General features: G+C 73.0%; 187 protein-coding genes, 7 tRNA genes and 2 riboswitches (2 of these 196 running past the window's edge). Of the genes, 69 read left to right on the top strand and 125 right to left on the bottom strand.

Annotated elements, in window-relative coordinates; genetic code table 11:
- Positions 1 to 1,355, top strand: the end of a protein-coding gene (locus ACQPW6_RS03710; RefSeq protein WP_433888072.1) for a glycoside hydrolase family 3 C-terminal domain-containing protein. 1,912 nt of this gene lie to the left of the window's left edge; only the last 1,355 of its 3,267 coding nucleotides appear in the window; the start codon falls outside the window, past its left edge; it ends in the stop codon at positions 1,353 to 1,355.
- Between the two features lie 160 nt (positions 1,356 to 1,515).
- On the opposite strand, the gene ACQPW6_RS03715 is transcribed toward ACQPW6_RS03710, so the two are convergent.
- Positions 1,516 to 2,916 carry an NADP-dependent succinic semialdehyde dehydrogenase gene (locus ACQPW6_RS03715; protein WP_433888073.1) on the bottom strand — a complete coding sequence of 467 codons (1,401 nt, stop codon included), beginning with the start codon at positions 2,914 to 2,916 and terminating at the stop codon, positions 1,516 to 1,518.
- Between the two features lie 183 nt (positions 2,917 to 3,099).
- Positions 3,100 to 5,160 (bottom strand): DUF7507 domain-containing protein, encoded by a 2,061-nt coding sequence (locus ACQPW6_RS03720; protein ID WP_433888074.1) that lies wholly within the window; start codon positions 5,158 to 5,160, stop codon positions 3,100 to 3,102.
- A gap of 229 nt (positions 5,161 to 5,389) precedes the next feature.
- On the opposite strand from ACQPW6_RS03720, the gene ACQPW6_RS03725 reads away from it, so the two are divergent.
- Complete coding sequence (locus ACQPW6_RS03725; RefSeq protein ID WP_433888075.1) at positions 5,390 to 6,979, top strand: hydrolase; 1,590 nt, start codon at positions 5,390 to 5,392, stop codon at positions 6,977 to 6,979.
- Here the strand turns inward: ACQPW6_RS03725 and ACQPW6_RS03730 are convergent.
- The gene (locus ACQPW6_RS03730; protein ID WP_433888076.1) at positions 6,966 to 9,110 is read right to left on the bottom strand and encodes a SpoIIE family protein phosphatase; all 2,145 of its coding nucleotides are present in this window, start codon (positions 9,108 to 9,110) and stop codon (positions 6,966 to 6,968) included. The two genes, ACQPW6_RS03725 and ACQPW6_RS03730, sit on opposite strands and share 14 nt — an antisense overlap.
- Before the next feature lie 189 nt (positions 9,111 to 9,299).
- Positions 9,300 to 9,503 carry a hypothetical protein gene (locus ACQPW6_RS03735; RefSeq protein WP_433888077.1) on the bottom strand — a complete coding sequence of 68 codons (204 nt, stop codon included), beginning with the start codon at positions 9,501 to 9,503 and terminating at the stop codon, positions 9,300 to 9,302.
- A gap of 877 nt (positions 9,504 to 10,380) precedes the next feature.
- On the opposite strand from ACQPW6_RS03735, the gene ACQPW6_RS03740 reads away from it, so the two are divergent.
- From ACQPW6_RS03740 to ACQPW6_RS03780, 9 genes are all read left to right on the top strand, one after another.
- A complete protein-coding gene (locus ACQPW6_RS03740; RefSeq protein WP_433888078.1) occupies positions 10,381 to 11,229 on the top strand; it encodes a peptidoglycan-binding protein in 849 nt (282 codons plus the stop codon).
- Between the two features lie 392 nt (positions 11,230 to 11,621).
- Complete coding sequence (locus ACQPW6_RS03745; protein WP_433888079.1) at positions 11,622 to 13,823, top strand: hypothetical protein; 2,202 nt, start codon at positions 11,622 to 11,624, stop codon at positions 13,821 to 13,823.
- A 130-nt stretch (positions 13,824 to 13,953) separates the two neighbouring features.
- Complete coding sequence (pelF, locus tag ACQPW6_RS03750; RefSeq protein WP_433888080.1) at positions 13,954 to 15,522, top strand: GT4 family glycosyltransferase PelF; 1,569 nt, start codon at positions 13,954 to 13,956, stop codon at positions 15,520 to 15,522.
- Entirely contained in the window at positions 15,519 to 17,048 is a 1,530-nt protein-coding gene (locus tag ACQPW6_RS03755; RefSeq protein WP_433888081.1) for a hypothetical protein, read from the top strand. The genes pelF and ACQPW6_RS03755 overlap by 4 nt, the downstream gene beginning before the upstream one ends.
- An 84-nt stretch (positions 17,049 to 17,132) precedes the next feature.
- The gene (locus tag ACQPW6_RS03760; RefSeq protein WP_433888082.1) at positions 17,133 to 18,134 is read left to right on the top strand and encodes an SDR family NAD(P)-dependent oxidoreductase; all 1,002 of its coding nucleotides are present in this window, start codon (positions 17,133 to 17,135) and stop codon (positions 18,132 to 18,134) included.
- Between the two features lie 54 nt (positions 18,135 to 18,188).
- A complete protein-coding gene (locus tag ACQPW6_RS03765; protein WP_433888083.1) occupies positions 18,189 to 18,902 on the top strand; it encodes a sugar phosphate nucleotidyltransferase in 714 nt (237 codons plus the stop codon).
- Positions 18,903 to 18,915: 13 nt separating this feature from the next.
- On the top strand, positions 18,916 to 19,827 hold the full coding sequence (locus ACQPW6_RS03770; protein WP_433894411.1) for an NAD-dependent epimerase/dehydratase family protein: 912 nt from the start codon (positions 18,916 to 18,918) through the stop codon (positions 19,825 to 19,827).
- On the top strand, positions 19,824 to 20,498 hold the full coding sequence (locus ACQPW6_RS03775) for a spherulation-specific family 4 protein (RefSeq protein ID WP_433888084.1): 675 nt from the start codon (positions 19,824 to 19,826) through the stop codon (positions 20,496 to 20,498). Before ACQPW6_RS03770 ends, ACQPW6_RS03775 begins: the two co-directional genes overlap by 4 nt.
- A 20-nt stretch (positions 20,499 to 20,518) precedes the next feature.
- Complete coding sequence (locus tag ACQPW6_RS03780; RefSeq protein ID WP_433888085.1) at positions 20,519 to 21,415, top strand: endo alpha-1,4 polygalactosaminidase; 897 nt, start codon at positions 20,519 to 20,521, stop codon at positions 21,413 to 21,415.
- Between the two features lie 85 nt (positions 21,416 to 21,500).
- On the opposite strand, the gene ACQPW6_RS03785 is transcribed toward ACQPW6_RS03780, so the two are convergent.
- Entirely contained in the window at positions 21,501 to 24,149 is a 2,649-nt protein-coding gene (locus ACQPW6_RS03785) for a glutaminase domain-containing protein (protein ID WP_433888086.1), read from the bottom strand.
- Between the two features lie 44 nt (positions 24,150 to 24,193).
- Positions 24,194 to 26,677 carry an RICIN domain-containing protein gene (locus ACQPW6_RS03790; RefSeq protein WP_433888087.1) on the bottom strand — a complete coding sequence of 828 codons (2,484 nt, stop codon included), beginning with the start codon at positions 26,675 to 26,677 and terminating at the stop codon, positions 24,194 to 24,196.
- Between the two features lie 401 nt (positions 26,678 to 27,078).
- Between ACQPW6_RS03790 and ACQPW6_RS03795 the strand changes: the two genes are divergently transcribed.
- The 8 genes from ACQPW6_RS03795 (at position 27,079) to ACQPW6_RS03830 (ending at position 36,769) form a co-directional block, all read left to right on the top strand.
- On the top strand, positions 27,079 to 28,176 hold the full coding sequence (locus tag ACQPW6_RS03795) for an ABC transporter substrate-binding protein (RefSeq protein WP_433888088.1): 1,098 nt from the start codon (positions 27,079 to 27,081) through the stop codon (positions 28,174 to 28,176).
- Positions 28,177 to 28,206: 30 nt separating this feature from the next.
- Positions 28,207 to 29,889 (top strand): sugar ABC transporter ATP-binding protein, encoded by a 1,683-nt coding sequence (locus ACQPW6_RS03800; protein WP_433888089.1) that lies wholly within the window; start codon positions 28,207 to 28,209, stop codon positions 29,887 to 29,889.
- Positions 29,886 to 30,848, top strand: a complete 963-nt coding sequence (locus ACQPW6_RS03805; RefSeq protein ID WP_433888090.1) for an ABC transporter permease — start codon at positions 29,886 to 29,888, stop codon at positions 30,846 to 30,848. Before ACQPW6_RS03800 ends, ACQPW6_RS03805 begins: the two co-directional genes overlap by 4 nt.
- A complete protein-coding gene (locus ACQPW6_RS03810) occupies positions 30,845 to 31,876 on the top strand; it encodes an ABC transporter permease (RefSeq protein ID WP_433888091.1) in 1,032 nt (343 codons plus the stop codon). The genes ACQPW6_RS03805 and ACQPW6_RS03810 overlap by 4 nt, the downstream gene beginning before the upstream one ends.
- A gap of 204 nt (positions 31,877 to 32,080) precedes the next feature.
- The gene (locus ACQPW6_RS03815) at positions 32,081 to 33,097 is read left to right on the top strand and encodes a LacI family DNA-binding transcriptional regulator (protein ID WP_433888092.1); all 1,017 of its coding nucleotides are present in this window, start codon (positions 32,081 to 32,083) and stop codon (positions 33,095 to 33,097) included.
- A gap of 173 nt (positions 33,098 to 33,270) precedes the next feature.
- Complete coding sequence (locus ACQPW6_RS03820; protein WP_433888093.1) at positions 33,271 to 34,371, top strand: aldose epimerase family protein; 1,101 nt, start codon at positions 33,271 to 33,273, stop codon at positions 34,369 to 34,371.
- Positions 34,368 to 34,778: an NTP pyrophosphohydrolase gene (locus ACQPW6_RS03825; protein ID WP_433888094.1), complete on the top strand. Its 411-nt coding sequence runs from the start codon at positions 34,368 to 34,370 to the stop codon at positions 34,776 to 34,778. Before ACQPW6_RS03820 ends, ACQPW6_RS03825 begins: the two co-directional genes overlap by 4 nt.
- A 524-nt stretch (positions 34,779 to 35,302) precedes the next feature.
- The gene (locus ACQPW6_RS03830) at positions 35,303 to 36,769 is read left to right on the top strand and encodes a bifunctional transcriptional activator/DNA repair enzyme AdaA (RefSeq protein WP_433888095.1); all 1,467 of its coding nucleotides are present in this window, start codon (positions 35,303 to 35,305) and stop codon (positions 36,767 to 36,769) included.
- Between the two features lie 255 nt (positions 36,770 to 37,024).
- Here ACQPW6_RS03830 and ACQPW6_RS03835 read toward each other — a convergent pair whose 3' ends face one another.
- Positions 37,025 to 38,125, bottom strand: a complete 1,101-nt coding sequence (locus tag ACQPW6_RS03835) for a DUF5954 family protein (RefSeq protein WP_433888096.1) — start codon at positions 38,123 to 38,125, stop codon at positions 37,025 to 37,027.
- Between the two features lie 126 nt (positions 38,126 to 38,251).
- Positions 38,252 to 39,469, bottom strand: a complete 1,218-nt coding sequence (locus ACQPW6_RS03840; RefSeq protein WP_433888097.1) for an ROK family protein — start codon at positions 39,467 to 39,469, stop codon at positions 38,252 to 38,254.
- 175 nt (positions 39,470 to 39,644) lie between these two features.
- On the opposite strand from ACQPW6_RS03840, the gene ACQPW6_RS03845 reads away from it, so the two are divergent.
- The 4 genes from ACQPW6_RS03845 (at position 39,645) to ACQPW6_RS03860 (ending at position 43,633) form a co-directional block, all read left to right on the top strand.
- On the top strand, positions 39,645 to 40,733 hold the full coding sequence (locus ACQPW6_RS03845) for a Gfo/Idh/MocA family protein (protein ID WP_433888098.1): 1,089 nt from the start codon (positions 39,645 to 39,647) through the stop codon (positions 40,731 to 40,733).
- A 1-nt stretch (position 40,734) separates the two neighbouring features.
- A complete protein-coding gene (locus ACQPW6_RS03850; RefSeq protein WP_433888099.1) occupies positions 40,735 to 41,655 on the top strand; it encodes a sugar phosphate isomerase/epimerase family protein in 921 nt (306 codons plus the stop codon).
- 134 nt (positions 41,656 to 41,789) lie between these two features.
- The gene (locus tag ACQPW6_RS03855) at positions 41,790 to 42,533 is read left to right on the top strand and encodes a sugar phosphate isomerase/epimerase family protein (RefSeq protein ID WP_433888100.1); all 744 of its coding nucleotides are present in this window, start codon (positions 41,790 to 41,792) and stop codon (positions 42,531 to 42,533) included.
- Positions 42,530 to 43,633 carry a Gfo/Idh/MocA family protein gene (locus tag ACQPW6_RS03860; protein WP_433888101.1) on the top strand — a complete coding sequence of 368 codons (1,104 nt, stop codon included), beginning with the start codon at positions 42,530 to 42,532 and terminating at the stop codon, positions 43,631 to 43,633. The genes ACQPW6_RS03855 and ACQPW6_RS03860 overlap by 4 nt, the downstream gene beginning before the upstream one ends.
- A gap of 137 nt (positions 43,634 to 43,770) precedes the next feature.
- Here ACQPW6_RS03860 and ACQPW6_RS03865 read toward each other — a convergent pair whose 3' ends face one another.
- The 7 genes from ACQPW6_RS03865 to ACQPW6_RS03895 all read right to left on the bottom strand — a co-directional run bounded on the left by ACQPW6_RS03865 (position 43,771) and on the right by ACQPW6_RS03895 (position 55,194).
- Positions 43,771 to 46,038, bottom strand: a complete 2,268-nt coding sequence (locus ACQPW6_RS03865) for an RICIN domain-containing protein (protein ID WP_433888102.1) — start codon at positions 46,036 to 46,038, stop codon at positions 43,771 to 43,773.
- 183 nt (positions 46,039 to 46,221) lie between these two features.
- On the bottom strand, positions 46,222 to 47,058 hold the full coding sequence (locus ACQPW6_RS03870) for an undecaprenyl-diphosphate phosphatase (RefSeq protein WP_433888103.1): 837 nt from the start codon (positions 47,056 to 47,058) through the stop codon (positions 46,222 to 46,224).
- 185 nt (positions 47,059 to 47,243) lie between these two features.
- Positions 47,244 to 48,824: a carbohydrate-binding protein gene (locus tag ACQPW6_RS03875; protein WP_433888104.1), complete on the bottom strand. Its 1,581-nt coding sequence runs from the start codon at positions 48,822 to 48,824 to the stop codon at positions 47,244 to 47,246.
- A 109-nt stretch (positions 48,825 to 48,933) separates the two neighbouring features.
- Positions 48,934 to 50,319, bottom strand: a complete 1,386-nt coding sequence (locus ACQPW6_RS03880) for a S53 family peptidase (protein WP_433888105.1) — start codon at positions 50,317 to 50,319, stop codon at positions 48,934 to 48,936.
- Positions 50,320 to 50,517: 198 nt separating this feature from the next.
- A complete protein-coding gene (locus tag ACQPW6_RS03885) occupies positions 50,518 to 51,417 on the bottom strand; it encodes an ABC transporter permease (RefSeq protein ID WP_433888106.1) in 900 nt (299 codons plus the stop codon).
- The gene (locus ACQPW6_RS03890) at positions 51,414 to 54,161 is read right to left on the bottom strand and encodes an alpha/beta fold hydrolase (protein WP_433888107.1); all 2,748 of its coding nucleotides are present in this window, start codon (positions 54,159 to 54,161) and stop codon (positions 51,414 to 51,416) included. The genes ACQPW6_RS03885 and ACQPW6_RS03890 overlap by 4 nt, the downstream gene beginning before the upstream one ends.
- A gap of 421 nt (positions 54,162 to 54,582) precedes the next feature.
- Entirely contained in the window at positions 54,583 to 55,194 is a 612-nt protein-coding gene (locus ACQPW6_RS03895) for an LAETG motif-containing sortase-dependent surface protein (protein WP_433888108.1), read from the bottom strand.
- Between the two features lie 320 nt (positions 55,195 to 55,514).
- Between ACQPW6_RS03895 and ACQPW6_RS03900 the strand changes: the two genes are divergently transcribed.
- From ACQPW6_RS03900 to ACQPW6_RS03915, 4 genes are all read left to right on the top strand, one after another.
- Positions 55,515 to 56,186 (top strand): hypothetical protein, encoded by a 672-nt coding sequence (locus tag ACQPW6_RS03900; RefSeq protein WP_433888109.1) that lies wholly within the window; start codon positions 55,515 to 55,517, stop codon positions 56,184 to 56,186.
- Between the two features lie 126 nt (positions 56,187 to 56,312).
- Positions 56,313 to 59,261 (top strand): discoidin domain-containing protein, encoded by a 2,949-nt coding sequence (locus ACQPW6_RS03905; protein ID WP_433888110.1) that lies wholly within the window; start codon positions 56,313 to 56,315, stop codon positions 59,259 to 59,261.
- Between the two features lie 55 nt (positions 59,262 to 59,316).
- Positions 59,317 to 60,321, top strand: coding sequence for an aldo/keto reductase family protein (locus ACQPW6_RS03910; RefSeq protein ID WP_433888111.1), 1,005 nt, complete (start codon positions 59,317 to 59,319; stop codon positions 60,319 to 60,321).
- 159 nt (positions 60,322 to 60,480) lie between these two features.
- Positions 60,481 to 61,182: a phosphatase PAP2 family protein gene (locus tag ACQPW6_RS03915; RefSeq protein WP_433888112.1), complete on the top strand. Its 702-nt coding sequence runs from the start codon at positions 60,481 to 60,483 to the stop codon at positions 61,180 to 61,182.
- 51 nt (positions 61,183 to 61,233) lie between these two features.
- On the opposite strand, the gene ACQPW6_RS03920 is transcribed toward ACQPW6_RS03915, so the two are convergent.
- Positions 61,234 to 62,526, bottom strand: a complete 1,293-nt coding sequence (locus tag ACQPW6_RS03920; protein ID WP_433888113.1) for a transglycosylase family protein — start codon at positions 62,524 to 62,526, stop codon at positions 61,234 to 61,236.
- Positions 62,527 to 62,724: 198 nt separating this feature from the next.
- Here ACQPW6_RS03920 and ACQPW6_RS03925 point away from each other — a divergent pair, with 198 nt between their 5' ends.
- From ACQPW6_RS03925 to rho, 7 genes are all read left to right on the top strand, one after another.
- A complete protein-coding gene (locus ACQPW6_RS03925) occupies positions 62,725 to 63,723 on the top strand; it encodes an LLM class flavin-dependent oxidoreductase (RefSeq protein ID WP_433888114.1) in 999 nt (332 codons plus the stop codon).
- A 67-nt stretch (positions 63,724 to 63,790) separates the two neighbouring features.
- Positions 63,791 to 64,642: an MBL fold metallo-hydrolase gene (locus ACQPW6_RS03930; protein ID WP_433888115.1), complete on the top strand. Its 852-nt coding sequence runs from the start codon at positions 63,791 to 63,793 to the stop codon at positions 64,640 to 64,642.
- A gap of 88 nt (positions 64,643 to 64,730) precedes the next feature.
- On the top strand, positions 64,731 to 65,795 hold the full coding sequence (locus ACQPW6_RS03935) for an inositol-3-phosphate synthase (RefSeq protein ID WP_433888116.1): 1,065 nt from the start codon (positions 64,731 to 64,733) through the stop codon (positions 65,793 to 65,795).
- 193 nt (positions 65,796 to 65,988) lie between these two features.
- Positions 65,989 to 67,305, top strand: coding sequence for a D-alanyl-D-alanine carboxypeptidase family protein (locus ACQPW6_RS03940; RefSeq protein ID WP_433888117.1), 1,317 nt, complete (start codon positions 65,989 to 65,991; stop codon positions 67,303 to 67,305).
- 101 nt (positions 67,306 to 67,406) lie between these two features.
- The gene (locus ACQPW6_RS03945) at positions 67,407 to 68,972 is read left to right on the top strand and encodes an SDR family oxidoreductase (protein WP_433888118.1); all 1,566 of its coding nucleotides are present in this window, start codon (positions 67,407 to 67,409) and stop codon (positions 68,970 to 68,972) included.
- 101 nt (positions 68,973 to 69,073) lie between these two features.
- A complete protein-coding gene (locus ACQPW6_RS03950; RefSeq protein ID WP_433888119.1) occupies positions 69,074 to 71,170 on the top strand; it encodes a restriction endonuclease in 2,097 nt (698 codons plus the stop codon).
- Between the two features lie 320 nt (positions 71,171 to 71,490).
- Positions 71,491 to 72,672, top strand: a complete 1,182-nt coding sequence (rho, locus tag ACQPW6_RS03955) for a transcription termination factor Rho (protein ID WP_433888120.1) — start codon at positions 71,491 to 71,493, stop codon at positions 72,670 to 72,672.
- Between the two features lie 12 nt (positions 72,673 to 72,684).
- Here rho and ACQPW6_RS03960 read toward each other — a convergent pair whose 3' ends face one another.
- The gene (locus ACQPW6_RS03960) at positions 72,685 to 73,311 is read right to left on the bottom strand and encodes a CGNR zinc finger domain-containing protein (protein ID WP_433888121.1); all 627 of its coding nucleotides are present in this window, start codon (positions 73,309 to 73,311) and stop codon (positions 72,685 to 72,687) included.
- A gap of 138 nt (positions 73,312 to 73,449) precedes the next feature.
- On the opposite strand from ACQPW6_RS03960, the gene ACQPW6_RS03965 reads away from it, so the two are divergent.
- From ACQPW6_RS03965 to ACQPW6_RS03975, 3 genes are all read left to right on the top strand, one after another.
- Positions 73,450 to 74,304, top strand: a complete 855-nt coding sequence (locus tag ACQPW6_RS03965) for an alpha/beta fold hydrolase (RefSeq protein ID WP_433888122.1) — start codon at positions 73,450 to 73,452, stop codon at positions 74,302 to 74,304.
- Positions 74,305 to 74,341: 37 nt separating this feature from the next.
- Positions 74,342 to 75,112 carry an SDR family oxidoreductase gene (locus tag ACQPW6_RS03970; RefSeq protein WP_433888123.1) on the top strand — a complete coding sequence of 257 codons (771 nt, stop codon included), beginning with the start codon at positions 74,342 to 74,344 and terminating at the stop codon, positions 75,110 to 75,112.
- A 79-nt stretch (positions 75,113 to 75,191) separates the two neighbouring features.
- Positions 75,192 to 77,966: an AAA family ATPase gene (locus ACQPW6_RS03975; protein ID WP_433888124.1), complete on the top strand. Its 2,775-nt coding sequence runs from the start codon at positions 75,192 to 75,194 to the stop codon at positions 77,964 to 77,966.
- 112 nt (positions 77,967 to 78,078) lie between these two features.
- On the opposite strand, the gene ACQPW6_RS03980 is transcribed toward ACQPW6_RS03975, so the two are convergent.
- The 3 genes from ACQPW6_RS03980 to ACQPW6_RS03990 form a co-directional block, all read right to left on the bottom strand.
- The gene (locus ACQPW6_RS03980) at positions 78,079 to 78,963 is read right to left on the bottom strand and encodes a M23 family metallopeptidase (RefSeq protein ID WP_433888125.1); all 885 of its coding nucleotides are present in this window, start codon (positions 78,961 to 78,963) and stop codon (positions 78,079 to 78,081) included.
- Positions 78,964 to 78,968: 5 nt separating this feature from the next.
- Positions 78,969 to 79,181: riboswitch (cyclic di-AMP (ydaO/yuaA leader) on the bottom strand.
- Positions 79,182 to 79,552: 371 nt separating this feature from the next.
- On the bottom strand, positions 79,553 to 80,569 hold the full coding sequence (locus ACQPW6_RS03985; RefSeq protein ID WP_433888126.1) for an N-acetyltransferase family protein: 1,017 nt from the start codon (positions 80,567 to 80,569) through the stop codon (positions 79,553 to 79,555).
- A gap of 96 nt (positions 80,570 to 80,665) precedes the next feature.
- The gene (locus ACQPW6_RS03990) at positions 80,666 to 81,301 is read right to left on the bottom strand and encodes a uridine kinase (RefSeq protein WP_433894412.1); all 636 of its coding nucleotides are present in this window, start codon (positions 81,299 to 81,301) and stop codon (positions 80,666 to 80,668) included.
- A 264-nt stretch (positions 81,302 to 81,565) separates the two neighbouring features.
- Here ACQPW6_RS03990 and ACQPW6_RS03995 point away from each other — a divergent pair, with 264 nt between their 5' ends.
- Positions 81,566 to 81,760, top strand: a complete 195-nt coding sequence (locus ACQPW6_RS03995) for a hypothetical protein (RefSeq protein ID WP_433888127.1) — start codon at positions 81,566 to 81,568, stop codon at positions 81,758 to 81,760.
- Positions 81,761 to 81,994: 234 nt separating this feature from the next.
- Positions 81,995 to 83,614: a hypothetical protein gene (locus ACQPW6_RS04000; protein ID WP_433888128.1), complete on the top strand. Its 1,620-nt coding sequence runs from the start codon at positions 81,995 to 81,997 to the stop codon at positions 83,612 to 83,614.
- 355 nt (positions 83,615 to 83,969) lie between these two features.
- On the opposite strand, the gene ACQPW6_RS04005 is transcribed toward ACQPW6_RS04000, so the two are convergent.
- The gene (locus ACQPW6_RS04005; RefSeq protein ID WP_433888129.1) at positions 83,970 to 85,457 is read right to left on the bottom strand and encodes a PLP-dependent aminotransferase family protein; all 1,488 of its coding nucleotides are present in this window, start codon (positions 85,455 to 85,457) and stop codon (positions 83,970 to 83,972) included.
- Positions 85,458 to 85,749: 292 nt separating this feature from the next.
- Between ACQPW6_RS04005 and ACQPW6_RS04010 the strand changes: the two genes are divergently transcribed.
- Positions 85,750 to 86,364: a YczE/YyaS/YitT family protein gene (locus ACQPW6_RS04010; RefSeq protein WP_433894413.1), complete on the top strand. Its 615-nt coding sequence runs from the start codon at positions 85,750 to 85,752 to the stop codon at positions 86,362 to 86,364.
- Between the two features lie 256 nt (positions 86,365 to 86,620).
- Positions 86,621 to 86,995, top strand: a complete 375-nt coding sequence (locus ACQPW6_RS04015) for an RNA polymerase-binding protein RbpA (RefSeq protein WP_031517570.1) — start codon at positions 86,621 to 86,623, stop codon at positions 86,993 to 86,995.
- A gap of 210 nt (positions 86,996 to 87,205) precedes the next feature.
- On the opposite strand, the gene fxsA is transcribed toward ACQPW6_RS04015, so the two are convergent.
- Positions 87,206 to 87,811, bottom strand: a complete 606-nt coding sequence (fxsA, locus tag ACQPW6_RS04020; RefSeq protein ID WP_433888130.1) for an FxsA family membrane protein — start codon at positions 87,809 to 87,811, stop codon at positions 87,206 to 87,208.
- Between the two features lie 93 nt (positions 87,812 to 87,904).
- Here fxsA and ACQPW6_RS04025 point away from each other — a divergent pair, with 93 nt between their 5' ends.
- The gene (locus ACQPW6_RS04025; protein WP_433888131.1) at positions 87,905 to 88,807 is read left to right on the top strand and encodes a hypothetical protein; all 903 of its coding nucleotides are present in this window, start codon (positions 87,905 to 87,907) and stop codon (positions 88,805 to 88,807) included.
- A 78-nt stretch (positions 88,808 to 88,885) separates the two neighbouring features.
- Here the strand turns inward: ACQPW6_RS04025 and ACQPW6_RS04030 are convergent, their stop codons facing one another.
- From ACQPW6_RS04030 to ACQPW6_RS04050, 5 genes are all read right to left on the bottom strand, one after another.
- The gene (locus ACQPW6_RS04030) at positions 88,886 to 89,653 is read right to left on the bottom strand and encodes a polyprenol monophosphomannose synthase (protein ID WP_433888132.1); all 768 of its coding nucleotides are present in this window, start codon (positions 89,651 to 89,653) and stop codon (positions 88,886 to 88,888) included.
- The gene (lnt, locus tag ACQPW6_RS04035; RefSeq protein WP_433888133.1) at positions 89,650 to 91,353 is read right to left on the bottom strand and encodes an apolipoprotein N-acyltransferase; all 1,704 of its coding nucleotides are present in this window, start codon (positions 91,351 to 91,353) and stop codon (positions 89,650 to 89,652) included. The genes ACQPW6_RS04030 and lnt overlap by 4 nt, the downstream gene beginning before the upstream one ends.
- Before the next feature lie 907 nt (positions 91,354 to 92,260).
- Entirely contained in the window at positions 92,261 to 93,922 is a 1,662-nt protein-coding gene (locus tag ACQPW6_RS04040) for an amidohydrolase (protein ID WP_433888134.1), read from the bottom strand.
- A gap of 79 nt (positions 93,923 to 94,001) precedes the next feature.
- Positions 94,002 to 94,442 carry an Lrp/AsnC family transcriptional regulator gene (locus ACQPW6_RS04045; protein ID WP_433888135.1) on the bottom strand — a complete coding sequence of 147 codons (441 nt, stop codon included), beginning with the start codon at positions 94,440 to 94,442 and terminating at the stop codon, positions 94,002 to 94,004.
- A gap of 50 nt (positions 94,443 to 94,492) precedes the next feature.
- Positions 94,493 to 95,734, bottom strand: coding sequence for an FAD-binding protein (locus tag ACQPW6_RS04050; protein WP_433888136.1), 1,242 nt, complete (start codon positions 95,732 to 95,734; stop codon positions 94,493 to 94,495).
- A gap of 290 nt (positions 95,735 to 96,024) precedes the next feature.
- Between ACQPW6_RS04050 and ACQPW6_RS04055 the strand changes: the two genes are divergently transcribed.
- Positions 96,025 to 96,540, top strand: a complete 516-nt coding sequence (locus ACQPW6_RS04055) for a hypothetical protein (protein WP_433888137.1) — start codon at positions 96,025 to 96,027, stop codon at positions 96,538 to 96,540.
- A 96-nt stretch (positions 96,541 to 96,636) separates the two neighbouring features.
- Here ACQPW6_RS04055 and ACQPW6_RS04060 read toward each other — a convergent pair whose 3' ends face one another.
- Entirely contained in the window at positions 96,637 to 97,812 is a 1,176-nt protein-coding gene (locus ACQPW6_RS04060) for an acyl-CoA dehydrogenase family protein (protein WP_433888138.1), read from the bottom strand.
- A gap of 265 nt (positions 97,813 to 98,077) precedes the next feature.
- Between ACQPW6_RS04060 and ACQPW6_RS04065 the strand changes: the two genes are divergently transcribed.
- The gene (locus tag ACQPW6_RS04065; RefSeq protein ID WP_433888139.1) at positions 98,078 to 99,919 is read left to right on the top strand and encodes a protein kinase domain-containing protein; all 1,842 of its coding nucleotides are present in this window, start codon (positions 98,078 to 98,080) and stop codon (positions 99,917 to 99,919) included.
- A 49-nt stretch (positions 99,920 to 99,968) separates the two neighbouring features.
- Here the strand turns inward: ACQPW6_RS04065 and ACQPW6_RS04070 are convergent, their stop codons facing one another.
- The 6 genes from ACQPW6_RS04070 to ACQPW6_RS04095 form a co-directional block, all read right to left on the bottom strand.
- Positions 99,969 to 101,222 carry an SLC13 family permease gene (locus tag ACQPW6_RS04070; RefSeq protein WP_433894414.1) on the bottom strand — a complete coding sequence of 418 codons (1,254 nt, stop codon included), beginning with the start codon at positions 101,220 to 101,222 and terminating at the stop codon, positions 99,969 to 99,971.
- Between the two features lie 107 nt (positions 101,223 to 101,329).
- Positions 101,330 to 103,510: a putative bifunctional diguanylate cyclase/phosphodiesterase gene (locus tag ACQPW6_RS04075; RefSeq protein WP_433888140.1), complete on the bottom strand. Its 2,181-nt coding sequence runs from the start codon at positions 103,508 to 103,510 to the stop codon at positions 101,330 to 101,332.
- A complete protein-coding gene (locus ACQPW6_RS04080) occupies positions 103,507 to 104,328 on the bottom strand; it encodes an SAM-dependent methyltransferase (RefSeq protein ID WP_433888141.1) in 822 nt (273 codons plus the stop codon). Before ACQPW6_RS04080 ends, ACQPW6_RS04075 begins: the two co-directional genes overlap by 4 nt.
- 274 nt (positions 104,329 to 104,602) lie before the next feature.
- Positions 104,603 to 105,841, bottom strand: a complete 1,239-nt coding sequence (locus ACQPW6_RS04085) for a carbohydrate-binding protein (protein ID WP_433888142.1) — start codon at positions 105,839 to 105,841, stop codon at positions 104,603 to 104,605.
- Positions 105,842 to 106,067: 226 nt separating this feature from the next.
- Complete coding sequence (locus tag ACQPW6_RS04090; protein ID WP_433888143.1) at positions 106,068 to 107,489, bottom strand: peptidase C39 family protein; 1,422 nt, start codon at positions 107,487 to 107,489, stop codon at positions 106,068 to 106,070.
- A gap of 147 nt (positions 107,490 to 107,636) precedes the next feature.
- Entirely contained in the window at positions 107,637 to 108,743 is a 1,107-nt protein-coding gene (locus ACQPW6_RS04095) for a M24 family metallopeptidase (protein ID WP_433888144.1), read from the bottom strand.
- A gap of 237 nt (positions 108,744 to 108,980) precedes the next feature.
- On the opposite strand from ACQPW6_RS04095, the gene ACQPW6_RS04100 reads away from it, so the two are divergent.
- The gene (locus ACQPW6_RS04100; RefSeq protein ID WP_433888145.1) at positions 108,981 to 109,550 is read left to right on the top strand and encodes a uridine kinase family protein; all 570 of its coding nucleotides are present in this window, start codon (positions 108,981 to 108,983) and stop codon (positions 109,548 to 109,550) included.
- 430 nt (positions 109,551 to 109,980) lie between these two features.
- Positions 109,981 to 111,870, top strand: coding sequence for an AAA family ATPase (locus ACQPW6_RS04105; RefSeq protein WP_433888146.1), 1,890 nt, complete (start codon positions 109,981 to 109,983; stop codon positions 111,868 to 111,870).
- Between the two features lie 54 nt (positions 111,871 to 111,924).
- Here the strand turns inward: ACQPW6_RS04105 and ACQPW6_RS04110 are convergent, their stop codons facing one another.
- The 11 genes from ACQPW6_RS04110 to ACQPW6_RS04160 form a co-directional block, all read right to left on the bottom strand.
- The gene (locus ACQPW6_RS04110) at positions 111,925 to 113,037 is read right to left on the bottom strand and encodes a hemolysin family protein (protein WP_433888147.1); all 1,113 of its coding nucleotides are present in this window, start codon (positions 113,035 to 113,037) and stop codon (positions 111,925 to 111,927) included.
- Positions 113,034 to 114,365, bottom strand: coding sequence for a hemolysin family protein (locus tag ACQPW6_RS04115; RefSeq protein WP_433888148.1), 1,332 nt, complete (start codon positions 114,363 to 114,365; stop codon positions 113,034 to 113,036). Before ACQPW6_RS04115 ends, ACQPW6_RS04110 begins: the two co-directional genes overlap by 4 nt.
- Positions 114,366 to 114,625: 260 nt before the next feature.
- Complete coding sequence (locus ACQPW6_RS04120) at positions 114,626 to 115,126, bottom strand: PH domain-containing protein (protein WP_433888149.1); 501 nt, start codon at positions 115,124 to 115,126, stop codon at positions 114,626 to 114,628.
- Positions 115,126 to 116,001, bottom strand: a complete 876-nt coding sequence (hisG, locus tag ACQPW6_RS04125; RefSeq protein WP_433888150.1) for an ATP phosphoribosyltransferase — start codon at positions 115,999 to 116,001, stop codon at positions 115,126 to 115,128. The genes ACQPW6_RS04120 and hisG overlap by 1 nt, the downstream gene beginning before the upstream one ends.
- 98 nt (positions 116,002 to 116,099) lie before the next feature.
- Positions 116,100 to 116,372, bottom strand: a complete 273-nt coding sequence (locus ACQPW6_RS04130) for a phosphoribosyl-ATP diphosphatase (RefSeq protein WP_433888151.1) — start codon at positions 116,370 to 116,372, stop codon at positions 116,100 to 116,102.
- Between the two features lie 33 nt (positions 116,373 to 116,405).
- Positions 116,406 to 116,891, bottom strand: coding sequence for a 6,7-dimethyl-8-ribityllumazine synthase (gene ribH, locus ACQPW6_RS04135; RefSeq protein WP_433888152.1), 486 nt, complete (start codon positions 116,889 to 116,891; stop codon positions 116,406 to 116,408).
- Between the two features lie 64 nt (positions 116,892 to 116,955).
- Positions 116,956 to 118,239, bottom strand: coding sequence for a bifunctional 3,4-dihydroxy-2-butanone-4-phosphate synthase/GTP cyclohydrolase II (locus tag ACQPW6_RS04140; protein WP_433888153.1), 1,284 nt, complete (start codon positions 118,237 to 118,239; stop codon positions 116,956 to 116,958).
- Complete coding sequence (locus ACQPW6_RS04145) at positions 118,236 to 118,940, bottom strand: nicotinamide mononucleotide transporter family protein (RefSeq protein WP_433888154.1); 705 nt, start codon at positions 118,938 to 118,940, stop codon at positions 118,236 to 118,238. The genes ACQPW6_RS04140 and ACQPW6_RS04145 overlap by 4 nt, the downstream gene beginning before the upstream one ends.
- Positions 118,937 to 119,563 carry a riboflavin synthase gene (locus ACQPW6_RS04150; protein WP_433888155.1) on the bottom strand — a complete coding sequence of 209 codons (627 nt, stop codon included), beginning with the start codon at positions 119,561 to 119,563 and terminating at the stop codon, positions 118,937 to 118,939. The genes ACQPW6_RS04145 and ACQPW6_RS04150 overlap by 4 nt, the downstream gene beginning before the upstream one ends.
- Before the next feature lies 1 nt (position 119,564).
- Positions 119,565 to 120,659 carry a bifunctional diaminohydroxyphosphoribosylaminopyrimidine deaminase/5-amino-6-(5-phosphoribosylamino)uracil reductase RibD gene (ribD, locus tag ACQPW6_RS04155; protein WP_433888156.1) on the bottom strand — a complete coding sequence of 365 codons (1,095 nt, stop codon included), beginning with the start codon at positions 120,657 to 120,659 and terminating at the stop codon, positions 119,565 to 119,567.
- 144 nt (positions 120,660 to 120,803) lie between these two features.
- A riboswitch (FMN riboswitch) is annotated at positions 120,804 to 120,934 on the bottom strand.
- A gap of 134 nt (positions 120,935 to 121,068) precedes the next feature.
- Complete coding sequence (locus ACQPW6_RS04160) at positions 121,069 to 122,289, bottom strand: ROK family transcriptional regulator (protein ID WP_433888157.1); 1,221 nt, start codon at positions 122,287 to 122,289, stop codon at positions 121,069 to 121,071.
- Between the two features lie 147 nt (positions 122,290 to 122,436).
- Here ACQPW6_RS04160 and ACQPW6_RS04165 point away from each other — a divergent pair, with 147 nt between their 5' ends.
- Positions 122,437 to 123,690 carry an MFS transporter gene (locus ACQPW6_RS04165; RefSeq protein WP_433888158.1) on the top strand — a complete coding sequence of 418 codons (1,254 nt, stop codon included), beginning with the start codon at positions 122,437 to 122,439 and terminating at the stop codon, positions 123,688 to 123,690.
- On the opposite strand, the gene ACQPW6_RS04170 is transcribed toward ACQPW6_RS04165, so the two are convergent.
- Together ACQPW6_RS04170 and ACQPW6_RS04175 are read right to left on the bottom strand one after the other, a co-directional pair.
- Positions 123,611 to 124,960: a uracil-xanthine permease family protein gene (locus ACQPW6_RS04170; RefSeq protein ID WP_433888159.1), complete on the bottom strand. Its 1,350-nt coding sequence runs from the start codon at positions 124,958 to 124,960 to the stop codon at positions 123,611 to 123,613. The two genes, ACQPW6_RS04165 and ACQPW6_RS04170, sit on opposite strands and share 80 nt — an antisense overlap.
- 322 nt (positions 124,961 to 125,282) lie before the next feature.
- Positions 125,283 to 126,125 carry a helix-turn-helix transcriptional regulator gene (locus tag ACQPW6_RS04175; RefSeq protein WP_433888160.1) on the bottom strand — a complete coding sequence of 281 codons (843 nt, stop codon included), beginning with the start codon at positions 126,123 to 126,125 and terminating at the stop codon, positions 125,283 to 125,285.
- A gap of 139 nt (positions 126,126 to 126,264) precedes the next feature.
- Between ACQPW6_RS04175 and ACQPW6_RS04180 the strand changes: the two genes are divergently transcribed.
- A complete protein-coding gene (locus tag ACQPW6_RS04180; protein WP_433888161.1) occupies positions 126,265 to 126,954 on the top strand; it encodes a DUF5995 family protein in 690 nt (229 codons plus the stop codon).
- Between the two features lie 22 nt (positions 126,955 to 126,976).
- Here the strand turns inward: ACQPW6_RS04180 and ACQPW6_RS04185 are convergent, their stop codons facing one another.
- The 8 genes from ACQPW6_RS04185 to rpe all read right to left on the bottom strand — a co-directional run bounded on the left by ACQPW6_RS04185 (position 126,977) and on the right by rpe (position 135,410).
- The gene (locus ACQPW6_RS04185) at positions 126,977 to 128,692 is read right to left on the bottom strand and encodes a flavin monoamine oxidase family protein (protein WP_433888162.1); all 1,716 of its coding nucleotides are present in this window, start codon (positions 128,690 to 128,692) and stop codon (positions 126,977 to 126,979) included.
- Between the two features lie 42 nt (positions 128,693 to 128,734).
- Entirely contained in the window at positions 128,735 to 129,538 is an 804-nt protein-coding gene (locus ACQPW6_RS04190) for a carbon-nitrogen hydrolase family protein (protein ID WP_433888163.1), read from the bottom strand.
- Positions 129,539 to 129,907: 369 nt separating this feature from the next.
- Positions 129,908 to 130,894 carry a PRC and DUF2382 domain-containing protein gene (locus tag ACQPW6_RS04195; protein WP_433888164.1) on the bottom strand — a complete coding sequence of 329 codons (987 nt, stop codon included), beginning with the start codon at positions 130,892 to 130,894 and terminating at the stop codon, positions 129,908 to 129,910.
- Between the two features lie 140 nt (positions 130,895 to 131,034).
- A complete protein-coding gene (locus tag ACQPW6_RS04200; protein ID WP_433888165.1) occupies positions 131,035 to 131,493 on the bottom strand; it encodes an Lrp/AsnC family transcriptional regulator in 459 nt (152 codons plus the stop codon).
- Positions 131,494 to 131,572: 79 nt separating this feature from the next.
- Positions 131,573 to 133,021 carry a GuaB1 family IMP dehydrogenase-related protein gene (locus tag ACQPW6_RS04205; protein ID WP_433888166.1) on the bottom strand — a complete coding sequence of 483 codons (1,449 nt, stop codon included), beginning with the start codon at positions 133,019 to 133,021 and terminating at the stop codon, positions 131,573 to 131,575.
- Between the two features lie 45 nt (positions 133,022 to 133,066).
- On the bottom strand, positions 133,067 to 133,432 hold the full coding sequence (locus tag ACQPW6_RS04210) for a barstar family protein (protein ID WP_433888167.1): 366 nt from the start codon (positions 133,430 to 133,432) through the stop codon (positions 133,067 to 133,069).
- 145 nt (positions 133,433 to 133,577) lie between these two features.
- Complete coding sequence (locus tag ACQPW6_RS04215) at positions 133,578 to 134,591, bottom strand: sugar-binding transcriptional regulator (protein WP_433888168.1); 1,014 nt, start codon at positions 134,589 to 134,591, stop codon at positions 133,578 to 133,580.
- 150 nt (positions 134,592 to 134,741) lie between these two features.
- Positions 134,742 to 135,410 (bottom strand): ribulose-phosphate 3-epimerase, encoded by a 669-nt coding sequence (gene rpe, locus ACQPW6_RS04220; RefSeq protein WP_433888169.1) that lies wholly within the window; start codon positions 135,408 to 135,410, stop codon positions 134,742 to 134,744.
- A 146-nt stretch (positions 135,411 to 135,556) separates the two neighbouring features.
- Between rpe and ACQPW6_RS04225 the strand changes: the two genes are divergently transcribed.
- Positions 135,557 to 137,710, top strand: coding sequence for an MMPL family transporter (locus ACQPW6_RS04225; protein WP_433888170.1), 2,154 nt, complete (start codon positions 135,557 to 135,559; stop codon positions 137,708 to 137,710).
- A 69-nt stretch (positions 137,711 to 137,779) separates the two neighbouring features.
- Here ACQPW6_RS04225 and ACQPW6_RS04230 read toward each other — a convergent pair whose 3' ends face one another.
- From ACQPW6_RS04230 to def, 3 genes are all read right to left on the bottom strand, one after another.
- Positions 137,780 to 139,225: an RsmB/NOP family class I SAM-dependent RNA methyltransferase gene (locus ACQPW6_RS04230; RefSeq protein ID WP_433888171.1), complete on the bottom strand. Its 1,446-nt coding sequence runs from the start codon at positions 139,223 to 139,225 to the stop codon at positions 137,780 to 137,782.
- Positions 139,226 to 139,586: 361 nt separating this feature from the next.
- Complete coding sequence (fmt, locus tag ACQPW6_RS04235) at positions 139,587 to 140,516, bottom strand: methionyl-tRNA formyltransferase (protein WP_433888172.1); 930 nt, start codon at positions 140,514 to 140,516, stop codon at positions 139,587 to 139,589.
- 70 nt (positions 140,517 to 140,586) lie between these two features.
- On the bottom strand, positions 140,587 to 141,132 hold the full coding sequence (gene def, locus ACQPW6_RS04240; RefSeq protein ID WP_433888173.1) for a peptide deformylase: 546 nt from the start codon (positions 141,130 to 141,132) through the stop codon (positions 140,587 to 140,589).
- A gap of 249 nt (positions 141,133 to 141,381) precedes the next feature.
- Here def and ACQPW6_RS04245 point away from each other — a divergent pair, with 249 nt between their 5' ends.
- A complete protein-coding gene (locus ACQPW6_RS04245; RefSeq protein WP_433888174.1) occupies positions 141,382 to 141,948 on the top strand; it encodes a hypothetical protein in 567 nt (188 codons plus the stop codon).
- A 443-nt stretch (positions 141,949 to 142,391) separates the two neighbouring features.
- Here ACQPW6_RS04245 and ACQPW6_RS04250 read toward each other — a convergent pair whose 3' ends face one another.
- The 16 genes from ACQPW6_RS04250 to pyrR all read right to left on the bottom strand — a co-directional run bounded on the left by ACQPW6_RS04250 (position 142,392) and on the right by pyrR (position 162,415).
- Entirely contained in the window at positions 142,392 to 143,021 is a 630-nt protein-coding gene (locus ACQPW6_RS04250; RefSeq protein WP_433888175.1) for an MSMEG_1061 family FMN-dependent PPOX-type flavoprotein, read from the bottom strand.
- 91 nt (positions 143,022 to 143,112) lie between these two features.
- On the bottom strand, positions 143,113 to 143,898 hold the full coding sequence (locus ACQPW6_RS04255) for a phosphotransferase (protein WP_433894415.1): 786 nt from the start codon (positions 143,896 to 143,898) through the stop codon (positions 143,113 to 143,115).
- Between the two features lie 674 nt (positions 143,899 to 144,572).
- Entirely contained in the window at positions 144,573 to 147,317 is a 2,745-nt protein-coding gene (locus tag ACQPW6_RS04260) for a primosomal protein N' (RefSeq protein WP_433888176.1), read from the bottom strand.
- Between the two features lie 110 nt (positions 147,318 to 147,427).
- Positions 147,428 to 148,648 (bottom strand): methionine adenosyltransferase, encoded by a 1,221-nt coding sequence (gene metK, locus ACQPW6_RS04265; protein ID WP_433888177.1) that lies wholly within the window; start codon positions 148,646 to 148,648, stop codon positions 147,428 to 147,430.
- A gap of 161 nt (positions 148,649 to 148,809) precedes the next feature.
- Positions 148,810 to 150,012: a bifunctional phosphopantothenoylcysteine decarboxylase/phosphopantothenate--cysteine ligase CoaBC gene (coaBC, locus tag ACQPW6_RS04270; protein ID WP_433888178.1), complete on the bottom strand. Its 1,203-nt coding sequence runs from the start codon at positions 150,010 to 150,012 to the stop codon at positions 148,810 to 148,812.
- A 142-nt stretch (positions 150,013 to 150,154) separates the two neighbouring features.
- Positions 150,155 to 150,427 (bottom strand): DNA-directed RNA polymerase subunit omega, encoded by a 273-nt coding sequence (rpoZ, locus tag ACQPW6_RS04275; protein WP_433888179.1) that lies wholly within the window; start codon positions 150,425 to 150,427, stop codon positions 150,155 to 150,157.
- A gap of 39 nt (positions 150,428 to 150,466) precedes the next feature.
- Entirely contained in the window at positions 150,467 to 151,000 is a 534-nt protein-coding gene (gene gmk / locus ACQPW6_RS04280; RefSeq protein ID WP_433888180.1) for a guanylate kinase, read from the bottom strand.
- A gap of 93 nt (positions 151,001 to 151,093) precedes the next feature.
- Positions 151,094 to 151,417 (bottom strand): integration host factor, encoded by a 324-nt coding sequence (locus ACQPW6_RS04285; protein WP_093712873.1) that lies wholly within the window; start codon positions 151,415 to 151,417, stop codon positions 151,094 to 151,096.
- 345 nt (positions 151,418 to 151,762) lie between these two features.
- Positions 151,763 to 152,599 carry an orotidine-5'-phosphate decarboxylase gene (gene pyrF, locus ACQPW6_RS04290; protein WP_433894416.1) on the bottom strand — a complete coding sequence of 279 codons (837 nt, stop codon included), beginning with the start codon at positions 152,597 to 152,599 and terminating at the stop codon, positions 151,763 to 151,765.
- A gap of 17 nt (positions 152,600 to 152,616) precedes the next feature.
- Positions 152,617 to 153,726, bottom strand: coding sequence for a quinone-dependent dihydroorotate dehydrogenase (locus tag ACQPW6_RS04295; protein WP_433888181.1), 1,110 nt, complete (start codon positions 153,724 to 153,726; stop codon positions 152,617 to 152,619).
- A gap of 528 nt (positions 153,727 to 154,254) precedes the next feature.
- Positions 154,255 to 157,572, bottom strand: coding sequence for a carbamoyl-phosphate synthase large subunit (gene carB, locus ACQPW6_RS04300; protein WP_433888183.1), 3,318 nt, complete (start codon positions 157,570 to 157,572; stop codon positions 154,255 to 154,257).
- A complete protein-coding gene (gene carA / locus ACQPW6_RS04305) occupies positions 157,565 to 158,722 on the bottom strand; it encodes a glutamine-hydrolyzing carbamoyl-phosphate synthase small subunit (RefSeq protein WP_433888184.1) in 1,158 nt (385 codons plus the stop codon). Before carA ends, carB begins: the two co-directional genes overlap by 8 nt.
- Positions 158,719 to 159,345, bottom strand: coding sequence for a hypothetical protein (locus tag ACQPW6_RS04310; RefSeq protein ID WP_433894417.1), 627 nt, complete (start codon positions 159,343 to 159,345; stop codon positions 158,719 to 158,721). Before ACQPW6_RS04310 ends, carA begins: the two co-directional genes overlap by 4 nt.
- A 5-nt stretch (positions 159,346 to 159,350) precedes the next feature.
- Positions 159,351 to 160,652 carry a dihydroorotase gene (locus ACQPW6_RS04315; protein WP_433888185.1) on the bottom strand — a complete coding sequence of 434 codons (1,302 nt, stop codon included), beginning with the start codon at positions 160,650 to 160,652 and terminating at the stop codon, positions 159,351 to 159,353.
- 2 nt (positions 160,653 to 160,654) lie between these two features.
- Positions 160,655 to 161,674, bottom strand: a complete 1,020-nt coding sequence (locus ACQPW6_RS04320) for an aspartate carbamoyltransferase catalytic subunit (protein ID WP_433888186.1) — start codon at positions 161,672 to 161,674, stop codon at positions 160,655 to 160,657.
- A 102-nt stretch (positions 161,675 to 161,776) separates the two neighbouring features.
- Entirely contained in the window at positions 161,777 to 162,415 is a 639-nt protein-coding gene (pyrR, locus tag ACQPW6_RS04325) for a bifunctional pyr operon transcriptional regulator/uracil phosphoribosyltransferase PyrR (protein ID WP_433888187.1), read from the bottom strand.
- Between the two features lie 186 nt (positions 162,416 to 162,601).
- Between pyrR and bldD the strand changes: the two genes are divergently transcribed.
- Complete coding sequence (gene bldD / locus ACQPW6_RS04330) at positions 162,602 to 163,105, top strand: transcriptional regulator BldD (protein ID WP_433888188.1); 504 nt, start codon at positions 162,602 to 162,604, stop codon at positions 163,103 to 163,105.
- Between the two features lie 195 nt (positions 163,106 to 163,300).
- Here the strand turns inward: bldD and fusA are convergent, their stop codons facing one another.
- The 16 genes from fusA to ACQPW6_RS04410 all read right to left on the bottom strand — a co-directional run bounded on the left by fusA (position 163,301) and on the right by ACQPW6_RS04410 (position 181,002).
- Positions 163,301 to 165,373 carry an elongation factor G gene (gene fusA, locus ACQPW6_RS04335; protein WP_433888189.1) on the bottom strand — a complete coding sequence of 691 codons (2,073 nt, stop codon included), beginning with the start codon at positions 165,371 to 165,373 and terminating at the stop codon, positions 163,301 to 163,303.
- Between the two features lie 436 nt (positions 165,374 to 165,809).
- Positions 165,810 to 167,261, bottom strand: a complete 1,452-nt coding sequence (locus ACQPW6_RS04340; protein WP_433888190.1) for a pyridoxal phosphate-dependent decarboxylase family protein — start codon at positions 167,259 to 167,261, stop codon at positions 165,810 to 165,812.
- Between the two features lie 153 nt (positions 167,262 to 167,414).
- Positions 167,415 to 167,840, bottom strand: a complete 426-nt coding sequence (nusB, locus tag ACQPW6_RS04345; protein WP_433888191.1) for a transcription antitermination factor NusB — start codon at positions 167,838 to 167,840, stop codon at positions 167,415 to 167,417.
- A gap of 2 nt (positions 167,841 to 167,842) precedes the next feature.
- Positions 167,843 to 168,409 carry an elongation factor P gene (gene efp / locus ACQPW6_RS04350; protein WP_433888192.1) on the bottom strand — a complete coding sequence of 189 codons (567 nt, stop codon included), beginning with the start codon at positions 168,407 to 168,409 and terminating at the stop codon, positions 167,843 to 167,845.
- Between the two features lie 54 nt (positions 168,410 to 168,463).
- Positions 168,464 to 169,573 carry an aminopeptidase P family protein gene (locus tag ACQPW6_RS04355; RefSeq protein WP_433888193.1) on the bottom strand — a complete coding sequence of 370 codons (1,110 nt, stop codon included), beginning with the start codon at positions 169,571 to 169,573 and terminating at the stop codon, positions 168,464 to 168,466.
- A gap of 90 nt (positions 169,574 to 169,663) precedes the next feature.
- On the bottom strand, positions 169,664 to 170,365 hold the full coding sequence (locus ACQPW6_RS04360; RefSeq protein ID WP_433888194.1) for an AAA family ATPase: 702 nt from the start codon (positions 170,363 to 170,365) through the stop codon (positions 169,664 to 169,666).
- 184 nt (positions 170,366 to 170,549) lie between these two features.
- Positions 170,550 to 170,987 carry a type II 3-dehydroquinate dehydratase gene (gene aroQ / locus ACQPW6_RS04365; protein ID WP_433888195.1) on the bottom strand — a complete coding sequence of 146 codons (438 nt, stop codon included), beginning with the start codon at positions 170,985 to 170,987 and terminating at the stop codon, positions 170,550 to 170,552.
- Complete coding sequence (gene aroB, locus ACQPW6_RS04370) at positions 170,984 to 172,093, bottom strand: 3-dehydroquinate synthase (RefSeq protein ID WP_433888196.1); 1,110 nt, start codon at positions 172,091 to 172,093, stop codon at positions 170,984 to 170,986. The genes aroQ and aroB overlap by 4 nt, the downstream gene beginning before the upstream one ends.
- Before the next feature lie 77 nt (positions 172,094 to 172,170).
- The gene (locus ACQPW6_RS04375; protein WP_433888197.1) at positions 172,171 to 172,704 is read right to left on the bottom strand and encodes a shikimate kinase; all 534 of its coding nucleotides are present in this window, start codon (positions 172,702 to 172,704) and stop codon (positions 172,171 to 172,173) included.
- A complete protein-coding gene (gene aroC / locus ACQPW6_RS04380) occupies positions 172,701 to 173,885 on the bottom strand; it encodes a chorismate synthase (protein ID WP_433888198.1) in 1,185 nt (394 codons plus the stop codon). Before aroC ends, ACQPW6_RS04375 begins: the two co-directional genes overlap by 4 nt.
- A 112-nt stretch (positions 173,886 to 173,997) precedes the next feature.
- On the bottom strand, positions 173,998 to 174,828 hold the full coding sequence (locus tag ACQPW6_RS04385; RefSeq protein ID WP_433888199.1) for a shikimate dehydrogenase: 831 nt from the start codon (positions 174,826 to 174,828) through the stop codon (positions 173,998 to 174,000).
- A complete protein-coding gene (mltG, locus tag ACQPW6_RS04390; protein WP_433888200.1) occupies positions 174,828 to 176,690 on the bottom strand; it encodes an endolytic transglycosylase MltG in 1,863 nt (620 codons plus the stop codon). The genes ACQPW6_RS04385 and mltG overlap by 1 nt, the downstream gene beginning before the upstream one ends.
- 101 nt (positions 176,691 to 176,791) lie before the next feature.
- The gene (ruvX, locus tag ACQPW6_RS04395) at positions 176,792 to 177,256 is read right to left on the bottom strand and encodes a Holliday junction resolvase RuvX (RefSeq protein WP_433888201.1); all 465 of its coding nucleotides are present in this window, start codon (positions 177,254 to 177,256) and stop codon (positions 176,792 to 176,794) included.
- 265 nt (positions 177,257 to 177,521) lie between these two features.
- On the bottom strand, positions 177,522 to 180,191 hold the full coding sequence (alaS, locus tag ACQPW6_RS04400) for an alanine--tRNA ligase (protein ID WP_433888202.1): 2,670 nt from the start codon (positions 180,189 to 180,191) through the stop codon (positions 177,522 to 177,524).
- Positions 180,191 to 180,556, bottom strand: coding sequence for a DUF6167 family protein (locus ACQPW6_RS04405; protein WP_433888203.1), 366 nt, complete (start codon positions 180,554 to 180,556; stop codon positions 180,191 to 180,193). The genes alaS and ACQPW6_RS04405 overlap by 1 nt, the downstream gene beginning before the upstream one ends.
- A 5-nt stretch (positions 180,557 to 180,561) precedes the next feature.
- Positions 180,562 to 181,002, bottom strand: coding sequence for a DUF948 domain-containing protein (locus ACQPW6_RS04410; RefSeq protein ID WP_433894418.1), 441 nt, complete (start codon positions 181,000 to 181,002; stop codon positions 180,562 to 180,564).
- 230 nt (positions 181,003 to 181,232) lie between these two features.
- On the opposite strand from ACQPW6_RS04410, the gene ACQPW6_RS04415 reads away from it, so the two are divergent.
- Positions 181,233 to 183,383 (top strand): ATP-binding protein, encoded by a 2,151-nt coding sequence (locus ACQPW6_RS04415; RefSeq protein ID WP_433888204.1) that lies wholly within the window; start codon positions 181,233 to 181,235, stop codon positions 183,381 to 183,383.
- Positions 183,384 to 183,661: 278 nt separating this feature from the next.
- Here ACQPW6_RS04415 and rpsD read toward each other — a convergent pair whose 3' ends face one another.
- Positions 183,662 to 184,276 (bottom strand): 30S ribosomal protein S4, encoded by a 615-nt coding sequence (rpsD, locus tag ACQPW6_RS04420; RefSeq protein ID WP_433888205.1) that lies wholly within the window; start codon positions 184,274 to 184,276, stop codon positions 183,662 to 183,664.
- Positions 184,277 to 184,331: 55 nt separating this feature from the next.
- Here rpsD and ACQPW6_RS04425 point away from each other — a divergent pair, with 55 nt between their 5' ends.
- Complete coding sequence (locus tag ACQPW6_RS04425; RefSeq protein WP_433888206.1) at positions 184,332 to 185,150, top strand: DUF2470 domain-containing protein; 819 nt, start codon at positions 184,332 to 184,334, stop codon at positions 185,148 to 185,150.
- Between the two features lie 21 nt (positions 185,151 to 185,171).
- Here ACQPW6_RS04425 and ACQPW6_RS04430 read toward each other — a convergent pair whose 3' ends face one another.
- The gene (locus tag ACQPW6_RS04430; protein WP_433888207.1) at positions 185,172 to 186,542 is read right to left on the bottom strand and encodes a replication-associated recombination protein A; all 1,371 of its coding nucleotides are present in this window, start codon (positions 186,540 to 186,542) and stop codon (positions 185,172 to 185,174) included.
- 152 nt (positions 186,543 to 186,694) lie between these two features.
- Between ACQPW6_RS04430 and ACQPW6_RS04435 the strand changes: the two genes are divergently transcribed.
- The 3 genes from ACQPW6_RS04435 to ACQPW6_RS04445 are packed head-to-tail and all read left to right on the top strand — an operon-like array spanning position 186,695 to position 190,289.
- Positions 186,695 to 188,062: a glutamine synthetase family protein gene (locus tag ACQPW6_RS04435; protein WP_433888208.1), complete on the top strand. Its 1,368-nt coding sequence runs from the start codon at positions 186,695 to 186,697 to the stop codon at positions 188,060 to 188,062.
- Between the two features lie 13 nt (positions 188,063 to 188,075).
- The gene (locus ACQPW6_RS04440) at positions 188,076 to 189,467 is read left to right on the top strand and encodes an aldehyde dehydrogenase family protein (RefSeq protein ID WP_433888209.1); all 1,392 of its coding nucleotides are present in this window, start codon (positions 188,076 to 188,078) and stop codon (positions 189,465 to 189,467) included.
- A 6-nt stretch (positions 189,468 to 189,473) separates the two neighbouring features.
- Positions 189,474 to 190,289 carry a 3-oxoacyl-ACP reductase gene (locus tag ACQPW6_RS04445; protein WP_433888210.1) on the top strand — a complete coding sequence of 272 codons (816 nt, stop codon included), beginning with the start codon at positions 189,474 to 189,476 and terminating at the stop codon, positions 190,287 to 190,289.
- A 3-nt stretch (positions 190,290 to 190,292) separates the two neighbouring features.
- Here ACQPW6_RS04445 and ACQPW6_RS04450 read toward each other — a convergent pair whose 3' ends face one another.
- The 3 genes from ACQPW6_RS04450 to ACQPW6_RS04460 all read right to left on the bottom strand — a co-directional run bounded on the left by ACQPW6_RS04450 (position 190,293) and on the right by ACQPW6_RS04460 (position 193,089).
- On the bottom strand, positions 190,293 to 190,949 hold the full coding sequence (locus tag ACQPW6_RS04450; protein ID WP_433888211.1) for a vitamin K epoxide reductase family protein: 657 nt from the start codon (positions 190,947 to 190,949) through the stop codon (positions 190,293 to 190,295).
- Between the two features lie 143 nt (positions 190,950 to 191,092).
- On the bottom strand, positions 191,093 to 192,355 hold the full coding sequence (hisS, locus tag ACQPW6_RS04455; RefSeq protein WP_433894419.1) for a histidine--tRNA ligase: 1,263 nt from the start codon (positions 192,353 to 192,355) through the stop codon (positions 191,093 to 191,095).
- 23 nt (positions 192,356 to 192,378) lie between these two features.
- Complete coding sequence (locus tag ACQPW6_RS04460; protein ID WP_433888212.1) at positions 192,379 to 193,089, bottom strand: MBL fold metallo-hydrolase; 711 nt, start codon at positions 193,087 to 193,089, stop codon at positions 192,379 to 192,381.
- A gap of 238 nt (positions 193,090 to 193,327) precedes the next feature.
- Here ACQPW6_RS04460 and ACQPW6_RS04465 point away from each other — a divergent pair, with 238 nt between their 5' ends.
- Both ACQPW6_RS04465 and ACQPW6_RS04470 read left to right on the top strand, forming a co-directional pair.
- Entirely contained in the window at positions 193,328 to 194,176 is an 849-nt protein-coding gene (locus ACQPW6_RS04465) for a peptidylprolyl isomerase (protein WP_433888213.1), read from the top strand.
- Positions 194,177 to 194,324: 148 nt separating this feature from the next.
- Positions 194,325 to 195,554, top strand: a complete 1,230-nt coding sequence (locus tag ACQPW6_RS04470; protein WP_433888214.1) for a DUF349 domain-containing protein — start codon at positions 194,325 to 194,327, stop codon at positions 195,552 to 195,554.
- A 64-nt stretch (positions 195,555 to 195,618) separates the two neighbouring features.
- On the opposite strand, the gene ACQPW6_RS04475 is transcribed toward ACQPW6_RS04470, so the two are convergent.
- The 15 genes from ACQPW6_RS04475 to pgsA all read right to left on the bottom strand — a co-directional run bounded on the left by ACQPW6_RS04475 (position 195,619) and on the right by pgsA (position 211,145).
- Positions 195,619 to 198,054: a RelA/SpoT family protein gene (locus ACQPW6_RS04475; protein ID WP_433888215.1), complete on the bottom strand. Its 2,436-nt coding sequence runs from the start codon at positions 198,052 to 198,054 to the stop codon at positions 195,619 to 195,621.
- Positions 198,055 to 198,159: 105 nt separating this feature from the next.
- Positions 198,160 to 198,723, bottom strand: coding sequence for an adenine phosphoribosyltransferase (locus ACQPW6_RS04480; protein WP_433888216.1), 564 nt, complete (start codon positions 198,721 to 198,723; stop codon positions 198,160 to 198,162).
- A gap of 102 nt (positions 198,724 to 198,825) precedes the next feature.
- On the bottom strand, positions 198,826 to 200,016 hold the full coding sequence (gene secF, locus ACQPW6_RS04485) for a protein translocase subunit SecF (protein ID WP_433888217.1): 1,191 nt from the start codon (positions 200,014 to 200,016) through the stop codon (positions 198,826 to 198,828).
- Positions 200,016 to 201,812 carry a protein translocase subunit SecD gene (gene secD / locus ACQPW6_RS04490; RefSeq protein WP_433888218.1) on the bottom strand — a complete coding sequence of 599 codons (1,797 nt, stop codon included), beginning with the start codon at positions 201,810 to 201,812 and terminating at the stop codon, positions 200,016 to 200,018. The genes secF and secD overlap by 1 nt, the downstream gene beginning before the upstream one ends.
- A 79-nt stretch (positions 201,813 to 201,891) precedes the next feature.
- Positions 201,892 to 202,344, bottom strand: coding sequence for a preprotein translocase subunit YajC (yajC, locus tag ACQPW6_RS04495; protein WP_433888219.1), 453 nt, complete (start codon positions 202,342 to 202,344; stop codon positions 201,892 to 201,894).
- Between the two features lie 162 nt (positions 202,345 to 202,506).
- Positions 202,507 to 203,610, bottom strand: a complete 1,104-nt coding sequence (ruvB, locus tag ACQPW6_RS04500) for a Holliday junction branch migration DNA helicase RuvB (protein WP_433888220.1) — start codon at positions 203,608 to 203,610, stop codon at positions 202,507 to 202,509.
- A 79-nt stretch (positions 203,611 to 203,689) separates the two neighbouring features.
- Positions 203,690 to 204,301 carry a Holliday junction branch migration protein RuvA gene (gene ruvA / locus ACQPW6_RS04505; protein ID WP_433888221.1) on the bottom strand — a complete coding sequence of 204 codons (612 nt, stop codon included), beginning with the start codon at positions 204,299 to 204,301 and terminating at the stop codon, positions 203,690 to 203,692.
- A complete protein-coding gene (gene ruvC, locus ACQPW6_RS04510) occupies positions 204,298 to 204,927 on the bottom strand; it encodes a crossover junction endodeoxyribonuclease RuvC (protein ID WP_433888222.1) in 630 nt (209 codons plus the stop codon). Before ruvC ends, ruvA begins: the two co-directional genes overlap by 4 nt.
- A gap of 149 nt (positions 204,928 to 205,076) precedes the next feature.
- Complete coding sequence (locus tag ACQPW6_RS04515) at positions 205,077 to 205,829, bottom strand: YebC/PmpR family DNA-binding transcriptional regulator (protein ID WP_433888223.1); 753 nt, start codon at positions 205,827 to 205,829, stop codon at positions 205,077 to 205,079.
- A gap of 57 nt (positions 205,830 to 205,886) precedes the next feature.
- Positions 205,887 to 206,510, bottom strand: coding sequence for a pyridoxal 5'-phosphate synthase glutaminase subunit PdxT (gene pdxT, locus ACQPW6_RS04520; RefSeq protein ID WP_433888224.1), 624 nt, complete (start codon positions 206,508 to 206,510; stop codon positions 205,887 to 205,889).
- 6 nt (positions 206,511 to 206,516) lie between these two features.
- Positions 206,517 to 207,428: a pyridoxal 5'-phosphate synthase lyase subunit PdxS gene (gene pdxS / locus ACQPW6_RS04525; protein WP_433888225.1), complete on the bottom strand. Its 912-nt coding sequence runs from the start codon at positions 207,426 to 207,428 to the stop codon at positions 206,517 to 206,519.
- Between the two features lie 146 nt (positions 207,429 to 207,574).
- Positions 207,575 to 208,123 (bottom strand): hypothetical protein, encoded by a 549-nt coding sequence (locus ACQPW6_RS04530; RefSeq protein ID WP_433888226.1) that lies wholly within the window; start codon positions 208,121 to 208,123, stop codon positions 207,575 to 207,577.
- A gap of 87 nt (positions 208,124 to 208,210) precedes the next feature.
- Positions 208,211 to 209,383: a glycosyltransferase family 4 protein gene (locus ACQPW6_RS04535; protein WP_433888227.1), complete on the bottom strand. Its 1,173-nt coding sequence runs from the start codon at positions 209,381 to 209,383 to the stop codon at positions 208,211 to 208,213.
- Positions 209,380 to 210,477, bottom strand: a complete 1,098-nt coding sequence (locus tag ACQPW6_RS04540) for a phosphatidylinositol mannoside acyltransferase (protein WP_433888228.1) — start codon at positions 210,475 to 210,477, stop codon at positions 209,380 to 209,382. The genes ACQPW6_RS04535 and ACQPW6_RS04540 overlap by 4 nt, the downstream gene beginning before the upstream one ends.
- The gene (gene pgsA, locus ACQPW6_RS04545) at positions 210,474 to 211,145 is read right to left on the bottom strand and encodes a phosphatidylinositol phosphate synthase (RefSeq protein ID WP_433888229.1); all 672 of its coding nucleotides are present in this window, start codon (positions 211,143 to 211,145) and stop codon (positions 210,474 to 210,476) included. Before pgsA ends, ACQPW6_RS04540 begins: the two co-directional genes overlap by 4 nt.
- A gap of 289 nt (positions 211,146 to 211,434) precedes the next feature.
- On the opposite strand from pgsA, the gene ACQPW6_RS04550 reads away from it, so the two are divergent.
- Together ACQPW6_RS04550 and ACQPW6_RS04555 are read left to right on the top strand one after the other, a co-directional pair.
- Positions 211,435 to 213,654, top strand: coding sequence for an elongation factor G-like protein EF-G2 (locus ACQPW6_RS04550; protein WP_433888230.1), 2,220 nt, complete (start codon positions 211,435 to 211,437; stop codon positions 213,652 to 213,654).
- Between the two features lie 221 nt (positions 213,655 to 213,875).
- Positions 213,876 to 215,525: a hypothetical protein gene (locus ACQPW6_RS04555; protein WP_433888231.1), complete on the top strand. Its 1,650-nt coding sequence runs from the start codon at positions 213,876 to 213,878 to the stop codon at positions 215,523 to 215,525.
- A gap of 48 nt (positions 215,526 to 215,573) precedes the next feature.
- On the opposite strand, the gene ACQPW6_RS04560 is transcribed toward ACQPW6_RS04555, so the two are convergent.
- Positions 215,574 to 216,131 carry an HIT family protein gene (locus ACQPW6_RS04560; RefSeq protein WP_433888232.1) on the bottom strand — a complete coding sequence of 186 codons (558 nt, stop codon included), beginning with the start codon at positions 216,129 to 216,131 and terminating at the stop codon, positions 215,574 to 215,576.
- Positions 216,132 to 216,197: 66 nt separating this feature from the next.
- On the opposite strand from ACQPW6_RS04560, the gene ACQPW6_RS04565 reads away from it, so the two are divergent.
- A complete protein-coding gene (locus ACQPW6_RS04565) occupies positions 216,198 to 216,923 on the top strand; it encodes a potassium channel family protein (protein ID WP_433888233.1) in 726 nt (241 codons plus the stop codon).
- An 81-nt stretch (positions 216,924 to 217,004) separates the two neighbouring features.
- Here ACQPW6_RS04565 and thrS read toward each other — a convergent pair whose 3' ends face one another.
- The 4 genes from thrS to ACQPW6_RS04585 all read right to left on the bottom strand — a co-directional run bounded on the left by thrS (position 217,005) and on the right by ACQPW6_RS04585 (position 219,889).
- Positions 217,005 to 218,987 carry a threonine--tRNA ligase gene (gene thrS / locus ACQPW6_RS04570; protein WP_433888234.1) on the bottom strand — a complete coding sequence of 661 codons (1,983 nt, stop codon included), beginning with the start codon at positions 218,985 to 218,987 and terminating at the stop codon, positions 217,005 to 217,007.
- A gap of 162 nt (positions 218,988 to 219,149) precedes the next feature.
- Positions 219,150 to 219,224, bottom strand: a tRNA-Val gene (locus tag ACQPW6_RS04575).
- Between the two features lie 38 nt (positions 219,225 to 219,262).
- On the bottom strand, positions 219,263 to 219,724 hold the full coding sequence (locus ACQPW6_RS04580) for an SRPBCC family protein (protein ID WP_433888235.1): 462 nt from the start codon (positions 219,722 to 219,724) through the stop codon (positions 219,263 to 219,265).
- Positions 219,725 to 219,817: 93 nt separating this feature from the next.
- A tRNA-Val gene (locus ACQPW6_RS04585) sits at positions 219,818 to 219,889 on the bottom strand.
- 280 nt (positions 219,890 to 220,169) lie between these two features.
- Between ACQPW6_RS04585 and ACQPW6_RS04590 the strand changes: the two genes are divergently transcribed.
- Both ACQPW6_RS04590 and ACQPW6_RS04595 read left to right on the top strand, forming a co-directional pair.
- The gene (locus ACQPW6_RS04590; protein ID WP_003959770.1) at positions 220,170 to 220,583 is read left to right on the top strand and encodes an SsgA family sporulation/cell division regulator; all 414 of its coding nucleotides are present in this window, start codon (positions 220,170 to 220,172) and stop codon (positions 220,581 to 220,583) included.
- A 201-nt stretch (positions 220,584 to 220,784) separates the two neighbouring features.
- Positions 220,785 to 221,351, top strand: a complete 567-nt coding sequence (locus ACQPW6_RS04595) for a CGNR zinc finger domain-containing protein (RefSeq protein ID WP_433888236.1) — start codon at positions 220,785 to 220,787, stop codon at positions 221,349 to 221,351.
- A 107-nt stretch (positions 221,352 to 221,458) separates the two neighbouring features.
- Here the strand turns inward: ACQPW6_RS04595 and ACQPW6_RS04600 are convergent, their stop codons facing one another.
- Together ACQPW6_RS04600 and ACQPW6_RS04605 are read right to left on the bottom strand one after the other, a co-directional pair.
- Positions 221,459 to 221,833: a hypothetical protein gene (locus ACQPW6_RS04600; RefSeq protein ID WP_433888237.1), complete on the bottom strand. Its 375-nt coding sequence runs from the start codon at positions 221,831 to 221,833 to the stop codon at positions 221,459 to 221,461.
- An 80-nt stretch (positions 221,834 to 221,913) separates the two neighbouring features.
- Positions 221,914 to 222,378: a hypothetical protein gene (locus tag ACQPW6_RS04605; protein WP_433888238.1), complete on the bottom strand. Its 465-nt coding sequence runs from the start codon at positions 222,376 to 222,378 to the stop codon at positions 221,914 to 221,916.
- A 219-nt stretch (positions 222,379 to 222,597) separates the two neighbouring features.
- Between ACQPW6_RS04605 and ACQPW6_RS04610 the strand changes: the two genes are divergently transcribed.
- Positions 222,598 to 223,128, top strand: coding sequence for a DsbA family protein (locus ACQPW6_RS04610; RefSeq protein ID WP_433888239.1), 531 nt, complete (start codon positions 222,598 to 222,600; stop codon positions 223,126 to 223,128).
- A 6-nt stretch (positions 223,129 to 223,134) separates the two neighbouring features.
- Here the strand turns inward: ACQPW6_RS04610 and ACQPW6_RS04615 are convergent, their stop codons facing one another.
- The 3 genes from ACQPW6_RS04615 to ACQPW6_RS04625 all read right to left on the bottom strand — a co-directional run bounded on the left by ACQPW6_RS04615 (position 223,135) and on the right by ACQPW6_RS04625 (position 226,132).
- Positions 223,135 to 223,977 carry a GNAT family N-acetyltransferase gene (locus ACQPW6_RS04615; protein ID WP_433888240.1) on the bottom strand — a complete coding sequence of 281 codons (843 nt, stop codon included), beginning with the start codon at positions 223,975 to 223,977 and terminating at the stop codon, positions 223,135 to 223,137.
- A gap of 177 nt (positions 223,978 to 224,154) precedes the next feature.
- Positions 224,155 to 224,976, bottom strand: a complete 822-nt coding sequence (locus ACQPW6_RS04620) for an aminotransferase class IV (RefSeq protein ID WP_433888241.1) — start codon at positions 224,974 to 224,976, stop codon at positions 224,155 to 224,157.
- Positions 224,977 to 225,067: 91 nt separating this feature from the next.
- A complete protein-coding gene (locus ACQPW6_RS04625; RefSeq protein WP_433888242.1) occupies positions 225,068 to 226,132 on the bottom strand; it encodes a chorismate-binding protein in 1,065 nt (354 codons plus the stop codon).
- 202 nt (positions 226,133 to 226,334) lie between these two features.
- Here ACQPW6_RS04625 and ACQPW6_RS04630 point away from each other — a divergent pair.
- From ACQPW6_RS04630 to ACQPW6_RS04650, 5 genes are all read left to right on the top strand, one after another.
- Positions 226,335 to 226,407: transfer RNA gene (locus ACQPW6_RS04630), tRNA-Gly, on the top strand.
- Positions 226,408 to 226,441: 34 nt separating this feature from the next.
- Positions 226,442 to 226,515: transfer RNA gene (locus ACQPW6_RS04635), tRNA-Cys, on the top strand.
- A gap of 1 nt (position 226,516) precedes the next feature.
- Positions 226,517 to 226,588, top strand: a tRNA-Val gene (locus ACQPW6_RS04640).
- Positions 226,589 to 226,620: 32 nt separating this feature from the next.
- Positions 226,621 to 226,692: transfer RNA gene (locus tag ACQPW6_RS04645), tRNA-Val, on the top strand.
- 45 nt (positions 226,693 to 226,737) lie between these two features.
- Positions 226,738 to 226,809, top strand: a tRNA-Val gene (locus tag ACQPW6_RS04650).
- Between the two features lie 52 nt (positions 226,810 to 226,861).
- Here ACQPW6_RS04650 and ACQPW6_RS04655 read toward each other — a convergent pair.
- The 5 genes from ACQPW6_RS04655 to ACQPW6_RS04675 form a co-directional block, all read right to left on the bottom strand.
- Positions 226,862 to 227,209 carry a zf-TFIIB domain-containing protein gene (locus tag ACQPW6_RS04655; protein ID WP_433888243.1) on the bottom strand — a complete coding sequence of 116 codons (348 nt, stop codon included), beginning with the start codon at positions 227,207 to 227,209 and terminating at the stop codon, positions 226,862 to 226,864.
- Positions 227,210 to 227,242: 33 nt separating this feature from the next.
- Positions 227,243 to 228,208, bottom strand: coding sequence for a phosphotransferase family protein (locus tag ACQPW6_RS04660; protein ID WP_433888244.1), 966 nt, complete (start codon positions 228,206 to 228,208; stop codon positions 227,243 to 227,245).
- A gap of 457 nt (positions 228,209 to 228,665) precedes the next feature.
- The gene (locus ACQPW6_RS04665) at positions 228,666 to 228,845 is read right to left on the bottom strand and encodes a hypothetical protein (protein WP_433888245.1); all 180 of its coding nucleotides are present in this window, start codon (positions 228,843 to 228,845) and stop codon (positions 228,666 to 228,668) included.
- Between the two features lie 255 nt (positions 228,846 to 229,100).
- On the bottom strand, positions 229,101 to 230,174 hold the full coding sequence (locus ACQPW6_RS04670; protein ID WP_433888246.1) for a thaumatin family protein: 1,074 nt from the start codon (positions 230,172 to 230,174) through the stop codon (positions 229,101 to 229,103).
- Between the two features lie 90 nt (positions 230,175 to 230,264).
- Positions 230,265 to 230,686: the final stretch of a thaumatin family protein gene (locus ACQPW6_RS04675; RefSeq protein ID WP_433888247.1), read on the bottom strand. It continues 655 nt past the right edge of the window; the window shows 422 of its 1,077 coding nt (coding positions 656–1,077); its start codon lies off the right edge, out of view; the stop codon is at positions 230,265 to 230,267.

The following is a 230,686-nucleotide window of genomic DNA, read 5'->3' on the forward strand; positions in this document are numbered from 1 at the left end:
CGCGGCAGGTCGCCGAGCAGGGCTCGGTGCTGCTGAAGAACAGCGGCAACGTGCTGCCGCTGTCCGGTGCCGACGCGAGCTCGATCGCGGTGATCGGGCCTGACGGCGGCGCGGGCGTGCGCAGCGTCGGCGGCGGCAGCGCCACCTCGACCAGCTCGGGCACGATCGCGCCGATCGACGCGATCAAGAAGCGGGCCGGCACCGGGGCGTCGGTGACGTACAACGACGGCACGGACGTGAACGCGGCGGTCAACGCGGCGCGTTCGGCGAGCGTGGCGGTCGTCTGCGTCGGCTACGGCGAGAACGAGGGCACCGACCAGGCCAACATCGACCTGCCGGGCAGCCAGAACACGCTGGTGCAGCAGGTGGCCGCGGCCAACCCGAACACCATCGTGGTGCTCAACACCGGCTCCGCGGTGACCATGCCGTGGCTCGGCCAGGTCAAGGGCGTCGTCGAGGAGTGGTACGCGGGCCAGGAGGTCGGCAACTCGCTGGCGGCGCTGCTGTTCGGCGACGTCAACCCGTCGGGCAAGCTGCCGGTGACCTTCCCCGCCTCGCTCAACGACGTGCCCGCGCACACCACGGCCCAGTGGCCGGGGCAGGGCAACGTGCAGTACAGCGAGGGGCTGAAGGTCGGCTACCGGTGGTACGACGCGCAGAACATCGCGCCGCTGTTCCCGTTCGGGTTCGGCCTGTCGTACACCTCGTTCTCCTTCTCCGGGCTCCAGGTGAGCGGTCTCGACGGCAGCGGCAACGCCTCGGTCAGCGCGACCGTCACCAACACCGGCAGCCGGGCCGGCGCCGAGATCGCCCAGCTGTACGTGGGCGACCCGGCCTCGACCGGGGAACCCGCCAAGCAGCTCAAGGGGTTCCAGCGGGTGGACCTGCAGCCGGGCGCGAGTGCGAAGGTGACCTTCCCGGTGACCGCGCACGACCTGGCGTACTGGAACACCACCGGCAGCAACTGGACGACGGCCGCGGGCGGTTACCAGATCATGGTGGGCGACTCGTCACGCAACCTGCCGCTGACCGGAACGCTCAACGTGGCCACCGCGATGAGCGCGAAGACGGTGGGAGCCGCGGCCACCCAGGCCGCGAGCGTCACCGTGGCCAACCCGCAGGGCATGAGCAGCCCGGCGCGCACCGCGGTCACCCTGCCGGTGACCGCGCGCAGTTCGGCGGCCGGGGACGACCTGGTGTTCACCGCGACCGGCCTGCCCAAGGGCCTGTCCATCAGCCGGTCCGGGGTGATCTCCGGATCGCCGACGGCGTCCGGGAGCAGCACGGTGAGCGTCACGGCGTCCGACGGCCGCGGCGCGTCGGACACCGCCAACTTCGTCTGGACGGTCACCTGACGGGCCCGGCGCCGAGCGGCGCCCGCTAGCCGGCGCGCGGGCCGGGTGGTTCAGCACACCCCGTCCCGCGTGCCCTTCAGGAGTCTGCCTCCCCGCCGCTGATGACGGCTCAGCGCGGGGAGGCAGGCGCATTCCGGGGCCGGTCCGTGCCTGCCGGGGCTCAGGAGCCGCCGAACCACACGGTGGTCACGTTGCAGAACTCGCGGATGCCGTGCTCGGACAGCTCGCGCCCGTAGCCGGACCGCTTGACCCCGCCGAAGGGCAGCGCCGGGTGCGAGGCGGTCATCCCGTTGAAGAACACCCCGCCCGCCTCCAGGTCGCGCACGAAGCGCGCCTGCTCCTGCTCGTCGCGGGTCCACACGTTGGAACTCAGCCCGAACGGCGAGTCGTTGGCGACCGCCACGGCCGAGTCCAGGTCGGGCACCCGGTAGAGGGTGGCGACCGGACCGAACGCCTCCTCGCGGTGGATCCGCATCTCCGGTGTGACTCCGGCCAGTACGGTCGGCTGGTAGAACCAGCCGGCCGGCAGCGCCTCGGGGCGGCGGCCGCCGCACAGCGCCTCGGCGCCCTGGGACACCGCGTCCTGGACCAGTTCCTCCAGGTCGGCGCGGCCCTGCTCGGTGGCGATCGGGCCGACGTCGGTGCTCTCGTCCAGCGGGTCGCCGACCCGCAGCGCGCCCATCGCGCGGCTGAAGCGCCCGGCGAAGTCCTCGTAGACGTCCTCGTGCACGATGAAGCGCTTGGCGGCGATGCAGGACTGGCCGTTGTTCTGCACCCGGGCGGTCACCGCGGTCGACACCGCCCGGTCGAGTTCGGCCGCGGCCGACGGCATCACGATGTACGGGTCGCTGCCGCCGAGTTCGAGCACCGTCTTCTTGACCTCGTCGCCGGCCACCGCGGCCACCGAACGCCCGGCGCCCTCGCTGCCGGTCAGGGTGGCGGCGGCGATCCGCGGGTCGCGCAGCAGGTCCTCGACGGCGCCGGAGCCGACCAGCAGGGTCTGGAAGCAGCCCTCGGGGAAGCCCGCGCGGTGGAAGAGGTCACCGAGGTAGAGCGCGGTCTGCGGCACGTTGGAGGCGTGCTTGAGCAGCCCGGTGTTGCCGGCCATCAGGGCCGGCGCGGCGAACCTGACGACCTGCCAGAGCGGGAAGTTCCACGGCATCACGGCCAGCACCACGCCCAGCGGGCGGTAGCGCACGTAGGCGGCCTCGGCGCCGCTGTCCTTCACGTCGGCCGGGTCGGGGTGCTCGTCGGCGAGCAGTCCCTCGGCACGGCCGGCGTACCAGCGCATCGCCTTGGCGCACTTGGCGGCCTCGGCGCGGGCCGCGGTGAGGGTCTTGCCCATCTCGGTGGTCATCACCCGGGCGATCTCGTCCCGCTCCTTGTCGAGCAGGTCGGCGGCGGCGCCGAGCAGCGCGGCCCGGGAGGCGAAGTCGGTGCCGCGGTAGGCGCGGAAGGCGCTCTCCGCGCGGGCGACGCGCTCCTCGATCTCCGCCGGGCCGAGCGGGTCGAACGTCCGCAGGGTCTCGCCGGTCGCGGGGTTCACGGTGGCGATGGGCATGGGGGTCTCCTTCCGGTGCCGGTCCCGCCTCCATCCCGGGGCGGGTACCCGGACCGCGGCCGGCCATGCGGTCCCGCGGTCCATCGTGCCCCGGCCGGCCCGGCTCCGCGACAGGGCGGAGCCGGGCCGGCCGGGGGTGCCGCCGCGGCTCGGCGCGGCGGCGGGTTCAGCGTCTCCGCGCGGTCAGTGCCGTCCGCGCCGGGCGGCGGTCCACAACAGGACGCCGCCTGCCACGCACAGGCAGGCCAGTCCGGTGGCGGCGAAGACCCACGGGCTGGTGCCGGTGTCGGCGAGACCGCCCTGGTGGCCGTGCCCGGGGGTGGTCGTCACCGGCGGTGTGGTGCCGGTGCCGCCGCTGGGCGGGGTGACGGTCGGGGTCGTCGTGGAGGTGGGGGTGGGGGTCGGGGTGCCGGTCTCCGTGGGGGTGGGGGTCGGCGTGGGGGTCGGCATGTTCACGGTCACCACGGTGGTGCACGGCAGCGAGCCGTCCTTACTGGTGGTGCACTTGGTGCCGGGGATGGAGCTGGTGGCGGTGTTCATCAGGGTGCCGTCGGCGTAGTCCGGGTCGGTCACGGTGACGGAGTAGGTGATCGTGACCGTCTGGCCGGGATCGAGGTCGCCCTGCCACTCCAGGGTGCTGCCGCTCACCGTCGCGGTGCCGGTGGTCGCGTGCACATCGCCGTTGTAGCCGGCGTCGTCCACCACCCCGGCCAGGTCGTCGGTCAGGTCTGCCGGGGCGATCGGGTCGGTGCCGGTGTTCTTCGCGGTCAGCGTGTACGAGACCTTGTCACCCGGCTGGACGGTGGACGGCGTGGCCGTCTTGCCGATCTTCAGATGCGGCGGGTTCGCCTCCACCGGGACGGACGCGGTGGACTCGTTGGAGTCGATCGCTCCCGTCGTGCCGGTCCCGTGCGCGGTGGCGGTGTTGGTGAACGTGCCGGTGTAGGTGTCGGCCACGGTCAGCACGTGGGTGCCGGTGCACTCCATGGAGGCGGTCGGGGTGCCCATCGGGCCCAGTGTCGTCCGCGGGCACTGGATGTCCTGGATCTCCGGGTCGGTGACGGTGACGCCGGTGAGCTCGGTGTTGCCGGTGTTCGTCACCAGGAACCGGTAGGGCACGGTGTCGCCGGGGTGCAGGGTGCCCGGTGCCACCCCGCCCGGGTAGTCCAGCGTCTTGACCAGGTTGAGCTGGTTGAGCGAGTTCACCGAGGCGGCGTGCAGGCCGCGGATCAGGTGGGTGTCGATCAGGCCGCCGGTGGAGCCGGAGAAGCCGAACTTGTACGTCGGCGGCGCAGGCTCGGTCATCTGGTGGGACAGCACGGTCTGGTAGCCCTTGCCGTCCGCGAAGTCGATCTCCACGGTGACCAGCGGTTTCGCGTCCGGGCTCACCGTCACCCTGACGGTGCGCTCGGCGTTGTCCGGGGTGGTGCCGGAGTCGCGCAGGCTGCCGGGCAGCGTGCTGGTGAAGCCCACGTCGGAGCTGTCGGGCGTGATGGTGGAGTCGAGGAAGCAGTAGCCGGTGAGGTCGTTGCCGGGGCCGCGCAGGGTGACGGTGTCGGTGACCGGCAGTCCGCTGGTGACGGGCGACCGCTGCCCTGCGGCGCAGCCGTTGCCGCGCTGCTCCTCGTCGTTGGCGAAGTTGCCGTAGGCGTCCAGGCCGACGCCCAGGTAGCCGCCGGCCACCCCGGGGACCAGGTTGCGCTGCGCGTAGCCGAGCGAGCCGCCGTCGGCGCCCGTCCCGGTGAGGTCGTAGGAGCCGTCCACCAGGAAGAAGCCGATGCCGTCGGCGCCGTTGCCGCCGTACTGGTACTGCTTGAACTCCACCTGGAGGCCGCCGTTGCCGGGCAGTTGCCGGTTGTAGACGATGCCGCCGACCCGGTAGTTGGCGCCGTCGGTGAGCTGCAGCCATCCGGGTGTCTCACCGGGTGTCGGCACATGCGGAGTGGTCTGGTCCGGGCCGGTGCACGGCCCGGTGGTGGAGGCGCCGGCCGGCGGCGGCCCGTCCGCGCCGGTCAGGCACACCGAGTCGAGCGGCATGAAGCCCGGGTCGGCGATCGAGGTGCCGGTGAACGTCTCGTCGAGCAGCACCGAGCCGTTGGGAGCGGGCGCGGCCTGGGCGGCGGAGCCGGCGCCCGGGAGGAGCAGCGCCGCGCCGGCCACCAGCAGGGCGGCGCCCATCAGCGCCGCTCCGGCCACCGGGCGCGGTCGCGCCCGCCGGATGGAATTCTGATGATTTGTCAGCATTATCCGAACGTACGAGGCTACCGCCCCGATGTCGTGCAGGCCCGTCGGAACCGCCGCCAGCACCCTCCGAACAGACCAGGGCGCGGCCGCCGGGGGCACGGACCGTCCCGCAGCGTTCACGCGTCGGTAACTCCGGGCACTTCAGTCACAGGCTCTACGCGCGCAGAATGGCTTCCGCACCCCCTCTGACCGCCCCCCACTTGGAGGTTGACGGATGCCTGGTCCCCGTATGGCCCAATCCCGCCAGGACGCCGCCCGCAGGCCGGCCCGCCGGCGCCGCACCCTGCTCGGCGCGGCCGGCGCGCTGGGCGCGCTCGCGCTCGGCGCCGCCGCGCTCACCTCGGGCAGCGCGCACGCGGCGCCGCCCAGCGGCAGCCCGGACGCCGCTCCGGCGGCCGCTCCGGCCGCGACCACCCACCGCGTGCTGTTCGACAACACCAAGGCCGAGACGGCCGGCAACGCCGACTGGATCATCAGCACCAGCCAGCCCGACCCGCTCGGCCAGGACTCCTCACCGAACGCGGAGACCGACTGGACCGGCGCCCTGTCGTCCTGGGGCGTGGCGCTGCAGAAGGCCGGCGGCTACCAGCTGGCCACCCTGCCCTCCGGCCGGACCATCACCTACGGCGACTCCTCCAACGCCCAGGACCTGGGCAACTTCGACACCTTCGTGCTGGACGAGCCCAATGTGCGGCTGAGCAGCGCGGAGAAGACCGCGGTGATGAAGTTCGTGCAGAACGGCGGCGGGCTGTTCCTGATCTCCGACCACGACAACAGCGACCGCAACAACGACGGCTACGACTCGCCGGCCGTCATCAACGACCTGCTGACCAGCAACGGGGTGGACAACACCGACCCGTTCGGCTTCTCGGTCGACCTGCTCGACATCAGCACCGACAACCCGCGGGCGATCAGCAGCAGCTCCGACCCGGTGCTGCACGGCCCGTTCGGCACCGTGACCGGCAGCATCCTGCGGGACGGCACCACCTTCACCCTCAAGCCGAACGACAACCCGGCGGTCAAGGGCCTGCTCTACAAGGCCGGCGCGTCGGGCAACAGCGGGGCGTTCTTCGTCACCAGCACCTTCGGCAGCGGCCGGGTGGCGATCTGGGGCGACAGCTCGCCGGTGGACGACGGCACCGGGCAGTCCGGCAACACCCTCTACGACGGCTGGAACGACCCGGCCGGCACCGACGCCGCACTGGCCCTGAACGCCACCGCGTGGCTGGCCGGCTCCGGCGGCGGTGGCGGCACCACGAACGGCGGCACCAGCACCGGGACGAGCACCGGCACCAGCACGGGCACGACCAGCGGTACCACCAGCGGCAGCACCGGTGGCGGTGGCGGCTCCTGCACCTCCGGCCAGCTGCTCGCCAACCCCGGCTTCGAGTCCGGCAGTTCGTCCTGGTCGGCGTCCAGCGGGGTGATCAGCAACGCCACCAAGGAGGCGGCGCACAGCGGCTCGTACAAGGCGTGGCTCGACGGCTACGGCAAGGCGACCACCAACACGCTGTCCCAGTCGGTCGCCATTCCGTCCGGCTGCGCGGCCAAGCTGAGCTTCTGGCTGCACGTGGACACCGCGGAGACCGGTTCCACGGCGTACGACACGCTCAAGGCGCAGGTGGTGAACGCGTCCGGCACGGTGCTGAGCACCCTGGCCACGTACAGCAACGTGAACGCGGCCTCCGGCTACACCCAGCGCACCTTCGACCTCGGCGCCTACGCCGGGCAGACGGTCACGGTGAAGTTCACCGGCACCGAGGGCTCCAAGCTGCAGACGTCGTTCGTCATCGACGACACGGCGCTCAATGTGAGCTGAGGACGGGAGCCGCGCCGCGGCGGTCCGGCGGGCCGAACTCGCACCACACCGCCTTGCCGTCGCCGCGCGGCTCCACTCCCCAGCGGGCCGCCAGCGCGTCGATCATCAGCAGCCCGCGGCCGGAGGTGGCCGCCTCGCCCGGGGTCCTGCGGTGCGGCCAGACGCTGGAGCGGTCCTGCACCGAGAGCCGGACCCGGCGGACCGGCTCGGGCAGCACCTCCAGGGTGAGCACCGCGCCGCCCTCGGTGTGCAGCAGTACGTTGACCAGCAGCTCGCCGGCGGCCATCTCCACGTCGTCGGCGAGCTCGGGCAGCTGCCAGTCGCTCAGCGCCTGGCGCAGCGCGGACCGGGCCTCGGCCAGCCCCTCGGGGTCGGCCTGGTGCACGTAGGAGTGCATCCGCGGGGCCCGTACGGTGCCGGGGTCGGGGTTGCGGCGCAGGATCAGCAGCGCCACGTCGTCCTGCGAGCCCCAGCGCTGCCAGAGGTTGTCGGCGAGGTGGTCGGCCAGCTCCTCGACATACTGCGGGCCGTCGTGCACGGCCTCGGCGAGCGAGTCCATGCCGATGGTGATGTCCAGGCCGCGCTCCTCGACCAGGCCGTCGGTGCAGAACACCAGCGTCTCGCCGGGCACCAGGTCGAGCCGGGTCTCGGGGAACTCGTGCCGGTCCAGGCTGGTGGCGATGCCCAGCGGCAGGCCGCCGCGCACGTTGGGCCAGCCGGTGCGGCCGTCGGTGTGCCGCACCAGCGGTCCCAGGTGGCCGGCCCTGGCCGCCAGCACCGCGCCGGTGGCCAGGTCGAGCTGGGCGTACGAGCAGGTCGCGAAGCGCTCGGTGTCGAGCTCGGCCAGGAACCGGGAGGCGCGGGCCAGCACGGTGGACGGCGGATGGCCCTCGGCCGCGTACGCCCGCAGGGCTATCCGCAGCTGGCCCATCACGGCGGCGGCGTGCGTGTCGTGCCCCTGGACGTCGCCGACGACCAGGCCGACCCGGTTCTGCGGCAGCCCGACCACGTCGTACCAGTCGCCGCCGACCTCCCGGCCGCTCCAGGCGGCGTGGTAGCGGACGGCGATCTCGGCGCCGTCGAAGCGCGGGATGTGCCGGGGCAGCATCGAGGACTGCAGGCCGGTGGCGAACTCGCGCTCCTGGTCGAAGAGGATCGCGCGCTGCAGCGACTGGGCCACGATGGCGGCCAGCGCCGCGTCCAGCTCGCGCTCCTCGGGGCCGAAGTTCCTGGTGCCCCGGTAGAACAGCGCGAGGCCGCCGATGGAGCGGGCCTGGGCGACCAGCGGCAGGAAGGCGGCGGCGTCGAGCGGCAGCGGCTCGATGAAGCGGCGCAGCACCGGGAAGGTGTCGGCCAGCTCGGCGAAGGAGTCCACGAACCGCGGCTGCTGGGTGACCACCGCCTCGGCCAGCGGCAGCGACTCGTCCAGCCGCCGCACCCGCAGCTCGGCGAAGCCCACCATGGGCTCGCCGCTGACCGCGGCGATCCGCAGGTTGCCGCCCTCGACCAGGCCGAGGGTCAGCCCGTCGGCGCCGAACCGCTCCAGGCCGCCGGCGCCGGTGAGCACGGCGGTGACGTCCGCGACGGTCACCGCGCGGGACAGCGCCTCGGTGGTGCGGCGGACGATCGGCGCCAGCGTGAGCTGGGCGCCGGTTCTGAGGTCGTTGCGCACGCCGGGGGTCTGGGCCAGCTCGTCGGTGGCGTCCCTGACGATGCCGACGATCCGGTACGCCTTGCCCAGCTCGTCGCGGACGATCGTGCCCTGGGTGTGGGTCCACTGCCGGGTTCCGTCACGCCGGGTGACCTGGAAGTACCCGCCGTAGCTGCGGCGGCCGCTCTGCAGCGCCCGCCGGAGGGCGTAGTCCACCCGCTCGCCCTCCTCGGGCGACACCCGCAGGATCAGCGAGCCGGGGCGGCCGTCGAACTCGCCGGGGCGCAGGTCGAAGACCTTCAGGCCGGGCGGGTCGAGGTGCATGATGCCCTGGTCCAGGTCCCAGTCGAAGCTGCCCATGCCGTTCATCGCCAGCCGGTCGCCCAGCGCGATCTCGGCCTCGGGATCCCGGCGCGAGGCGAGCGGCGGGCCGACGCGGGGGTCGTAGCGGCTGGAGTTCGACCGGTTGCGTGTGGTCATGCGCCTACTCCGGGGGGTGGGACCGGCGGTCATCGGGACACTTCCGCGGGGTGGGCCACCTGGATGGCTTCAGCATGAATTATCGGCATTACCGCCATTATGCTCCGATTATCCGAACAGTCCGACCCGCAGCGGCCGGGGATCGAAAAGCCCAGGTCGGAGGCCGGGTCCGCCCTCGCCCGCTCGGCGTCAGCGGCCGTCGGCGCCCAGGGTGGGCGTACGGACCGCGAAGACCACCAGGCCGGGAGGCGCGGGGTGCGGCTGCGGCGGATCGACGGCCGGGAAGCGCTCCACCAGGGCGTCGAAGACCCGGTACGCGCTCGTCTCGTCCCGCGCGGTGATCAGTACGTGCACCAGGCCCGGTTCCTGCGGGCACTCCCAGTCTGCTGGCACCGCCGGCTCCTTTCGCCGCGCCGATCGGGGCGCGGAGGTCGAGGTGGGGGTGCACGAGCGGGCCGTGCCGTCGTGCACGTGCGGTGGGTCGGTTGACCGCTGGGACTCGTGCGGGGTGGGCGCAGTTGCGGATGCCGGCGGGGTTCACTCCCACGGGAGCGCGCGCGGGGGCGTGTGGAGGTGGCGCGGAGTCGTTCCCGCGCGCTGCTCCGCGCTCCCCCGGGCGGCGGCCGGGCCCCATGGCGGGCATGGGTGGGGCGGGAGCGGGTACGTGTTGGGGTCCAGCGGCGGGGAGCAGGTCGGTCTCCGCCCTAACGGCATCGGAGACCCGCGATGACCAACCCGTTCCCCGTTCCTCCTCCCACGCCCGGCGAGCCGGCGCCGGGGCCCGACCCCGTACCGGCGCCCGACCCGCAGCCGATTCCTGAGCCGCAGCCCATCCCGGTGCCCGGGCCGATGCCCGACCCGCAGCCGACGCCTCCGGGGCCCGACCCGATCCCGCCGACGCCGGGACCTGAGCCGACTCCGCCCTCCCCCACGCCCGACCCGGTACCGCCGGCCCCCCCGCTGTACTGAAACCGGGGCCGGAGCGGAACCGGGCCGGACGGATACCGGGGCCGGAGCGGAACCGGGGCCGGGCGCACAGCAGAAACGATATTCTCCCGGTTCCGGCCGCTCCGCGGGCGGCATCCGCGGATCGCGCCCGCGGCCGCCGCGGCCGCTGGTACCACGGAGCCGAGGTCCGACACACCGTCAGGCGGCCGGCGTCCGCAAGGCCCTCTTGGCGGGGGCCACCTTGGTACCGCACTCTTGTGTGCGCCGGGATTCGGCGGGTGCGGGCGGTACGGCAGGGTCGTGAGTGAAACCGGTGGTGGAGATGGGTGACGGCGCAGCGGCGGGCCGGACGGCCGACGACGGCCGGGAGGAGGCGCCCTCGCCGGGCGGCACGGCCACGGTGGCGGCGCGGCAGGCGCCCGGCGGTGAGCCGCCGGATGTCATCGAGGTGGTCTTCCCCGCGGCTGGCCCGCCCGGCTCGCGCCCCGCTGTCGCCGACGCCCGGGTGCTGAGCGGCCGGGCGGACAGCGGACGCCGGCGGATGGGCGAACAGCCCTTGCTGCTCGGCGCGTTGGCCATCGCCACGGTGGGCCTCGCGACCGCGCTCGCCTGGCAGCTCTGGCCGCAGTCGCCGAGCGCCGAGCCGGTCGGGCGGCCCGGCCCCGTGGTGGTGGTGACGTCCGGCGGCGGCCCGACCGGTTCCGGCGCTCCGCCCTCCGCCAAGGCGGCCCCGGCCGCGTCGAACGGCCCGACGGCGCCGCCGCGGTCGCACCCGGAGCGCGGCACCGTGCCGAGCGCGCCGGCCGGCCAGGGCGGCACGACGACGGCGCCAGGCCGCGGCCCGCTGGTCCCGGTCGGCGGCAGCCCGTCGGCCTCCGCCACGGCCGACGTCTCGCCCACCGCGACCCGCACCACCGGCTCCCCCGTCGAGACGACCACGCCGGCCGTCCCGCCCGCGCCGCGCACGCTGTCCGCTGGCGACACCGGACCGGATGTGACGCAGCTCCAAGTGCTGCTGTTCTCACAGGGGTTCACCTACGTGTCGCAGACCGGGGTGTACGACGAGCCGACCGTCCGCGGGGTGACCCAGGCCCAGCAGGACCGCGGGCTGACCTGTGACCCGCCGGGGGTTTACGGCCCGTGCACGCGTGCCGCGCTGTCCCCCTCCTGACGATGTCCCAGGCCCGCGGCGGTGCGTGAATCCAGCACCTTTCCCGGGCCGTTCGAATGGCCGATGCATTCTGTCGTTCCGCGATCGGATCCCGCCGGATCAGCGCCATTTCCCGGGCCCGTCGCAAGAATCGTAAATATGCTCGGTGGTTCATTATTCCGGTTAGTGCGCGCCCATCCGCCGCGCACATGACAGTGGACAAAACCGCAGGTGGCAGCGCCATCCCGGCCTGCCGGAAAAGTCCTCCGCACCACACGTCCCAAGCACCTCCGCAGAACCGCCACAGGACCTCCCGGAGTACCCCACCATGGTCCACGGAAATACGGCCCGGGGACGGGCCGTCGTCTTGGGGGGCGCCGTTCGCACACGGCTGCTCCGGGGGAGGAAACTCAATGCGCAGGGCTTTGCGCTCAGCCGCCGTCGGCACCGCCGCGGCACTGGTGGCACTGGCGGTGTCGCCCACGGTGGCACGCGCCGCCACGGCACCGCGGGTCGATCTGCGGGTGCTGGTGGTGGACGACGGCGGACCGGCCACCGAGGCGATCACCTCGGAACTCGACGGCGCCGGCACCCCGTACACCACGGTCGACCTGTCGCAGCCGGGACGGCCGACGATCAACGCCGCCTTTCTCAGCGACACCGTCTCCGGCCGGCCCCGGGCGAAGTACCAGGCCGTGGTGCTGCCCAACGACAACCCGTTCGGCACCGGCTCCGCCGAGATGACCGCACTGGCCGGCTACGAGCAGACCTTCGGCATCCGGCAGGTGGACGCGTACACCTACGCCCGGCCCGACATCGGCCTCAACTACGCCCAGGATCCCGGGTACATCGGCAGCCTGGACGGCATCGACGGCCAGACCACCGCGCAGGGCGCGGCCGGCCCCTTCGGCTACCTGAGGGGCGCGGTGCCCTTCGAGGACAACTCCCCCACGGTGTCGGAGAGTTACGGCTACCTGGCCACCCCGCTGAGCACCCAGCCGGCCGGCGCGGTCTTCACCCCGCTGGTGGACGCGCCGATCCCCGGCACCGCCGACCGCGGTGTGCTGGTGGGGAGTTACGCGCACGACGGCCGCAGCGAGCTGGTGCTGACCTTCGTCTACAACCAGTACCAGGAGCAGTTCCGGCTGCTGGCCAGGGGCATCGTGGAGTGGATGACCCAGGGCATCCACCTCGGCGCCGACCGGAACTACTTCGAGGTGCAGGTCGACGACGTCTTCCTGGCCGACGACCGGTGGAACAGCACGCTCAACTGCACGCCCGGCGACGTGGACTGCCCGGTGGGCACCGGTGACGACCCGGACCCGATCAGGATGACGGCCGCCGACGCCGCCTACGCCAAGCAGTGGTCGCAGGCGCACGGCTTCACCTTCGACTTCGTCTTCAACGGCGGCGGCAGCGAGGACTGGAAGGCCGACCAGGGCACCACCGACGACCCGCTGGCCGACCGGCTGACCGCCGACAAGGCGAGCTACCGCTGGGTGAACCACACCTATCTGCACCCCTTCCTCGGCTGCGTCCAGGACGTCAGCGTGGTGCCGTGGCGCTGCGAGACCAACGCCGACGGCAGCACCAAGTGGGTGAGCAAGGCAGACATCGTGGCGGCCGTGAAGGACAACCGCACCTGGGCCGCGCAGCACGGACTGCCGCTGAACAACGCCGAGTTGGTGACCGGCGAGCACTCGGGGCTGAAGGTGCTGCCGCAGCAGCCGGTGGACAACCCCAACCTGGCGCCGGCGCTGTCCCAGCTGGGGGTGTCCTACCTGGCGAGCGACAACTCCCGTGACCCGCAGCAGCGCAAGGTCGGTCCCGCGGTCACGGTGCCGCGCTTCCCGATGAACGTCTTCTACAACGCCGGCACCGGGGCCGAGGAGACCGACGAGTACAACTTCATCTACACCAGCGCCGCCCAGGGCGGCAGCGGCCTGTGCGAGGGCTCGGCCACGTCCACCTGCCTGCCCGCGCCGCTGGACCCGGCCACCGGCTACACCTCGTACATCGCGCCGCTGGAGGCGCGGATCGACCTCGGCCACGTCCTGGCGAACAACCCGCGGCCGCACTTCATGCACCAGTCGAACCTGGCCGAGGGCCGGATCGCCTACCCGGTGATCGAGCAGGTGCTGAGCGGCTACTCGGCGCTGTTCGCCGCCGACACCCCCATGGTGAACCTGCGGACCTCCGACATCGCCACCGAGCTCCAGCGGCGGGCCGCCTGGGACACCGCGGTGAAGTCCGGCAAGGTGACCGGCTACCGGATCGGGTCGGCCGTCACGGTCACCGCGCCGAGCGGCACGCAGGTCAGCGCCACCATGCCGGCCGGCACCCGGCAGGCCCAACTCCTGGGCAGTACCGCCTTCGGCAGCTCCTACGCGGGCGCCCTGTCCGGCTGGACGGTGCCGGGCGTGCTGCAGAGCGCGGTGTCGCTGACGCTCCCGTCCAGGTCGACTCCCGCGCTGCTGCGGGTCAGCGTGTCGCTCGGCCCGATCCGGCTGAACGCGCACATCGGCGCCCTGCCGGTGCCCGGCGGCGTCACGCACGCGGTGCCCGCTGGGCCCGGCGCGACCAAGCACGCGGGGCCCGGCGCGGCCACGCACTGAACCACCCCGCGGGCGGGGCGAACCGGCCCCGCCCGCCGCACGACCGGGACGTCAGCGGCGTCCCGGTCGTGCGACACGTCCAGGTGCGGTCGAGCACCGGTGCGCACACGTCCAGGGGGGACACCACTTCATGCACGCAGTCTTCGGCGGTCCGCCGCCCCGCGCCGCGCGGGTGACGCTGCTGACCGAGGGAACGTATCCGCACAGCGCCGGCGGGGTGAGCGTCTGGTGCGACCAGCTGGTGCGCGGCATGCCCGACGTGGACTTCGGGATCCTCGCGGTGACCGGCACCGGCCGCGAGCCGGTGGTCTGGGACCTGCCGGGCAACGTCCGCAGCCTCGACGTCCTGCCGATGTGGGGCGCGGCACCGGCAGGCAAGGGGCCGCGCGGGGCCGGCCGGCGGGCGTTCCTGGCGGTGTGGGAGAGCTTCCTGACGGCGCTGCTCACCGAGGAGGACGACCAACACCCGGACGCCGACGAGCTGTTCAGCACCGGGCTGTACGCGCTCGCCGACCGGGCCGCAGCGGGCACCCTGTCGGCCGGCCTGCGCTCGGAGGCGGCGCTGCGGGTGCTGATCAGGCTGTGGCGGCGGCCGGGAACGACGGTGGCAGCCGCCCGGCCCACCCAGCATGACGCGCTGACGGCCGTCGACCTGCTGGAGCACGCGCTGCGCCCGCTGGCCGCACTGCCGCCCTGCGGGGTCGCGCACGCGGTCAGCGGCGGGCTGGCCACGCTGCCGGGGCTGGTCGCGCAGGCCAGATACGGCACCCCGCTGCTGCTCACCGAGCACGGCGTCTACCAGCGCGAACGCTATCTCGGCTACCGCACGGGCCCCTACCGCTGGCCGGTCAAGGCGCTGCTACTGCGGTTCTTCCGGCTGCTGTCCCGCGAGACGTACCGGTCCGCCGCGCTGATCACCCCGGGCAACCGGTACAACCGGCGCTGGGAGGAGCACGGCGGCGCGGCACCGGACCGGATCCGCACCGTCTACAACGGGGTCGACCCGTGGGCCTTCCCGATGGCCGGCCCTGAACCTGAGGTGCCGACGCTGGCCTGGGCGGGCCGGATCGACCCGATCAAGGACCTGGAGACGCTGATCCGCGCCTTCGCGCTGGTCCGCGCCGAGCTGCCGGCCGCCCGGCTGCGGATCTTCGGCGGCACACCGCGCGGCGGCGAGGCGTACCGGGACCGCTGCAAGGCGCTGGCCGAGGAGCTGGGCGCGGGCGAGGCGGTCACCTTCGAGGGCCGGGTAGACGACATCCGCACGGCGTACGCGGCCGGGCAGGTGGTGATGCTGTCCAGCATCAGCGAGGGGTTCCCCTTCACCCTGATCGAGGCCATGTCCTGCGGGCGCTGCACGGTCTCCACCGACGTGGGCGGGGTGCGGGAGGCGGTCGGCGACACCGGGCTGGTGGTGCCGCCGCGCGATCCGGCGGCGATGGCCGGGGCGGCGCTGAGCCTGCTGCGCGACCCGGAGCGGCGGGCGTCGCTGGGCTGGGACGCGCGGCTGCGGGTGATCGACCAGTTCACGCTGCGCCGGACGATCGACGCCTTCCGCGACATCTACACCGGCCTCACCCCGCCCGAGACCGGCCGGTCCCTGGCCGGAGTCACCTGGACGTCCCGGCTCTGGCGCGACCCCGGCGATCCCGCGGCCCATTCGCCGTCCGAGCCGATCGCGGCGGGAGAGGGCCGGTGAGCGGGCCGCTGTCCCTGGTGGGGACGACGCCGGGCCGGCCCGGCCCGGGCGGCACGATCGCCGCGCCCGGCAGGCGGCGCCGGGTGCCGTCCTGGGCGCGGCCGGATCCGATGGCCGAACTGGCCGAGCGGCTCGGCGAGTCCTGCGCGTCAGCGGTCCATCCGGACGAGGTGGCCGCGCTGCTGGAGTCCGAGGGGCTGACCGACGAGCAGATCACCGGCGAGTACCGGCACCGCGACCTGTTCTCGCTGGCTGCGGAGCTGTTCGCCTACGTGCCGCGGGCCTTCCCGGAGCCCGAACCGGTGCCCGACCCGTGGGCGGCCGACGTGTGGCGCTGCGTGCTGCGCGGCCTCACCTTCGCGCTGCCCGGGGTGGCCTACCTGCTCGGCGGCCGGTGGGCGGCGGGCCCTGACGGGCCGTTCGGGGTGTCCCGGGCGGTCGCCGCGTGGGGCGCGGCGGCGCTGTGCGGCTGGGGCTGGAACCAGGCGCTCGCGCACCGCGCGCATCTGCTCCTGCTGGTCGGGCGGCCGCGGGCCGCGGCCCGGTTCCTGCTGACCGGGGCGGTGTCCGGCGCGCTGCTCTCCACCCTCGCGGCGGCCTGCGTCCTGGGCGCGGCGCGGCCCGCCGCGCTGGCCTTCGCGGCCGGCCAGTCGCTGTACATCGCCGCGGCCACGGCGCTGCTGGTACTCGGCCGGGAACGGGCGCTGCTGCACGTCCTGGTCCCGCTCACCGTGGCGGCCTGCTGCGGCGCCACGAAGCTGCCCTCAGCGGTGGTGGCGGCGGTGCTGGCCGCGACCGTCCTCGCCACCGCCGGGACGGCGCTCTCCGCCCTGCTGGCCGCCGGCTCGCCGCCTGCCGCGGACAAGGGCAAGGGCAAGGACGGGGCCGCCAACCGGCGTGCGGCGCGGGCGCGTTCGGTGCCGGCGGGACTGCGGGAGCTGTGGCGGCCCGAGGAGGAGGTCGCCGCCGACGCCGCCGTTCCGGCCCATGTCTCGCTGCCGCACGGGCTCGCCGGCCTGGCCGGCGGAGCGCTGGTGATCGCGGCGGCGCTGAGCGGGGAGTTCGTCGCCGCGCTGACGGTGAGCATGGGCATCGCCGAGTGGCTGCTGTTCAGGATCCGCAGCCGGTGCCTGGTGGCGCTGCGCGCGACCGGGGTCGGCGAGCGGCTGGTCGTGCGGTCCTGGCGGGTGCTCGCCGGGTGCCTCGGCTGGTACGCGGCCACCCTGGTCGCGCTGGCGGCCGTCGAGGCGGTGGCGCTGCCCGGCGCGGCCGACTGGAGCGCGGGTCATGTGGCCGTACTGCTGGCGCTCGGCGGCACGCTGTGGCTGCAACTGCTGCTCCAGTCCTGCGGTCGGCCCTGGACCGGCGCCGGCGTGCTCGGCGCCGCCGCGGCCACCGCCGTCGTACTCCTCGCGGTGCACGCCGCCGCGCCAGGCAGGGTGCTCGGCCTGGTCTGCGCGGGCGCCTGCGTCCTGCTGCTGGCCGCCGCCCGAGCGATCACCGGCCGGGTGACCACCCACCGCTGAGGCCGCCGCTCCCCGCCACTCCCCCGCCGCCGGTCCGGCACCGGCGAACCGGTCAACCCACCTACCTCACAGGGAGATCCACCCATGTCCACCGACACCCCCGTCGCCGTCACCGGCGCCGAAGGCTTCATCGGCTCGCATCTGGTGGAGGCGCTGGTCGCCTCCGGGCGCCGGGTGCGCGCGATGGTCCAGTACAACTCGTTCTCGTCGCACGGCTGGCTCGACACCCTGGCGCCCGACGTGCTCGACCAGGTCGAGCTGATCCTCGGCGACGTCCGCGACCCCGGCTCGGTCAGGGAGGTGACGGCCGGCGCCGACACCGTCTACCACCTGGCCGCGCTGATCGCGATCCCGTACTCCTACCGCGCGCCGCGCAGTTACGTGGACACCAACGTGACGGGCACCCTCAACGTCCTTGAGGCGGTACGGGAGTCGGGCGCCACGCGACTGGTGCACACCTCGACCAGCGAGACCTACGGCACCGCGCAGACCGTGCCGATCAGCGAGGACCACCCGATCGTCACGCAGTCGCCGTACGCGGCCTCCAAAGCCGGCGGCGACCGGCTCGCGGACAGCTACCACGCCAGTTTCGGCACGCCCGTGGTGACGCTGCGGCCGTTCAACACCTACGGGCCCCGGCAGTCGATGCGCGCGGTGATCCCGGCGGTGATCGGCCAGGTCGCGGCGGGGCGGCGGGAGGTGACGCTCGGCGATCTGCGGCCCACCCGCGACTTCACCTTCGTCAAGGACACCGCCGCGGCCTTCCTCGCGGTCGGCACCGCGCCCGCCGAGCAGGTGGTCGGCCGCACCTTCAACGCCGGTACCGGCGGCGAGATCTCGGTCGGCGACCTGGTGCTGCTGATCGGCAAGCTGATGGACGCCGACCTGACCGTCCGCGAGGACGAGCGCAGGCTGCGGCCGGCCGGCTCCGAGGTGATGCGGCTGGTGTGCGACGCCGCCCGGCTGCGGGCCGCCACCGGCTGGTCGCCGGGACACCGCCTGGAGGACGGCCTGAGCCGCACCATCGACTTCTTCCGCGACCCGGCCAACCTGGCCCGCTACAACACCGCCGCCTACCACGTCTGACGGCGCCGACGCCGTCCCACGTGTCCGTACATCCATCCGCAGGGGGGAACCACCGTGCACGCAGTCATCCTCGCCGGGGGCAAAGGCATCAGGCTCCGGCCGTACACCACCGCACTGCCCAAACCGCTGGTGCCGATCGGCGACAGCCACGCGATCCTGGAGATCGTGCTGCGGCAGCTCGCCGGCTGCGGCTACCGCAGATGCACCATCGCCATCGGCCATCTGGGCAACATCATCCGCGCCTACGTCGGCGACGGCTCCCAGTGGGGAATCGACGTGGACTACGTCACCGAGGACAGCCCGCTGGGCACCATGGGGCCGCTGCTGGCGATGACCGGCCAACTGCCCCAGGACTTCCTGGTGATGAACGGCGACATCCTCACCGACCTGGACTTCGCCGAGGTGCTGCGCGGGCACCGCGGCTCCGGCGCGCCGCTGACCATCGCCACCTACCAGCGCACCGTGAGCATCGACTTCGGGGTGCTCACCACCGACGGCGGACAGGTGGTCGGCTTCACCGAGAAGCCGACCATGGACTACCGGGTGTCGATGGGCGTCTACGGCCTCTCGCTGGCCACCCTGGCCGGCTACACGCCCGGACTGCCGCTGGGCTTCGACGAGTTGGTGCTCGACCTGCTGGCCGCCGGACGGCCGCCGCGCGCCCACGACTTCGACGGGTACTGGCTGGACATCGGCCGGCCCGACGACTACGACCGGGCCAACGCCGAGTTCGGCAGCCGGCGCGACCTGCTGCTCAAGGGGGCGTGAGCCGGTGACCCGGATGCTGGTACTCGGCTGCGGGGGCTTCCTCGGCGCGCCGGTCGCCGCGCGGCTCGGCGAACTGCCCGGAGTGCAGGTGCTGCGCGGCGCCCGCTCGGGCGGCGGCGGCCGGGCGGCGGGTCCGCGGCCGGACCTGGTCGCGGACCTCGCCGACGTGCAGGTGGACTTCCTGGCCGTGCAGTTGACGGCGCTGCGTCCCGACGTGGTCGTCAACTGCGCGGGCCTGACCTCGGGTTCGGCGAGCCGGCTGTGCGCGGTGAACGCGCAAGGGGCCGCCGCGCTCGGCGAGGCGATGGCACTCGCGGTGCCCTCGGCCCGCCTCGTGCACCTGGGCTCGGCGGCGGAGTACGGCCCCGGCGAGCCCGGCACGTCGCTGGGCGAGTCCGCCCCGGCGCGCCCGGCCGGGCTGTACGGCGCGGCGAAGCTGGCGGGCACCCTCGCGGTGGCCGCGGCGCGGCTCGACGCGGTGGTGCTCCGGGTGTTCAACCCGGTCGGCGCGGGCGCCCCGGTCTCCGGGCTGCCCGGCCGGCTGGCCGCCGCGCTCCGCGCCGCGCCGCGGGACGGCACCGTCCGCACCGGTGACCTGGGCGCGTACCGTGACTTCGTGGACGTGACGGACGTGGCCGAGGCCGTGGCGCTGGCCGCGACCGCCCCCGGGCGGCTGCCGCCGGTGCTGAACGTGGGATCGGGCCGCGCGACCGAGGTCCGCGACCTGGTGCACGAGCTCGCCGCCATCAGCGGCTTCACCGGCCGGATCGAGGAGTCGGGAGCCGGCTCCGAGCGGTCGGCGGCCACCTCCTGGGTGCGGGCCGACATCACGCTGGCCGGCGCCGCCCTCGGCTGGCGCCCGGCGCGCACCCTGCGCGACTCGCTCACCGACCTGTGGTCGGCGAGGGCCGGGGCCCCGGCATGACCCCACCCGAAGAACCGGCCGGCGGAGCCCTGCTGGTGCCGATGTACGTCCACCCGGTGCTGGACCCGGCCGGGTGGCGGGCCCTTGAGAGCGCGGCGGGCCGGCTGTACGGGGTGGTGCTCAACGCCGCGGACGGGCCCGGCGACGCGCCCGACCCGGTGTTCGCCGAGGCCGCGGCGCGGCTGCGGCGGGCCGGGGTGCGGGTGCTCGGCTATGTGGACACCGGCTACGGGGCCCGCCCGCTGCGCGCGGCGGGCCTCGACCTGCGCAGGCACCGGGCCTGGTACGGCGTGACGGGCGCGTTCTTCGACCGGGTCGCGGGCGACGAGCGGCGGCTGCCGTACTACCGGCGGCTGGCCCGCGCGGCCAGGCTCGGCGGCGCGCCGACCGTCGTACTCAACCCGGGGGTGCACCCCGATCCGCGGTATGCCCGGGTCGCCGACCTGCTCGTCACCTACGAGGGCAGCTGGGCGGACTACGCGGCAGCGGAGGTGCCGGCCTGGACGGCGGCGCACTCGCCCGACCGCTTCTGCCATCTGGTGTACGGCGTGCCGCGCGGCCTGGGCGCCCGGGTGGCGCGGACGGCCGCCGGGCGCGGGGCCGCCGTGCACTGCGCGGTGCCGGGTCTGCCGCCCAACCCGTGGTGCCAGGCGCCGGCGGGTGCGGCGTGAGGCGGTGGGCGCGGGGCTCGGTGGCGGCCGTTCTGCTGCTGGTGGCGGGCTGCTCGGGGGCGGCGGAGCATTCCACGCCGGGCGGCGGGACACGGGGGGCCGCCTCATCCCAGGCCGCGCCCGTCCCCTCGCGTTCGGCGGCCGGCCGCTCCGGAGCCGCGGCCACGACGACCCGGGCGCCGTCCACCCGTCCGGGCCCGTCCGAGGGTCCGGCCACCGCCCGCTGGCAGCCGCGCCCGGGGGTCGGCTGGCAGTGGCAGCTCAGCGGCACCGTGGACACCTCGGTCGACGTGCCGGTCTACGACATCGACGGCTTCGAGAACAGCGCCGGCGTGGTGGCCGGGCTGCACCGGGCCGGCCGCAAGGTGATCTGCTACGTCAACGCCGGTGCATACGAGTCGTTCCGCCCGGACGCCGCCCGCTACCCCAAGGCGCTGCTCGGCCGCGGCGACGGCTGGGACGGCGAGCGCTGGCTCGACATCCGCCGGCTCGGCCAGCTGCGCCCGCTGCTGGCCGCCCGCTTCGACATGTGCCGTACTAAGGGCTTCGACGCGGTGGAGCCCGACCTGCTCGACGGGTACGCCAACGACACCGGCTTCCCGCTGACGGCCGGTCAGCAGCTGGCGTTCAACCGGATGGTCGCCGCTCTCGCGCATCAACGCGGCCTGGCCGTGGGTCTGAAGAACGACCTCGACCAAGTACCCGCTCTGGTAGGTGACTTCGACTTCTCGGTGGACGAGCAGTGCGCGCAGTACGAGGAGTGCGACGCGCTGACCCCGTTCATCGCGGCGGGCAAGGCGGTCTTCCACGCCGAGTACGAGCTGACGACGAGTCAGTTCTGCCCGCAGAGCCGCCGGTTGCGACTCAGCTCGATCCGCAAGCACCTGTCGCTGGACGCGTGGCGCGAAGCCTGCTGAAGCGGCGCCGACATGCCGCGGACCCCGCAGGAGGCACCAGCGGGGTCCGCTCGCGCGCCCACCGGGCACGCTGCTCTGGGACAGGTCAGACGAGCCGCCACAGGTGGTCGGCCGTGCCGTTGTCGGTCCATTGGGTGACCTGCGCCTTGTCGGCCAGGGACATGCCGTCCACCGCGAGCACCTTGCCCGAGCGGACGTTGACGATCTTCGACCAGCCGTCGCCGTTGTCCACGATCCGCCACAGGTGGTCGGGCGTGCCGTTGTCCTGGTACTGCTGGGCGTGGGCGCCGTCGGCGGTGCTCTGGTCGTGCACGGCGAGCACCTTGCCGCTGTTGCGGTTGACGATCCGCACGCTGCCGTCGCCGTTGTCGAGCAGCGTCCACAGGTGGTCGGGGGTGCCGTTGTCGGCGTACTGGGTGACCTCGCCGGTGTCGGCGAGCGACATGTCGGATACCGCGAGCACCTTGCCGGAGTTGCGGTTCTGGATCCGGTGCCACACGGTGGTCGAGCCGGCCGGGCCGAGCAGCAGGGCGAGCATCCCGCCGACCACCGGGCGGTCCTGGAAGCCGCGCTGCGCGGCGGTGGCCACGGTGTACCAGTCGCTGAACGGCACCCGCTGCACTGTGGAGTCGGCGAAGTTGTAGACCCCGTTGACCAGGACGTCACGGGTGGCGCCGTGGTCGGCGAGCCAGGCCGCGGTCCACAACTCCCAGTCACCTTTGGTGTAGTCGTTGCGCGGGTCGAGCTCGATGCCGTTGGCGCCGGCGTGCGAGGCGTACCAGCCGGCCTCCCGCGCGGCGGTGCCGACCGGGACCAGGTCAAGGCCCAGCAGCCGGTCGGGGAAGCCGTTGTACTTCAGGCTCCAGGTGCCGTCCTGGTCGTAGGCCAGTTTGAGGTGGCCGCCGGAGGAGTCCTCCGCCAGGCTCGTCCACCGGCTGATGTAGCTGCGGGCCAGGGTGCGGTAGTGGGTGGCGTCGGCGGCGTTGCCGTTCGCGGTGGCCACCACGCTCATCGCGCCGATGCCGACGATGCCCTTGAGCGCGAGGTTGGCGCTGTGCGCGATGAAGCCGGTGAAGTCGTCGGTCTGGTTCTGGAAGCCGGGGTCGAGCGCGTTGGCCGCCAGGTACTCGGCCCACTGCCGCAGGATCGGGTAGTGCGCTCGGGCGAACGATCCGGCGTCGGCGGCCGGCAGCCGCTGGATGAGGGCCGCGGCCATGATGAGCATGTTCGCGGACTCCTCGACCGGCATGTCCTCCTCGTTGCCGTCGTTGTGCCCGGTGGCGTTGGGGTAGCCGGAGCCGAGGTCGTGCTCGGCGAACTCCTTGGGCCAGCCGCCGTGTTCGGGGTAGTCCAGCAGGGGTTCGAGCAGCAGCCGCAGGTAGCCGGGCGAGAGGTAGAGGTAGGCGGGGAAGGCCGGGTAGGTGACGTCGATGGTGGACATGTTGCCGTCGGAGGAGATCTCCTTCAGGAACGCCCAGGGGCTGCCGCCCCGGTCCACCAGCTCGGTGCCCGCCACGGCCTGCCGCAGCGCGAGCGCGCACACCGCCGCGTAGTGGTCGCCGGTGCTGCCGCCGCCGGCCGCGGCCACCGCGTCGTCGTGGATGCGCTGGTCGAGCGCCGTCGCGGCGGCCAGGGCGGCGCCGTAGTCGGCGTCGAACCAGCCGGCCATGTCCTCGAGGGAGTTCCAGTAGTGCTTCCACCACGGCTGGAGCTGGGTGCCGAGGTAGGTCACCGCTGGCGTGCGGACATGGCCGAGGGTGACGGTGAACAGGGCTGACGGCGTACCGGGGTTGACGGTGCCGAAGTCCCGGTTCAGGCCGAGTACCGGCCAGCGGTCGCTGATGGCACGGGGTTTGGCGCTGTCCACCGAACCGTCCAGCCGGCCGTTCGCCGCCGAGGCGGCCCGGACCACGGTGTCCTGGCCGATCTGCGAGGTGACCCCGGTGCCGCTCGGCGTGGCCAGCACCAGGCTGCCCCAGGAGGCCTGGTCGCCGTGCTCCTGCAGCACCCCGGGGCTGGCGGGCGCTGCGGTGAGTACGGTCATCCGGCCGGCCTGCCGGCTGTCCCAGGTGATCGGGGTGGCGGTGTCGCCGTGCACCCACTCGCCGGACGCGTCCAGGTGGACGTCCACGGCGTGCGCGCGGCCGTCGTTGCTCGCGGCCTGCACGGTGACGTAGCTGAGCGGCACCGACTGGCGCTGGAGGTTGCCGAGGTCGACCGGTGAGAAGAAGGTGACGGTGAGGGTGACGCCGCCGCCGCTGAGCGTGTAGACGGAGCGGGTCGCGGTGAGTCGCAGCGAGAGCTGCTGCATCGTGGCGAGGGCCGGCCCCGCGGGCAGCGCGGGGTTGCCGGCGAAGACGTACCCGGCGCCGTCGATCCTGGCCAGGCCGCACAGCGCGGTGATGTGGCCGTTCCAGAAGGTGGGCCAGGTGCCGGCCAGGTTGTCCGCGGGCAGCCAGGTCGACAGGTACATCGACCGGACGGCCAGCGGGACGGCGGGCGGGCGCAGCGGGGCGAAGGTGCCGGCGGCGGTCGCGGCCGGTGTCGCGGCGGGGGCTGCGGTGGGGGTCGCCGCGGCCGGGGCGGGCGCGGCCTGTGCGAGGCCGGCCGGGAGGAGGCCGCCGGCCGCGGCAGCGGTGAGCGCGCCGGTCCACAGGAGCAGCTCGCGGCGGCCCGGGCGCGGTCGGGGGCCGGGGGTGCCGGGGTCAGGGGTGCGGGTGTCGTCGGAGGTCACGTGAGTGTTCCGTCCTCGGTGCGGGGGTGGGGGGTCGGAGCGGCTCAGACGAACTGCCAGAGGTGGTCGGCGGTCCCGTTGTCGTCGTACTGCACGACGTGTGCGCTGTTGGCGGTGGACATCAGGTCGACGCCGAGGACCTTGCCCGAGTTGAGGTTCCGGATCCGCTGCCAGCCGTCACCGTTGTCCACCAACTGCCAGAGATGGTCCGCCGTCCCGTTGTCGTCGAACTGCACGACCTGCGCGCTGTTGGCGGTGGACATCAGATCGACGCCGAGGACCTTGCCCGAGTTGAGGTTCCGGATCCGGTACCAGCCGTCACCGTTGTCCACCAACTGCCAGAGATGGTCCGCCGTCCCGTTGTCGTCGAACTGCACGACCTGCGCGCTGTTGGCGGTGGACATCAGATCGACGCCCATCAGCTTGCCGGAGTTGCGGTTGCGGATCTTGCGGTAGGGGGCGGGCGCCGACCACTGGTTGCCGTCGGTGGTCGCGGTCGGGAAGGCGGAGATCCGCAGCCGGGCGGCGCCCATCGGGATCAGGGTGACGGTCTCCACGGCGCTGGTGCTGCGGGCCGGCGACGCCTGGAGCGGGGTGACGACATGCTGCGCGTCGGCCTGCCACGCGTCGATCCTGCGGGCGGGGGCGGTGATCCTGACCGGCGAGCCGGCCTGGGTGAAGGGGTCGGCCGGCAGCGATCCGCCCGCGCGGCTGAACGCGAGGCTGCCCGAGTCCAGGGCGAGGCCGTAGTTCCACGGGGTGGTGGCGTGCACGTCGTACTCGGGGAACTGGGCGCTGCCCGCGTACTGCACGTAGTTCTCGCCGATGCTCAGTGCGTACGTCAGCGGGCCGTGGTTGACGCTGACCGAGTTGTGGTTGGCGGACCAGGTCTTCACGGTGGTGGCCTGCGGGAACTGCACGGCGACCTTGTCACCGTTGTTCCAGGTGCGGTTGATCTTCGTGAAGGCGGGACCGGCCGGCGCGCTCACCGCGGCTCCGTTGACGGTGATCTTCGGCGCGGAGCACCAGCCGGGGATCCGCAGGTAGAGCGGGAAGGCCAGCGGGCCAGGGGTGGCGACGGTGAGGCTGACGGTGTCGGCGAACGGGTAGTCGGTGGTCTCGGTGACGGTGACCTGGGTGCCGCCGGCCACCTTCGCGGTGACCGAGCTGGGCGCGTACATCGCGGCGGCGAGGCCGTTGTCGGGGGTGGCGAGCCACAGCTCCTCGGTGAAGTACGGCCAGCCCATGCCGTAGTTGTGCGGGCAGCAGCGGTACTGGTCCACGCCCGGCATGTACGCCTGCATGGCGAAGCCGTTCTGGAACTGGCCCTGGGACTTGGCGACGTCGTCGAGGTCGACGCTGTTGGCGCTGGTGATGTAGTGCACGGCCTTGCCGGTCGGATCGAGCGCGGCCGGCAGCGAGTTGAAGGCCAGCTCCTCGCAGCGGTCGGCCCACACCGGGTCGCCGGTGATCCGGGTCAGCAGCTGGTGGCTGGCCATGAACTCCACGATGCCGCAGGTCTCGAAGCCCTGCCGGGGGTCGCCGAAGCCGGGCCTGGCGTTCTCGTCGCCGGCGAAGCCGCCGCCCGGGAACTGGCCGTAACCGCCCATCACCGAGGCGTAGTTCTGGTAGGCGGCCTGGGTCAGCGCGGCCGACGGCGAGCGCAGCGCGTACTGCGCGGGCTCGCGGAAGCCCTGGGCGATGTTGACGTTGTGCAGCGAGGGCAGGTTGTTCACCCAGTTGGCGCCGCCGGCGTGGATCTTGTCGGCCAGGTCGAGCAGGAACGCGTCGCCGGTCCTGTTGTAGAGCCAGAAGACGCTGTCCAGGCCGTCGCCCCAGCGCACCGACACCCAGCTCTGGTTGAAGGCGCCGGGGCCCTGGGCGTTCATGTAGCGGAAGAAGGCCGACAGCAGCGGGATGATCCGGGTGTCGCCGCTGTACTCCTGCCAGTTGCGCAGCGCCCAGGTCAGCGGCAGGTACGGCCAGAAGTCGGGGCCGCCGCCGAGCGAGGTGCGCAGCGCGGTCGGGCCGAAGAAGCCGTCGGACTGCCGGGTGGCCACGATGGCGTCCACCCAGGTGCGTACCGCGGCCAGCGCCCCGGCGTCGCCGGTGAGCACCGCCAGGTCGGTGTAGCCGCGCAGCCAGTACGGGACCTCCTCCCAGCCGACCTTGCCGGGGTGCACCCAGCCGGTGTCGTCCTTCACCAGGAAGTGCGAGAGGGAGGCGTACTGGCCGCACAGGCCGGCCAGTTGCTGCCGCAGCCGGCCGTCGAGCCAGCCGCGGGCGGTGACGGCGCCGGGCGGCAGCCGGAGGAAGGCGGTGGGGGCCAGGGGTGCGGCGTTGGGGCTGTAGAGCCCGCCGCGGGCCGGGGCGACGGCCGAGGCGGATCGGGCGGTGGCGTTGGCGGTGGCCTTGACGGGGGCGGAACGGGCGGGGGCGGCGTGCGCGGCGCCGGCCGCGGCGAGCGGGAGGCCCGCTCCGGTGGCGGCGATGGCGGTACCGACGAACTGCCGGCGGTTGAGCGGCATGGGGCGGCTCCTGCGTGCTTCCGGGGGCGTGGGGCCCGTGAAGCCGGCCGGTGGGGTGGCCGGAGCGGGGCGGTGCGACGGCGCCGCCCGGTGTACGACGTTTCCCTTTCAACGTTGGAAAGAGCGATGCCACCCGGAATGACAGCACGCCCTGACTGGCATGTCCAGAGCACGCGCAGAACTCACCAGGGTTGACGTCAGCCCCTGTTGGGAGTTGGCCGATCGGCTGCTGACTCATTTTTGAAACATGCTGAACGACCGCTTGTCAGGCCGCGAGCTCATCTATATAACGTTGTAAAGCCGAGCCCGGGGACCATGGTCCCGACGCCGGCGTGCAGCCCCGAACCCCTCATGCAAGACCGACGGACGCACCCCCGTCGAGACCAAGGAGTGTCGTGAGCATGACTACCCACAGAACCCGCACCCTGGCCGCCGCCTGCCTGCTGCTCGCCACGGCGGGACTGGCCGCCTCCGGCTGCTCCAAGTCCGAGGACGACAAGTCCTCGGCCGCGCCCAGCGATTCGTCGCAGGCCGCGGCGCAGCAGCAGGTCACCGAGTCGGCCTCGGCGCCGGCCGGCGGCGGATGCACGCTGACCGCCTACGGCGCCCCCAAGCTCGACCTGAAGAACGCGGTCGTCGGCTTCTCGCAGTCCGAGAAGGAGGACAACCCGTTCCGGATCGCCGAGACCCAGTCCATCAAGGACGAGGCCAAGAAGCTCGGCGTGAAGAAGCTGCTCACCACCGACGCGCAGTCCCAACTGCCCAAGCAGATCAGCGACATCCAGGACATGCTGACCCAGGGCGCCCAGCTGCTGATCGTCGCGCCGCTCAACTCCGACGGCCTGGACCCGGCCTTGAAGGCCGCCGCCGCCAAGCACGTGCCGGTCATCACCATCGACCGCAAGATCAACGCCACCTCGTGCAAGGACTATGTGACTTTCCTCGGCTCGGACTTCGTCAAGCAGGGGCAGCGCGCGGCCGACGCCATGATCAAGGCCACCGGCGGCAAGGGCCAGGTGGCGATCCTGCTCGGCTCCTCGGGCAACAACGTCACCACCGACCGCACCAAGGGCTTCATGGACGAGATCACCGCCAAGGCGCCCGGCCTGAAGGTGGTCGCCCAGCAGACCGGCGAGTTCACCCGGGACAAGGGCCAGCAGGTCATGGAGCAGCTGATCCAGTCCAAGCCCGGCATCACCGCGGTCTACGCGGAGAACGACGAGATGGGCCTCGGCGCGCTCACCGCGCTCAAGAGCGCGGGCAAGAACCCCGGCAAGGACGTCAAGCTGGTCTCGGTGGACGGCACCCGCAACGCGGTGCAGCAGATCGTCGACGGCAACTACAACGCGGTGATCGAGTCCAACCCGCGGTTCGGCCCGCTGGCCTTCGCCACCGCGCAGAAGTTCTACGGCGGCGAGTCGATCCCCGAGGACGTGATCATCTCCGACCGCGCCTACGACGAGTCCAACGCCAAGACCTCGGTCTCCGGCGCCTTCTGATCCGTCGCGACCCCCCGGAAGGGCACGATCATGGCACCACCAGAAGCCGCCGCGGCGCAGTCCGCGCCGCCAGGACCGCCGACGCCGCCGGGACCGGCGGCACCGCCCGCCGCCGTCCTGGAGGCGGTCGGCGTCAGCAAGCGCTTCCCCGGCGTGGTGGCGCTCGACGACGTGTCGTTCACGCTGCGCGCCGGTGAGATCCACGCGCTGGTCGGCGAGAACGGCGCGGGCAAGTCCACGCTGATCAAGATCCTCACCGGAGTGCACCGGCCCGACGACGGCGAGCTGCGGCTCGGCGGCGAGCCGGTCGCCTTCCACCATCCGCACGAGGCGCAGCAGGCCGGGATCTCCACCATCTACCAGGAGGTGAACCTCGTCCCGCTGATGAGCGTGGCCCGCAACATCTTCCTGGGCCGCGAGCCGAAGAACCGGCTCGGTCTGATCGACTTCCGCCGGATGCACGGCGAGACGGCCGAGCTGCTGCGCGGCTTCGGCCTCACCGTCGACCCGCGCCGCCCGCTGCACACCCTGGGCATCGGCACCCAGCAGATGGTGGCCCTGGCCCGGGCGGTGTCGGTAAAGGCCAGGGTGGTGGTGATGGACGAGCCCACCTCCTCGCTCGAACCGCGCGAGGTGGAGACGCTGTTCCGGGTGATCGGCGAGCTGCACGAGCGCGGCATCTCGCTGGTCTACGTCAGCCACCGGATGGACGAGCTGTACCGGATCTGCGACCGGGTGACGGTGCTGCGCGACGGCCGTCTGGTGCACGCCGGAGACCTCAAGGACACCGAACGGGTCAGGCTGGTCTCGATGATGCTCGGCCGGGAGCTGGCGCAGGTCCGCCGGGAGGGCACCACGAGCTTCGGCGACGGGCACGCCGCCGGCGGCGAACCGGTGCTCAGCGCCGAGGGGTTGCGCAGCAGACACCTGTTGCACGGCATCGGCTTCGAGCTGCACCCGGGCGAAGTGCTGGGCCTGGGCGGGCTGTTGGGCTCCGGGCGCACCGAGACCGCCAAGGCACTGGCCGGCGCGCTGCCGCTGGACGGCGGCGAGGTCAGGGTCGGCGGCCGGCTGCTGCGCCGGCTCAGCCCGGCCGCCGCGATCCGCTCCGGCATCAGCCTGCTGCCCGAGGACCGCAAGGCCGAGGGCATCGTGCCCGGCCTCTCGGTGCGGGAGAACATCCTGCTGGCCGCGATGCCGCGGCTGTCCCGGTTCGGTTTCGTGTCCCGCCGCCGGCAGGACCGGGTGGTGGACATCTTCATGAAGCGGCTGCGGATCAAGGCGGCGAGCGCCGAGCAGAAGGTCGGCGAGCTGTCCGGCGGCAACCAGCAGAAGGTGATGCTGGCCCGCTGGCTGTGCCTGGAGCCGCGGGTGCTGCTGCTGGACGAGCCGACCCGCGGTATCGACGTCGGCGCCAAGGCCGAGGTCCAGACGCTGATCGACGAGCTGGCCGGCGAGGGGCTCGCGGTGCTGCTGATCTCCTCCGACCTGGAGGAGCTGGTGGAGGGCGCGGACCGGATCGTGGTGCTGCGGGCCGGCGCGGTGGCCGGCGAACTCACCGGCGACGACGTGCGGGAGGACGCGCTGATGGCGGTGCTGGCGGAGGCGGTGCCCGAAGCGCCGCCGGAGGCGGTACCCGAGGCTCCGCCGGAGGCGGCGGCGAAGCCGGCCGAGCCCGGCGCCGAACCCGACTCCGAGGAGGACCCGCGATGACCTCGTTCGCCCTCCCCCGCGGCCTGGACCGGCCGCGGATCGCCGACTGGCTGCAGCGCTACGGCGTCTACGCCGCCGTCGTCGCGCTGCTGGTCTTCAACGGCATCTTCACCGACCACTTCCTCACCACCGACAACCTGCGCACCCAGCTGGTCCAGGTCGCCCCGGTCGTCATCGTCGCGCTCGGCATGGCGCTGGTGATCGGCACCGAGGGCGTGGACCTGTCGGTCGGCGCCACCATGGCGCTGGCCGGCGCGCTGCTGCCGCTCTACCTCGGCTACGGCATCGTGCCCGCGCTGCTGGTGGCGCTGCTCGCGGGGGTGGTCGTCGGGCTGGTCAACGGCTCGCTGGTGGCGCTGGTCGGGCTGCAACCCATCGTCGCCACCCTGGCCTTGTTCGTCGGCGGCCGGGGCCTGGCGCTGGTGTTCGCCGACGGCCAGCTCAAGCAGATCGACAACAAGGACCTGCTGAGCCTTGGCACCGACAGCGTGCTCGGCGTCCCGGTCGTCGTGCTGATCGCCGGCGTGCTCGCGCTGATCGTCGCCGGCCTCGTCCAACGCACCACCTTCGGCCGCCAGTTGGTGGCCATCGGCGGCAACAGGAAAGCGGCCGCGCTGGCCGGGCTGCCGGTCCGCCGGGTGCTCATCGGGGTGTACGTGATCTGCGGCGTCCTGGCCTCGCTCGCCGGGGTACTGGCCACCGCCCGGCTGACCGCCAGCGACCCGTCCTCGCTCGGCAACCTGATGGAACTGTCGGCGATCACCGCCGTGGTGGTCGGCGGCACCCCGCTGACCGGCGGTTCCGTCCGGGTGCTCGGCACGGTCTTCGGCGCGCTGCTGATGCAGCTGCTGCACGCCACCCTGGTCACCCACAACCTGCACGACTCCACCGCCCAGATGGTCCAGGCGGGCATCATCCTCGTCGCCGTCTATGTCGCCCGGGAGCGTCGATCCCGATGAAGTCCCTTGTGAAGACCGCCCTTCCGCTGCCCGCCGGGCCGCCGCTCACCGCTGTCGCCGAGGCCCGGCCGACCGGCCGGCAGCGGGCCGCCGAACTCCTGCAACGCCAGGGCGTGCTGGCCGTCCTGGTCCTGCTCTGCGTGATCTCGTCCTTCCTCTTCTCCTCCTTCGCCACCCTGGACAACACCCGGGGTATCGCCATCCAGGGCTCGTTCCTGGCGATCGTCGCGCTCGGCATGACGATGGTGATCGTCACCGGCGGCATCGACCTGTCCGTCGGCTCGGTCTTCGCGCTCGGCGGCGTGGTGTCGGCCTGGGCCTCGCAGTACGGCTTCCTGCCCGCACTGCTGGTGCCGCTGGTGGTGTGCGGGGCGATCGGCGCGATCAACGGGCTGCTGGTCGCCAAGGCCGGTATGGCGCCGTTCATCGTGACGCTGGCCTCGCTGCTCGGCGCCCGCGGGCTGCTGCTCGCGCTGACCCACGAGGGCGCCAAGACGTATCTGGTGCCGCACGGTTCGGCGTTCCAGAAGCTCGGCGGCGGGGCGGTGTGGGGCTTCGGGTATCCGGTGCTGATCGCGCTGGCGCTGTTCGGCCTCGGCGCGCTGGTGCTGCAGCGGACCTCGTTCGGGCAGGCGCTGTTCGCGGTCGGCGGCAGCGGGGACGCGGCGCTGCTGATGGGACTGCCGGTGGCCCGTACCAAGGTGCTGGTCTACACCCTCAGCGGGCTGCTGGCGGGGCTGGCAGGCGCCCTTAACGCGGCCCGGCTGTCGTCGGGCGTGACGATCATCGGGGTCGGCATGGAGCTGGACGCGATCTCGGCGGTGGTGATCGGCGGCACGCTGCTGGTCGGCGGCGCGGGCTCGGTGTCCGGCACGCTGTGGGGGGTGCTGCTGCTCGGCGTGATCCAGAACCTGATCAACCAGATCGGCTCGCTCAACTCCTCCTACCAGTCGGTGGTCAGCGGCGGGTTCCTGATCGTGGTGGTGGTCGCCCAGCGCTATCTGTCCGCCGCACGGCGCGGCACCTGACCGCGCTCGGTGCCGTGCCGCTTGTGGCGGCCTGCGCCACCCGTCCGCCGTGCCGTCTGTGGCGCCTGTGCCACCTGCGCCGGGCGGGAGGGCGCAGCCCGATACGCCGCATACCCCCGTCGGCGGCCCGGCACAAGACCGCGCACACTGAGGCCGGAACGACCGTGCCTCCGCAGGACGGCCGAGGCCGAGGAAAGGAACTCCGTGGGCGCCAGCCTCAAGGACGTCGCGCTGCTGGCGGGCGTGTCCGTCAAGACGGTGTCGAACGTGGTGAACAACTACCCCCATGTCACCCCGGGAATGCGGGAGCGCGTGCAGCGGGCGATCGACGAGCTGGGCTACCGGCCCAACCTGACGGCCCGCCACCTCCGCAAGGGCCGGACCGGCATCATCGCGCTGGCCGTACCGGAGTTGGGGAACCCGTACTTCGCCGAGCTGGCCGGCGCCGTCATCGACGCCGCCGCCCGGCACGACTACACGGTGCTGCTCGACCACACCGCGGGCCAGCGGAACAAGGAGATGCTGGTCTCGCAGGGCTTCCGCGCGCACGTCATCGACGGCCTGATCCTCAGCCCGATCGAGCTGGAGGCCGCCGACCTGCTCGGCCGCACCGACGACGCGCCGCTGGTGCTGCTCGGCGAGCGCGAGTACGACGCCCCCTACGACCACATCGCGATCGACAACGTGGCCGCCGCCCGTACCGCGGTCCGGCACCTGGCCGGGCTCGGGCACCGCAGGATCGCCTTCCTCGGCGCCCGCAGGGAGATCGCCAGGCAGCCCGCACATCTTCGACTGCGCGGCTGGCGCGAGGAGTTGGCCGCGGCCGGGCTGCCCTGCGACGAGTCGCTGGTGGCCGCCACCGACGGCTACGGCCGCTGGGACGGCGCCGCCGCGATGAACGCGCTGCTCGACAACGGGGTGCGGCCGGACGCGGTGTTCGCCTACAACGACCTGATGGCGCTCGGCGCGATGCGGGCGCTGGTGGAGCGCGGGCTGCGGGTGCCGCGGGACGTGTCGGTGATCGGCTTCGACGACGTGGAGGAGGGGCGGTTCTCCACGATCGCGCTCACCACGATCTCGCCGGACAAGCAGGCCATCGCCCGGCTGGCCGTGGAGCGGGTGGTGGCCCGGCTGACCGGCACGCCGGAGATGACCCCGGAGCGGATCAGACCCGGCTACACGCTGGTGGCCAGGGAGTCCACCGCGGCCCGGCCGGACTGACCCCGGGGCCGCCACCGCCGTCCGGCCGGCCGGCTCGGGCCGCCCGGGCTCGACCGCCGCCGGGGCACCACCGCCGCCGAGCCGGGCCGGGCCACCGCTCCCCCGTCACGCACCGACCTCCGGTACGACCGTCATCCGGTACGACCTTCCGCACCGACTGCTGAGGACCGCCGATGCCCCCTTCCCTCCCGCTCAGCGAGCCCTTCGGCAGCACGCCGGACGGGCGTCCCGTCGAGCGCTGGCGGCTGGACTCGGCGGCCGGGGTGAGCGCCGAGATCCTCACCTACGGCGGCATCCTGCACGCCCTGCGGGTCCCCGACCTGGCCGGCCGGACCGGCTCCGTGGTGCTCTCGCTGCCCGACGTGGCCTCCTACGCGGGCGACAGCCCGTACTTCGGGGCGCTGATCGGCCGGTACGCGAACCGGATCGCCGGCGCCCGGTTCGCACTCGACGGCCGCACCCACGAACTGCCGCACAACGACCGCGGCAACACCCTGCACGGCGGCCCCGACGGCTTCCACCACCGGCTGTGGCAGGCCGAACCGCTGCCCGGCGCGCTGCGGTTGCGGCTGCACAGCCCGGACGGCGACATGGGCTTCCCCGGCGCGCTCGACGTCACCGCGACGTACGCGCTCGGCGCCGACGGGACGCTCGCGCTGGAATTCGAGGCGCGCACCGACCGGCCGACGGTCGTCAACCTGACCAACCACGCGTATTTCAACCTGGCCGCGCCGGTGTCGGACCCCGGCGGCGCCGCCGGCGGCGGCATACTGCGGCACATGCTCCGTGTCGACGCCGACCACTACCTGCCGGTCACCGCCGAGTCCATCCCGTGGGGTCCGCGGCAGCCGGTCGAGGGCACGCCGTTCGACTTCACCGCGGCGCGGCCGATCGGCGAGGGACTCGACCGCGCGGACCCGCAGGTGAAGGCGGCCGAGGGGTACGACCACTGCTGGGTGCTGCGGCCGGCCGCCGATCCGGCGGTGCCGCGCACGGCGGCAGTGCTGCACGACCCCGGCAGCGGGCGGACGATGCGGGTCCGCACCACCGAGCCCGGCATCCAGGTCTACACCGCCAACCGCCTCGACGGCTCGCTCACCGCGCCCGACGGCCGCAGGCACCGGGCGCACGACGCGGTGTGCCTGGAGACCCAGCACCTGCCCGACTCGCCGAACCGCCCCGGCTACCCCAGCACGGTGCTGCGCCCCGGCGAAGTGCTGCTCAGCCGCACCGAGTTCGGCTTTCCGCACCTGCCGGTGGGGGCTCCGGCGTGACGGCGCCGCTGCTGATCGTCGACGCGGCGAACGTCGTCGGGTCCGTCCCCGACGGCTGGTGGCGCGACCGCCGGGCCGCGGCGGAGCGTCTCCGCGACGCGCTGGTCCCACTCGCGGAGACGGGCCTCGCCGCGTCGGGCGCGGTGCCGGAGTGGGCGGTGGGGACGCGGCTCGATGTCGTCCTGGTGGTGGAGGGGGCGGCGCGGGGGGTCCCCGCGGTCCCCGGTGTCCGGGTGGAGTCCGCGCCCGGGAGCGGCGACGATCTGATCGCCGCGCTGGCGGAGGAGTGCGCGGCGGTCACGCCGGGGCGGCGCTGCCTGGTGATCACGGCGGATCGCGAGCTCCGCTCCCGGGTAACCGCCTCAGGTTCCGAATGCGCGGGCCCGCGCACAGTCCGCCCGAGGTAGCCGCCCCGGGGCGATCGCCTTTCCCCCGGCCGCCGCCCGGGCGGGTGATCGCCTGTACCCCGGCCGCCGGTCCGTCGTGGCGGGCCGCGCAGTTCCCCGCGCCCCTACGGGGCCCGAACCCCGGCTCTTCGACCACCAGTCCATCGTGGCGGGCCGCGCAGTTCCCCGCGCCCCTACGGGGCCCGCACCCCGGCTCTTCGACCACCGGTCCGTCGTGGCGGGCCGCGCAGTTCCCCGCGCCCCTTCGGGGCTCGGGCCCTCGCTGTCGGTCGCGTTCGCGCGGCGCCAGCCGCAGGCAGGCACGGCGCCGGGATGCTCCCCCGGCCGAACGCGCCCCGTCAGGGGCGCGGGGCTGTTGCTGATTTGCGGCTGGCGCCGCGTGGGCGCGATCTGCGGCGGGTCGGGCCCCGTCAGGGGCGCGGGGAACTGCGCGACAAGCCACCGCGGACCGGGAGTCGAAGAGCCGGGGAGCGGGGTCCGAAAACCGCTAGCCGGGGCGGGTTCGGGCTGGTCATACTGGGGGCATGAGCACCGAGGACAGTCGCTACGACGCCGTGCGCAGCAGAGACTCCCGGTTCGACGGGGTCTTCTTCTTCGCCGTCGCGAGCACCCGCATCTACTGCCGCCCCAGCTGCCCCGCCACCACCCCGAAGCGCGGCAACGTCTCGTTCTATCCGACCGCCGCCGCCGCGCAAAGCGCCGGGTTCAGGGCCTGCCGCCGGTGCCGGCCGGACGCCGTGCCGGGGTCGGCCGACTGGAACGCGCGGGCCGACGTCGTCGGGCGGGCGGTGCGGCTCATCGGGGACGGGATCGTGGACCGGGAAGGGGTGTCCGGGCTGGCCACCCGGCTGGGGTACAGCGCCCGCCAGGTGCAGCGGCAGCTCAACGCCGAGCTGGGCGCCGGCCCGATCGCCCTGGCCAGGGCCCAGCGCGGGCACACCGCCAGGGTCCTGCTCCAGACCACCTCGATGCAGGCCGCCGAGATCGCCTTCGCGTCCGGCTTCGCGAGCGTGCGGCAGTTCAACGAGACGATCAAGGAGATCTACGCGGCCACCCCTACGGAGCTGCGCGCCGCGCGCCCCGGCCGCAGCTCACGGTTCGGCCCGGTCGCGACGGCGGGCCCGGTGGCCGCCGGGAGCGACGGCGCCCCGGCCGGGGTGCCGCTGCGGCTCGCCTACCGGGGCGGGTACGACTCCGCGCAGGTCTTCGACTTCCTGGCGGCCCGCGCGGTGCCGGGCGTGGAGGAGGTCCGCGGCCGGCCCGGCGACCGGACCTACCGGCGCACGCTGCGGCTCCCGCACGGCTCCGGTGTCGCCGAGGTCGGCGAACGGCCCGGCGCCGGCGGCTGGTTGGAGTGCCGACTGCACCTGGGCGACCTGCGCGACCTGACGACGGCGACCCAGCGGGTGCGCAGGCTCTTCGATCTGGACGCCGATCCGTACGCGGTCGCCGAGCGGCTCGGCGCCGATCCGGTGCTGGGTCCGCTGGTCGCCCTGCGGCCGGGCCTGCGCGCTCCGGGTGCGGCGAACCCTGAGGAGTCGGCGCTGCGCGTCGTGCTCGGCGAGGGGCTGCCGCTCGAACGCGCCCGGCGGCTCGGCGCGGAACTGGTCGCGGCGCACGGGGAGTTGCTCCCGTCGCCGAGCGGTGCCCTGACGCATCTGTTCCCGCGTGCGGCGGACCTGGTGGACGTGTTCCCGGCCGGCGGGGGCCTGCGCGCGTTGAGCACGGCACTGGCCGACGGAACGGTCCGGCTGGACCCGGGGGCAGATCGCGACGAGGCGGAACGCTTGCTGCTGGAGCTCCCGGGGATCACGCTGTGGGCGGCGGCGGTCATCCGCATGCGCACGTTGAGCGATCCCGACGTCCTCCCCCCGTCCGACCCGTCCCTCCCCGCCCCGCCACCCCCGACCTGGCGCCCTTGGCGCACCTACGCCGCCCACCACCTGTGGGCCGCCCCAGCTACCGACGTCCCCCCGCGCCGCGGCGCTTGAGCCCGTCGTTCACCTGCCGGTCCGTCATGGCTTGTCGCGCAGTTCCCCGCGCCCCTTCGGGGCCCGAACCCCGCCGCTGATCGCGCCCACGCGGCGCCAGCCGCACATCAGAAGCAGCCCCGCCCCTACCGGGGCGCACTGGTGATGTCTGGCGCGAGCAGAGCGTATGTAAAGGGGCGCGGGGAACTGCGCCACAAGCCACAGCGGACCCGCGGCCGAGGACGGGGTTCGGCCCCGAAGGGCCCCGGCCCCGGGTCAGGACTGTTCGCGCCGGAGGCGTTCCGCCTCGAAGAGGGCAAGGAACTGGCGGGTCCGCTCGTCCGGCTCGGCGTCGAGCTCCTCGGCCGGAACGGCCGTCTGCTCCTCGTCCTCCCTCTGGAAGAGGACCATCACCGGGGGGACCGGGTCCGGGTCGGAGGGGCGGGGGCCCTCGGGGCCGTCGGGGCCGATGCGGACCAGGCGCTCCACCCGGACGATCCGGAAGTGCCGGCCCGCCACGTCGAGTTCGTCGGAGCGCTCCGCGTCGAGCCGGTCCGCCGCCCGGCTGTAGACCGCGCGCTCCGCGGGCGAGAGCTCGCGCTGCCACGGCACCATCACCCGCAGCTGCACGGCGAGTTCGTCCCGCGCGGCCTGCGGCGTGACGGCCGTGCCGCTGGAGTCGGGGCGCCAGCGGCCCCCGTCGCCCTCCGCCTCGGCGGTCATGAAGGTGGCGGGCAGCAGCACCCCGCCGGGGTGGCTGCGGGCGGCGGCCCGCGCCTCCTCCCGTACGGTCTGCGGGACTCCGCCGTTCTTCCGCAGCGCCGCGAGCAGTTCCGCTTCGAGGATGCCCTCGGACAGCGTGGCCGCGTCACCGGGTTCGACCACCAGCACCGCCGCCGGATCGACGTCGCGGGAGCCGGCCCGCTCGGCGTCGAGGTCGGTGCGGCGCGGCGGCTCGGGGCCGTCCGGGCCCATCCGGATGATGCGTTCGGCCCGCACCACCCGGTAGCGCGCGCCGCGGACGGTCAGCTCGTCGAGCGGTTCCCAGTCGAGCCGCTCGGCCGCGGCGAGGTACTCCGCCTGCGCCTGCGAGTCGCCGGCGGCCCCGGACTCCTTGGACCGGCCGCGGAAGTACCCGCCGAGGCCGTCCCGCGCGTCCTGCGGGGCGAGCGAGCCGAAGTACCGCTGCAACTCCCAGCGCCCGCCGGGCCGTTCGCGGGCCACGCCGAAGACCGGGCCGCCCGCGAACAGCACGGACGGGTAGGTCTTGCGGGCCTTCCACGCCTCGACGTCGGCGAGTTCGGCGGCGACCGGCGACTCCGGCTCGGCCGGCGGGATCCTCCGGTACTCCGACTCGTCGTCGCCGCGCTCGTCCATGCCACCAGAATGCCCGTTCCGCGGCCTGATTCGCGATAATTCCGGGAAAACGGTTTCCGGCAAAAAACACCATGAGGTCCGGGTGCAACGCGCGTCCACCCGGGCGGACTTGACCGTCGGCCCCGGTCAACTCCCGGTGGCCGCGCCGCTTCCGGCGCCCCGGACCATACCGGTTCCGGCCAGCATCTGGCCGATCCCCTCGGGAGAGAGCAGGTGCTGGACCGCCAGCCGGCGGGCGCCCTCGATGCCGGCCCGGCGGCCGAGCACCGTGGTCTCGATGGCCACCGTCCTGGTGGCGAGCGGCAGCGCCCGGCGGTAGACGGCGGCCCGGATGTCGGCGAGCAGGTCGTCGTGCAGGCTGGCGATGCTGCCGCCGAGCACGATGGTGTCGGGGTTGTAGAAGCTGACCAGCGAGGCCAGCACGTCGCCGAGCCGCTGCGCGGCCAGCCGCACCTGGCGGCGGGCCAGCGGGTCGCCGGCCGCCACCAGCCGTACGACGTCGGCGACGTGCCGTACCGGCAGCCCGGCCTGGCGCAGCGTGGCGGCGATCGCGGCCCCGGAGGCGACGGCCTCCACGCAGCCGGTGTTGCCGCAGTGGCAGAGCACGTCGTCGTGGCCCGGCACCCGGATGTGCCCGATGTCGCCGGCCGCGCCGGTGGCCCCGCGGTGTACGACGCCGCCGGAGACGATGCCGCAGCCGATGCCGGTACCCACCTTGACGTACAGCAGGTGCGCCGTGGCGGGGCGCCGGCCGTACTCCCCCAGCGCCATCATGTTCACGTCGTTGTCCACCAGGACCGGTGCCTCGCGGCGGCCGGCGAAGAAGCCGGGCACCCGGTAGCCGTCCCAGCCGCGCATGATCGGCGGGCGGATCACGGTGCCGGTGCGCGCCTCGACCGGTCCCGGTACGCCCATGCTGATCGCGCGGACGTGCCCGGCCGGGTGGCCGGCCTCGGCGAGCAGCCGGCCGATCTGCTCGTCCACGCCGCCGAGCACGGCCTCGGGTCCCTCGTTGATGTCCAGGTTCTCGGTGCCCTCGGCGAGCACGGTGCCGCCGAGTTCGGCGACGGCGACGGTGCTGTGGGTGGCGCCGAGGTCCACCGCGCAGACCACCGCGGTGTCGGAGGCGAGCTTGAGGGTGAGCGGCGGCCGGCCCCGTTCGGTGGCCGCGGTGCCGGTCTCCACCAGCAGGCCCTTGCTGATCAGCAGGTCGACCCGCTGGGCGACCGCGGCGCGGGACAGCCCGGTGGCGGTCGCGAGCTGGCTGCGCCGGCTGGCCCCGCCCGCCACCAGGCCGGCGAGTTCGCTGAGCGCCGTGAGCTGCCGGTCGGCTGCCACCGTCACCTGGGTCCACCTCTCGTCGGGTCCGGTCCGCACCGGGTCCGGCCGCCACCACGTACGTCCTGTGCCGTTCAGATCGCCGTCCGGCTATTTATGGCAGAAGTTAGCGTAAATATTGCCATTGTCAACCGAAAGAGCGATGGCTAGCGTTTGAAGCAAGCGGAAATGGAGGGCAGTTGTGGCCCAGTCCCAGGCTTCACCCCTGCGTACGGCGATCGTCGGCGCGGGCATGATCGGACGAGTCCATCTGGACGCCGTGCGCCGCTCCGGCGCCCCGGTGGCCGGAATCAGCGCTTCCACCCCGGCACGCGCCAAGGAGGCCGCCGCCGCGCTCGGCGTCGAGCGGGCCTTCGACTCCTCGGAGGAGCTGGTCACCAGCGACGACGTGGACGTCGTGCACATCTGCACGCCCAACGACCTGCACGCGCCGCTGGCCGAGCTGGCGCTGCGGGCCGGCAAGCACGTGGTCTGCGAGAAGCCGCTGACCACCGCGCCGGCCACCGCGGACGCGCTGGCCGCACTGGCCGCCGCGAGCGGCTCGGTGGCCGCGGTCCCGTTCGTCTACCGCTACCACCCGATGGCCGCGGAGGCGCGGTCCCGGGTGCTGGACGGCCGGGCCGGCGACGTACGGCTGCTGCACGGCCACTACCTGCAGGACTGGCTGTCCGAGCCGGGCGACACCAACTGGCGGGTGGACCAGGGCGCCGGCGGCCCGTCCAGGGCCTTCGCCGACATCGGCTCGCACTGGTGCGACCTGGTCGAGTGGGTGACCGGGCACCGGATCAGCGAGCTGACCGCGGTCAGCTCGACCGTGGACCGGGACGGCGGGCGGCCCGCCACCGAGGACGCCGTCCAGCTGCTGCTGCGTACCGACCGCGGCGCCATCGGCTCGGTGACCGTCTCCCAGATCTCGCCCGGCCGCAAGAACCGGCTGTGGTTCGAGGTGGACGGCAGCCGCACCTCGCTGGCCTTCGACCAGGAGAACCCGGAGTCGCTGTTCGTCGGCAGCCGCGGCGAGAACGCCGCGGTGCTGCGCGATCCGGCCACCCTCTCGCCGGCCGCCGCCCGGCTTTCGGTACTGCCCGGCGGCCATCCGATGGGCTACCTCGACTGCTTCGCCGCGTTCGTCCGCGATGTGCACGCCGCGATCCGCGGCGAGGGCCCCGCGGACGCGTTCCCCTCCTTCGCCGACGCCGCCCGGATGGTGCGGCTCACCGACGCGGTGCTGCGCTCGGCCGCCGACCGGACCTGGAAAGAGGTCGCCTGACATGAAGCTGGGCTTTCTGACCGCCTGCCTTCCGCAGCTCCCGCTGGCGGAGATCGCCGCCTGGGCCGCCGGGCACGACTACCAGGCCCTGGAGGTCGCCACCTGGCCGTCCACCGGGTCGCGGGAGTTCGAGGCGAGCCACATCGACGTCACCGGCTTCGGCAAGCGGGAGGCCGACGAGGTGCGGGCGCTGTTCGACGGGCACGGGCTGACGCTCTCCGCGCTGGCGTACTACGAGAACAACCTGCACCCGGAACCGGCCCGCAGGGCGGAGATCGCCGCCCACGTCAAGGCCAACATCGACGCCGCCCAACTGCTGGGCGTGGAGTACGTGGGCACCTTCGTCGGCCGCCACCCGGGGCTGAGCGTCAAGGAGAACCTGGCGCTCGCCGAGCGCGAACTGCCGCCGCTGGTGGAGTACGCCGGCGAGCGCGGGGTGCGGATCATCATCGAGAACTGCGTGATGGAGGGCTGGCACCCCGACGGCTACCCCGGCAACCTCGCCTACTCCCCCGAGCTGTGGGAGTGGATGTTCGACCTCGGCCTCTACCTCAACTACGACCCCTCGCACCTGCTCTGGCTCGGCATCGACCCGGTGACCGCGCTGAAGCCGTACATCGACAGGATCCCGCACGCGCAGGCCAAGGACGCCCAGCTCGACCCGCGGGCCAGGGACCGCTACGGCTTCTTCGGCCGCTCGGTCGCCCGCACCGACGGCTGGGACAGCGGCTGGTGGCGCTACCGGGTGCCGGGCCTGGGCGATGTCGACTGGCGCCGGATCGTGGACACGCTCTACGAGGGCGGCTTCACCGGGGTGCTGTCCGTGGAGCACGAGGATCCCGTGTGGAGCGGGGACGTGCGGCGGATCACCCAGGGCCTGGAGATCGCCCACCGCACGCTGCGCCCGCTGATCGTCGGCTGAGCCGGAGCCGGCCCCGCACACTCCCCCACGCAACGCAACGCAACACACCATTCCGCACCGCACCGCACGCAACCGGAACGCACCGCACGCCGCACCCGCCGTACCACCCGTCATTTCCAGGAGGCATCGTTTCGATGGCCACACCCCTGAGCATCCAGCTCTACACCCTCCGGGACCAGATCGCCGCCGACCGCGACGGCACCCTGACCCGGCTCGCCGAGATCGGCTACCGCTCCGTCGAGGCGTACGACCCCACCGCCGACCCGATCGGCTTCCGCAAGATCGCCGACGACCTCGGCATCGGCGTGTCGAGCACCCACGCGTACGCGCTGTTCGACCGGGACGCCGGCGAGGTCTTCGACGCGGTCGCCACCATCGGCACCGACCTGGCGATCATCCCCGGCGGCATCGACCACGACGAGTTCACCACCCTGGACGGGCTGCGGCGGACCGCCGACCTGCTCAACGGCTTCGCGGCGAAGGCCGCCGAGCGCGGTATCCGGATCGGCTACCACAACCACTGGTGGGAGATCGAGCCGCGCTTCGAGGGCCGGACCGGCCTGGAGGTGCTGGCCGGGCTGCTGGCGCCCGAGGTGTTCCTGGAGGTCGACACCTACTGGGCCGCGGTCGGCGGCGCCGACGTACCCGAGCTGCTGCGCACGCTCGGCGACCAGGTGCTGGCGCTGCACGTCAAGGACGGCCCCGGGGTGAAGGACGAGCCGCACACCGCGGTCGGCAAGGGCGCCATCGACGTGCCGTCGATCCTGGCCGCCGCGCCGGACGCGCTGCGGATCGTGGAGCTGGACAGCTGCGCGACCGACATCTTCGAGGCCGTCGCGGAGAGCCGCGCCTACCTGGCCGGGCTGGAGCGTTCATGACCGGCGGACCGGTCGGCGTCGCGCTGGTCGGCGCCGGAGTGATCAGCTCGCAGTATCTGACGGCGCTGTCCCGGTTCCCCGACGTGCGGGTGCTCGCGGTGGCCGACCTCGACGTGGAGCGGGCCAGGGCGGCGGCGCAGGAGTTCGGCGTGCCGGCGGCCGGCGACGTCGGCTCGGTGCTGGCGATCCCCGAGGTGGAGATCGTGGTCAACCTGACGATCCCGGCCGCGCACGCCGAGGTGGCCGGCACCGCTCTGGCGGCCGGCAAGCACGTCTACGGCGAGAAGCCGCTCGCGCTGGCGCCGTCGGACGGGGCGAAGATCCTCGCCGACGCCCGGGCCCGCGGACTGCGGGTGGGCAGCGCGCCCGACACCTTCCTCGGCGCCGGGCTCCAGTCGGCGGCGCGGGCGGTGGCGGCCGGGGCGATCGGCGAGCCGGTCAGCGTCACCGCGGTCACCCAGGGGCCGGGGCCGGAGAGCTGGCACCCGAGCCCGGAGTTCCTGTTCCAGTACGGCGCCGGGCCGCTGTTCGACATCGGGCCGTACTACCTGACGGCGCTGGTGGCGCTGTTCGGGCCGGTGACGCGGGTGGCGGCCACCGCCCGGCAGGCCCGCGCGCAGCGGGTGATCGGGTCGGGGCCGAAGGCGGGCACGAGCTTCGCGGTGGAGGTGCCCACGCATGTGCACGCGCTGCTGGACTTCGCGTCCGGGCCGAGCGCGTCGGCGACCTTCAGCTTCGACTCCGCGGTACCGCGCCGGATGATCGAGATCACCGGCACGGAGGGCACCCTGTCGCTGCCCGACCCGAACACCTTCGGCGGGCCGCTGCGGGTGCAGTCGCTCGGCGAGCAGGAGTGGCGGGAGCTGCCGGTGACCGGGTCGACGGCCGGCCGCGGGATGGGCGTGCTCGACATGGCGCGCGCGATCCGCACCGGCGCGGATCACCGGGCGTCGGGCGATCTGGCCCAGCACGTACTGGAGTTGATGGCCACGGTGACCGACGCGGCCGATCAGCACGCCTTCCTCGGCCTGGAGTCCCGCCCGCCGGCGGTGGCGGTGCTCCCGGACGACTGGGACCCGGAGACGGCCACGCTCACCTGACCGGCGGCGCTGTCTCCGAGACAACCGGGCGGCACACCGCCCGGTTCCCTGGCCGGCCCGCCCGTGGGGGGATGGGCCGGCCAGGCTTGCTCACGGCGTCACGGCTGTGGCCGTCTCCGCTCTGCCCGCGTACCGCCTTACGGGTAGCTGGTCAGGGTGTCGTGCGAGTGACTGGCCGTCACCGCGGGCCCCGACTGGTTGATGATGTGGTTGATGTTGCCCGCCCCGCCGAGCACGGTGGTGACCATGTCGTGGAACTTCACGCCGGCGGTGCTGGGCGACTCGATGGCGTGCCCGAGCACCAGGTTGGGGTGGTCGCGCAGGTAGGCGTAGATGCCCACGCCCCATGCCTCGTGCGAGGTCACGGTGTTGGCGACCTTGTACGAGGCGTAGCCGAGGTCCCCGCCGCTGGTGGTCCAGCTGCCCTGGTCGGGCACGTCGTACGGTGTCTCGCTCTGGTAGAAGTACGTGCGGCCGCCGTTGCCGTTCCAGGTGGTCTGGTACTTCTCGTAGTGCTCGACGAAGAGGCCGTACATCGTCACGTTGGCGCCGTTGACGATCAGGCCCTGCGCGGCCGGGTTGGTGTTCCAGCCGACGCCGTTGGAGTGGTCGCCGCGCCACAGCCACAGGTGGTCGCCGATGACGTTGGCGCTGTTGACCACCAGGCTGGTCGTGGCCTTGCCGGCGATGTCGCCGCCGACCCGGAAGAACACGTCCTGGAGGGTGGTCGGGTCCGCGGCGTGGCTCGCCGTGGAGCCGGTCGGGCCGACCTGCATCAAGGTGGCCGAGTTGGTGGTGTTGGCGCTGATCAGCAGGCCGGCGATGTCGATGCCGTCCACGTCGGCGGTGGTGATCGCGGTGACGCCGTTGTCCGGCACCAGCGTGGCCATGCCGAGGCCGAGGACGACCGTGTCGGGCCGGGTGACGTTCAGCGGCGCGGACAGGTGGTAGACGCCCGGGGTGACGATCAGGTTCTTGCCCGCGTTCAGCGCGGCGTTGATCGTGGTCGAGGTGTCACCGGGCTTGACGATGTAGAACTGGTCGATCGGGATCGACGTGCCGGGCGAGTTGCCGTTGACCCAGTCCGGGCCCTGGACGTTGCTGCGCAGCGCCGGGTCGAAGACCTGCCAGTTGCCCGAGCCGTCCACGTAGATGAACGGCTTCTCCTTGGAGACCGGGCTCTGCGCGACCGTGGTGTAGGGCGGGTTGGGGAAGCTGTTGCCCGGGGCGCCCTGGTCGCCGACGAAGACCATGTTCCAGTTGGAGCCGTTCCAGCTGCCCATCGAGCTGTTCTGGGTGAGGAACTGCTGCTGGGTGCCCGAGGTGATCTGGCCGGTCACCCGGGAGTTGCCGATGTAGCCGCCGCTCGACCAGTTACCCGACGAGCCGTGCGTGTTGTCGTACAGCAGCATGCCGCCGTGCACGTCCATCCGGCGGAACGGGTCGGCCTGCGAGATGGCCCACATGGTGCTGCCGGAGCTCGGGCTGAGCGACATGTTCTCCACGTCGCGCCAGAAGTTCTGGGTGGCGTTGCCGTCGTTGGTGTGCCCGGCGACATGGATGCCGCCGCCGGTGATCGACACCTGGTCGGGCGAGAGGCCGAGGCCGGAGACCTGGGTGTAGTAGCCGACGGGTATGTCGACGTTGTACGTGCCCGGGGTGAACAGCAGCGCCTGACGCTGGGTGCCGAACTCGTTGTTGACCTGCTGGTTGTAGACCGAGGTGACCTTCGACTGGATGCTGGAGGCCGACATCGACGGGTCGAACACCGACACGTTCGGACCGAAGTCCGGGGTGTTGCCGGGCGGCGGCGGTGTGGTGGTGCCGCCGCCGCTGCCGCTCACGTTGAACGACTGCGCCGTGGTGCCGTTGCAGGTGTACTGCTGCAACTGCACGCTGTCGGCGGCCGAAGCGCCGGGCACGTCGAGGCACTTGCCGCTGTTGCGGTTGACGAAGTGGAAGGCGCCGCCCGACTCCTGGACGGGCTGCCACTGCTGGTTGCTGCCGCCGCCGTACAGCCAGAGCTGGGCGAGGGCGCTGTCGGCGGTGGAGACGCCGGTGACGTCCCAGACCTGGGAGGGGGCGGTGCTGACGCCGATCCGGTAGTAGCCGCTGTCGGTGGCGGTGAACTGCCACTGCTGGGCGCTGCTGCCGTTGCAGGCGTACTGCTGGACGGCGGTGCCGTTGGCGGTGGCGGCGGCCCTGGCGTCCACGCACTTGCCGCTGTTGACGCTGGTGACGGTGGCGGGCGCGCTCGGGATGGTCGCGGCGCCGGCTCCGCCGGCGGATACCAGTGCGATGCCGGCTGCCACCGGCAGCAGGAAGGCCGCCGCCAGAGCGGTCGTTCGCCTGCGGTGGCGGGGGTGACGGGGGGGCGTGCCGGGCACGCCGGGTACCTGGGTCACACGAGTCTCCTCGGTCGCGTTGTGGGGTCGCGATGCGGTCTGGACGCTAGGTCCAGACCACTGGGGAGTCAATACACATCAAAAAATAAGTCGTGAACTATGCCGGGGCGCCTGGCTGGTGCCGCACGCGAACAGGGGCCCGGCCGCATCGGCCGGGCCCCCGCGGGGAGTTGGGAGTGCTGGTCAGGAGTCCAGGACGCCGGTGGTCAGCAGGCCGATCATCAGGAAGCCGACCACGATCCGGTAGATCACGAAGGCGTTGAACGAGTGGTGCGCGATGTACTTCAGCAGCCAGGCGATGGACGCGTAGGCCACCACGAACGACACCAGGGTGCCCACCACGAGCGCCGGGGCGCCCACGCCCCCGCTGGTGGCGTCCTTGAGCTCGTACAGGCCGGCGCCGGTCAGCGCGGGCAGGCCGAGGAAGAACGACAGCCGGGTGGCGGCCACCCGGTCCAGGTCCCGGATCAGCGCGGTGGAGATGGTGGCACCGGACCGGGAGAAGCCGGGGAAGAGCAGCGCGAGGATCTGCGAGCAGCCGACGATCATCGCGTCCTTCAGCGTGACCTGGTCCTCGCCGCGCTTGAACCGCGCCATCTGCTCCGCGCACCAGATGACGATGCTGCCGCCGATCAGCGAGAAGGCGACCACCCACAGCGATCCGAGCGGCCCGTCGATCAGCGGTTTGGCGGCCAGCCCGACGATGACGATCGGGATGGTCGCGTAGATCACCCACCAGGTGAACTTGTAGTCGTGGTTGTCGCGCTCCTCCCGGTTCGTCAGGCCGCGCAGCCAGGCGCCGACGAACTGCTTGATGTCCTTGAAGAAGTAGACGAAGACCGCGGCGATGGCGCCGGTCTGGATCACCGCGGTGAAGCCGACGACGGCGTCGTCGTCCACCGGGATGTTCATGATCCCCTCGGCCAGCTTCAGATGGCCGGTGGAGGAGACCGGCAGGAACTCGGTCACGCCCTCCACCAAGCCGAGAACGACCGCCTGGCCGACGCCGATGACACTCATGGGTGTTCCCGTCCCCTGGTCTTTCCGGTGATGTGCACGCCTCGACTACATTCGCGTAGACGTCCGGTCAGACTCTAGAGGACCGGCGGCACCGGTACACATCCGGGGCGGCGCCCCCGGGGCACGGCGCCGTGCCGTCCGGCGGGCGCGGGCCCGCCGGACGGCACAGGGGGACGGCAGCGGGCTCAGCAGGCGCCCAGGTCCTGCCAGACACCCCACTCACCGGTGGTTCCCGGCGTCTCGCCGGTGGTCCACCACTTGGCCTTCCAGTTGTGGCCGCCGTAGGAGACGGTGTCGCCGCCCACGTAGATCGCCGAGGACTTCCAGGCGGTCCCGGTGCAGCCGCTGCTGGAACCGGTGACCGTCAGCGTGTACGCGGCCGTGTGGGTGGCCGCCGCCGAGGTGCCCTTGACGGTGAGGGTGTACGTGCCGGGCGCCGCGGCGCTCGTGCTGGACACCGACAGGGTGGCGCTGCCGCCCGCGGTGACCGAGCCGGGGCTGACCGACGCGGTGACACCGGCGGGCGCGCCGCTCACCGAGAGGCTGACCGACTGCGCGGTGCCGGCGGTGACGGCGGTCTTGACGCTCGCCGACGCGGAGCCGCCGGGGGCGACCGAGGCCGAGGCCGGGGTCAGTGCCACCGAGAAGTCGTTGCTGGCCGGCGGGGTGCTGCCGCCGTTGAAGGGTTCGAAGGTGTGGCTGAACTGCCAGGTGCTCTGGGTGGTTCCCGAGCAGGAGTCGGAGCCGCCGGTGCCCGGGCAGCCGCCGTTGTCCCGCTGGAGCGCCCAGAAGGACAGCGTGTTGATGCCCTTGCTGACGGCCCAGTTGTAGACGGTGGTGGCGTTGCCGGTGGTGAAGGTCTCGGCCGCGCCGAAGTCGTCGATGCCGGGCATCTCGGTGACCCCGACCATGCCCCACAGCTGGGCGTCGGACTTGCCCGGGTAGAGCACCCCGAGCTGGTCGTGCAGGCCCTGCGCGGCGGTCTGGGTGTCGGTGGCCATGTTGTGGGTGGCGTTGTCGTAGTAGTCGAACGTCATGATGTTGACGACATTGAGGTTGACGCCGTTGCTGACCGCGTTCTGGAGCACGGCGAGCCCGCTGCCGGAGCCGACCGAGCCGCCCTCCAGGCCGTGGGTGGTGGTCGGCAGGGTGTAGGAGAACTGCACGGTGCGGCCGTTGGCCGCCGCCCAGTCCTGTACCTGCTTGACCGCCTTGTTGCGGCGGTCGATGCCGGCCGAGTTGGTCAGCGAGTTGTCCTCGATGTCCAGGTCGATCCGGCTGATGTCGTAGGTGGTGATGACCTTCTCGTAAGCCTGGGCTATGGAGCTGACGTTGGTGCAGCTGTCGGCGATCTCGGTACCGCTGTTGTCGGCCGCGTAGCCGCCGAACGACGGGATGACGTCGCCGCCGCCGGCCTGGATGGTGTCGATGTCGCTGCCGAAGTTCGCCTGGCTGATCGGCATCCCGCTGTCGCCGTTCCAGTACGGCGTACAGGAGCCGACCGACGGGGTCTGGATGAACGCCATCGTCAGGTACTTGTTGCCGGAGGCCGAGGCGAGACCGGACAGGCTGTCGCCGTTGTACGCCTCGAAGTACGGCGCCGATATGTGGGCCGGCAGCGGGGTGGCGGCGTGCGCGGTGCCGGCGCCGGTCAGGGCGAGGCCGGCCGAGGCGGCGGCGGTGACGAGTCCGGTGAGCAGCGCCTGGGGGCGCCCCCAGGCACGGAGTGCTCTGGGGGACGAGGTGGTGCGAACGCGTCGGGTCATGAACCGCGATCCCTTCACAGGTGGGGGGGCAAGGGTGGTCTGGACCAATACTCTTGGTCCAGACCACCCAACTGTCAAGGGTCCTAACAGATAATCGGAACGACCGCGGTCAGCGGCGGGCCGCGGCGACCGCCAGCGCGGGGACGAACCGCGCCGCGTCCACGGTGCCGACGCCGGTCGCCATGTCGTAGCCCTTCACGGCGGTGTAACCGGTCACGCCGTCATAGGAGTTGTTCGTACCGTCCTTGACGTCCACGACCCCGCCGAAGCCGCCGCCCTGCTTGTAGAGCGCGTAGAGCGCCTGGTGGATGTCGCCCAGCCGGCGGCCGGCGAACTGGTCGGCGAGCGCCACGATGCCGGAGAACAGCGGGGTGGCCTCGCTGGTGCCGCCGTAGACGTCCCAGCCGACCGCCGTCGGGTCGTAGCTGGAGTACACCCAGGCGCCGCCGTCCACCGCCGCCGCCATCGAGACGTCCGGGGTGCCGCGCCGGTCGCCGACGACCTGGCCGACGCCGTCCTGGTACGAGGGCCGGGTGAAGACGTGCGACTGGCCGCCGCCGCCCGCCCCGTAGTCGTTGTAGACGCTGTCGGGCGCGGTACGGCGGCCCGCGTCGTCCAGGTGCAGCTGGGTGCCGCCGACCGAGGTGACCAGCGGGTCGGCGGACGGCCAGGAGTTGACCCGGTACGGGTAGTCGCTGACGCCGTCGGCCATCGCGTCGGTCGCGCCGCCGTCGCCGGAGGCGCCGAGCACCGTCACATCACGCCGGCTCGCGGCCTTGAACGCGTACCGCAGCTTCTGCAGGCTGGCGACATCGCCCTTGCCGAAGCCGGGGAAGGTGTTCTCGGTGGCGCCGAAGCTCTGCGAGATCACATCGCCCACGCCCTGGTCGATCAGCGACTTCTCGGCGGCCATCATCTCCGGCAGGCCGGTGACGCCCTCGGTCTCGGCCACCCCGGTCTCCACCAGCACCAGATGCGCGCCGGGCGCCACCGCGTGCGCCATCTCCACGTCGAGGGTGCTCTCGCCGGCCCAGCCGGTGTGGTCGGCGTTGCCGGGGTCGAACGGCGGCACCTTGCCCCACTTCACCACCTGGACGCGGGTGCTGGGAATGCCGAACTTGGCGCTGTAGACGTCCAGATCGTGCTGGATGGTCGGCGAGCCGAACGCGTCCACGATCACGATGGTGCGGCCCTTGCCGGTGATCCCGGCCCGGTAGAGCGGATTCAGGTCGTACGCCGCGCGGTACTGCGCCGGCGTGTAGCAGTTGATGCCCCAGGTGGCCTGGCACTGGGCGTTGCTCAGCGGGCTGCCGACCGCGTGCGCCAACTGGTGGCCCTCGACGGCGGGCACCGGCTTGACGGCGGGCGCGGGCCTGGCGGCGGGCGCGGCGGCTGCCCGCGCCGCGTGCGGAGCGGCGGTCAGAGCGGCGGCGGTCAGGGCGGCGGCCCCGGCCGCGGCGACCACGGCACCGGGCCGCGGACGGACATTGCGCATGGATTCCCCTTGGCTGGAGCGAGGCTGGAGTTTCCTCCCGGTGTGGGCTCGCGGCCGCACGGGACGGCCGCCGCGAGCCCACAGGGAGAGAACGTGCCCAGGACAGGGGGCGCGCCCCGCACACCGGCGTCCGCACCACCCGGATGGCGCAGTGCCCGGGCCGCCGACCGGGGCTTTTGCCGCCGGCGGCCCGCAGGCTCAGGACACGATGTCCTTGGTGCGGAAGCCGCGGAAGGCCAGCGCGGTGAACACCAGGGCGTACGACACCGATACCGAGGTGCCCTGCAGCATCCCGCTCCACTCCATGGTCGGCTGCACCGAGTCCAGCCAGGAGAACTGCCAGTGCGCGGGCAGCACGTCCCGGTACGACTTCAGCGCGGTGACGGCGTCCAGCACGTTGCCGACGATGGTCAGCCCGACGGCGCCGCCGACCGCGCCCAGCGGCGCGTCGGTGATCGTGGAGAGCCAGAACGCCAGCGCCGCGGTGACCAGTTGGCTGACCATGATGTACACCACCGCGATCACCATCCGGGGCACCGCGTGCCCGGAGGCCAGTTCACCGCCGGCCGGCAGTTGCAGCCCGCCCCAGCCGTACGCGACCGTGCCGGCCAGCAGCGCGACCGCGGGCAGTACCAGGATCGCCACCGCGCTGAAGGCCAGCGCCACGGTGAACTTCACGCTCAGCAGCCGGGTCCGCGGCACCGGGGCCGCCAGCAGGTAGCGCAGGCTGGACCAGCCGGCCTCGGAGGCGACGGTGTCGCCGCAGAACAGCGCCACCGGCACCACCAGGACGAAGCCGGCCGAGACGAACAGGCAGGTGGCGGCGAAGTTGGCGCCCGAGGCGGTGGCGGTGTCGATCAGTGTGGGCCCGTTGGAGCCCTCGCTCGGCGTGCCGCCGATCGCGAACGCCGCCATCAGGATGAACGGCAGCGCGACCAGCAGCCCGAACACGATGATCGTCCGCCGCCTGCGCAGCTGCCGTCTGGCCTCGACCCGCAGCCGCAGCGTGCGTCCTGGCCGGTAGCCGGCGGTACCGCCGGCCGGGAACGGGGCGCCGGCGCCCGCGGGGGATGCGGGCGCGGCCGGTGCGGTGCTCATGCCGAGCCTCCGATCAGGGTCAGGAAGGCGTCCTCCAGGCGGCGGTGCGGCCCGACCTGGGTCACCGGCACGCCCAGCCGGACGAGTTCGGCCACGAACCCGGCGACGCCGGGCCCGTCGAGCACGGCCAGCAGGCCGTCCTCCTCGCGTACGGCGGTCAGCACGCCGGGCAGCGCGGCGATCGTGTCCACCAGCGACTGCGGCACGTCGCCGTCGACTCCCACCAGTACGGTGTCGGCGGTGCCGACGATGTCGGCGACCGGTCCCGAGGTGACCAGCCGGCCGCGGTCCATCACCACCAGGTGCGTACAGGTCTGCTCGACCTCGGCCAGCAGGTGGCTGGAGACGATCACGGTACGGCCGCCGGCCGCGTAGCCGATCAGCACCTCGCGCATCTCGCGGATCTGCGGCGGGTCGAGGCCGTTGGTCGGCTCGTCGAGGATCAGCAGGTCGGGTAGGCCGAGCATGGCCTGGGCGATGGCCAGCCGCTGCCGCATGCCCTGCGAGTAGGTGCGCACCGCGCGTTCCAGCGCGTCGCCGAGGCCGGCGATCTTCAACGCCTCGTCCAGGTGCGCGTCCTGCGCGGGGCGGCCGGTGGCCTGCCAGTACAGGTCGAGGTTGGCCCGGCCCGACAGGTGCGGCAGGAAGCCGGCGCCCTCCACGAAGGCGCCGAGCCGGGACAGCACGGGCGCGCCGGACCGCACCGCCTCGCCGAAGACCCGGATCTCGCCCTCGTCGGGGTGGATCAGGCCCATCAGCATCCGCAGCGTGGTGGTCTTGCCGGCCCCGTTCGGCCCCAGCAGGCCGAGCACCTGGCCCGGTTCGACCCGGAAGGACAGGTCCTTGACGGCGTACCGGTCGGCGGACTTCGCGTACCGCTTGCTCAGCCCGGTGATCTGCAACGGGACCCCGGCCAGCGCCGGATCGGCCGGCCGCGGCCTGACCCGGCGGCGGCCGGTGACCAGCAGGGCCGCGGCCACCAGCAGCGCCAGGAGCGGCATCGCCCAGACCCACCAGGACAGCACGGTGGAGTCCGCCGAGATGCCCGGATCGACCGGCAGGGTGACCGCGGGGGTCGCCAGCGAGACGGTGAGGGAGGCGGGCGCGGCCGGTGATGCGTAGCCGAGGTCGGTGGTGGCCAGCACCAGGCGCAGCCGGTGCCCGGCCGCGAACTCGTGGTCCACGGCGGGCAGCCGGAGCTGGACGGTGCCTCCCTGCGGCGAGCCCTTCACCCTGATCGGGGTGACCAGCGAGGAGGGCAGCGTCTGGGTGCCGCTCGGCGCGACGTCGTAGAGCTTGCCGAAGAGCACCGCGTCCTTCGCGTCGGTGGCGACCTTCACCTGGACGGTCGGGGAGCCGGTGAGCTGCATGCCGGTACGCAGCGGCGCGGAGTCGAAGCGCGCGTACTGCCCGGGGAAGTCCACCGACACGCCGGCGCCGAAGGCGGAGAGCCGGCCGAGCGCGCTCACCCCGGGCACCGAGGAGATGGACGGCGGCGAGCCGCCCGCCGGGTTGCTGATCCGCTGCGGACCGCCGGTCAGCTCGATCCGGCCCTCGGAGGTGCCGTCGAGCCCCGGGTAGCGGTCGGCCTGCGCGCCGCGGATCACCACCGTGCCGTCGGTGCTGCTCAGGCCGCCGGTGCGGGTGACGCGGAAGGCCGGTCCTGTGCTCTGCGAGGTGTGGCCCTTGAGGTAGTGGTCGAACCAGCCGGTGACCCTGGCGTCGATCCTGGAGTCCTCGGTGTTGCCGCCGTCGTGCCCGCCGGCGATCCAGTCGACCTTGACCGGGGCGCCGTTGGCCTTGATTGCCCGCGCCATCGCGTCGGACTGGTCGAGCGTGAACAGCGAGTCGGTCTGGCCCTGGACGATCAGGGTGGGGACCTTGATCCGCCCGGCGACGGTGGCGGGGCTGAGCGCGGCGAGCTCGGCGCGGGCGGCGGCGTCGGGCTTGCCGGCCTGGGCCACCCGCTCGTACATCGCGCAGATCGACGGCTCGAAGCGGCCGCAGAGCGGATCGCCGGGGGTGCCGGGGGCGCTCGTGCCGGGGTTGTCCGTGCTGGGGTTGTCCGTGCTGGGGTTGTCCGTGCCCGGGGCGCTCGTGCTGGGGGCGGCGGCGTCCGCGAGGGGCGCGGAGCCGCTGGAGAAGAAGATGCCGGACCACAGCTTCTTGTAGACGTCGTTCGGGAACAGCGCGTCGCTGAGGTTCCAGTACGTCTCGCGGGGCGCGATCGCGTCGACCCGCCGGTCGTAGCCGGCCGCGAGCAGCGAGACCGCGCCGCCGTACGAGACACCGGAGATGCCCACCCGCGGGTCGCCGGGCGCGTCCAGGCGCACCTCGGGGCGGCCGGCCAGCCAGTCGATCAGCTTGCTGACGTCGGCGATCTCGCCGTCGGGCGCGTTCAGCCCGATCCGGCCGCCGGAGTGGCCGAAGCCGCGCGCGGACCAGGTCAGGACGGCGTACCCGTGCCGGGCCAGCGCCTCCGCCTGCCCCTTGACCTCGTCCTTGCTGCCGCCGAAGCCGTGCCCGAGCAGCACGGCGGGCCGGCGGGCCGAGCCGCCGTCGGTGAAGTACGAGGTGTCGAGCCGCACTCCGCCGGCCCCGGTGAGCATCGCGTCACTGCGGTGTACCGTGCCACCGCCGCCGGCCGCGGCCCCGGTGCCGGCCACGACGCCTCCGGCCACCAGCACCGCGAGCGCCCCCACCCCGGCCAACCACCGCTTGCGCCACGGCCATCGAAGATCCATCCTCCGATCCTAGGTGCGCCTTGCGCACGGCCCGGCACCGACGGTGGTTTTCCGGCTGCCGTGGACGCTGTGGCGGGCGTGGTGGATCTTGGCCCGCGGGGGTCGCGGGATTGGCGGGGATATCGACGTCCGGGGGTCCGGAATGCGCTCAACAGGTGTGCCGCGGAAGCCCGTTGCGTGATGGTGCCATGCGATTGCCGGATTACCTCGCGGCGGCGATCAAGGAATTCCCTGTGTCGCCTTGTCGCTATTCCCGGTGAATACCGGTACGCCGGACGGACGCGGGCCCCGGACACGCGCCAGGACCCGGACGGACGCAGGGCCCTGACGGACGCAGGGCCCGGACGCACCGGGGCCCGGCCTCCGTCCGGCGTACCGGGCGGGGCCGGGCCCCTGGGCGCTGCTACGGCGCTGCGTCGCGTCAGCGGTGCGAGGCGGAACGGCGCCTGCGGCCGACGAAGACCAGGCCGCCGCCGACCACCACGACGGCCGCGGCGATGCCCGCGATCATCGGGGTCGCGCTGGAACTGCCGGTCTCGGCCAGGTCGCTGCCGCCGGACGCGGTGGCCGCGACCGCCGGGGCGCTGCTGGTGGCGCTCGTCGAGACCACCGGGGCGGCCGGAGCCGAGGTGGTCGGCGGGGCCGTGGTGGGCGCGGCCGGCGTGGTCGCCCCGGTGCTGGGCGGCGGGCTCGCGGGCGTGGTCGGCGGGGTGGTGGGCGGGGTCGTCTCGCAGGGCGCCGCCGTCTTGGTTTCGTCGCGGTTGTACTGCGAGCTGTCGCCGGCCTTCACCACGAGGTGGACCGTGATCGGGCCGGTGTGGTCGGGCAGCGCGCCCGAGTAGTCGTAACTCGCCCCGAAAGCCGCCTCCGAGGCGAGCACGGCGCCGCCGTCCACCGAGACGGACACGGAGTTGGTGACGCCCCCGTTGTAGTTGGTGAGGTGGACCGAGACCGAGTTGCAGGTCACGTTCCAGCCGACGTCGTGGGCCGAGGCCGGGACGGCGAACACACCAGCGCCGACGAGTGCGGCCAAGCCGGCCCCCGCTATGACGGCCGATCTTCTACGGCTCTCACGCGTCATTTTCATGAATCCTCCCTGAATTTCCCGAACTGCGCTGTGTGGCGCTACCGTTCGCCGAACATCGAGGCGAGAACCGGGACCGTACACCCTGCGGAAATCGGCGTACGCACCGCCCCTCCCCGTTACGAATCCCGTAGGAATTCAGCGGCTATTGCGCCGCCGTATTCGATCACCCGCGCCCGGCGTGCGGTGCCCGCCGGTGTCGGCGGCGGGCGGTAGCGTGCGAGGGGGACGGCACGGGGTGGCCGTGGCGCGCGGGAGAAGGGGCGGGCATGGCCAAGGGGCTCTCGGCCGCCCAGCGGCGGGCGGTCACCGGCTCCGACCCGGCGACCGGCCGGCTGTCGGCCCGCGCCGACGTCTGCGCCGGGCTGGCCGCCCGCGGCCTCGCGGTGCCGCACGGACGCGCCGGCCATCACAGCTTCTATCTGTCGCCCGAGGGGCTGCGGCTGCGGGCCGAACTGGCGGCCGCGCCGACGCCGGACGGGGACGAGCCCGCGAAGGCGGCCGAAGTGCCTCCCGGCGGCGGCTTCGTCGCCGACCTCGGTACCGCCGACGCGCCGCGCCCCGGCGACGGCGTGCGGCGGCGGGCCGAAGTGGCCGTCGCCTGGGAGGGGTTGCTGCAGATCCGGGCGCTGCTGCTCGACGGCGCCACCGACGTCCCCGCGCCCTGGGAGCGCGAACGCCGGGCGCACGCGGTGGCGTTGGCCCTTGAGGCGGCCGGCTGCCCGCCCGGAGGCCCGGATCGCGCGGGCTACACCGTTGCGGAGGCCGCGGCCCAGGCCGGGGTGATCGAGGTCGGCTGGCGCGGCCCGGCCGCTCCCGCGGACCAGGCGCGCGCCCTCGCCGAGTGCGCCCGGCTGCTGGAATCCCACGGCTGGCAGTCGACCCGGCACACCGACCGATCCGGCCGCGCCTTCCTCCTTGCGTCCCCTCGGCACGCCTGACGTCCTCTTGCGAAGAACCATCGCTATTTTGCACAGACTCATGGACTTACTGCGGTGCGGCTCGTAGTCTCTCCACGCCTGGCCGGGTGCTCGACCCCTCCCCTCACCCCCGAGCCGCAAGGACGTATGCCTGTGTCGCCATCACCGCACAGCCGCGAGAGAAGTCCCCGACAAAGCCGCCGGATAAGACGACGCGGTGCCGCCGCGGTGCTGTCCTTCGCGGTCGCGGCAGCCGCCGCGCTGACCGCGGTCACCCTGGCGAGCGCCCCCGCCGCGCACGCCGCGGGCGTTCCCGCGCCCTCCCCGATCGGCATCTCCGGCCGCGGCGCGAACGTGCCGTTCAAGGAGCTGGAGGCCGAGTACGCCAACACCAACGGCACCCTGATCGGCCCCGACCGGCTCTACGGCCACCTGCCGTCAGAGGCGTCGGGCCGGCAGGCCGTCACCCTCAACTCCACCGGTCAGTACGTGGAGTTCACCCTCACCGCACCGGCCAACGCGATGTCGCTGCGCTACAGCATCCCGGACACCGCCGACGGCAAGGGCCGGGACGCCTCGCTGGACGTGCAGGTCAACGGCAGCTCGGTCAAGTCGCTGCCGGTGACGTCCAAGTACAGCTGGTACTACGGGGGTTACCCGTTCAACAACAACCCCGGTGACTCCAACCCGCACCACTTCTACGACGAGTCCCGGATGATGTTCGGGTCCACCCTGCCGCAGGGCACCAAGGTCCGGGTGCAGGTGACCTCGACGGCCCAGTCGCCGTCCTTCACCATCGACCTGGCCGACTTCGAGCAGGTCGCCGCGCCGATCGCGCAGCCGGCCGGCTCGATCAACGCCGTCACCGACTACGGCGTGGACCCGACCGGTGCCACCGACTCGACCGCCAAGATGCAGGCCGCGGTCAACGCGGGCCAGGCGCAGGGCAAGGTCGTCTACGTCCCGCAGGGCAACTACACCCTCTACGACCACGTGGTCGTGGACGGCGTGACCGTCGCGGGCGCCGGCCCCTGGTACACCGTCTTCGGCGGCCGCGACCCGGTGAACCGCAACCGCGCGGCCGGCTTCTACGGCAAGTACGTGGCAGGCGGCGGCTACGGCGGCGAGATCCGCCCGCAGGAGGCCGGCGGTCCGAGCAAGAACGTCACGCTCAAGGACTTCGCGATCATCGGCGACATCCAGGAGCGGGTGGACGACGACCAGGTCAACGGCCTCGGCGGCGCGATGTCCAACTCCACCGTGGACGACCTGTGGATCCAGCACGTCAAGGTCGGCGCCTGGATGGACGGTCCGATGGACCACTTCACCATCAAGAACAGCCGCATCCTGGACACCACGGCCGACGGCGTGAACTTCCACTCCGGCGTGACCAACTCCACCGTCACCAACACCTTCGTCCGCAACGTCGGCGACGACGGTCTCGCCTCGTGGCCGGAGAAGGCGCCGAACGTCAGCGACAGCTTCGACCACGACACGGTGGTGCTGCCGATCCTGGCGAACAACATCGTCACGTACGGCGGCAAGGACTTCAATCTGTCCGACAACGTGATGGCCGACACGATCACCAACGGCGGCGGCCTGCACATCGCCAACCGCTACCCGGGCGTCAACGGCGGCGGCCCCAACGGGGTGTCCGGCACGATCACCGCGGCCCGCAACACCCTGATCAGAACCGGGAACAGCGACTACAACTGGCAGTTCGGGGTCGGCGCGATCTGGTTCGACGGGCTCCAGGGCAAGGTGGACGCGAACATCCAGATCAGTGACACCGACATCCTGGACAGCTCCTACGAGGCGATCCAGTCCATCGAGACCGGTGTCACCGGCGTCACCATGAAGAACGTCAACATCGACGGGGCCGGTACCTATGCCATCCAGGCGCAGGCCGCCGCGAACATGACGTTCATCAACGTCAAGGCCAAGAACATCGGCCAGGCCGCCACCCCGATCCACAACTGCGTCGGCGACAGCCTGCAGATCACCGACGGCGGCGGCAACTCCGGCTGGAACACCGGCCAGACCTGCACCGGCACCTGGCCGACGCCGATCTGGACCAACGGCGGCGTACCCACCGGCGGTGGCGGCGGCGACACCACACCGCCCACCACGCCGCCGACCACCCCGCCCACCACTCCCCCGACGACCCCGCCGACCACCCCGCCCGCGAACGGCAACCTGGCGCAGGGCCACCCGGCGACCGCCAGTTCCTCGGTGCAGTCCTACGGGGCGGGCAACGCGGTGGACGGCAACGCGAGCACCTACTGGGAGAGCAACAGCAACGCCTTCCCGCAGAGCCTGACCGTGGACCTCGGCGCGGCCAAGTCGGTCGGCAAGGTCACGCTCAAGCTGCCGCCGTCCAACGACTGGGCGACCCGCACCGAGACGCTCGCGGTGCAGGGTTCGACGGACAACAGCAACTGGAGCACGCTCAAGGCGTCCGGCGGCGTCACCTTCAACCCCGCCTCCGGCAACACCGCGACGCTGACCTTCCCCTCGGCCGGCGCCCGCTACGTCCGGCTGAACATCACCGCCAACACCGGGTGGAGCGCCGGCCAGATCTCCGAGCTGGAGGTCTACCCCGGTGACGGCACGCCGACCACCCCGCCGACCACGCCTCCGACGACACCGCCCACCACCCCGCCGACCACTCCCCCGGCGGGCAACCCCAACCTGGCCCAGGGCCACAGCGCCGGCGACACCGGCCACTCGGACGTCTACGTGGCGGGCAACGCCGTGGACGGCAACGCGAACACCTACTGGGAGAGCGTCAACAACGCCTTCCCGCAGTCGCTGACCGTCGACCTCGGCTCCGCCAAGACCGTCGGCCGACTGGTGCTGAAGCTGCCGCCCGGCTGGGGCACCCGCACCGAGACCGTCCAGGTGCTCGGCTCCACCGACAACAGCAACTGGAGCTCGCTGAAGGCGTCCTCCGGTTACACCTTCAACCCGTCCTCCGGTGACAGCGCCACCATCGCCATCACCCCGACCAGCACCCGCTACCTGCGGCTGACCTTCTCGGGCAACACCGGCTGGCCGGCCGGCCAGCTCTCCGAGCTGGAGGCCTACGCCTCCTGATCGGCGCAGAAGGAGGGTCGCGACGCGCCGGGGTGACGTTCTAGAGTCGATCACCATGGACTACCGTCACCTCGGCCGCAGCGGCCTGATCATCAGCGAGATCGCCTACGGAAACTGGCTCACCCACGGCTCCCAGGTGGAGGAGGACGCGGCCACCGCGTGCGTGCGCGCCGCGCTGGACGCGGGAATCACCACCTTCGACACCGCGGACGTCTATGCACAGACGCGAGCGGAGTCGGTACTCGGCCGGGCGCTGAAGGGTGAGCGCCGTGAGGGTCTGGAGATCCTCACCAAGGTCTTCTGGCCGACAGGCCCCGGTCACAACGACCGGGGCCTGTCGCGCAAGCACATCATGGAGTCCGTCGAGGGCTCGCTGCGCCGCCTCCAGACCGATCACATCGACGTCTACCAGGCGCACCGCTTCGACCGGTTCACCCCGCTCGAAGAGACGATGGAGGCCTTCGCCGACGTCGTGCACTCCGGGAAGGCGCACTACATCGGCGTCTCGGAGTGGACCGCCGACCAGATCCGCCGCGGCCACGCGCTGGCCCGCGAGCTGCGGATCCAGCTGGTCTCCAACCAGCCGCAGTATTCAGCGCTGTGGCGGGTCATCGAGGCCGACGTCGTCCCGGCCTGCGAGGAGCTGGGCATCGGCCAGGTGGTGTTCTCGCCGATCGCGCAGGGCGTGCTGACCGGCAAGTACCAGCCGGGGCAGCAGCCGCCGGCCGGTTCGCGGGCCACCGACGACAAGGGCGGCTCGAACATGATCGGCCGCTGGATGCGGGACGAGGTGCTCACGCAGGTGCAGCAGCTCACCCCGCTGGCGGCGGAGGCGGGGCTTTCGCTGGCCCAGCTCGCGGTCGCCTGGGTGCTGCAGAACCCGAACGTGTCGGCGGCGATCGTCGGCGCCTCCCGCCCCGAGCAGGTCACGGAGAACGTCAAGGCCGCGGGCGTGAAGCTGGACGGCGACCTGCTGGCCAGGATCGACGCGGTGCTCGAACCGGTGGCGGAGACCGACCCGCTGAAGACCAACGCGATCACCCCCGACCGCCGGCCGTGAACCCGCCCGCGCCCGGTCCGCGGGCCCGTCCGCGGCGGGTACGGACCGGGCGCGCGGGGTAGGCGGTGGGCCCGGAGTGCTCTGCCGTAGACTGACTACAGTCATGTAGACAGTCAGGCGGCAGCACCGCGTGGCCCGGGGAAAGGCGCAGCCGATCCGATGACCGTCCGCCCGCTGAGCGTCCGGCTCCAGCCGCCGCCCCTGAAGCGGCTGCTGCCGCCGGCCGCCTTCGCCGTGCTGTTCGCGCTGCTGGCCTGGGTGGTGCTCGCCCGGCACGGCACGCCGTACGCGGTGGACACCGGGCCGCACCACTGGTCGGTCGCGCACCGGCCGCAGGGCTTGCTCAACACGGCCAAGGCGCTCACCCATCTGGGCACCGGCGCCTTCCCGCCGGTCGCCGCCGCGTTCGGCGGCTGGCTGGCCGGCGGCGGCACCGCCCGGGTGCGGCGCGGGATCCCCACGGCACTGCTCGCCCTGGTCGTCCTGCTCGTCGGGGAGGGACTGCGCACCAGCCTGATGACGCTGCTGCACCGGGCCAGGCCGCCGATGGCCGACTGGGCGGTCCAGGCCTCGGGCCACTCGTTCCCCTCGGGGCACACCGCGAGCAGCGCGATGGCCGCCACCCTGCTGGCCTGGGGGCTGCTGCGGGCCTGGCCGGGACCGTCCAGCCGGGTGGGCGCCGGGATCTGCGCGCTGGCCGCGGCGGCCGTCGGCCTCACCCGGGTCTACCTGGGCGTGCACTGGCCCACCGACGTGGTCGGCGGCTGGCTGTTCGCGGCCTGCTGGCTGACCGCGACGCTGCCCGCCCTTGACCGCTATGCCGCCCGGGAGGACGGCGACGGCGGGCCGGGACGCCGGTGACGGCGCCGCCGCCCGCCGTGAAGCCCGGGTGGTCCTGAGAGGGCCGGCGGCTCAGACCGACACGCCGTGCGCCCGCAGGTAGCGCAGCGGGTCGATGTCGGAGCCGTACTCGGGACCGGTCCTGATCTCGAAGTGCAGATGCGGCCCCGTCGCGTTGCCGGTGGAGCCGGAGCGGCCGATCCGCTGGCCCTCGTTGACCTGCTGGCCGACCTTGACCGAGATCTGCGAGAGGTGCCCGTACTGGCTGTAGTGGCCGTCGGCGTGCCGGATGACGATCTGGTAGCCGTACGAGCCGCCCCAGCCGGCGGTGACCACCTTGCCGGCCGCCACCGAGTGCACGGCGGTGCCGGTGGAGACCAGGAAGTCGGTACCGGTGTGGTAGCCGCTGGCCCAGCTGCTGCCGGAGGCGTGGTAGGCCGTGCCGATCGCCGCGTGCACCGGCAGCGTGTACCCGGTGTGCACGGGCTTGGCGGCAGGTTTGGCGGCGGGCTTGGTCTGCCGCTCCAGGGTGCGGGTGCCGGTCGGCGCCGCGGACGTCTTGGGCGCGGGCTTGGCGGCCGGTTTCGCCGCCGGCCGGGCCGCCGGCCCGGGGGCCGGCCGGGACTTCGCCGGGGCGGTCAGCGAGAGCCGCTGGCCGGGCAGGATCAGGTCCGGGTCGTCCCCGATGACGGTCCTGTTGTCGGTGTAGAGCCGCGGCCAGCCGCCGGGCAGCTGGTGCTCGAAGGCGATCTCGGAGAGCGAGTCGCCCGGCGCCACGGTGTAGGGGTCGTGCCCCTTGGCCGGCGCGGCCTTCGCCGCCTGCTTGGCGGGCCGCGCGGCGGGCGCCTTCGCGGTGTGCGCGGGCTTGGCCGGGTGCGCGGGCTTCGCGGTGGTGTGCTGTACGGGCTTGGCGATGTGCGTGGTCCGCGCGCTCTCCGGCTTGAGCTTGGTCTGCGGCACCGGCACGGTGTGCGAGGCCGACGCGGCGGTCCTGGTCAGCCCGGCCCGTACCGAGCAGACCGGCCAGGCCCCGGGGCCCTGGGCCCGTAAGACCTTCTCGGCGACCGCGATCTGCTCGTTCCTGGTGGCGAGGTCGGCGCGCGGCGCGTAGGCCGTACCGCCGAAGGACTTCCATGTGCTCGACGCGAACTGGAGGCCGCCGTAGTACCCGTTGCCGGTGTTGATGCTCCAGTTGCCCGAGGACTCGCAGTGGGCGACCTTGTCCCACACTCCGGCACTGGCGGCGTGGGCGCTGCTCAGCCCGATCAGCGGCAGCGCGAGTCCCGCGCCGCCCGCGGTGACGGTCAGCGAGGCCTGGGAGACCCGGCTCGGGCGGTAACGGCGGTGGCGTCCGCGTAAGGGCATGGCACGAGTCCTCTCCGGACCGGCCCGTGGGGGCCTGGGCTGCCGGGTGCCCGAGTGAATGGGCGGGGCAAAGATAGGCCAACCGCCGACCCGGCCACAAGAGGCACGCAAACGGTACAGGTGGGGGCGTCGTGCCGGGCGCCGTGAGTGGCGGGAACCGGCCGGGAATCAGCACGGACGGTGAGCGTTGGAACGTAGGTGAGCTCCGTACTGCGCGACACGCCCTTCTCCGTCCTCGACCGGTCCCGCACCCGCGAGGGCCAGGACCCGGCGCGGGCGCTGCGCGACACCGTGGCCTTCGCCCGGCGGGCCGAGGCGCTGGGCTACCACCGCTTCTGGGTCTCCGAGCACCACAGCGTGCCCGGCGTGGCGGGCTCCGCGCCGACCGTGCTTGCCGCCGCGGTCGCCGCGGCGACCGGCGGCATCAGGGTCGGCACCGGCGGGGTGATGCTGCCCAACCACCGGCCGCTGGTGGTCGCCGAGCAGTTCGGCGTCCTGGAGTCGCTGTTCCCCGGCCGGATCGACATGGGCCTGGGCCGTTCGGTCGGCTTCACCGGCGGTGTCAGGAAGGCGCTCGGACACGGCAAGGAGGCCGCCGACGACTTCGGCGCGCAGCTCACCGAGCTGCTCGGCTGGTTCACCGGCACCCAGCGGGAGCATCCGCAGGTGCACGCCTGGCCGGCGGAGGGGCTGCGCCCGGCGCCGTTCGTGCTGGCCGTCGGCAGCGGCGCCGAGCTGGCCGCCGCGCACGGGCTGCCGCTGGTGATCGGCGGCCGCGGCGAGGACGCGATGCTGCGGTCGGTCGACCGCTACCGGGCGGCCTTCCGCCCGTCGGACTGGGCGGACAGCCCCTACGTGGTGCTGTCCGGCACGGTGGCGGTCGCGCCGACCGGCGAACGGGCCCGCGGGCTGCTGGAGTCCGAGGCGTGGGCGACGGCCTACTCGCGCACCCACGGCGTGTTCCCGCCGCTCGCCTCCCGCGAGTCGATCGGCGCGCTGAGTATGACCCCGGCGGAGCGCGAGCGGTTCGAGACGGCGATGGGCGGCCAGCTGCACGGCACACCGGAGGACGTGGCCAAGGCGCTGGAAGCGCTGCTCACCCGCAGCGCTGCCGACGAGTTCCTGGTCACCACCAGCAGCTACGACCGGGCCGAACTGCTCGACTCCTACCGGCTGCTGGCGGAGCTGCGGGCCTGATGCCGGCCCGCCCGGACCGATCCCGACCTGCTCAGGGGCCCCGCGGAGCGCCGGATAGGGTCGGATGATGATCCGACCGACCGATGTATCCGGTGATCTGAACGTGCGCTGGCACGCGGGCTGGCCGTCCCCCAAGCACGACCCGGCGCCGGAGATCCAGCAGCACTCCTACGACGAGAGCACGCTGATCCTGCGGCAGAACATGTCGGTGCACTTCGAGGCGCCATTCGTGTTCCTGCTGCTCGGCGCCGAGCGGGCGCTGCTGCTCGACACCGGCGCGACCGCCGAGCCGCGGTACTTCCCGCTGCGCGCGACCGTGGACGCGGCGATCGACCAGTGGCTGGCGCCGCACCCCTGCCCGGGCTACGAGCTGGTGGTCGCGCACACCCACGGGCACGGCGACCACATCGCAGGCGACGGGCAGTTCACCGACCGCCCGGACACCGTGGTCGTCGGCCCCGGCCTCGAAGCGGTGACGGCGTTCTTCGGGCTGCCCGACTGGCCGCTCGGCGGCGCCGCGCTCGACCTGGGCGGCCGGACGGTGGACGTGCTGCCGGGGCCCGGCCACGAGCCGGCCGCCGCCGTCTTCCACGACCGGCGCACCGGCCTGCTGTTCACCGGCGACACGCTCTACCCGGGCCACCTGTACGTCAGGGACCTGGCCGCGTACACCGCGACCGTGGACCGGCTGCTGGCCTTCTGCGAGCGGCATCCGGTCACCCGGCTGCTGGGCTGCCACATCGAGATGACCACCACGCCGGGCGAGGACTACTCCCGGGGCACCACCCACCAGCCCGACGAGCCGCCGCTGCAGATGGACACCGGTGAACTGCGGGCGCTGCGGGAGGCGCTGGCCCGGATCGACGGCCGGCCGGGCAGCCACAGCTTCGACCGCTTCGTGGTGCACGTCTCCGGCTGAACCCGGCAGCCCGCTCCGCCCCCGCCGGACCGTCCGGCCTCGCCCGCCTTCCGCCCGTCCAGAACCACCACGTACGGAGTACGCACCCATGAGCACAGTCAACGTCGGCATCGTCGGGATCGGGAACTGCGCCTCCTCCCTCGTCCAGGGCGTCCGGTACTACGCGGGCGCCGAGGCCGGGGAGGAGGCCGTCGGGCTGCAGAACCCGGTCTGCGCGGGGTACGCGGTCTCCGACGTCCGCTTCACCTCGGCCTTCGACGTGCACACCGGCAAGACCGGCCGCGACCTGTCGGAGGCGATCTGGGCGGCGCCGAACAACGCCCGCGCCTTCGCCGAGGTGCCGCACCTGGGCGTGCCGGTCACCGAGGGCCCGCTCAGCGACGGCGTCGGCCGCAGCAGCGCCGGGCAGCTGGACGCGCGCGGCGAGGCGACGGTGGAGGACGTCGTACGGCGGCTGCGGGAGTCCGGGACCCAGGTGCTGGTGAACTTCCTGCCGGTCGGCAGCCAGGCCGCGTCCGAGCTGTACGCGCAGGCGGCGCTGGAGGCGGGCTGCGCGTTCCTCAACTGCATCCCCTCGGTGATCGCCAGGTCGCCGCTGTGGGCGGGTCGGTTCGCCGAGGCGGGGCTGCCGCTGGCCGGCGACGACCTGAAGAGCCAGTTCGGCGCCACGCTGATCCACCGCGCGCTGGTGGACGTGCTGCGACGCAACGGCGTACGGCTGCGCAGCACGTACCAGCTGCTCGGCGGCGGCAACATGGACTTCCTGAACATGCAGGACGCAGAGCGGATGGCGGACAAGAAGGCCACCAAGGCGCAGGGCATGTTCGCGGGCGGCGGCGCCCCGGCGGCCGAGCCGCAGGTGCACGTCGGCGCGGACTTCATCCCGTTCCTCGGCGACCGCAAGGTGGCCTTCATCCGGGTGGAGGCCGAGGCCTTCGGCGGCACCCCGCTGGACCTCGACCTGCGGATGGAGGTGGACGACTCGCCGAGCGCGGCGGGCAACGTGCTGGACGCCGTCCGCTACCTCAAGGCGGCGATGGACCGCGGGGCCGGCGGGGTGATCGACCCGGTCTCGGCGGCGGTGATGAAGGCGACGCCGACGCCGCTGGACGAGGCGGCGATCGCGGCGGGGCTCAGCGCGCTGGGCGAATAGGTTCCGTACGGGCAGCCGTCCCGGCGCCGGTCGGGCCGGCCGGCGCGGGCGGGTTGTCCGGCGGCGCGTCAGCGGCGCGGCGGCCCGGCCGATGTGACACCCCGTCCGGTGTTTCACCCATCGGCGTGCACACCTCATCCGGATGGATGCCGCCGCCGTGCCGGTGAGGCGCCCGCGTTCCTACGGTGACAGCATGACTGCCTTCCGTGACCCGCGATCCCGCCAGGCCCGTCCCGCTCCCGGAGTCCAGGCCCGCCCCGGCCGGCTGCTCGGCGCCGCCGCCCGCCCGCTGGCGGTCGGCTGCGCGCTGGCGGCCGCCGCCGCGGTGGCCACCGGACCCGCCGCCGCCCTGACCGCCGACGGCGGCCACGGCCCGCACGGTTCGGGCGGCGCGCCCGCCGGGGTGGCCGGCGGCCCGCTGCTCGCGAAGCCGGGGGTGCAGGTACGGCCGGAGGCGGGCACGCCCGCGCTGCCGGAGGGCCTGTCGGGCCTGTCCTGGACGGTCTCCGACGCCCGTACCGGCCAGGTGCTGGCGGCGAAGGACGCGCACCGCAAGCTGCCGCCCGCCAGCACGCTGAAGACGCTGTTCGCCGACACCGTCCTGCCCCGCTTCACCGCCACCACCACCCACAAAGTCACCGACCAAGACCTCGCGGGCACCGGCGAGGGCAGCAGCCTCGTCGGCGTCCAGGCCGGCCAGACCTACACCGTCGCCGACCTCTGGCGAGGCGTCTTCCTCGCCTCCGGCAACGACGCCGTCCACGTCCTCGCCCACATGAACGGCTCCGTCCAGCAGACCGTCACCCAGATGCAGGCCAAAGCCGACATGCTCGGCGCCCACGACACCCACGTCGTCTCCCCCGACGGCTACGACTACCCCGGCCAGCTCTCCTCCGCCTACGACCTCGCCCTCTTCGCCCGCGCCGGCCTCACCAACCACGACTTCGCCCAGTACGCAGGGACGGCGAGCGCGCAGTTCCCCGGCGGCTACGACGCGCACGGCAAGTTCGTGAAGTCCTTCGGGATCCAGAACACCAACCGGCTGCTGACGGGCGCGGACGGGGTCCGGCGCTACCCCGGCATCATCGGGGTCAAGAACGGCTACACCACCAACGCCGGCAACACCCTGATCGCGGCGGCCAAGCACGGCGACCGCACCCTCATCGTCACCGTGATGAACCCGCAGTCCGGTATGCCGCAGGCGGTCTACCACGAGGCCGCGTCCCTGCTGGACTGGGGCTTCGCCGCGGCCGGGCACACCTCGTCGGTCGGCACCCTGAACGAGCCCGCCCCCGTCGCCTACGAGGCGCCCGCCGCCCCGGCTCCGGTCAGGCCGCAGCCGGTGGCCGACGACTCCCGTCCGGCAGGACCGGCCGAGCAGGCCGCCGCCGTGCACGGCTCGGCCTCGTGGAGCGTCGGCTGGTACGTGGGCGGCGGCCTGGCACTGGCCGCGGCGGTGGGCGCGGTGCCGGTGGTCCGCAGGCGGCGGCGCGCGGCCAGGTGGCGCTGACCCGCCGTCACACCCGCAGGTGGCGCTGACCTGACCCCACCGGGCGGCCGCGCACTGGTCACAAACGGTGGGAGCCCGACGAACGGGGAAGGAAACCCGCCATGGAGAGCACGAACGGTGCCGCGGCCCGACTCGACTGCCTGGTCACCGGCGCGACCGGTTACATCGGCGGCCGGCTGGTACCGGAGCTGCTGGCCGCGGGGCACCGGGTGCGGTGCGCCGCCAGGACCCCGGCGAACCTGCGCGACCACCCGTGGGCGGCGGACGCCGAGGTGGTGCGCTGCGACGTGCTCGACCCGGAGCAGGTCGGCGCGGCGATGCGCGGCATCGACGTGGCCTACTACCTGGTGCACGCGCTCGGCACCGGCCGGGACTTCGAGGAGACCGACCGGCGGGCCGCCCGGATCTTCGCCGAGCAGGCCGCGGCGGCCGGGGTGCGGCGGATCGTCTACCTCGGCGGGCTGACCCCCGCGGGGGTGCCCGAGGCGGAGCTGTCCCCGCATCTGCGCTCGCGCGCCGAGGTGGGCCGGATCCTGCTGGACGCGCCGGTACCGGCGGCGGTGCTGCGCGCCGCGGTCATCATCGGCTCGGGCTCGGCGTCGTTCGAGATGCTGCGCTACCTGACCGAGCGGCTGCCGGTGATGGTCACCCCGAGCTGGGTGCGCACCCGGATCCAGCCGATCGCCGTCCGGGACGTGCTGCGCTACCTCGTCGGCGCGGCGACCCTGCCCGACGACGTGAACCGCACCTTCGACATCGGCGGCCCCGATGTCGTCACCTACCTGGACATGATGCGCCGGTACGCGGCCACCGCCCGGCTGCCGCGGCGGCTGATCGTGCCGGTGCCGGTGCTGACCCCTCGGCTGTCCAGCCACTGGGTGGGGCTGGTCACCCCGGTCCCGCGGTCGATCGCCAAGCCGCTGACGGAGTCGCTGCGGCACGAGGTGATCTGCGCCGAGCACGACATCGCCGGCTACGTGCCCGACCCGCCGGGCCGGCCGATCAGCGTCGACCGGGCCCTCGCGCTGGCCCTGCAACGGGTCAAGGAGGCGAAGGTGACCACCCGCTGGTCGTCCGCCTCGGTGCCCGGCGCGCCCAGCGACCCGCTGCCGACCGACCCCGACTGGGCCGGCGGCAGCCTGTACACCGACCACCGGTCGAGGGACGTCTCGGCGTCGCCCGAGGCGCTGTGGCGGGTGATCGAGGGGGTCGGCGGCGACAACGGCTGGTACTCGTTCCCGCTGGCCTGGGCGGTACGCGGCTGGCTGGACCGGCTGGCCGGCGGGGTCGGCCTGCGCCGCGGCCGGCGGGACGCGCAGCGGCTGCGCACCGGCGACCCGCTGGACTTCTGGCGGGTGGAGGCGATCGAGCCGGGACGGCTGCTGCGGCTGCGGGCCGAGATGCGGCTGCCGGGGCTGGCGTGGCTGGAGATGTACGCCGATCCGGCGGACGGAGACAGCGGGGACGGCGGTTCGTCCCGCTACCGGCAGCGCGCGCTGTTCCATCCGCACGGGCTGCTCGGCCACGCCTACTGGTGGAGCGTGTCGCCGTTCCACGCGATCGTCTTCGGCGGGATGGCCCGCAACATCGCCAAGGCGGCGGAGCGCGGCCACGGCGGCCCGGCGGCGTCGGACACCAGTACGGAGCCGGTGCGCACGAAGCGCTGACGGCGTCGTAATCTCGGGGCTACGCTCAACTGCCCGTAACCGCTTCGACGGTCGCGGTCGGCGGGCGGTGTTTCCGCACGCCGAAAGGAAGCCGTACCCGCATGAGCCGCCGTTCCTCCGGGCTGGTGTCCACCTGGGCCGAAGTCCAGCGTCAGCAGCAACGGCAACGGGAGGCGCAGCACCGGGCGTCGGTCCAGCAGCAGCGCGAGGCAGAGCGCCGCCAGCGGGCCTCGGAACGGGCGCTCGCGCGCAGCCGCCAGGAGCAGAAGGCCGCCTACCGGCAGCGCCGCGAGGAGGACGCCCGCCGGCGCACCGACGAACTCGACCGCAGGCTGGTGGAGTTGACGGGGCTGCTGGCGAACGGCCTGCGCAGCGCGGTCTTCTCGCCCGAGTCGCTGATGGCCCCCGAGGTGCTCGAACCCTTCGCGCCCGGCAGGCTCGGCGAGCCGATCGCGATGCCGCGCCCGGAGCACTACACCCCGCAGCAGCAGTCGGGTTGGGGCTTCGGCGGCCGGCAGGCGCAGCACGAGGCACGCGCCCGCTACGAGAGCGACCTCTACGCGGCGCAGGCCGCCGAGGCGCAGCGGCAGCGTGAACTGGCCGCCTACCAGGAACGCTACCGGCAGTGGGCGGACCAGCGGCTGGGCGAGATACGCCGGCACAACGCGGGCGTCCAGGAGTCGCTCGCCGGGCTGCGCAGGGCCGAACCCGAGGCGGTGATCGAGTACCTGACGGCCGCTCTGTACGCCTCCCAGGGCTGGCCCGAGGGACTCCCCCGGCAGCTCGCGGCCTCCTACAGCGGGCCGGAACGCCGGCTGGTGCTCAACTGGGAGCTGCCGCCGTTCTCGGTCGTGCCCGAGACCTCCGTGGTCCGCTACATGCCGGGCGCCGACCGGGACAAGGAGGTGGCGCGGCCGATCGGCGAGCGCCGCACCGTCTACCGCGACCTGCTGGCGCAGTGCCTGCTGCTGGTGCTGCGCGAGGTGTTCGGCGCCGACCGGTCCGAGGTGCTCGACTCGGTGGTGCTCAACGGCTTCGTGGACGACACCGATCCGGCGACCGGCCACCGCACGCAGACCTTCGTGGCCACCGCGATGGTCGACCGCGCCGACTTCACCGCGGTCAACCTCGCCCAGGTGGACCCGGTCGACTGCCTGGTGGACGGCCTGCACGGCGAGCTGTCCGCCCGCCCGGACCGGCGGACCCCGGTCGCCCCGGTCAGGCTGCCCGGCGAGGCCGGTCGCGGAGTGGTCTCGCACGGCGGCGGCGAGGAGCCCGACCTGTTCGCGATGGACCCGCTGGAGTTCGAGGAGCTGGTGGCCGAGCTGTTCCGCGCGATGGGGATGCAGGCGGTCACCACCGTGCGGTCCGGCGACGGCGGGGTGGACGTGGACGCGCTCGACCCCGATCCGATCCGCGGCGGGAAGATCGTCGTCCAGGTCAAGCGCTACCGCAAGACGGTGCCGCCCACCGCGGTCCGCGACCTGTACGGCACCGTGCAGAGCGTCGGCGCCAACAAGGGCGTGCTGGTGACGACTTCGGGCTTCGGCCGGACCTCGTACGTCTTCGTCAGCGGCAAGCCGATGACCCTGGTGTCGGGCACGGACCTGGTGGAGCTGCTGCACCAGAACGGCCTGGGCGGCCGGTTGGGCCCGGCGCAGGCGCCGGCGGCGCGGGAGACCGCCGAGGAGGAGGACCGGGCGGCGGACGAGGCGAGCGTGCTCGGCATGTGGTGGGCGGGCTCGGTCGGGCTCGACGTGTGCGCGCTGGTCTGCACCGGCGGGCGGGTGCTCAGCGACGACCACTTCGTGTTCTTCAACAACTCCCGTACGCCGGACGGCAGCGTCCGGATGATGCCCGGGTTCGGCGAGGACAAGGCGGCGATCTGGGTGAACTTCGACGGGCTGCCGCCCCGCGCGGACCGGGTGGTGCTGGTGGCGGCCGTCGACCCGGAGGCCAACCCGGGCGCCGACCTGGCCGGCTTCACCGACGCGCGGATCCGCCTCACCGACCCGTCGGGCGCCGAGGCCGACCGCCTGGAGGTCTCCGACGGCCGCCCCGGCGAAACGGCCCTGATCCTCGGCTCGTTCCGCAAGCGCGGGGGCGGCGACTGGACGTTCGTCCCCGGCGGCAAGGGCTACCAGGGCCCGGAGGGCTTGATGACGCTGGTCCAGGACCACGGCATAGAGGTCGAATAGCCCCGGCGGACGGCCGCCCCCGGAGCACGGGGGCGGCCGTCCGCACGGAGAGGTCGTGGTACTCTCTTCGTAGGACGTGGTACGCCCTCTGAGTGGCGCCGTCCCAGCAGTTCCCCGGCGAACCCGCCGAACCTTCTCCAGCCTGTGACCGGAACCCCTTCCGTCCAGGTCATCCCCGCGACCGCCGAGCGTGATTCCTCCGCTCGCACCGCGACTCCCGATGCGCGCTGCCCGCACGGCAGCACCGCTGTACCCGCACCACCACCCGGCCCGGTACGCCGTGCCGCACTCTCTTCCGTCCTCGAAAGGACGACACATCCATGACTGACATTCTCGAACGACCGCACGTGCGCCAGGAGTTGCCGCAGCGCGTGACGGGCGTCCTCGACATCGGCGGCGGTTCCCCCGCCGCGAGCAGCGGCAGGGGCGGCGGCGCCCCGGGCCGGCTGCGCGGGCCCGGCTGGGCCGCCACCCCCGGCGACGTCCAGGTCCCGCAAGCGCTGATCAGAAAGCACGGCCTGCGCAAGGGCGACCTCGTGGAGGGCCTGGCCGGACGGCCCGGCGCTCTCGGCGAGGTGCTGCTCGTCAACGGGCTGCCGCCCGGCGGCCCCCGGCCGCACTTCGGGGACCTCACCCCGATCCACCCGCGGCAGCGCCTCCGCCTCGAAAGCCCCGCGCTGAAGGGCACCGGCGCCCTGTCCGGCCGCCTGATGGACCTGGTCGCACCGGTCGGCCTCGGCCAGCGCGGCCTGCTGGTGGCACCGCCGAAGGCCGGCAAGACCATGCTGCTGCAGAGCATCGCCGCGGCCATCGAGGCGAACCACCCGGACTGCCACCTGATGGTGGTGCTGCTCGACGAGCGCCCCGAGGAGGTCACCGACATGCGCAGGACCGTGCGCGGCGAGGTGGTCTCGTCCACCTTCGACCAGCCGGCCAAGCAGCACATCGCGGTGGCCGAGCTGGCCGTCGAGCGGGCCAAGCGGCTGGTGGAGCAGGGGCAGGACGTGGTGATCCTGCTGGACTCGCTGACCCGGCTGTGCCGGGCGCACAACACCGCGGCCCACTCCAGCGGCCGCACCCTGTCCGGCGGCGTGGACGCCGCCGCGCTGATCGGCCCGAAGCGGCTGTTCGGGGCGGCGCGGCTGGCCGAGGAGGGCGGCTCGCTGACGATCCTGGCGACGGCCCTGGTCGACACCGGGTCCCGGGCCGACGACTTCTACTACGAGGAGCTCAAGAGCACCGGGAACATGGAGCTGCACCTCGACCGATCGCTGGCCGAGCGGCGGATCTTCCCCGCGGTCGACGTGACCGCCTCCGGCACCCGACGCGAGGAGCTGCTGCTTCCCGCCGGCGAGCTGACCGTCGTCCGCGGCCTGCGCCGCGTCCTCCAGGGCCGGGACGCGCAGTCCGGCCTGGACGTGCTGCTGGAGCGGATGCGCCACACCCCCGACAACACGTCCCTGCTGCGCCAGATCCAGTCCACCCTCCCCGCCACCGCCTAGCCCCGCCTCCGGCTAGCCCCGGCTCTTCCTGACGCGGTCACGGTGTGCGGCCTGCTTCGCGCGGTTGCCGCAGATCGCCATGCTGCACCATCGGCGGACGCGTCCCCGGGTGTGGTCGACGAACATGAGCGTGCATGCCGGGCCTTCGCAGGCTTTGACGTCCGCCAGGTCCTCCTCGCTGACGACTCGCGCCAGCGCCTCACCGATGGGCAGCAGCAGGGATTCCGGTGAGCGCCAGCGGCGCGCCGTCCCGAGCGTGAGCCCCGGTGCCTTCTCCTGCTCCCCGAAGCCGAGTTGGAGGAATCGCTCGTCGCGTGCGAGCAGCCGGTTCAGGGGCGCCAGTTCCGCCAGGGCGGCCGGTTCCAGCGGCCTGCCCTGGTGCGCGCGGACGAATGCCCGGAACTCCTCGCGCAGGCTGCGCGCCTGAGCCGCGACCTGGTCCAGTTCGCCGGGCAGGGCCTGCTCCCGCAGTGCCGCAAGGGTGCTCGGCGGCACCAGTTCGGCCTGCGCCAGCCAGTTTGCCAGGCCGTCGCCGTCCGCGATCCAGTCGACCGGTGTGTCGACGGGTGTGGCGATCGAGTTGAGGAAGTCCAGGCCGAGCGAGTCGGCCAGGAACAGCGCCGGAGGGTGCTCCACCATGTCCCCGCCCCTTTCCCTGTGTGCTGCGAAGATCCGCCATCGACGGTAACCGCCCTGCGTCGCATTGACAAGTTACCCCGCCCTCGGGATAACCTGGCTACGTAGCTCGGGACAGTTACTCACAGGAGGGTGAACGCCATGCCCGACATCGCATACCGCACGGCAGACGTGGACGGTCTGGAGGTCTTCTACCGGGAGGCCGGAGCACCGGACGCGCCCACGCTGCTCCTGCTGCACGGTTTCCCGTCGTCGAGCCACATGTTCCGCGACCTGATCCCGCTGCTCGCGGACCGGTTCCACATCGTCGCCCCCGACCTGCCCGGATTCGGGAGGTCGGCGATGCCCGCCCGGGAGGACTTCGCGTACACCTTCGAGCACCTCACCGATGTGATCGACCGCCTGACGGAGGTCCTGGGCCTGGACCGCTTCGCGATGTACGTCTTCGACTACGGGGCTCCGGTCGGTTTCCGGATCGCCACCCGGCACCCCGAGCGGATCAGCGCGATCGTCACGCAGAACGGCAACGCGTACGAGGACGGGCTCAGCGACGCCTGGAGCCCGGTGCAGGCGTACTGGAAGGAGCCGTCGGCAGCCAACCGCGAGGCGATCAGGACCATGGTGCGGCCGGAGACGACGGTCTGGCAGTACGAGCACGGCGTCCCGGACGGCACGAGGGTCAGCCCGGACGGCTACGGCCTGGACAACCACTACCTCGCGCGGGACGGCGCGGAGGAGATCCAGCTCGACCTGATGCTCGACTACGCGACCAACGTCGCCCTGTACCCCGCGTTCCAGGACTACTTCCGGAGCAGCAGGCCGCGGCTGCTCGCGGTGTGGGGCCGCAACGACCCGTTCTTCCTGCCCGCCGGGGCCGAGGCCTTCAGGCGCGACCTCCCGGACGCCGACATCCGCTTCGTCGACACCGGCCACTTCGCCCTGGAGACCCATGCCGAGGAGATCGCGACGGCGATCCGGGACTTCCTCACCAGCTGACCGATTCCAGTAAGGATCTCCAGTGAGGAGAAGTGAGATGCCGAACTCCGTAGCAGTGGTCACCGGGGCCAGCCAGGGCATGGGTCGCTCCACGGCGATCCGGCTGGCACGGGACTTTTCCTCGGTCGTGCTCGTCGCACGCGACCGCACCCACCTGGAGGACACCGCCGGCAAGGTGCGCGAGGCCGGGGCGGAAGCCCTTGTCATCGACCTGGACCTGTCAGACCCGGCGGCGGCCGGCACGGTGGTCGAACGGACCCTGGGGGCGTTCGACCGCATCGACGCCCTGGTCAACATCGCCGGCGCGGTGCCGCAGATCGATCTGTTCGAGATGACGGACGAGCAGTGGGACGCCGGCCTGGCCCTCAAGCTGCACGGGGCCCGGCGGCTGACGATCGCGGCATGGCCGGCGCTGGCCGAGGCCAAGGGCTCGGTGGTGCTGATGTCGGGCAACTCCGCGATTTTTCCCAAGGCGCCCTACGCGGCCGTCGGCACGATCAACGCGGCGGTCGCCGCCCTCGCGAAGGCGTTCTCCGATCGCGGCATCACCGACGGCGTCCAGGTCAACAGCGTGCTGCCCGGCGCGGTCATGACCGGCCGCCGCCGCTCGTACCTGGAGCAGTGGGCACCCCGCCACGGCATGACCGTCGAGGAGGCGATCGACAAGTTCCCCCAGAACGCGGAGATCGAACGCTTCGGCCGTCCGGAGGAGCTCGCCGAACTGATGGCGTTCCTGGTCTCCCCGGCGGCGCGCTGGATGACGGGGTCGACGCTGCGCATGGACGGCGGCGAGGTGAAGTCCGTCTGAGGCATCGGCGCCCCCACTTCCCCCTCGGGGGAGAGTCCGCGGCGAACGGACGCCCGCGGGGATCGGTTAGCGTGCCCGTATGGGGATGACGCTTTACGGGCGGGACGCGGAGAGCGCCGTGGTCGGGGCGCTGGTCGAGGGGGCGCGGGGCGGGCGGAGCGGGGTGCTCGTCTTGCGGGGGGAAGCCGGGATCGGGAAGAGCGCACTGGTTGACGAGGTGGTCGCCGCGGCCGGGGGGATGACCGTGGTCCGGGGTACCGGAGTGGAGTTCGAGGCCGAACTCCCCTTCGCCGGGCTTCAGTTGCTGCTGCGTACCGCGATGGGCTCGCTGGGCGCGCTGCCCGCGCCCCAACAGCGGGCGCTGCGTGCCGCGTTCGGGCTCGCCGCCGAGGGCGGGGTGAGCGAGCCGATGTTCGTCGGGCTCGCCGTACTGTCGCTGCTGTCAGAACACGCGGGCGACGGACCCCTGTTGTGCGTCGTGGACGACGCGCAGTGGCTGGACCGGGCCTCCACCGACGCGTTGATCTTCGCCGCCCGGCGGCTGGACGCGGAAGGTATCGCGATGGTCTTCGCCGCCCGGGACGGCGAGGGCACGTTCGACACCCCGGGCCTCCCGGAGCTGCGGCTCGCGCCGCTGGCCGAACCGGACGCCGCCGCCCTGCTCGCGGCCCGCGGCGGCACGACCGCAGAACCGGTACGCGCCCAGGTGCTGGCCGAGGCCCGCGGCAATCCGCTGGCGCTGCTCGAACTCCCGCTGGCACCGGACTCCGCGCCGGGCCCGCCCGGGGCCCCCGGAGCGCTGCCGCTGACCAGCCGGCTGCAACTGGCCTTCCACGGCCGGGTCAGCCATCTGCCGCGCGGCACCCAGACGTTGCTGCTGGTGGCCGCCGCCGACCACACCGGCGAGCTCGCCACGATCCTGCGAGCCGCGGCCGGCCTCGGCGCCGGCGTGCACGACCTGCCACCCGCGCAGGACAGCGGCCTCGTCCTCCTCGACGGCGACACCCTGCGGTTCCGGCACCCGCTGGTGCGGGCCGCGATCCACCAGCGGGCGCCGCTGCCGGAGCGGCTGGCCGCGCACCGGGCGCTGGCCGAGGCGGCCGATCCGGTCCGCGACCCGGACCACCGCGCCTGGCACCTGGCCGCCGCCACGACCGGCCCGGACGAGTCGGTGGCCACCGCCCTGGAGCGCACCGCGGGCCGGGCCCGCGAGCGCAGCGGCTACACGGCGGCAGCAGCGGCGTACGAGCGCGCCGCGCACCTCAGCACCGATCCGGACGCCAGGACCCGCCGCCTCCTGCTGGCCGCGGAATCCGCCTCCGAGGCCGGCGAGATCGCCCGGGCCCGCGCCTTCGCCACCTCCACGACCCGCTCGACGCCGTCAGACTCGACGCCGTCTCAGCAGACGGCCGACGGCGCCGTACTGCGGGCCAGGGCCCTGCACGTCCAGGGCCTCGCGGACTTCTGGGAGGGCGCGTTCCCCGGCGCGCACCGGCTGCTCACCGCGGGGGCGGCGCTGGCCGCCGGCCCCGACCCGGAGCGGGCAGCGCGGATGCTGGTGCAGGCCGCGCACACCGCCTGGTACCTGGGGCCCGGCGAGGTCGCGGACACCATCGCCGATCTCGCCGCCCTCGATCTGCCCGCGGACGCGCCGATCCGCCCGGTCGCCGTCTTCCTCACCCGGGCGCTGGGCGCGGACGCCGCCGGGAGCGAGCCGCCCGCCGTCGACCTGGCCGCCGAGCAGGCCAGGGCCGCGCGCGCCGGCCGGCTCGACCCGCGAGACCTGGTGATGCTCTGCGGGGTCGCGCTGACGCTCGGCCAGGACACCGAGGCCCACGAGCTGACCACCGCGCTGACCTCGGAGAGCCGGGAGAGCGGCGGCATCGGCCGGCTGTCCACGATCATGTTCTTCCGCGCCGAGGCGGAGATCTTCGAGAGCCGGTACGACGACGCCGGCCACACCGCCGCCGAGGGGCTGCGGATCTCCCGCGACACCGGCCAGGGTCAGTGGGTCAGCCAGCTGAGCAGCGCGCTGGCGCACGTCGCGGCGCTGCGCGGTGACGAGGACGGCTGCCGCCGCCTGCTGGACGACGCCCTGGCCGGCGGTACCGGCGGCGCCATGGCGCCGGGCGCGCCGTGGGCGTACTGGTCGCACGGGCTGCTCGAACTCGGCCTGGGCCGCGCCCGGTTCGCCCTCGACCGGCTCTCGCTGCTGACCGAGGAGTCGGTACGGCACCACATCTGCGCCACCCGCAGCGTGCCGGACCTGGTGGAGGCCGCGGTCCGGATCGGCGCGCCCGAGCGGTCCGACGATGCCTTCGCCCGGTTCGAGCGGTGGGCGGCCCGCTCGGGTCAGGGCTGGGCGGCCGCGCTGGTGGCCCGCTGCCGGGCGCTGCGCGCGCCCGACGAGGCGGCGGAGGCGTACTACACCGAGGCGCTGCGCGGCCACGACCCGCACCGGCGGCCGATGGAGTCGGCCCGTACCGCGCTGCTCTACGGCGAGTGGCTGCGCCGCGCCCGGCGCCGCAGCGAGGCGCGCGACCACCTGCAGGCCGCGCTCGACACGTTCGAGCGGCTGGGCGTGCGGCCGTGGGCCGACCGCGCCAGGTCGGAGCTCGGCGCGGCCGGCGCCGCGGTGGCGGCGGCGGCCAAGGAGACCAGGTCGGTGGCCGACGAGGCGGGGCTGACCCCGCAGGAGGCGCAGATCGTGCGGCTGGCCGCGCAGGGCATGTCCAACAAGGACATCGCCGCGCAGCTCTTCCTCAGCCCGCGCACGGTCGGCCACCACCTCTACAAGGCGTATCCGAAGCTGGGCGTGGTCTCCCGCGGTGAGCTCGGCGCGCTCTTCGAGTGAGCCCCGATGCCATGCGCGGGCCCGGACATGGCGGTGCCCGCCCGGTGGTGAAGACCGGGCGGGCACGTACGCCCGCGGCGAGCGGGCGCGTCTGGATGCCCCAGACGGTGGATCAGACGGTGATGCCGTGGCTCGCCAGGTAGGCGACCGGGTCGATGTCCGAGCCGTAGTCGGGGGTGGTGCGCACCTCGAAGTGCAGGTGCGGCCCGGTGACGTTGCCGGTCGCGCCGGAGAGGGCGATCTGCTGGCCCTCGCTGACGCTCTGGCCGGCCGAGACCAGGGTCTGGCTGAGGTGGCCGTACAGGGTGTACTTGCCGTCGGCGTGCTTGATGATCACGTCGTTGCCGTACGCGCCGTCCCAGCCGGCCGAGACCACGGTGCCCGCGGCCACCGAGTGGACGCTGGTGCCGCTGCCGACCAGGAAGTCCACACCGGTGTGGCTGCCGCTGGACCAGAGGGAGCCGGACGCCTTGTAGCCGGTGCCGATGGCGGCGTCGCCGACCGGCTTGGTGTAGCCGGACGCGGAGGACTGCGCGGCGGAGGCGGTCGGCGCGGCCTTCTTCGCGGGCGCGGCCTGCTTCGCCGGGGCGGCCTTCTTGGCCGGGGCCGGGGCGGTGTGGGTCGCGGCCTTGGCCACGCCGTTCAGCGTGAGGTGCTGGCCGGGGACGATGAGGTCGGGGTCGGAGCCGATGACCGACTTGTTGTCGTTGTACAGCTGGTGCCAGCCGCCCTTGACGTGCTTCGCGCCGGCGATGCCGGACAGCGAGTCGCCGTGCTTGACGGTGTAGGCGGTGGGCTTGGCGGCGGTGTGCGCGGCAGCCGGGGCCGCCTTGGCAGCGGCGGCGGCCGGAGCGGCCTTGGCCGGCTCGGCGGCCGACGCGTGCGCGGCGCCGACCAGCGGCAGCGCGAGAGCGGCGCCACCGGTACCGGCGGCGACGCAGATCCGGGTGAGGCGGCTCATGCGGCGGGGCTTGCGGTGCTGTCCCTTTGCGGGCATGCGGGAGTTCCTCTCCTACGCCTGCGAGGTGAGCTGTCGGATTCGGGCTGGAGATGCCCGGCCGCGTTGACGCGCCTGGCTGAGGGCCGGTGGCCCTCGCGCGTGGCGCCGCGACTTCACCCCTAGCCGTCCGGTCTCCCGGCACGGCGGCTTACCTGGGTCCCCCGCTCCTGCCTCTGTCTGTCGGTCTGATCCTGGGAATCGGGCGGCGGCAGGATTCGGCGGTCCGCCCGACGGATGAAGCGGGCATCCGGCCCGCAGGAGAGCGAAGTTAGGCGACTCCCCGACGGACGGGCAACCAAACCGGGTGTGCCCGACGTCTCCGTAGCAGCGCCCGACCGCTCACGGTGACTGCGGGTGATGATCGTCCGCGTCTGCGTGCCCGGCGCCCTCACCCTGGGTGGACATATCGGCGCCGCCGGGTGACAAACCGGCCGTAACGGAAACAGCGGGTGCATCACGCGAGCCGGACCGTGTTCCCGATGTGAGGCCGCTCACGCCCGAGTCCTGACGTGAGCCACGACACCCCGAAATGCCCGTATTCGTACGGTATTTCGGCATCTAAAGGCCGAAGGGCGGTCACCGGCCCTCAGAACGTGCCGGGCGCGCCGCCCATCCGGCCGTCCAGCGTCCGGCTGAGCCGGTAGGCCACCGGCCGGAAGCCGACCGCCGGCCAGTGCCCCGCGGCCAGCGGCGAGGCCGAGTGCCAGCGGGCCGAGACGTAGCGGTGGCCGTTGTCGTACGCCCAGGCCAGCGCGGTGGCCAGCAGCACCCGGCTGATGCCCTCGCCGCGCGCGGAGGGCTCCACGTACGCCTCGGCCAGCTCGACGCAGGACTCGGGGATCACCGGGTCGGGCGCGGCGGGCACCACGAGCACCATGCCGATCTCCTCGCCGCGGCGGGCCGCGATCCAGGCGGCGCAGCGGGGGTCGGCGAGCGCGTCGGCGTAGTGCAGCCGCAGCGCGGCGAGCGGGCCCTCGGGCTGCGGCTGGAACATCGCGGACTCGCGCTGCCTGCGGGAGGACTCCGCCGCCATCCTGCCCACCTGCGGCAGGTCGCCGAGTCCTGCCCGGCGGATGCCGAGCCCCTCGACCCCGCGCGGCTGCCGGCCCCTGGCCTTGACCGCCATCAGTCCCTGCACCAGCTCCCGGCCGAAGCCGAGGTCGGACCAGGGCGCCACCGCGTTGTCGCCCGCGGGCACCTGGACGTAGTGCACCAGCCGCCGGTCGGCGACCAGCCGGGCCGCGACCCGGGCGTACAGGGCCCGCAGCACCTCGCTCTCCCGGCCGGCCGGCAGCGCGTGGCCGCCGTGCGGCACCAGGGCGGAGCGGGGGTGGCTGCGCAGCGCTGCCGGGTCGTCAGGGCCGAGGTCGACCGGGACCGCGGCCAGGTACCCGGTCAGGTTGCCGTCGCCGTCCAGCGCCCGGCACGCCTCGAGGCCCGGCGCGGCGATCAGCTTGCCGAGCAGTTCCTCGCCGCGCACCGGGCCGTCGGCCAGCCAGGAGCGCTGCGACGGCGGGCGGCGGGCCCGCGCGAACCAGCGGTCGTACCGCTGGGCTGCCACGGGTATGTGTTCGTCGGTCAGCGGCGCGAGGGCGACAGTCATGGTGGTCGTGGACGCTAGCGGGGCGCGCGGCCCCACGGCAAGGCGGCGCGGGGCGGCCGTACACCGTCCGCCGCGGCCGGTGCCGGCGGCGCGGGCTCAGCCGGTCCAGGCAGGGTGCCGCGGGTCGTCGGCACGTACCAGGACATCGGCGGCCTCTTCCGGCAGCGCCTCCCGGGCATAACGGTCATAGGCGGGCAGCGTCCAGCGCTCGGTGTCGTCGGTGCGGCGTTCCAGCGCGGCCGGGGACAGCCGCAGATGGACCGTCAGATCCAGCGGCAGTCCCTGCCCGAGCAGCAGCGGACCGTCGAGCAACAGCACGCCGCCGGGCGGCAGTTGGACGTAGCCGGCCCGGGTGGAGCGGTCGGTGACCGGGTCGCGCAGCGAGGGCAGCGCGCGGCCGGTGCCGCCGGGGCCGAGCGGGTCGAGCACCTCGCGGCGCAGCGACCCGGTGTCCAGCCACAACTGGTAGTACGCGTCGACGTCCCTATGGCCGTACTCGAGGCGCTGCGAGGCGGGCCGCAGGAAGCCGTCCGCGCTCACCCGCAGCACCGGGCGGCCGAGCGCGGGCAGCGCGGCGGCGACGGCGTCCGCGAGGTCGCCGGGCCGGGCGGCCGGGGCGCCGTCCACGGCGACCCGCCACCAGGGGCCGGGCGGCGTTCCGGACGCCACGCGCTCGGCCAGCGCTTCGGCCAGCCGGGGCCAGGAGATCGGGGTGAACCGCACGACGTTCATCCTGCCCGAGGGGCCGCCGGCGGGCGGGCCGAGGGGGGCCGTCACCCGTTCGGATGCCTTCGCTGCGCCATCGGCGGGACGTGTGGCTGGTGCGTACATCGACCGGTGCCTGCGGGCGAGAATCCCGCCGACACGGGATCGCCGGACCACCCGCATGGGGGAAATCGTCTACAAATCACCCGTTTGCCACTGAGCGCGATCTATTACTTTTTGTGAGCCTGGAAGAACTCACGGTGACCGTCCCCATCACCCAGGAGAAAGCCAATGATCCTGTCCATCTCAGGCGTCGTACTTCTCGGCGTCATTTGCTTCCTGTTCTTCCGCAAGGACGGGCTGAAGGTGTCACACGGCCTGGTCTGCGCTCTCTTCGGTTTCTACCTCGCGGGCACGGCCATCGCCCCGAGCATCCAGGCGGGCGGCGCCAGCCTGGCCAGCCTGCTCGGCGGGATCAAGATCTAGGCCGCCGTCCGGCGACAGCAGGCTCCACGGGCCCGGTAGCGGTCCCCCCGCTCCGGGCCCGTACTGCTTCTCCCGTCTCCCGCCGCTCCCCCCACACCCCTCACCCCCACGCCCCTCACTTCCTTCACCAGTCCCAGCGCGTCCCCACCGCGCACCCGTCGCAGCACGCCGCCGCGCCACCGCGGCCGGCCGGCGTCCGCGTCCCCCACATCCGATCCACCCATGGAGCACCCCGTGGCCAGGCGTCCCCTTCCCAGCATCCTGAGCAGCCGACCGGCGCTCGTCCGCGGCCGTGACATCGCGCGTACGGCGGCCGACAGCGCGACCGACGTGCTCCATCCGGTCATCACCATCGCCAAGGGCATGCGAAAGCAGGTGCTCTGGGCGGGCAGCTGGTGGGGGCGCACCCCCAAGGACCGGCGCGGACCCGCGCTGCTGCTGGCGGCGGCCGGCGTGGTGGTCGTGGTGATGATGCCGTACGGGCCGCTGCTGGCCATCGCGGCGGTGATGGCGTCCGCGGCCTGGATGGGCCGGGACCGCACGCCGCCGGCGCCGGACGGGCCGAGCGAGGCCGAATCGGTGCGGTTGCAGTCGCTGTACGAGGCGCTGGTGCCGTACCTGTCCGACGCCGGGGACCCGTCGCCGCTCTACGCGCACGACGGGGGCTGGGACAACGCGTTCAGCGAGCACGAGTTCGAGGACGGCCGGCTGGTGCGGCTGCACCTGCGCTACCCGGCGTACTTCACCGACGGCGAGGCGGAGTCGCGGGCCCGGGTGGAGCAGTTGCTGCACGCGAAGGCCGGGCGGGGCCGGGAGTACCGCTTCGACTGGAACGAGGAGGAGAACCACCTCACTCTCACCGCGCTGCCGCCGCTGCCGACCGACGTGGTCGCGCAGCGGTTCGTCACGTCGCCCGGCGAGACGCTGCTCGGCTTCACCGACGCCGGCGCCGTACAGCGCACGGTGCCGGTGGCCGGCGGCGAGGAGGGCGGCGAGACCAGGGACGCGCCGCCGGTCGTGTGGCGCACCGGGGCGCGCTCCACCGAGCCGCACCTGCTCGCGCTCGGCCAGCCGGGGACGGGCAAGACCAGCCTGCTGCGGTCGATCGCGCTCCAGGCCCTGGTGGACGGCGACATCGTGGTGATCGACGGCAGCGGCAGCGGGGAGTACGCGTCGCTGACCGGGCGGCCCGGGGTGCTCGCGGTGGAGGACGGGCTGCTCGGCGCGTCGGCCACGCTGGAGTGGGTGGCGCACGAGACGGAACGGCGGCTGATCGCGGTCAACCGCGCGCGGCAGGCGGGCCATCAGGTGGCCGAGGACGTGCGCCGTCCGCTGTGGATCCTGGTGGACCGGCCGACCGCGCTCACCCAGATCGCGCTGGCGGAGGGGCGGCCGGACCCGCAGTCCCTGCTCGATGTGCCGTTGCGGCACGGGCGGGCGGCGAGTGTGGCGGTCGCGATCGCCGATCAGCTGGACGCGACGGAGTCGCTGGCGCCGGTGGTCATCGCGCAGACCCGGGCGCGGGTGGTGCTCGGGCAGTTGGCGCCGGAGCATGTCGCCGCGGTGCTCGGGGCGCCGCAGCGGACCACGCCCGCGGCGGACGTGCCCCCCGGGCGGGGTTACGCGCGGCTCGGCACCGGCCCGGTGCTCCGCCTCCAGGTCCCGGCGACCCCGGACCCCTACGACGAGGAGGCCCCCGAATCCGCCCGCGAGGCCGTCCTCGCCCTCCTCCCCACGACAACGCCCCCGGCTGCGGACCCCACCCCCGAGCCGGCCCCGGAGCCCACCCCTGAGCCCGTCCCTCTCCGCAAGGACCCGGTGGTCCGCCCGGTCGCGGACCTCGAACTGGGTTAACCACCCGGGTCACCCTCCGGGCCCGGAATTACCCCGGCTTCAACAGGGGCGCGGGGCTGTTGTTGATTTGCGGCTCCGCCGCGTGGGCGCTCCCGGTTACCCCAGGGGCGCGGGGAACTGCGCCACCAGCCCCCACCGGCCGTTGGTCGGGAAACTACAGCAACTGCCCCTCTGGGGCCGGTGGTAAGGCGCGCCACCGTCGTGGCTTGTCGCGCAGTTCCCCGCGCCCCTGAAAAACCTCCGCTCGCGCCCACGCGGCGGAGCCGCAAATCAACAACAGCCCCGCGCCCCTGTTGATGCCGGGGCACATCGCGCCCACGCGGCGGCAGCCGCACAACGACACGGGAGCTCCGGGCTACGCGACGAAGAGGCCGGTCACGTCACCTTCCGCGCCCGCGCCGGAGGCGACGAGGTGGGCGGCCTGGGCGAGGCGGGCGGCGGCCTCCGTGGCCGCGGGGCCGCTGACCGTGAACGGGAGCCGGATGTACGACTCGAAAGCGCCGTCCACGCTGAAGCGCGGACCCGAAGGCACCCGCACGCCGAGGCGTTCTCCCGCCACCGCCAGGCGCGAGCCGGACACCTCACCCGTGCGGACCCACATCGTCATGCCGCCGCGCGGCACCGTGAACTCCCAGTCGGGCACGTGCTCCCGGAGCGCCGCCGCGAGATCGTCCCTGCACTCCTTCGCCCGCAGCCGCCGCGCGGCCAGCGCCTCGTCCCAGTGGCCGCCGCGCATCAGCCAGGCCACAACCAGCTGGTCGATCACCGGCGACCCGAGGTCGAGGTAGGCGCGGGCCGACACCAGCCTGCGGACGACGTCGGGCGTGGTCCGCACCCAGCCGATCCGCAGCCCCGCCCACACCGCCTTACTGGCGGAGCCGACCGTCATCACGGTGCCGCCGCGGTCGAAAGCGGCCATCGGCCGGGCCGTCAACCGATCGTCGTCCAGCGTGAGTTCCGCCATGGTCTCGTCGGCCACGACCACCGTGCCGGCTGCCCGCGCGGCCTCCACCAGCTCGCGCCGCTGGTCGTCGCCGACGAGCGTGCCGGTCGGGTTGTGGAAGTCCGGCATCACGTACGCCATCCGCGGCGCCGCGTCCCGCAGCACCCGGCGCCACGCGTCCATGTCCCAGCCGCCGAGCCCCTCGCGCAGCGCGACCGGCACCAGCCGCGAACCGGTCTCGCGGAAGAGCTCGAGCACGTTGGCGTAGCTCGGCGACTCCACCGCGACCCGCTCGCCGAGCCCGACCAGCCGCCGGGCCGCCGCCGCGATCGCCCCCATCGCGCCGGTGGTGACCATGATCTGCTCGGGCATCGTCGGCACCCCCCGCTCGGTGTAGCGGGCCGCGATGGCCTCGCGCAGCACCGGCAGCCCGGCCGGGAAGTCACCGTGCGTGGCGGCGTAGGCGGGCAGTTCGGCGAGCGCGCCCTGCATCGCCGCCGTCAGCCACGGTTCCGGCGCGGGCAGCGAGGCGCAGCCGAGGTCGATGACCGAGCCGCCGGCGTCCGGCGGCAGCGGTTCGAGCGTGCGGGAGGGCAGTACGTGGCCGTCGGGGATCGCCGTCCAGCTGCCGGCGCCGCGCCGGGACCTGGCGAAGCCCTCGGCCCGCAGCGCCTCGTACGCCGCGGCGACCGTGGTCCTGCTGACGCCGAGCGCCAGCGCCAGTTCGCGTTCCGCGGGCAGCCGGGCGGCGACCTGGAGGCGGCCTTCGAGCACCAGCAGCCGCACGCCGTCGGCCAGGCCGCGGTAGGCGGGCAGCTTGCGCCGCTCGCCGCCGGCCGGGCGGGGTTCGAGCAGCCGGGCCAGATGCGCCGCACTCACCGATGCGGTCCACTGCGCCATCGAAGTCAGTCCACCTCTCGCGAATTGGCCGTAGAAACCGTCCCCCTGCAAGCCACAGAGTGGCATGTGCGCTCGCCCGACCGCCAGGGGGTCCCCGTTGTCAACGTCACGCTCACCGTCATCACCGCCGTCACCGCCGTCACCTTCGTCCACGGGGCCTTCGCCCGCCGAACCGTCAGCCCCGGAGCCGGGTCCGAAGCGGTCGCCGCGCCCGCCGTCACTCCCGCCGTTCCTGTTCCGCCGCCTCGGCCGGCTCTACGTCGGCCTGGCGCTGTACGGCGCGAGCTCGGCGATGATGGTCCGCGGCGACATCGGCCTCGACCCGTGGGACGTCTTCCATCAGGGCCTGTCCCGGCTGATCGGGCTGAGCATCGGCAACGTCTCCATTGTCGTCGGTGCCGCCGTCCTCGTGCTGTGGTGGCCGCTGCGGCTACGGCCGGGCCTCGGCACGGTCTCCAACGTCTTCCTCGTCGGCCTGTCGCTGGACGCCACCTGCGCGCTGATCCCGCACCTGAGCGCGCTCCCCGGCCGGTGCGCGCTGACGGCCGGCGGGGTGCTGCTCAACGGGGTCGCCACCGGCCTCTACATCAGCGCCCGCTTCGGCCCGGGGCCGCGCGACGGGCTGATGACCGGCCTGCACGCCAGGACCGGCCGGTCTGTGCGGCTGGTGCGTACCGGGATCGAACTGTCGGTGCTCGCGGTGGGCTTCGCGCTCGGCGGCGGGGCGGGCGCGGGCACGGTGCTCTACGCGCTGGCGATCGGACCGCTGGCCCAGTTCTTTCTGCGGGTCTTCGCACTACCCGGCGGCGAGTTGGGTAGAACCAGTCCACGGCCTGACGGGCCGGTGGCCGGTTCTGTGCCGGTTCGCCGGGAAGCGCCGGAACGCGCTACGGCGGACCCGATTTAGCCGAAGCCGGTGCGGACCGGTAGTGTACGCGGTTGGCCCAGCAGCTTGACCGTTACTGCAAGCAAAAGTTAACAGAGCACCGGGTGACATCTCCGTCCAGATGTGACAAACCGGGCACCGGTGGGTACAAACAGGGGCGACACGACGGGCGACGCATATCCCTAAACGGGAATCTTCACCGCCGACCGGACGTTGACCGGATGACGACGACAGCGACACCTGTCCTGTGGGCGACCAAGCCCGGGAGGCACGATTCATGAGTGAGCGAGCTCTCCGCGGCACGCGACTCGGGGCCACCAGCTACGAGACCGACCGCGGTATCGATCTGGCCCCTCGCCAGACCGTTGAGTACGCATGCCGGAACGGACATCGATTCGAGATGCCGTTCTCGGTAGAGGCCGAGATTCCGCCGGAGTGGGAATGCCGCGCCTGCGGCCAGACCGCTCTTCTGGTGGACGGAGAAGGCCCGGAGGAGAAGACCACCAAGCCCGCGCGCACGCACTGGGACATGCTGATGGAGCGGCGCACGCTAGAGGAGCTGGAGGAGGTGCTGGCCGAACGGCTGGCCGTCCTGCGCTCCGGAGCGATGAACATCGCGGTGCATCCGCGGGACAACCGAAAGACCGCCTGACCACACAGGCCCTGACCCCGCGCCGCGGGACCCCCGGATTCGTCCGGGGGAAGGGCCCGACACTTCCCGCCCGGGGGCGGAGCGCCACACGGCGCCCCGCCCCCGGGCGTTGTCCTGCCCCGGCGGCGGGGCTCACGTTCGCGTGCGCGCGTTCAGGGACGCGCCAGCTTCAAGCGCGCGTCGCGTTCAAGCCCGCGCCCATGACCCCGATCAGTGCTGGTCGCGGTCGTGATCCACGACCTCGCCCTGGATCACCTTGCCGTCCGGGCGGTGAATCCTGATCTGCTCGTCCGCCGTGCGGGCCTGCTGGAACAGGTCGCCGATCGAGCCCGGCTCCCCCGCCGCCGACGACCGGCTCAGCGCCCGCTCGGCCGCGCGCTCCGCCAGCCGGCCGACCAGCTTCCGGGTCGGCGGGAACAGGAGCAGCAGCCCTGCCGCGTCCGACAGCAGGCCGGGAATCATCAGCAGCAGGCCGCCGAGCATGGCGAGCCCGGTGCCGCCGCCACGGGCCGGCGGCACCGCGGCCTCCTGCCCGGCACCCGGCTGCTGCTGCGCCTGCTGCATGGAGGCGGTCAGATTGCGCCACGCGCTGCGCCCGGCCCGCTTCACCGCCGCCGCGCCCAGCACCAGGCCGCCGATGATGAGCAGCAGCACCACCAGTCCGCTGGTCGCCCCGGCCACCAGGATGAACAGCCAGATCTCCAGCACCGCCCAGGCCGCGACCACCAGCGGCAGCACGGTACGGGCGCGGGAGCGCCGCGGCCGCGGCCGGGGGGCCTGCCGGGGGCGGACGGGGGGCGGTGAACTCGTCGTCATACGTTCAAGTGTGCCAAAGACCAGGTAAAGGCCGGATCGGTACGGGTGCCCCGCGGTGGACGCCGGCCGGGTCGCGACGACACGATGTCACGCGTGACCGACAGCCCCGCCTCCCCGCCCCCCGACGGCAGCGACGAGGGCCACAGCGGCCCTGTCGGCCCCGACCGTGCCGCGACCGACCCGGGAGGTCGGCGGCACCCCACCGGGCCCGCAGGCGGCCCGGCAGGCACTCCCCCGGCGGCGGCCGTCCGCGAGCTGCCCGCCGCCGAGCGGCTCGCCAGGATCGAGGCGCTGCTCGCCCCGGCCAGGGGCGAGCTGGCGGCGGCCGAGCGGCGGTTCGTACCGGCCTGGCAGCGGGCGACCCGCGGGGAGCCGCGCTGGGCGTCCACCGGCGCCGTGCTGGCCGCCGTGATCGTCCAGCTGACGCTGCCGGCCCGGCTGACCGTGCGTCCGCAGTGGCTGCTGCCCGCGCTGGCGCTGGCGCTGCTGGTGGCGCTGATCGCGGCCAACCCGCACCGGATCGAGCACCGTTCGCGCGGCTACCGGGTGGGCGCCCTGCTGCTCACCGCGCTGCTGTCGGCGGCCAACGCCTGGTCGGCGTTCGACCTGGTCCGCGGTCTGATCCGGGGTACGGAGACCGCGGGCGCCGGGATCCTGCTGAGCACCGGCGGGGCCATCTGGCTGACCAACGTGATCGTCTTCTCGCTCTGGTACTGGGAGGGGGACCGCGGCGGCCCGATCGCCCGCGCCCAGGGCGACCGGCAGACCGCCGACTTCCTGTTCGTGCAGATGCAGTCGCCGGAGCTGGCGCCGCCGCACTGGGAGCCGGCGTTCTTCGACTACCTCTACCTGTCCTTCACCAACGCCACCGCGTTCAGCCCCACCGACGTGATGCCGCTGGTGCGGTGGGCGAAGGGGCTGATGATGGCGCAGTCGGTGGTGTCGCTGCTCACCGTGGTCCTGGTGGTGGCGCGGGCCGTGAACATCCTCAAGTAATCCGGTGGGCCCCGGATCGTGTGACGTCCACGGCCCGGGGCGTGCGGGCCACGCGCTCAGGAGCCGGGGCGGCGGCGGTCAGGACGCGGGGCGGCGGCGGACCTTCTGCACCCGGGAGCTGACGCCCCATCCGGTGACCCGGAACAGCGCCTCGACCAGGATGCTGCGGCTCATCTTGCTGTCGCCGCGCTCGCGCTCGACGAAGGTGATCGGCACCTCGATGACGTGGAAGCCGGCCTTGATCGCCCGCCAGGCCAGATCGACCTGGAAGCAGTAGCCGGCCGAGGCCACCTCGTCCATGCCCAGGCCCTCGAGGGTCTCCTTGCGGAAGGCCCGGTAGCCGCCGGTGACATCGCGCATCGGCACGTTCAGCATCAGCCGGGAGTAGGTGCTGCCGCCGCGGGAGATGAACTCCCGGGACTTGGGCCAGTTGACCACCCGGCCGCCGGGGATCCAGCGCGAGCCCATCACCAGGTCGGCGCCCTTGAGCGCGGTGAGCAGCCTGGGCAGCTCCTCGGGCTGGTGCGAGCCGTCGGCGTCCATCTCGACCAGGACGCCGTAGCCGGCGTCGATGCCCCAGCGGAAGCCGGCCAGGTAGGCGGCGCCCAGCCCTTCCTTGCCCTTGCGGTGCAGGACGTGCACCTGCTCGTCCGCGCCGGCCAGTTCGTCGGCGAGCTTGCCGGTGCCGTCCGGACTGTTGTCGTCGGCCACCAGGATGTGCGCCTCAGGCACCGACGCCCGTACCCGCTTCACGATCGGCTTGATGTTCTCCGCCTCGTTGAAGGTCGGGATGATGACCAGGACCCTGCCGAGCGGCCCGTAGCTCCGCTGCTCGCCGTCGTTCACTGCTGACTCTGCCCTTTCGCCATACGGGTGCGGTCGCGCCTGCCCAGTGCGAGGGCGACCGCGCAGGACAGGAGGCCCGCCATGGCGAGCACCCACTCCGGAGCGGCGCCGACGCGGTCGGCGACCGTGATCTGGTCACGCAGTGGAATGTCCGCACTCAGCACCTGCTGGGTGAATTCCTTGCTGCGCTGCTCGATCTTGCCATCCGGAGCGACGATCGCACTGATCCCGCTGGTCGCGGCGGTGACCACGGCACGGCCGTGTTCGATGGCGCGCAGCTTGGACATGGCGAGTTGCTGCTCCGGCTGGCCGGTACGGCCGTAGGTGGCGTTGTTGGTCTGTACGACGATGGCGCGGGCTCCCGCGTTCACTGTGTCGCGAACAATTCCGTCGTAGGCCACCTCGAAGCAGATCACGTCGCCCAGTCTCGCCGGGCCGATCTGCAGCACGCCGTTGCCTTTGCCCTGGTAGAAGTCCCGCGGGATCTCGTCGAGGCGGTGGATCACCTTCGTGAGTTCCTTGCGGTAGGGCACGTACTCGCCGAACGGGACGGGGTGCTGCTTGGTGTAGTGCGCGCCGGGGCCGGTCGTCGGGGACCAGACGATGCCCTCGTTCTGGACGTGGTCCTTGTCCGGGCCGTCGACCAGGGCGCCGACCAGGATCGGCACGCCGACGGCCCGCACCGCCTCGGTGATCTTGTCGTACGCGGCGGGGGTGGTGAACGGGTCCACGTCGGAGGAGTTCTCCGGCCACAGCACCAGGTCGGGCTTGGGCGCCCGGCCCGCCTTGATGTCGGCGGCGAGCTTGAGGGTGGCGTTGACGTGGTTGTCCAGGATCATCATCTCGCGGCCGAGGAAGTGCAGGCCGGGCTGCTGGACGTTGCCCTGGACGACGGCGATCTTTACGTGGTCCTTGGCGCCGGTGGGCACCGGCACGAGGAGGCCGGCGCAGAGGATGGCCGCCGACAGCACGAGGGCGCCTGCGGCGGGCAGCAGGGCGGCGGCGGTGCGGGGGGCGGCCCTGAGCGCCTTGAGGGCGCCGAGGAGGCCGCCGGGGCCGTCCGGCTTGAGGGCGGACGTGACGGCGGCGGCCAGCAGGGTGCCGCTGAGCGCCACGGCGAAGGTGACCAGAGGGGCGCCGCCGAGCGCGGCCAGCGGGGTGTACGGGGAGCCGGTGTTGGCGAAGGCGAGCCGGCCCCAGGGGAAGCCGCCGAACGGCAGCCGGTCCCGGACGAGTTCCTCGGTGACCCACAGGCAGGCCGCCCAGAGCGGCCAGCCGGGCAGCCGGCGGCTGACCACCAGCAGCCCGCACATGACGGCGAGGTAGGCCGCCTCGATGGCGGAGAGGCCGATCACGGCGTCCCAGCCGACCACGTCCAGCCAGGACAGCAGCCAGATGAAGAACGGCAGTCCGAAGGCGAAGCCGAGCCAGGCGCCCTGCCGGACGGTGCGGCCGCGCATGAGCAGCGACAGCGTGGCGACCGCGAGGATCGACAGCGGCCAGACCCCGTACGGCGGAAACGCCAGATTCAGCCCGGCCCCGGCGACGACGGCCACCCCGGTACTCGGCGCGGCCCGCCGCGCACAGGCCACCAACCGCTTACGCCGCGGCAGCCGCTTCTGCGCCTCGGGCAGCGGGGAGGAGTCCGCCTCAGGGGCCGGTGGTGACGCTACGGAGACGGTGTCGGGTCGCGGGCGCAAGGTCGCGGCCTTCCTGCAGGTGAAGAGGTAGTGAAGGCGACGGTACCTCGTGATGCCCCATGGATGACCCCCGGGGAGGCAATCAGGCCGTCAGCCCCGCCTGGTCAAGCGACAGGAACGCACCCCGGGCGTCGTACCCCGAAGGGGCGGGGGGAACTGCGCGCCGGGACGAATGGCGCGGGAACGGAACGGGCCCGGGCCCCTGGCCTGATCGGCGGCAGTCGTGCCCCGAAGGGGCGCGGGGAACTGCGCGCCGGGGCGAAGGGTGCGGGAACGGAACAGGCCCGGACCCCGACCTGAGCGGCGGCAGTCGTGCCCCGAAGGGGCGCGGGGAACTGCGCGACAAGCCACGACGACGCCGCACCCGAAGAACCCACCACGCCGCCCGGGGCGAAAGGTGCGGGGACGGAACGGGCCCGGGCCACGCCACAGCCGACCCGGGGCCCTCCCCCAAACTCCGTCCGGGGGGACCCCCAGGCTGCGGGTCAGTACCAAGGGCGGGGGAACGGAACGGGCCCGGACGGACCTTCGGGCCGACCTGGGGCCCGCTGGCTGCGGGTCAGTACCAAGGCCGTTGTCTACTGGGCGTCCGGGCCCTTCCCGGGTCACACCTGTCGGGCGGGCTGCAGCCACGCGTTCCGCGTCGTCGGCGCTGGACCTGGCTGCCAGTGGCGGCGTGCACGTGCGGCGCGACGCCCCATGGCCCAGCGCGGCGGACGCAACCGCGGAGGGCCCCCGGTCCGACGTCCTGTGGTGGACTTGGCCGAACCTACTCGCCTCCGACCCGCGTATGTCAACACCCCTTTGACCTGCGGGGTTTCGCCAAATCAGCAGGTCAGTGCGGGGCACCGCGACACGCCGCGACAGGCCGAGGGCACACCGTTCGGCCGCATGCGGCAATCGCGCCTCACCCGTTCGGCGGCGCGAAGACCGTCCGGCCGCCGACGACCGTGCGCAGCGCGACCGGGAGATCACGGCCCGGAGTGAGATCGGGCAGGCCAGGGGTGCCGGAGCGGGGGTCGGTCGACCAGTTGGCGACCCGCTCGTCGGGGGCCTGGACGACGAGGTCGGCGACGTTCCAGACGGCGTAGTCGGCGGGGGCGCCGGGCACGAGCACGCCCGCGTCGTCACGGCCGATCGCCCGCCAACCGCCACGGGTGTGCGCGTTGAAAGCGGCACGGGCGGAGATCCGGTGCTCGGGGGTGTGGTGGAAGGCGGCGGCCCGCACCGCGCCCCACGGGTCCAGCGGGGTGACCGGGCTGTCGGAGCCCAGTACCAGCGGTACGCCCGCCCGGGTCATCGCCGCGAACGGGTTGAGGCCGCGGGCCCGGTCGGCGCCGAGCCGCTGCGCGTACATGCCGCCGTCGCCGCCCCAGGCCGCGTCGAAAGCGGGCTGCACGGAGGCGACCAGGCCGAATTCCGCGAACGCGGCGATCGTCTCGGCGGTCATCATCTCGGCGTGTTCCACCCGGTGCCGCAGCGCCCTCACCCGTTCGAGGCCGACCGCCCGCACCGCGGCCCGCACTCCGTCAACAACGGAGCCGATCGCCGCGTCCCCGATCGCGTGAAATCCGGCCTGGACGCCCGCCTCGGTGCACAGCGTGAGGTGCCGGGCAATGGTTTCGGCGTCCACATGGGTGACGCCGGTGCCGTCGGCGTCGGCATAGGGCGCGTGCAGCCAGGCGGTGTGCGAGCCGAGCGAGCCGTCGACGAAGAGGTCGCCGCCGGCGCCGACCGCGCCGAGGTCGCGGATCCGGTCCAGGTCGGCCGGGCTCTGCGCGGGCTGCGCCCAGTAGCCGAAGACCTGCGGCCCGGGCTCGGCGGTGGCGAGCGCCAGCAGCCCGGTGAGGTCGTCCTCGGAGGAGATGTCGGGGCCCGCGCACTCGTGCAGCGCGCCGATGCCGCGGGAGGCGGCGTGCCGCAGGGCCGCCCGCTGGGCGTCGGCGCGCTGCGCCGGGGTGACGGCGGCGTAGGCGGCCCGCCGCACCACATGGTGCGCGTCGCCGGTCAGCGGCGCCTCGGGGTGGTAGCCGGGCTCGGCCGCCACGCCCGGCACCAGGTCGAGCAGCGCGCTGCTGACCACCGCCGAGTGCACGTCGGTACGTGACAGGTACAGCGGACGCCCGCCGGTGGCCGCGTCCAGCTCCGCCCGGAGCGGCGCGCGCCGCTCGGGCCAGCGGGTCTCGTCCCAGCCGTGGCCGAGCAGCACCTGGCCGGCGGGCCGCCCGGCGGCGTGTCCGGCGATCCGGTCGAGCGCCGCGGCCAGCGAGTCCGTACCGGTCAGATCCAGGCCGGTGAGCGCCAGCCCGGTCGCGGTGGCGTGCACATGGGCGTCGGTGAACGCCGGGGTGACCAGTGCCCCGTCCAGCTGGACGACGTGTCCGACGCCGTCGGCGAAGGAGTCCGCCGCGCCTTCCGAGCCGACCCAGGCGACGGTCCCGCCCGCCACCACCATCGCGGTGGCGAACGGATCGGCGGGGCTGTAGACGGCGCCGCCGCGCAGCAGAGTGGTGCCCAGCGGTGCCTGATCGGTGGAGGCGGGGGGACGGGCCCCTGAGGTGTGGTGCATGGGCACCAGTCTCTCTCCCGCCGCGGCCCGCCCGGCCGCCGGGTCGGCCCCCGGCAGCGGTCCAGAAACACGGCACCGCTCAGACGTGCGGCGGCCTGGCCTCGTACGGCGTGGAGAGCACCACCGTGGTGCGGGTGGAGACGCCGGCCAGGCTGCGGATCCTGGCCAGCAGGTGTTCGAGCTCGCTGGGGGTGGCGACCCGCACCTTGAGGATGTAGTTCTCGTCGCCCGCCACGCTGTGGCACGCCTCGATCTCCCGCACCTCGGCGAGCCGGTCGGCGATGTCGTCCGGCGAGCTGGGATCGAACGGCTTGACGGAGATGAACGCGGTGAGCGAGAGCCCCACCGCCTCCGCGTCCACGATGGCCGCGTAGCCGCGGATCACCCCGCGCTGCTCGAGTCGGCGGACCCGCTGGTGGACGGCGGACGTGGACAGGCCGGTGGCCCTGCCCAGGTCGGTGTAGCTCATCCGCCCGTCGGCGACGAGCAGCTCCACGATCTGCCGGTCAAGCTCCTCCACAGCCGATGACCTTACCGGCAGCTCACCGGGTTCCGCCGGGTGTGCGCCGGTCACGCGTACAGTTCCCGCCGCAGGAACGCGTTGCGGAACTTGCCCGACGGGTCGGTGTCCGCGGCCAGCTTCAGGAAGTCGTCCATCCGGGGGTACAGCGCGCGGACCCGGTCGGGCGCGGTGCTGAAGAGCTTGCCCCAGTGCGGGCGCGCCTCGTACGGCGCGAGCTGGGACTCGATCAGCCGGAGCACCGGCGCCACCGCCGCCGGGTCCTTGATCCAGGTGAAGTGCAGTGCGACGGTGTCACGGCCGTATGCCGGGCTGAGCCAGAGCCGGTCGGCGGCCACGGTCCGGACCTCGCAGATCTGCAGTACCGGGGCGATGGTGTCGCGTACCTCGTCGAGCGCGTGCAGCGCGGCGACCGCGTTGGTCCGCGGCAGCAGGTACTCGCTCTGCAGCTCCTCGCCGCTGCTCGGCGTGAAACCGGGCTTGAAGTGCGGCAGCCGCTCGTGCCAGGGGCCGGGCAGGCCGCCCTGCTCGGTGCAGTGCAACGGGTCGACGCCCGGCACCGGGTGCAGCTTGCGGTCGGCGGGCGCGGCCCACGGGAGGTCGACGGCCGCGGCCTCGGCGCGCTGCTTCAGCCAGACCTGGTTGAACCGCGGGCCGCGCCAGTCGGTGAACAGGCTGACGCTGTAGGCCGCGCCGGTGATCTCGTCGAAGTGCGCGGCGGCCGCGCCGAGTTCGAGGCCGGTGAAGACGTCCTGCCGGACCTCGAAGTCCGGGACGAGGTCCAGGGTGAGGTGGGTGACGACGCCGAGCGCGCCGAGCGAGACCACGGCCCCGTCGAACCGGTCCGCGTCCGTCTCCCGGTTCAGTGTGAGGAGGTCGCCGTCGGCGGTGACCAGGTCGAGGGCGCGGACGGACGTGCCGAGGCCGCCGTTGCCGTTGCCCGAGCCGTGGGTGCCGGTGGCCACCGAGCCGCCGACCGAGATGTGCGGCAGCGAGGCGAGGTTGGGCAGCGCCAGGCCGTGGTCGTGCAGCCGCGCGGCGAGTTCGGCGTACCGCACGCCGGCCGCGACCCGCACGGTGCCCGCCGCGGTGTCGATGTCGATGTCCGGCGGCAGCGCGTCCACCTCGACGAGCACGCCGTCGGTGTCGGCGATGTCGCTGAACGAGTGCCCGCTGCCGACGGCCTTGACCCGGCGCGCGGCCCCGACCGCCGTGCGCAGCTCCTCGACGGTGGCCGGGCGGTGCACCCGTTCCGCCCCGAAGGTGAGGTTCCCGGCCCAGTTGGTTCGCAAGTCCGCACGCTCCCGCCAGTCGGCGCGACCCGCCTGGCCTCGCCCGTTGCACTTTATCCGGGACCCCGGCAAGGCGCCGGGCCGGGGCACGAGGGGGTGCGCGGACGCACGGCGGGGGCGCATGAGCCCGTTGGGACGGGGAGTGTGACGAAGGCCACATCGCGGCGGGCGCTACGGGTTGGGTGGCGGGATTACACGCGTAGCGCGGCGGGAAGTGCTCGCTATGGCCGCGTGCGTTCACCGCCGGGCCGGCCCGATGGAGGGCATTCCACCCAAGGGGGAGACGCTGTATGCGTAACCATGTGCGCCACAGCCGTAGTGAGCGGTCGCAGACCGACTTCCAGGAGGGGCACGAACGGGACGTCCCGCTGACGCTGCTGGCCGACGAGCGGGATCCGCTGCCTGGGGCTGACGACCTCCTGGACCCGGACGCCCGGGAGGCGTTCGAGGACGACCTCGGCGACCTCGGGGACGTCGTACGGCTGTTCTGCCCCGACTGCGCGCGGCCGATCGCGGTGCTCGCCGACGAGGAGTCGCTGCCGGAGCACGCGCTCTGCCCGACGCCGTGGAATCCGTTCGGCCTGACGGTATGCGTCGGGTCGGGGCGGCCGGTGGACTCGGCGAAGCCGGTTGACGGCGTCGCTGTGGTGGAGGGTGGGGCCGAGCAGGAGCTCGCGGCTCTGCTGACGTTGCCGGCGGGGTTGGACTGGCGCACCCAGCCCTTCTCTCACGTCGGCGGGCCCGGATCACGGCCGATCCGGGTACCTGCCCCCGCGCCCGTGCCCGACCGGCGGCTCGCGGCCTGACCACTCGCCGTGGGGGGCCGGGGTCGCCCCCGGCCTGCGGGCACGTCGTGCCCTTTCACGCCCCTGACGGGGCGCCCCCTCACGCCGCCGGCCCCCTCAACCCCGGGACTCCGGGCCCAGGAGGTGGCGGGAGACCACCATGCGTTGGATCTGGTTGGTGCCCTCCACGATCTGGAGGACCTTTGCCTCGCGCATGAAGCGTTCCACCGGGAAATCGGCCGTGTAGCCGTAGCCGCCCAGGAGTTGGACCGCGTCGGTGGTGACCTTCATCGCCGTGTCCGTGCAGAAGAGCTTGGCCATCGCCGCCTGCGGGGAGAACGGGAGGCCGGCGTCGCGGAGGCGGGCCGCGGTCAGGTAGAGGGCGCGGCCGGCCTCGATGCGGGTGGCCATGTCGGCGGTCATGAAGCGCAGGCCCTGGAAGTCGGCGAGCGGCCGGCCGAACTGGCGGCGTTCTCCCAGGTATCCGACCGCCGCGTCGAGCGCCGCCTGGGCCACGCCGATCGCGCAGGCCGCGATCCCGAGCCGGCCCGAGTCGAGCGCGGCCAGGGCGATCGCGAAGCCCTGGCCCTCCTCACCGATCCGCCGGCTGTCGGGCACCCGTACCCCGTCGAAGTGCAGTTGCGCGGTGGGCGAGCCGTTCATGCCCATCTTCCGCTCGGGCGCGGCGGCCGAGAGGCCCGGCGCGTCACCGGGCACCAGGTACGCGGAGATGCCGCGCGCGCCCTCCCCGCCGCTGCGGGCGAGCACCGTGTAGAAGTCGGCGACGCCGCCGTGCGTGATCCACGCCTTCGTGCCGTCGATGGTCCAGGTGTCGCCGTCGCGGACCGCGCGGGTGGTCAGGTGCGCCGCGTCGGAGCCGGACGCGGGCTCGGACAGGCAGTAGGCACCGAGCATGTCCCCGCCGAGCATCCCGGGTAGGTGCTCCTTGCGCTGCGACACGCTGCCGTAGTGCGCGAGCGGGTAGCTGGCCAGGGTGTGCACGCTGATGCCGAGGGCCACCGTCAGCCGGGCCGCGGCCAGTTCCTCCAGCACCTGGAGGTAGACCTCGTAGGGCTGTCCGCCGCCCCCGTACTCCTCGGGGTAGGGCAGGCCGAGCAGGCCGGCCTCGCCGATCAGGGCGAAGGCCGCACGCGGGAAGTGCCCCGCCTCCTCCTGCGCCGCCGCGTCGGGAGCGATCTCCCGCCGGGCCAGCTCCCGGGTCAGTTCGAGCAGATCGTGCGCCTCGGGTGTGGGCAGTCGGCGGGCAACGGGTCGCGGGCCTTGCTGTGGCATGGCGGCGCACTCCTCCCTGTCGGGAACGACGGCGGCGGACCGCCATGGGTGGGGCGGGACCGTCCGGTGGGCAGTACCCCAGAACCGATGGTCCCGCGCCGGGTCGCGGCGCGCGGCGATCAGCGGTTCTGGCGCGTTGGAGTATGCCCGATCGGACGCCTGCCGTCACGGGTGCGTCTCGCCGGTGGAACGGCTCGGGCACGGCCGCGGCACCGGCCGGGCGAAACGCCCCCGTCCCCGGCCGGGTCCCCATAACCTGCTGACCATGAAGAGCTTGGACGACGCCGATCCGCGGTCGGTCGGCGGATATCCGCTGTTCGCGCGGCTCGGCGCGGGGGGCATGGGGCAGGTCTACCTGGCGCGTACACCGGCCGGGCGGGCGCTGGCGCTGAAGACGGTGCGGTCCGAGTTCGGGCTCGACCCGGGGTTCGGCGAGCGGTTCGCCCGGGAGATCCGGCACGCGGACCGGGTGCGGTCGCCGTGGACGGTCACGGTGGTGGACTACAGCCGGCCCGGCGACCGTCCGCCGTGGCTGGCCACCGAGTACGTGGCGGCGCCGTCGCTCTCCGACTGGGTCGCCGCGCACGGGGCGCTGCCCGCCGCCGCGGTCGGCGCCCTGGCCGCCGAGCTGTCGGAGGCGCTGCGGACGGTGCATCAGGCGGGCCTGACGCACCGGGACGTGAAGCCGTCGAACGTACTGCTCGGACGGGACCGCCCGCTGCTGATCGACTTCGGCATCGCACGGGCCGCGGACGACTCCCGGCACACCAGGACCGGCGGGGTGATCGGCTCGCCCGGCTACATGGCGCCCGAGCAGGCCACCGCGGGCGTCTCGGGCGAGCCGGGCGACCTGTTCGCGCTGGGGGCGGTGCTGGTCTACGCGGCCACCGGGCACGGGCCGTTCAACCGGCCGGGCGAGGAGCCGTCCACCCCGGCGCTGCTGTACCGGGTGGTGCACGAGGAGCCCGACCTCGACGGCATCCCCGACTCGCTTGCCCCGCTGATCCGGGCGCTGCTGGCCAAGGAGCCGCAGGACCGGCCGGATCCGCGGCGGACGGCGGACCTGCTGCGGGAGGCCGGCCGGGTGGCGGGTGCCTGGTCCGGTGAGCTGCCGGGTCTTGAGGACGAGCTGCTGGTGCGCGAGGCGGAGATGCGGGACATCCTGGAGGCGCCCGCCACCCCTCCCCCGGCCGCCGAGCCCGCCCCCTCCCCCGCCGCCGCGCAAGGCGGGAACGATTCGGCGTCCGCGGCGCCCGAGCTGGGCCCCTCGCCGTACGCCCCGGCGACCGGGCAGCCGTACGCCGGGCCGTACACCCCGACCCAGCCGCCCGGGAGCGGGCAGCACGGACCGTACGCCGCCCCGGCACAGACCCCGCCGCCGGGCGGCAGCGGCCAGCACGGCCCCTACGCCGTACCGGGCCAGAGGCCGACCGGGCCCTACGCGCCGACCCAGTACGCGGGTTCCGCCCCGCAGCTGCCGCCGACCAGGACCGCGTCCCCGGGATGGAACCCGCCGGGCGCCCCGCGCGGACCCTGGTGGCGCGGGCCGCGCGGTGTCGCCGCCGCGGTGGGCGCGGTGGTGCTCGCCGGGGTGATCGTCGCGGTGACGTACCCGCGGGGCGGCTCCGGCGACGATGACGCCGGCGGTGACTCCCCCACGACCACGTCGAGCGCGACGACGACGGAGAGCGGCACCTCGCAGGGGTCGCCCTCGCTGCCCGCCGCGATGGTCGGCACCTGGATCGGCGACGGCCCGGGCGACCCGTACGCGTCGAAGGGCACGTTCGCCACCAAGGGCGTCAAGGTGACCCTGACTCTGCACGCCGGCAGCGTCGGCAAGCCGATCGGCCAGGACGTCGCCAACATCACCGAGATCAGCAGCGGCTCGGAGGTCGGCTGCACGGAGCAGCTGCTGCTGACCGAGGTGTCCGGCCGGTCCATCCACGCCACGGTGTCCACCTCGCGGCCCACCGACCCCGACTCCGTGCTGTCCTGCGTGCCGGGCAACCAGTACACGGTGACGCTGCTCGACGACCAGCACCTCAAGCTCGGTCCGGTGGCGGGCCATGTGGCGGCCGGGGCGCCGGACTCGCTGACCAAGCAGTGAGCCGCCGGGCGGGGGCCGTACGTCTCACGCGTCGGGCCGGCCCGCGGGCCTACGGGAAGATCTGCAGGCCCGCCCACAGCGCCACCGTCGCCGCGACCAGCGTCGGCGGCACGGTCAGCAGCCCGAGCCGGGTGAACGTCCGCAGCGAGGCGTCCGTGCCGTGGTCGTGCAGCACCCGGCGCCACAGCAGGGTGGCCAGCGACCCGGCGTAGCCGAGGTTGGGGCCGAGGTTGACGCCGATCAGCACGGCGAGCACCGGTCCCGCGCCGCCGGACTCGACCAGCGGCAGCAGCGCGAGCACCGCGGGCAGGTTGTTGATGACGTTGGCCAGCACGGCGGCGAAGACCGCGATGCCGAGCAGCGCGGCCAGCCCCGATCCGTCCGGCAGCACCCGGCCGGCGCCGTCGGCGAGCCCGTTGTCCACCACCGCCTCGACCACCACGCCGAGCGCCAGCACGAACAGGCAGAACAGCGGCCCCGCGGCCTTCACCAGGCCCGGTACGGTGGCCCGGCGGCGGCGCAGCGCCCGTACGCCGAGCACCAGGGCGCCGGCCAGCGCCGCCCAGGCGGGGTTGAGGCCGCCCAGCGAGGTGACCGCGAAGCCGGCCAGCGTCAGGGCGAGCACCACCAGCGTGAACACCGGCATCGGGGTCGGCTCGGCGGTCTCCGGCGGGTGCTCGCGCACCGCGAGGTCGGCGGCGAAGTAGCGCCGGAAGATCAGGTACTCGATGCCCACCGCCAGCAGCCAGGGCAGTGCCATCAGCGCGGCGAACCGGGTGAAGGACACGCCCGCGGCGGTGAACGCCAGCAGGTTGGTCAGGTTGGACACCGGCAGCAGCAGCGATCCTGAGTTGGCCAAGTGCGCGGTGGCGTACAGGTGCGGGCGCGGCCTGGCGCCGGCCCGGGCGGCGGTCGCGATGATCACGGGGGTGAGCAGCACCACCGTGGCGTCCAGGCTGAGTACCGCCGTGACCAGTGCGGCGACCGCGAAGACCCCGGCCAGCAGCCGTTCGGGCTCACCCCGGCAAGCGCGTGCCACCGCGTCGCCGGCGGCGGCGAACAGCCCGTCGTCCGCGCACAGTTCGGCCAGGACCAGCACGGCGGCGAGGAAGCCGACCACCGGCGCCAGTTCCTTGATCTGCGCCCAGGCGTCGGACACCGAGACCGCGCCGACGGCGGTGAGCAGGACCGCGGCCGGCACCGCGGCGGCGGCTTCCGGCCACCCGTGCGGGCGCAGCACCGCGAAGGCCAGCACCACCAGCAGTGCGACGACGGACAGCACCTCGGCGGCGGCGGTGTTCAGCGGATCTCCTGGCAGCGTGCGGTGCGGCGGGCCGCGATGCGGACGGTGTCGTACCGGCCGATTGCATCACGCCCGGTGGCCGCCGGCCGCCAGGGGGTGGGTGCGGGTCAGCCCGCGTCGGCCAGTGTGAGCACGTGCAGCTTCTCCGGCGGGCCCGGCCTGGCGTAGTACCAGCCCTGCGCGGTGTCGCAGCCGAGGTCCCGCAGGTGGTCGGCCTGGTTGCGGGTCTCCACGCCCTCCACGGTGACGGTCAGGTCGAGCGAGTGGGCCAGCGAGACGATGCCCTCGACGATCTTCAGGTCGACCGGATCGGCCGGGTGCTGCCGCATGCCGCGGGTGAAGGAGCGGTCCAGTTTCAGCACGCTGACCGGCAGCCAGCGCAGTGACGACAGGTTGGAGTAGCCGGTGCCGAAGTCGTCGAGCGCTATGGCGACCCCGAGGTCGGCGATCCGCCGCAGCGGTTTGAGGGTCTCCTCGTCGGCGCCGATCAGCGCGCTCTCGGTGACCTCAAGGCACAGCGCGCTCGACGGCAGGCCGGTGTCCTCCAGGACGCTGACCACCTCGGCGACCAGGTCGGGGTGGCCGAGCTGGACCGGTGAGAGGTTGACGTTGATCCGCGGCGCGGGCCCGTCGGTGCCCGGGCCCTGCCAGGTGTTGGCCTGCAATGCGGCCTGCTGGAGCACCCAGCGGCCGAGCGGCACTATCTGGCCGGTGCTCTCGGCGAGCGGTATGAACTGGTCGGGGCCGAGCACGCCGTGCACCGGGTGGCACCAGCGCACCAGCGCCTCGGCGCCGTGCACCAGCCCGTCGCACAGGCCGATCAGCGGCTGGTACTCGATGAAGAACTCGCCGTGTTCGAGGGCGCTGGGCAGCCGGTTGGTCAGGCTGTGCCGGGTGATCGCGCGGGCGTCGGCGGCCGGGTCGGCGACCTCGAAGCGGTTGCCGCCGGCCTCCTTGGCCCGGTACATGGTGATGTCGGCGCTGCGCAGCACGTCGGCGGGCCCGCGGGCGTCCACCGGGCCGTGCACGATGCCGATGCTGCCGTGCACCGGCAGCTCGCGGCCGTCGAGCAGCACCGGCGTGGAGAGCGCCGCCAGGATCCGGTCGGCGAGGCCGGTGACCTCGCGCAGGCTCGGCGGGTCGGAGTAGAGGGCGACGAACTCGTCGCCGCCGATCCTGGCGACCAGCTGGTCGGGCGAGGTCAAGCAACCGCGCAGCCGCTCGGCCACCGCGACCAGCAGCTGGTCGCCGACGGCGTGGCCGAGGCTGTCGTTGACGGCCTTGAAGCCGTCCAGGTCCAGGTAGCACAGGCCGATCCGGCGCTTGCCCTTGCCGCCGCTCTCGGCCAGCGCCTGGTCGAGGCGCTCGAAGAACAGCGCCCGGTTGGGCAGCCCGGTCAGCTCGTCGTGAGTGGCCTGGTGCCGCAGCCGCTCCACCAGCCGGCGCCGCTCGGTGATGTCCTCGATCAGCGCGAGCTGGTACTGCGGCCGGCCCGCGGAGTCGCGCAGCAGGGCGGCCCGCAGGTTGGCCCACAGCAGCGAGCCGTCGGCCCGCCGGTAGGCCTTCTCCACGTGGTACGACTCGCGTTCGCCGCGGACCAGTTCGCCGTTCAGGCCGAGGCTGCCGGTGCCGTTGTCCAGTTCGGTCCACTCGCGGACGTTGCGCCGCATCGCGTGCGCCTTGCCGCCGAACATCCGGCTGAGCGCGTCGTTGATCTCCAGCACCTTGCCGTCGAGGTCGGCGATGCCGATGCCGACGGCGGCGCCCTCGAAGACGGCGCGGAACCGGGCCTCGCTCTCGGCCAGTGCCTGCTCGGCCTCGGCCTTGGCGTCGAAGGCGGCGCGGGAGATCGACTCCTGCTCGTGCCGGGTGCGCTCGCGCAGCGCCTGCGAGAAGCCGACCGCCACCGCGTGCTGGAGCCGGGAGCAGCGCACCCGGCTCTCGTCGCCCGGCAGTCCCGCGCCGGGCGGGCAGTACAGCAGCAGGTAGGCGTCGATGACGCCGAGGATGCTGGGCAGCGCCTCGGGGTCGGTGCAGTGCGCGGCCACCAGCGCGGCGCCGACGGGCACGGCGGCGCGCGGGTCGAACGGCTGGGCGCGCAGCGCGTCGCTGAGCGCCCGGGTGAGCGGCACGAGGTGCTTCTCGAACTCCGCGCGGGTCATCGAGGTGGCGGTCACCGGGTAGATCGCCCGGCCCCAGATGGCGGAGAACCGCCGCAGGCTGTCGTCGGGGACCGCTGCGGGCCCGGTGCGGTCGTCGTCCCCGGCTGAGGCCGGCTCCCCGCTCACGCCTTGAGTCCCACGCCCGCGAGCCCGTGCAGTACGGCCGGGTCGTCCTCGCCGCTCGGCGTGAGGTCCGGACCCGGCCGCCAGTACGGCAGCGGGACCACCCCGGGGTCGACGAGCTCGAAGCCGTCGAAGAACCGTTCCACCTCGGCGGTGGTGCGCATCAGCAGCGGTGTCGCGGTGCGCTGGTAGACCTCGGCGGCGCTGCGCTGCACGGACGCGTCGGGGATGTCGTCCAGGGTGGCGTGGGTGACGACCAGCACGCTGCCGGGCGCCAGCGCGTCCCGCAGGGTGGCGACGATCGCGTGCGGGTCGTCGGCGTCGGGCAGGAAGTGCAGGACGGCGACCAGCATCAGCGCCACCGGCTTGCCGAGGTCGAGCAGCCGCCGCGTCTCGGGGTGGCTGAGTATCGACTGCGGGTCGCGCAGGTCGCCGGCGGCGATGCCCGCGTACTCGTTCTCGCCCAGCACCGCGCGGCTGTGCGAGACGGCGACCGGGTCGTTGTCCACGTAGACCACCCGGGCGGCCGGATCGATGCCCTGGGCAACCTCGTGCACGTTTCCGAAGGTGGGGATGCCGGAGCCGATGTCGAGGAACTGGGTGATGCCGCGGTCCATCGCGAACTGCACGGCCCGTCGCATCATCGCCCGGTTGGCCTGTCCGAGCTTGGGGGCGCCGGGCATGGCCTCGATCACCTTGCGGGCCGCCTCCCTGTCGACCTCGAAGTTGTGCGAGCCGCCGAGGAGGTAGTCGTAGATCCGGGACACGCTGGGCACGTTCAGGTCGATGCCCTTGGGGGCCCAAGAGGGACGGTCGGTCACGGTTGCTGTCTCCCGGTCTGGGGCTGAGACGCGTCTGGGCGATACGGCGGAGGGCCGGCAACTTACCCTGCGAGGCTACTGATCACTTGTTCGGAGCGAAACACGCAACCGGAGATGGCAGGTCCGTTTTGGTCAACAACCACCGGCATGTGCAAATGCGAATTCGCGCCACTGCGGAGTCGCGCACACACGACGGTGGGCTCGCAGCCGTTTTCGGCCACGAGCCCACCATAGAATTCCGGACGCGTTCAGGGAGCGATAACCGCGATTCCGGTCAGCAGGCGCCCTCGTCCACCCACACGCCCCACTGCCCCGTCGTGCCGGGCTCCTCGTTGGTCGTCCACCACTGGGCCTTCCACTTGTGGCCGTTGTGCGCCACCTCGTTGCCGCCGGTATAGACCGCGGTGGCGCTCCACTGGGTCAGGGTGCCGCAACTGCCCCCGCCCGGCGGGGTGGTGGGCGGTGTGGTCGGCGGGTTGGTGGGCGGCGTGGCACCGGCGAACTTCACCGAGAACTTGGCGAAGTCCCAGGCCGCCTGCGGCACGCTGCTGCACGTCCCCGACGTGGTGCCGTTGTCCGGCGGGTTGCACTGCCGGTCGCGGTTGAGTGACCAGAAGGTGAACCGGCCCATTCCGTGGCTGGTGGCATAGTCCAGCACTGTCTGGAAATCGGCCTGATAGAAGTACTCTCCGCTGTCGCTGCGGCCGTTCATGCCGGAGAAGCCCTCATGCGCGTACGCGGTGGCGGTGTCCCAGCCGAAAGTGGTCTTGAGCAGGCCGTTGAACGCGGTGAGTGCGCTGGTCTGCGAGGCGGCCCCGTTGAACCCGCCGTCGAACGGCATGATCGAGAAGTTGTTCGGGGTGAAGCCCTGCGCCTTGGCCTCGTTGAGCATCTGCTGGCCGAACCAGCCGGTGCCGGCCGCGGTGCCCGCGGTGGTCACCGAGACGTACAGGCCGGGGTTGTTCTGCTGCAGGATCTTGGCGGCGCCGATCTCGTGCGAGACGGCCGCGGTGTTCTCGTACTCCGGCTCCTCCAGGTCGAAGTCGATCGCCTTGAGCTGGTACTTGGTGATGACCTGCTGGTACGCGGCCGCGGTGGAGGCGGAGTCGCCGCAGGCCTGGCCGAGCTTGGTGCCGCCGTAGCCGCCGATGGAGACCGACACGTCGCCGCCCTTGGCGCGGATCGCGGAGATCACGCCGCCGACCGCGGTGTCGCTGGACACCGCGCTGGTGCCGCCCCAGGTCGGGCTGCATCCACCGCCGTTGGGGGCCAGGATGAAGGCCAGCTGGAAGGCCTTCAGGCCGGTGGCGTCCATGATCGCGGCGGCGCTAGGCGGGTCGTTGTCCAGCGGCATCAGGTACGGGGCGGCGGCGTACCAGTTGTTGCCGAGCGCACTGGCGGTGACGGTGGCGCCGTCGGCCTGCCCGGTGCCGAGCACGGCGGCGGTGCCGAGCCCGGCGACGGCCAGGACCGCGGCGGCGACGCCGGAGCCCAGGGCTTTGAGTCGATTCACGTCGGACCTCCTGTGGGGGAACGTGGCAGCAGAGTCCCGCCGTGACGCGGCCCCGTCAATGGGTTGGTCCAGACCTTTGGATCAATCCACGAATTGGTCTCTACCACTTGCCCGTTGGGTCCGGAAATGGACCGGGCTCCGGCCGCGCGACTGGCGCGGCCGGAGCCCGGTACCCGGTGTTCGGTGGTGGCCCTGCCTGGTCGGACCGGCCGGACCGTGGGACCGGTCAGACCACGCCGACCGAGGCCAGCGCCCGGCGCTGCCCCGGGCTCGGCTGCGCGGGGAAGTAGAGGTAGCAGACACCGCCGGTGCCGCTGCTCACCCCGCCGGTGGCGTTGATCCGCTTGGTGCGCAGCCAGATCGTCTCGAACTGGGACCGCTTGTAGATGTTGCGCACCGCGTCGTCGCTGTCGCTGGCCGGGTCGTTGGAGACGACATCACCCTCGGGGGTGAAGCCGGCCAGGCACATCAGGTGCCCGGAGGTGCCGTAGCCGGCCCCGTCCAGCTCGCTGGCCAGGAACGACTGCGAGGTGATCACCGGGATGCCGGCCTTGACCAGCCGCTCCACGTCGTTCAGCGAGTGCAGCCGGGTGATCACGCCCTGCATGTCCCGGTAGGTGGCCGCGTAGGCGGCGTTGAACGGCCAGTTGCCGCAGCCCTCGTACTGGTAGTCGTAGGTGTACCTGGCCCCCTGGTCCACCTGCGGGTCGGCGTAGGACGGATCGACCCACGCCATGTCGGCCGCGGTCGGACCGCGGCCCCAGTACTCGATGTTCATGGTGGACGAGGTGGGGCTGCACCACGCCTCGCCGCCGTTGTCGTACTGCGGGTACTGGCCCGCGTGGATGTTCTGCGAGTACCGCGGCACCGGCAGCTCGACGCCGGCGCCCGCGCCGGGCACCGAGGCGGGCACGGTGTAGCGGTCCGGGATGTTGGAGGCCATCGCGCCGAGCCGCCAGACGGTCGGGGTGAGGTGGCTGCCGGGCTTGCGCAGCAGCGTCAGCCGCAGCCGGTAGGAGGCGAGCAGCGGGCCGGCCGTGGCGTCGTCGATGGAGAAGGTGTCGGTCCAGATGCTGCTCTTGCCGTCGGTCTGGTCGTCCACCGACGTGCGCCGGATGTCCTCGGGGCCGTCGCCGGCCGTCCACCGGCCCATGATGTACGCGGGGGTGGCGGTGCCGTCGGTGTAGGTGCCGAGCAGCTCGATCTGGATCCAGGTGCCGCCCGGGGTGTGCGCGTTCCAGGAGGAGATCAGCTCCGTCGAGGGGTGCGGGATGTGCCGGACCGGCGACGTCCAGGTGGCCGTCTCCCAGGTGGCGGTGGTGCCGGTGTGCGGGTCGGCGTAGTCGAACGTGCCGGTGGCCCGGCCGAACACCACACCGGGACGGCGGCCCGGCAGCGGCAGCGTGCCGTGGTGGGTGCCGAACAGCCAGTCGGGCAGCGACGTCCAGCCGTGGTAGTCGACCGGGGCGTCGTCGGGGGCGGCGCTTCCCGCTTGCGCGGGCTTGGCGGCGGCGCCCGGGGCGGCCGGGCGGGCGCCGGAGGCCGGGGCGGCGGAGGCGGACTGCGCGGTGGCGGTGGCGGTCGCGGTGGCCGCCGCCGCCGCGAGCGCGGCGGTCAGGACGGCACGCCGGGGCGCGTTACTGGTCATGACGGGATTCCCCTCGACGTGAACGGGAAGTGCCTGGTCGCACCCGCGAGGGCGGGCAGGTGCGGACCACTATCGCCGTTCGCGCGCCCTTTCCACCAGGGTTTCCGTCCGTGTGCCGTGACCAATATTGGTCTCGACCACTGGCGGTCAGCCTGGTAGGACCACGAGGTCACGCCCCGTCAGGTTCAGCCGCTCGCCGCCGGTTTCGGTACACACCGCGATGTCCTCGATCCGGGCGCCGAACCTGCCGGGCAGGTAGATGCCCGGTTCGACGGAGAACGCCATGCCCGGCTCCAGCGGGCGGGCGCTGCCGGCCACGATGTACGGCTCCTCGTGGGTCTCCATGCCGATGCCGTGGCCGGTGCGGTGGATGAAGTGCTCGCCGTAGCCGGCGCCGGTGATGATGTCCCGGCCCACCGCGTCCAGTTCCTCGGCGGTCAGGCCCGGGCGGACGGCCTCGGTCTGCGCGGTCTGGGCGCGCAGCAGCACCTCGTACAGCTCGCGGAAGGCGGCCGGCGGCTCGCCCACGGCGTAGGTGCGGGTGGAGTCGGAGCAGTAGCCGTCGGGGGTGGTGCCGCCGATGTCGACCACCACCGGGTCGCCGGAGCGGATCACCCGGTCGGAGACCTCGTGGTGCGGGCTCGCGCCGTTCGGCCCCGAGCCGACGATGACGAAGTCCACGGTGGTGTGGCCGGCCGCGAGGATGCCGTCGGCGATGTCCTTGGCGACCTCGGCCTCGGTGCGGCCTGGGATCAGCCACTCGCCGATCCTGCGGTGCACCCGGTCGATGGCGGCGGCGGCCCGGCGCAGCGCCTCCACCTCCTGCGGGCTCTTGCGCATCCGCAGTTCGAGCAGCACGTCGCCGGCCAGGCCCGCCTGCGCGTCGGGCAGCGCGGCCTGGAACGCGAGCAGCTTCTCGGCCCACATGTGGTTGTCCACGGCGAACCGCCGGGTGCGGGGCGGCAGCCGCCGGGCGATCAGCTCGTAGGCGTCGTCGGTCTCGCCGAACCCGGTGATCTCGATGTCCAGGGCACCGGCCGGGGACGCCTGGGCGGCGGCCTGCTCCAGCAGGGGCACGACGAGGAAGGGGTCGCCTTCGGCTGGGAGGACGAGGCAGGTGAGGCGCTCCAGGGGGAGCGCCTGGTAGCCCGTCAGGTAGCGGAGGTCGGCGCCGGGCGCCACGAGCAGCGCTTCCAGACCGGCGTCGCCGGTCGCCTTCTGCGCGGCTGCGAGCCGCCGCTTGATCTCGTCCACGGGATCCAGGCTATCGGCCCGCTGTGCCGTTGCCCGGGGTCCCGCCCCGGCGGGGTGGCGCGGGTCGCACCGAGACCCTGGGGGCGGTGGGGGCTGGTCGCGCAGTTCCCCGCGCCCCTACGGGGCTCGTGCACCGGGAGCGACCCACCCCCTCGGGGTGGCGCAAACCGGGAGGCGGGGTGCGGACGTAGGGTCGGGGGGGTGAGGGAAAGCGGGCGGGGAGCCGGGTTGCGGGGGGTGGCCGGGGGGATTCTCGGGGTGGCGCCGCGGGTCGGGGACGTGCGGCTCGTGGGGGTGGACGGGCACGCGGGGTCCGGGAAGACCACGCTTGCCGCCGCGCTCGCCGCGGAGCTGGGGGGCGCGCCGATCGTGCATACGGACGACCTCGCCACCCACGAGGAGCCGTTCGAGTGGACCGAGCGCCTCACGGCCCAAGTGCTGCGCCCGCTCGCGCGGTCCCGTCCCGCCGTGTACGCCGCCTACGACTGGAACACCCGCCGGTTCGAGGGCGCACGCGAGATCCCGGCCGAACCCGTCGTCCTGGTCGAAGGCGTCGGCACCGGCCGCCGCGCCCTGCGCCCGTACCTCTCCCTGCTGCTCTGGCTGGACGTCGACGCCCGCACCGCCCGGCACCGCGGCCTGCTCCGGGACGGCCCGGAGCTCGCGCACTTCTGGACCGGCTGGTCCCGCGCGGAGGACGCGCACTTCGCCGCGGACCCCAGCCGCCCGTACGCCGACCTTCTGGTGCGGCAGACTTCCGCCGGATATCTGGCCGCTCCAGGACCGGCCGACCGTGACTCCCGGTAACCTTCCGGCGGCACGCCGCGCGCGCCCCAGCGGGTCGCCGCACTTTGCTTGACCAGCCGGGCATCCAGCATTTACGTTTTCAACAAGCGGCCTGCCAGGCCGCTCTGCGAGCACGAAGCCCCTGGTTGTTCCCCCGTGACCGGGGGCTTCGTCCTGCCCGGAGTCCGTCGCCCGCGCGCCGTCGACCCGTTTCGGTCACGTACTGTCACCGTCCGCCCCCGGTACGTCCCACTCCCCCGCACGCCGTTCCCGCACCGCCGCACCCCCGCGCCGGTCACCGCGCCCTACGGTGATCAGGGCATCACGGGTACGATGCGCAAGGGGCGGAACTGCGGCTGGGGGCGCTGCTGCCTGCCTCAACTCCCGCCCGTCGCTGTTGGGTTGGGACGGCGGGCAACCGCGCGGGGCGGGAACGATGGGTGGGGACTTGATGGACTTCGGCACCGACCGTCCGGGCGCCCCGGCCGACCTGGCCTGGCTGCGCGGTGTGGAGGCGTACACCATGGGCGCCTACGTCCAGGCCGAGGAGGAGTTCAGGACCGCCGTCCGGATGGACCCCGGCATGGCGGACGCCTGGCTCGGCCTGCACGCGCTGCGTGCCGACACCGCCACCGCGCTGCTCCAGATGTACCGGCACCGGGACCGCTTCGGCGAGCAGCGCGCCGCGCACCGCCGCACCCTCAACTCCTGGTACTGGCTGGGCTGGTGGGTGCAGCCGGTGCTGGAGACCAGCCGCGATCTGCTGCTCGCGCACGCCTCGCACTGGCTGGACGGCCGCCATGTCGCCGAGCTGGACCGGGCGTTGGCCGACTGCCCGCCGGTGGACACCGACCCGCAGGTGCGCTTCCTGCACGCCTGCCGGGCCTACCTGGTCAAGGACTGGGAGCACCTGGTCCGGCACACCGAACCGCTGCTCGGCGATCCCGTCCTGGGCATCGAGGCCGGGCTGTTCGGCGGGATGGCCCGGGTCAGGCTGGAGATGTGCGGCCAGGCGGAGCCGCTGCTCGCCGCCGCGCTGATGCGCTGCCGCAGCGAGCAGCCGCAGCGCAAGGAGCTGCGCTACTGGCTGGCCCGCGCCTACGAGGGCACCGGCAGGACGGCCGCCGCGGTGCCGCTGTACCGCGCGGTGCACCGGGTCGACCCGGCGTTCATGGACACCGCGGCGCGGCTGACCGCCATACACGAGGGCGACGACGGGCTCGACGAGGGCGCCGGACTTGCCGCGGTGTCGATGGCCGGCGGCGGCCAGGCGATGCCCGAGGGAGGCACCGACCTGGACTCCGCGCTGCTGTCGGAGTCCGGCGACGGACGGGCCCCGGGCGCCGCCGAGTTGGACGACGCGCTGCTGTCCGCCGGGCCGCTCGACGACGACGTACGGGACCGGGCCGCGGCGCCGCTCAGCGGGGTGGTGCCGGCCCAACTGCCGATGGGCGGCTCCGATCCGGTGCTGCTCACCCAGGCGCTGGCCGAACTCGACCGGATGGTCGGCCTCGAACCGGTCAAACGGCAGGTGCGGGCGCTGTCGGCGCAGTTGCGGATGGCCAGGCTGCGGGCCGGCCAGGGGCTGCCGGTGCAGCCGCCGAAGCGGCACTTCGTCTTCTCCGGGCCGTCAGGCACCGGCAAGACCACGGTGGCCCGGATACTCGGCCGGGTGTTCTACGCGCTCGGGCTGCTCGGCGGCGATCACCTGGTGGAGGCCCAACGCTCCGACCTGGTCGGGGAGTTCCTCGGCCAGACCGCGGTGAAGGCGAACGAGCTGATCGACTCCGCGCTCGGCGGGGTGCTGTTCGTGGACGAGGCGTATGCGCTGTCCAACTCCGGTTACAGCAAGGGGGACGCGTACGGCGACGAGGCGCTCCAGGTGCTGTTGAAGCGGGCCGAGGACAACCGGGACCGGCTGGTGGTGATCCTGGCGGGCTATCCCGAGGGGATGGACCGGCTGCTGGCCGCGAACCCCGGGCTCAGCTCCCGGTTCACCACGCGGGTGGACTTCCCCAGCTACCGGCCGCTGGAACTCACCCGGATCGGAGAGGTGCTGGCGGCCGAGAACGGGGATCAGTGGGACACCGAGGCGATCGAGGAACTGCGGGCGATCAGCGGGCACGTGGTGGACCAGGGGTGGGTGGACGAGCTCGGCAACGGGCGGTTGCTGCGGACGCTCTACGAGAAGAGCTGCGCGTACCGGGATCTCCGGCTCTCCGAATACCCGGCCACGCCCAGCCGCGACGAACTCGCCACACTCCGCCTCCCCGACCTGATGCAGGCCTACGGCGAAGTCCTCTCCGGCCGCGGCCCCGGCATCCCTCCCCCGGAGGAGTAGCCATCCCGGGTCACCGGGGTCCCGGTGAGCGCCCCGAAGGGGCGCGACTCGGCGTCAGCCGACCAGCTCGCCGGGGGCAGTCGGGCCCGGCACCTGGCCGGGGGAAGGCGCCCCGGCCGCCGGGGTGGCGGGAGGAGCGTGATGCGCGGGGTCCCTGACCTCGCCGACGAGCATTTCGAGGACGTCCTCCAAGGCCACCAGCCCCAGCACCCGTCCGGCCGGATCCACCACCGCGGCCAGGTGTGACGCGGCGCGCCGCATGGCGGTCAGAGCGTCGTCGAGCGGGAGATCCGCCCGCAGCGTCGTGATCGGCCGCCACAGCCGCCGCGGCACCGGCTGGTCGACGTCCTCCACGTCGAGGACGTCCTTGACGTGCAGGTAGCCCAGGTATCCGGGGCCCTCCGCGGCCGCGGCCACCGGGAAGCGGGAGTAGCCGGTCCGTACCGTCAGCTCCTCCACCTCCCGCGGTGTCGCCGACGGTTCGAGCGTGATCAGCTCGTCCGGGGTGAGCAGCACCTCGGTGACCGGCCGGGTGCCCAACTCCAGCGCGTCCTCCAGGCGTTCCTGCTCGTCGGGGTCGAGCAGCCCGGCCCGCCGGGCGTCCTCGACCAGGACGGTCAGCTCCGCGCTGGTGAACACCGCGTCCACCTCGTCCTTGGGCTCGACCTTGAACGCCCGCAGGATCAGCCGCGCGCAGGCGCCGAGCACCACGATCACCGGCCGGAACACCCGGGCGAAGCCGACAAGGCCCGGGCTGAGCCACAGCGCGGTCTTCTCCGGCGCGGACATCGCCAGGTTCTTCGGCACCATCTCGCCGATCACCAGGTGCAGCGAGACCACCAGCGCGAGCGCCAGGACGTAGCCGATCGGGTGCACCAGTCCCTCGGGCACCCGCATCGCGCTGAAGGCCGGCTCGACCAGGTGCGCCACGGTGGGCTCGGCGACCGCGCCGAGGGTCAGCGAGCAGACGGTGATGCCGAACTGCGCGGCGGCCATCATCTGCGGCAGGTGCTCCAGGCCGTAGAGCACGGTGCGGGCCCTGCGCTGCTCGGCGGCCAGCGGTTCGATCTGGCTGCGGCGTACCGACACGAGCGAGAACTCGGCGCCGACGAAGAAGCCGTTGCCGAGCACCAGCAGGACGGCGAAGAAGAGCTGGAGTGCGCTCATCGCCCGCTCTCCTCCCCCGCGGCCGGTCCGGTGCGGACGATCTTGACCCGTTCCGCCCTGTGGTGCTCCACGCCCTCGACGCGCAGCAGCCAGCCGGGCAGTTCGGCGGTGTCACCGGGCTCGGGGATCCGGGCCAGCAGGTCGGCGACCAGCCCGGCCACCGTCTCGTAGGGGCCCTCGGGCGCGGTCAGGCCGATCCTGGCCAGCGTGTCGATCCGGCAGCCGCCGTCGGCGTCCCAGGCGGGGTGCCCGGACTCGGGGCCGGCCTGGGCGAGTTCCGGCAGGTCGGCGGCGTCGTGCTCGTCGCGCACCTCGCCGACCAGCTCCTCGACGATGTCCTCAAGGGTGACCACGCCCGCGGTGCCGCCGTACTCGTCGACCACCACGGCGATCGGCTGCTGGCTGCGCAGCATCCCCAGCAGCAGCTGGCCGGGCAGCGTCTCGGGGACCAGCAGCGGGGCGACCGCGATCCGGCCCGCCGGGGTGCGGTCGCGCAGCGGCGCCGGCACCGCGAGGGCGTCCTTGAGGTGCACCATCCCGACGATGTCGTCCAGCCGCTCCCGGTAGACCGGGAAGCGGGACAGCCCGGTGGCCCGGGTGAGGTTCAGCACGTCGGCGGCGGTGGCGGTGTCCTCGAGGGCGCTGACCCGCACCCGGGGTGTCATCACGTTCTCCGCGGTGAGGTCGCCGAGCGACAGGGTGCGGACGAAGAGGTCGGCGGTGTCCTGTTCGAGGGTGCCGGCCAGTGCGGAGTGCCGGGCCAGCGAGACCAGCTCGGTGGGCGTACGGGCGGAGGCCAGCTCGTCGGTGGGCTCGACGCCGAGCATCCGCACCAGCCGGTTGGCGGTCGTGTTGAGCAGCTCGATGACCGGGCGGAAGGTGCGGGAGAAGGCCCGCTGCGGGCCCGCCACCATCCGGGCCACGGCCAGCGGCCTCGACACCGCCCAGTTCTTGGGGACCAGTTCGCCGATCACCATCTGGACGGCGGAGGCGGCCATCATGCCGAGCACGACGGCGACCCCTGGGGCCGCGCCGTCCGGTATGCCGGCCGCGCCGATCGGGCCGGTGAGCAGGTCGGCGAGGGCGGGTTCGGCGAGCATGCCGACCACCAGCGAGGTGATCGTGATGCCCAGCTGGGTGCCGGAGAGCTGGAAGGACAGCTTGCGCAGCGCGGCGACCACGCTGCGGGCCCGGCGGTCGCCGCCGGCCGCGGCCTTCTCCGCCGCCGGCCGCTCCACGGTCACCAGGCCGAATTCGGCGGCGACGAAGAAGCCGTTGGCGAGGATCAGGACAAGGGCTGCCGCGAGCAGCAGCAGTGAAGAGGTCATGATGCCGCCGCTCCGGAATTCCGGGAGGGAGGGGCGGCGCAGGTACTACCGGACGGTGCGTCCATCGGGGTGTGAGTGTCACTCCTCGGTCGTTCGGGCTGAGCGTGCACCGGGGTGCCGGGCCGGCGCGCCGGGCGCCGCCCAGACACCAGAGTAGTCATTGGGCCGCCGACCGCGAAGGACGCGGACGGGCGGATGAGGCCGACGCGCGAATGAGGCGCACGGGCCGGTGCGGCGGACGGGCCGGGCCGCGGCGGGGCTCAGCGCGGCCCGGTGGCCGTACCGCCGGGGGCCTCGCCGAGCTCCTCGGCCAGCGAGCGCAGCAGCCGGGCGTCCCTGATCGCCCGCTCCCTGGCGATGCCGGGCTGGATGCCCATCACCGCCAGAGTGGTGCCGTCGGCGAGGTCCAGGTGCACCCAGGCGTCGCCGGGCCGCAGGTTCACCGCCAGCACCTCGGCCCAGTCCAGCTTGCGCTTGACCGTGAGATTGACCACGGTGAGGCCGTCCCGCGCCGCGACCGCCTTGGGACGGCTGAGCAGCACGACCAGCGCGGCGATCAGCACGCCGGTGACCGCCACCGTGACCCGGTCGCCGGTGCTCCAGGGCGAGGGCCCGCTGTGCGGCATCATCGCGGCGACCGTGCTGAAGGTCACCACCACCCCGACCGCCATGGTGAGCAGCACCACCCGGGTCAGCAGCGGCCGGAAGGTGACGGGCAGGGCGGTGGCCGCGGCCTTAGGTCGGTCGTCCTCCGCGGTCATCACAGCCGGGCTGCGTGGATGCCGGTGGTGAGGATGGCGCGGGCGCCGAGCTCGTACAGCTCGTCCATGATCCGCTGGGCGTCGCTGGTGGGGACCATGGCGCGGACGGCGACCCAGCCCTCGTGGTGCAGCGGCGAGACGGTCGGCGACTCAAGACCCGGGGTGAGGGCGACGGCCTTCTCGACCTGCTCGGCGCGGATGTCGTAGTCCATCATCACGTAGCGGCGGGCCACCAGGACGCCCTGGAGCCGGCGCAGGAACTGCTGCACCTTGGCCTCCTGGGTGCCGCGGACGTCCCCGCCGGCTTCCGCCGCGGCGCCGCTGCGGCGGATCACGATGGCCTCGGACTGCATGATCGGCTCGCCGAAGACCTCCAGGCCGGCGTTGCGCAGCGAGGTGCCGGTCTCCACCACGTCGGCGATGACCTGCGCCACGCCGAGTTCGATGGCGGTCTCCACGGCGCCGTCGAGGTGCACGACGGCGGCGTCCACCCCGTTGTCGGCGAGGTGCTTCTCGACCACGCCCTCGTACGAGGTGGCCACCGTCATCCCGCTGAGGTCACCGACGGCGGTGGCGGTGCCGGGCTTGGCGGCGTAGTGGAAGGTGGAGCGGGCGAAGCCCAGTTGCAGGATCTCCTCGGCGCTGGCGCCGGAGTCGAGCAGCAGGTCGCGGCCGGTGATGCCGATGTCGAGCCGGCCGGAGCTGACGTAGATCGCGATGTCCCGGGGGCGCAGGTAGAAGAACTCGACGTCGTTCTCCCGGTCCACCAGGACGAGTTCCTTGGACTCCTTGCGCTGCCGGTAGCCGGCCTCATGGAGCATGGCCGCCGCGGGTCCTGACAGCGAGCCCTTGTTGGGGACGGCGATGCGCAGCATGAGGCCGGGTTCCTTCTCTTCAGTGCTCTGGGCAGAGCGGGACGGCAGGGCAGGGCGGGATGCGGATGACACGGAGAGCGCGGGAACGGGGCCGCCGCTCAGAGATGGGCGTAGACGTCTTCCAGCGAGATCCCCCGGGCGACCATCATCACCTGAACGTGGTACAGCAGTTGGGAGATCTCCTCGGCGGTGGCGGCGGCGCCCTCGTACTCGGCCGCCATCCACACCTCCGCCGCCTCCTCGACCACCTTCTTGCCGATCGCGTGCACGCCCTTGCCGACCAGCTCGGCGGTGCGGGACGTGCCGGGGTCGCCGGTGGCGGCCTTGCGCTGGAGCTCGGCGAAGAGCTCCTCGAATGTCTTGTCAGCCATGGTGGTCCCAGCCTACGGGGAACCGGCCGCCGGTCATCGCCACGGTTCGGATACTGAGCGGAGGATGGCGGCGGTCGCCACCGCGGCGGTGACCGCTTCGTGCCCCTTGTCCTCGTTCGACGCGGGCAGTCCGGCCCGGTCGAGGGCCTGCTCCTCGTTGTCGCACGTGAGGATGCCGAAGCCGATCGGCACCCCGGTCTCCACCGCGACCTGGGTCAGGCCGGAGGTGACGCCCTGCGAGACGTACTCGAAGTGCGGGGTGCCGCCGCGGATGATCACCCCGAGGGCGACGATCGCGTCGTAGCCGCGGCCGGCCAGCACCTTGGCGACGACCGGCAGTTCGAAGCTTCCCGGCACCCGCAGCAGGGTCGGCTCGTCGATGCCGAGTTCGTGCAGCGCGCGCACGGCCCCGTCCACCAGGCCGTCCATCACCTGGGTGTGCCACTGGGCCGCGATCACCGCGACGCGCAGGTCGCCGCAGTTCTTCACGGTCAGCTCGGGGGCGCCCTTACCGCTCACTTGCCTGTCTCCCTTGTTCTGTGTGCTTCGTTCTCTGTGCTTCTGGTGTACGGGTGTCCGGCGTTCACTGGTTGGCGCAGGCGCCGCCGTCCAGCCAGGGCAGGTCGTGGCCCATCCGGTCCCGCTTGGTCCGCAGGTACCGCAGATTGTGCTCCCCCGCGGCCACCGGCATCGGCTCCTGGCTGAGCACGTCGAGGCCGTGTCTGACCAGCGCGCCGGTCTTGGCCGGGTTGTTGGTCATCAGCCGCAGCGAGCGCACCCCGAGATCGGTGAGGATCTGCGCGGCGGCGCCGTAGTCGCGGGCGTCGGCGGGCAGTCCCAGCTCCAGGTTGGCGTCCAGGGTGTCCCGGCCGCGCTCCTGGAGTTCGTACGCCCGCAGCTTGGACATCAGGCCGATGCCGCGGCCCTCGTGGCCGCGCAGGTACAGCACGACACCGCGGCCCCGCTCGGCCACCTTGCGCAGCGCGGCCTGCAGTTGCGGGCCGCAGTCGCAGCGCTGCGAGCCGAACACGTCGCCGGTCAGGCACTCGGAGTGCACCCGCACCAGGACGTCGGCGCCGTCGCCGATCTCGCCGGCCACCAGCGCGATGTGCTCGACGCCGTCGGCGGTGCTGCGGTAGCCGTAGGCCCGGAAGTCGCCGAACGCAGTGGGCAGCGTGGTGACGGCCTCGCGGTGCACGGTGGGCTCCGACGAGCGCCGGTAGGCGATCAGGTCCTCGATGGAGATGATCGCCAGGCCGTGCTTGCGGGCGAACGGGACGAGCTCGGGCAGCCGGGCCATGGTGCCGTCCTCGCGGGCGATCTCCACGATGGCCGCGGCGGGGCGCAGCCCGGCCAGCCGGGCCAGGTCGACCCCGGCCTCGGTGTGCCCGGCGCGCACCAGCACGCCGCCGGGCCTGGCCCGCAGCGGGAACACGTGCCCGGGGCGGACGAAGTCGGCCGCGACCGCGGAGGGTTCGGTGAGCAGCCTGATGGTGGTGGCCCGGTCGGCGGCGGAGATGCCGGTGCTCACCCCGTGCGCGGCGCTCGCGTCCACCGAGACGGTGAACGCGGTGCGCATCGACTCGGTGTTGGCGTCCACCATCTGCGGCAGGTCGAGCCGGTCGAGCTCGGTCGGCTCCATCGGCACGCAGATCAGCCCGCGGCACTCGGTCATCATGAAGGCGACGGTCTCGGCGGTGATCTTCTCGGCGGCGACGATCAGGTCGCCCTCGTTCTCCCGGTTCTCGTCGTCCACGACCACGACCGGGCGGCCGGCGGCGATGTCGGCGATCGCCCGCTCGACGGGGTCGAGGACGAGGCCGGCGTCGTCGAACCAGTCGTCCTTCAGTGCGGTAACGGCGCTCATGCCGTCACTCCTTCCGCGACGGTGGAGCTCGGCTGGGACTGGGTCTTGGCTGGGGTCTCGGCTGGGGTCTCGGTGCGGTTGCCGGGCGGGGTGCGGGTCTGCTGCCACCAGGCGTACATCCCGGCGATCACCAGGACGAAGTAGATGATGTAGACGAGGCCGGAGAACGGCAGCCCGCTGTGGAAGTTCAGCGGCACGCCGACCAGGTCGACGGCCAGCCAGGCGAACCAGAACTCGACCCAGCCGCGGGCCTGGGCGACCATCGCCGCCAGCGTGCCGACGAAGATGTACGCGTCCGGCCACGGGTTCCAGGACAGCGACGGGTAGGCCAGGAACAGCGAGGCGACCGCCACCGTGCCGAGCCCGGTGCCGGCCACCAGCAGGGCGCGCTCGCGCCAGTTGGCGAACCGGATCGGCAGCTGCCCGGTGCCGGCCCGGCCGCGCCGCCACTGGTACCAGCCCCAGACGGCGACGGTGATCACCACGAACTGCTTGCCGACGCCGCCGCCGAGGTCGGCGGACCAGAACGCGGCCACCAGCACCACCCCGGAAAGCAGTTGGACCGGCCAGGTGAGCATCGCGCGCCGCCAGCCGAGCGCGAGGGCGCCCAGGCCCAGCAGGTTGCCGATCATGTCGGACCACATCACGTGCTGGTCGAAGGCGGTGAACGCCTCGCTGTTCAGCCAGTGCAGTGCGGTCATTCGGCCGCCCCCCGGTCCGCGCCCGCCGGCAGCCGTCCCTCGCCGAGCATCCGCTCGACGTACTTGGCGATGACGTCCACCTCCAGGTTGACCGGGTCACCGGGCTGCTTGATGCCCAGGGTGGTCAGCGCGAGGGTGGTGGGGATCAGGCTGACGGTGAAGTAGTCGGCGGCGGCCTCGACCACGGTCAGGCTGATGCCGTCCACGGTGATCGAGCCCTTCTCGACCACGTAGCGGCTCAGTTCCGCGGGCAGCGAGATCTTCACGATCTCCCAGTGCTCGGCGGGCGTGCGGCCGAGTACGGTGCCGGTGCCGTCAACATGGCCCTGGACGAGGTGGCCGCCGAGCCGGCCGCCGAGCGCCATCGGGCGCTCCAGGTTGACCCGGGAGCCGGCGGCGAGCCCGCCGAGGCTGGAGCGCAGCAGCGTCTCGGCCATCACGTCGGCGGTGAACTCGCCGTCGCCGAACTCGACCACGGTCAGGCAGACGCCGTTGACGGCGATGGAGTCGCCGTGCGCGGCACCTTCGGTCACGACCGGTCCGCGGACGCGGAAACGGCTGGCGTCGCCGAGGTTCTCGACGGCGACGATCTCACCCAGTTCTTCGACGATTCCGGTGAACACTTCAGCTCTCCTGTGGGGCAGTGGGGACGGCGGTGATCCGCAGGTCGGGCCCGATCCTGACGACTTCGGTCACGTCGAGCCGCAACACCTGCGCGATGGTGCTGATTCCGGCGTCGGCCAGAGCGGCCGGTCCGGCGCCGAGCAGTGCGGGAGCGAGGTAGCCGGTCACGGCGTCGACCAGGCCGGCGGCGACGAACCCGGCGGCGATCGTCGGGCCGCCCTCGACCAGCGCCGAGCGGACCCCGCGGGTGTGCAGGTCGGTGAGCAGTGCGGCCAGGTCCAGGCCGGTGCCGGCCTTGTCGTAGGGCAGCCGGACAGTGGCGACGTCGGGCAGGTGGGAGGTGTCGGCGTCCTCGGCGACGGCGATCAGGGTGGGGGCGGCGTCGTCGAGCACCCGGGCGTCCAGGCCGATCCTGGCCCGGGAGTCGATCACCACCCGCAGCGGCTGGGTGACGCCCTCGATGCCGCGCACCGCCAGGTGCGGGTCGTCGGCGCGCAGCGTGCCGGAGCCGACGATCACGGCGTCGGACTCGGCGCGCAGCCGGTGCACGTCGGCGCGCGCCTCGGGGGAGGTGATCCAGCGGCTGGTGCCGTCGGCGGCGGCGATCCGGCCGTCGAGGGTGGCGGCGTACTTCCAGCGGACGTGCGGGCGGCCGAGGCGTACGGAGGTGAGCCAGGCGACGTTGACGGCCGCGGCCTCCGCGGCGAACAGTCCGCCCTCCACCTGCACGCCGGCCGCGCGCAGGGTGGCGGCGCCGCCGGCGGCGGAGGGGCTGGGGTCGGCGACGGCGTAGACCACCCGGTCGATGCCGGCCTCGATCAGCGCCTGGGCGCAGGGGCCGGTCCTGCCGGTGTGGTTGCAGGGTTCGAGGGTGACGATCGCGGTCCCGCCGCGGGCCCGTTCGCCGGCCGCGAGCAGCGCGTTGACCTCGGCGTGCGGGCCGCCGGCCCGGTGGTGCCAGCCCTCGCCCGCGACAGCGCCGTGGGCGTCGAGGATCACGCAGCCGACGACGGGGTTGGGGGCGGTGTCGCCCAGCGCGCGGGCGGACAGCGCGACGGCGCGACGCATCGCGTCGGTTTCCGCGGTGGTGGCCACCGGGTCCTCCTGCCTCTCAGGGCACGGACTCCGGGGCACTGGAAGAACAGCGGGACAACCGCACAGCCCGGTTCGCCGGAACGACGACGGCACCCCGCGCGGAACGCGGGACCGCTGACGGCGGCACACCCGAGTGAACGCCCGCCGCGCACTGCCTCCCATCCGGACTTTCACCGTCGGTCCAGGAATTTCACCTGGTCAACCGCCCGCTGGCTGCGGACGGGTCGCGGACTGTAACCGCCGGTTCGGAATTACACCGACCCCGGAGTGCGCAAACGTCACTGGTACGTGATCAGTGTGCCACGCGAGCCCCCGAAGGTTCCAGGGCGATCCTGTGCCGTGGCTCACATCGTGAGCGCGGGTCTCAGTGCCTGGACACCCGGCGCGGGTCGCGAGCCGGAGGGCCCCGTCATCCCACGGGCGTGAACAGGTCCTCCTGCGCCGCCTCCATCGCCGTGATGACCGCGCCCCGCAGCACCGCGCCGCCCTCCACCACCGTGGCCCGCACCTCCGTGGGCAGCGGCGACATCCGCGCGCAGCGCGCGGAGACCAGTGCGGCGAACGCCTCTCCGCCGGCCTGGCCGACCTCCCCCGCGAGCACCACCCGGCCGGGGTCGAGCACCGCGGTCACCGCGGCCACCCCGAGCGCGACCCGGTCGGCCAGCTCGTCGAGGAACGCCGCCCCGGCCGCGCCCGCCGCGAAGGCGCCGCGCACGGCCGCCGCCGCGGCCTCGGCGCTCTCCTCCGCGGCCGGGCCGCCGGCCTCGATCCCGTGCCGCGCCGCCAGCGCGCACACCGCCCTGCTGCCCACCAGGCCGTGGTAGCCGTTGTCGCAGGCCGTCGCGCTCGGCAGCCGCCCGGAGTCGGAGATCGGCAGGAAGCCGACCTCGCCGGCGCCGCCGGACACCCCCCGCCGCAGCCGCCCTTCGAGCACCACCGCGGCGCCGGCCCCGCCGCCGAGCCACAGCAGGACGAAGGTGTCCTCGCCGCCGCCGCCGGCCGCCGCCCCGGCCCGCTGCTCGGCGACGGCGGCGAGGTTGACCTCGTTCTCCAGCAGCACCGGGACGCCCAGCCGCTTGCCGACCTCGTCCACCAACTCGCTGTGCCAGAACGGCAGTCCGCCCAGCGGGCTGAGCCGCCCGGTGACCGGGTCGACCAGGCCGGGCGCGCCGAACGCCACCGTGTGCAGCCGCCCCGCGCCGGCCGACAGCGCCGTCTCGCGCAGCAAGGTGATGCCGTCCTCGACGATCCTGGCGGGCTCCGCGCCCGCGGTCACCGGCAGTTCGGCCCTGGCCAGGCCCCGGCCGAGCAGGTCGGCGATCTCCACGGCGATGCTCTCGACCCGCACGTCGAGCCCGGCCACATAGGCCCGGTCGGCGACGATGCCGTAGACCCGGGCGTTCGGTCCGCGCCTCGCCGCGCCGGACCGGCCGACGACCTCGACCAGGCCGGCGGCCTGGAGCCGTTCCACCAGATCGGCCACGCTCGGCCGGGACATGCCGGTGAGGTCCTTCAACTGCCCGGCGGTGAGCGGCCCTTCCTCCTGGAGGAGCCGCAGCGCGAGCCGGTCGTTGATGGCCCGCGCGGTGCGCGACGACGCGTTCCGGCCGGGGTGCGCGGTGACGGTCATACGGGAATCCTTCCAGACCGGCCTCGGCGGGTCCGACGCCTGCCGCGCTGCCACCGGAACGGCGCCGGCCCTCGCGGGAACCGGCGGCCGATCCCGGGCCGGTAATTGACTTATCTTTCAGGCAGCCTTCCTGATAATTTACCGCACATGACGTCCCCAGCCGCCGACCGGCCGGCAGCCCCCTCGATCCGCCGGGCCCATGTGTCCATCGCGATCGCCTTCGCCCTGCACGGCGCCGCCAGCGGCACCTTCGCCAGCCGGATCCCGTGGATCAAGGACCACATCGGGCTGAGCGCCGCCGCGCTCGGCCTGGCGCTGGTGTGCCCGGCGCTCGGCTCCTCGCTCACGATGCCGCTGGCCGGCCGGCTGATGCACCGGTTCGGCTCGCGGACCGCGCTGCGCATCCTGCTGGGCCTGTGGTGCGCGGTGCTGTCGCTGCCGGCCCTGGCGCCCGGGCTGCCGTGGCTGTGCCTGGCGCTGCTGCTGTTCGGTGCCAGCGCCGGCATGGCCGACGTGGTGATGAACGCGATGGGCGTGGAGGTCGAGGGGCGCAAGGGCAAGTCGATCATGTCCGGGCTGCACGGCATGTGGAGCGTCGGGACGCTGATCGGGGCCGCGATCGGCGTGCCGGCCGCGCATGTGGGGCTCGACGGGCGGGTGCATCTGGGCGTGATGGCCGCGGTCCTGGTCATCAGCAGCTACTTCGTGTGCGCGGGCGTGCCCGACGTGCACCCGGAGGCCGACGAGGAGGCGCCGCCGCGGTTCACGCTGCCGCCGCGCGCCGCGCTGGTGATCGGCGCGGTCGGCTTCTGCGGGGTCTTCGCCGAGGGCGGCTCGTCCGACTGGTGCGCGGTCTACCTGCGGGACGTGGCCAACGCCTCGCCGGGCGTGGCGGCGCTCGCGTACACCGCCTTCGCCTGCACGATGGCCACGGCCCGGCTGTTCGGCGACATCGCGGTGCGGCGGCTCGGCGCGGTGCGCACGGTACGCAGCGGCGGGGTGGTCGCCGCGGTCGGCGGCACGCTGGTGGTGGCCTCGCACTCCCAGGTGCCCGCCATCATCGGCTTCGCCCTGGTGGGCATCGGCATATCCGTGGTGGTGCCGCTGTGCTTCGCGGCGGCCGGCCGCCGCGGTCCGGTGCCGAGCCAGGCCATCGCGGGCGTCGCCACCGTCACGTACACCTCGGGGCTCGTGGCGCCGGCCGCGATCGGCGGCATCGCCGGGGCCTCCTCGCTGACCGTCTCGTTCATCCTCGTGACGGTGCTGACGCTGGGCCTGGTGGCGGGCGCGGGCGTGCTGCGGCCGCCGGCCGAGCTGCCGGTCAGCTCTCTGGGTTCTCCGCGTCCCGCAGATGCGGCTGCGCCACCAGCCGCAGCCCGTGATAGCCGGCCAGCACGATGATCGTGCCGAGCGCGATCCCGCTGAGCGAGAAGGAGTGGGTGATCTTCAGCGTCACCCCGCCGATGCCGATGACCACACCGGCGGCGATCGGCACCAGGTTCAGCGGGTTGCCGAGGTCGACCCCGTTCTGCACCCAGATCTTCGCGCCGAGCAGGCCGATCATGCCGTAGAGGATCACCGTGATCCCGCCGAGCACCCCGCCGGGGACGGCGGCCACCACCGCGCCGAACTTCGGGCACAGGCCGAACAGGATCGCGAAGCCGGCCGCCGCCCAGTACGCGGCGGTCGAGTACACCCGGGTCGCCGCCATCACGCCGATGTTCTCGGCGTAGGTGGTGGTCGGCGGGCCGCCGAACGCGGTGGCGAAGACGGTCGCGGCGCCGTCGGCGGCGATGGCGGTGCCCATCCGGTCGTCCAGCGGCTCACCGGTCATCTCGCCGACCGCCTTGACGTGCCCGGCGTTCTCCGCGATCAGGGCGATCACCACCGGCAGCGCGACCAGCACCGCGGAGCCGCTGAACGAGGGCGCGTGCACGCTCGGCAGCCCCACCCAGTCGGCCCGGCCGACCCCGCTGAGGTCCAGCCGCCAGTGGTCGGTGACCTTGCCGGTGGCCGCGTCGACCGAGTGGATCCGGCCGGACAGCCGGTCCAGCAGCCAGGACAGCGCGTAGCCGAAAATCAGCCCGAGGAAGATCGCGATCCGGCCCCAGAAGCCGCGCAGCCCCACCAGCGCGAAGCCGGTGAACAGCACGGTCAGCAGCGCCGTCCACTGGTCCTGCGGCCAGTAGGTGCCGGCCGCCACCGGCGCCAGGTTGAAGCCGATCAGCATCACCACCGCGCCGGTGACCGCGGGCGGCAGCACCGCGTGGATCACTCGCGCGCCCAGCGCCCGTACCGCCAGGCCGCAGCCGAGCAGCACCGCGCCGACCACCAGCAGCGCCCCGGTCAGGGTGGCGCTGTCGCCGCCGTCGGCGCGGATCACCGCGGCCACCCCGACGAAGGACAGGCTGCTGCCCAGATAGCTGGGGATCCGGCCGCCGGTGACCAGCAGGAAGAAGACGGTCGCGACGCCGGACATCAGCACCGCGAGGTTCGGGTCCAGGCCCATCAGCACCGGCGCGACGAAGGTGGCGCCGAACATCGCCACCACGTGCTGCGCGCCGAGGCCCAGGGTGCGCCCCCAGCTGAGCCGCTCGTCCGGTCTGACCACCGCGCCCGGCGCCGGACCCGTGCCGTCGCCGTGCAGCTTCCACACCGGACCCGGACCCATGGACGTGCTCCTCGACCTCGCCGTGTGTGACGGCAGCACGGTAGTGGGGCGGCGGGCGAAAACCGGGGATGACGGCGCAGGGGGGAGGAGGTCCGGCGGACGCGCACGGGGGAATCGCGCCCACCGGACCGTGCCACCACGTTAGCGGCCACTCACGCAGTGTCGGGAGATCACACGGTCAATTCATGGCGCGGGAATACGCCATGGCATGCCCGCGCCGTCATCTTCCGTACAGACGACGTCAGTTACCGGACAACTTCTGTCCTGGCGCGGCCGGGCCGCCCATCAGGCGCGATACCGCGGCGCCCGGCCGGCCGCACGATCAGCCGGCTCCGAGGTTCTGCAGGCCCACCACGCGCAGGAGTTGAAGCCGCTCGTAGGACTCGGAGCCGGGGCGGGCGGTGTGCATGACCAGCCGCTGGTCATGCCCGGCACCGAGCATCACCTCGCAGTCCAGCACCAGTTCACCCACCACGGGGTGCTGGAAGCGCCGGACCTCCGGGCGCCGCGCCGCTGCCGGCCGCTCCTCCCAGAGCCGGGCGAACAGCGGGCTGGCGGCGGCCAGTTCCCGCACCAGCGCGGCGGGGCGCGGATCGCCGGGGCGGGCGGCGAGCACCGCGCGGAGGTCGGCCACATGGGTGCGGGCCAGCGCCTCCCGGTCCTCGGGCAGGAACAGCGCACCGGCCTCGGGGTCGGTGAACAGCCGCCTGAAGGCGTTGCGCAGCGCGGGCGGGCGGGCGGCCATGTCGCCGTGCAGCGCGGCGGCCATGGCGTTCTGCGCGAGGACGTCGCCGATGTCGTTCACCACCTGCGCGGGCGTGTCGTGCAGCCGGTCCAGGACCAGCAGCAGGCCGGGGCGGACGTGGCCGCCGCCGTGGCTCTCGCGCGGCGGCTCCTCGCCGGCCAGGTGGAACAGGTGGTCCCGCTCGTCCGAGGTCATCCGCAGGCCACGGGCCAGGGCGGCGAGCATCTGCCGGGACGGGCGGGGACTGCGGGCCTGCTCGAGCCGGGTGTAGTAGTCCGCCGACATCCCGGCGAGCCGGGCGACCTCCTCCCGGCGCAGCCCCGGTGTGCGCCGCCTGGCCCCCTCGGCGAGCCCCACGTCGGCGGGGCTCAGCCGCATACGGCAGCGGCGCAGGAAGTCGGCGAGCTCTGGTCCGTTCACGCCGTCCAGCATGCGGCCGATCGGCGCGGCTATCCAGGCGGTGCCACTCCCCGGATCGGCGCTGCTCCGTTCGGGTGACAGCCGGGCGTGTCGGCCGGTCCCGCCCCGGCCGGGACCGCCCCGGGAGGACGCTGGGCGGATGGACGAGGGGATCGGGCGCGAACCGGCCAGCGTGGGCGATGTGGTCGGCGTGATGCGCGCGATGGAGGCGCAACTGCCGGCGGCGGACGGGATCGCGGTCTTCAACCGGGTGTACCTGTCGGTCACCGAGGAGATCGAACGGCGGCTGGCCGCGGCCGAGTTCGGCGATCTGGCGGCGGCCACCGAGCTGTCCGTACGGTTCGCCGGGCGCTACCTCGCGGCCATCGCCGACGACCGGGCGGGCCGCCGTCCGCCGGCCTGCTGGCGTCCGCTGCTGCGGATGCGCGGCCGGTCCGGCGTCCACCCGCTGCAATTCGCCTTGGCCGGGATCAACGCCCACATCGGCCATGACCTCGCCCTGGCCGTGGTGGACACCTGCCGGGCGACCGGACGCGAACTGCCCGCCCTCAAAGCCGACTTCGACCGGGTCGGCGAGGTCCTGACACTGATCGAGGAGCGGGTGCGGGAGGAGCTGATGCCCGGTCCCGACCTGCTGGACCGGGCCGATCCGCTGACCCACCTGGTCGGCTCGTGGAGTCTTGACCGGGCCAGGGACGCGGCCTGGGCGGCGGCCCGGCTGCTGTGGGCGCTGCGGGACATCGAGGACGCCTACGAGGAGTGCGTGGGCCGGCTCGACGCGGCGGTCGGCCTGATCGGGCGGTTCCTGCTCACCCCGCTGGACCGCTGAGAGAGGCCCACGGGACCGGCCGTCAGTCCTCCGGCAGCAGCACCGGCGCGATCCGCGGATAGACGTCCCCCGGACCGGGGTTGAGCGGGTCGGTGCCGCCGCCGAGGTGGTGCATGACCCCCCACACGGCGTTGAGCGCGGTCTGCACCGCGCCCTCGGCCCAGCCCGCCGTCCAGGACACGTCGTCGCCGGCGAGGAAGACCCCGCGCTGGTGCGGCGGCAGCCCGTCCTGCATGAAGTGCGTGAACAGCCGCCGCTGGTAGCGGTAGTGGCCGGGCAGGTTGGCCTTGAACGCGCCCATGAAGTACGGCTCGTTCTCCCAGGAGACGGTGACCGGGTTGCCGGTGATGTGCCGGCGGATGTCCACCCCCGGATAGATCTCGCCGAGCGAGCTGAGCATCACCTCCATCCGCTCGTGCGCGGTCAGCGGCAGCCACTTCAGGCTGTCGTCGGCCCAGGTGTACGACAGGCAGATCGCGGCCGGCCGGCCGGGGCCCTCGTCGAGCAGGTAGGTGCCGCGGGTCATCCGGTCGGTGAGCGTCATCGACATCGTGTCCCGGCCGGTGCGCGGGTCCTCATCCAGCCAGAACGGCCGGTCCACCGGCACGAACAGCTTGCTCGACTCCATGTAGTGGGTGCGCTCGATCGCCGTCCAGTGGTCGATCGGGAACAGCGCCTCGTCGCAGGCGATCTTGGACAGCAGCATCCAGCTCTGCGCGGTGAAGACCGCGGCCCGGTACGTGCGGATGTCGCCGGTGGAGTCGGTGACCGTGGTCCGGTTGCCCGCCGTGCGGTGCAGCCCGGTGACCGCCGGGCGCGGGGCGCCGCCGTGCAGCGAGCGGAGCGAGGTGCCCGGCGGCCAGTGCACGGTCTTGTCCGGCGCGCGGTCCCACAGCCGCAGCGGGAGCTGCTGGGCACCGCCGACGATGCCGCGGTGGTCGTCGTCCGCGCCGGTGTAGACCACCCGCAGGATCTCCAGGATGGAGTTGGGGAAGTCGGTGTCCCAGCCGCCGGTGCCGAAGCCGACCTGGCCGAATATCTCCCGGTGCCGGAACGAGGCGAAGGCCGGCGAGTCGCAGAGGAACCCGTAGAAGGTCTGGTTGTCCAGCCGGGCCACCAGCTCCGACCAGATCGAGCGGATCGCGGGGACGTCCCGCTCGCGCAGCGCGCGCTGCATCGCGGCGAAGTCGGCGCCCTCCTCCAGGCAGGCGTTCCAGGCGTCCATCACCTGATGGAAGACCTCGGGCAGCTGGTCGACCGAAGTGGCGTAGTGCGAGCGGCCCTTGAGATCGACCACGGTGGACGGGGTGCAGGGCGCGAGCGGGTTGGGGAACGGCCTGGTGGCAAGTCCCGCCAGGTCCACGTAGTGCTGGAAGGCGGTGGACGACGGCGGGAAGCGCATCGCGCCCAACTCGGCGGTCAGCGGCTGCTGTCCGTCGCGCGCGGTGCTGCCGTCGAAGGTGTGGGTACGCAGCCGGCCGCCGATCTGGTCGGCCTCGTAGACCACCGGCCGCAGGCCCATCTTCATCAGCTCGTACGCGGTGACGATCCCGGACAGGCCGCCGCCGATGACCGCGACCTCGGTGCCGTACTCGGCGGGCGGCACCGAACCCAGGCCCGCGGGGTGCGCGAGGAAGTCGTCGTAGGCGTAGGGGAAGTCGGGGCCGAACATGGTCAGCGGCGGCTGTACCGGCTCCTGCTCCTGCTCCTCGTGGGCGGCGGTGGGGACGGACGTCATGGGGCGGTTCTCTCTCCTGCGTCGGGCGGCCTGCGGCCGAGGTCAGCCCAGCGAGCGGTACAACTCGGGGCGGCGGTCGGCCAGATAGGGCGTCTCGGCCCGCGCGGCATCGATCAGCGCGGGGTCGGCGTCGGCGACCAGCAGCTCGTCGCCGGCCCCGGCTCTGGCCCTGACCACCCCGTCGGGGCCGGCCAGGCAGCTCAGGCCGGCGAAGTCGAACTCGCCTTCCGGACCGCGGCGGTTGGCGTAGGCGAGGTGCAGCCCGTTCTCGTACGCGCGGGCGGGCACCAGGACCTGCGGCACGAACTCGTACGGCCGCATCAACGCCGTCGGCACGACCAGGAGCTGGGTGCCGGCCAGCGCGTGCGCCCGTACGGTCTCGGGGAACTCGATGTCGTAGCAGACCAGCAGGCCGATCCGGATCCCGTCCAGGTCGGCCTGGACGACGGGCTCCGCGCCCGCGGTGAAGGCTGCCTTCTCGAAGTCGCCGAACAGATGCGTCTTGCGGTAGTCGGCGAGCACGCCGCCGTCGGGGCCGACCAGCCGGACGGCGTTGAAGACCGCCTCGCCGTCCCGCTCGGGGTAGCCGTAGGCGATGCCGATCCGGTGCCGGGCGGCGATCCCGGCGATCCGCCGGGCGGACGGCCCGCCGGCGGCCTCCGCGAGCGCGGACATCCGGTCGCCGACCGCATAGCCGGTCAGGAACAGCTCGGCCGTCACCAGCAGCCGCGCGCCCGCTGCGGCGGCCCGGCCGGCCGCTGCCTCCAGCGCCGCCACGCTCTCGCCGGCATCGGCCGGCACGCCGCCGGGGCCTTGCAGCAGCGCGATGCGCAGGGGCGGCGTCATGGCACCTCTTCCAGCAGGTCAGGGGGTACCGCGGGAGTGCGCGGGGGTCACCTACGACGCTACGTTCGGCCGAGCGGCGGCGGAAGGCCGGAACCTTGCGGCCCAGTGCGCGATCCGTTGCGTTCTGCGGCCCGGAAGCGGCGATTCGTTGCGTGGCGGCGTCGCCGGGCGGGCGAAGGGGCCGCGAACGGCCCCGGCCGGTCACCCCTTGGCGGGGGGACCGGCCGGGGCCGTGGAGGGGCGTCGTGGCGGACGCCGGAAGGGACGGATGGACGGGTGACGGGGCCGGCGGGGCGCCGGCGGTCACCATGTCGTCCTGGTCACCGGGCCGGCGGGTTCACCGGCTCACCAGGTCACCGGCTCACCAGGTCACCGGGTGCGGTCGTCGCGGCCGGGAGGCGTGGTGTCGGGACCCGTCATCTCGGTCTCGATGTGCTCCTTGCGGACCCGGCCGTGCACGGTCTGCTGCTCGGTGTGCTCGTCCACGTACATCCGGACCCGCTCCTTGGCCACCACCTCGGTGTCCACGACCGGCTTCTCCTCGTGCAGCACCACGGTCTGCTCGGCCTCGTTGATCTCCGCGCCGGCCCTGCGCGCGTCCGCGCCGGTGATCGGCTCGCGCTCCAGCCTGACCTCCTCGTGCCTGACCGGGACGGTCTGCTCGACCTCCTCGATCTCCACGTACTTGTGCAGCCTGGCCTGGCCGGTCGCCTGCCGCTCGACGTGGACCCGCATCTCCTCCTCGGAGCGGGTCATCATCTCCTCGGACTTCCCGCCGGCGTCCGCCGACAGCCGCTCGGGAGCGCCCTTGGGGCCGGCCGCGAAGTCGGCGGCGCCGGTGCCGGCGCCCGCCTCGCTGCCCGCCATGCCCGCGGCGGCCTTGTCGGTGCGCGGCGGGCTCTTCTCGGCCTGGTTCCCGCGCGCGGCCACGCCGGCCGCTCCCGCGACCCCCGCGACCTCGGCGCCGTCCTGGCCGGACTTGCCGGACCTGCCGCCGGAGTCGGCCTGCTGCTCGTCGGTGCCCGCCTTCGTGCCGCGGGTCTCGATGCCGTAGTAGCGGTACAGGTGGCCCTCCTCCTCCAGGGAGAGGTGGCCGCCGGAGTCCACGTCCACGCTCGGCGCGCCCTTGATCTTCTCCTTGTCGTACGGGACCTCGAGGTGGTCCTGGACGAGTCGGGCGGCACGCGTCGGAACGAATGTCTCGTTGCTGCCGAAGAAGCCGGTCTTCACGGTCACCCATTCAGGGGCGCCGGTGGCGTCGTCGAGGTACATGTGCTGGGCTTCGCCGATCTTCTTCCCCTGCGCATCGTGAACCGGATGACCCACGACCTGAGGTATCTGCTCGCGCGTGATCATGTCGCCTCCTACGGGCTGCGGGGCCACTCTGGCCACCAATAGTCGTTTTGCCGTAGAAAGACGCCTAAAACATGATGCGAGACGTTAAGTCCTTTTTAGCCGAGAATGGCGATATACCATGAATTGCCGGTAGCGGCATCTCAGCCAGGGCTTCCGGAACCGAAGCGGCGCAGCAGCGGCGACAGGATCAGCACCGACTTCGTACGGGTGACGAACGGCTCCCCCGCGATCCGTTCGAGCACCTGCTCGAAGTGCCGCACATCGGCCGCGAACACCTGCACCACCGCGTCCGCCTCCCCGGTGACCGTCGAGGCGGCGGCCACCTCCGGATAGCGGGCCAGGCCGCGCCGGATGTCCGACGGCGAGGTGTTGTGCCGGCAGTACAGCTCCACCAGAGCCTCGGTCTGCCAGCCGAGCGCGGCCGGGTCCACCCGTACGGTGAACCCGGTGATCGCGCCGGCCGCGAGCAGCCGGTCCACCCGGCGCTTCACGGCGGGGGCGGACAGGCCGACCTCGGCGCCGACGTCGGCATAGGAGCGGCGGGCGTCCTCGGCAAGGGCGTGCACGATGCGTTCGTCGAGATCGTTGAGCTGCTTCACACGCGCAGGATAGGCACAGACCGGCCGGCAGACGGGCCGGCCCCGGCGCGGCGCGTCCGCCGGGCCCGGCCCGCCCCGATCAGTTCCAGCTCGCGTGCAGCGGCTTGCCCTCCGCGTAGCCGGCCGCGCTCTGCACGCCGACCACCGACCTCTCCTCGAACTCCGCCAGCGAGCCCGCGCCCGCGTACGTGCAGGCGCTGCGCACACCGGTGATGATCGCGTCGATCAGGTCCTCCACCCCGGGCCGGGCCGGGTCGAGGAACATCCTGGACGTGGAGATGCCCTCCTCGAACAGCGCCTTGCGGGCCCGGTCGTACGCCGACTCCTCGCTGGTGCGGTTGCGCACCGCGCGGGCCGAGGCCATCCCGAAGGACTCCTTGTACAGCCGGCCGTCGGCGGCCTGCTGGAGGTCGCCGGGCGACTCGTGGGTGCCGGCGAACCACGAGCCGATCATCACGTTGGACGCGCCCGCCGCCAGCGCCATCGCCACGTCGCGCGGGTGCCGCACGCCGCCGTCGGCCCACACGTGCTTGCCGTACTTGCGCGCCTCGGCGGCGCACTCCAGCACCGCGGAGAACTGCGGGCGCCCGACGCCGGTCATCATCCGGGTGGTGCACATCGCGCCGGGCCCGACCCCGACCTTGACGATGTCGGCACCGGCCTCCACCAGGTCGCGTACGCCCTCGGCGGCCACCACGTTGCCGGCCACCACCGGCACCTCGGGGCCGAGGCCGCGCACCGCGCGGACCGCGGCGAGCATCGACTCCTGGTGGCCGTGCGCGGTGTCCACCACCAATGTGTCCACGCCGGCGTCGAGCAGCTGCTTGGCCTTGCCCGCCACATCGCCGTTGATGCCCACCGCGGCGGCGATCCGCAGCCGGCCGGCCGCGTCGACCGCGGGCTCGTAGAGGGTGGCGCGCAGCGCGGCCTTACGGGTCAGGATGCCGGCCAGCAGGCCGTCCGCGTCCACGGCCGGGGCGAGCCTGCGGTGCGCGTCCGCCAGCCGGTTGAAGGCATCCCGCGGGTCGAGCGCCGCGTCGAGCAGCAGCAGGTCGCGGGACATCACCTCGGACAGCTGGGTGAAGCGGTCGACGCCGGTCAGGTCGGCCTCGGTGACCACGCCGACCGGCCGGCCGTCCTCGACCACCACGCCGGCCCCGTGCGCCCGCTTGGGCAGCAGCGACAGCGCGTCGGCGACGGTCTGGCCGGGTGCCAGGGTGATCGGGGTGTCAAGCACCAGGTGGCGCCGCTTGACGTACCGGACCACGTCGGCGACCACGTCGATCGGGATGTCCTGCGGGATGACGACCAGGCCGCCGCGGCGGGCGACCGTCTCGGCCATCCGGCGGCCGGCGATGGCCGTCATGTTGGCCACCACGAGGGGGATGGTGGTGCCCGTCCCGTCAGGGGACCTGAGGTCCACACCCTGCCGGGAACCGACCGCGCTGCGGCTCGGCACCATGAAAACGTCGTCGTACGTCAGGTCGTACGGAGGCTGAACATCATTGAGGAAACGCACGTACTTCATATTTGCATGCGGAAGGGGTCACTGCCTACGGACGAACGTCCCGGCTCATCCCGTGCCGCTTGTGCCATCCTCCAACACCGGCTCCTCCAGGATCACGGTCAGCTCGCTGTCCGTGCCCCACCAGAAGGTCTCGGCGTCCCGGGCGACCTCCTTCACGATCCGCCACTCGCGCGGCCTGGCCGCCGCGTAGCCGTGCCAGCCGCGGATCACCAGCCGGCGGCCGGCCGGGCCGGGCGGCCACCAGGACAGGTCGGTCAGGCAGTCCGCGAGCGCGTCCCAGTTGCGGCCGAACCAGTCGGGCAGCCGCAGGTGGGCCACGCAGGCGTCCATGAACGCCTGCCGGTCGCTGACCCCGGTCAGGTCGAGCACGGCCTGCGTGGCGCCGCCGTCGGGTGCCGGGGTCCCCGTCATCGCAGTTCCGCCTGATCGGTCCGGGAATGGTCGTCACCGCCGATGCTGGCACACGTGATCATCGGTGGCGCGGCGCCGCGCGCCGGGGCGCGCCGGGTGGACCTGTACGGACCTGTACTGACCCGTTCGGTGGTGGGAACGGGGGCTACTCGCCGTCCGGGTCGCGGCGGTCGAGGGCCGGACGCGGGGCGTGGCCGCCGGCCGACAGCAGCCGGTCCGCGGCCGCGGTGTCGGTGACCAGGCTGGTGACCAGGCCGGACCGCAGCACCGCGTCGATCGCTTCGGCCTTGCGGGTGCCGCCGGCGATGGCCAGCACCTCGGGGATCCGGCGCAGCCGGTCCGCCTCGATGGTGATGCAGCGCTCGCCGAGGTCACGGCCGACCAGCCGGCCCTCCGCGTCGAACAGGTGCGAGGACATCTCGGCGGCCACCCCGAGGCCCGCGTAATGCTCGCGCTCGGCGTCGGTGAGCATGTCGTGCACGGTGGAGATGCCGGCCGCCCAGGAGCCGATCGAAACCACCGCGACCGTCACCTTGTCGAAGTAGCCCATGGCCGCGGCGATGCCGCCCTGCGCGCGCAGCGCGGCGGCGGTGGCCGGGTCGGCGAGCACCATCGGCGCGTACAGCGGGTGCGCCTCGCCGCCGGAGACCGCGGCGGCGGCCCGTACCGCCTCCACCGAGCCGCGTTCGGTGGTGCCGACGTCGTACACGCCGGTGAGCTGGACGACCGTGCAGGGCGCGAGGCGCTCCAGCGCGTTGGCCATCGTGCTGATCGAACGGCCCCAGGCCAGGCCCAGCACGTCGCCGTCACTGACCAGCTCGCCGAGCAGCCCGGCGGCGACCGCGCCCAGGTTCTCCGGGTCGGGCGCGTCGGCCTGGTCGGGCGGGGTCTGCACGACGACGGCGTGCCGCAGCCCGTAGCGGGCCCGCAGCGCGTCGGAGCGCTCGGCGTCGAGCTCGGCGGGCACCCGGATCTCGATCCGCACGAGGTCGCGCTCCAGCGCGGTCTCCAGCACCCGGGCCACCTTGAACCGGCTGACCCCGAACTCCTCGGCGATCTGGATCTTGGACTTGCCCTCCAGGTAGAAGCGCCGTGCCATCGCCGCCGCCTGGACCATCTCGCCGGGGCCCATGCGCACCTGTGTGCGGCCTGTGCTCACGTCAATGCTCCCCAGTCGATCATGTGTCCCGCTCCGCTAATACTCGCACTTTTTTCCACTCACTCGTCGTCCGCCGGAACAACACCCAGCAAAAGGCTTGCGCCTTGCGGTGCGGCTTCCTGCAGGGGGCTCGGGGCTGACGGGACGGGGCTATCGGGACGGGGCGGCGGCGGTCGCCTTCTCGCGGAGGGCGCGGACGGCCGCGGCGGGGTCGGCGGCGCCGTAGACCGCGGAGCCGGCCACGAAGACGTCCGCGCCGGCCTCGGCGCAGCGCTCGATCGTGTCGGCGGAGACTCCGCCGTCGATCTGCAGCCACAGCTGCAGCCCGTGCCGCTCGATCAGCGCCCGGGCGCGGCGGATCTTCGGCAGCATGATGTCCAGGAACGACTGCCCGCCGAAGCCCGGCTCGACGGTCATGATCAGCAGCATGTCGAGCTCCGGCAGCAGGTCCTCGTACGGCTCGACCGGCGTGGCCGGCTTGAGCGCCATCGACGCCCTGGCCCCCTTCGCCCGGATCTCGCGGGCCAGCCGGACCGGCGCCGCCGCCGCCTCCACGTGGAAGGTCACCGAACTCGCCCCGGCCTCCACGAAGGCCGGCGCCCAGCGGTCCGGATCCTCGATCATCAGGTGGCAGTCCAGCGGGGTGTCGGTCGCCCGGCGCAGCGACTCGACGACGGGAACGCCCAGCGTGAGGTTCGGTACGAAGTGGTTGTCCATGACATCCACATGGAGGCACTCCGCCCCCTCCACCGCCTTGGCCTCGTCGGCGAGCCGAGCGAAGTCGGCGGACAGGATGCTGGGGTAGATCTGCATGCTCATGCGCCCAGCAAACCAGATCCGGCGGGACGGCGGAGGGGGTGCGGGACAGTGTCAGAGGGATCTGGTTTGCTTGTCCTTGACCACCTCCGGGACAGCCGCGGAGGGCGGGGGACACCACGGCTTGAACGAACCTGGGGGATCGGGTCATGGCGGGCGGAGCTGGACGAATCGCGCACCTTGTGTGCGGCAGACGCAGCAAGTGGGTCATCCTCGGCCTGTGGGTCGTGGTGCTGATCGTGGCCGCGCCCCTGGCCGGCAAGCTCACCGACGCGGAGAAGAACGACTCGGCGCAGTGGCTGCCGAGCAAGGCGGAGTCGACCAAGGTCATCGACCTGCAGAACACCTTCCTGCCGGAGTCGGCGCCGGCCGTGCTGATCTACACCCGGCCCAGCGGGCTCACCCCGGCCGACGTGGCGAAGATCGGCCAGGACACCCAGGCCGTCCGGGGGATGACCGAGCACGGCATCACCGGCAGCCGCACCGTCGGCCCGGTGCTCGACCGCAAGCAGGCGCCGCGCGCCGCCCAGGTCATCGTGCCGATCGCCATCGACCCGGCCGGCTGGACGACGGTGTCGGACGCCGTCAAGCAGATCAGGGCGACCGCCGAGAAGGGCGCCGACGGGCTCCAGGTGCACATCACCGGGCCCGGCGGCTTCTCCGCGGACAACGCGGACGCCTTCGCGGGCATCGACGGCACCCTCCTCTACGCGGCGCTGGCCGTGGTCATAGTGATCCTGCTGATCACCTACCGGAGCATCAGCCTGCTGTTCCTGCCGGTGATCTCGGTGGTCGGCGCGCTGTTCAGCGCCGAGGCGGTGATCTACCTGCTGGCCAGGCACGGCGGCCTGGTGGTGAACGCGCAGAGCGCCGGCATCCTCACCGTGCTGGTGTTCGGCGCCGGCACGGACTACGCGCTGCTGCTGGTGGCCCGATATCGCGAGGAGTTGCGCAGCCACGAGGACCGGCACGAGGCGATGGCGCTGGCCCTGCACCGGGCCGGCCCCGCAATCATCGCCAGCGCGGCCACCGTGGCGGTCAGCATGCTGTGCCTGCTGGCGGCCGACATGAACTCCACCTCGGGGCTCGGCCCGGTCGCCGCGATCGGCGTGATCGTGGCGCTGCTCGCGATGGTCACGCTGTTCCCGGCGCTGCTGGTGATCTTCGGCCGCTGGGTGTTCTGGCCGGCGATCCCGCACGTCGGCAGCCCCGAGCCGACCAGGACCGGGGTGTGGTCGCGGATCGGCGACCGGGTCAGCCGCAAGCCCCGCGCGGTCTGGGTCACCACCGTGCTCGTCCTCGGCGGCCTGGCCTGCGGGCTGTTCGCACTCAACGCGCACGGCCTGAGCGCGGCCGACGGCTTCACCAACACCCCGGACTCGGTGGTCGGCCAGAAGGTGCAGGCCCGCTACTTCCCCGCGGGCGGCGGCCAGCCACTGGTGGTGGTCGCGCAGGCCGGCCAGGCGGACCAGGTGCGTACGGCGCTGGCGTCGATCAAGGGCGTGGTGCCCGCGTCAGTCGGCACGCCGCCAGGGGTGACCGCGCAGAAGAACGGCCGGGTCTACCTGGAGGCGACGCTCTCCGACCAGCCGGACAGCAAGGCCGCCAAGGACACCGTGGACCTGGCCCGCTCCACCCTGCACAAGATCCCGGACGCGCAGGCGAAGGTCGGTGGCGGCACGGCCGTCCAGATCGACGCGGAACGCGCCTCCGCGCGGGACAACAAACTGCTCATCCCGCTCATCCTGCTCGTCGTCCTGGTCATCCTCGGGCTGCTGCTGCGGGCGCTGGTGGCACCGCTGGTGCTGATCGCCACGGTGGTGCTGTCGTTCGCGGCGGCGCTGGGGGTGAGTTCGCTGGCCTTCCGGCACGTCTTCGGGTTCAGCGGTGAGGACACCGCCTTCCCGCTGTTCGTCTTCGTGTTCCTGGTCGCGCTCGGCATCGACTACAACATCTTCCTGATGACCAGGATCAGGGAGGAGACGGCGCGGCTGGGCACCCGCGAGGGCGTCCGCACCGGCCTCGCCGCGACCGGCGGCGTCATCACCTCGGCCGGGCTGGTACTGGCCGGCACCTTCGCCGTGCTCGGCACCCTGCCGGTGGTGGCCTTCGCCGAGATCGGCTTCGCCGTGGCGTTCGGCGTGCTGCTCGACACGTTCATCGTGCGGTCGGTGCTGGTCTCGGCGATCACCCTCGACCTGGGCCACCGCGTGTGGTGGCCGAGCCCGCTCGACACGCCGGGCAACCGGCCGCCGGAGGCGGACCGCGAGTCGGAGCGCGAGGTCTCGGCGGAGCGGCGGTAGGTGCGAACGCCGGGCGCCGAGACGTACAGCGTCCGGGCGCCCGGCGTCGGGGACTGCCTCAGGTCGTCCTCAGGAGGTACGGCGGAGCAGGGCCAGGTACATCGCGTCGGTGCCGTGCAGGTGCGGCCAGAGCTGGACGTCGGGGCCGTCGCCGAGCGCGGGCACGTCGGGCAGCAGCGGGCGGGCGTCGATCCACTCGGCGGACGGTGAGCGGTCGTCGGCCAGCACGTCGTCGACCACCGCGCGGGTCTCGGCCTGGTGCGGCGAGCAGGTCGCGTAGCCGACGACACCGCCGATCCGCACCGAGCGCAGCGCCTCGGTGAGCAGGCCGCGTTGCAGCGGCCCGAACCCGGCCACGTCCTCCGCGCGGCGCCGCCAGCGGGCCTCGGGGCGGCGGCGCAGCGCGCCGAGTCCGGTGCACGGCACGTCGACCAGCACCCGGTCGAACGAGCCGGCCGCCCATGACGGGCGGGTGCCGTCGGCGACCACGACCTGGTACGGGCCCGGGTTGCCGGCCAGCGAGCGGGACACCAGCCGGGCCCGGTGCGGCTGCTTCTCTGCGGCGACCAGCCGCGCGCCGCGGCCCGCGGCGAGCGCCGCGAGCAGGGCGGCCTTGCCGCCGGGGCCGGCGCAGCCGTCCAGCCAGCGGGCGTCAGGCCCTTCGAGCGGGGCGGCGGCCAGCGCCGCGGCCACCAGCTGGCTGCCCTCGTCCTGCACGCCGGCCCGGCCCTCGTGCACGGCCACCACCGCGGCCGGGTCGCCGCCCTCGGCGAGCCGCACCGCGTAGGGCGACCAGCGGCCGGGTTCGGTGGAGCCGGCCGGCAGCGAGTCGGCGATCTCCTGGGCGGTGGAACGGCCGGGGCGGGCCACCAGGGTGACCTCGGGACGTTCGTTGTCGGCGGTGAGCAGATCCTCGATGCCGGCCCGGCCGCCGCCGAGCGCATCCCACAGCGCGCTGACGATCCACCGCGGGTGGGAGTGCACGACCGCGAGGTGGTCCTCCGGGTCCTCGTCGAACGGCGGCGCCACCTGGGCCAGCCAGCCGTCCAGATCCTGCGCGGAGATCCGCCGCAGCACCGCGTTGACGAACCGGGCGCGGCCGTCGCCGAGCACCACCCGGGCGAGCTCGACACTGGCCGAGACCGCGGCGTGCGTGGGGATCCTGGTGGCGAGCAACTGGTGCGCGCCCAGCGCCAGTACGTCGAGCACCGGCGGGTCGACCTCGCTCAGCGGGCGGTCGACGCAGGCGGCGATCACGGCGTCGTAGGTGCCCTGGTGGCGCAGCGTGCCGTAGACGAGCTCGGTCGCGAGAGCGGCATCCCGCCGGTCGAACTCCCGGCCCTTGCGCTTGGCCTCCTCCTCGGCGGCCCGCAGCAGCCCCGGCAGCACGAGGTTCGCGTAGGCGTCCCGCTCCCCCACCGCGCGCAGCGCCTCGAAGGCGAGGATCCGTACGGGGTCGCGCTGCGGGCGACGGTACGGGGTGCCCTGCGGGCGGCGGTTCGGTGCCTGGGTCACGTGAAAGGTGCTCCGCGTTTTCTGGCCGGGGTGAGTGGTCGGCGTCCAGCCTAACCGCCCCGGGGGCGGCACCGTCGTGCCCGAGCTTCCCGGTTCCGCGCGGCCCGGTGGGTGGCTGAGCGCGCAGTTCCCCGCGCCCCTACGGGGCCCAACCCCCGGCTCTTCGGCTGCCCCGCCGTCGTGGCTTGTCGCGCAGTTCCCCGCGCCCCTAACCGGGCGCACATGACCGGGCCCGGCCCGGCCACGGGGGAAACGTGCCCCGTAGGGGCGCGGGGAACTGCGCGACCAGCCCCCACCGGCCCGCAGACCGGGAACAAGCGCAACCACCCCTCCCCGGCCGGGGCGCGGAGCGCCGGGAGCGCTAGGCGCCGAGGTGGGTGGGGGGCTCGTGGAGGCCGCGGGTCCAGGCGGGGGCCGGCATGCGTTTTTTGGCCTGGGGCTGGACCTCGGTCAGCAGGACCGCGTGGCTGCCCGTTCCCACGTGCACCGCGTTCTTGGTGATGGCCAGCTCGCCGGGAGCGAGATCCGTACGATCCGGCACCGGGATCACCGGTCCGAGCTTGAGGCGCTCGCCGCCGACCCGCGTCCACGCCCCGGGCGCGGGCGTGCACCCCCGGATCAGCCGGTCCACCCGAAGCGCCGGCGCGCTCCAGTCCACCGCCGCGTCCTCCACCCTGAGCTTCGGCGCCAGCGTGATCCCGTCCGCCGGCTGCGGCCGGGCCACCAGCCGGCCGTCCTCGATCCCGTCCATCGTCGCGGCCAGCAGCCCCGCCCCGCTGACCGCGAGCCGCCCGAGCAGGTCACCGCTGGTGTCGGTGCCGCGGATCTCCTCCGTCACCACCCCGTACACCGGCCCCGAGTCGAGCCCCTGCTCGATCAGGAACGTGGACGCGCCGGTCATCTCGTCCCCCGCCATCACCGCGTGCTGCACGGGCGCGGCCCCCCGCCAGGCCGGCAGCAGCGAGAAGTGCAGGTTCACCCAGCCGTGCGCGGGCACGTCGAGCGCGACCTTCGGCAGCAGCGCCCCGTACGCCACCACCGGGCAGCAGTCGGGCGCGATCTCGCGCAGCCGGGCGAGGAAGTCCTCCTCCCGTGGGCGGCCGGGCTTGAGCACCTCGATGCCCGCCTCTTCCGCGCGTTGCGCCACCGGGCTGCTGAGCAGCTTCCGGCCGCGGCCCGCGACCGCGTCGGGCCTGGTCACCACGGCGACGACCTCGTGCCGGTCGGAGGCCAGCAGGGCGTCAAGAGCGGGTACGGCGGCCTCGGGGGTGCCGGCGAAGACGAGCCTCATCGTACGGGGGGTGCCTTTCGGTGGGCGTGACCGGAATGTTGCCGCCGGCGGGCGGCGCGGGAACGTGGACTCAGAGCGCGCGGCCGAACGTACCGTGCGGCGAGATCCGCACGTCCGGCGGCGGCTGCCCCGCCCAGTCGGCCTCCCGGATCGCCTTGAGCGCGGCCTTGCGGCGCTCGCCGTCGAGCCGGTCGATGAAGATCACGCCGTCCAGGTGGTCGGTCTCGTGCTGGATGCAGCGGGCCAGCCGCTGCGTGCCCTCCACGGTGATCGGCTCGCCGTACATGTTGAAGCCCCGGGCCACGACGCCGTGCGCCCGCACGCAGTCGAACGTCAGCCCCGGCAGCGACAGGCAGCCCTCGGGACCGTCCTGCTCCTCCTCGCTGAGGCTGAGGTCGGGGTTGATCAGATGCCCGAGCTCGCCCTCCACGAAGTAGGTGAACACCCGCAGCGACACGCCCAGTTGCGGCGCGGCCAGGCCCGCGCCCGGCGCATCCTGCATCGTGTCGGTCAAGTCCTTGACCAGCGTGCGCAGTTCGTTGTCGAAGGTGGTGACCGGCTGCGCCGTCATGCGCAGCACCGGATCGCCGAACAGGCGGATGGGCTTGACGGACACGGGCGGATACTCCTGGTCGCGGGGCGGAGCGCGGTGGCGCGGGCCGGGCCCGCGGTTGGCTGGGGGGTCGATTCTACGGCCCGCCGCGGGGGGTGCACGCGCTGCCCGCGCGCCCCCTGACGGCAAGGCCGCACCTCATCGTGCGTGACTCCATGGGCCGGTGGCGCGTTGGTCAAGAGAGTTTGACCGAAATCGGGTCAATGCACACGGCCCGATCCTTGTAACCCCGCCGGTTGGAGAGGCTTGTCGATGCCCGACCACGCAACCCCTGACGCCCAGGCACGGGCAAGCCTGCACCTGCTGGTGCGGGACATCGAAAGGGTCCGCCGCCAGGTGGACACACTGCGGACCCTGACCGCCCAGCTGGGCAACGTCTACCGGCCGCGACGCAGCGGCCCCACCGCCGGATTCGTGGTCTACGGCCGCGCCCCGGCGCCGACCGTCCGACTCGCCCAGGAGTTGCGCGACAGCGTGGAGACGCTGGTGACGGCGGCGGTGGAGTTCGACCGCTCGCTCGGGTTCTCCTGGGACGCGGTGGGGTCGGCGCTGGGGGTGACGAAGCAGGCGGTGCACCGGCGGTATGGGGGCCGCCGGGCTGGGGCGCCCGGCTCTCCGCTCGGGGAGGAGTCGGCTCTGCCTTCGGTGACGTCGGGGGGATCGGTGGCCTCGGGGCCATCCGTACCTTCGGGGCCATCGGTGCCTTCGGTGCCTTCGGTGCCGGCGGCGCGGTCCATGCCGGACGCTGGCGCTGGGCCCTTGATCGTGCCCGGCCGGGGGGAGGGCGCTGCGGCGCTCCCCGGGCCACGCAACGGTTGACGCCGGGGCCTCTCCCGGCTCCCGAATTCCTTGACGCCGGGGCCTGCCCCGGCCTCCCCGCTCGGGCCTGGCGGCCCGGGGCCTCGCCGCTTGCCACGCCGACAGGTTGGGCGTCGGGGTACCCCGGGGCGCTGGGTGGTTGCCGTTTCGTTTCTCCGGCTGGGCGCCGTGCCTGCCGTTTTTCCCACCGCCCCGCCCGTGCGGGTGCGTCCTTGGGTGCACGTTTTCTGGTGGGTGGGGTCGGGGCCGGCCCGTGGCACCTCCTCGGATTTCCTCCGTGCGGGTTTTGCTTTCGGGTGCGCCGCCGTTTGTCGGAAATCCTGCGGGGGCACCCCGGTCCGTCCCCTCCCAGGCCGAGTGGCGGCTTCGAGGCCGCGGGGGGTGATCGGTGGGCGGCGGGCGTTCGTCGTCGGCTGAAGGTCACTGATGGGGCATGTGGGGGGCTACTGGTAGAGGCGCTCCAGGTATTGGGGGCCGTAGTAAGCCTCCAGCTCCTCGACCGTTTCGGGACGGTGGTCGTGGGCCTTGGCGAGGGTGGCGCGGGAGGGGGCCGCGTCGGGTTGCCACGTGGTGGGTTGCCAGACTCCGCCGCGTAGCAGGGCCCTCGGACAGTGGTAGAAGACCTGGTCGATCTCGACCAGCAGGGCCAGTTGGGGGCGGTTTCCCTTGACGACCATCTCGTCGAAGAACGGCGCCTCGCGGATGAGGCGGGCGCGGCCGTTGATGCGCAGCGTGTCGGGGCGGCCGGGGATCAGATAGAGCAGGCCCACGTGGGGGTTGGCCAGGATGTTGCGGAATCCGTCGACCCGGCGGTTTCCGGGGCGTTCGGGGATCGCGATCGTCGTGTCGTCCAGCGCGAGCGTGAACCCGGCCGGGTCGCCTTTCGGTGACGCGTCACAACTGCCGTCGGCATTCGAGGTGGCCACCACGCACAGGGACGACGCGGCCAGCCACTGGCGGTCGTGCTCGTGCAGGCTCCGCCGGACCTTGACCAGCGCGCCCGGCGTCGGCTCGCCGACCAGTTCCGTCAGCTCGTCGGTTGACGTCACCTCGACCAGGTCTGTGAGCTGCATGGACCCCGCCCCCGTTCTCGTTGCTACCTGAACAGTTCGAGCCTAAGCCTTGTGCGGTGACTGATCTCTGGTGCGGTTGAGGGTCTTCCGGTCAGCGGGGGTGGTCCGAGTCGCGGTGGTCGAGTGCTGCCCGGATCTGGCTGAGCCACTCCGCGGCGAGTCGGCGGCCGTTGGGGAGCTGGTCGTTTCGGTCCCAGCGCCATGCGGTGACCATCGCCAGCATGAGGATCCGGCACTCCCGCAGCAGGTCGTGATCGACACCCGGATAGTGCGCGGCGACTTCGTCGGGTGCGTGGGCGAGGTCGAACTCGACGGGCCCACGGCAGCACGTCTCAAGGTCGATGAACAGCGGCCCGTTCTTGGTGGTGAGCAGATTGCCCGGGTGCGGTTCGCCGTGCAGCAGTTGCTCGGCGGCATTGCGGTTGCCGATCGACGATCGCAGGCTCTGCAACGTGTCGCCGAGCAGTCTCCGGTCCGCGTCGGCGAGCTCCGGACTGCGGTCTCGGTCCGTCACGAGTTGTTGGGCCTGCTCGACCCGATCGGTGAAATGCGGGGTCGGGAGGTCGACCTTGCGCATGCCGGCGTGCAGTCGCTCAAGTGCGTGGGCATAGTCCGCTGGTGGGATCTGGTGGGGGGTTGCGGGCTCGTAGTAGGTCCACAGCGTGAGCACGAAGCCGTCGCGCTCATAGACGCGTGGCTCCACTCGGGGTTCGAGGGCGGCCACGGGGCAGTCGGCTTCGGCGAGCTGCTGAGCGAGGTCGACTTCGAACTGCGCGATCTGATCCGCTACGGGCGCCACCCGGGCCAGGACGTCACAAGGCACCAGACGCAGAGTGAGCTTGTTCGAGTCCTGGAGAACGATCGCGTCATCGACCATCAGCCCGAACGACGCGGCGATCGACGATGCGGCAGCAATCGCACGCGAAGCCTCTTCCACCCGCACAGTCGCCCCCTCCCCAAAGTCGTACCCCTACCCTCCCTCAGCGGCCCGTAGGCCGCCAACGAATACCACCCACCACCGGACCTCCCGCGCCGATCACCCCCCGCGGCCTCAAAGCCGCCACTCGGCCTGGGAGGGGACGGACCGGGGTGCCCCCGCAGGATTTCCGACAGACCGGGGTACGCCTAACAACGAAACCCGCACGGAGGAAATCCGAGGAGGTGCCACGGGCCGGCCCCGACCCCACCCACCAGAAAGCGTGCACCTAAGGACGCACCCGCACGGGCGGGGCGGTGGGAAAAACGGCAGGCACGGCGCCAAGCCGGAGAAACGAAACGGCAACCGCCCACCGGGGCGGAAACTTCACCCCCTGGCAACCGGGAGCGAGCCACCACCTCCCCCACCCACCCGGAAACCGGGGCACGGGCAGAGCCCGGAAACCTGAAAGCTCCACCCACCGGGGGCGAAGCCGCCACCTCCCCCACCCACCCCGAAACCGGGGCACGGGCAGAGCCCGGAAACGTGACAGCTCCGCCCACCGGGGGCGGAATCCCCACCCCGCCGAGGCCGAGAAAGCGCGCGTGGAGCCCCCGCAACCGCCCCGGAGGGGGCTAGCCGATGTCCGTCGGATCCATCCGCACGAACACCGCCTCTCCCCCGGACTGAGCCGCCCGCGCCACCTGCCCCGCCTTGAGCGCCGCCGCCAGAGCCCCCCCTGCCCCGGGCGGCACGCGTAGAAGCAACCGCTCCCATTGCTCGCCGGGGGGCGGCTCCCCGTACCGCCGCGGCCGGCCGCCCCCGCCAGCTCCCCCACTGGGGAGGGGCAAGGGGACGGGACCCAGCAGATCCGTCCCCTCCGGCAGCCGCAGCAAGTCCATGAGATCCGCGATCGCCGCGGGCGGACCCGTGACTGAGGCCATCCGGGACACCGGGGGAAAACGGAGCTCGGCGCGTTCGGCGAGTTCACGCAATGCGTGGCCCGCGGGGTCCCAGCGGACCAGGGCCTGCACGGGCCGGAGCGTCGGCTCGGCGAGGACGACGACGGTGCCGTGCTCGTCCGCCGGGCGGACCAGTGCGGCGGCGAGGGCCCAGCGGCGCAGGGCCTCCTCGCCGGCCCGCAGGTCGGGGCGGTTGAGCAGGGCCCAGCCGTCGAGGAGCAGGGCCGCCGCGTAGCCGCCTTCGGCGACGGGTTCGGCGCCGGGGGTGGCGATGACCAGGGCGGGCGCGGGGCCGACCGAGGCGAGGACGGTGTCGCGGCCGGACGTGCGGACCGGCACCCGGGGGAAGGCGCGGCCGAGTTCCTCGGCGGTGCGGCGGGCGCCGACGATCTGGGCGCGGAGCCGGAAGCCGCCGCATTCCTGGCAGTGCCAGTCGGCCGCGGGGCGGCCGCACCAGCCGCAGGCCGGGGTGCCGCCCTGGTCGCGTACTTCGAGCGGGCCGGCGCAGGTGGTGCAGCGGGCCGGCTGGCGGCAGTTGTCGCAGGCGAGCCGGGGCAGGTAGCCGCGCCTGGGCACCTGGACGAGGACCGGGCCGCGGGCCAGGGCGTCCCGGGTGACGTTCCAGGCGAGGGTGGGCAGCCGGGCGGCGCGCGCCGCCTCGTCCCTGGCCTGGTCGGCGTCGCCGACGGTACGGATCAGCGGGGCTGCCGCGCGCACCTCGTCGCGGCTCGCGGCGAGCGGCAGCGCCCAGCCGCTGTCGACCAGCTGGGCGCCCTCGACGGTGCTGGTCAGGCCGCCGAGCAGGAAGCCGGTACGTTCCTCGGCGGCGCGCAGCAGCAGGACGTCCCGGGCGTGCGGGTAGGGGGCGTGCGGTTCGGCGTGGCTGGAGTCGCCGTCGTCCCACAGCGCGATGAGGCCGAGGTCGGCGACCGGGGCGAACATCGCGGCCCGGGTGCCGACCACGGCGCGTACGGTGCCGCGGCTGACCGCGAGCCAGCGCCGGTAGCGTTCCTCGGGCCCGGCGTCGGCGGTGAGTACGACGTGGTGGCCCTCGCCGAGCACGTCGATGAGCGCGGCGTCCACCCGCGCGGCGGCCCGCCCGTCGGGTACGACGGCCAGCGCGCCTCGCCCTGAGGCGAGCGCGGCCGCCATCGCCGTGGCCAGTTCCTCCGGCCAGTGCGGCCCCGGCAACGCCAGCCACACGGCCCGCGGCGCGTCTCCCCGCCCGAGCGCCTGCAAGTACGCTCCCCCGGTGGCATACCGGGCCCAGCTCCCGACCGGCGGCATGGCAACGGTCCGGCCACCCGGCGACGTACCAGCGGGTGCCCAACGCCCGGCACCACCCGCCGAGCCCTCACCGGGGCCCGGGGACGGCCCATCCACAACGGCCCCCCCGCCCGCCGAACCCCCGCCGGGGCCCGGGGACGGCCCATCCACACCGGCCCCGTCGCCCGCCGAACCCTCACCGGGGCCCGGGGACGGCCCATCCGCACCGACTTCATGGCCCGCCGAGCCTCCACCGGGGCCCGGCGACGAGCCATCCGCACCGGCCCGATCACCCGCCAGGCCATCACCAGGAGCCGGGGACCGACCATCCGTTCCGACCCCGTCCCCCGCCACGCCGTCGCCCCGGACAGCCGGGCGGCCCGCCACGCGCCCGGTCCCACCCTCCGATGTCCCCTCACCCGCAACCGAGCCGTCCGCACCGGCGCCCGGCCGGGCGCCTCCCCCACCACCGGCAGCCCGCACTCCCCCGCCGGCCGCACCAGTCGCCGCCCCGCCAGCCGCCGCCCCGCCAGCCGCCGAACCCGCCGAAGCGCCCCCCGGCCGGGGCGCCGGGCCGCGCCCCGGACCCGCAGCCGCGCTCCCCCGCCCCCGCGCCGGAGGCGACTCCGCTCGGGCCATCCGCGGCGGCACCGCCAGCTTCACCACGTCCGCCAGCGCTCCCGCGTAGCGGTCCGCGACCGTCCGGCACAGGTGCAGCAGCGCCGGGGTCAGTACCGGCTCGGCGGAGAGCACCTGGGCCAGTGGGGCCAGCGGGCCGCGGTAGTCGCTCTCCTCGCGGCGTTCGACGATGAAGCCGTCGTGCAGGGTGCCGCCCTCGCGGCGGCCCTTGACCACACGGGCGCCGAATCGGACCCGGACCCGTACCCCGGGGCGGGCGTCGGCGTCCATCGCGGCCGGGACGGCGTAGTCGAAGAACTGGTCGAGGTGCAGCAGGCCCTTGTCCACCAGCACCCGGGCCACCGGCAGCTCCGCCGCGAGGGCGGCTCCGCGCCAGGTGCGCGGCTTGGCGCGCGGCTCCTTCGCCTTGCGGACGGTCTCCCGGATGAGCGCGAGCTGCTCGCCTCCGGCGGCGGGATCCGACGAACCCTCCGCAGGAGGCGCCCCGCTCTGACCGTCGTCGCCGCTGCTCACAGTCCTTTTCCTACCAGATGGGTCGGACAGCCCCGCACACGCCGAGGCCCGGCGCCCCGTCGTCAGGGGTGCCGGGCCTCGGCGAATGCGGTGCGGGGTTCGGCCGCGGGTTACAGGCCCGCGGCGGCGCGCAGCGCGTCCACCCGGTCGGTGCGCTCCCAGGTGAAGTCGGGCAGCGCGCGGCCGAAGTGACCGTACGCGGCGGTCTGGGAGTAGATCGGGCGCAGCAGGTCGAGGTCGCGGATGATCGCGGCAGGGCGCAGGTCGAAGACCTGGGTGATGGCCTGCTCGATCTTCTCGGCGTCCACGTTGGAGGTGCCGAAGGTCTCCACGAACAGGCCGACCGGCTCGGCCTTGCCGATCGCGTAGGCGACCTGGACCTCGCAGCGCGAGGCGAGTCCCGCGGCGACCACGTTCTTGGCGACCCAGCGCATGGCGTAGGCGGCGGAGCGGTCGACCTTGGACGGGTCCTTGCCGGAGAAGGCGCCGCCGCCGTGCCGGGCCATGCCGCCGTACGTGTCGATGATGATCTTGCGGCCGGTGAGGCCCGCGTCACCCATCGGGCCGCCGATCTCGAACCGGCCGGTCGGGTTCACCAGCAGCTTGTAGCCGTCGGTGTCGAGCTTGATGCCGTCCTCGAGCAGCGCCTTGAGCTCGACCTCCACCACGAACTCGCGGATGTCGGGGGCGAGCAGCGACTCCAGGTCGATGTCGGAGGCGTGCTGCGAGGAGACCACGACGGTGTCGAGCCTGACCGCCTTGTCGCCGTCGTACTCGATGGTGACCTGGGTCTTGCCGTCCGGGCGCAGGTAAGGGATCTGGCCGTTCTTGCGGACCTCGGTGAGCCGCCTGGACAGCCGGTGCGCGAGGGTGATCGGCAGCGGCATCAGCTCGGGGGTCTCGTCGCAGGCGTAGCCGAACATCAGGCCCTGGTCGCCGGCGCCCTGCTTGTTGAGCTCGTCCTCGACGGCCTGTGCGGAGCCCTCGACGCGCTTCTCGTACGCGGTGTCGACGCCCTGGGCGATGTCGGGCGACTGCGCGCCGATGGACACCGAGACGCCGCAGGAGGCGCCGTCGAAGCCCTTCTTGGACGAGTCGTAGCCGATGTCGAGGATCTTGTTGCGCACCAGGGTGGCGATGTCCGCGTACGCGGTGGTCGTCACCTCTCCCGCGATGTGCACCTGACCGGTGGTGATCAGCGTCTCGACGGCGACCCGGGAGTGCGGGTCCGCGGTCAGCAGTGCGTCGAGAATCGTGTCGCTGATCTGGTCAGCGATCTTGTCGGGGTGGCCCTCGGTGACGGACTCTGAGGTGAACAGGCGGCGGGACACATCGCTCCCTGGGGTTGCAGCGGCTGCTGGCTGAATTCTTGGCGGGGTGCGCGGGGCTGCGCCTGGCACTCCGCAGGACAGCCTATCGCCCGGGCCGCGAATTCAGGCGCGACATCTCAACCGATGGGATATGTCATGGTCTGGCGCCTCAGGTCCGGGCCTCAGGTCAACCTGGCGACGACGAGATCCCACACCTGGTCGGCGAGTGCCTCCTTGGGCCCGTACGGCACCGGCGTCCGGCTGCCGTCCGCGCCGAGCACCACCGCCTCGTTCTCCTCGGCGCCGAACGCCTTGTGCTCCCCCACCTCGTTGACCACCAGCAGGTCGCAGCCCTTGCGGGCGAGCTTGGCGCGGCCGTTGGCGAGGACGTCGTCGGTCTCGGCGGCGAAGCCGACGACCAGCTGTCCGGTCCGCGGCCGGTTCGCGGACAGCTCGGCCAGGATGTCGGGGTTGCGGACCAGGGCGAGCGGGGCGGGCTCCTCGCCGTCCTTCTTCTTGATCTTGCCGGCCTCGTAGTGGGCGGGGCGGAAGTCGGCGACGGCCGCGGCCATCACCACCGCGTCGGCGTCGGCCGCGGCCTTCAGCACCAGCTCGCGCAGTTGCTCGGCGGTGCCCGCGGTCAGCACGTCGGCGCCCGCGGGGTCGGTGAGGCCGGTGTTGGCGGCGACCAGGGTGACCCGGGCGCCGCGGGCCACGGCGGTACGGGCCAGCGCGTAGCCCTGCTTGCCCGAGGAGCGGTTGCCGAGGTAGCGGACCGGGTCGAGCGGTTCGCGGGTGCCGCCGGCGCTGATCACCACATGGCGGCCGGCCAGGTCGGGGGCGACCGGGCCGCGGGCCAGCACCTGGCGGCAGACCCGGAAGATCTCGTCGGGGTCGGGCAGCCGGCCCTTGCCGGTGTCCACTCCGGTGAGCCGGCCGACGGCGGGCTCGATCACGACGGCGCCCCGGCGGCGCAGGGTGGCGACGTTCTCCCTGGTGGCGGGGTTCTCCCACATCTCGGTGTGCATCGCGGGCGCGAAGACCACCGGGCAGCGGGCGGTGAGCAGGGTGTTGGTGAGCAGGTCGTCGGCGAGTCCGTGGGCGGCCCTGGCCAGCAGGTCGGCGGTGGCGGGGGCGACCACGACCAGATCGGCGTCCTGCCCGATCCGTACGTGCGGGACCTGGTGGACGTCGTCCCAGACCCGGGTGGCGGCCGGCCGGCCGGACAGCGCCGACCAGGTGGCCTCGCCGACGAAGTGCAGCGCGGACTCGGTCGGTACCACCCGCACCTGGTGCCCGGACTCGGTGAGCCGGCGCAGCAGCTCGCACGCCTTGTAGGCCGCGATGCCGCCGCTGACGCCCAGTACGACCTGTGGTCCGCCCATCGTCACTCCCGCTGTCGGTGCCGCGGCCGTACGGCCCGCGCCTGCTCCCCATGACACACCATGGGCCCGGCGGTCGCGCCGCCGGGCCCATGGTGGATATGCGAAAGAGGTACGGCCCGTGAGCCGTGACCGGGTGCCGGGATCAGTGCGGCGGCGCCTCGACGGCCTCGGACGTCAGCAGACCCGCGTTGATCTCGCGCAGCGCGATGGAGAGCGGCTTCTCGTGCACATGGGTGTCGACAAGCGGGCCGACGTACTCCAGCAGGCCTTCGCCGAGCTGGGAGTAGTACGCGTTGATCTGGCGGGCGCGCTTGGCCGCGTAGATCACCAGGCTGTACTTGGAGTCGGTCGCTTCGAGCAGCTCGTCGATCGGCGGGTTGATGATGCCCTCGGGCGTGGTGATGGAAGAGGACACGCTCTACCTACCCTACTGATGGAAGAAAGCGGAAGTTGATCAGTCAATCTGCATCAAGGCTAGCAGCTCGCGTGCTACATCCTCGACAGAGGTGTTGACAAGGGTCTCGTCGAACTCGGTCTCGGCCGCGAGCTCGACCCGCGCGACGCTGAGCCGCTCCTCGATGACCTGGGCCGATTCGGTGCCGCGGCCGGTCAGCCGGCGGACCAGCTCGTCCCAGCTGGGCGGGGCGAGGAAGACCAGATGGGCCTCCGGCATCGACTCCCGGACCAGCCGGGCGCCCTGGAGGTCGATCTCCAGCAGCACCGGCTCACCGGCGGAGAGCTTGTCGAGCACCGCCCTGCGCGGGGTGCCGTAGCGGTGGCCGGCGAACTCGGCCCACTCCAGCAGTTCCCCGTTCGCGACCAGCTTGTCGAACTCGTCGTCGTCCACGAAGTAGTACTGGACGCCGTGCTGTTCCCCGGGGCGTGGTCTGCGGGTGGTGGCCGACACCGAGAGCCACACCTCGGGGTACATCGTGCGCAGGTGCGCGACGACGGTGCTCTTGCCGACCCCTGAGGGGCCGGAGAGCACAGTCGCGTAGCGAGGATGGTCTGCCCCGGGGACCGAGAGCTCATGGAGCGATTATCCCTGGTTCCCCGATGCACCGGGACCATGGTCGGGATGTCAGGCGGAGGCGCCGCCGAACTCGCGCTCCAGCGAAGCGATCTGGTTCGAGCCCAGACCGCGTACGCGACGGCTTTCTGAGATGCCGAGCCGCTCCATGATCTGCTTGGCGCGCACCTTGCCGACGCCGGGAAGGGATTCGAGCAGAGCGGAGACCTTCATCTTGCCGATGACATCGTTCTCCTGGCCCTGCTTGATGACCTCGTGCAGAGAAGCGCCGGAGTGCTTGAGCCGGTTCTTGACCTCGGCGCGCTCCCGGCGAGCCGCGGCGGCCTTTTCGAGCGCGGCAGCGCGCTGTTCAGGGGTAAGGGGCGGAAGAGCCACGCCTACGTCACCTCGGATGTAGAGCAATCGGATATGGACCCTGTGGAACACAGTTGCCCCGCTGCTGCGGGACGGTGAGCAGCAGGTGTGAACGCCGCCGCTCCTGTCGGAGACTAGCGGTCCGAACGGCCCAAGTCAGCGAGAACAGATGAAAAGTCCTGGTCAGCCTTGATCCGGCGGGATATATGGGGCAAAGCGGAACGCCTGACGGGGTCAATGAGGCCGGTGGTTGAAACCGGCCCTTTTTCTGGCCGTTTTTCTCGCTTATTACCCGTCAGTATTACCGCCGGTATTGCCCTTGCCGCTCCGACCTCGGCAGACGTCTTCCTCACATTTTCTTCACACTTAGCGGATCGCGGCCCGCACCTCGTCCGCATAACGGAGAGCGGAGTCCCGCAACGCGCGCGAATCGGGGCCGTGCCGCAGCAGCCCGCGGCTGACACTCGGCACCACCTGGTCGAGCGCGGCGCCGAAAATGCCCGGAAGGTCCGCCGGGGTGGCGCCCTGGGTTCCGATGCCGGGCGCGAGCAGCGGGCCGCCGACCGCGAGGTCGAAGTCGGCGAGGTCCTTGCGGGTCGCGCCGATGACCGCGCCGACCGAGCCGAGCGGCGTCTCCCCGGCGTTCTCGGCCGCCACGTGGTCCAGCATCAGCTGCCCGACCCGCGGCCCCTCCTGCGTCACGGCGTGCTGCACCTCGTGGCCCTCCGGGTTGGAGGTCAGCGCCAGCACGAAGACGCCGGCGCCGGAGATCCGCGCCGCGTCCAGCGCGGGCCGCAGCGAGCCGAAGCCCAGGTAGGGGCTGACGGTGACCGCGTCGCAGAACAGCGGCGAGTCCTTGTGCAGGTACGTGGCGGCGTAGGCGGTCATGGTGGAGCCGATGTCGCCGCGCTTGGCGTCCATCAGCACCAGGGCGCCGGCCTGCCGGGCGGCCGTCACGGCCCGCTCCAGGACGGCCACCCCGCGCGAGCCGAAGCGCTCGAAGAAGGCGGACTGCGGCTTGAACACCGCGGTGGTCTCGGCCAGCGTCTCCACCACGGTCATGGTGAAGCGCTCCAGGCCCGGTACGTCGTCGTTCAGGCCCCAGTCGGTGAGCAGCGCGGCGTGCGGGTCGATGCCGACGCACAGCCGGCCCCTGGTGGACATGGCGCGGTGCAGCCTGGCTCCGAAGGGCTCGCTGTCCAGGTGCGGTTCTGTGGCGGTCATACGGTCGCCTTCCGGGTCTCGGCGCCGACAGCTTCGGCGAGGGTGGCGTACGGGCTGGTGGCCAGTCGGGCGGCCAGGCCCTTGTGGACGGTACGCATCCACAGCGGGCCCCGGTAGATGAAGGCGCTGTAGCCCTGGACGAGGGTGGCGCCGGCCAGGATGCGCTGCCAGGCGTCCTCGGCGTCGTCGATGCCCCCGACGCCGACCAGGGTGATCCGGTCGCCGACCCGGGCGTACAGCCGGCTCAGCACCGCCAGTGAGCGGTCGGCCAGCGGCGCGCCCGACAGGCCGCCGGCCTGGGCGATGACCGCCGGGTCCGCGAGCAGCGGCAGGGTGTCGCGGGCGACGGTGGTGTTGGTGGCGATGATGCCGTCCAGGCCCAGCTCCAGGGCGAGGTCGGCGACGGCGTCCACGTCCTCGTCGGCGAGGTCGGGGGCGATCTTGACGAGCAGCGGCACGCGGCGTTCCGGCACTGTGCGGTCGGCCGCTTCGCGTACGGCCATGAGCAGCGGCCGGAGCGCGGCCGTCGCCTGGAGGTCGCGCAGGCCCGGCGTGTTCGGCGAGGACACGTTCACCACGAGGTAGTCGGCGTGGCCGGCGAGCCGCTCGGTGGAGGTCACGTAGTCGGAAACGGCCTCGTGTTCGGCTGCTGACTTGGTCTTGCCGATGTTGACGCCGACGGTGGTACGGAAGATCTCCTTGCGGGCCGCGAGCCGGGCGGCGACGGCGGCGGATCCGTCGTTGTTGAACCCCATCCGGTTGATCAGCGCGCGGTCGGGAACCAGCCGGAACAGCCGGGGCGTAGGGTTGCCGGCTTGCGGCTGCGCGGTGACGGTACCGATCTCGACGTGGTCGAAGCCGAGCATCGCGAGGCCGTCGACGGCCAGCGCGTTCTTGTCGAACCCGGCGGCGAGGCCGAACGGCCCGTGCATCCTCAGCCCGAACGCCTCGGTCCGCAATCCGCGGTGGCGCGGGGCCAGCGCCGCGGCGACGAAGGTCCGCAGGACCGGGATCCGGGCGGCGAGGCGGATCCACCTGAAGGCGAGGTGATGCGCTTTTTCGGCGTCCATCCTGCGGAAGAGCAGCCGGAACAGTAGCGGGTACATGGCGTTGCCTTGTCTCGTTCGGTTCGATGCGCCCCGGCCTGGGCGCGGGCTGTGGCTTTGCGGCTGCCGCCGCGACGGGCTGGGTGATCCGGTCGTGTGCCACGCCGTCGTGGCTGGTCGCGCAGTTCCCCGCGCCCCTTAAAAACCCGGCGTGGCCGGGGCGACCGGCCCCGGCGGCTCGTGCCCCGCAGGGGCGCGGGACTGCATCCAACTTGCGGCTGGCGCCGCGCGGGCGCGACCAGCCCCGGTCGTTCGTGCCCCGCAGGGGCGCGGGGCTGCATCCAACTTGCGGCTGGCGCCGCGCGGGCGCGACCAGCCCCGGTCGTTCGTGCCCCGCAGGGGCGCGGGGAACTGCGCGACCAGCCCACCACCGGCCGGTGGTCGGGCAAGGACAGCACCAGCCCCTTCGGGCCGGTGGCCACGCGCGCCACCGCTGTGGCTTGTCGCGCAGTTCCCCGCGCCCCTAAAACCCCGGGGCGGCCGGGGCGCGGGCACGCGCCCCGAAACCCCGGGGCGGCCGGGGCCGGGTTATTGGTTGCGACTCGCCGTGAGGCGGCTCGCGTGGGTTTGGAGGGAGTGCACCTCGATCTCGCCGCGCGTCAAAGCGTCGATGCCCTGGACCGCCGCCGCCAGCGCCTGGACCGTCGTCAGGCAGGGGACTCCGCGGGCCACCGCGGCCGTGCGGATGTCATAGCCGTCCAGGCGGCCCCCCGTGCCGAACGGGGTGTTGACGATCAGGTCGATCTCGCCCTCGTGGATCAGCGTCACCACCGTGGGCTCGCCGTCCGCGCCGACGCCCTCGCTCTGCTTGCGGACCACCCGCGCCTCGATGCCGTTGCGGCGCAGCACCTCCGCCGTGCCCGAGGTGGCGAGCAGTTCGAAGCCGTGCTCGATCAGCGCGCGGGCCGGGAAGATCAGTGCGCGCTTGTCGCGGTTGGCCACCGAGATGAACGCGCGGCCCTTGGTCGGCAGCGCACCGTACGCCCCGGCCTGCGACTTCGCGTACGCCGTGCCGAACACCGTGTCGATGCCCATCACCTCGCCGGTGGAGCGCATCTCCGGGCCGAGGATGGTGTCCACGCCGCGGCCCTGCACGTCGCGGAACCGCGACCAGGGCAGCACCGCCTCCTTGACCGAGATCGGCGCGTCCAGCGGCAGCGTGCCGCCGTCGCCGGTGGCCGGCAGCAGGCCCTCGGCGCGGAGTTCGGCGACGGTCGCGCCGAGCGAGATCCGGGCGGCGGCCTTGGCCAGCGGCACCGCGGTGGCCTTGGAGGTGAACGGCACCGTGCGGGACGCGCGCGGGTTGGCCTCCAGGACGTAGAGGATGTCCCCGGCCAGCGCGAACTGGATGTTGATCAGGCCCTGCACGCCGACCCCGCGGGCGATCGCCTCGGTGGAGGTGCGCAGCCGCTTGATGTCGTGGCCGCCCAGCGTGATCGGCGGCAGCGCGCACGCGGAGTCGCCGGAGTGGATGCCGGCCTCCTCGATGTGCTCCATGACGCCGCCGAGGTAGAGCTCGTGGCCGTCGAAGAGCGCGTCGACGTCGATCTCGATGGCGTCGTCGAGGAACCGGTCGACGAGCACCGGCCGGTCGGAGCTGATCTCGGTGGACTCCGCGATGTACGAGGCGAGCCTGGTCTCGTCGTAGACGATCTCCATGCCGCGGCCGCCCAGCACGTACGAGGGGCGTACCAGTACCGGGTAGCCGATCTCGTCGGCGATGGCCTTGGCGCCGGGGAACGAGGTGGCGGTGCCGTGCTTGGGCGCGGGCAGTCCGGCCTCGGCGAGCACCCGGCCGAACGCGCCGCGATCCTCGGCGAGGTGGATCGCCTCCGGGGAGGTGCCGACGACGGGCACCCCGTTGTCCTTGAGCGCCTGCGCCAGGCCCAGCGGGGTCTGCCCGCCGAGCTGGACGATGACGCCGGCCACCGGTCCTGCCAGCGTCTCGGCGTGCACGATCTCCAGGACGTCCTCCAGAGTGAGCGGCTCGAAGTAGAGCCGGTCGGAGGTGTCGTAGTCGGTGGAGACGGTCTCCGGGTTGCAGTTGACCATCACGGTCTCGTAGCCGGCGTCGTGCAGCGCGAAGGAGGCGTGCACGCAGGAGTAGTCGAACTCGATGCCCTGGCCGATCCGGTTGGGCCCGGAGCCGAGGATGATCACGGCCGGCCGGGTGCGGGCCTCGACCTCGCTCTCCTCGTCGTAGCTGGAGTAGAAGTACGGGGTGGTGGCGGCGAACTCGGCGGCGCAGGTGTCCACCGTCTTGTAGACGGGGCGGATGCCCAGCGCGTGCCTGACCTCGCGGACGACCTCCTCGCGCAGGCCGCGGATGCCGGCGATCTGCGCGTCGGAGAAGCCGTGCCGCTTGGCATCGGCGATCAGCGCGGGGTCGAGCCGGTCGGCGGCGGCCAGCTCGTCGGCGTGCTCCTTGATCAGGAACATCTGGTCCACGAACCAGGGGTCGATCTTCGTGGCGTCGAAGACCTCCTGCGCGCTGGCTCCGGCCCTGATCGCGTCCATGACGGTGTTGATCCGGCCGTCGGTGGGGATCGCGGCCCGCTCCAGCAGCGCCGCCTTGTCCTGCGGCCTGGCCTCGCCGGTGAAGTCGAACTGCGAGCCCTTCTTCTCCAGCGAGCGCAGCGCCTTGTTCAGCGCCTCGGTGAAGTTGCGGCCGATGGCCATCGCCTCGCCGACCGACTTCATGGTGGTGGTGAGGGTGGCGTCGGCGGCCGGGAACTTCTCGAAGGCGAACCGCGGCACCTTGACGACCACGTAGTCCAGGGTCGGTTCGAAGGACGCCGGGGTCTTGCGGGTGATGTCGTTGGGGATCTCGTCCAGGGTGTAGCCCACCGCGAGCCGGGCGGCGATCTTGGCGATCGGGAAGCCGGTGGCCTTGGAGGCCAGCGCGGAGGACCGGGAGACCCGCGGGTTCATCTCGATGACGATGACCCGGCCGTCCTCGGGGTTGACCGCGAACTGGATGTTGCAGCCGCCGGTGTCGACGCCGACCTCGCGGATCACCGCGATGCCGATGTCCCGCAGGATCTGGTACTCGCGGTCGGTCAGCGTCATCGCCGGGGCGACGGTGATGGAGTCTCCGGTGTGCACGCCCATCGGGTCGAAGTTCTCGATGGAGCAGACGACCACGACGTTGTCGTGCTTGTCGCGCATCAGCTCCAGCTCGTACTCCTTCCAGCCGAGGATGGACTCTTCGAGCAGCACCTCGGTGGTCGGCGACAGGGTCAGGCCCTGGCCGGCGATCCGGCGCAGCTCCTCCTCGTCGTGCGCGAAGCCGGAGCCGGCGCCGCCCATGGTGAAGGAGGGCCGGACCACGACCGGGTAGCCGCCGAGGGTGGTCACCCCGGCGATCACGTCGTCCATGGAGTGGCAGATCACCGAGCGGGCGGACTCGCCGTACCCGATCTTGGCGTTGACGGCGGCGACCACGCCCTTGAACAGCTCGCGGTCCTCGCCCTTGTTGATCGCCTCGACGTTGGCGCCGATCAGCTCGACGCCGTACTTGGCGAGCACCCCGTTCTCGTGCAGCGAGATGGCGGTGTTCAGCGCGGTCTGCCCGCCGAGGGTGGGCAGCAGGGTGTCGGGGCGCTCCTTGGCGATGATCTTCTCGACGAACTCCGGGGTGATCGGCTCGACGTAGGTGGCGTCGGCGATCTCCGGATCGGTCATGATCGTGGCCGGGTTGGAGTTGACCAGGATGACCCGCAGGCCCTCGGCCTTGAGCACCCGGCACGCCTGGGTGCCGGAGTAGTCGAACTCCGCGGCCTGACCGATGACGATCGGGCCGGAGCCGATGACCAGGACGGACTGGATATCGGTGCGCTTAGGCACGCTGGCCCTCCATGAGATCGGTGAAGCGGTCGAACAGGTAGGCGGCGTCGTGCGGTCCGGCCGCCGCCTCCGGGTGGTACTGGACGCTGAACGCGGGCCGGTCGAGCAGCCGCAGGCCCTCCACCACGTTGTCGTTGAGGCAGACGTGGCTGACCTCGGCGCGGCCGTACGGGGTGTCGCTGACCTGGTCCAGCGGCGCGTCCACGGCGAAGCCGTGGTTGTGCGCGGTGACCTCGACCTTGCCGGTGGAACGGTCCTGGACCGGCTGGTTGATGCCCCGGTGGCCGTACTTGAGCTTGTACGTGCCGAAGCCGAGGGCCCGGCCGAGCAGCTGGTTGCCGAAGCAGATGCCGAACAGCGGGGTGCCGCGCTCCAGGGCCGCCTTGATGACGGTGAGGTCGGCGGTGGACGGGTCGCCGGGGCCGTTGGACAGGAAGATCCCGTCGGGGGCGACCGCGTAGACGTCCTCGACGCTCGCGGTGGCGGGCAGCACGTGCACCTCGATGCCGCGCTCGGCCATCCGCCGCGGCGTCATGCCCTTGATGCCGAGGTCCAGGGCGGCGACGGTGAAGCGCTTCTCGCCGACCGCCGGGACGACGTAGGACTCCTGGGTGGCCACCTCGGCGGACAGGTCGGCGCCGGTCATCTCCGGTGCCTGCCTGACCCGGGTGAGCAGGGTGGCGTCGTCGGCGATCCCCGCGGCGGAACCGCTGTCGAGCGCGCCGCCGGAGAAGATGCCGACCCGCATGGCGCCGCGCTCGCGCAGGTGCCGGGTCAGCGCGCGGGTGTCGATGCCGCTGATGCCGACGACGCCCTGGGCGGCCAGTTCCTCGTCCAGCGAGCGGCGGGAGCGCCAGTTGGACGGGGTGCGGGCGGGGTCGCGTACGACGTAGCCCGCGACCCAGATGCGGGAGGACTCGGGGTCCTCGTCGTTGACGCCGGTGTTGCCGACGTGCGGGGCGGTCATGACGACCACCTGGCGGTGGTAGGAGGGGTCGGTCAGCGTCTCCTGGTAGCCGGTCATGCCGGTGGAGAACACGGCCTCGCCGAGGGTCTCCCCCACTGCCCCGTAGGCGCGGCCGCGGAAGACGCGGCCGTCCTCCAGGACGAGTACGGCGGGTGCGGTGGCCGCGCGGGTGGAGGTCGTCATTGCGCGCCTTCCTTGTCGGGTTGCCTGGTGCCAGGCCGGGTGTCGGTGAAGACGACGACGCTGTCGCCACTGAGCCGGTCGATCTGCTCGACCCATGCGGGGTGCTCGGCGGCCCGGTCGGAGCGGAAGCCGGAGTCGATGAGGGTGCCGCCGTGCTCCCAGGTGACCACCAGCAGGCCGCCCTCGGTGAGCACCTTGCCCGCGATCCCCTTGTCCAGCCGGGCGCCGCGCAGCGCGGCGGCGGGCACGAAGAAGCTCGGGGCGCCGGTGCGGTCCACGTCCAGGCCCTGCTCGGACAGGGTGAGCCGGACCATGCTGCGGACGCCGAGGCCGTGCGCCACGATCCGGTCGAGCCACTGCCCGGCGCTGGTGCTGCCGTGGTAGCGGCCGTCCATCGTCAGCAGCGGTTCCGCGGGGGCCTCCGGGGCCTGCGGCAGCTCGGGCAGGCCGCCCTGGAGGGTGCGGCGCCACTGCCAGCCCTGCCGCATCAGCCAGTAGACCAGCGCGACGAACAGCGCCAGGCCGACGATCCAGCCGATCCGGTCGGTGAGGTCGGTGACCTTCGCGGAGTGCTTGCCCGCGGCCAGCGCGCTGCCGCCGGCCGTCGCCGTCACCTGAGTCAGAGGTGTCACGTGAGTTTCCCGTCCAAGACCGTCGCACGGCCCCGCAGGAAGGTGGCGAACACCCGGCCCGGCAGCTCGCGGCCCTCGTAGGGGGTGTTGCGGCTGCGGGAGGCGAAGCCCGCGGGGTTGACCACACCACGGTATGCGGGATCGACCAGCACCAGGTTCGCGGGCTCGCCCACCGCGATCGGGCGGCCGTGGCCGGCCAGCCGGCCGATCACCGCGGGCCTGGCCGACATCCGGTCGGCGATGCCGGCCCAGTCGAGCAGGCCGGTGTCGACCATGGTGTGCTGCACCACGGACAGCGCGGTCTCCAGGCCGACCATGCCCATCGCCGCCGCGGCCCACTCGCAGTCCTTGTCCTCGTGCGGGTGCGGGGCGTGATCGGTGGCGACGCAGTCGATGGTGCCGTCGGCGAGCGCCTCGCGCAGCGCCAGGACGTCGGCCTCGGTGCGCAGCGGCGGGTTGACCTTGTAGACCGGGTTGTAGGACCGGACCAGCTCGTCGGTGAGCAGCAGGTGGTGCGGGGTGACCTCGGCGGTGACGTCCCAGCCCTTGGACTTGGCCCAGCGGACGATCTCCACCGAGCCGGCCGTGGACAGGTGGCAGATGTGCACCCGGGACCCGACGTGCGCGGCAAGCAGGACGTCGCGGGCGATGATCGACTCCTCGGCGACGGCCGGCCAGCCGGTCAGCCCCAGCTCGCCGGAGACGACGCCCTCGTTCATCTGGGCGCCCTCGGTGAGCCGCGGCTCCTGGGCGTGCTGGGCGATCACGCCGTCGAACGCCTTCACGTACTCCAGCGCCCGGCGCATGATCACCGCGTCGTCCACGCACTTGCCGTCGTCGGAGAAGACCCGCACCTGGGCGGCGGAGTCAGCCATGGCGCCCAGCTCGGCGAGCTGCTTGCCCTCCAGGCCGACGGTGACGGCGCCGACCGGCTGCACGTCGCAGTAGCCGGACTCCCGCCCCAGCCGCCAGACCTGCTCGACGACGCCGGCGCTGTCGGCGACCGGGAAGGTGTTGGCCATGGCGTGTACGGCGGTGTAGCCGCCGGTCGCGGCGGCCCGGGTGCCGGTCAGTACGGTCTCGGAGTCCTCGCGGCCGGGCTCGCGCAGGTGGGTGTGCAGATCGACCAGGCCCGGTAGCAGCACCATCTCGCCGCCGGCCTCGACGGTCCTGTGCACGCCCTCGCCGGACAGGCCGGTGCCGAGGGCGGCGATCGTGTCGCCCTCGATCAGCACGTCACGGGGCTCACCGCCGAGGATCCGCGCGCCGCGGAGCAGTGTCTTCTCGGTGTTACTCATGGTTACTTGCTCTCCTCGGTGCGGGCGGTCTCCGTGCGGCCGGCCTCGGTGCGGGCGGTCTCGGCTTCGGGTCGGGGGGCCGCTATGGCCGGCTCCGAGCCGCCGAGCAGCAGGTAGAGCACCGCCATCCGGGTGCTGACCCCGTTGGCGACCTGCTCCACGGCGGTGCAGCGCGGCGAGTCGGCGACCTCGGCGGTGATCTCCATGCCGCGGTTCATCGGCCCGGGGTGCATGACGATGGCGTGCTCGGGCAGTACGGCCATCCGCTGCCCGTCCAGGCCGTAGCGCCGGGCGTACTCCCGCTCGGTGGGGAAGAAGGCGGCGTTCATCCGCTCCCGCTGCACGCGCAGCATCATCACCGCGTCGGACTTGGCGAGCACCTTGTCCAGGTCGTAGGAGACCTCGCACGGCCAGTGCTCGACGCCGATCGGCAGCAGGGTGGGCGGGGCGACCAGCGTGACCTCGGCGCCGAGGGTGCCCAGCAGCAGGACGTTGGAGCGGGCCACCCGGCTGTGCAGCACGTCGCCGACGATCGTGATCCGGCGTCCGGCCAGGTCGCGGCCGGTGCCCGACAGGTGGCGGCGCATGGTGACGGCGTCCAGCAGCGCCTGCGTCGGGTGCTCGTGGGTGCCGTCGCCGGCGTTGACCACCGAGGCGTTGATCCAGCCGGAGGTGGCGAGCCGGTCCGGGGCGCCGGAGGAGTGGTGGCGGATCACCACCGCGTCGGCGCCCATCGCCTCCAGGGTGAGCGCGGTGTCCTTCAGGGACTCGCCCTTGGAGACCGAGGAGCCCTTGGCGGAGAAGTTGATGACGTCGGCGGACAGCCGTTTGGCGGCGGCCTCGAAGGAGATGCGGGTACGCGTCGAGTCCTCGAAGAACAGGTTGACGACGGTACGGCCGCGCAGGGTGGGCAGCTTCTTGATCGGCCGGTCGGCGACGCGGGCCATCTCGTCGGCGGTGTCGAGTACGAGCAGGGCGTCGTCGCGGGTGAGGTCGGCGGCCGAGATCAGGTGGCGCTTCATCGGGTCACTCCGTAGTGCATGGGGCAGGCCGGGCGGGCCGGGCGGGCTGGACGAGGGCACGCGGAAGCACCAGGACCCGTACGGGGCCCTGGCGCGGGGGCGCTACTCGTCGGCCGGCGGGCCGGGCGTCGGGCCGGGCTTCTGGCCGAGCAGCACGCTGTCGCGGCCGTCCTCCTCGGTCAGCAGCACCCTGACGGTCTCGCGCAGCGAGGTGGGGAGGTTCTTGCCGACGTAGTCTGCCCTGATCGGCAGCTCGCGGTGGCCGCGGTCGACCAGCACCGCGAGCTGTACCGCGCGGGGGCGGCCGATGTCGTTGAGCGCGTCGAGGGCAGCGCGGATGGTGCGGCCGGAGAACAGCACGTCGTCGACCAGGACGACCAGCCGGCCGTCGATGCCGTCGGCGGGGATCTCGGTGCGGGCCAGCGCGCGCGGCGGGTGCAGCCGCAGGTCGTCGCGGTACATGGTGATGTCGAGCGAGCCCACGGCGGTGGGCCGGCCGGTGATCTCGGCGAGTTTGGCGGCCAGCCGGCGGGCCACGAAGACGCCTCGGGTGGGGATGCCGAGCAGCACCACGTCGTCGGCGCCCTTGGCGCGTTCGACGATCTCGTGGGCGATGCGGGTCAGTACCCGGGCGATGTCCGGGGCTTCCAGCACCGGGCGGGCGGGGACCTCGCCGGCCGACTGGGCGGCGGTCCCGGCAGCGGCGGTGGCTGCGGTGGATCTCGTGCGGTCTTCGACCATGGGTCGGGGACCTCCTTCCCCGCCTCACAGGACGGGCATTAAAGGACGTCGGATGTACGCGGACCACGCTACCAGGTGACGGAGACCGCCCAGGTCAGAGACCGGTCGGACCTTTTCGGCTTGACCAACCCGGATTACGCTGCGTAACCTCACAGTGAGTCACCGAGTTTCCGTCCGGGGAGCCATATGTCCAGCGATTACGCCAAGCAGCTCGGAGCAAAGCTCCGCGCCATCCGCACTCAGCAGGGCCTTTCTCTGCACGGCGTCGAGGAGAAGTCCCAGGGCCGCTGGAAGGCAGTGGTCGTGGGCTCCTACGAGCGCGGCGACCGCGCCGTGACCGTGCAGCGGCTCGCCGAGCTCGCCGACTTCTACGGGGTGCCCGTCCAGGAGCTGCTGCCCGGTACGACGCCGGGCGGAGCCGCCGAGCCGCCGCCGAAGCTCGTCCTCGACCTGGAGCGGCTGTCCCAGGTGCCGCCGGAGAAGGCGGGGCCGCTGCAGCGGTACGCGGCCACGATCCAGAGCCAGCGCGGCGACTACAACGGCAAGGTGCTGTCGATCCGGCAGGACGACCTGCGCACGCTCGCGGTGATCTACGACCAGTCGCCTTCGGTGCTGACGGAGCAGTTGATCGGGTGGGGCGTGCTTGACGCTGACGCTCGTCGGGCCGTGCAGCAGCACGACGAGGTCTGACCTGCGGTCCGCTTGATCGGTGCAGAAACGTCCCCGCGCATGGGGTGGCTGGGGACGTCTCCCACCTGACAGTCCGTTGTGGCTTGTCGCGCAGTTCCCCGCGCCCCTTCGGGGCACGTCCGACGCCGCGCCGTGGCGGAGCCACGCTTCATGCGCAGCCCCGCGACCCCGATAGGGGCGCGGGGCTGCGCTTTTTTACGCCGCGGGGGCGTAGCCCGCGGGCTGGGTGGTGAAGGTCGCGCGGGACTTCGTGTGGGTGCGGAGGCGGGTGGCGTAGCCGAACATCGCGGACAGCGGGACCGTCGCCTTGATCACCGTGCCCGGCGGGGTGGTGGTCGTGGACGAGATGCGGCCGCGGCGGGCGGACAGGTCGCCCAGCACGGCGCCCACGCAGTCGTCCGGTGTCGTGACGGTGACCTCCACCACCGGTTCGAGCAGCACCATCGTGGCGGCGCGCAGGGCCTCCCTGAGGGCGAGCCGGCCGGCCGTGCGGAACGCCATCTCCGAGGAGTCCTTGGGATGGGTCGCCCCGTCGGTCAGCGTGACCCGCAGGCCGGTCACCGGGTGGCCGCCGAGCGGGCCGTCGATCAGTGCGTCCCGGCAGCCCTTCTCGACCGCCTGGACGTACTCCCGCGGCACCCGTCCGCCGACCACGGCCGAGCCGAACACGAAGCCGTCGGCGCCGCCCTCGCCGGCCGCCCGCGCGGCCGGTTCCAGCGGTGCCACGTCCAGCACGACGTGGGCGAACTGCCCGGCGCCGCCGTCCTGCTTGACGTGCCGGTAGACCAGTCCCGCCACTCCGCGGCCGACCGTCTCCCGGTGGGCCACCTGCGGCCGGCCCACGCCGACATCGAGGCCGTGGGCGCGCCTGATCTTCTCCACCGCGACCTCCAGGTGCAGTTCGCCCAGGCCCGCCAGCACGGTCTGGCCGGTCTCTGCGTCGGTCCGTACGACCAGTGAGGGGTCCTCCTCCACCAGCCGGGCCAGCGCCGCCACCAGCCGCTGCGTGTCGGCGTCGCGTGCCGTCTCGATCGCCATCGAGACCACCGGTTCCGCCACCGCCGGCGGTTCCAGCACCAGGGCCGCGTCCGGCGCGCAGAGAGTCGCCCCGGCGCGGGCCGCCTTCGGCCCGACCAGTGCCACGATGTCGCCGGCCACCGCCTGGTCCAGCTCGGTGTGCCGGTCGGCCCGCACCCGCAGGATGCGGCTGATCCGCTCGCTGCGGCCCGCGCCCGCGTCCAGCACGGTGTCCCCCTTCCGAATCGTTCCCGAATACACCCGTACGTAGGTCAGCCGCCCGGTGGCGGTCGCGCTGACCTTGAACACCAGCGCCGCGAACGGCGCCGCCGGGTCGGCGGCCCGCTCCCGTACCTCGTCGCCCAGCGTCCCGCGCACCGGCGGCACGTCAGGCGGTGCCGGCAGGTAGGCCAGCACGGCGTCCAGCAGCGGTTCGACGCCCTTGTCGCGGTACGCCGAGCCGCACAGCACCACCACGGCCTCGCGGCCGAGGGTCAGGTCGCGCAGCGCCGAGCGCAGCGTCCGCGCCGACACCTCGGCCCCGGAGCAGAACTCCTCCAGGACCGCCGGGTGCAGCTCGGCCGCCGCCTCCTCCAGCAGCCGGCGGCGGCGCAGCGCCTCCGCCCGCAGGCCCTCGGGCACCGGGCCCTCCTGGAGGCCGCCGGCACCGTCGGACCAGACCAGCGCCCGCATCCGCAGCAGGTCCACCACGCCGGTGAAGCCGTCCTCGCTGCCGATCGGCAGCTGGACCACCAGCGGGACGGTGTGCAGCCGCTGCCGGATCGAGGCGACCGCCCGGTCCAGGTCGGCGCCCGTGCGGTCCAGCTTGTTGACGAACGCGATCCTGGGCACCCCGTACCGGTCGGCCTGCCGCCACACCGACTCGCTCTGCGGCTCGACGCCCGCGACGGCGTCGAACACCGCGACCGCGCCGTCGAGCACCCGCAGCGAGCGCTCCACCTCGTCGGCGAAGTCCACATGCCCCGGTGTGTCGATCAGGTTGATCCGGTGGCCGTCCCAGGCGCAGCTGACCGCGGCGGCGAAGATGGTGATGCCGCGGTCGCGCTCCTGCGGGTCGAAGTCGGTGACGGTGGTGCCGTCGTGCACCTCGCCGCGCTTGTGGGTGGCGCCGGTGAGGAACAGCACGCGTTCGGTGAGGGTGGTCTTGCCGGCGTCCACGTGGGCGAGGATGCCCAGGTTGCGGACGGCGGTCAGTGGATCGGTGAGGTGTCGGTGCGGGTTGCCGCGCACGGCCCTGGCCTTTCGGAAACGGGTCCCCTGGGGAACCTGAGGTGGGGTGGCAGCGCGATTCCCGGGACGGTGCGGCCTGGCGGCAGGCCGGGTCGCCGATCCCCTCAGCCGTGGCCGGCCGGCGGTCCTTGCGGGCCGCGGGCCGCCATGCGGGTCCCCTCGAAGGGGCCCCGGGCGGGGGTCAGGTGTTCGTCGCGGGTGTCCGGAGCCGGCCGCGCGGCGGGCGCCGGTCGGACGGAGACACCAGAATCACCTCGTGCCGTGACGGGGGGACGACAGCAGCGGTGCGGTAGCGCACGGCCGGCTCCCCTCGCTCGTCAAGGCACCCGCCGCGGATCGTCCGGCGGCGCGTGATGTCGGGTCGAGTGTAGGAGTGCGCTCCGGGGCGCGCACCGGGTTTTCGTCCGACGTCCCGTCAGGATGTTCCGACGCCCCGTCAGGACGCCTCGGCGGGGCGGGTGTAGAGCCGTGAGACGACCTCGGGCAGCAGCCGCTCCGTCAGCGCCGGCGGCAGCGCCTGGAGGACGGCGAGCACCGGTGCCATCCGGTCCGGCAGCGTGCCGTCCGAGCCGACGCCCGCGGCCTGGAGGGCGAGCGCGACCTCCTCGGGGGTGAGCGCCGCCGGGTCGAGCGCGGCGGCCAGTTCGATCAGCCCCGGGTCCACCGCGGGCACCCCCACCGTGCGGGCCCGGTCGACGGCTGCCGCCAGCTCGCCGAGCAGTTCGGCGATCCGCTCCGGGTCGGCGACCGCCGCGGTGACGGTCAGGTGCAGATTGGCCGGGGAGCCGCCGAACGCGGGCTGCGGCTGGAGATACCAGCCGCGCAGCCGCATCTCGTCCGCGACGACGAACGGGTCGAGCCCGGGGTCGTCGGAGCAGACCGCGACCAGCGACGCGGCCGGCTCGCCGAGCACCCGCAGGCCGTCGATCCGCCCGATGCCGTCGATCAGCAGCCCGGTGGCCTCGTGCACCCGCCGGGACAGCTCGGTGTACCCGTCGGTGCCGACCCGGCGCAGCACCGCCCAGGCGGCGGCCAGCGGCCCGGCCGGCTTGGTGCCCTGGAGGGTCGCGTTGACCACCGGGTAGCCGGGCCAGGAGGCGTGCGCGAACCAGCCGTGCCGGCGCAGCTCGGCGTCCCGGAACAGCAGGACGGAGGCGCCCTTGGGCGTGTAGCCGTACTTGTGGAGGTCCACCGAGAGCGAGCTGACCCCCGGCACGGCGAGGTCGAACGGTGGCGGCGGCGCGATCCCGTCGGCCAGCCGCCGGTGCCCCAGGTACCAGCCGCCGATGCAGGCGTCGACATGGCAGAGCACGCCCCGCTCCGCGGCGGCCCCGGCGATCTCGGCCACCGGGTCGATGACGCCGTGCGCGTAGGAGGGCGCGGAGACGACGACCAGTGCGGTGTCCGGGGTGATCGCCGCGGCCGTCGCGGCGGCGTCGGCCCGGAAGGTCACCGGATCGACGGGCACGTTCACGGCTCTCAGCCCGAACAGCGCCGCCGCCTTGTGGAAGGCGGCGTGCGCGGTGGCCGGCAGGACGATCTCCGGCCGGTCGACGCCCCGGGTGCGGCGGGCGTGCTCGCGGGCGGTGAGGACGGCCAGCAGGCAGCTCTCGGTGCCGCCGCTGGTGAACGTGCCGGCGGTGGCCGCTCCCCCGCCGAGCAGCGCGGCGGCCTGCCCGACGATGTCGTTCTCCAGCGCGAGCACGCTCGGGAAGGCGGTCATGTCGAGGCCGTTGACACCGGCGACCGCGGCTTGGGCGCCTGCGGCGAGCTCATCGAGGCCGGCCAGACCCGAGTCGTACACGTACGCCATCGTCCGGCCGCCGTGCACGGGCAGGTCCGCGGCCCGCAGCTCGGCGAGACGTTCGAGTATCCGGTGATCGTCCATCCGGCGACTTTATGGGCGCAGGGGCCTCGCCGGGGAGTCCCGTGCGCGGGTTCCGCCGCGCCCCGTCAGGGGCGCGGGGAACGGCGCGATCAGCCCCGACGGCGCCGCGGCCGGGTGACGGGCTCAGCCATCCACGGCGCGACCCGCCCGTACCTAACGCTGAAGCGTGGGCTTGAGCTCGAGGAGGCGGCCCAGGAGGCCGTTGACGAAGGACGGGGACTCGTCCGTCGAGAACTCCTTCGCGAGCTGGACCGCCTCGTCCAGGACCACCGCGTCCGGGACGTCGTCCTCCCAGAGCAGCTCGTACGTGCCGAGCCGCAGCACATTGCGGTCGACCACCGGCATCCGGTCGAGCGTCCAGCCGACCGCGTGCGTGGCGAGCAGCTCGTCGATCCGCTCGGCGTGCGCCGCGTAGCCCTCGACCAGTTGCATCGTGTACTCGGTGACCGGCGGCTGCCGGTCGTCGGTCCGGGCGAGCCGGATCCAGTCCGCGATGACGGTCTTGGGGGCCGCACCCCGCTGGTCCGCCTCGAAGAGGATCTGGAAGGCGCGCTTGCGGGCCTTGTTCCGGGCAGCCACGGTTAGCTGTTCACCCGGCCGAGGTAGTCGCCGGTGCGGGTGTCGACCTTCACCTTTTCACCCGTGGTGATGAACAGCGGCACACCGATCTCGTAACCGGTCTCCAGCCGGGCCGGCTTGGTGCCGCCGGTGGAGCGGTCGCCCTGCATGCCGGGCTCGGTGTACTCGATGACCAGCTCGACGGAGGCCGGCAGCTCGATGTAGAGGGGCGCGCCCTCGTACATCGCGACCACGGCCTCGAAGCCTTCGAGGAGGTAGTTGGCGGAGTCGCCGACCACCTCGGGGCTGACGATGATCTGGTCGTAGGTCTCGGTGTCCATGAAGACGAAGTCGCTGCCGTCCTTGTAGGAGAACTGCATGCCGCGCTTGTCTACGTTGGCGGTCTCGACCTTCACGCCCGCGTTGAAGGTCTTGTCTACGACCTTCCCCGACAGCACGTGCTTCAGCTTGGTGCGCACGAAGGCGGGGCCCTTGCCGGGCTTGACGTGCTGGAACTCGACTACGGTCCAGAGCTGGCCGCTGTCGAGCTTGAGCACGAGGCCGTTCTTGAGGTCGTTCGTGGTGGCCACGGTTGCGGAATCTCCTGAAAGTGCTGCTTCGGGGACCGCGGACACGCGCGCCCGTCACAGGGCGAGCAGTTCCTTGGTCGTGATGGTGAGTAGCTCAGGCCCGCCGTCCGCCACCGGGCGTACGACGAGCGTGTCGTCGATGCGGACACCGCCGCGGCCCGGAAGGTGGACCCCCGGTTCGACGGTGACCGGCACGCAAGCGTCCAGTTTACCCATGGCCGCAGGTGACAACTGAGGGTCCTCGTCGATTTCCAGGCCGACCCCGTGCCCGGACCAGGGTGCCACCCCCTCGGAGTGGCCGGCGGCGAGCAGCGGCTGCCGGGTGGCGCGGTCGACGTCCCGGCAGGCCACACCGGGTGCGAGCGCCTCACGGCCGGCCCGCTGGGCGTTGAAGACCAGGTCGTACAGCTCGATCTGCCAGTCCGCGGGAGCGGTGCCGATGACGAAGGTCCGGCCGACCTCGCAGCGGTAGCCGCGGTAGACCGCGCCGAGCCGTACGGTCAGGAAGTCGCCCTCCTCGACCCGGCGGTCGGTGGGCACGTGCCGGGCGGTGCCGGAGTGCGGGCCGGTGCCGACGGAGGTGGGGAAGGCGGCGCCCTCGGCGCCGTGGTCGACCAGCCGACGCTCCAGTTCCAGCGCGAGGTGCCGTTCGGTGCGGCCGACCAGGATCGATTCGAGGAGTTCGCCCAGCGCCTGGTCGGCGATCTCGGCTGCTATCCGCAACGCGGCGATCTCGTGCTCGTCCTTGACCAGCCGGAGCTGCTCGACGGCGGAGCGCAGGTCGGACAGCGGCAGCGCGGACACCGCCGTGCCGATCGCGCGGTGCCTGGCCACGGTCAGGTGGTGCTCCTCGACGGCGAGGGAGTCGGCGCGCAGCTCCACCGCCAGGTCGGCGGCGGCCACCGCGGTGTCGCCCTCGGGCGAGCCGATCACCAGCGAGCGCAGGTCCTCCGGTGGCCGGCCCTCGCCGCGCTCGTCGGGCGGCGGCCTGCGGTGCACCAGGGCGTCCTGGGTGCCCGGGCCGACCAGCAGCGCGGCGCCGGGCGGGGCACAGCCGGTCAGGTAGCGGATGTTGGCCGGCCGGGTGACCAGGGCGGCAGCCGTGCCGTTCGCCGCGCACCGGTCGCGCAGTCGTTCTCTTCTGGCAGCGTGCACCTCGGTCATGGGGTGAGCGTATGGTCCCCGGGGCCCGGTGGCGCCCATTGCGCGGCCAAGCGAGTGGGCGGCGGCCGCCGGACGGCCCCGGGACGGCCGCTACCAGACGGGCGGGCCCTGGTGGACGCTGCGGGCCACCACGCGGTCCAGGGCGGCGGAGGCGGCGGGCACGTCGAGCTGCGAGTTGTCGATGATCGGCAGCCCGGAGCCGTACCAGCCGGCCATCCGGCCGTGGATCCTGGCGACCTCCTCGTCGGACAGCCGGCGGTTGCCGCTGCGCTCGGCGTTGCGGGTCAGCACGATGTCCAGGCCGGGGAGCAGCACCACGGGGAGCAGGCCGGGGCCGACGTGCCGCTTCCAGCCGCCCAGGCCCACGGCGGGGCGGTCGGGGAAGACGGCGTCGTCGATGATGCAGGAGACGCCGTTGGCGAGGAAGTTGCGGGCGGCGAAGCCGCAGGTGCGGCGGGCGAGGCGGTACTGCGCCTCGGAGTGCTCGTTCCACCCGGCCTGCGGGTCGGCGAAGCCGGAGCGGACCCATTCGCGGACGTCGTCCAGGCTGATGTGGGCGGTCGGGGCGCCCCGGTTGTCGGCCCAGTGCCGGGCGATGGTGGTCTTGCCTGCGCCGGCCGCACCGATCAGCAGCACGGCGACGGGGCCGTGCGAGGCGCCGCCCAGCGAGTTGCCGCCGTCCGGCGCGGGGAGGCGCACCGGGGCGGGCGCGGGCAGCGGGAAGTGCCCGGTGGTGCTCGCCGCGGGCGGATTGGGGCGACCGGGCTGCGGTGCCCCCACAGCGTGCTGCATCACGGCCCTCTCCTGGCAGAGTCTGTGCGTAGACGACTGCGTCGCGCTGTGACCGGACCGGCCGGTGACGCGCTACCCGACACCGAACGCTACAGCCCCGCCTCCCGCGAGGGCAGCACGGGTCTCTCCCCCGCCCCACGCGGGCGGCAGCTCCCGGCTGCGCCCGGTCTTTCACGGGCGTGTACTAGGCGGGGTCGGCCGCCAACGCCTGGAGGGCGAGGGTGTAGGAGGTGAGGCCGAAGCCGGCGATGGTGCCGGTGGACACCGCCGCCACTACTGACGTGTGGCGGAACTCCTCGCGCGCGTGGGGGTTCGAGATGTGCACCTCGATCAGGGGCGCCGTGCGCTGGGCCGCCGCGTCCCGCATCGCGTACGAGTAGTGGGTGAACGCCCCGGGGTTCAGGACCACCGGGATCCGGCCGTCCGCGGCCTCGTGCAGCCAGCGGATCAGCTCGGCCTCGTCGTTGGTCTCCCGGACCTCCACGTCGAACCCCAGCTCCGCGCCGACCTTCCCGCACTGCTCGACCAGGCCGGCGTACGAGGTCGCCCCGTACACGTCGGGCTCACGCGAGCCGAGCCTGCCCAGGTTCGGGCCGTTCAGCACGAGCACCTTGCGGCTCACTCCGACACCTCCCCGTACGCGGCGAGCAGCACGGCCGGGTCGGGGCCTTCGAGCACGGTCGGCCTGGCCAGCCCGTCGAGGACGATGAACCGCAGCAGGTCGCCGCGTGACTTCTTGTCCACCTTCATGGTCTCCAGCAGCCGCGGCCACTGGTCGCCGCGATACGTCAGCGGCAGCCCCACCGAGCCGAGCACGCTGCGGTGCCGGTCCGCCGTGGCGTCGTCCAGCCGCCCGGCCAGCCGGCCGAGTTCCGCGGCGAAGACCATGCCGACGGAGACCGCGGCGCCGTGCCGCCAGTTGTACCGCTCGTTCTTCTCGATCGCGTGCGCCAGGGTGTGGCCGTAGTTCAGGATCTCCCGGAGCCCGGACTCCTTGAGGTCGGAGGAGACCACCTCGGCCTTGACCCTGATGGCCCGTTCGATCAGCTCGGCGGTGTGCCTGCCCTGCGGGTCGCGGGCGGCTTCCGGGTCGGACTCGACGAGGTCGAGGATCGCCGGGTCGGAGATGAACCCCGCCTTGATCACCTCGGCGAGCCCGCTGACGTAGTCGTTGGGCGCGAGCGAGCCGAGCGCGGCCAGGTCGCACAGCACCCCGGCCGGCGGGTGGAAGGCGCCGACCAGGTTCTTGCCCTCGGCGGTGTTGATGCCGGTCTTGCCGCCGACGGCCGCGTCCACCATGCCGAGCACGGTGGTGGGCACGGCGATCCACCGCACCCCGCGCAGCCAGGTCGCGGCGACGAAACCGGCCAGGTCGGTGCTGGCACCGCCGCCGACCCCGACGATCACGTCGGTGCGGGTGAAGCCGGTCTGCCCGAGCGCCGTCCAGCAGTACGCGGCGACCTCCGCGGTCTTGGCCTCCTCCGCGTTGGGCAGCTGGATCGCGATGGCCTGGTAGCCCTGCTCTGCCAGGTCCGCGCGGATCGCCTCGCCGGTGCCGGCCAGCGCCTCGGGGTGCAGGACGGCGACCCGGAGGGCCTTCGTCCCGATCAGCCCGGGCAGTTCGCCGAGCAGCTGGTGGCCGACCAGCACCGTGTACGGGTCGGTGCCGGCGGTGCCGCCGATCTCGATACGGGTGGGCGGCGCGGTCTGCGGCTCGTTCTCGCTCATGCGTCCTTCGGGCTTCCGGCGGTTCGGATGGTTCGGGCTGGGGGGGTGTGGGCTGAGGAGGTGTGGGCGGTCCCGGGTCAGACGGCGTGCGGGCGCAGCGCGTCCAGTACGGCGTCGGCGACTTCCTGCGGCGAGCGCGCGTCGGTGGCCACCACCGCCCGGGCGACCTCGGTGTACAGCGGACGGCGCTGCTCCATCAGCTCGCGCCAGCGCTGCCGGGGGTTGACGGCGAGCAGCGGGCGCGGCGCGTCCAGGCCGACCCTGCGGACCGCGTCGTGCAGGCCGACGTCGAGGAAGACCACCGGCAGCCCGTCGAGCAGCTTCCTGGTGGCCTCGTCCATGATGGCGCCGCCGCCGAGCGAGAGCACCCCGTCGTGTCCGGCGACGGCCGCGCTGACCGCGGCCCGTTCCAGATCGCGGAAGTGCGGCTCGCCGTCCTCGAAGAAGATCTCCGGGATGGGCTTGCCCGCCTGCTGCTCGATGTCGGTGTCGGTGTCGCGGTACTCCAGGTGCAGCCGCTCGGCGAGCACCCGACCGACGGTGGTCTTGCCCGCTCCGGGCGGCCCGACCAGGACGACGGCCGGCGGCCCGCTCTCCGCCCCGGTGCTCACTTGACCACCAGGTGGTCCAGGAAGCTGCGCACATTGCGCCGGGTCTGGGCGACCGAGTCGCCGCCGAACTTCTCGGCGACCGCGTCGGCCAGCACCAGCGCGACCATCGCCTCGGCGACGATGCCGGCGGCCGGCACCGCGCACACGTCCGAACGCTGGTGGTGGGCCTGGGCCGGCTCGCCGGTGGTGACGTCCACGGTGGCCAGCGCGCGCGGCACGGTGGCGATGGGCTTCATCGCGGCCCGCACCCGCAGGATCTCGCCGGTGCTCATGCCGCCCTCGGTGCCGCCGGAGCGGCCTGAGGTGCGGCGGATGCCCTCGGGGGTCGGCACCATCTCGTCGTGCGCCTGCGAGCCGGGCACCCGGGCGAGGTCGAATCCGTCGCCGAGCTCGACGCCCTTGATCGCCTGGATGCCCATCAGGGCGCCGGCCAGCCGGGAGTCGAGCCGGCGGTCCCAGTGCACGTGCGAGCCGAGGCCGACCGGCACGCCGTAGGCCAGCACCTCGACGACGCCGCCGAGGGTGTCGCCGTCCTTGTGGGCCTGGTCGATCTCGGCGACCATCGCCTTGGCCGCGTCCGCGTCCAGGCAGCGCACCGGGTCCGCGTCGAGCCGCGCCTCGTCGGCGGGCACCGGCACGATGCCGTACGGCGCCTTCGCCGCGGCCAGCTCCACGACATGGCTGACGATCTCGATGCCGGCGGTCTCCTTCAGGTACGAGCGGGCGACGGCGCCGAGCGCGACCCGGGCCGCGGTCTCCCGGGCGCTGGCCCGCTCCAGTACCGGCCGGGCCTCGTCCAGGTCGTACTTCTGCATGCCGGCCAGGTCGGCGTGGCCGGGCCTCGGCCGGTGCAGCGGGGCGTTGCGGGCGAGCCCGTCCAGGATCGCCTGGTCCACCGGGTCGGCGGCCATCACCTGCTCCCACTTGGGCCACTCGGTGTTGCCGATCATGATGGCCACCGGGCTGCCCATGGTCAGTCCGTGCCGCACGCCGCCGAGGAACGTCACCTCGTCCCGCTCGAACTTCATCCGCGCCCCGCGCCCGTACCCGAGCCGCCGCCGCGCGAGAGCGTCCGCCACCAGCTCAGTGGTGACGGGAATCCCGGCGGGCAGCCCCTCCAGCGTCGCCACGAGTGCGGGACCGTGCGACTCCCCTGCGGTCAGCCAGCGCAACCTGCTCAACGGTGCTCCCTAGAAAACGCCCGTGCCAGTTCTCCCCCCGATCCTCCCACGCCGACCCCCCGCCCCCGACCGGCCGTCCACGCTGCGGACGTCGGGTCGGGCCGGGCGGCGGTCAGCGGGATGCGAGGGCGGCCTCGCCGGCCGCGCGCATCGCTGCCAGGGGGGCCGGGGTGTGGGTGGTGTGTTGTTCCACCTGGAGGACGGCCTGGTGGACCAGGAGGTCGAGGCCGCTGAGCACCGGGGCGGCGGTGGCGGTCCAGGCGGCGGCCAGGGGGGTCGGCCAGGGGTTGTAGAGGACGTCGAAGAGGACGCCGGGGGTGGGGGGGACGGCGGGGGCCAGGTGGTCGGCGGCGCCGGCCGGGGTGGTGGCGATCACCAGCGGCTCGCTGAGCGCCTTGGCCGCGTCCGCCCAGTCCGCGGTGCGGACGGTGATGCCGAGCCGCTCGCCCCACTGCCGCATCTCCGCCGCCCGGGCCGGGCCGCGGACGTACGCGGTGACCTCGCCGGTGCAGATCCTGGCGAGGGCGGCCAGCGCGGAGGAGGCGGTGGCGCCGGCGCCCAGCACGGCGGCGGACGGCACCGAGTCGATGCCGCGTTCACGCAGCGCGGCGAGCATCCCGGGGATGTCGGTGTTGTCGCCGCGCCGGCGGCCGTCGGCGCCGAACACCACCGTGTTGACCGCCTCGACGGAGGCCGCGGTGTCGGTGATCTCGTCGAGCAGTGGGATCACCGCGCGCTTGAGCGGCATGGTCAGCGACAGCCCGGCCCACTCCGCCGGGTCGAGCCCGGCGATGAAGCCGGGCAGCGCGGCCTCGTCCACCTCGAAGCGGTCGTACCGCCAGTGGTCGAGGCCCAGCGCCGCGTAGGCGGCGCGGTGCAGTGCCGGGGAGAGGGAGTGGGCGATGGGTGAGCCGAGCACGGCGGCACGACGCTCCCGAGGCATCACCCGTGGTCCTTCTGGTACTGGTTGAAGTCCTGCACGTTCTTCTGGTGCTCGGCATAGGTGTCGCTGAACCGGGTGTCGCCGGGTTTGACGGTGACGAAGTAGAGCCACTTGCCCACGGTCGGATGCAGGGCCGCCTGAATCGCCATGTGCCCCGGATTGTCGATCGGCCCGGGCGGCAGGCCCTTGTTGTCGTAGGTGTTGTACGGCGACGGGTAGTGGGTGTCCTTGTTCGTGGTGTTCAGCGTGCTGCGGCCCATGGCGTAATTGAGGGTCGAGTCGAATTCGAGCGGCTGGCCCACGTCGAGCCGGTTGTAGATGACCCGGGAGACCTTGCCGAAGTCGTCGGCCTCCTGCGCCTCGGCCTGCACCAGGCTGGCGATCTTGAGGATGTCCTTCGGCGACTTGTCGACCTTCTTGGCCTCGCCGACGAGGTCGTCGCGGGTGTATTCGGCGTCGGCCTGCTTCACCATCTGCTTGACCAGATCGACCGGCTTCATGGTCTTGGCCACGCTGTATTTGGCGGGGAAGAGGAAGCCCTCGATATTGTTGCCGGCCCACGAGGGCAGCCCCACATTGACGCCCTTGACCTGGGCGGCCGTGCTGCCCGCCTTCAAGCCGAGTTTGGTGTCGATCGCCTCGTATATCCGCGTCGCCCGCCAGCCCTCGGGAATGATCAGCGCGTTCTGCGACTTCGGGTCGAGCATCATCGCCACCGCCGACGACGCCGACATCTTCAGGTGCAGGACGTAGACGCCGGCCTGGATGGACTGGGCCTTGGGGTTCTTCGAGGCGGCGGAGGTGAAGGCGCCGACGCTCTTCACCACGCCCGCGTCCTTGAGGATGTTGCCCATCGCCGTCAGCGTCGAGCCCTTGGGGATCTCGACCTGGGCGTCGCCCGCGCCCTCGCCCTTGTAGTCGGGGGACGGGCCGAAGTGGTCCTGGTAGACGCCGTAGCCGTAGTAGACGCCGCCGGCCAGGCCGCCGCCGAGGACGAGCAGCACCACCAGGCACGCGCAGCCGCTGCGGCGCTTCTTCGTGCCCTTGGGCTGGGAACGGCCGGCCCGCCGGCCGCCGCCGGAGGTGGGGTTGGACGTGGCGGGGCCGTCGTCATCGTCGTCGTCATCGTCGTTGGCGAAGAACGCGTGGTCGTGCGGGTCTGACTCGTCGTCCGCGCCCCAGTCGCCGGTGTTGGCGGGGGCGGTACGCAGCGGCTGGCGGCCCGGTTCCTGCTGGCGGCCCTGGAGCGGCTGCTGGCCCCGGCCCTGCTGCGGCTGACCGGGCTGGCCCTGCTGGCCGCCGGGCTGTCCCGGCTGCGGCTGTCCGGGCTGGGGCTGTCCCGGCTGCGGCTGCTGCACGCCGGGCTGCTGCTGGTAGCCCTGCTGCTGCGGCTGCTGCTGGTACTGGGGCTGCTGCGGTTGCTGGGGGTGCTGCTGCGGGTAGCCGTTCTGACCGTAGTAGCCGGTCTGCTGCTGGCCGGTGGCGTAAGGATCCTGCGGCTGGTGGCCGCCGTACGGGTCCTGGCCGCCGTAGTTGATCGGGTGGCCGCCGGTGTCGTAGCCGTCGTAACCCTGCTGCTGGTAGCCCTGCTGCTGCGGCTGCTGCTGGTACGGCTGCTGGGGGTGGCCCTGCTGCGGCTGGCCCTGCTGCGGGTACTGCTGCTGCTGGGGATACTGCTGCCCGCCGCCCTGCTGCGGGTAGTAGGGCTGCTGCTGGCCGGTGGCGTACGGGTCCTGCCACTCACCCTGCTGCTGCGGGTGCTGCGGCTGCTGATACCCCTGGCCCTGGTCGTAGGCGTCACCGAAGAGCGGGTCCTCGGGAGGCCACGGTTCGGAGCCGGAGCCCCGGCCATAGTCAGTCATCGGTCCCCTTGGTACGCGGTCGGCGTCGGGTTCGCCCACCCTGCGAAACGGGCGGCGCCATCAGGCGCCGCCGTGTCGCGCGGAACGTTACCGTACCGCGATCAGGTGGCTGCTTCGACGCCCTCCCCGGGCGCTGTGCCCGACACCCGTTCGGTCTCCAGAGCGCTCTGCAGAATGATCACTGCCGCAGCCTGATCGACTACGGAGCGTCCTTTTCTGGCCGTCACTCCGGAGGCCCGCAGCCCCTGGGTGGCCGACACGGTTGTCATCCGTTCGTCCACCAGGCGCACCGGTACCGGGGCGATGACTTTCGCCACACTACTCGCGAACCTGCGGACCTTCGCCGCCGCGGGACCCTCTGTTCCGTTGAGCGAACGGGGCAGCCCGACGACGAGCTCGATCGGCTCGTACTCGGCGACGAGCGCCGCCAGCCGGCGCAGGGCGGCGGGCACGTCGCGGCCGGGCACCGTCTCGACGGGGGTGGCGAGGATCCCGTCGGGGTCGCACGAGGCGACCCCGATCCGGGCGTCCCCGACGTCCACCGCGAGCCGCCGCCCGCGCCGCATGGCGGGAACCGGGGCCTCGGCGGCCTCGGGCTCAGGAACGTCCTCCGGGCCGGACGCCGGGCCAGGTGCAGGTCCCGGCCCCGGCTCAGGTCCCGACCCGGGCTCAGGTCCCGGCCCCGGCTCAGGTCCCGACCCGGGCTCAGGTCCCGACCCGGGCTCAGGTCCCGACCGTCGGGCACCGGACGGCTTGTGCCGCGGCTTGCGCTCCCTCATACCGCCCCGGCCCTTCCCGGCCTCATACCTTCACGCCTTCATGCTCCACGCCTCATGCCTTCTCGGCCACGAACCGCTGCACAGCCTCGATCGCGTCCGGCACGGCCGCTGCGTTCTGCCCGCCGCCCTGCGCGACGTCGTCCTTGCCGCCGCCGCCTCCGCCGAGGGTCTTCGCCGCCGTGCGGACCAGCTCGCCGGCCTTCAGGCCGCGCTCGCGGGCCGCCTCGTTGGTGGCGATCACGGTCAGCGGGCGGTCGTTGACGGCCGCGAACAGCGCCACCACGGCCGGGCGCCCGCCGCCGATCCGCTGCCGCACGTCGAGCACCAGCTTGCGCAGGTCGTCGGCCCCGGTACCGTCCGGCACCGACGCGGTGACCAGCGCGACACCGTGCACGTCCTCGGCGCTCTCGGCGAGGCCCGCCGCGGCCCGCAGCACCTTCTCGGCGCGGAACCGCTCGATCTCCTTCTCGGCGTCCTTGAGCCTGCCGAGCATCCCGGAGATCTTGTCGGGCAGCTCCTCGGGGCGGCCCTTGACCAGTTCGGTGAGCTGGGCGACCACGGTGTGCTCGCGGGCCAGGAAGTTGTAGGCGTCCACGCCGACCAGCGCCTCGACCCGGCGCACTCCGGAGCCGATCGAGGACTCGCCGAGCAGCTTGACCAGGCCGAGTTGGGCGGTGTTGTGCACATGCGTGCCGCCGCACAGCTCCTTGGAGAAGTCGCCGATGGTGACCACCCGGACCCGCTCGCCGTACTTCTCGCCGAACTCCGCGATGGCGCCCTGCTTCTTGGCCTCGGCGATCGGCAACACCTCGGCGGTGACGTCGAGTTCGCGGGCCAGCACCTCGTTGATCTTCTGCTCGACGTCGGTGAGCACGGTGCCGGGTACGGCGGTCGGCGAGCCGAAGTCGAAGCGGAAGCGGCCGGGTGAGTTCTCCGAGCCGGCCTGCGCGGCGGTGGGGCCGAGCGCGTCGCGCAGCGCCTGGTGGGTGAGGTGGGTGGCGCTGTGCGCGCGGGCGATGGCCCGGCGGCGCACCAGGTCGATCTGGGCCAGCACCGCGCTGCCGAGGGTCACCTCGCCGACCTGCACGACACCCTTGTGCACGCTGACGCCGGGCACCGGCTGCTGCACGTCGCGGACCTCGACGACGGCGCCGGACTCCAGCCGCAGCCGGCCGGTGTCGGCGAGCTGGCCGCCGCCCTCGGCGTAGAACGGGGTGCGGTCAAGGACGACTTCGACCTCGTCGCCCTCGGTGGCGGCGGGCGACGGCAGTCCGTCGACCAGCAGTCCGACGACGGTGGCCTCGTTGGTGTTCTGGGTGTAGCCGGTGAACTCGGTGCTGCCGGCCCGGTCGGCGACCTCGCGGTAGGCGGACAGGTCGGCGTGGCCGGTCTTCTTGGCGCGCGCGTCGGCCTTGGCCCGGTCCCGCTGCTCCTTCATCAGCCGGCGGAAGCCGTCCTGGTCCACCGACAGGCCCTGCTCGGAGGCCATTTCGAGGGTGAGGTCGATCGGGAAGCCCCACGTGTCGTGCAGCAGGAACGCCTGCGCGCCGGGCAGTACGGTGCCGCCGGCCGCCTTGGTCTCGGTGACGGCGCTGTCCAGGATGTTGCTGCCGGCCGCCAGGGTCTTGAGGAAGGCGGCCTCCTCGGCGAGGGCGACGGCCTCGATCCGCTTGCGGTCGGTGAGCAGTTCCGGGTACTGCTCGCCCATGGTGGTCAGCACCACGTCGACCAGACCGGCGGCGACCGGCTGGTGGGCGCCGAGCAGCCGCATGTTGCGGATGGCGCGGCGCATGATCCGGCGCAGTACGTAGCCGCGGCCCTCGTTGCCGGGGGTGACGCCGTCGCCGATGAGCATCATCGAGGTGCGCATGTGGTCGGCGACCACCCGCAGCGAGACGTCGGTGTCGGCGGACTTGCCGTAGGCGACGCCGGTGAGTTCGGTGGCCCTGTCGATGACCGCCCGCAGGGTGTCGGTCTCGAAGAGGTTCGGCACGTCCTGCAGGATCATCGCCAGGCGTTCCAGGCCGAGCCCGGTATCGATGTTCTTGGCGGGCAGGTCGCCGAGGATCGGGAAGTCGTCCTTGCCCTGGCCCTCGCCGCGGACGTACTGCATGAAGACCAGGTTCCAGATCTCCACGTACCGCTCGTCGTTGACCGCCGGGCCGCCCTCGACGCCGAACTCCGGGCCGCGGTCGTAGTTGATCTCCGAGCAGGGGCCGCAGGGCCCGGGCACGCCCATGGACCAGAAGTTGGGGCCCATGCCGAGCCGCTGGATCCGCTCGGCGGGGACCCCGATCACGTCCCGCCAGATCTGCTCGGCCTCGTCGTCCTGCTCGTAGACGGTGATCCACAGCCGGTCGCCGTCCAGGCCGTAGCCGCCCTGGTCCTGGGGCAGCGTCAGCAGCTCCCAGGCGTACTTGATGGCGCCTTCCTTGAAGTAGTCGCCGAAGGAGAAGTTGCCGCACATCTGGAAGAACGTGCCGTGCCTGGTGGTCTTGCCGACCTCTTCGATGTCCGGGGTGCGGACGCACTTCTGCACGCTGGTGGCCCGCTTGAAGGGCGGCTTGACCTCACCGAGGAAGTACGGCTTGAACGGCACCATGCCGGCCGGCACCAGCAGCAGCGTGGGGTCGTCGGCGATGAGGGACGCCGACGGCACGACGGTGTGCCCGCGCTCCTCGAAGAAGCGCAGCCAGCGGCGGCGGATTTCTGCCGACTCCATCAGTTGTCGTCCTTCCGGTTGTACGCGATGCCCCGGCGCGGCGCCGGGAAGTCGGGGTCCTGGGCGTCCAGGCGCTGGGTGTCGAGGCCCAGGGCGTCCTGCCGGGGGCTGAGTTCGCGGGGCTCGCGGGCGCCGTCGGCGGTGCGCAGGCCGAGCGCGTCGTGCAGCTCCACCTCGCGCTGCGCCATGCCGGAGCGCACGTCGTGGGCGAAGGTCCGCAGCCGGGCGCCGGTCTCCAGCGCGCGGTCGGCGGCGGTGGCGGCCAGGCTGTCCGGGCTGAGCCTGCGCAGCGCCCGGTTGACCTTGGTGGTGGCCCAGACGCCGGTCGCGGCGCCGGTCAGGAACCAGAACATACGACGGAACACGGGCCTCAGTCCTTCGAGCGGTTGCGACGGCCGCGGCGCCGGGCGGCGGGCAGCACCGGGCCTGGCGGTGTGCCGCCGGTACGGGCGCGGCCGGCGCCGCGGGCCTGCAGGCCCACCGCGCGGCGCACGCCGTAGCCGAAGGCGGCGACCTTCACCAGCGGGCCGCCGAAGGTGGAGGCCACGGTGGAGGACAGCGCGGAGGCGTTGGCGGTCACCTCTGCCACGTCGGAGGTGATGGTCTCGACCCGGTCCAGCTGGGTGTGGGCGCTGCGCAGCGCCTCGGACGCCTCGCCGAGCAGCGGCACGGCCTGCTCGGTGACCGCCGCCACCAGCTCGGTGGTGCGCCTGAGCGTCTGGGCGAGCCGTACCAGCGCGACGGCCAGGAACGACACCAGGATCGCCCAGAAGACCGCCACGATGAGGCCGGCCACCTCTCCACCGGACACGTTGCCGATCTCCCTCTCCATCACCACGTCGATTGACTACCGACCTTATCGCGCCGGACCTGGGCCGCCGCACCGCTCTCACGCGTGGCGGGCGCGGGCGTCCAGGTGGGCGCCGGACGAAGGGGGTTCGCACCTGCCGGGGCGGCTGTCATAGCAGATCCGCGGTGGATTACCAGGGGTCCATCGTCGGATTTTACGTTCCGCACACCTTCAAGTACGCTCCGTGCACCATGGAGACTGCGGGTAATCTCCCGGCCGAGCTCACCGGCTTCATCGGCCGGGACGCCGAACTGGCGGAGCTGGCCGGGCTGTTGACGCGCTCGCGGCTGACCACGGTCACCGGCACCGGGGGTGTGGGCAAGACCCGGCTCGCGGTGCGCGCCGCCCGGCAGGTGCAGGACCGTTTCCCCGACGGTGTGTGGCTGGTGGAGCTGACCGACCTGGGCGATCCCGCGCTGCTGGCCCACGGCGTGGCCGAGGCGCTGGAGGTGGCCGACCACACCATGCGCGGCCCGCGGGTGGCGCTCACCGAGCACCTGGCCGGCCGCGAACTGCTGCTGGTGCTCGACGGGTTCGACCGGCTCTCCGAGCAGTGCGCGGAACTGGTCGCGGAGTTGCTGCGCCGGGCACCCGGCCTGCGGGTGCTCGCGGCCGGCCGCCGGCCGCTCGGCATCACCGGCGAGCGGCTGCTGCCGCTGGAACCGCTGGCGGCGGCCACCGACGCGGTGCGGCTGTTCGCCGAACGGGCCGCCGAGGTGCTGCCGGGATTCGCGGTGACCGAGTCCAACGCGGCGGCGGTCGCCGAACTGTGCGGCCGGCTCGACGGGCTGCCGCTGGCCCTGGAACTGGCGGCGGTCCGGCTCCGCGCGCTGTCGGTGGAGCAGGTGCTCGACCGGCTCGCCGACCGGTTCAGGCTGCTGACCGGCGGCGATCCGTCGGCCCCCGAACGGCACCGGACGCTGCGCACCACGATCGGCTGGAGCCACGAACTGTGCACGCCCGCCCAGCGGCTGCTGTGGGCGCGGCTGTCGGTCTTCGCCGGCCGCTTCGACCTGGAGGCGGTGGAGTACGTCTGCGCCGGCAGCGGGCTGCCCGAGGACCGGATCGCCGAGACCGTCGCGGAACTGGTCGCCCAGTCGGTACTGGCCCGCGAGGAGGGCACCGACGGGCAGGTGCGCTACCGGATGCTGGAGACCGTACGGGAGTACGGCGCCGGCTGGCTGGCCGCGCTCGGCGATCAGCTGCGGATGCGGCGCAGGCACCGGGACTGGTACCTGGGCCTCGCCACCTGGTGCGAGCTCGACTGGTTCGGCCCCCGGCAGGCGGAGGTCGCCGCCCGGGTGGCGGCCGACCTGTCCAACCTGCGGCTCGCGCTGGAGTTCAGCATCGACGGCGCCGTCGGCGAGCCGCCGGAGGACCCGGCGGTCGGCCAGTACCTGGCGGGCACGCTGTGGTTCTGCTGGGTGGGCTGCGGGCGGCTCGCGGAGGGCAGGCACTGGCTGGAGCGCGCGCTCGACCTGGCGCCCGGGCCGTCGCAGGCGCGGGCCAAGGTGATGTGGGTGTACGGCTATGTGACGCTGCTCCAGGGCGACTCGACGGTGGCGCTCGGCGTGCTCCAGGACTGCCGCACCGAGGCGGTGGCCACCGAGAACGCGGTGGCCGAGGCGTACGCGGTGCACCGGCTGGGCTGCCTGGCGCTGGTGTCGGACGACATGCAGCGCGCCGAGACCTTCATCGGCGACGCGCTGGCCCGCTACCGGCAGATCGGCGAGCTGAACAGCAACGTGCTGATGGGCCAGGTCGAGCTGGCGATGGCGGTGGCCTTCCAGGGCGATCTGGAGCACGCGGTGCGGCTGGCCGAGGAGGTCAGGGAGATCTGCCGGGACCACGGCGAGCGCTGGACCCTGGCGTACGCGCTCTACGTACTCGGTTACGCGGCCTGGCTGGCCGACGACTTCGGCCCGGCCAGGCGGCTCGCGGAGGAGGCGCTGCTGATCGACCACACGTTCAACGACCTGGTCGGCACGGTGCTCGCGCTCGAACTGCTGGCGCTGGTCACCGAGAGCGAGGGCGCGCCCCATGAGGCCGCGGTCCTGCAGGGCGCGGCGGGACGGCTGTGGGAGTCGGTGGGGCTGCGGCTCTTCGGCTCGCGCCACTTCAACGCGCCGCACACGGTGTGCGAGGAGCGGGTGCGGGCGGAGTTGGGCGACACCCGGTACGCGGCGGCGCTCACGGAGGGCGCGAGGCTTCCCTTGGACGCCGCGGTCCACCGCGCCCTCCACCGGCCCCCGGCCATGGGCGCGCCCCGTAAGGGGCGCGGGGCTGCTGTCGATTTGCGGCTGCCGCCGCGTGTGCGCTCCCAGCCAGGACTAACCCCGTAGGCGCGCGGGGCTCGTGAGCGGACCGCTCCCGGCTTCAATAGGGGCGCGGGGAACTGCGCCACCAGCCCACCACCGGCCGGTGGTCGGGAAACAACAGAGAGTGCCCCTTCGGGCCGGTGGTAAAGCGCGCCACCGTCTCGGCTTGTCGCGCAGTTCCCCGCGCCCCTGAAAAGCGGCCCGCTCGCGCCCACGCGGCGGAGCCGCAGATCAACAACAGCCCCGCGCCCCTGGTGATGCCGGGGCGGCCCGCTCGCGCCCACGCGGCGGAGCCGCAAAGGTCAGCGGGCGTAGTACTCCACGACGAGCTGCTCGTCGCAGATCACCGGGATCTCGTTGCGGTTCGGGTCGCGGTCCAGGCGGAACGCCAGGGCCTGCAGGTTGACCTGGAGGTAGCGGGGGCCCTCACCCTCGCCGGCCCAGCCGCCCTCACGGGCGACAGCGAACGGCGTCTTCTCCCGCGAGCGCTCGCGGACCTGCACGACGTCCTCGGGGCTCACCCGGAACGACGGCTTGTCCACCTTGCGGCCGTTCACCTCGATGTGGCCGTGTACGACCATCTGCCGGGACTGGTAGATCGTCCGGGCCAGGCCCGCGCGCAGCACCAGCGCGTCCAGCCGCCGCTCCAGCTCGATGATCAGCGCCTCGCCGGTGCGCTTGCCCGAGACCTTCTTCGCGCGGTCGTACGCGCGCTGCATCTGGCGCTCGCTGATGTCGTACTGCGCACGCAGCCGCTGCTTCTCCAGCAGCCGGGTCTTGTAGTCGCTGTTCTGCTTGCGGCCACGGCCGTGCTCACCCGGCGGGTAGGGGCGGGCCTCGAAATACTTGACCGCCTTCGGGGTGAGCGCGATGCCCAGCGCCCGTGACTTCTTGACCTTGGGACGCGACTGATTCACGTGCGTCGAACCTCCGTGTAAATTAGGTAAGGCTTACCTTAGCTGAGGAGAACGCATGATTCGACCCGGGAACCCCGTGTCCGAGCTGTCGAGCCCGCTGGACCACGGTCAGCCGCGCCCCGAAGAGGAAGAAGCGCCCCGGCAGCCATCGGCCGCCGAACGCGCGCGCACTCTCGTCGAGAATAACTCGTCCCTCGCACTGGTCATTCCTGGTCTGCGCCCCGCGCCGGCCGAGCCGCTGGTGCCGCTGCGACGGTCGATCGGCCCCGAGGGCGATGTCTTCCTGCTGTTCGGACGGGACTCGCCGGTGTCACGGGCGGTGCGGCACGCGGCGGACGACGAGGTCGGGGCTGTGCTGGAGATCACCGACGTGGCGCCGGTCGCGGTGCCGCACCGGATCCGCGGCAGGGCGAGCGTCGCGGGCTGGCTGACCGGAGTGCCGGGCGGCGCGTTCGAGGCCGGTACCGAGCTGGTACGTCTGGAGGTCGGCGAGATCTCGCTGGACGACCTGTGGGGCTGCGCGCTGGTGGACCCCGACGAGTTCGCCGCGGCGGAGCCCGACCCGCTGGCCGGCTACGAGGCGGAACTCCTCCAGCACCTGGCCGCCGCGCACAGCGCCGAGGTGCATCTGCTGTGCGGGCTGGTCGGCGGGTACGGGGCCGCGGTCTGCGGGACCGAGGACGGGGACGGGGAGGGGGAAGCGGCCGGGATCAGAGCCGTGCCGCTGGGGCTCGACCGGTTCGGGCTGCGGGTGCGGTTCAGCGGCGGCGGCCGGAGCTTCGACGCGCGCTTCGACTTCCCCGAGCCGGTGGCCGGTCTCGAGGAGGCCCGGCGGTCGATGCGGGCGCTGTTCGCGGCGGCCAGGGACTCCTGACCGCGCGGCCGGGCGCGCCCGTCACTCGCCCTCGCCGCTCCGTTCGCCCTTGCCGGACAGCCGCTCCCTGACCCGTTCCAGTACGTCGAAATACCGGGCCTCGGCCCCGTACCGGGTCGGGGTGTAGTAGCGGCGGCCCTGCAACTCCTCCGGCAGGTAGTCCTGGGCGGCGATGGCGCCGGGCACATCGTGCGGATACACGTACCCCTGGGCGTGGCCGAGCTTGGCCGCGCCCTTGTAGTGGCCGTCGCGCAGATGCGGCGGCACCGGTCCGGCCTTGCCGGTCCGTACGTCGTCCAGCGCGGCGCCGATCGCCTTGGTGGCCGCGTTGGACTTGGGCGCCAGCGCCAGGGCGATGGTGGCGTGGCTGAGGATCAGCGACGCCTCGGGGAAACCGATCATGGCGACGGCCTGCGCGGCGGCGACCGCGGTCGGCAGCGCGGTGGAGTCGGCCAGGCCGATGTCCTCGCTGGCCGAGATCATCAGCCGGCGGGCGATGAAGCGCGGGTCCTCGCCGGCGTCGATCATCCGGGCCAGGTAGTGCAAGGCCGCGTCCACATCCGAGCCGCGGATGGACTTGATCAGGGCGCTGGCCACGTCGTAGTGCTGGTCGCCGTCCCGGTCGTAGGCCACCGCGGCGCGGTCGACCGACTCCTCCAGGGTGGCCAGCGTGATGGTCTCCTCGCCCTTGGAGATCGCCGAGCCGGCGCCGGCCTCCAGGGCGGTCAGCGCGCGGCGGGCGTCGCCGCCGGCGATCCGCAGCAGGTGCGCCTCGGTGTCCTCGGGCAGGGTGACCGCGCCGGCCAGCCCACGCTCGTCGGTCAGTGCGCGGGCCAGCACACCGCGCAGGTCGTCGTCGGTGAGCGGTTCGAGGGTCAGCAGCAGGGAGCGGGAGAGCAGCGGGGAGATCACCGAGAAGTAGGGGTTCTCGGTGGTGGCGGCGATCAGGGTGACCCAGCGGTTCTCCACGGCGGGCAGCAGGGAGTCCTGCTGGGCCTTGCTGAAACGGTGGATCTCGTCGAGGAACAGCACAGTGTCGCGGCCGTAGCCGCCGGACTGGCGCTTGGCGCTCTCGATGACCGCGCGCACTTCCTTGACCCCGGCGGTGATGGCGGAGAGCTCGACGAAGCGCTTGTCGGTGGCCTTGCTGACCACGTAGGCCAGGGTGGTCTTGCCCGTACCGGGCGGCCCCCACAGGATCACCGAGGACGGCCCGGCCGGCCCGCCGCCGTCCCCCACGAGCCGCCGCAGCGGCGATCCCGGCCGCAGCAGGTGCTGCTGCCCCACGACGTCATCCAGCGTCCGCGGCCGCATCCGCACGGCGAGCGGGCTGGCGCCGGGGTCGCGCTCCCGGCGATCCTCAGCGGCTGCGGTAAACAGATCAGGCTCCACACCGTGCAGCCTATGTCCTGCCACTGACACCCCCGCGGCCCTGACCGGCCGCGTCCTGGCCGGGGGCGACCCGCCCGGCGGGGTGAGGGTGGGGCGGACGGGGGTGGGGAAAGATACGTTGCAGGTCCATGCGCCTCTCCGAGAGGGACCCCGTGCAAGAACGCACCCCCGCCCTGTCCGTCAGCGCGCTGCGCCCCCTCGTCGACGCGGGCGACATCCACACCGTCGTGCTCGCGTTCACCGACATGCAGGGCCGCCTGCAGGGCAAACGCTTCGCCGCCCCGTTCTTCCTGGACGAGGTCCTCCCGCACGGCGCCGAGGGCTGCAACTACCTGCTGGCCGTCGACGTGGACCTGAACACCGTGGACGGCTACGCGATGTCCTCCTGGGAGCGCGGCTACGGCGACTTCGCGCTGCTCCCCGACCCGGCCACGCTGCGCCGGATCCCGTGGCAGGACGGCACCGCGCTGATGCTCGCGGATCTGGCCTGGCACGACGGCAGCCCGGTCACCGCCTCGCCGCGGCAGATCCTGCGGCTCCAGCTGGAACGGCTGGCGGCCCGCGGCTGGAGCGCGCACGCGGGCACCGAGCTGGAGTTCCTGGTCTTCCGGGACACCTACGAGCAGGCGTGGGAGCGCGGCTACCGCGGGCTGACCCCGGCCAACCAGTACAACGCCGACTACTCCGTGCTGGCCACCTCCCGGGTGGAGCCGCTGCTGCGCCGGCTGCGCAACGACATGGCGGGCGCGGGCCTGACCCCGGAGTCGGCGAAGGGCGAGTGCAACCTCGGCCAGCACGAGGTGGTGTTCCGCTACGACGAGGCGCTGACCACCTGCGACCAGCACAGCGTCTACAAGACCGGCGCCAAGGAGATCGCCGCGCAGGAGGGCCTGGCGGTCACCTTCATGGCCAAGTACGACCAGCGCGAGGGCAACTCCTGCCACATCCACCTGTCGCTGCGCGACGACAGCGGCCGGCCGCTGATGGCCGACGACGCCGATCCGAGCGGGATGTCCGCGACCATGCGGCACTTCCTGGCCGGGCAGCTCGCCGCCATGCGGGACTTCTCGCTGTTCCTCGCGCCGAACATCAACTCCTACAAGCGGTTCAGGGAAGGCTCCTTCGCGCCGACCGCGGTGGCCTGGGGCTTCGACAACCGCACCTGCGGGCTGCGGGTGGTCGGCCACGGCCCGTCGCTGCGGCTGGAGAACCGGGTGCCGGGCGGCGACGTGAACCCGTACCTCGCGGTGGCCGCCATGGTGGCGGCCGGACTGCACGGCGTCGAGCAGGAGTTGGAGCTGCCCGAGCCGTGCACCGGCAACGCCTACACCGCCGACCACCCCCGGGTGCCGGGCTCGCTCCGCGAGGCCGCCGAGCTGTGGTCGGCCAGCGCGCTGGCCGAGGAGGCGTTCGGCGCCGAGGTCGTCGCGCACTACGCCAACATGGCCAGGGTCGAGCAGCAGGCGTTCGACACCGACGTCACGGACTGGGAGCGGTTCCGCTCCTTCGAACGGATGTAGGGGACCCGCCGACGTGACCGACACCGCCGATGTGACACGACCGGAGACCGGCCAGCTCGACGTACGCAATCCCGCCACCGGCGAGGTGATCGCCACCGTGGCCGCGACCCGGCCCGAGGAGGTGGACGCGGCGGTGGCCGCCGCGGTGCGCGCTCAGCGCGGCTGGGCGGCGCTCGCGCCGGGCGAACGGGCCCGGCTGCTGCGGCGGTTCGCCGCCGAGGTGGACGGCCGGATCGAGGAACTGGCCGCCCTGGAGGTGCGGGAGGCCGGGCACACGGTCGGCAACGCCCGCTGGGAGGCGGGCAATGTGCGGGATCTGCTGGAGTACGCGGCCGGCGGCGTCGAGCGGCTGAGCGGCCGGCAGATCCCGGTGGCCGGCGGACTCGACCTGACCTTCCACGAGCCGATCGGCGTGGTCGGGGTGATCGTGCCGTGGAACTTCCCGATGCCGATCGCCGCCTGGGGCGCGGCTCCGGCGCTCGCGGCGGGCAACGCGGTGCTGCTCAAGCCCGCCGAGACCACCCCGCTGACCGCGCTGCGGCTGGCCGAACTCGCCCTGGCGGCAGGGCTTCCCGAGGGGCTGTTCCAGGTGCTGCCCGGGACCGGCCCGGTCACCGGCGCGCGGCTGGTGGAGCACCCGGACGTCCGCAAGATCGTCTTCACCGGCTCCGGCGCGGTGGGCCGCCGGATCATGGGGCAGTGCGCCCGGCAGGTGAAGCGGCTCACCCTCGAACTGGGCGGCAAGAGCCCGAACATCGTCTTCGCCGACGCCGATCTGGCCCGCGCCGCCGACCCGCTGGCGTTCGTGGACAACGCCGGCCAGGACTGCTGTGCGCGGACCCGCATCCTGGTGCAGCGCGAGGTCTACGACCGGTTCGCCGAACTGCTGGCGCGGGCGGTGGAGTCGGTCGTGGTGGGCGACCCGGCCGATCCGGCGACCACGATGGGGCCGCTGATCTCGGCGGCCCAACTGCGCCGGGTCCAGGGCTATGTGACCGATGACCTGCCGGTGGTGGCCCGGGGCGGCGCGCCGCAGGGCCCGGGCTTCTGGTACCCGCCGACGGTGCTGGCACCCGCCGACCCGGCCGCCCCGGTCGCCGTGGAGGAGGTCTTCGGACCGGTCGCGGTGCTGCTGCCGTTCACCGACGAGGCGGACGCGCTGCGGCTGGCCGACGCCACCCCGTACGGCCTGTCCGGCTCGGTGTGGACCCGGGACCTGTCCAGGGCGGTGCGGATGGCCCGCGGTGTCGCGGCGGGCAACCTGTCGGTCAACTCACACAGCAGCGTGCGCTATTGGACGCCGTTCGGCGGCTTCAAGCAGTCCGGGCTCGGCCGTGAGCTCGGCCCGGACGCGCTGGCGGCCTTCACCGAGACCAAGAACGTCTTCATCGCCACCGAGGAGTAGCAGCAGATGCCGGACACCAGCACCACGACCGGGCCGCAGCCCGGCGAGCAGCCGGTGTGCCGCCGGCTCGTCGGCCGTACCGCGGTGATCACCGGGGCGGGCAGCGGGATCGGCCTGGCCACCGCGCGCCGGCTCGCCGACGAGGGCGCCAGGGTCGTCGCCGCCGACATCGACGCGGCGGCCGGCGAGGCGGCGGCCCGGGAGACCGGCGGGATCTTCGTACCGGCCGACGTCACCGACCCCGGCCAGGTGGACGCGCTGTTCCAGGCCGCGTACGACACCTACGGCTCGGTGGACATCGCGTTCAACAACGCGGGGATCTCACCGCCGGAGGACGACTCGATCCTCACCACCGGCCTGGACGCCTGGCGGCGGGTCCAGGAGACCAATCTGACCTCGGTGTTCCTGTGCTGCAAGGCGGCGCTGCCGTTCATGCGGCGGCAGGGCAAGGGGGCGATCATCAACACCGCGTCCTTCGTGGCGGTGCTGGGCGCGGCCACCTCGCAGATCTCCTACACCGCGTCCAAGGGCGGGGTGCTGGCGATGACCAGGGAGCTGGGCGTGCAGTTCGCCCGGGAGGGGATCCGGGTGAACGCGCTGTGCCCCGGGCCGGTGAACACCCCGCTGCTGCGCGAGCTGTTCGCCAAGGACCCGGAGCGGGCGGCCCGGCGGCTGGTGCACATCCCGCTCGGCCGGTTCGCCGAGGCCACCGAGATCGCCGCCGCGGTGGCCTTCCTGGCCAGCGACGACGCGAGCTTCATCACCGCGGCCGAGTTCCTGGTGGACGGCGGCATCTCCGGCGCCTACGTCACCCCGCTGTAGCGGTCAGATGACGGTCTTCCAGTAGTACCAGAAGTGGGTCAGGATCAGCATGCCGATGATCCCGTACCACAGCACCGGCACCACCCAGTGGAACTCCAGCACCGCCGCGCGGGTCTTGGGCGGCAGCTTGATCAGGCCGTGCTTGACGTTGTGCACGGCGGTGTACCAGAAGATCAGGATGGTGACGACCCAGGCCAGGCAGCACCACAGGCACACCGCGTGGATGTTGTAGATCGTCTGGTACTGGAGCCAGGAGATGAAGACGACGCCGAACAGGCCGCCGGCCTGGAGCCCGTACCAGAACCACGGCTTGAAACGGCCGCCGGCGAACACGGCCATCGCCACGCAGATCACCACGCCGTAGGCGACCAGGCCGATCAGCGGGTTCTGGAAGCCGAAGACGTGCGCCTGCTTGCTCTCCATCACGGTGCCGCACGCGATGACCGGGTTCAGACTGCACGAGAAGTGGGTGGGCTTGCCGTCGACCGTGTTCTGGAGCAGGACGAACTTGTCGTTGGTGATCACGAAGGAGGCGAGCAGCCCGAGCGCGCCGCTGATCAGCAGCAGCCAGCTGAACGCCTTGCCGGCAGTGATGTCGGCGGCGGGCCGCTGCTCGCTGCCGCCGTCCGTGCGCGGGTCGTCTAGCGCGGAAGTCGTCATGATCGCCGATCTCTGCTGGGGCGGGTGGGGGCGGGGCGTCGCTCTGGGCCGTCTGGCGGCACACTCATTGTGCACCAGGGCCGTCAGGACGGGGTAAGTCCTGACGGCCCCGGTACCTCGTCCGAGCTACCCCGCGGCCCGGTTCAGGCCAGCCGCTCCTTGACTGTGACGACGATCTCGTCGACCGCGACCGGGCCCTGCTCGCCGGTGGCCAGGTCCTTGAGCTGGACCACGCCCTCGGCCAGATCGCGCTCCCCCGCGACCAGCGCGAACCGTGCGCCGGAGCGGTCGGCGGACTTCATGGCGTTCTTCATACCCTTGCCGCCGAAGGCGAAGTCGGCGGCGACCCCGGCCCTGCGCAGCGCGGTGACGGCGCCGAAAAGCACCTCCCGTGCCTGGTCACCGAGGGGTACGGCGTAGATGTCGGTGGTCGGCGGCAGGACCAGTTCGATCCCCTCGGCGCGCAGCGCGAGCACCGTGCGGTCCACGCCGAGCGCCCAGCCGACCGACGGCAGCGACGGGCCGCCGATCATCTCCGACAGGCCGTCGTAGCGCCCGCCGCCGCCGACCGCGGACTGCGAGCCCAGGCCGTCGTGCACGAACTCGAAGGTGGTCCGGGTGTAGTAGTCCAGGCCGCGCACCAGTCGCGGGTCGTCGGTGAAATTCACCCCCGCGCCGGTCAACATCGCGCGCACCTGCTCGTCGTACAGCCGGCACGGCTCGCACAGGTGGTCGCGGATCAGCGGGGCGTCGGCGAGCTGCTTCTGCACCGACTCCCGCTTGTCGTCCAGCACCCGCAGCGGGTTGATCTCGATCCGCCTGCGGGTCTCCTCGTCCAGGTCGAGGCCGCGCAGGTAGTCCTGCAGCGCCGCCCGGTAGGCGGGGCGGCACTCGCGGTCGCCCAGCGAGTTGATCAGCAGCCGGACGCCGGTCAGGCCGAGGGCGCTGTACGCGTCGGCGGCCAGGATGATCAGCTCGGCGTCGAGCGCCGGGTCCTCGGCGCCGATCGCCTCGGCGCCCACCTGGGAGAAGTGCCGGTAGCGGCCGGCCTGCGGGCGCTCGTAGCGGTAGTAGGAGCCCGAGTACCAGAGCTTGACCGGCAGGTTGCCTGACTTGTGCAGGTTGGCCTGCAGGGCCGCGCGCAGCACCGAGACGGTGCCCTCGGGGCGCAGCGCCAGCTCGTCGCCGCCCCGGGTGGTGAGGGTGTACATCTCCTTGGTCACCACGTCGGTGGACTCGCCGACGCCTCGGGAGAACAGCTCGACCTTCTCGAATCCGGGGGTCTCGGTGTAGCCGTAGCCGGCCCGGCGGGCGGGCGCGGCGATGGCCTCGCGGACCGCCAGATACACAGCGGAGTCGGGCGGCAGCAGATCGTAGGTGCCCTTGGGGGCCTGGAAGGTGCTCACAGAGGAACTCACGGCAGAAACAGTCACAATCCTCGTCGCGGAGCCGGCTCGCCGGTTCCGTGGCCGCGGGCCGCCTCGCCCAGGTAGGGGTTGGCGGCGCGCTCGCGGCCGATGGTCGTCTGGGGGCCGTGTCCTGACAGCACCACGGTCGAGTCGTCGAGCGGCAGGCACACGCGGGCCAGCGACTCGTACAGCTCGGCAGTGGAGCCGCCGGGCAGGTCGGTGCGTCCGACGGAGCCGGCGAAGAGCAGGTCACCGGAGAACAGCACCGACGGGATGTCGGTGCCCTCCGGCAGTCTGAACGTCACCGACCCCTTGGTATGGCCGGGCGCGTGCGCGACGGAGAACTCCAGACCGGCCAGCGCCAGCCCGGCGCCGTCGGACAGCTCCCGCAGGTCGTCGGGCTCCCCCACGGTCAGCTCGCCCATCAGCTGCTGCCCGATGGAGGCGCCGAGCGCCTTCTCCGGGTCGTCCAGCATGTAGCGGTCCGCGGGGTGGATCCAGGCGGGCACGTCGTGGGCGCCGCAGACGGGCACGACGGAGGCCACGTGGTCGATGTGGCCGTGGCTGAGGATGACGGCGACGGGCTTGAGTCGGTGCTTGGCGAGCGTGTCCTCGACGCCCTGGGTCGCTCGGTGACCCGGGTCGATGACCACGCACTCCTCACCGGCGGCGGGGGCGACCACATAACAATTGGTGCCCCAGGCCCCGGCGGGGAACCCGGCAATGAGCACGTTCGTCCTTCTGTCGTCCGCGGATGGTTCGGGATGTGAGGGTCGATTGTTTCGACGCCACGAGCCTACCGGCGGGCAGGCGGCGGTCGCGAACGCGTATCGCGTCCACAAGTTGCCCGTATAACGTGCCCGCATCAGGCCGGTCGCGGACTGGACTGGACGCCCGCGGAACGCGAGGATCTGCGGCACACACATAGATCCGCGGCACTCACATAACAGACGACCGGGAGACGGCGAAGTGGTCACCAAGGAACAGCGGCGGCGGCAGCTCGCCCGGGAGAAGTTCGAGCGGCAGCAGGAGCGGCGGGTGGAGTCCCGGCGCAAGTCGCGGACCCGCAACTCGGTGATCGCCGCGGTGGTCGCGGTCGTGGTGGCCGGGGTCGGCATCTCCTGGGCCGCCGGGGCGTTCGACGGCAGCGACAAGAAGACGGACGCGGCCAAGGGCGCCACCCCGTCGGCCTCGGCGCCGGCCACCACGGCGGCCCCCGTGGCGGACCCGTGCGACAAGCCGGCGGCCGGCAAGCCCGGCACCCAGCAGTGGAAGAAGGAGCCCGCGCTGTCGATCGACAAGAGCGCGAAGTACACCTTCGACCTCAAGACCACCTGCGGGGACATCTCGATCGCGCTGAACGCCGCCAAGGCGCCGGACACCACGAACTCCTTCAAGTTCCTCGCCGACAAGGGCTTCTTCGACCACACCAAGTGCCACCGGCTGACCAGCACCGGCATCTACGTGCTGCAGTGCGGCGACCCGACCGGCTCGGGCAGCGGCGGCCCCGGCTACACCATCCCGGACGAGAACCTGACGGCGTTCGGCAAGGGCAGCGCCACCGCTCCGGTCACCTACCCGGCGGGCACGATCGCGATGGCCAACACCGGGCAGGCGCACACCGGCGGCAGCCAGTTCTTCCTGGTGTACAAGGACAGCCCGCTGCCGCCGAGCTACACCCCGTTCGGCACGATCAGCAGCGCGGGCATGAAGGTGCTCGACAAGATCGCCAAGGCCGGTGACAACAGCGGCGGGCAGGGAGACGGAGCCCCGAACGCCACCGTGGTGATCAACAAGGCGACGGTCACCAAATCCTGATGAGGCCCGCATCGGATGCGGACAGTCGGGGCGCTGGTCGCCTATCTTGGCGTTGGGCCGGTCGGGGCGGCGGACTTCCCGGCCGGAGAGACACTGTGAATGATGCCCGTGAGCCGAGACCGGCCGGGCATCACGTGGAGGAGGCGCTGTGAGCAGCGACCCGTGGGGACGCGTCGATGAGACGGGGACCGTGTACGTGCGAACGGCCGACGGGGAGAAGGAGGTCGGTTCGTGGCAGGCGGGTTCTCCTCAGGAGGCCCTGGCCTACTTCGAGCGCAAGTACGAGGGACTCGTCGTGGAGATCGGCCTCCTCGAACGGCGGGTGCGGACCACCGACCTCGCTCCCAAGGACGCGCTGGCCGCGATCGAGCACCTGCGGGTGTCGGTCACCGAGGCGCACGCGGTCGGCGACCTGGCGGCGCTCGGCGTCCGGCTGGACGCGCTGGTGGCGCTGGTGGACTCCCGGCGCGAGGAGCGCAAGGCCGCCAGGGCCAAGCAGAGCGAGGAGGCCAAGGCGGCCAAGGAGCAGCTGGTCACCGAGGCCGAGCAGCTCGCCGAGAGCGAGCAGTGGCGCACGGCGGGCGAGCGGCTGCGGGCGCTGGTGGACACCTGGAAGGGCCTGCCGCGCCTCGACCGCAAGGCCGACGACGAGCTGTGGCACCGTTTCAGCCACGCCCGTTCGGTCTTCTCCAAGCGCCGCAAGGCGCACTTCGCGTCGCTCGACGCGCAGCGCGAGGAGGCCAGGCGGACCAAGGAGAAGCTGGTCACCGAGGCGCTGTCGCTGTCGGCCTCGACCGACTGGGGCCCGACCGCGGCCCGCTACCGCGAGCTGATGGCGGAGTGGAAGGCGGCCGGACGCGCCCAGCGGGAGGCCGAGGACGACCTGTGGAACCGCTTCCGCGGCGCGCAGGACGTCTTCTTCGCCGCCCGCGCCGAGGTGTTCGCCGAGCGGGACAGCGAGCAGCGGGAGAACCTGACCCGCAAGGAGGAGCTGGTCACCGAGGCGGAGAAACTGCTGCCGGTGACGGACCTCAAGGCCGCCAGGGCCGCGTTCCGGTCGATCAACGAGCGCTGGGAGGCCGTCGGGCACGTGCCGCGGGACGCCAGGCCGCGGATCGAGGCGCGGATGCACACGGTGGAGCGGACGCTTCAGGAGACCGAGGAAGCGGAGTGGCAGCGCACCAACCCGGAGGTGCGGGCCAGGGCGGCCGGGCTGACCGGGCAGCTGCAGGCGGCGGTGGAGAAGCTCGCCGCTCAGGTCGAGGCGGCCCGGGCGGCCGGGAACACCGCCAAGGCGGACAAGCTGCAGGCCGAGCTCGACGGGCGGCAGGCGCTGCTCGACGCCGCGCTCAAGGGAATGGGCGAGTTCGGGGGCTGACGCTTCCGTCCCCTTGACCGCCCCGGTTCCCCGCGCCCCGAAAGGGGCGCGGGGAACCGCGCTTTCAGCGTTGCCGGCCGGAAGTCACCCGGTAGACGTCGTAGACGCCCTCCACGCCGCGGACGGCCTTCAGGACGTGGCCCAGGTGCTTGGGGTCGCCCATCTCGAAGGTGAAGCGGGAGGTCGCCACCCGGTCGCGGGAGGTCTGTACGGCGGCCGACAGGATGTTGACGTGCTGGTCGGAGAGCACCCGGGTGACATCCGACAGCAGCCGGGAGCGGTCCAGCGCCTCGACCTGGATGGCGACCAGGAACACCGACGACTGGGTCGGCGCCCACTCCACCTCGATCATCCGCTCGGGCTGCTGCGAGAGCGAGTCCACGTTGACGCAGTCCGCCCGGTGCACCGACACCCCGTTGCCCCGGGTCACGAAGCCGATGATGGGGTCGCCGGGCACCGGCGTACAGCAGCGGGACAGCTTCACCCACACATCGGTCTCGCCCTTGACGATGACGCCCGGGTCGGCGTTGGCCCGCCGCTTGGTGCGGCCCTGCGAGGGCGTGGTGACCTCGGCGATGTCCTCGGTCGCGCCGTCCTCGCCGCCGAGCGCGTCCACCAGCTTCTGCACCACGGACTGCGCGGTGATGTGCCCCTCGCCGATCGCCGCGTAGAGCGCGGAGATGTCCGGGTAGCGCATCTCGTGGGCCAGGGTGACCAGCGAGTCACCGGTCAGCACCCGCTGGATCGGCAGGTTCTGCTTGCGCATCGCGCGGGCGATGGCTTCCTTGCCCTGCTCAACGGCCTCCTCGCGGCGCTCCTTGGAGAACCAGGCGCGGATCTTGTTGCGGGCCCGCGGCGACTTCACGAAGCCCAGCCAGTCGCGGGACGGCCCGGCGCCGGCCGCCTTGGAGGTGAACACCTCCACCAGGTCGCCGTTGTCCAGGGTCGATTCGAGCGGCACCAGCCGGCCGTTGACCCGGGCGCCGATGGTGCGGTGGCCGACCTCGGTGTGCACGGCGTAGGCGAAGTCCACCGGGGTGGCGCCGGCCGGCAGCGCTATCACGTCGCCCTTGGGCGTGAAGACGAAGACCTCGTTCTGCGACAGGTCGAAGCGCAGCGACTCGAGGAACTCCCCCGGGTCCTCGGTCTCCTTCTGCCAGTCGAGCAGCTGGCGCAGCCACGCCATGTCGTTGACCGCGTCGTCCTTCTTGTCCGAGCGCGGGCTGTCGGTGCGCACCTTGGAGGCGCCGGCCACCGCCTCCTGCTTGTACTTCCAGTGCGCGGCGATGCCGTACTCGGCGCGGCGGTGCATGTCGAAGGTGCGGATCTGCAGCTCGACGGGCTTGCCGCTGGGGCCGATGACCGTGGTGTGCAGCGACTGGTACATGTTGAACTTGGGCATCGCGATGTAGTCCTTGAACCGGCCGGGGACCGGATTCCATCGCGCGTGGATCGTGCCGAGCGCCGCGTAGCAGTCCCTGACGGTGTCCACCAGGACCCGGATGCCGACCAGGTCGTAGATCTCCGCGAAGTCCCGGCCGCGGACGATCATCTTCTGGTAGACGCTGTAGTAGTGCTTGGGGCGGCCGGTGACGGTGGCCTTGATCCGGGCGGCGCGCAGGTCCTGCTGCACCTGGTCGGTGACCACGGCCAGGTACTCGTCCCGCTTGGGCGCGCGCTCGGCGACCAGCCGGACGATCTCGTCGTACATCTTGGGGTAGAGGATGGCGAAGGCCAGGTCCTCCAGCTCCCACTTGATGGTGTTCATGCCCAGCCGGTGGGCCAGCGGCGCGTAGATCTCCAGGGTCTCGCGGGCCTTCTTCTCCTGCTTGTCCCGCTTGAGGTACCGCATGGTGCGCATGTTGTGCAGCCGGTCGGCCAGCTTGATCACCAGGACCCGCGGGTCCTTGGCCATCGCCACGACCATCTTGCGGACCGTCTCGGCCTGCGCGGCCTCGCCGAACTTCACCTTGTCGAGCTTGGTGACGCCGTCCACCAGCAGCGCCACCTGGTCGCCGAAGTCGCGGCGCAGCGCTTCGAGGCCGTACTCGGTGTCCTCGACGGTGTCGTGCAGCAGCCCGGCCATCAGCGTGGCCGGGTCCATGCCCAGCTCGGCCAGGATCGTGGTGACGGCCAGCGGGTGGGTGATGTACGGGTCGCCGCTCTTGCGCTTCTGGCCGCGGTGCCAGCGCTCGGCGACCTGGTAGGCCGCCTCGATCTGCCGCAGCTTGGCGCTGTCACCCTTGGGGTCGTTGGCCCGTACGACCCGCAGCAGCGGCTCGAGAACCGGGTTGTACGGGCTGGAGCGCTGCACGCCGAGCCGGGCGAGCCGGGCCCTGACCCGGCTGGAGGAGGCGCCGGGGCGCGTCGGAGCGACACTGCCCGGGGTGCGTACGGGCCGGACGGCGGGCGCCGCGGCGGGCTGGGGCGCGACCGCCCCGCCATCGGCAGGGGTCTGCGTCCCCTCTGCGGCGTCGACCGGCTGGGCCTCGTCTGGCAAGAGCACTCCTCACACGGGTGGGATCTACCATGGTATCGACCTGCGGCGGAAGGCGGGCGGGGCAGCCCGCCGGGCGCTCCTGCGGCGCGGTCGTACCGGCGTGGATCAGATGGTGATGAGCGCTGCCAGCGGGGTGTCGGTGAGCACCGGGGCGAGCCGCTCGCGGCCGCCGAGGAAGCCCAGCTCCAGCAGCACCGCCAGCCCCACCACGGTGGCGCCGGTGCGCCGGATCAGCTCGATCGAGGCCTCGGCGGTGCCGCCGGTGGCCAGCACGTCGTCGATCACCAGCACCCGGTCGGCGTCGGTGAAGGCGTCGGCCTGCACCTCGATCTCGGCGCTGCCGTACTCCAGCTCGTACGTCTGCGCCAGGGTGGTTCCGGGCAGCTTGCCCGCCTTGCGTACCGGGACGAAGCCCAGGTGCGCGCGGGCGGCGGCCGGGGCGGCGAGGATGAAGCCGCGGGCCTCAAGGCCGACGACCTTGGTGGCGCCGTGCGCGGCGCAGAGCGCGGCCAGCGCGTCGACCAGGGCGTTGAAGGCGACCGGGTCGGCGAGCAGCGGGGTGATGTCCTTGAAGACCACCCCGGGCTTCGGGTAGTCGGGTACGTCCCGGATCCTGGCCAGCAGCAGGTCCCGCAGTTCGCCGGACGCGGTCTCCGTGGTGCTCATCACGCTTCTCTCGTCGTTCGGTGCGTTGTTCGGTGCGTTGTTCGGTGAGATGCCGAAATGCCGACGCCGCCCGGTCGGGAGGGACCGGGCGGCGACGGCGGGTGCTCAGCGGCGCTTGCCCGAGGGCCGGTTCCGGCCGCCGCGGTTGTTGCGGTTGACCGGCTGGCTGCGGGTGGCACGCGAGGCGGTGGACCCGGAGCCCTGCCCGCGCGGACCGACCACACCGGCCGCCGCCCGGGAGTCCTCCGGCTCGTCGTCCCCGTGGCCGTCCTCCGGCCCCTCGGCCGGGTCCTCGCCGCGGGCCGCGGCCTGCTCGGCCTTGGCCGCGTCGGCGTTGCGCTTGGCCAGTACCCGCTTGCGCAGCGCCTTCATCTGCGGCTCGCGCTCCTTGAGGTCCGCCACGATCGGGGTCGCGATGAAGATCGAGGAGTACGCGCCGGCGGTCAGACCGACGAACAGCGCGAGCGCGATGTCGTTCAGCGTGCCGGCGCCCAGGATGCCGCCGCCGATGAACAGCAGCGCGCCGACCGGCAGCAGCGCCACGATCGTGGTGTTGATCGACCGCACCAGGGTCCCGTTGAGGCTGCGGTTGGCGAACTGGCTGTACGTGAAGCGGTTCTGCTTGGTGATCCCCTTCGTGGCCTCCTTGAGGCCGTCGAAGACGACGACGGTGTCGTACAGGGAGTAACCGAGGATGGTCAGCAGACCGATCGCCGTACCCGGGGTGACCTCGAAGCCGACGATGGCGTACACGCCGGTGGTGATCGTGAGGTCGTGCAGCAGCGCGACCAGTGCGGCGACCGCCATCCGCCACTCGAAGGCGATGGCGAGGTAGATCACCACCAACACCAGGAAGATGATCAGACCTTCCAGGGCTTTCTGTGAGATCTCCTTGCCCCAGCTCGGGCCGACGATCTCCGCGTCGATCTTGTCGGAAGGCAGGTTGAGGTCGGTGGCGATCTTCGTCTTGACCTGCTGGGAGACGTCCGTGTCGATGTCGCTGACCTGGATCCGCAGGCCGCCGTTGCCGAGCTTCTGCACGGTGGCGTCGTGACCCGCGGTGTCACCGGAGATCTTGTGCTGCGCGTCGGAGACCGAGATCGAGGTCTTCGGCGTGGTGAACACCGCGCCGCCGGAGAACTCGATACCGAGCGTGAGCCCGTTCACGATCAGGCCGACGATCGACGCGATCGTGATCAGGATCGAGACGCCGTACCAGATCTTGCGGTGGCCGACGAAGTCGTACGAGATCTCGCCGCGGTGCAGCCGGTGACCGATATCGCCGAGCTTGGACATCAGGCTTCCTTCGTCTCGGAGCTGCTGCTCATCCGGCGGACGCGGCGCAGCGGCGCCTTCACACCGAGTGCCTTGGGGTCGAGGCCGGACCACTTGTGGCCCTGGGCGAAGAACGGCTTGCGGGCCAGGATCGTCATCAACGGCTTGGTGAACAGGAACACCACCACCACGTCGAGCAGGGTGGTCAGGCCGAGGGTGAACGCGAAGCCCTGCACCTTGCCGACGGTCACTGTGAACAGCACGGCGGCGGCCAGGAAGGACACGAAGTCCGACACCAGGATGGTGCGCCGGGCGCGCGGCCAGCCGCGGGCCACCGCGGGTTGCAGCGAGCGGCCCTCCCGCAACTCGTCTCTGATCCGTTCGAAGAACACGATGAACGAGTCGGCGGTGATACCGATGGCCACGATGGCGCCGCAGACCGCCGGCAGGTTCAGCGCGAAGCCGATCGCCTCACCGAGCAGGCACATCAGCGTGTAGGTCAGCGCTCCCGACACCGCCAGGCTGGCCAGCGCCACCAGGCTCAGGCCGCGGTAGTACGCGAACATGTAGAGCACGACGAGGGCGAGGCCCACGGCGCCGGCGATCAGGCCGCCACGCAGCTGCTCGCCGCCCAGGGCGGCGGAGACGGTGGTGACGTCTGACTTCTGGAAGTTGATCGGCAGCGAGCCGTACTTCAGCTGGTTGGCCAGGTCGTCGGCGGTCTTCTGGGTGAAGCTGCCGGAGATCTCCGCGCTGCCGGCGCTCAGCGTCGAGGTGACGGACGGGGCGGACACCACGGTGCCGTCGAGGTCGATCGCGAACTGGTTGTTCGGCGGCTGCTGCGACGAGAGGTTCTTCGTCACGCTGGTGAACTGGCCGGCGCCCTTGGAGTTGAAGCTCAGGTTCACCACCCAGCCGTTGCCCCCGGTGGTGTCGAAGTTGGAGCTGGCACTGGTGACGTTCTTGCCGTCGATCAGGACCGGGCCGAGAGCGTACTTGATCCAGGTCTTGCCGTCGCTGCCCTTGCCGCAGGCGGCGACCTGGTCGCTGTTCTTGGCCGTCGTGCTGGCCTCGCTGAGCTTGGCACGCTGCGTCTCGTTGGTGCAGTCGAGCTTCTCCAGCTGGGCCTGGAGCGCGGCCGGGACCTGCGGGGCGGTGGTGGCGCCGGTGCTCGGGTCCGGGGTGGTGGTGTCGGCCGGCGGGGTGGTCGGCACCGGAGTGGGCGCCTTGTTCACGCCGGACTTCAGCGCGTCGGTGACGGCCCTGCCCTGCGGGGTGGCGCTGCCGGTCGGCGTAGCGGTGCTCGACGGGGTGGCGCTGCCGGTGGACTTCGGCGTCGCACTGCCGGACGGCGTGGGGGTCGTACTGCCGGACGGGCTGGGGGTGGGCGTCGGGGTCGCCGAGGCCGGCTTCGGGTCGAGCTCGGTCAGCACCTGGCGGAAGTACAGCTTGGCGGTGGTGCCGACCTGCTGCTCCGCCTCGGCGGCGTCGGTGCCCTTGGGGATGTCGACGATGATGTTCTTCGAGCCCTGGGTCTGCACCTCCGCCTCGGAGACGCCGAGTCCGTTGACACGGTTGTTGATGATGCTGACGGCCGTGTTCATGTTGGACTTCGTGACCGCGCTGCCCTGACCGTCCTTGGCGGTGAGCGTGATGCTGACACCGCCGGCGAGGTCGATACCCAGCCGGGGGGTGGTGTTGCCCGACAGGAACATCCCACCGGTCAGCGCCACCAGGGCGATGACGATCACGGCCAGAGCGCGCCCGGGATACCCCTGACTCGCCGAGGACCTGCGGCCCTTCTTGGCTGCTGCCACCTTCTTGATTCTCCCTGTCCTACCGCACCGGAGCCTGCGCGCTCACGGAGTGGCCTCGAGTGTTGTGAGAGCCGGGCCCTTACTTGGTGCCGGAGCCGTCCCGTTGCTCCGACGCCTCCTCGGTCTTGGTGAGGTCGATGCGCTCCTCGTCCAGGTCCGCGTCCACGTCCTGGTGCGAGTCCGTGCCGTCCTCGGCCGTCGCGGTGTCCCCGGTCACCGCGTCGGTGTCGTCCTCGTCGATCTCCTCCGGCTCGATGCCGTGCACGATCCGGTTGAACTCGTCCTCGTTCAGGACCGTGGCGATCGCGTTCCTGGCGAAGTGCACGTGCACACCGTCCGTCAGCTCCAGGAGCACGGTCTCGTCGTTGACCTCCTTCACCACGGCGTAGATGCCGCCGATGGTGCGGACGCCCGAGCCGGGCTCCATCTTGTTGCGCATCTCCGACGCCTGGCGCTGCTTGTTCTTGGCCGAGCGGGTCATGAGGAACATGACGCCGATCATGACGATGAAGACGAGGATCAAGGGATTCACGGTGTGGACGTTCCTTCGCACGGCCAGCGGGGCTGGCCTTGAGTTTCGGGATATGTGTGCCGATCCGGAGGAAGGGCGTCGGCGGAGTCTAAGCGCTGGCTCGCCGCCTGAACAACGCCAAGCATGGCACTGGGGTTCCTGAACCGACGAGTCCGTGCGCGCTCAGGGGCCGAAGAGACCGGTCTGTCCGGGTCCCGCCGCATCCTGGCCGGGCACCGCGGCGCCCTGCGGCGGCACCAGTCCCAGGTGCGCCCAGGCCGCCCTGGTGGCCACCCGGCCCCTGGGTGTACGGGCCAGCAGGCCCTCCCGCACCAGGAAGGGCTCGGCGACCTCCTCGACCGTCTCACGCTCCTCGCCGACGGCGACAGCGAGCGTGGACAGGCCGACCGGGCCGCCGCCGAACAGCTTGAGCAGCGCGTGCAGCACCGCGCGGTCCAGCCGGTCCAGGCCCCGGGCGTCGACCTCGTAGACCTCCAGGGCCTTGCGGGCGATCTCCCTGCTGATCACGCCGTCCGCCCTGACCTGGGCGTAGTCCCTGACCCGGCGCAGCAGCCGGTTGGCGATCCGCGGGGTGCCGCGGGACCGGCCGGCGATCTCGGCGGCGCCGTCGGCGGCGACCTCGAGGTCGAGCAGGCCGGCCGAGCGGTGCAGCACCCGCTCCAGCTCGGCGGGGGCGTAGAACTCCATGTGGCCGGTGAAGCCGAAGCGGTCGCGCAGCGGCGGCGGCAGCAGTCCGGCCCTGGTGGTGGCGCCGACCAGGGTGAAAGGCGGCAGTTCGAGGGGGATCGCGGTGGCGCCGGGGCCCTTGCCGACGATCACGTCGACCCGGAAGTCCTCCATCGCCATGTAGAGCATCTCCTCGGCCGGCCGGGACATCCGGTGGATCTCGTCGAGGAAGAGCACCTCGCCCTCCTGGAGCGAGGACAGGATCGCGGCCAGGTCGCCGGCGTGCTGGATGGCGGGTCCCGAGGTGATCCGGATCGGGACGCCCATCTCGGCGGCGATGATCATCGAAAGAGTGGTCTTTCCCAGGCCCGGGGCGCCGGAGAGCAGGACGTGGTCGGCGGTGCCGCCGCGCTTCCGCGCGGCTTGCAGCACCAGGCCGAGCTGCTCCCTGACCCGTTCCTGGCCGACGAACTCGCCGAGGTCCTTGGGCCGCAGCGCCGCCTCGATCGCCTGCTCCTCGGCTTCCGCCGCGGAGCCGACCAGACGCTCCGGCAGGCCCGTGGAGGTCTCGGTGGCGTCGGGGGCGTCGTCCCAGTTCATGAAGGTTCTCTCGGGTCAGCGGCGGGGGTTCGGACGGCCGGGTCGGTGCGGCGGCCCGGCGGGGGCGGTGCGGGCTCTGTCAGCGGGTGCGGTTCAGGCTCTGGAGGGCGGCCCGCAGCAGCGTGCCGACGTTCGGCTCGTCGGCGGCCTCGGCCTGCGGGGTGACGGCGGCGACCGCCTCGTCGGCCTCGCGGGTGGCGTAGCCGAGGCCCAGCAGCGCCGCGTGCAGCTGCTCGCGCCAGGACGTGCCGACCGGGGTGCCGATGCCGGTGGCGGCACCGGGGCCGACCGGCTCGCCGAGCCGGTCCTTCAGTTCCAGCAGCAGCCGCTGCGCGCCCTTCTTGCCGATGCCGGGCACGGCGGTGAGCGCCTTCTCGTCGCCGGTCGCCACGGCGATCCGCAGCGCGTCAGGGGCGTGGACGGCGAGCATGGTCTGCGCCAGCCGCGGGCCGACGCCGCTGACGGTCTGCAGCAGCTCGAAGACCTGCCGCTCGTCCTCGTCGGCGAAGCCGTACAGGGTCAGCGAGTCCTCCCTGACCACCAGCGAGGTGGCGAGCCGGGCGGGCTTGCCGATCCGCAGCCCGGCCAGGGTGCCGGGCGCGCACTGGACAGCCATGCCGATCCCGCCGACCTCGATGACGGCGGTGTCGGGGGCGAGCGCGGCGACCTGGCCGCTGACGAAGGCGATCACGTGGCGGACTCCGGGTCTCGTACGGCGGCGCGGGTTGCGGGGGTGGGCGTTACGGGGGCGGGTGCGGCGGCGCGGGGCTGGGTGCCCGCCCGGGGCGCCGGGCGGCCGCGGGACGCGGCCTGGGCGGCGACGGCCTGCTGGAGCCGGTTGGTGGCCGGGCCGCGCCAGATGTGGCAGATGGCGAGCGCCAGCGCGTCCGCCGCGTCGGCCGGCTTCGGCGGGGCGTCCAGCCGCAGCAGCCGGGTGACCATCGCGCCGACCTGGGCCTTGTCGGCCCGGCCGCTGCCGGTGACGGCGGCCTTGACCTCGCTGGGGGTGTGCAGCCTGACCGGCAGCCCGCGCCGGGCGGCGCACAGGATGGCGACGGCGCTGGCCTGGGCGGTGCCCATCACGGTGCGCACATTGTGCTGGCTGAAGACCCGCTCCACGGCGACGGCCTCGGGCCGGTGCTCGTCGAGCCAGGCGTCGATGCCGCGCTCGATCAGCACCAGCCGGTGCCCGATCTCCGCGTCGGCCGGGGTGCGGACCACGCCGACGCCGATCATGGTCAGCGGGCGGCCGGCCACGCCGTCCACCACGCCGATGCCGCACCGGGTCAGCCCCGGGTCGACGCCGAGCACCCGCATCGCCGCCTCCCCTTCGCGCTGTGTCGCACTGCTGTCCGACCCTGTTCCTGCCTGTTCCTGGAGGTTAGCGCCTCGCACCGACAACGAAGCGGGCCGCCGGGGGTGTGTTCCCCCGGCGGCCCGCCGCGCTACCGGTCGGTGACCGCCCGTCAGGCGTCCACCTTCTCCATCACCTCGTCGGAGACGTCGAAGTTGGCGAAGACGTTCTGCACGTCGTCGCTGTCCTCCAGCGCGTCGATCAGCTTGAAGATCCGCCGTGCGCCGTCCTCGTCGAGTTCGACCTGCATGGTGGGCAGGAAGTTGGCGTCGGCCGAGTCGTAGTCGATGCCCGCCTCCTGGAGCGCCTTGCGGACCGGCACCAGGTCGGTGGCCTCGCTGATCACCTCGTAGGACTCGCCGAGGTCGTTGACCTCCTCGGCGCCCGCTTCGAGCACCGCGCCCAGCACGTCGTCCTCGCCGAGTTCACCCTTGGGGACGATCACCACGCCCTTGCGGTTGAACAGGTACGACACGGAGCCGGGGTCGGCCATCGAGCCGCCGTTGCGGGTCATGGCGACCCGGACGTCGGAGGCCGCGCGGTTGCGGTTGTCGGTGAGGCACTCGATGAGCACCGCGACGCCGTTCGGCCCGTAGCCCTCGTACATGATCGTCTGGTAGTCGGCGCCGCCGGCTTCCAGGCCGGCGCCGCGCTTGACCGCGCTGTCGATGTTCTTGTTGGGCACCGAGCTCTTCTTGGCCTTCTGGATGGCGTCGAAGAGCGTGGGGTTGCCGTCCGGGTCGGCCCCGCCGGTGCGGGCCGCGACCTCGATGTTCTTGATCAGCTTCGCGAAGAGCTTGCCGCGCTTGGCATCGATCACGGCCTTCTTGTGCTTCGTCGTAGCCCATTTAGAGTGGCCGGACATCCGACTGTCTCCTTCGCGTCACCGTTACCGAACGCGCTCGATCCTACCGGGACAGTCTCAGCCCGTGCTGCGCACGGTGGCCACGAAGAGTTCATGCACCCGGTGGTCTCCGGTCAGTTCGGGGTGGAAGGCCGTGGCCAGCGCCTGGCCCTGCCGGACGGCGACGATATGGCCGCCGTGCTCGGCGAGCACCTCCACGTCCGCGCCGACCGACTCCACCCAGGGTGCCCGGATGAACACGCCCTGTACCGGACCGCCGTCGACACCGCTGACGTCCACCGCCGCCTCGAAGGACTCGTTCTGCCGTCCGAAGGCGTTGCGGCGGACGATCATGTCGATGCCGCCGAACGTCTCCTGGCCCGATCTGGGGTCGAGGATCTTGTCGGCCAGCATGATCAGCCCGGCGCAGCTGCCGTAGACCGGCAGCCCGCCGCGGATCGCCGCCCGCAGCGGCTCGGTCAGGCCGAACAGCGCGGCCAGCTTGGAGATGGTGGTGGACTCGCCGCCCGGGATCACCAGGCCGTCCACCGCGGCCAGCTCCTCGGGGCGGCGCACCTGGACGGTGCCGGCGCCGGCCGCGGCCAGCGCCGCCAGGTGCTCCCTGACGTCGCCCTGGAGGGCGAGCACGCCGACGGTGACGGGGCGGCCGGCCGCGGGCCGGCCGGTGGCGGGACGGCTCATCGGTGATTACCAGCCACGGTTCGCGTAGTGCTCGGACTCCGGGAGGGTGTCGATGTTGATGCCGACCATGGCCTCGCCGAGGTTGCGCGAGGAGTCGGCGACCACCTTCGGGTCGTCGAAGAACGTGGTCGCCCGCACGATGGCCGCCGCGCGCTTGGCCGGGTCGCCGGACTTGAAGATGCCGGAGCCGACGAAGACGCCCTCGGCGCCGAGCTGGCGCATCAGCGCCGCGTCGGCCGGGGTGGCCACGCCGCCCGCGGAGAACAGCACCACCGGCAGCTTGCCGAGCTGGGAGACCTCCTTGACCAGCTCGAACGGGGCCCGCAGCTCCTTGGCGGCGGCGTACAGCTCGTTGTTGTCCAGCCCCTTGAGGCGGTTGATCTCGCCCTTGATCTGGCGCAGGTGGCGGACCGCCTCCACCACGTTTCCGGTGCCGGCCTCGCCCTTGGAGCGGATCATGGCCGCGCCCTCGGCGATCCGGCGCAGCGCCTCACCGAGGTTGGTGGCACCGCAGACGAACGGGGTGGTGAAGGCCCACTTGTCGGAGTGGTTGACCTCGTCGGCCGGGGTGAGCACCTCGGACTCGTCGATGTAGTCCACGCCGAGCGCCTGGAGCACCTGGGCCTCGACGAAGTGGCCGATTCGCGACTTGGCCATCACCGGGATCGAGACGGCCTCGATGATGCCGTCGATCATGTCGGGGTCGGACATCCGGGCCACGCCGCCGTCCTTGCGGATGTCGGCGGGCACCCGCTCCAGCGCCATGACCGCGACCGCGCCGGCGTCCTCGGCGATCTTCGCCTGCTCGGGGGTGACGACGTCCATGATCACGCCGCCCTTGAGCTGCTCGGCCATGCCGCGCTTGACGCGTGCGGTGCCGGTCTCGGGAGTCGGGGCGGTGGCGGGGCTGGTGGACACGGTGAGGACCTCACTCGGTAGCGGAATCCGGGCTTCAGCCGGGGTCTGCTTCAATCCTCCGACGCTGTCGGCGGACCGGAAAGGGCCAATTCGCCGCAAGTGGCTCCCGCCGGTGGACTGGTCCCGGCGGTCGGACGAGACCGCCGTCAGTGGCTGCCGGCGCCGTCCGCGGTGAACGGGGCCGGCGGCACGTCGTCCATCTCGAAGGCCAGCGGGAACGGGGCGTGGCCGGCCAGCCGGAACCAGCGCACCACCCGGTGGGTGCGGACCGCCCGCGCGGCGCGCACCGCGTCGTTGTGGAAGCGGCGGGCCATCGGCACCCGCCGGACCGCCTGGGTCAGCTCGCCGATCGCGGCGGTGCCGCCGGGCGCCTCCCGTACCTCCTCCAGCGTGCCGGGCTCGGGGAACACCGCGCGCAGTGCCTGGCTCAGCTCGCTCTCGGCCACCTCCCGCTGCTCGGGCTCGGCCTGCCGGGCGGCGTGCGCGGCCTCGTAGAGCACGATCGAGGCGGCCGGGTCGAGCACCCCGGCGGTGGCCAACTCCTGGGCGACGGAGGCGCGGCGCAGCAGTTGGGCGTCAAGTGCGGCGCGGGCCGCGTCGATCCGGGCGTGCAGCCGGTCGAGGCGTCCCGCCGTCCAGCTCAGGTAGAGCCCGACGGCGACGATCGCCAGCACGACCCAGATGATGGTGGTCACGGGCGCAAAGGCTACCCGGCTGCCGGTCCCGGCCCGACCAGCGGCCGCCGCCGCGCCCGGTGTGTGCGGGCCGAGCAGGTGCCCGGATCAGTCCCTGGCGGAGTCGCGGGCCCGTCCGAAGCGGGCGCGCAGGCTGGTGCGTTCGTCGGTGGCCACGTGCGCGGCGCCGTCGGCGACCGTCTCGTAGACGGACAGGATGTCGGAGCCGACCGCGGACCAGTCGAAGCGCCGGACGTGCGCGCTGCCGCGGGACCGCAGCTCGGCCCGCCGATCGGGGTCGGCGAGCAGCCGCAGCGTGGTCGTGGCCAGCGCGTCGGCGTCCTCGTTGGCGAACAACTCCCCCGCGGCGCCCTCGTCCAGCACCTGGGCGAACGCGTCGAGGTCGCTCGCCACCACCGGCGCGCCCGCCGACATCGCCTCGACCAGGATGATCCCGAAGCTCTCGCCGCCGGTGTTGGGCGCGATGTACGCGTCGACGCTGCGCAGCAGCCGCGCCTTGTCCTCGTCACTGACCATGCCGAGGAACTCCACCCGGGCGCGCAGCGGTTCGGGCAGCGTCTCGACCGCCTCCTCGGTGTCGCCGCGCCCGGCGACCAGCAGCCGGGTCTGCGGGCGCTCGGCGAGGATCTTCGGCAGCGCCTTCATCAGCACCGGCAGCCCCTTGCGCGGCTCGTCGATCCGGCCGATGAAGCCGATGGTGTCGCCCTGCCACTCCGGCCGCGGCTCGGCGTCCGCGAAGAAGCCGACGTCGACGCCGTTGGGGATCACCACCGCGTCGCCGCCGAGGTGTTCGACCAGGGTGCGGCGGGCGTACTCGCTGACCGCGATCCGGGCGCGGATCTTCTCCAGCGCCGGCTGGAGGATCGGGTACGCGGCGATCATCGCGCGCGACCGCGGGTTGGAGGTGTGGAAGGTGGCCACGATCGGGCCCTGGGCGGCCCAGCAGGCGAGCAGCCCGAGCGAGGGCGAGCTCGGCTCGTGGATGTGCACCACGTCGAAGTTGCCGTCGTGCAGCCAGCGCCTGACCCGCGCGGCGGACAGGAAGCCGAAGTTCAGCCGGGCCACCGAGCCGTTGTACGGCACCGGCACCGCGCGTCCGGCGGAGACCACGTAGGGCGGCAGCGGCGTCTCGTCGTCGGCCGGCGCGAGCACCGAGACCTCGTGCCCGAGGCCGATCAGGTGCTTGGCCAGGTCCCTGATGTGGAACTGGACGCCGCCGGGCACGTCCCAGGAGTAGGGGCAGACGATCCCGATCTTCACGGTGTCTCCGTCCGGGACCGGTCCTGCGGGTCGGCCGGCGCGTCGGCCGGCGTCTCGGTCGCGGGCGGCTTCTCGGTCTCGGCCGGTGTCTCGGTCGCGGCCGCCGGAGCGGCGGGCCCGGCGTCGCCGAGACCGGGGGCGGCGCCGGAGCCGGGTTCGGCCGGGCGCGGCTCCAGGTCGGCGAGCCAGAGGCGTTGCAGCATGTGCCAGTCCTGGGGGTGCTCGGCGATGCCGGACGCGTACGCGTCGGCGAGTCGCTGCGTCATCACCGTGGTGCGGTGGGCGCGGTCGCCCTCCGCCGGGACCTCGACCGGCGGGTGCACCCGGCCCTGCATCACCGGCGAATCGTCATACCAAAGAGTGACGGGCAGCAGCAGCGCGCCGGTCTGCTGGGCGAGCATCGCGGGACCGGCCGGCATCCTGGTGCGCTCGCCGAAGAAGTCCACCTCGACGCCTGACGCCGACAGGTCGCGGTCGGCGACCAGGCAGACCAGCCCGCCGGCCCGCAGCCGCCTGGCCAGGATGCCGAACGCGGTGCCGCCCGAGTGCGGCAGCACCTCCATGCCCAGGCCCTCGCGGTAGGCCACGAAGCGGTCGTAGAGCGTCTCGGGTTTGAGCCGCTCGGCGACCGTGGTGAACGGGGTCTCCAGCTTGGTGGTCACCCAGGCGCCGGCCAGGTCGTAGTTGCCCATGTGCGGCAGCGCGAGGATCACTCCGCGGCCGGCCGCCAGCCCGTCGGTGAGGTAGTGCACGTCGGCGGGGTCGAAGCCGCCGCGTACCCGGTCCTTGCTCCAGGCGGGCAGCCGGAAGGACTCCATCCAGTACCGCAGGTAGGAGCGCATGCCGGCCTTGGACAGCTCGCGCAGCCGCGCCTCGCCCGCGTCCGGCAGCACCCGCGCGAGGTTGGCCTCCAGGCGCAGCACGCCCTTGCCGCGCCGCCGCCAGGTCAGGTCGGCCACGTTCCGGCCGAGCGCGCGGGCGGCCGGTTCCGGGAGCGTCTTGACCGCGCTCCAGGCCAGCCCGTACAGGTTGTCGGAGAGGCTGCCGACGAGGCTTCCCCTGAGCCTGGCGGCCCGGGAGGTGCCCTCGCTCACGCGTTGCTCCCGTTCTCCGCCAGCTCGGCCGCCGCGGCGGCGTCCGCCTCGGCGGACTCGCGGCGCACCGTGACCACCCGCTGGATCAGCGTGACCAGGCTGCCGGCGGCGACCGCCCACAGCGCGATCGGCAGCAGCCACTGGATGCCGGGCACGCCGAACTTGTGCAGTCCGGCGAAGCCGCAGAGCGTGAGCGTGACCACCAGCCGCTCGGCCCGCTCGACCAGCCCGTTGACGTTGACCGGCAGGCCGATCGCCTCGCCGCGGGCCTTGGTGTAGGACACCACCTGGCCGCTGGCCAGGCAGAAGATCGTCACCGCGCACAGCACGAGGTCGTCGCCGCGGCCCGCGTACCACATGGCCAGGCCGCCGAAGATCCCGGCGTCGGCGACCCGGTCGAGGGTGGAGTCGAGGAACGCCCCCCAGCGGCTGGAGACGCCCGCCTGCCGGGCCATGTTGCCGTCGACGAGGTCGGAGAAGACGAACAGGGTGATGACGACGGTGCCCCAGAAGAACTCGCCCCTGGGGTAGAAGACCAGAGCGCCCGCCACGACACCGGCGGTGCCGAGCAGCGTCACCGCGTCCGGGCTCACCCCCTTGCGCAGCAGAAATGTGGCGAACGGCGTGAGAACACGCGTGAAGAACGCACGCGCGTACTTGTTCAGCATGGCCTTCCCGACAGGTCGGAGGGGTGCGACGGGCGGCCGGGACCGGCCGCCGGATGGCCCATCGTAGCCAGCCGCGCGGTGGCCGACGCGCCAGGCACCGCTGAGCGGCCCCGCCGGCAGCGGCACACGTACGACGTATGGACGCAGCGTGACCGCCGTGGGAAGGTCGAAAGACCGCGGGCGTCGTCGAGGCCGGCCGCCGGTACGCGGCGCGGTCTCCCGTGGCGCCCATGGCACGCGCCCCAGGGCGCGGTCCCCCATGAGGTGACGGACCGGGAGGCGAGAGCACATGGGTGGTGCAGCCGACAGGAAAGACGGTCAACCAGGGGCCGCCGGAAGGGCACCGGCGGCCGGCCGCCCCGAAGAGGTGCGCAACGTGGTGCTGGTCGGCCACAGTGGAGCGGGGAAGACCACGCTGGTGGAGGCGCTCGCGCTGACCACCGGCGCGGTGAACAGGGCGGGCCGGGTCGAGGACGGCGGCTCGGTGTCCGACCACGACGAGATCGAGCAGCGGCAGCAGCGCTCCGTACAGCTGTCGCTGGTGCCCGTCGAGTGGGACGGGATCAAGGTCAATCTGCTCGACACGCCCGGGTACGCGGATTTCGTCGGCGAGCTGCGGGCCGGCCTGCGGGCCGCCGACGCGGCGCTGTTCGTGGTGTCCGCCGCGCAGGGCGGCGAGGGCATCGGCGGCGCGACCCGGATGGTGTGGGACGAGTGCGCGGCCGTCGGGATGCCGCGGGCGGTGGTGGTGACGCACCTGGAGTCGGCCAGGGCCGGCTTCGAGGAGATGGCCGACGCCTGCGCCCGCGAGCTGGGCGGCGACGACCCGGACGCGGTGCTGCCGCTCTACCTGCCGGTGCACGGACCGGCGGGCCCCGACGGGCACGCGCCGGTCACCGGCCTCGCCGGGCTGCTGACGCAGCAGGTCTACGACTACTCCTCGGGCCGCCGGGAGGACCGCGAGCCGGGGCCCGAGCTGCTGCCGCTGCTGGAGCGGGCCCGCAACCGGCTGATCGAGGGGATCATCGCGGAGAGCGAGGACGAGACGCTGATGGACCGCTACCTCGGCGGTGCGGAGATCGACGTCCGGACGCTGATCACCGACCTGGAGCGGGCGGTGGCCCGCGGCACGTTCCACCCGGTGCTGGCCGCCGCGCCCGCCGCCGACGGCGCCCGGCAGGGCCTGGGCACCGTCGAGCTGCTCGAACTGGTCACCGGCGGCTTCCCGACGCCGCCGGAGCGGGCGCTGCCACCGGTCACCAGCCCGGACGGCGCGCCGCGGCAGCCGCTGGCCTGCGACCCGGACGGTCCGCTGGCCGCCGAGGTGGTCAAGACGTCCTCCGACCCCTATGTCGGCCGGATCAGCCTGGTGCGAGTGTTCTCCGGCACGCTGCGCCCGGACGAGACGGTGCACGTGTCGGGGCACGGGATGCTGGAGCGCGGCCACGCCGACCACGACGTGGACGAGCGGATCGGCGCGCTCTCCTCGCCGTTCGGCAGGCACCAGCGGCCGGTGCCGTCGGCGATGGCGGGCGACCTGGTGTGCGTGGCGAAGCTGTCCCGCGCGGAGACCGGCGACACCCTCTCGGACAAGGACAGCCCGCTGCTGATGGAGCCGTGGGTGATGCCCGACCCGCTGCTGCCGGTGGCCATCGAGGCGCACAGCAAGGCCGACGAGGACAAGCTGTCGCAGGGCCTGGCCCGGCTGGTCGCCGAGGATCCCACGATGCGGCTGGAGCAGAACCCCGACACCCGGCAGGTGGTGCTGTGGTGCCTGGGCGAGGCGCACGCCGACGTCGCCCTGGAGCGGCTGCGCGGCCGGTACGGCGTGCAGGTGGACGCGGTCCCGTACAAGGTGTCGCTGCGGGAGACCTTCGGCGGCCCGGCCAGCGCGCGCGGCCGGCACGTCAAGCAGTCCGGCGGGCACGGGCAGTTCGCGATCTGCGAGATCGAGGTGGAGCCGCTGCCGGTGGGCTCGGGCGTGGAGTTCGTGGACAAGGTGATCGGCGGCGCGGTGCCCCGGCAGTTCATCCCGTCGGTGGAGAAGGGCGTACGCGCGCAGGCCGCCCGCGGGGTGACGCTCGGCTTCCCGGTGGTGGACATCAGGGTGACGCTGTCGGACGGCAAGGCGCACTCGGTCGACTCCTCCGACGCCGCCTTCCAGACCGCGGGCGCGCTGGCGCTGCGGGAGGCCGCCGCCGCGGCGCGAATCCAGCTGCTCGAACCGGTCGCCGAGGTCGGCGTCATGGTGCCGGACGCGTACGTGGGCCCGGTGATGAGCGACCTGTCCAGCCGCCGCGGCCGGGTGCTCGGCAGCGAGCAGGCCGGCGGCGGGCGCAGCGTGGTGCACGCCGAGGTGCCGGAGATCGAGATGGGCCGCTACGCCGTCGACCTGCGCTCGCTGTCGCACGGCACCGGCCGGTTCAGCCGGCACTACGCCCGGCACGAGCCGATGCCCGCGCAACTGGCCGACAAGCTGCGGCAGGACGAGGCGGCGCACAGCAGATGAGCCCCGGTCCGTACCCGTTGCGGCCCCGTCCGGCCCCGCCGGACATGACGGGTAAGCGCCAACTTGGCACCAGGGAAGGCCAATCGGCGGTCCGCGGCCCCACCGCGGGCCGCCGCGCCGCTAATCTGGTGACTGCTCCGAACGTGTGACACCGGCATAGGCGGGGAATGGGCCGGTCGGAGCCGGTGTACTGGCGGGCGCGACGGCGAACTGGGGGCAGCGTGACGGATACCGGGTTCGACTTCAGCCCCGGGGCGCAGGTACCGCTGCTCGGTACCGACGGCGAGACGGCCGCCACCCAGGCGCTGGCCTCCGCCGCGTACCGCGACTCCGCGGTCACCGCGCTGGTCGACATCAACGACGCGTCGAAGGTCAAGCCGCCGCGGATGTCGCTGTTCGAGCCCAACCTCGGCGAGGCGTTCGCCCGCGCGGTGCAGGTGCGGATGCTCGGCCCGAGCCGCAAGGAGCTGGTCCAGTCCTTCGGCGTCGAACCGCAGACCGTGGTCGAGCACTGCCTCGCCGCCAACCGCATCCGGCAGGAACGCGACAACAAGCTCACCATCGTGATGGCGGCCTGCCTGCTGTTCCTGCCCGCCGTCCTGGTCTGGCTCGGCGCCTTCCAGCTGCGCAAGTCGCTGACCACGCTGCGCTCCAGGGGCAGCAAGGCGGGCGCGCTCGGCGGCGTGGTGCTGGCCGTCACGGTCGGCTTCACCCTGCTGCTGGCGATCAGGCCGCCGTTCAGCGGGTTCTGGCAGCTCTACTTCCGGGTGATGATGATCGTCCCGGTCATCGGCTGGTACTACGCGAAGCGGATCTGCGAGCAGAACATCAAGGACATGCGGGAGCGCTGGGGCGGCCTGGTGGCCGGCAGCGGGGTCGGCGCGAAGATCCCCGAGGCGGTCCCCCGCAACCCCAACCAGCTGCGGGCCGAGACGCTGCGGCAGAGCCTGGCCAAGCTGTCGGCCGAGCAGAACAGCAATGTGGTCTTCTACGCGGGCCCCAAGGGGATACTCGGCATGGGCAGCCGCTGGGGCAGCTGGCAGATGGCCGAGGAGCTGCTGCCGCGCGAAGGGCTCGCCGAGATCCACCCGTTCCGCAGCTGGGACGTGATCCGGGCGATACACGACAAGCTGCGGATGCTGGAGCGCGGCCCGCTGCACACCGGCGGCTTCCCCAAGCCGTCGATACGGCACTGGGTCGTGGTGCCGATCAATGAGGGCGCGGGCAAGATAGTGCGGCCGACGGGCCCCGAGGTGGACGCGTTCAGCGTCAAGGACTTCGAGATCCAGCGGATCTGCAACAACCAGCAGTTCGGCAAGGGCAACCGGCACTACCTGGGCATCACGTTCACCCTGTGGGAGGGCAACCTCGTCATCACCTTGATGGTGACGGTGACGGTGCTCGCGAACACCCTGCGGGTGGAGGTCACCGGCCACGCGCTCGGCCCGGTGCACTCGCTGTTCACCTCGGGGCCGCCGGACAAGACCAGGTCGGTGAACAAGCAGGTCAAGTTCTGGGAGACCCGGGACGTCAACGTGGCGGTGATCAACCCGACCGAGGTGGTCCGGCTGACCGCGCGGGCGCCGCTGACCCGGTTCCCCGCCATCCTGGACTACCTCGGCGGCACCCTCACGCTGCCCGAGCCGTTCGGGCTGCGGCACACCTGGGTGGACAAGCCGTGGAGGCACCGCTTCATGGCCGACGACGCGCTGCGCGCCGCCACTCCGGTGCTGCGCGCCGTGCACGCCGCCGCCATCCAGGTCATGGAGGAGAACGGCGTGGACACCTCGCACTTCACCAACCGCTCGATGGTGCTCAGCGGGCTGGTGCAGGACCCGACGCCCGGCAAGGCCGACACCTACGACGCCTGAGGGCGCGCCCGTTCGGGCGCGCCCCCGGGGCCGGCGTGAGCGGCGGGATCAGGACGGCCAGACGTCCGCGAGCATCTTCCGGGTGTCGGCCAGCAGTTGCGGCAGCACCTTGGTGTGCCCGACCACCGGCATGAAGTTGACGTCGCCGCCCCACCGCGGCACCACGTGCTGGTGCAGGTGGGCGGCGATCCCGGCGCCGGCCACCGCGCCCTGGTTCATCCCGATGTTGAAGCCCTGCGCGGCCGATGCGGTACGCAGCGCCGTCATCGCCTGCTTGGTCAGCTCGGCCAGCTCCGCGGTCTCGTCCGCGTCGAGCTCCGGGTAGTCGGCGACGTGCCGGTAGGGCACCACCATCAGGTGCCCGCTGTTGTACGGGTACAGGTTGAGCACCACGTAGACGTGCTCGGCCCTGGTGATGATGAGGCCGTCCTCGTCGGTCTCGGCGGGGATCGCACAGAACGGACATCCGTCCTCGGCACCGGGACCGGTGGGCTTGTTCTCACCCTGGATGTACGCCATACGGTGCGGGGTCCACAGGCGCTCGAACGCGTCCGGGACCCCCGCTCCGGTGTGCTTCTCCGGCTCACTCGTCATGTCGGCCAGCATAGGACTTCCCTCCCCGCGCGCGTGTCGCCGGGCCTGCCGCCGGCCGCCGGCGGCGATCCTGGCCGGATGGACGCCACGGACCCCGGGAACCCCAGCGGCCCCACCGACGGCGGGGACCCCACGCACGGCGGGGACGCGGACGGCCGCGCGGCCCGCTGGGAGAACCGCACGGAGATCCCGCTGTTCCTCGCCTCGCTGCTCTACCTCGCCGCCTACGCGGTCGAGGTGCTCGCCCCCGACCTGCCCTCGGGCTGGCACTTCCTGTGCCTGGCCGTCACCGCCACGACCTGGGCCGCCTTCGCCGCCGACTACCTGATCCGGCTGCGGCTGAGCGGGAGGCGGCTCGGCCCGGCCTACGTACGCGACCACGCGCTGGACACCGTCGTGCTGGTGCTGCCGCTGCTGCGCCCGCTGCGGATGGTCAAGGTCTACGAGGCCGTGCAGCGCCGCCAGGAGCGTCCCCGGCTTGACCTGTACGCCCGGGTGATCGCCTACGCCGGGCTGACCGCGGCGCTGGTCGGCTTCGCCGGCGCGCTGGCCGTCTACCAGCAGGAGCGGGGCGCTCCCGGCGCCGACATCCGGACCTTCGGCGACGCGCTGTGGTGGGCCTGCTCCACGCTCACCACGGTCGGCTACGGGGACGCGACCCCGGTCACCGCGGCCGGGCGGCTGATCGCGTTCGTCGTGATGGTCTGCGGCCTGGCGCTGCTCGGCGCGGTGACGGGCTCGTTCTCGTCCTGGCTGCTGCGGGTCTTCGCCCGGGAGGGCGAGGAAGGGCCCCCGGTCCGCTGAGGAGGCGGTCCGGGGGCCCGACGGCTGCTTTGCCGGCGCCTGAGGTCGTGGCGGCGCCCGAGGTCGTGGCGGCGCCTGAGGTCAGACCTGGGCGCGGGTCTGCACCGCGGTCAGGATCTCGGCGAGGGCCTCGTCGCGCGGGATGCCGTTCTTCTGCGAGTTGTCGCGGTAGCGGAAGGAGACCGTGCCCGCGGCCATGTCGTCGTCGCCGACGATCACCATGTACGGCACGCGCTGCTTCTGGTGGGTGCGGATCTTCTTCTGCATCCGGTCCGACGAGCCGTCCACCTCGACCCGCAGCCCCTTGCGCCTGGCCTCGTCGGCGAACTCCTGGAGGTAGGGCACGTGCGCGTCGCCGACCGGGATGCCGACCGCCTGGACGGGGGCCAGCCAGGCCGGGAAGGCGCCCGCGTAGTGCTCAAGGAGCACCGCGAAGAACCGCTCGATGCTGCCGAACAGCGCCCGGTGGATCATCACCGGCTGCTGCCGGCTGCCGTCCGCCGCGGTGTACTCCAGCTTGAACCTGGCGGGCTGCTGGAAGTCCACCTGGATCGTGGACATCTGCCAGGTCCTGCCGATCGCGTCCCGCGCCTGCACCGAGATCTTCGGCCCGTAGAAGGCCGCGCCGCCCGGGTCCATGACGAGCTCCAGGCCCTGCTTGCCGGCCGCCTGCCGCAGCTGCTCGGTGGCCTCGGCCCACTCCTGCGGCGAGCCGATGAACTTGTCCGACTCACCGCGGGTGGACAGCTCCAGGTAGAAGTCGCTGAGGCCGTAGTCGCGCAGCAGGTTCAGTACGAAGGTGAGCAGCGAGTCCAGCTCGTCGGGCACCTGCTCCTTGGTGCAGTAGATGTGCGAGTCGTCCTGGGTGAAGCCGCGGGTCCGGGTCAGGCCGTGCACGACACCGGACTTCTCGTACCGGTACACGGTGCCGAACTCGAAGAGCCGCAGCGGCAGTTCGCGGTAGGACCGGCCGCGGGCGGCGAAGATCAGGTTGTGCATCGGGCAGTTCATGGCCTTGAGGTAGTAGTCCTGCCCCTCGAACTCCATCGGAGGGAACATGCCCTCCGCGTAGTGCGGCAGGTGCCCCGAGGTCTCGAACAGCTTGGCCTTGCTCAGATGCGGGGTGTTGACGAACTCGTAGTCCGACTCCTCGTGGCGCAGCCGGGAGTACGCCTCCATCTCCTTGCGGATCAGCCCGCCCTTGGGGTGGAACACCGCCAGCCCGGAGCCCAGTTCCTCCGGGAAGGAGAACAGGTCCAGCTCCGCGCCGAGCTTGCGGTGGTCGCGCTTGGCGGCCTCCTCAAGGAACTCCAGGTGCGCCTTGAGCTCTTCCCTGGTCGGCCACGCGGTGCCGTAGATCCGCTGCAGCTGGGCGTTCTTCTCGCTGCCCCGCCAGTACGCGGCGGCGTTGCGCATCAGCTTGAACGCCGGGATGTTGCGGGTGGTGGGCAGGTGCGGGCCGCGGCAGAGGTCCTTCCAGCACAGCTCGCCGGTCTTGGCGTCCAGGTTGTCGTAGATGGTCAGCTCGCCGGCGCCGACCTCGACCCCCGCGCCGTCCTCGGCCTCGGCGGCGCCGCCCTTGAGGCCGATCAGCTCCAGCTTGTAGGGCTCGTCGGCCAGTTCGGCCCGGGCCTCCTCGTCGGTGACCACCCGGCGGGAGAAGCGCTGGCCGCGCTTCTGGATCTCCTGCATCTTCTTCTCGACGGCCTTGAGGTCCTCGGGGGTGAACGGCTGCGCCACGTCGAAGTCGTAGTAGAAGCCGTCCTTGATCGGCGGGCCGATGCCGAGCCGGGCATCCGGGTGCAGCTCCTGCACGGCCTGGGCCATCACGTGCGCGGTGGAGTGCCGCAGGATGTTCAGCCCGTCCTCGCTGGTGATGTCCACCGGCTCGACCTCGTCGCCGTCGGCGAGCGGGCGGCTGAGATCCCGCAACTCGCCGCCGATCCGGGCGGCCACCACGGACCGCTCACCGGCGAACAGCTCCGCCGCGGTCGTCCCCGTCGTGACCACCCGCTCTTCCAAGTCAACGGAATCGCGTTTGATGATCACACGGAGGTCTGACACCGGTCTGCTCCTGACTGAGGCGGTACGGGTTCGATGGCTTCGATGAGCGGCGGCACCGCCGCCCGCCTGAATCGTACCGATCGCGGACCGCTCCCCGCGAAGCAGTAACGGAAGAGGGCGGGGCCCGCCCGCGCTACCGCGGACAGACCCCGCCCTCTGGCGTGGTGGGCGATACTGGGATCGAACCAGTGACCCCTTCGGTGTGAACGAAGTGCTCTCCCGCTGAGCTAATCGCCCGGGACGTCACGAACCTTACAGGCCGGAAGGGCGGGGGTTCAAACCACATCGGCGGTGTCGGCGGCGAGCCTCGCCCGCAGGCCGCGCAGGCCGCTGCGCATCATCAGCGCGTGGTTGGCGACGAAGAGCGGGCGGCAGGGCAGGGCGAGCAGCCGCATCAGGGGCTTGCGCACCACGACCTCCTGCTCGAACAGCAGCCGGGTGCCGGGCTCTCCGTCGCCGATCGTCCAGCGCACCCAGCCCTCCAGGTCGCCGGTCATGGCGACTTCGAGCACCCGGCGGGCGGGGTCGTGCCGGGTGGAGCGGGCGTGCACGGTCAGGTCGTACGGGAGCAGCGAACGGAACGTCAGGGTGCCGGTGGTGTCGCCGGTCTGCCGCACCTCGCGCACCTGCGGCCACCACCTGGGGTACCAGTCGGGGCGCTCCAGCAGCCGGTAGACGGTCCCGGGCTCGGCGTCCAGCCGCCACGTACTGCGGAATCGGTACCGGCTCCAGTCCATACCGCCAGTGTGCCCGCCGAGTTGGCCGCCCGGGGGCGAACGCGAAGGACCCCGGAGACCGCTGTGCGCGGTGTCCGGGATCCTTGAACCGGGTGGGCGATACTGGGATCGAACCAGTGACCCCTTCGGTGTGAACGAAGTGCTCTCCCGCTGAGCTAATCGCCCCGGCGTGCCGACAACTTTACCGCACCCCAGCGGGCCTCCCGCACACAGCTGCGCGCCGCGCTCGTCACGCTCCGCAGTCGGACGGTCAAACATGAGTCTCCGGCGGAGCCCGCCGGGGTCACCGAAATGGGCGTTCGGGATGTCTCGGTACTAGGCCGGACGAGGTACCAGAAGCCTCACAAACCCCTCAGAGGGGTTTACAACGTCCTCGCAGGTGGCATGTCGATTTCGCCGACGTGCGAATCCCCGAGCGCACACTGAGCGAAAGGCCCTGGCGCTTATGAACACCACGGTCAGCTGCGAGCTGCACCTGCGCCTCGTTGTGTCGAGCGAATCCTCACTGCCTGTACCCGCGGGCTTGCGGTACGACACGGCCGATCCGTATGCCGTGCACGCCACCTTCCACACCGGAGCCGAAGAGACGGTCGAATGGGTGTTCGCCCGCGACCTGCTCGCCGAGGGGCTGCACCGGCCCACCGGCACCGGCGACGTCAGAGTCTGGCCGTCCCGCAGCCACGGTCAGGGCGTCGTGTGCATCGCCCTCAGCTCCCCGGAGGGCGAGGCCCTGCTCGAGGCCCCGGCGCGGGCCCTGGAGTCCTTCCTGAAGCGGACGGACGCCGCGGTCCCGCCGGGTACCGAGCATCGCCACTTCGACCTCGACACGGAGCTCTCCCACATCCTCGCGGAGAGCTGAGACCCGCAACCGACAGTCCGCGGCCCGTCCTACTCGGGGGGACGGCCCGGACGCCCAAGGCCACGCCGGGCCTCACCCGGTCCGCCTGCACCGTGTACGCCAGAGCCGTCACCGCGGGGCCCACAGCCCCACGGCGGCGGCTCTCGCGCGCTAGAGTCACCGGAACGCAACCGCCCGATATCTCCGGCAGGGAGCGATTCCGTGCTGATCAACCATGACACCAGGTGCGCTCTCGACAGCGTGGTCGACCTGGTGAACACCGCGCCTGCCATCGAGGGGCGGGAGGCGCTGGCGGACGTGGCCGCGCTGCGCGCCTTCGTGCAGCGCAACGAGGTCAGCGAGGTCGGCCGGCTCGACCAGGGGGACGTCGAGGCCGTCCACGCGATCCGGGCCAGCTTCACCGAGGTCTTCGGCGCCGGCGACGACGGCTCGGCCGCCCGGCTGCTGAACGCGATGATCGCCGAGGCCGGCACCACCCCGCGGCTGACCGCCCACGACGGCTACGACTGGCACGTGCACTACTTCGCGCCCGGCGCCTCGCTGGCCGACCACCTGGCCGCCGACTGCGGGATGGCGCTGTCGTTCCTGATCGTCTCGGGCGAGCGGGAACGGCTGCGGCGCTGCGACGCGCCCGACTGCCGCCGGGCCTTCGTGGACCTCTCGCGCAACCGTTCCCGCCGCTACTGCGACAGCCGCACCTGCGGAAACCGGCTCCACGTGGCCGCCTACCGGGCCCGGCGCCGCGAGGCCGACACCGCGGCCTCCTAGGACCTGTCCGGGCCCTGGCGGGCCGCTCAGCGGCTCGGAGGCGGCCACCTGGACGCCGGGGGGCGGCTCGCGGGGCCACGGGGGCCGGTCGGATCACGCGGCCGGCGTCAGAGAAACAGCAGATCCCACGCCCCGCCCGCGCCGATCAGGCCGCCGATCACGCACAGGAACAGCATCAGCGGCGGCTGCGACAGGGCGTACAGGCACCCGCGCGGCTCCGGGACGCCGTCCGGCCGGACCGGCGCGAGGCCGTCCTGCGGGCTCGGCTCCGGCTGTGGCCGCTGCGGCGGCCGGGGTCTCGCCGGCCGCAGCGGGCGGGACGGAAGCGCGGGAATTCCCGGCAGCGCCGGCAGCTCCGGAAGCTCGGCCAGCTCGCTGAGAGCGGGGAGGACAGGGACGGCGAGGGCGACGGCGGCGGATGCGGGCGATTCCGCACGGTCCGGCCGCGTAGGGGAAAGTCCTTCCCCGGTGGAGGGCAGCACACGCCGATGATCGCGCAGCGCGCGATCACTCGTGACCCAACACGCGGACTCCCAGGGGTGGTTCCGCGTTCAGCCGCACGTCAGATGCCGCGCCGCTTGAGAATTTCCTCGACGTCGGAGAAGTCGGAAAGGCCGCTGTCGTCGCTCCCCCGGCGCTTGGCCTGCGGGCGCCCCGCCGGGATCGCGGGGCTGGACGCGCCGGGCACCGCGGCCGGCTGCCGGCCGCCGCCGCTCACCGCCGGCTGCTCGTCGGACTCGCGGCCAGGTGCGATCAGCCGGGTGGCGCCGTAGAGCAGCACGGACACCGCGATCACGCCGAAGCCCAGCCAGACGGTCGGCTTGAAGACCAGGTCCACCGCCCAGTCGCCAGTGGCCGTGCCGACCTTGCGGCCCAGGGTGACGAGCCCGGCCAGCGCGAGGCCGACCGGCAGCAGTGAGACGGCCGCGATCCGGGTGGCCCGGCGGAATCGGCCCCGGTAGGCGGTACGCAGCGCGAGGGCCAGGCCCGCCGCGGACACGACGGCGCATAGGGCAGTGGTCAGCATCCTGCGGCTCCTGCGGCAGATCCGGACAAACCCCGAAGGGTCCTGCCAAGGGCCCCGCGAAGTCTCTTGCCTCCATCCTGCCTCGCCACCGGCCGATCAGGCCACGGTGGGAGGCCCGGTTCAGGGGGATCTCCGGGACGGCCCTCCTCCCCGGGTGCCGGGCGGCCTCATCCGCGAGTGGGAGACGCGGGTGGGAAAGGCGGGTGGGAGACTGGCGGCATGGATCATCCCTCTCCCCCGCCGGGCCGCAGCACCGTGCTGGAGTTCTGGTGCGAGCTCCAGTGCCCCGACTGCCACGCCGCCCTGGCGGACCTGCGGTCGCTGCGCGAGGCGTACGGCGACGCGCTCGACATCCAGCTGCGGCACTTCCCGCTGGAGAAGCACAAGCACGCGCTGGCGGCTGCGCAGGCGTACGAGGAGGCGCTCGTCCAGGGCCGCGGCTGGGACTTCGCCGAGGCCGTACTCGACCGGGTCGGCGAGCTGGCCGCCAAGGGCGAGCCGCTGCTGCTCGAGATCGCCGCCGCCCTCGGCCTGGACGCCGAGGAGATGGACACCGCGCTGATCGACGGCCGGCACCTGCTGGTCGTCGACGCCGACGAGGCGGAGGGCCGGGCGCTCGGCGTCACCGGTACGCCGACGTACGTGATCGGCGGCGAGCGGCTCGACGGCGGCAAGAGCCAGGAGGGGCTGCGGGAGCGGATCGCGCGGATCGCCGACGGCCTGCTGGCGGACGGCCCGGAGGCGTCGTGAGAACCGTCAGACCAGCGGCTTGTACAGGTGCCGGCCGGTGATCTGGTAGCCCAGCGAGGTGTAGAGCCGCACCGCCGGGGTGTTGGTGGTGAAGACGTTGAGCCCGAGCGCCTCGGTGCCGGCCTCCCGGCAGATCCCCTCGGCGGCGAGCATCAGCGTGCGGCCGAGGCCGTTGCCCCGGTGCGCGGCCTCGATCTCGACGGAGAGCACCCAGCCGGGCTCCGGCGCGGTCCGCAGCAGCAGCCAGCCCACCGTGCCGCCGCCGTACTCCATCGCGTGCAGCCCGCTGCCCTCCGCGGCCCCGCCTTCCGGCATTTCGCGGGCGAACGCGGCGGCCTCGCGGGCCTCGGCCTCGGCGCGCGGCACCCCGGCGCCGGTGAGGGTCCTGACGTAGTCCCCGCGGTCGCGCTCCGCCCACCACCGGTGCTCCTCGGCGCTCGGCCGGCGCAGTGTCACGCCGGGCGGCAACTGGCGCGGGTCACCGTCGAGTTGCTTGAGCATGTACCGGTTGCGCTCGGTGTAGCCGAGCGCGGTGGCGATCCGCAGCCCGTGCTCCGCCTCGGCCGGCACCGCGATCTCCACCCGCTCGCAGCCCCACATCCGCAGCACCTCTTCCGCGGTGAGCGCGGCGACGGTGCCGCGGCCCCGCTTGCGGTCGGCCTCGTCGATGGTGAGCGCCTCGATCCGGCCGACGGCGTGCGGGGCGCCGGCCGCCCGTCCGGGTGTGGGGTCGCTGCGCAGCACGAGGCCGCCGACGGCACGGCTGTTGACGCAGACGGTGTAGTCACGGGCTCGCGCGCCGTCGGCCGCCTGCCGCTGCGGACCCGTGGGACGGAGGGTCGTGGTCATGCGTACGCTCCCGGAGGTCGGCACGGCGGTGGAGAGTTCACCGTTCTACGTTCTACCGCCTGTCTACCGTGTGCCGCCGCGGAGGGGCAGTGCCGTCACCGCTTTGCCCTCGGGCGATGACCCCGGGTGGCGCTGCCGCCCGGAACGCGGCCTTACGGCCCTGCGGCCCGTCGCGGCCTACGGGTTGGGCTCGGCGGCGGCCCGCTCGGCGAACGTGCGCATCGCCTTGGCGGTCACCGGGCCCGCGGCGCCGGGCAGTTGGCGGTCGTCGGCCCGCTGCACGCCCTGCACATCGCGCAGCGAGGAGGTCAGGAAGACCTCCTCGGCCTCGGCGAGCGCGGACATCGGCAGGTCGGCCTCCTCGGCGCCGGACCAGTCGACGACCAGCTCGCGGGTGATACCGGCCAGGCAGCCGGATTCGAGCGGCGGGGTGAGCAGCCGGCCGTCGAGCACCACGAAGACGTTGGAGCCGGTGCCCTCGCACAGCCGGCCCTGGGTGTTGCCGAACAGCGCCTCGGTGGCGCCGTGTTGACGGGCCCTGGCCAGCGCGACGACGTTCTCGCCGTACGAGGTGGTCTTCAGGCCGCTGAGCGCGCCCTTCTCGTTGCGCGTCCAGGGGACGGTGACGACCGCCGTGCTGTCGGGGCGGGCGGCGGCCTCGCCGAGCGCGACGACCAGCGTGGGGCCCGCGTCGCCGCGGTCGGAGCCGAGCGGCGAGGTGCCGCCGGTGTATGTGACGCGCAGCCGGCCGAGCGGCATGGGGTTCGCGGCCAGTACGGCGTCGCAGGCCGCGCGCACCTCGTCCAGGTCGGGTTCGGGCAGGCCGAGTCCGGCGGCGGACCTGGCCAGCCGCTTCAGGTGCCGGGTCATCGCGAACGCCCGGCCGCCGGTGGCCTTCAGCGTCTCGAACACGCCGTCGCCGACGGTGAGTCCGTGGTCGAGCACCGAAACCGTGGCGTCCCCGCTGTCCCGCAGGCCGCCGTCCACCCAGATCCTCACCGAAGTGTCCTTCCGTTTCGCCCGCTGATCCGTCGTCGTGTCCGTGTCGTGCGCCGAGCCCTCTGCCGCTGATCCGTCCGGGCCGCGGGTGTCATCCCTGGCCGGCGGTCTGCCGTACCCCCGACGCTACCGCGAGCAGCCGGGCGGCCTTCAGCTCCGTCTCCGCCCACTCGCCCTCCGGTTCCGAGCCCCAGGTGATGCCGGCCCCGGTGCCGAAGCGCAAGCGCGGACCGTCGCCCGCGGTGCGGTCGATCCAGAACGTGCGGATGCCGACGGCGAGTCGCGCCTCGCGCCGGTCGGCGTCCACCCAGCCGATCGCGCCGCAGTACGGGCCGCGCGGCGCCGGCTCCAGCTCCGCGATGACCCGCAGCGCGCTGGACTTGGGCGCGCCGGTCACCGAACCGGGCGGGAAGGTCGCGGCGAGGAGCTCCGGCCAGCCGGTGCCGGGCCGCAGCTCGCCGCGCACGGTGGAGACCAGGTGCACCAGGCCGGGGTGCGCCTCGACGGCGCACAGCGCGGGCACGGTGACCGAGCCGGTGGCGCAGACCCGGCCGAGGTCGTTGCGCACCAGGTCCACGATCATCACGTTCTCGGCGTGGTCCTTGGGCAGCAGCCCTGCCTCGGTACGGGCGGTGCCCTTGATCGGCCCGGACTCCACGGTGTCGCCCGCCCGGCGCAGGAACAGCTCGGGCGAGGCGGTGGCGATCTCGACGCCGTATCCGGGCAGCCGGATGGTGCCCGCGTAGGGGGCCGGGTTGCCGGTGGCGAGCGCGGCGCCGAGGGCGTCGATGTCGGGGACGGTGTGCGGGCCGCCGGGCAGCGCCGCGGTGAGCACCCGGCAGAGGTTGACCTGGTAGACCTCGCCGGTGGCGATCCGCTCCCTGATCGTCCGCACGCCTGCCTGGTACGCGGCACGGTCGAGTGACGTCGTCCAGCTGTCCGGGTCGGGACCGCGCCAGCTGCCGGGCGCGGCCGGGGCGGTCGCGGGGGCCGCCGGGCGGACGTCGCCGAAGCGGGCGCAGACGGTGCGGCCGTCGAAGTCCACGGCGACCGCCCAGAAGCCGGCGGAGTCGAGCGCGGCCGGGTCCGCGGTGACATCCCGCAGGTCGGAGGCGACAAGACCGCCGAATCGGGCCATCGGTGCGAGGTCGCGCACGGTGCTTCCCTGGTCGAGTACGGGTGCTCCGCCGGTGGACGGCGGGGGTCGCGGCCGAGTCTAGGCGGCGGCCCGGCGGCGACGGGGCGGCGGTCACCAGGCTGTCATTGACCCGGCACGCTGCGGAAACCGGTTTTTGAGCTGGCTCGGGAATCCGCTAGAGTTCAACCCGTCGCCCAGGAACTGGTTTCGGGGCCGGCGTGCGGACGTGGCTCAGTTGGTAGAGCATCACCTTGCCAAGGTGAGGGTCGCGAGTTCGAATCTCGTCGTCCGCTCGATGTGGGGATCCTCCCGGGACCCCGCTGTGTTGGTGGAGTGGCCGAGAGGCGAGGCAACGGCCTGCAAAGCCGTCTACACGGGTTCAAATCCCGTCTCCACCTCCAAGGACGATTAGCTCAGCGGGAGAGCGCTTCCCTGACACGGAAGAGGTCACTGGTTCAATCCCAGTATCGTCCACTGGATCCGCGAGGGTCCTGGCAGTAAACCCCGCGCGATTAGCTCAGCGGGAGAGCGCTTCCCTGACACGGAAGAGGTCACTGGTTCAATCCCAGTATCGCGCACGCGTGTGTGGTGGCCGGAGCGGCGACGGTCGGTCCGGTCGGCGAGGACGATTAGCTCAGCGGGAGAGCGCTTCCCTGACACGGAAGAGGTCACTGGTTCAATCCCAGTATCGTCCACACGGACTGTGCACGGCGGGCCGGAAGCGGTGGCTTCCGGCCCTTCCGCATGTCAGGACGAGAACAGCATGTGGGCGAAGCTGTTGTGGCGGCCGCCGTGGCCGTGAGCTTGGCCGTGGCCATGACCTTGCCCATGGGCGTAGCCGCCGCCGTGCTGCTGCGGGGCGCCCCAGGCCGGGCCCGCGGGCTGCGGGTAGCCGGGCTGCGCCGGGTACTGCTGCGGACCGGGCCCCGGGTACGCCTGCGGCGGCGGGGCGGCGGCCCACTGGCCCTCGACGCGGGTCAGGGTCTCCAGCTCTCCGTAGTCGAGGAAGATGCCCCGGCAGTTGCCGCACTGCTCGATCTGGACGCCGTTGCGGTTGTACGTCTGCATGTGGCCGTTGCATTTAGGGCAGACCATGGTTGGTTCAACTCCTCGTAATGTGCCGTGCGTTCACTCTAGGCGGGTGATCCGCTCGCAGGCGGCCAGAATCCGGGACTCGGCGTCGTCCAGCTCCCGGCTCTCGCGGTGTGCCTTGGCGACGGCGGTCGCGGCGGTCTGCACGGCCACCGCGCGGGCCGGCAGGTCGAGATACGCCCACGGATCGCCGCCGGCGGGCACGGCGACGCCGCCCGCGGCCCGGTAGGCACCCAGGAACCGCGCCCATCCCTCCGGTTCGAGCAGCCCGGCCGCGAACCACATGGCGGGCCGCGCGAGATCCCAGGCCGGATCACCGGTTCCGAGGTCGTCGACGTCGATCAGCACCCAGTCGCCGTCCGGCGCGGGAACCCGAACGAGCTGCCCCAGGTGCAGGTCCCCGTGGCAGAGCGCCACGACCCCGCTTCCGCCGGCCGGGGGCAGCCGCTCCCAGGCCCGCCGGACGGTCCGGACGGCGGCCGAGTCGGGCACGCCGTCCAGCCGTGCGACGGCGAGGGCGGCTTTGAGGGGGGCGCGCATGGGCGGCAGCGGGGCGGGGCCGGCGGGCGACTCGGCGAGCTGCCAACTGCGTTGCCCGGGGCCCGCCCCGGGCGCCGGCCGCAGCGGGACGGTGTGCAGCCGGGCGAGCAGCGTGGCGGCCGCTTCCCAGGGGGCGGCGTGGGGTGCGTGCCGGTCCACCGGCTCGCCGTACGGCCACCTCGTCACCACGCGGCCCGCCACCGTCTCAGGCGCGGGGCCACCGCAGGGCGGCAGCAGGATGCCCCGCAGCAACGGGTGAGCGGCGACCGCCAGCCGATCACCCAACTCGCGCGGCTCGCTCCCCGGCGCATGCGCCTTGACGACGACGCCGCCGACCCGCACGACGGTCCCGTCCTCCCGGTCGGCCAGCACACTGTGCGCGGCCTGCACGTCACGGGCGCCCGCCAGCCGCGCCAGCGCGCCAATGACCGCCTCGGCCCCGGGGTGATCTGCGGTGGTCATCGAAACAGTCAAGCACTACGCCCCGGACGGCCCGCCGGGGCCGGAACGGGACCGCCAAGCATGACCCCACCAGCTGCGGCCGGGGCCGGGGGGCGAACTGGAGAGCCCGGCAGCAAGCCACGGGGTGCCCATCGAAGGCGGGACGGGGCAGCCAGGCGGCAACGCCCACGGACCCCCACCGGGACCTGCACCGAACCGACAAGCCGCACGCCATCCGGCCGCCCGCCAGGGCCGGGACCAGACCGTCAACCAGCATCCCACCGGCTGCCCTCCAGGGCCCGGGGCTCGGCCCGGGGTTACCGGGCCGCCGTCTCCCCCGTCCGCCGCGGAGCGGGAAAAGCGCAATGCCCGCGCATCCTGGGATGCCCGGGCATTGCGCAGTCGTCCGCCGTACCCCCGTCCCCACGGGGTTCAACCGGTGTGTCCCGGCCCGGACCGCTCTTCCGGGCCCTGGGGCTCAGCGCCCCATAAGGCCGGCCACGGACGACGCCTGTGTGACCACCGCGTCCACACCGCCGAAGAGATAGGCGAGCAGAGCGGCCAGCGGCAGCACCATGGCCGCCGCCACCAGCGGGTGCCGGGGGCCGGAAGGCTGACGTGTGCGGTTCCGCGCGGTGCGGTACGCCCAGTTCGCCATGGCCCTCTCCGGTGGTCCGCTGTGGTCGGGTCCTGATCTGGAATTGGGGGCGGCGGGCGTTTGACCTCGGGGGACGAGTGCTTCGCCCGCCGCTTGACCTCAACATTAGGTGCGCCGCGAGCCCCGGTCGTCCCCCCCTCGTACCGCTTTACCGGCCTCCCGGAGGATGACGGCGGCGACCCCGGATACTCCCCTGGGTGGAGGAGGGACCTAGGCCCCGCCTGACACATGGCGTCGTCCGCCCGTAAGGCGGCCCTAGGTTCCCGCGGTGGTTCCGAAGGTCACCTTGTAGTAGCAGGCGCCCTTGCACGCCATGGTCGCCGAGTCGTCGAAGGCGTACGAGTACGCGTAAGGCGCGGCGCGCTTGAAGACCTGGGTGTAGTCCACCGGCCAGTTGGCGGGCACGCAGTGCTCGCGCCCGGCCCAGGCGCCCCGGCAGCAGTACGTGTCGCCGCCGAACGCCGCGCAGGGCGGCTTGCAGCCGACGACCTGGCCGCCGGCGGTGGACCGCATCGCGGCCGGGCAGGCGACGTCGGTGGTGCAGACGCCCCGGTAGCAGCCGGACGCGCTGACCGGGTCCTTGGTAGCGGTGTGGGACACGTTGACGTACATCGGCAGGTTCGACCCGTCCACCATGCTCACGTCGTAGAAGTCCATCCCGGCGTAGGCGGCGAAGGTGAACTCGCCCAGGGTGGTGGGCGGGTTGGGGCCGTCGCACACCGTGGTGCAGTCGCCGGACGCGCAGTGGCTCGCCGCGGTGGTAGCGCATCCGGTCCGGCCCCAGATCCGGCCGCCCCAGTTGCCGGGCACCGCCACGGACATGCTCTGGCCCGGTGCCAGCTTGTGGCCGGCCGGGTAGACGGCGGTGTTCGTGACGACCGCCCACACCGTCTGCGGAGTCCGGTTGACGACCGTGACCAGCCGCTTGCCCGCGGGGGCGGCGGACGGCCCGGTGTGCGAACCGCCGCCGGACGGCGGCTTCGCGGTGCGCTTCGGGGCCGCGCCCGACGCACCCGACGTGCCTGACGGGGAGGGGGACGCCGACGCGCTGCCGCTCGGCGAGGCTGTGGCGGTGGTCTCGGCCGAGGCGGAGGCCGAGTGGGACGGGGAGGGCTTCGCCGGTCCTGTCGGCGTCCCGGAGTGCTGGAGGGCCGCCGCGACCTGGCGTTCCGCGTCGTGCGTGCGCCCGGTGCCGGGACCGGAGCCGGACGGCGGCCACAGGCCGTACACGACCAGCACCGCGACCGCCGCCGCGACGGCGGCCGTCCACGCGTACCACCAGCGGCGGCGTGACGGCCGCGCGCTGTGCCTTCTGCGTCCACTTGCCATGGTGTGTCTCTTCCTCGTGCGGTGCGCGGACGCCCTCTCCCGATCGTGGCCGCGGGGCCGGTGGGCGGACGGCACGGATCCGGGACCCGGCTACGGGCTGACTCCCCAGGTGATGCGGTAGCCGCACTCTCCCGAGCAGGTCAGGACGCTGGTCGCGTCGTCGTTGACGTAGGAGTAGGCGAAGGGCTCGGCCTTCTTGAAGACCGCGGCGGAGTCCACCGGCCAGGACGACGGCACGCACTGGGGGCGGGCGGCGAAGGCGCCGTTGCAGCAGGTCTGGTCGGTCTTGAAGACCAGGCACGCGCTCAGGCACGCCACGATCTTGCCGCCGCGGACCCGCTGGAGCTGAGCCGGGCAGGTCGCGTTGGCGTCGCGGGTGCAGCCCGCGGCGGAACAGCCGTTCGCGTCCAGCTTGTCGCGGGACGACCCGTGGAAGCTGTTGATCCACATCGGCAGGTTGTTGCCCTCGACGAGACTCACGTCGTAGAAGTCCATGCCGTTCCACGCGTTGA

It is taken from the genome of Streptomyces sp. CA-111067 (genome assembly GCF_050956065.1).
Taxonomy (GTDB): domain Bacteria; phylum Actinomycetota; class Actinomycetes; order Streptomycetales; family Streptomycetaceae; genus Actinacidiphila.

Excerpts from the sequence above, each read along its gene's own strand:
- ACQPW6_RS04255 (WP_433894415.1), bottom strand. The coding sequence starts at position 143,898 with ATGGTCGATGACGCGATCGTTCTCCAGGACTCGAACAAGCTCACTCTG.
- ACQPW6_RS04295 (WP_433888181.1), bottom strand. The coding sequence starts at position 153,726 with ATGTACCCGCTACTGTTCCGGCTGCTCTTCCGCAGGATGGACGCCGAA.
- ACQPW6_RS03920 (WP_433888113.1), bottom strand. The coding sequence starts at position 62,526 with ATGCCCTTACGCGGACGCCACCGCCGTTACCGCCCGAGCCGGGTCTCC.
- ACQPW6_RS04225 (WP_433888170.1), top strand. The coding sequence starts at position 135,557 with ATGGCGGGCGGAGCTGGACGAATCGCGCACCTTGTGTGCGGCAGACGC.
- ACQPW6_RS04185 (WP_433888162.1), bottom strand. The coding sequence starts at position 128,692 with ATGACGTCCGTCCCCACCGCCGCCCACGAGGAGCAGGAGCAGGAGCCG.
- fxsA (WP_433888130.1), bottom strand. The coding sequence starts at position 87,811 with ATGACGACGAGTTCACCGCCCCCCGTCCGCCCCCGGCAGGCCCCCCGG.
- ACQPW6_RS03915 (WP_433888112.1), top strand. The coding sequence starts at position 60,481 with ATGACCGTCCGCCCGCTGAGCGTCCGGCTCCAGCCGCCGCCCCTGAAG.
- ACQPW6_RS03950 (WP_433888119.1), top strand. The coding sequence starts at position 69,074 with ATGAGCCGCCGTTCCTCCGGGCTGGTGTCCACCTGGGCCGAAGTCCAG.
- ACQPW6_RS04670 (WP_433888246.1), bottom strand. The coding sequence starts at position 230,174 with ATGGCAAGTGGACGCAGAAGGCACAGCGCGCGGCCGTCACGCCGCCGC.
- ACQPW6_RS04190 (WP_433888163.1), bottom strand. The coding sequence starts at position 129,538 with ATGACGCCGCCCCTGCGCATCGCGCTGCTGCAAGGCCCCGGCGGCGTG.
- ACQPW6_RS03935 (WP_433888116.1), top strand. The coding sequence starts at position 64,731 with ATGAGCACAGTCAACGTCGGCATCGTCGGGATCGGGAACTGCGCCTCC.
- ACQPW6_RS03800 (WP_433888089.1), top strand. The coding sequence starts at position 28,207 with ATGGCACCACCAGAAGCCGCCGCGGCGCAGTCCGCGCCGCCAGGACCG.
- ACQPW6_RS03820 (WP_433888093.1), top strand. The coding sequence starts at position 33,271 with ATGCCCCCTTCCCTCCCGCTCAGCGAGCCCTTCGGCAGCACGCCGGAC.
- ACQPW6_RS04015 (WP_031517570.1), top strand. The coding sequence starts at position 86,621 with ATGAGTGAGCGAGCTCTCCGCGGCACGCGACTCGGGGCCACCAGCTAC.
- ACQPW6_RS04105 (WP_433888146.1), top strand. The coding sequence starts at position 109,981 with ATGGACTTCGGCACCGACCGTCCGGGCGCCCCGGCCGACCTGGCCTGG.
- ACQPW6_RS04140 (WP_433888153.1), bottom strand. The coding sequence starts at position 118,239 with ATGAGCGCCGTTACCGCACTGAAGGACGACTGGTTCGACGACGCCGGC.
- ACQPW6_RS04195 (WP_433888164.1), bottom strand. The coding sequence starts at position 130,894 with ATGATCACGCGCGAGCAGATACCTCAGGTCGTGGGTCATCCGGTTCAC.
- ACQPW6_RS03850 (WP_433888099.1), top strand. The coding sequence starts at position 40,735 with ATGAAGCTGGGCTTTCTGACCGCCTGCCTTCCGCAGCTCCCGCTGGCG.
- ACQPW6_RS03980 (WP_433888125.1), bottom strand. The coding sequence starts at position 78,963 with ATGCCCGCAAAGGGACAGCACCGCAAGCCCCGCCGCATGAGCCGCCTC.
- ACQPW6_RS04010 (WP_433894413.1), top strand. The coding sequence starts at position 85,750 with ATGATGGTCCGCGGCGACATCGGCCTCGACCCGTGGGACGTCTTCCAT.
- ACQPW6_RS04515 (WP_433888223.1), bottom strand. The coding sequence starts at position 205,829 with ATGTCCGGCCACTCTAAATGGGCTACGACGAAGCACAAGAAGGCCGTG.
- ACQPW6_RS03985 (WP_433888126.1), bottom strand. The coding sequence starts at position 80,569 with ATGACTGTCGCCCTCGCGCCGCTGACCGACGAACACATACCCGTGGCA.
- ACQPW6_RS04245 (WP_433888174.1), top strand. The coding sequence starts at position 141,382 with ATGCCCGACCACGCAACCCCTGACGCCCAGGCACGGGCAAGCCTGCAC.
- ACQPW6_RS03790 (WP_433888087.1), bottom strand. The coding sequence starts at position 26,677 with ATGCCGCTCAACCGCCGGCAGTTCGTCGGTACCGCCATCGCCGCCACC.
- ACQPW6_RS03760 (WP_433888082.1), top strand. The coding sequence starts at position 17,133 with ATGTCCACCGACACCCCCGTCGCCGTCACCGGCGCCGAAGGCTTCATC.
- ACQPW6_RS04120 (WP_433888149.1), bottom strand. The coding sequence starts at position 115,126 with ATGACCGCGGAGGACGACCGACCTAAGGCCGCGGCCACCGCCCTGCCC.
- ACQPW6_RS04655 (WP_433888243.1), bottom strand. The coding sequence starts at position 227,209 with ATGGTCTGCCCTAAATGCAACGGCCACATGCAGACGTACAACCGCAAC.
- ACQPW6_RS03965 (WP_433888122.1), top strand. The coding sequence starts at position 73,450 with ATGCCCGACATCGCATACCGCACGGCAGACGTGGACGGTCTGGAGGTC.
- ACQPW6_RS03855 (WP_433888100.1), top strand. The coding sequence starts at position 41,790 with ATGGCCACACCCCTGAGCATCCAGCTCTACACCCTCCGGGACCAGATC.
- ACQPW6_RS03775 (WP_433888084.1), top strand. The coding sequence starts at position 19,824 with ATGACCCCACCCGAAGAACCGGCCGGCGGAGCCCTGCTGGTGCCGATG.
- ACQPW6_RS04340 (WP_433888190.1), bottom strand. The coding sequence starts at position 167,261 with ATGGACGATCACCGGATACTCGAACGTCTCGCCGAGCTGCGGGCCGCG.
- ACQPW6_RS04550 (WP_433888230.1), top strand. The coding sequence starts at position 211,435 with ATGGGTGGTGCAGCCGACAGGAAAGACGGTCAACCAGGGGCCGCCGGA.
- ACQPW6_RS03860 (WP_433888101.1), top strand. The coding sequence starts at position 42,530 with ATGACCGGCGGACCGGTCGGCGTCGCGCTGGTCGGCGCCGGAGTGATC.
- ACQPW6_RS04040 (WP_433888134.1), bottom strand. The coding sequence starts at position 93,922 with ATGCACCACACCTCAGGGGCCCGTCCCCCCGCCTCCACCGATCAGGCA.
- ACQPW6_RS04660 (WP_433888244.1), bottom strand. The coding sequence starts at position 228,208 with ATGACCACCGCAGATCACCCCGGGGCCGAGGCGGTCATTGGCGCGCTG.
- ACQPW6_RS03995 (WP_433888127.1), top strand. The coding sequence starts at position 81,566 with ATGATCCTGTCCATCTCAGGCGTCGTACTTCTCGGCGTCATTTGCTTC.
- rho (WP_433888120.1), top strand. The coding sequence starts at position 71,491 with ATGACTGACATTCTCGAACGACCGCACGTGCGCCAGGAGTTGCCGCAG.
- ruvC (WP_433888222.1), bottom strand. The coding sequence starts at position 204,927 with ATGCGGGTGCTCGGCGTCGACCCGGGGCTGACCCGGTGCGGCATCGGC.
- ACQPW6_RS03740 (WP_433888078.1), top strand. The coding sequence starts at position 10,381 with ATGGGTGACGGCGCAGCGGCGGGCCGGACGGCCGACGACGGCCGGGAG.
- ACQPW6_RS03990 (WP_433894412.1), bottom strand. The coding sequence starts at position 81,301 with ATGAACGTCGTGCGGTTCACCCCGATCTCCTGGCCCCGGCTGGCCGAA.
- ACQPW6_RS04605 (WP_433888238.1), bottom strand. The coding sequence starts at position 222,378 with ATGCTGACCACTGCCCTATGCGCCGTCGTGTCCGCGGCGGGCCTGGCC.
- ACQPW6_RS04165 (WP_433888158.1), top strand. The coding sequence starts at position 122,437 with ATGACGTCCCCAGCCGCCGACCGGCCGGCAGCCCCCTCGATCCGCCGG.
- ACQPW6_RS03910 (WP_433888111.1), top strand. The coding sequence starts at position 59,317 with ATGGACTACCGTCACCTCGGCCGCAGCGGCCTGATCATCAGCGAGATC.
- ACQPW6_RS04665 (WP_433888245.1), bottom strand. The coding sequence starts at position 228,845 with ATGGCGAACTGGGCGTACCGCACCGCGCGGAACCGCACACGTCAGCCT.
- ACQPW6_RS03905 (WP_433888110.1), top strand. The coding sequence starts at position 56,313 with ATGCCTGTGTCGCCATCACCGCACAGCCGCGAGAGAAGTCCCCGACAA.
- ACQPW6_RS03945 (WP_433888118.1), top strand. The coding sequence starts at position 67,407 with ATGGAGAGCACGAACGGTGCCGCGGCCCGACTCGACTGCCTGGTCACC.
- ACQPW6_RS03830 (WP_433888095.1), top strand. The coding sequence starts at position 35,303 with ATGAGCACCGAGGACAGTCGCTACGACGCCGTGCGCAGCAGAGACTCC.
- ACQPW6_RS04415 (WP_433888204.1), top strand. The coding sequence starts at position 181,233 with ATGGAGACTGCGGGTAATCTCCCGGCCGAGCTCACCGGCTTCATCGGC.
- ACQPW6_RS04355 (WP_433888193.1), bottom strand. The coding sequence starts at position 169,573 with ATGACCGAGGTGCACGCTGCCAGAAGAGAACGACTGCGCGACCGGTGC.
- ACQPW6_RS04180 (WP_433888161.1), top strand. The coding sequence starts at position 126,265 with ATGGACGAGGGGATCGGGCGCGAACCGGCCAGCGTGGGCGATGTGGTC.
- ACQPW6_RS04005 (WP_433888129.1), bottom strand. The coding sequence starts at position 85,457 with ATGGCGCAGTGGACCGCATCGGTGAGTGCGGCGCATCTGGCCCGGCTG.
- pyrR (WP_433888187.1), bottom strand. The coding sequence starts at position 162,415 with ATGGTCGAAGACCGCACGAGATCCACCGCAGCCACCGCCGCTGCCGGG.
- ACQPW6_RS04560 (WP_433888232.1), bottom strand. The coding sequence starts at position 216,131 with ATGCTGGCCGACATGACGAGTGAGCCGGAGAAGCACACCGGAGCGGGG.
- ACQPW6_RS04610 (WP_433888239.1), top strand. The coding sequence starts at position 222,598 with ATGGATCATCCCTCTCCCCCGCCGGGCCGCAGCACCGTGCTGGAGTTC.
- ACQPW6_RS04315 (WP_433888185.1), bottom strand. The coding sequence starts at position 160,652 with ATGAGTAACACCGAGAAGACACTGCTCCGCGGCGCGCGGATCCTCGGC.
- ACQPW6_RS04360 (WP_433888194.1), bottom strand. The coding sequence starts at position 170,365 with ATGCAGCACGCTGTGGGGGCACCGCAGCCCGGTCGCCCCAATCCGCCC.
- secF (WP_433888217.1), bottom strand. The coding sequence starts at position 200,016 with ATGTCCAAGCTCGGCGATATCGGTCACCGGCTGCACCGCGGCGAGATC.
- aroB (WP_433888196.1), bottom strand. The coding sequence starts at position 172,093 with ATGAGCGAGAACGAGCCGCAGACCGCGCCGCCCACCCGTATCGAGATC.
- ACQPW6_RS03720 (WP_433888074.1), bottom strand. The coding sequence starts at position 5,160 with ATGCTGACAAATCATCAGAATTCCATCCGGCGGGCGCGACCGCGCCCG.
- ACQPW6_RS03885 (WP_433888106.1), bottom strand. The coding sequence starts at position 51,417 with ATGAGCACCGCACCGGCCGCGCCCGCATCCCCCGCGGGCGCCGGCGCC.
- ACQPW6_RS04210 (WP_433888167.1), bottom strand. The coding sequence starts at position 133,432 with ATGACGGGGACCCCGGCACCCGACGGCGGCGCCACGCAGGCCGTGCTC.
- ACQPW6_RS04615 (WP_433888240.1), bottom strand. The coding sequence starts at position 223,977 with ATGACCACGACCCTCCGTCCCACGGGTCCGCAGCGGCAGGCGGCCGAC.
- ACQPW6_RS03890 (WP_433888107.1), bottom strand. The coding sequence starts at position 54,161 with ATGGATCTTCGATGGCCGTGGCGCAAGCGGTGGTTGGCCGGGGTGGGG.
- ACQPW6_RS04590 (WP_003959770.1), top strand. The coding sequence starts at position 220,170 with ATGAACACCACGGTCAGCTGCGAGCTGCACCTGCGCCTCGTTGTGTCG.
- ACQPW6_RS04565 (WP_433888233.1), top strand. The coding sequence starts at position 216,198 with ATGGACGCCACGGACCCCGGGAACCCCAGCGGCCCCACCGACGGCGGG.
- rpe (WP_433888169.1), bottom strand. The coding sequence starts at position 135,410 with ATGAGCATGCAGATCTACCCCAGCATCCTGTCCGCCGACTTCGCTCGG.
- carA (WP_433888184.1), bottom strand. The coding sequence starts at position 158,722 with ATGACGACCTCCACCCGCGCGGCCACCGCACCCGCCGTACTCGTCCTG.
- ACQPW6_RS03870 (WP_433888103.1), bottom strand. The coding sequence starts at position 47,058 with ATGAGTGTCATCGGCGTCGGCCAGGCGGTCGTTCTCGGCTTGGTGGAG.
- alaS (WP_433888202.1), bottom strand. The coding sequence starts at position 180,191 with ATGGAGTCGGCAGAAATCCGCCGCCGCTGGCTGCGCTTCTTCGAGGAG.
- ACQPW6_RS04170 (WP_433888159.1), bottom strand. The coding sequence starts at position 124,960 with ATGGGTCCGGGTCCGGTGTGGAAGCTGCACGGCGACGGCACGGGTCCG.
- ACQPW6_RS04090 (WP_433888143.1), bottom strand. The coding sequence starts at position 107,489 with ATGACCAGTAACGCGCCCCGGCGTGCCGTCCTGACCGCCGCGCTCGCG.
- ACQPW6_RS04250 (WP_433888175.1), bottom strand. The coding sequence starts at position 143,021 with ATGCAGCTCACAGACCTGGTCGAGGTGACGTCAACCGACGAGCTGACG.
- hisG (WP_433888150.1), bottom strand. The coding sequence starts at position 116,001 with ATGCTGCGCATCGCCGTCCCCAACAAGGGCTCGCTGTCAGGACCCGCG.
- ACQPW6_RS04160 (WP_433888157.1), bottom strand. The coding sequence starts at position 122,289 with ATGACCGTCACCGCGCACCCCGGCCGGAACGCGTCGTCGCGCACCGCG.
- ACQPW6_RS03745 (WP_433888079.1), top strand. The coding sequence starts at position 11,622 with ATGCGCAGGGCTTTGCGCTCAGCCGCCGTCGGCACCGCCGCGGCACTG.
- coaBC (WP_433888178.1), bottom strand. The coding sequence starts at position 150,012 with ATGGGCGGACCACAGGTCGTACTGGGCGTCAGCGGCGGCATCGCGGCC.
- ACQPW6_RS03940 (WP_433888117.1), top strand. The coding sequence starts at position 65,989 with ATGACTGCCTTCCGTGACCCGCGATCCCGCCAGGCCCGTCCCGCTCCC.
- ACQPW6_RS03725 (WP_433888075.1), top strand. The coding sequence starts at position 5,390 with ATGGCCCAATCCCGCCAGGACGCCGCCCGCAGGCCGGCCCGCCGGCGC.
- ACQPW6_RS03970 (WP_433888123.1), top strand. The coding sequence starts at position 74,342 with ATGCCGAACTCCGTAGCAGTGGTCACCGGGGCCAGCCAGGGCATGGGT.
- ACQPW6_RS04450 (WP_433888211.1), bottom strand. The coding sequence starts at position 190,949 with ATGACGACTTCCGCGCTAGACGACCCGCGCACGGACGGCGGCAGCGAG.
- ACQPW6_RS04445 (WP_433888210.1), top strand. The coding sequence starts at position 189,474 with ATGCCGGACACCAGCACCACGACCGGGCCGCAGCCCGGCGAGCAGCCG.
- ACQPW6_RS03960 (WP_433888121.1), bottom strand. The coding sequence starts at position 73,311 with ATGGTGGAGCACCCTCCGGCGCTGTTCCTGGCCGACTCGCTCGGCCTG.
- ACQPW6_RS04115 (WP_433888148.1), bottom strand. The coding sequence starts at position 114,365 with ATGACCTCTTCACTGCTGCTGCTCGCGGCAGCCCTTGTCCTGATCCTC.
- pelF (WP_433888080.1), top strand. The coding sequence starts at position 13,954 with ATGCACGCAGTCTTCGGCGGTCCGCCGCCCCGCGCCGCGCGGGTGACG.
- ACQPW6_RS03805 (WP_433888090.1), top strand. The coding sequence starts at position 29,886 with ATGACCTCGTTCGCCCTCCCCCGCGGCCTGGACCGGCCGCGGATCGCC.
- ACQPW6_RS03730 (WP_433888076.1), bottom strand. The coding sequence starts at position 9,110 with ATGACCACACGCAACCGGTCGAACTCCAGCCGCTACGACCCCCGCGTC.
- ACQPW6_RS03715 (WP_433888073.1), bottom strand. The coding sequence starts at position 2,916 with ATGCCCATCGCCACCGTGAACCCCGCGACCGGCGAGACCCTGCGGACG.
- mltG (WP_433888200.1), bottom strand. The coding sequence starts at position 176,690 with ATGACTGACTATGGCCGGGGCTCCGGCTCCGAACCGTGGCCTCCCGAG.
- ACQPW6_RS04065 (WP_433888139.1), top strand. The coding sequence starts at position 98,078 with ATGAAGAGCTTGGACGACGCCGATCCGCGGTCGGTCGGCGGATATCCG.
- ACQPW6_RS04320 (WP_433888186.1), bottom strand. The coding sequence starts at position 161,674 with ATGAAGCGCCACCTGATCTCGGCCGCCGACCTCACCCGCGACGACGCC.
- bldD (WP_433888188.1), top strand. The coding sequence starts at position 162,602 with ATGTCCAGCGATTACGCCAAGCAGCTCGGAGCAAAGCTCCGCGCCATC.
- ACQPW6_RS03770 (WP_433894411.1), top strand. The coding sequence starts at position 18,916 with ATGCTGGTACTCGGCTGCGGGGGCTTCCTCGGCGCGCCGGTCGCCGCG.
- ACQPW6_RS03795 (WP_433888088.1), top strand. The coding sequence starts at position 27,079 with ATGACTACCCACAGAACCCGCACCCTGGCCGCCGCCTGCCTGCTGCTC.
- ACQPW6_RS04060 (WP_433888138.1), bottom strand. The coding sequence starts at position 97,812 with ATGCCACAGCAAGGCCCGCGACCCGTTGCCCGCCGACTGCCCACACCC.
- ACQPW6_RS04055 (WP_433888137.1), top strand. The coding sequence starts at position 96,025 with ATGCGTAACCATGTGCGCCACAGCCGTAGTGAGCGGTCGCAGACCGAC.
- ACQPW6_RS03930 (WP_433888115.1), top strand. The coding sequence starts at position 63,791 with ATGATCCGACCGACCGATGTATCCGGTGATCTGAACGTGCGCTGGCAC.
- pgsA (WP_433888229.1), bottom strand. The coding sequence starts at position 211,145 with ATGCTGAACAAGTACGCGCGTGCGTTCTTCACGCGTGTTCTCACGCCG.
- ACQPW6_RS04145 (WP_433888154.1), bottom strand. The coding sequence starts at position 118,940 with ATGACCGCACTGCACTGGCTGAACAGCGAGGCGTTCACCGCCTTCGAC.
- ACQPW6_RS04205 (WP_433888166.1), bottom strand. The coding sequence starts at position 133,021 with ATGAAGTACGTGCGTTTCCTCAATGATGTTCAGCCTCCGTACGACCTG.
- ACQPW6_RS03880 (WP_433888105.1), bottom strand. The coding sequence starts at position 50,319 with ATGCGCAATGTCCGTCCGCGGCCCGGTGCCGTGGTCGCCGCGGCCGGG.
- ACQPW6_RS03875 (WP_433888104.1), bottom strand. The coding sequence starts at position 48,824 with ATGACCCGACGCGTTCGCACCACCTCGTCCCCCAGAGCACTCCGTGCC.
- ACQPW6_RS03975 (WP_433888124.1), top strand. The coding sequence starts at position 75,192 with ATGGGGATGACGCTTTACGGGCGGGACGCGGAGAGCGCCGTGGTCGGG.
- ACQPW6_RS04130 (WP_433888151.1), bottom strand. The coding sequence starts at position 116,372 with ATGGCTGACAAGACATTCGAGGAGCTCTTCGCCGAGCTCCAGCGCAAG.
- ACQPW6_RS04110 (WP_433888147.1), bottom strand. The coding sequence starts at position 113,037 with ATGAGCGCACTCCAGCTCTTCTTCGCCGTCCTGCTGGTGCTCGGCAAC.
- ACQPW6_RS03835 (WP_433888096.1), bottom strand. The coding sequence starts at position 38,125 with ATGGACGAGCGCGGCGACGACGAGTCGGAGTACCGGAGGATCCCGCCG.
- ruvB (WP_433888220.1), bottom strand. The coding sequence starts at position 203,610 with ATGAACTGGGACGACGCCCCCGACGCCACCGAGACCTCCACGGGCCTG.
- ruvX (WP_433888201.1), bottom strand. The coding sequence starts at position 177,256 with ATGCGGCGCGGGCGGCGGCTCGCGGTGGACGTCGGGGACGCCCGGATC.
- ACQPW6_RS04385 (WP_433888199.1), bottom strand. The coding sequence starts at position 174,828 with ATGCCTCGGGAGCGTCGTGCCGCCGTGCTCGGCTCACCCATCGCCCAC.
- fmt (WP_433888172.1), bottom strand. The coding sequence starts at position 140,516 with ATGAGGCTCGTCTTCGCCGGCACCCCCGAGGCCGCCGTACCCGCTCTT.
- ACQPW6_RS04580 (WP_433888235.1), bottom strand. The coding sequence starts at position 219,724 with ATGGACTGGAGCCGGTACCGATTCCGCAGTACGTGGCGGCTGGACGCC.
- ACQPW6_RS04425 (WP_433888206.1), top strand. The coding sequence starts at position 184,332 with ATGATTCGACCCGGGAACCCCGTGTCCGAGCTGTCGAGCCCGCTGGAC.
- ACQPW6_RS03900 (WP_433888109.1), top strand. The coding sequence starts at position 55,515 with ATGGCCAAGGGGCTCTCGGCCGCCCAGCGGCGGGCGGTCACCGGCTCC.
- pdxT (WP_433888224.1), bottom strand. The coding sequence starts at position 206,510 with ATGAGCCGTCCCGCCACCGGCCGGCCCGCGGCCGGCCGCCCCGTCACC.
- ACQPW6_RS03810 (WP_433888091.1), top strand. The coding sequence starts at position 30,845 with ATGAAGTCCCTTGTGAAGACCGCCCTTCCGCTGCCCGCCGGGCCGCCG.